The 230,686-nt window shown below is 67.2% G+C and carries 213 protein-coding genes, 1 tRNA gene, 1 pseudogene and 1 riboswitch (2 of these 216 running past the window's edge); of the genes and pseudogenes, 66 read left to right on the plus strand and 149 right to left on the minus strand.

Annotation, left to right across the window (positions count from 1 at the left end; all coding sequences use genetic code 11):
* The 3 genes from MU582_12685 to MU582_12695 all read right to left on the minus strand — a co-directional run.
* Positions 1 to 410 carry the 5' end (the start) of a M18 family aminopeptidase gene (locus MU582_12685; GenBank protein ID UPK73297.1) on the minus strand. Its footprint begins 880 nt before the window's first position, so only the first 410 of its 1,290 coding nucleotides appear in the window; the start codon lies at positions 408 to 410; its stop codon lies off the left edge, out of view.
* Between the two features lie 100 nt (positions 411 to 510).
* Positions 511 to 3,192: a DNA polymerase I gene (gene polA, locus MU582_12690; GenBank protein UPK73298.1), complete on the minus strand. Its 2,682-nt coding sequence runs from the start codon at positions 3,190 to 3,192 to the stop codon at positions 511 to 513.
* 54 nt (positions 3,193 to 3,246) lie between these two features.
* On the minus strand, positions 3,247 to 3,855 hold the full coding sequence (locus MU582_12695; GenBank protein UPK73299.1) for a GNAT family N-acetyltransferase: 609 nt from the start codon (positions 3,853 to 3,855) through the stop codon (positions 3,247 to 3,249).
* Between the two features lie 153 nt (positions 3,856 to 4,008).
* Here MU582_12695 and MU582_12700 point away from each other — a divergent pair, with 153 nt between their 5' ends.
* From MU582_12700 to MU582_12720, 5 genes are all read left to right on the plus strand, one after another.
* Positions 4,009 to 4,725, plus strand: a complete 717-nt coding sequence (locus MU582_12700) for a DUF554 domain-containing protein (protein ID UPK73300.1) — start codon at positions 4,009 to 4,011, stop codon at positions 4,723 to 4,725.
* Positions 4,726 to 4,928: 203 nt separating this feature from the next.
* The gene (locus tag MU582_12705; protein UPK73301.1) at positions 4,929 to 6,197 is read left to right on the plus strand and encodes a branched-chain amino acid ABC transporter permease; all 1,269 of its coding nucleotides are present in this window, start codon (positions 4,929 to 4,931) and stop codon (positions 6,195 to 6,197) included.
* 19 nt (positions 6,198 to 6,216) lie between these two features.
* On the plus strand, positions 6,217 to 7,188 hold the full coding sequence (locus MU582_12710; protein UPK73302.1) for a branched-chain amino acid ABC transporter permease: 972 nt from the start codon (positions 6,217 to 6,219) through the stop codon (positions 7,186 to 7,188).
* Positions 7,178 to 8,077: an ABC transporter ATP-binding protein gene (locus MU582_12715; GenBank protein ID UPK73303.1), complete on the plus strand. Its 900-nt coding sequence runs from the start codon at positions 7,178 to 7,180 to the stop codon at positions 8,075 to 8,077. The genes MU582_12710 and MU582_12715 overlap by 11 nt, the downstream gene beginning before the upstream one ends.
* Before the next feature lie 3 nt (positions 8,078 to 8,080).
* Positions 8,081 to 8,893, plus strand: coding sequence for an ABC transporter ATP-binding protein (locus MU582_12720; GenBank protein UPK73304.1), 813 nt, complete (start codon positions 8,081 to 8,083; stop codon positions 8,891 to 8,893).
* A gap of 89 nt (positions 8,894 to 8,982) precedes the next feature.
* Here MU582_12720 and MU582_12725 read toward each other — a convergent pair whose 3' ends face one another.
* Together MU582_12725 and MU582_12730 are read right to left on the minus strand one after the other, a co-directional pair.
* Positions 8,983 to 10,329, minus strand: a complete 1,347-nt coding sequence (locus MU582_12725) for a DUF1871 family protein (protein UPK73305.1) — start codon at positions 10,327 to 10,329, stop codon at positions 8,983 to 8,985.
* A 155-nt stretch (positions 10,330 to 10,484) separates the two neighbouring features.
* Complete coding sequence (locus MU582_12730; protein UPK77166.1) at positions 10,485 to 11,117, minus strand: response regulator; 633 nt, start codon at positions 11,115 to 11,117, stop codon at positions 10,485 to 10,487.
* A gap of 52 nt (positions 11,118 to 11,169) precedes the next feature.
* Between MU582_12730 and MU582_12735 the strand changes: the two genes are divergently transcribed.
* Positions 11,170 to 11,253 (plus strand) — tRNA-Leu (locus tag MU582_12735).
* Positions 11,254 to 11,273: 20 nt separating this feature from the next.
* Here the strand turns inward: MU582_12735 and MU582_12740 are convergent.
* The 4 genes from MU582_12740 to gltB all read right to left on the minus strand — a co-directional run bounded on the left by MU582_12740 (position 11,274) and on the right by gltB (position 19,438).
* Complete coding sequence (locus tag MU582_12740) at positions 11,274 to 11,798, minus strand: hypothetical protein (GenBank protein ID UPK73306.1); 525 nt, start codon at positions 11,796 to 11,798, stop codon at positions 11,274 to 11,276.
* Between the two features lie 115 nt (positions 11,799 to 11,913).
* The gene (gene pyk / locus MU582_12745; GenBank protein UPK73307.1) at positions 11,914 to 13,371 is read right to left on the minus strand and encodes a pyruvate kinase; all 1,458 of its coding nucleotides are present in this window, start codon (positions 13,369 to 13,371) and stop codon (positions 11,914 to 11,916) included.
* Between the two features lie 78 nt (positions 13,372 to 13,449).
* Positions 13,450 to 14,916, minus strand: coding sequence for a glutamate synthase subunit beta (locus tag MU582_12750; GenBank protein ID UPK73308.1), 1,467 nt, complete (start codon positions 14,914 to 14,916; stop codon positions 13,450 to 13,452).
* Positions 14,909 to 19,438, minus strand: coding sequence for a glutamate synthase large subunit (gene gltB / locus MU582_12755; GenBank protein ID UPK73309.1), 4,530 nt, complete (start codon positions 19,436 to 19,438; stop codon positions 14,909 to 14,911). Before gltB ends, MU582_12750 begins: the two co-directional genes overlap by 8 nt.
* A gap of 389 nt (positions 19,439 to 19,827) precedes the next feature.
* Here gltB and MU582_12760 point away from each other — a divergent pair, with 389 nt between their 5' ends.
* A complete protein-coding gene (locus tag MU582_12760; protein UPK73310.1) occupies positions 19,828 to 21,213 on the plus strand; it encodes an HNH endonuclease in 1,386 nt (461 codons plus the stop codon).
* 75 nt (positions 21,214 to 21,288) lie between these two features.
* Here the strand turns inward: MU582_12760 and MU582_12765 are convergent, their stop codons facing one another.
* The 6 genes from MU582_12765 to trpC all read right to left on the minus strand — a co-directional run bounded on the left by MU582_12765 (position 21,289) and on the right by trpC (position 26,378).
* The gene (locus MU582_12765) at positions 21,289 to 21,843 is read right to left on the minus strand and encodes a DUF1772 domain-containing protein (GenBank protein ID UPK73311.1); all 555 of its coding nucleotides are present in this window, start codon (positions 21,841 to 21,843) and stop codon (positions 21,289 to 21,291) included.
* A 124-nt stretch (positions 21,844 to 21,967) separates the two neighbouring features.
* A complete protein-coding gene (locus MU582_12770) occupies positions 21,968 to 22,453 on the minus strand; it encodes a hypothetical protein (protein UPK73312.1) in 486 nt (161 codons plus the stop codon).
* Positions 22,454 to 22,468: 15 nt separating this feature from the next.
* Positions 22,469 to 23,482: a prolipoprotein diacylglyceryl transferase gene (lgt, locus tag MU582_12775; GenBank protein ID UPK73313.1), complete on the minus strand. Its 1,014-nt coding sequence runs from the start codon at positions 23,480 to 23,482 to the stop codon at positions 22,469 to 22,471.
* Between the two features lie 10 nt (positions 23,483 to 23,492).
* A complete protein-coding gene (gene trpA / locus MU582_12780; protein ID UPK73314.1) occupies positions 23,493 to 24,302 on the minus strand; it encodes a tryptophan synthase subunit alpha in 810 nt (269 codons plus the stop codon).
* A complete protein-coding gene (gene trpB / locus MU582_12785; protein ID UPK73315.1) occupies positions 24,299 to 25,525 on the minus strand; it encodes a tryptophan synthase subunit beta in 1,227 nt (408 codons plus the stop codon). Before trpB ends, trpA begins: the two co-directional genes overlap by 4 nt.
* 46 nt (positions 25,526 to 25,571) lie before the next feature.
* Positions 25,572 to 26,378, minus strand: a complete 807-nt coding sequence (trpC, locus tag MU582_12790) for an indole-3-glycerol phosphate synthase TrpC (protein ID UPK73316.1) — start codon at positions 26,376 to 26,378, stop codon at positions 25,572 to 25,574.
* A 200-nt stretch (positions 26,379 to 26,578) separates the two neighbouring features.
* Between trpC and MU582_12795 the strand changes: the two genes are divergently transcribed.
* Both MU582_12795 and MU582_12800 read left to right on the plus strand, forming a co-directional pair.
* A complete protein-coding gene (locus MU582_12795) occupies positions 26,579 to 27,523 on the plus strand; it encodes a hypothetical protein (GenBank protein UPK73317.1) in 945 nt (314 codons plus the stop codon).
* Between the two features lie 15 nt (positions 27,524 to 27,538).
* Positions 27,539 to 27,973, plus strand: coding sequence for a DUF2510 domain-containing protein (locus MU582_12800; protein ID UPK73318.1), 435 nt, complete (start codon positions 27,539 to 27,541; stop codon positions 27,971 to 27,973).
* 10 nt (positions 27,974 to 27,983) lie between these two features.
* Here MU582_12800 and MU582_12805 read toward each other — a convergent pair whose 3' ends face one another.
* The 12 genes from MU582_12805 to MU582_12860 form a co-directional block, all read right to left on the minus strand.
* On the minus strand, positions 27,984 to 28,397 hold the full coding sequence (locus MU582_12805) for a DUF2752 domain-containing protein (GenBank protein UPK73319.1): 414 nt from the start codon (positions 28,395 to 28,397) through the stop codon (positions 27,984 to 27,986).
* A 469-nt stretch (positions 28,398 to 28,866) separates the two neighbouring features.
* Positions 28,867 to 29,070: a hypothetical protein gene (locus MU582_12810; protein ID UPK73320.1), complete on the minus strand. Its 204-nt coding sequence runs from the start codon at positions 29,068 to 29,070 to the stop codon at positions 28,867 to 28,869.
* Between the two features lie 65 nt (positions 29,071 to 29,135).
* Positions 29,136 to 29,756, minus strand: a complete 621-nt coding sequence (locus MU582_12815) for a Trp biosynthesis-associated membrane protein (GenBank protein UPK73321.1) — start codon at positions 29,754 to 29,756, stop codon at positions 29,136 to 29,138.
* The gene (gene hisI, locus MU582_12820) at positions 29,753 to 30,100 is read right to left on the minus strand and encodes a phosphoribosyl-AMP cyclohydrolase (protein UPK73322.1); all 348 of its coding nucleotides are present in this window, start codon (positions 30,098 to 30,100) and stop codon (positions 29,753 to 29,755) included. The genes MU582_12815 and hisI overlap by 4 nt, the downstream gene beginning before the upstream one ends.
* Positions 30,097 to 31,899 carry an ABC transporter ATP-binding protein/permease gene (locus tag MU582_12825; protein UPK73323.1) on the minus strand — a complete coding sequence of 601 codons (1,803 nt, stop codon included), beginning with the start codon at positions 31,897 to 31,899 and terminating at the stop codon, positions 30,097 to 30,099. Before MU582_12825 ends, hisI begins: the two co-directional genes overlap by 4 nt.
* Entirely contained in the window at positions 31,892 to 33,685 is a 1,794-nt protein-coding gene (locus MU582_12830; protein ID UPK73324.1) for an ABC transporter ATP-binding protein/permease, read from the minus strand. Before MU582_12830 ends, MU582_12825 begins: the two co-directional genes overlap by 8 nt.
* Positions 33,686 to 33,710: 25 nt before the next feature.
* On the minus strand, positions 33,711 to 34,469 hold the full coding sequence (gene hisF / locus MU582_12835) for an imidazole glycerol phosphate synthase subunit HisF (GenBank protein UPK73325.1): 759 nt from the start codon (positions 34,467 to 34,469) through the stop codon (positions 33,711 to 33,713).
* Between the two features lie 79 nt (positions 34,470 to 34,548).
* Positions 34,549 to 35,184 (minus strand): hypothetical protein, encoded by a 636-nt coding sequence (locus MU582_12840; protein ID UPK73326.1) that lies wholly within the window; start codon positions 35,182 to 35,184, stop codon positions 34,549 to 34,551.
* 209 nt (positions 35,185 to 35,393) lie between these two features.
* Entirely contained in the window at positions 35,394 to 35,981 is a 588-nt protein-coding gene (locus MU582_12845) for a hypothetical protein (protein UPK73327.1), read from the minus strand.
* 268 nt (positions 35,982 to 36,249) lie between these two features.
* Entirely contained in the window at positions 36,250 to 36,909 is a 660-nt protein-coding gene (locus MU582_12850; protein ID UPK73328.1) for a hypothetical protein, read from the minus strand.
* A gap of 85 nt (positions 36,910 to 36,994) precedes the next feature.
* Positions 36,995 to 37,723 (minus strand): bifunctional 1-(5-phosphoribosyl)-5-((5-phosphoribosylamino)methylideneamino)imidazole-4-carboxamide isomerase/phosphoribosylanthranilate isomerase PriA, encoded by a 729-nt coding sequence (gene priA, locus MU582_12855; protein ID UPK73329.1) that lies wholly within the window; start codon positions 37,721 to 37,723, stop codon positions 36,995 to 36,997.
* Between the two features lie 9 nt (positions 37,724 to 37,732).
* Positions 37,733 to 38,473, minus strand: coding sequence for a TetR/AcrR family transcriptional regulator (locus tag MU582_12860; protein UPK73330.1), 741 nt, complete (start codon positions 38,471 to 38,473; stop codon positions 37,733 to 37,735).
* An 81-nt stretch (positions 38,474 to 38,554) separates the two neighbouring features.
* On the opposite strand from MU582_12860, the gene MU582_12865 reads away from it, so the two are divergent.
* Positions 38,555 to 39,529 carry an ATP-binding cassette domain-containing protein gene (locus MU582_12865; GenBank protein ID UPK73331.1) on the plus strand — a complete coding sequence of 325 codons (975 nt, stop codon included), beginning with the start codon at positions 38,555 to 38,557 and terminating at the stop codon, positions 39,527 to 39,529.
* A complete protein-coding gene (locus tag MU582_12870) occupies positions 39,526 to 40,353 on the plus strand; it encodes an ABC transporter permease (GenBank protein ID UPK73332.1) in 828 nt (275 codons plus the stop codon). The genes MU582_12865 and MU582_12870 overlap by 4 nt, the downstream gene beginning before the upstream one ends.
* A gap of 24 nt (positions 40,354 to 40,377) precedes the next feature.
* On the opposite strand, the gene hisH is transcribed toward MU582_12870, so the two are convergent.
* The 4 genes from hisH to hisD are packed head-to-tail and all read right to left on the minus strand — an operon-like array spanning position 40,378 to position 43,977.
* Positions 40,378 to 41,007: an imidazole glycerol phosphate synthase subunit HisH gene (hisH, locus tag MU582_12875; GenBank protein UPK73333.1), complete on the minus strand. Its 630-nt coding sequence runs from the start codon at positions 41,005 to 41,007 to the stop codon at positions 40,378 to 40,380.
* The gene (gene hisB, locus MU582_12880; protein ID UPK73334.1) at positions 41,004 to 41,600 is read right to left on the minus strand and encodes an imidazoleglycerol-phosphate dehydratase HisB; all 597 of its coding nucleotides are present in this window, start codon (positions 41,598 to 41,600) and stop codon (positions 41,004 to 41,006) included. Before hisB ends, hisH begins: the two co-directional genes overlap by 4 nt.
* Positions 41,597 to 42,676: a histidinol-phosphate transaminase gene (locus MU582_12885; GenBank protein UPK73335.1), complete on the minus strand. Its 1,080-nt coding sequence runs from the start codon at positions 42,674 to 42,676 to the stop codon at positions 41,597 to 41,599. Before MU582_12885 ends, hisB begins: the two co-directional genes overlap by 4 nt.
* The gene (hisD, locus tag MU582_12890; GenBank protein UPK73336.1) at positions 42,676 to 43,977 is read right to left on the minus strand and encodes a histidinol dehydrogenase; all 1,302 of its coding nucleotides are present in this window, start codon (positions 43,975 to 43,977) and stop codon (positions 42,676 to 42,678) included. Before hisD ends, MU582_12885 begins: the two co-directional genes overlap by 1 nt.
* A gap of 42 nt (positions 43,978 to 44,019) precedes the next feature.
* On the opposite strand from hisD, the gene MU582_12895 reads away from it, so the two are divergent.
* Both MU582_12895 and ybaK read left to right on the plus strand, forming a co-directional pair.
* Entirely contained in the window at positions 44,020 to 44,679 is a 660-nt protein-coding gene (locus MU582_12895; GenBank protein UPK73337.1) for an LON peptidase substrate-binding domain-containing protein, read from the plus strand.
* A gap of 9 nt (positions 44,680 to 44,688) precedes the next feature.
* Positions 44,689 to 45,183, plus strand: a complete 495-nt coding sequence (gene ybaK / locus MU582_12900) for a Cys-tRNA(Pro) deacylase (GenBank protein ID UPK73338.1) — start codon at positions 44,689 to 44,691, stop codon at positions 45,181 to 45,183.
* A gap of 113 nt (positions 45,184 to 45,296) precedes the next feature.
* Here ybaK and MU582_12905 read toward each other — a convergent pair whose 3' ends face one another.
* The 7 genes and pseudogenes from MU582_12905 to MU582_12935 all read right to left on the minus strand — a co-directional run bounded on the left by MU582_12905 (position 45,297) and on the right by MU582_12935 (position 53,812).
* Positions 45,297 to 47,066 (minus strand): DUF3352 domain-containing protein, encoded by a 1,770-nt coding sequence (locus MU582_12905; protein UPK73339.1) that lies wholly within the window; start codon positions 47,064 to 47,066, stop codon positions 45,297 to 45,299.
* Positions 47,067 to 47,115: 49 nt separating this feature from the next.
* Positions 47,116 to 47,715 (minus strand): hypothetical protein, encoded by a 600-nt coding sequence (locus MU582_12910; GenBank protein ID UPK73340.1) that lies wholly within the window; start codon positions 47,713 to 47,715, stop codon positions 47,116 to 47,118.
* Positions 47,712 to 51,242, minus strand: a complete 3,531-nt coding sequence (dnaE, locus tag MU582_12915) for a DNA polymerase III subunit alpha (protein ID UPK73341.1) — start codon at positions 51,240 to 51,242, stop codon at positions 47,712 to 47,714. Before dnaE ends, MU582_12910 begins: the two co-directional genes overlap by 4 nt.
* A 223-nt stretch (positions 51,243 to 51,465) precedes the next feature.
* Positions 51,466 to 52,395, minus strand: coding sequence for an RluA family pseudouridine synthase (locus tag MU582_12920; protein UPK73342.1), 930 nt, complete (start codon positions 52,393 to 52,395; stop codon positions 51,466 to 51,468).
* Positions 52,392 to 52,976 carry a signal peptidase II gene (gene lspA / locus MU582_12925; GenBank protein UPK73343.1) on the minus strand — a complete coding sequence of 195 codons (585 nt, stop codon included), beginning with the start codon at positions 52,974 to 52,976 and terminating at the stop codon, positions 52,392 to 52,394. The genes MU582_12920 and lspA overlap by 4 nt, the downstream gene beginning before the upstream one ends.
* Positions 52,949 to 53,293: a TraR/DksA family transcriptional regulator gene (locus MU582_12930; GenBank protein ID UPK77167.1), complete on the minus strand. Its 345-nt coding sequence runs from the start codon at positions 53,291 to 53,293 to the stop codon at positions 52,949 to 52,951. The genes lspA and MU582_12930 overlap by 28 nt, the downstream gene beginning before the upstream one ends.
* A 117-nt stretch (positions 53,294 to 53,410) precedes the next feature.
* Positions 53,411 to 53,812: pseudogene (locus MU582_12935) on the minus strand (histone H1-like repetitive region-containing protein).
* Positions 53,813 to 54,263: 451 nt separating this feature from the next.
* Between MU582_12935 and ileS the strand changes: the two are divergent.
* Positions 54,264 to 57,425 (plus strand): isoleucine--tRNA ligase, encoded by a 3,162-nt coding sequence (ileS, locus tag MU582_12940; GenBank protein UPK73344.1) that lies wholly within the window; start codon positions 54,264 to 54,266, stop codon positions 57,423 to 57,425.
* Positions 57,426 to 57,496: 71 nt separating this feature from the next.
* On the opposite strand, the gene MU582_12945 is transcribed toward ileS, so the two are convergent.
* The 18 genes from MU582_12945 to mraZ form a co-directional block, all read right to left on the minus strand.
* Positions 57,497 to 58,294, minus strand: coding sequence for a DivIVA domain-containing protein (locus MU582_12945; GenBank protein UPK73345.1), 798 nt, complete (start codon positions 58,292 to 58,294; stop codon positions 57,497 to 57,499).
* 109 nt (positions 58,295 to 58,403) lie between these two features.
* Positions 58,404 to 58,700, minus strand: a complete 297-nt coding sequence (locus MU582_12950) for a YggT family protein (protein ID UPK73346.1) — start codon at positions 58,698 to 58,700, stop codon at positions 58,404 to 58,406.
* Between the two features lie 3 nt (positions 58,701 to 58,703).
* Entirely contained in the window at positions 58,704 to 59,195 is a 492-nt protein-coding gene (locus MU582_12955) for a cell division protein SepF (protein ID UPK73347.1), read from the minus strand.
* A gap of 88 nt (positions 59,196 to 59,283) precedes the next feature.
* Entirely contained in the window at positions 59,284 to 59,994 is a 711-nt protein-coding gene (locus MU582_12960; GenBank protein ID UPK73348.1) for a YggS family pyridoxal phosphate-dependent enzyme, read from the minus strand.
* Positions 59,991 to 60,728 carry a peptidoglycan editing factor PgeF gene (gene pgeF / locus MU582_12965; protein ID UPK73349.1) on the minus strand — a complete coding sequence of 246 codons (738 nt, stop codon included), beginning with the start codon at positions 60,726 to 60,728 and terminating at the stop codon, positions 59,991 to 59,993. Before pgeF ends, MU582_12960 begins: the two co-directional genes overlap by 4 nt.
* Before the next feature lie 55 nt (positions 60,729 to 60,783).
* Positions 60,784 to 62,094 (minus strand): cell division protein FtsZ, encoded by a 1,311-nt coding sequence (gene ftsZ / locus MU582_12970; protein ID UPK77168.1) that lies wholly within the window; start codon positions 62,092 to 62,094, stop codon positions 60,784 to 60,786.
* A 744-nt stretch (positions 62,095 to 62,838) separates the two neighbouring features.
* Positions 62,839 to 63,567, minus strand: coding sequence for an FtsQ-type POTRA domain-containing protein (locus MU582_12975; GenBank protein UPK73350.1), 729 nt, complete (start codon positions 63,565 to 63,567; stop codon positions 62,839 to 62,841).
* Positions 63,567 to 65,006, minus strand: coding sequence for a UDP-N-acetylmuramate--L-alanine ligase (murC, locus tag MU582_12980; protein ID UPK73351.1), 1,440 nt, complete (start codon positions 65,004 to 65,006; stop codon positions 63,567 to 63,569). The genes MU582_12975 and murC overlap by 1 nt, the downstream gene beginning before the upstream one ends.
* Positions 65,003 to 66,088, minus strand: a complete 1,086-nt coding sequence (murG, locus tag MU582_12985; GenBank protein UPK77169.1) for an undecaprenyldiphospho-muramoylpentapeptide beta-N-acetylglucosaminyltransferase — start codon at positions 66,086 to 66,088, stop codon at positions 65,003 to 65,005. The genes murC and murG overlap by 4 nt, the downstream gene beginning before the upstream one ends.
* 170 nt (positions 66,089 to 66,258) lie before the next feature.
* Positions 66,259 to 67,527, minus strand: a complete 1,269-nt coding sequence (ftsW, locus tag MU582_12990) for a putative lipid II flippase FtsW (protein ID UPK73352.1) — start codon at positions 67,525 to 67,527, stop codon at positions 66,259 to 66,261.
* Positions 67,528 to 67,569: 42 nt separating this feature from the next.
* A complete protein-coding gene (murD, locus tag MU582_12995; protein ID UPK73353.1) occupies positions 67,570 to 69,006 on the minus strand; it encodes a UDP-N-acetylmuramoyl-L-alanine--D-glutamate ligase in 1,437 nt (478 codons plus the stop codon).
* Positions 69,003 to 70,067, minus strand: a complete 1,065-nt coding sequence (gene mraY / locus MU582_13000; protein ID UPK73354.1) for a phospho-N-acetylmuramoyl-pentapeptide-transferase — start codon at positions 70,065 to 70,067, stop codon at positions 69,003 to 69,005. Before mraY ends, murD begins: the two co-directional genes overlap by 4 nt.
* On the minus strand, positions 70,068 to 71,501 hold the full coding sequence (locus MU582_13005) for a UDP-N-acetylmuramoyl-tripeptide--D-alanyl-D-alanine ligase (protein ID UPK73355.1): 1,434 nt from the start codon (positions 71,499 to 71,501) through the stop codon (positions 70,068 to 70,070).
* The gene (locus tag MU582_13010; GenBank protein UPK73356.1) at positions 71,498 to 73,021 is read right to left on the minus strand and encodes a UDP-N-acetylmuramoyl-L-alanyl-D-glutamate--2,6-diaminopimelate ligase; all 1,524 of its coding nucleotides are present in this window, start codon (positions 73,019 to 73,021) and stop codon (positions 71,498 to 71,500) included. Before MU582_13010 ends, MU582_13005 begins: the two co-directional genes overlap by 4 nt.
* 68 nt (positions 73,022 to 73,089) lie before the next feature.
* Positions 73,090 to 74,850, minus strand: coding sequence for a penicillin-binding protein 2 (locus MU582_13015; GenBank protein UPK73357.1), 1,761 nt, complete (start codon positions 74,848 to 74,850; stop codon positions 73,090 to 73,092).
* Positions 74,847 to 75,350, minus strand: a complete 504-nt coding sequence (locus tag MU582_13020) for a hypothetical protein (GenBank protein UPK73358.1) — start codon at positions 75,348 to 75,350, stop codon at positions 74,847 to 74,849. The genes MU582_13015 and MU582_13020 overlap by 4 nt, the downstream gene beginning before the upstream one ends.
* 80 nt (positions 75,351 to 75,430) lie before the next feature.
* Positions 75,431 to 76,402: a 16S rRNA (cytosine(1402)-N(4))-methyltransferase RsmH gene (gene rsmH / locus MU582_13025; protein UPK73359.1), complete on the minus strand. Its 972-nt coding sequence runs from the start codon at positions 76,400 to 76,402 to the stop codon at positions 75,431 to 75,433.
* A 263-nt stretch (positions 76,403 to 76,665) separates the two neighbouring features.
* The gene (gene mraZ, locus MU582_13030) at positions 76,666 to 77,100 is read right to left on the minus strand and encodes a division/cell wall cluster transcriptional repressor MraZ (GenBank protein UPK73360.1); all 435 of its coding nucleotides are present in this window, start codon (positions 77,098 to 77,100) and stop codon (positions 76,666 to 76,668) included.
* Between the two features lie 253 nt (positions 77,101 to 77,353).
* On the opposite strand from mraZ, the gene MU582_13035 reads away from it, so the two are divergent.
* Genes MU582_13035 through MU582_13045 form a run of 3 tightly spaced genes read left to right on the plus strand, consistent with a single transcriptional unit; the run spans position 77,354 to position 82,057 of the window.
* Positions 77,354 to 78,394, plus strand: a complete 1,041-nt coding sequence (locus MU582_13035) for a MoxR family ATPase (protein ID UPK73361.1) — start codon at positions 77,354 to 77,356, stop codon at positions 78,392 to 78,394.
* A gap of 7 nt (positions 78,395 to 78,401) precedes the next feature.
* Positions 78,402 to 79,679 carry a DUF58 domain-containing protein gene (locus tag MU582_13040; protein UPK73362.1) on the plus strand — a complete coding sequence of 426 codons (1,278 nt, stop codon included), beginning with the start codon at positions 78,402 to 78,404 and terminating at the stop codon, positions 79,677 to 79,679.
* Entirely contained in the window at positions 79,676 to 82,057 is a 2,382-nt protein-coding gene (locus tag MU582_13045; protein UPK73363.1) for a DUF3488 and transglutaminase-like domain-containing protein, read from the plus strand. Before MU582_13040 ends, MU582_13045 begins: the two co-directional genes overlap by 4 nt.
* A 210-nt stretch (positions 82,058 to 82,267) precedes the next feature.
* Here MU582_13045 and MU582_13050 read toward each other — a convergent pair whose 3' ends face one another.
* Positions 82,268 to 82,696, minus strand: coding sequence for a DUF3040 domain-containing protein (locus tag MU582_13050; protein UPK73364.1), 429 nt, complete (start codon positions 82,694 to 82,696; stop codon positions 82,268 to 82,270).
* A gap of 211 nt (positions 82,697 to 82,907) precedes the next feature.
* Between MU582_13050 and MU582_13055 the strand changes: the two genes are divergently transcribed.
* On the plus strand, positions 82,908 to 83,768 hold the full coding sequence (locus tag MU582_13055) for a L,D-transpeptidase family protein (GenBank protein ID UPK73365.1): 861 nt from the start codon (positions 82,908 to 82,910) through the stop codon (positions 83,766 to 83,768).
* Between the two features lie 818 nt (positions 83,769 to 84,586).
* On the opposite strand, the gene MU582_13060 is transcribed toward MU582_13055, so the two are convergent.
* On the minus strand, positions 84,587 to 85,345 hold the full coding sequence (locus MU582_13060) for a methyltransferase domain-containing protein (protein ID UPK73366.1): 759 nt from the start codon (positions 85,343 to 85,345) through the stop codon (positions 84,587 to 84,589).
* 73 nt (positions 85,346 to 85,418) lie between these two features.
* On the opposite strand from MU582_13060, the gene MU582_13065 reads away from it, so the two are divergent.
* The 3 genes from MU582_13065 to MU582_13075 are packed head-to-tail and all read left to right on the plus strand — an operon-like array spanning position 85,419 to position 87,927.
* Positions 85,419 to 85,895 carry a YbaK/EbsC family protein gene (locus tag MU582_13065; GenBank protein ID UPK73367.1) on the plus strand — a complete coding sequence of 159 codons (477 nt, stop codon included), beginning with the start codon at positions 85,419 to 85,421 and terminating at the stop codon, positions 85,893 to 85,895.
* Positions 85,896 to 85,915: 20 nt separating this feature from the next.
* On the plus strand, positions 85,916 to 86,620 hold the full coding sequence (locus tag MU582_13070) for a M50 family metallopeptidase (protein UPK73368.1): 705 nt from the start codon (positions 85,916 to 85,918) through the stop codon (positions 86,618 to 86,620).
* Between the two features lie 11 nt (positions 86,621 to 86,631).
* On the plus strand, positions 86,632 to 87,927 hold the full coding sequence (locus MU582_13075) for an FAD-dependent oxidoreductase (GenBank protein UPK73369.1): 1,296 nt from the start codon (positions 86,632 to 86,634) through the stop codon (positions 87,925 to 87,927).
* A 17-nt stretch (positions 87,928 to 87,944) separates the two neighbouring features.
* On the opposite strand, the gene MU582_13080 is transcribed toward MU582_13075, so the two are convergent.
* Both MU582_13080 and metF read right to left on the minus strand, forming a co-directional pair.
* Positions 87,945 to 88,223 (minus strand): hypothetical protein, encoded by a 279-nt coding sequence (locus tag MU582_13080; GenBank protein UPK73370.1) that lies wholly within the window; start codon positions 88,221 to 88,223, stop codon positions 87,945 to 87,947.
* A 66-nt stretch (positions 88,224 to 88,289) separates the two neighbouring features.
* A complete protein-coding gene (gene metF / locus MU582_13085; protein UPK73371.1) occupies positions 88,290 to 89,198 on the minus strand; it encodes a methylenetetrahydrofolate reductase [NAD(P)H] in 909 nt (302 codons plus the stop codon).
* A 113-nt stretch (positions 89,199 to 89,311) separates the two neighbouring features.
* Here metF and MU582_13090 point away from each other — a divergent pair, with 113 nt between their 5' ends.
* A complete protein-coding gene (locus MU582_13090) occupies positions 89,312 to 90,382 on the plus strand; it encodes a polyprenyl synthetase family protein (GenBank protein UPK73372.1) in 1,071 nt (356 codons plus the stop codon).
* A gap of 136 nt (positions 90,383 to 90,518) precedes the next feature.
* Positions 90,519 to 91,871 (plus strand): hypothetical protein, encoded by a 1,353-nt coding sequence (locus MU582_13095; protein ID UPK73373.1) that lies wholly within the window; start codon positions 90,519 to 90,521, stop codon positions 91,869 to 91,871.
* 30 nt (positions 91,872 to 91,901) lie between these two features.
* Here the strand turns inward: MU582_13095 and MU582_13100 are convergent, their stop codons facing one another.
* Positions 91,902 to 92,300: an Rv2175c family DNA-binding protein gene (locus MU582_13100; GenBank protein ID UPK73374.1), complete on the minus strand. Its 399-nt coding sequence runs from the start codon at positions 92,298 to 92,300 to the stop codon at positions 91,902 to 91,904.
* 175 nt (positions 92,301 to 92,475) lie between these two features.
* Here MU582_13100 and pknB point away from each other — a divergent pair, with 175 nt between their 5' ends.
* Both pknB and MU582_13110 read left to right on the plus strand, forming a co-directional pair.
* Complete coding sequence (gene pknB, locus MU582_13105; GenBank protein UPK73375.1) at positions 92,476 to 94,419, plus strand: Stk1 family PASTA domain-containing Ser/Thr kinase; 1,944 nt, start codon at positions 92,476 to 92,478, stop codon at positions 94,417 to 94,419.
* Positions 94,420 to 94,426: 7 nt separating this feature from the next.
* Entirely contained in the window at positions 94,427 to 95,308 is an 882-nt protein-coding gene (locus MU582_13110; protein UPK73376.1) for a DMT family transporter, read from the plus strand.
* A gap of 3 nt (positions 95,309 to 95,311) precedes the next feature.
* Here MU582_13110 and MU582_13115 read toward each other — a convergent pair whose 3' ends face one another.
* From MU582_13115 to pdxY, 3 genes are all read right to left on the minus strand, one after another.
* Positions 95,312 to 96,325, minus strand: coding sequence for an acyl-CoA desaturase (locus MU582_13115; GenBank protein UPK73377.1), 1,014 nt, complete (start codon positions 96,323 to 96,325; stop codon positions 95,312 to 95,314).
* A 64-nt stretch (positions 96,326 to 96,389) separates the two neighbouring features.
* Entirely contained in the window at positions 96,390 to 97,394 is a 1,005-nt protein-coding gene (locus tag MU582_13120; protein UPK73378.1) for an aminotransferase class I/II-fold pyridoxal phosphate-dependent enzyme, read from the minus strand.
* On the minus strand, positions 97,391 to 98,245 hold the full coding sequence (gene pdxY / locus MU582_13125) for a pyridoxal kinase PdxY (protein ID UPK73379.1): 855 nt from the start codon (positions 98,243 to 98,245) through the stop codon (positions 97,391 to 97,393). The genes MU582_13120 and pdxY overlap by 4 nt, the downstream gene beginning before the upstream one ends.
* Before the next feature lie 22 nt (positions 98,246 to 98,267).
* On the opposite strand from pdxY, the gene MU582_13130 reads away from it, so the two are divergent.
* Entirely contained in the window at positions 98,268 to 98,801 is a 534-nt protein-coding gene (locus tag MU582_13130) for a carboxymuconolactone decarboxylase family protein (protein ID UPK73380.1), read from the plus strand.
* A gap of 118 nt (positions 98,802 to 98,919) precedes the next feature.
* On the opposite strand, the gene MU582_13135 is transcribed toward MU582_13130, so the two are convergent.
* From MU582_13135 to MU582_13160, 6 genes are all read right to left on the minus strand, one after another.
* A complete protein-coding gene (locus MU582_13135; GenBank protein UPK73381.1) occupies positions 98,920 to 100,254 on the minus strand; it encodes a 3-deoxy-7-phosphoheptulonate synthase class II in 1,335 nt (444 codons plus the stop codon).
* Between the two features lie 60 nt (positions 100,255 to 100,314).
* Entirely contained in the window at positions 100,315 to 101,367 is a 1,053-nt protein-coding gene (locus MU582_13140) for an LD-carboxypeptidase (protein UPK73382.1), read from the minus strand.
* Positions 101,367 to 102,392 (minus strand): 6-phosphofructokinase, encoded by a 1,026-nt coding sequence (locus tag MU582_13145; GenBank protein UPK73383.1) that lies wholly within the window; start codon positions 102,390 to 102,392, stop codon positions 101,367 to 101,369. The genes MU582_13140 and MU582_13145 overlap by 1 nt, the downstream gene beginning before the upstream one ends.
* A gap of 93 nt (positions 102,393 to 102,485) precedes the next feature.
* Entirely contained in the window at positions 102,486 to 103,121 is a 636-nt protein-coding gene (locus tag MU582_13150) for a response regulator transcription factor (protein ID UPK73384.1), read from the minus strand.
* Between the two features lie 102 nt (positions 103,122 to 103,223).
* The gene (locus MU582_13155; GenBank protein UPK73385.1) at positions 103,224 to 104,363 is read right to left on the minus strand and encodes a DUF5931 domain-containing protein; all 1,140 of its coding nucleotides are present in this window, start codon (positions 104,361 to 104,363) and stop codon (positions 103,224 to 103,226) included.
* 5 nt (positions 104,364 to 104,368) lie between these two features.
* Positions 104,369 to 105,142, minus strand: a complete 774-nt coding sequence (locus MU582_13160; protein ID UPK77170.1) for a 1-acyl-sn-glycerol-3-phosphate acyltransferase — start codon at positions 105,140 to 105,142, stop codon at positions 104,369 to 104,371.
* A gap of 181 nt (positions 105,143 to 105,323) precedes the next feature.
* On the opposite strand from MU582_13160, the gene MU582_13165 reads away from it, so the two are divergent.
* Both MU582_13165 and MU582_13170 read left to right on the plus strand, forming a co-directional pair.
* Positions 105,324 to 106,082: an alpha/beta fold hydrolase gene (locus MU582_13165; protein UPK73386.1), complete on the plus strand. Its 759-nt coding sequence runs from the start codon at positions 105,324 to 105,326 to the stop codon at positions 106,080 to 106,082.
* Positions 106,072 to 106,563, plus strand: coding sequence for a hypothetical protein (locus tag MU582_13170; protein UPK73387.1), 492 nt, complete (start codon positions 106,072 to 106,074; stop codon positions 106,561 to 106,563). Before MU582_13165 ends, MU582_13170 begins: the two co-directional genes overlap by 11 nt.
* A gap of 12 nt (positions 106,564 to 106,575) precedes the next feature.
* On the opposite strand, the gene MU582_13175 is transcribed toward MU582_13170, so the two are convergent.
* Genes MU582_13175 through MU582_13190 form a run of 4 tightly spaced genes read right to left on the minus strand, consistent with a single transcriptional unit; the run spans position 106,576 to position 110,445 of the window.
* Positions 106,576 to 107,412: an ATP-binding cassette domain-containing protein gene (locus tag MU582_13175; protein ID UPK73388.1), complete on the minus strand. Its 837-nt coding sequence runs from the start codon at positions 107,410 to 107,412 to the stop codon at positions 106,576 to 106,578.
* On the minus strand, positions 107,409 to 108,446 hold the full coding sequence (locus MU582_13180) for an ABC transporter permease (protein ID UPK73389.1): 1,038 nt from the start codon (positions 108,444 to 108,446) through the stop codon (positions 107,409 to 107,411). Before MU582_13180 ends, MU582_13175 begins: the two co-directional genes overlap by 4 nt.
* A gap of 3 nt (positions 108,447 to 108,449) precedes the next feature.
* Positions 108,450 to 109,412, minus strand: a complete 963-nt coding sequence (locus tag MU582_13185) for a sugar ABC transporter substrate-binding protein (protein UPK73390.1) — start codon at positions 109,410 to 109,412, stop codon at positions 108,450 to 108,452.
* Positions 109,413 to 109,446: 34 nt separating this feature from the next.
* Positions 109,447 to 110,445: a Gfo/Idh/MocA family oxidoreductase gene (locus MU582_13190; protein UPK73391.1), complete on the minus strand. Its 999-nt coding sequence runs from the start codon at positions 110,443 to 110,445 to the stop codon at positions 109,447 to 109,449.
* A 156-nt stretch (positions 110,446 to 110,601) separates the two neighbouring features.
* Here MU582_13190 and MU582_13195 point away from each other — a divergent pair, with 156 nt between their 5' ends.
* Positions 110,602 to 111,342 (plus strand): GntR family transcriptional regulator, encoded by a 741-nt coding sequence (locus MU582_13195; protein UPK73392.1) that lies wholly within the window; start codon positions 110,602 to 110,604, stop codon positions 111,340 to 111,342.
* Between the two features lie 154 nt (positions 111,343 to 111,496).
* Here MU582_13195 and MU582_13200 read toward each other — a convergent pair whose 3' ends face one another.
* The 6 genes from MU582_13200 to MU582_13225 all read right to left on the minus strand — a co-directional run bounded on the left by MU582_13200 (position 111,497) and on the right by MU582_13225 (position 116,103).
* Positions 111,497 to 112,570 (minus strand): ROK family glucokinase, encoded by a 1,074-nt coding sequence (locus tag MU582_13200; protein UPK73393.1) that lies wholly within the window; start codon positions 112,568 to 112,570, stop codon positions 111,497 to 111,499.
* A gap of 20 nt (positions 112,571 to 112,590) precedes the next feature.
* On the minus strand, positions 112,591 to 113,535 hold the full coding sequence (locus tag MU582_13205) for an ROK family glucokinase (GenBank protein ID UPK73394.1): 945 nt from the start codon (positions 113,533 to 113,535) through the stop codon (positions 112,591 to 112,593).
* Positions 113,526 to 113,939, minus strand: coding sequence for a hypothetical protein (locus MU582_13210; protein UPK73395.1), 414 nt, complete (start codon positions 113,937 to 113,939; stop codon positions 113,526 to 113,528). The genes MU582_13205 and MU582_13210 overlap by 10 nt, the downstream gene beginning before the upstream one ends.
* The gene (locus MU582_13215; protein UPK73396.1) at positions 113,932 to 115,161 is read right to left on the minus strand and encodes an ArsA family ATPase; all 1,230 of its coding nucleotides are present in this window, start codon (positions 115,159 to 115,161) and stop codon (positions 113,932 to 113,934) included. Before MU582_13215 ends, MU582_13210 begins: the two co-directional genes overlap by 8 nt.
* Before the next feature lie 71 nt (positions 115,162 to 115,232).
* Entirely contained in the window at positions 115,233 to 115,676 is a 444-nt protein-coding gene (locus tag MU582_13220) for an SRPBCC family protein (protein ID UPK73397.1), read from the minus strand.
* Positions 115,677 to 115,710: 34 nt separating this feature from the next.
* Positions 115,711 to 116,103, minus strand: a complete 393-nt coding sequence (locus MU582_13225; protein UPK73398.1) for a hypothetical protein — start codon at positions 116,101 to 116,103, stop codon at positions 115,711 to 115,713.
* Positions 116,104 to 116,171: 68 nt separating this feature from the next.
* On the opposite strand from MU582_13225, the gene MU582_13230 reads away from it, so the two are divergent.
* Complete coding sequence (locus tag MU582_13230; protein UPK73399.1) at positions 116,172 to 117,986, plus strand: AMP-dependent synthetase/ligase; 1,815 nt, start codon at positions 116,172 to 116,174, stop codon at positions 117,984 to 117,986.
* Positions 117,987 to 118,095: 109 nt separating this feature from the next.
* On the opposite strand, the gene MU582_13235 is transcribed toward MU582_13230, so the two are convergent.
* From MU582_13235 to MU582_13250, 4 genes are all read right to left on the minus strand, one after another.
* Positions 118,096 to 119,379, minus strand: coding sequence for a hypothetical protein (locus MU582_13235; GenBank protein ID UPK73400.1), 1,284 nt, complete (start codon positions 119,377 to 119,379; stop codon positions 118,096 to 118,098).
* A gap of 98 nt (positions 119,380 to 119,477) precedes the next feature.
* The gene (locus tag MU582_13240) at positions 119,478 to 120,536 is read right to left on the minus strand and encodes an NlpC/P60 family protein (protein UPK73401.1); all 1,059 of its coding nucleotides are present in this window, start codon (positions 120,534 to 120,536) and stop codon (positions 119,478 to 119,480) included.
* 8 nt (positions 120,537 to 120,544) lie between these two features.
* A riboswitch (cyclic di-AMP (ydaO/yuaA leader) is annotated at positions 120,545 to 120,700 on the minus strand.
* A 120-nt stretch (positions 120,701 to 120,820) separates the two neighbouring features.
* Positions 120,821 to 121,045 carry a hypothetical protein gene (locus MU582_13245; protein ID UPK73402.1) on the minus strand — a complete coding sequence of 75 codons (225 nt, stop codon included), beginning with the start codon at positions 121,043 to 121,045 and terminating at the stop codon, positions 120,821 to 120,823.
* Between the two features lie 98 nt (positions 121,046 to 121,143).
* Positions 121,144 to 122,466, minus strand: coding sequence for an NYN domain-containing protein (locus MU582_13250; GenBank protein UPK73403.1), 1,323 nt, complete (start codon positions 122,464 to 122,466; stop codon positions 121,144 to 121,146).
* Positions 122,467 to 122,628: 162 nt separating this feature from the next.
* Between MU582_13250 and MU582_13255 the strand changes: the two genes are divergently transcribed.
* Both MU582_13255 and MU582_13260 read left to right on the plus strand, forming a co-directional pair.
* Positions 122,629 to 124,389 carry a DEDD exonuclease domain-containing protein gene (locus MU582_13255; GenBank protein UPK73404.1) on the plus strand — a complete coding sequence of 587 codons (1,761 nt, stop codon included), beginning with the start codon at positions 122,629 to 122,631 and terminating at the stop codon, positions 124,387 to 124,389.
* A 53-nt stretch (positions 124,390 to 124,442) separates the two neighbouring features.
* On the plus strand, positions 124,443 to 124,718 hold the full coding sequence (locus MU582_13260) for an Lrp/AsnC ligand binding domain-containing protein (protein ID UPK73405.1): 276 nt from the start codon (positions 124,443 to 124,445) through the stop codon (positions 124,716 to 124,718).
* Positions 124,719 to 124,745: 27 nt separating this feature from the next.
* Here the strand turns inward: MU582_13260 and trpD are convergent, their stop codons facing one another.
* Together trpD and MU582_13270 are read right to left on the minus strand one after the other, a co-directional pair.
* Positions 124,746 to 125,795 carry an anthranilate phosphoribosyltransferase gene (gene trpD / locus MU582_13265; GenBank protein ID UPK73406.1) on the minus strand — a complete coding sequence of 350 codons (1,050 nt, stop codon included), beginning with the start codon at positions 125,793 to 125,795 and terminating at the stop codon, positions 124,746 to 124,748.
* Between the two features lie 4 nt (positions 125,796 to 125,799).
* A complete protein-coding gene (locus MU582_13270; protein ID UPK73407.1) occupies positions 125,800 to 126,222 on the minus strand; it encodes a hypothetical protein in 423 nt (140 codons plus the stop codon).
* 179 nt (positions 126,223 to 126,401) lie between these two features.
* Between MU582_13270 and MU582_13275 the strand changes: the two genes are divergently transcribed.
* From MU582_13275 to MU582_13290, 4 genes are all read left to right on the plus strand, one after another.
* On the plus strand, positions 126,402 to 126,980 hold the full coding sequence (locus tag MU582_13275; GenBank protein UPK77171.1) for a heme-copper oxidase subunit III: 579 nt from the start codon (positions 126,402 to 126,404) through the stop codon (positions 126,978 to 126,980).
* A 72-nt stretch (positions 126,981 to 127,052) separates the two neighbouring features.
* Entirely contained in the window at positions 127,053 to 127,886 is an 834-nt protein-coding gene (locus MU582_13280; protein UPK73408.1) for a cytochrome c, read from the plus strand.
* Positions 127,883 to 128,971, plus strand: coding sequence for a Rieske 2Fe-2S domain-containing protein (locus tag MU582_13285; protein UPK73409.1), 1,089 nt, complete (start codon positions 127,883 to 127,885; stop codon positions 128,969 to 128,971). Before MU582_13280 ends, MU582_13285 begins: the two co-directional genes overlap by 4 nt.
* Positions 128,971 to 130,677: a ubiquinol-cytochrome c reductase cytochrome b subunit gene (locus tag MU582_13290; GenBank protein UPK73410.1), complete on the plus strand. Its 1,707-nt coding sequence runs from the start codon at positions 128,971 to 128,973 to the stop codon at positions 130,675 to 130,677. Before MU582_13285 ends, MU582_13290 begins: the two co-directional genes overlap by 1 nt.
* Before the next feature lie 10 nt (positions 130,678 to 130,687).
* On the opposite strand, the gene MU582_13295 is transcribed toward MU582_13290, so the two are convergent.
* Complete coding sequence (locus tag MU582_13295) at positions 130,688 to 131,197, minus strand: winged helix-turn-helix domain-containing protein (GenBank protein ID UPK73411.1); 510 nt, start codon at positions 131,195 to 131,197, stop codon at positions 130,688 to 130,690.
* 226 nt (positions 131,198 to 131,423) lie between these two features.
* Between MU582_13295 and MU582_13300 the strand changes: the two genes are divergently transcribed.
* Positions 131,424 to 135,803 (plus strand): S8 family serine peptidase, encoded by a 4,380-nt coding sequence (locus MU582_13300; GenBank protein ID UPK73412.1) that lies wholly within the window; start codon positions 131,424 to 131,426, stop codon positions 135,801 to 135,803.
* A gap of 71 nt (positions 135,804 to 135,874) precedes the next feature.
* Here the strand turns inward: MU582_13300 and MU582_13305 are convergent, their stop codons facing one another.
* From MU582_13305 to MU582_13335, 7 genes are all read right to left on the minus strand, one after another.
* The gene (locus MU582_13305; protein ID UPK73413.1) at positions 135,875 to 138,331 is read right to left on the minus strand and encodes a glycoside hydrolase family 3 C-terminal domain-containing protein; all 2,457 of its coding nucleotides are present in this window, start codon (positions 138,329 to 138,331) and stop codon (positions 135,875 to 135,877) included.
* 150 nt (positions 138,332 to 138,481) lie between these two features.
* Positions 138,482 to 139,717, minus strand: coding sequence for an Ig-like domain-containing protein (locus MU582_13310; protein UPK73414.1), 1,236 nt, complete (start codon positions 139,715 to 139,717; stop codon positions 138,482 to 138,484).
* 109 nt (positions 139,718 to 139,826) lie between these two features.
* Positions 139,827 to 140,222, minus strand: coding sequence for a cytochrome c oxidase subunit 4 (locus tag MU582_13315; protein ID UPK73415.1), 396 nt, complete (start codon positions 140,220 to 140,222; stop codon positions 139,827 to 139,829).
* Positions 140,219 to 141,976, minus strand: coding sequence for a cytochrome c oxidase subunit I (gene ctaD / locus MU582_13320; protein UPK73416.1), 1,758 nt, complete (start codon positions 141,974 to 141,976; stop codon positions 140,219 to 140,221). Before ctaD ends, MU582_13315 begins: the two co-directional genes overlap by 4 nt.
* The gene (gene coxB, locus MU582_13325; protein ID UPK73417.1) at positions 141,973 to 142,869 is read right to left on the minus strand and encodes a cytochrome c oxidase subunit II; all 897 of its coding nucleotides are present in this window, start codon (positions 142,867 to 142,869) and stop codon (positions 141,973 to 141,975) included. The genes ctaD and coxB overlap by 4 nt, the downstream gene beginning before the upstream one ends.
* A gap of 188 nt (positions 142,870 to 143,057) precedes the next feature.
* The gene (locus MU582_13330; GenBank protein UPK73418.1) at positions 143,058 to 144,044 is read right to left on the minus strand and encodes a carbohydrate kinase family protein; all 987 of its coding nucleotides are present in this window, start codon (positions 144,042 to 144,044) and stop codon (positions 143,058 to 143,060) included.
* Between the two features lie 109 nt (positions 144,045 to 144,153).
* A complete protein-coding gene (locus MU582_13335; protein ID UPK73419.1) occupies positions 144,154 to 144,516 on the minus strand; it encodes an iron-sulfur cluster assembly accessory protein in 363 nt (120 codons plus the stop codon).
* A gap of 168 nt (positions 144,517 to 144,684) precedes the next feature.
* On the opposite strand from MU582_13335, the gene MU582_13340 reads away from it, so the two are divergent.
* Positions 144,685 to 145,248 carry a GNAT family N-acetyltransferase gene (locus MU582_13340; GenBank protein UPK73420.1) on the plus strand — a complete coding sequence of 188 codons (564 nt, stop codon included), beginning with the start codon at positions 144,685 to 144,687 and terminating at the stop codon, positions 145,246 to 145,248.
* A gap of 535 nt (positions 145,249 to 145,783) precedes the next feature.
* Here MU582_13340 and MU582_13345 read toward each other — a convergent pair.
* A complete protein-coding gene (locus tag MU582_13345) occupies positions 145,784 to 146,893 on the minus strand; it encodes a glycerate kinase (protein UPK73421.1) in 1,110 nt (369 codons plus the stop codon).
* 50 nt (positions 146,894 to 146,943) lie between these two features.
* On the opposite strand from MU582_13345, the gene MU582_13350 reads away from it, so the two are divergent.
* Positions 146,944 to 147,834 carry a GNAT family N-acetyltransferase gene (locus tag MU582_13350; GenBank protein ID UPK73422.1) on the plus strand — a complete coding sequence of 297 codons (891 nt, stop codon included), beginning with the start codon at positions 146,944 to 146,946 and terminating at the stop codon, positions 147,832 to 147,834.
* Here the strand turns inward: MU582_13350 and MU582_13355 are convergent, their stop codons facing one another.
* From MU582_13355 to MU582_13370, 4 genes are all read right to left on the minus strand, one after another.
* Positions 147,835 to 148,404 carry a hypothetical protein gene (locus tag MU582_13355; protein ID UPK73423.1) on the minus strand — a complete coding sequence of 190 codons (570 nt, stop codon included), beginning with the start codon at positions 148,402 to 148,404 and terminating at the stop codon, positions 147,835 to 147,837.
* A 12-nt stretch (positions 148,405 to 148,416) separates the two neighbouring features.
* Positions 148,417 to 149,310 (minus strand): zinc metalloprotease HtpX, encoded by an 894-nt coding sequence (gene htpX / locus MU582_13360; GenBank protein ID UPK73424.1) that lies wholly within the window; start codon positions 149,308 to 149,310, stop codon positions 148,417 to 148,419.
* A gap of 70 nt (positions 149,311 to 149,380) precedes the next feature.
* Positions 149,381 to 149,659: a hypothetical protein gene (locus MU582_13365; protein ID UPK73425.1), complete on the minus strand. Its 279-nt coding sequence runs from the start codon at positions 149,657 to 149,659 to the stop codon at positions 149,381 to 149,383.
* Entirely contained in the window at positions 149,656 to 150,441 is a 786-nt protein-coding gene (locus tag MU582_13370; GenBank protein ID UPK73426.1) for a PspA/IM30 family protein, read from the minus strand. The genes MU582_13365 and MU582_13370 overlap by 4 nt, the downstream gene beginning before the upstream one ends.
* A 195-nt stretch (positions 150,442 to 150,636) precedes the next feature.
* Between MU582_13370 and MU582_13375 the strand changes: the two genes are divergently transcribed.
* Positions 150,637 to 151,218 (plus strand): DUF3043 domain-containing protein, encoded by a 582-nt coding sequence (locus MU582_13375; protein ID UPK73427.1) that lies wholly within the window; start codon positions 150,637 to 150,639, stop codon positions 151,216 to 151,218.
* A gap of 21 nt (positions 151,219 to 151,239) precedes the next feature.
* The gene (locus tag MU582_13380) at positions 151,240 to 152,253 is read left to right on the plus strand and encodes an aldo/keto reductase family protein (GenBank protein ID UPK73428.1); all 1,014 of its coding nucleotides are present in this window, start codon (positions 151,240 to 151,242) and stop codon (positions 152,251 to 152,253) included.
* Positions 152,254 to 152,336: 83 nt separating this feature from the next.
* Here the strand turns inward: MU582_13380 and MU582_13385 are convergent, their stop codons facing one another.
* Positions 152,337 to 152,543: a hypothetical protein gene (locus tag MU582_13385; GenBank protein ID UPK73429.1), complete on the minus strand. Its 207-nt coding sequence runs from the start codon at positions 152,541 to 152,543 to the stop codon at positions 152,337 to 152,339.
* 207 nt (positions 152,544 to 152,750) lie between these two features.
* Here MU582_13385 and MU582_13390 point away from each other — a divergent pair, with 207 nt between their 5' ends.
* The gene (locus MU582_13390; protein UPK73430.1) at positions 152,751 to 155,213 is read left to right on the plus strand and encodes an immune inhibitor A; all 2,463 of its coding nucleotides are present in this window, start codon (positions 152,751 to 152,753) and stop codon (positions 155,211 to 155,213) included.
* A gap of 89 nt (positions 155,214 to 155,302) precedes the next feature.
* Here MU582_13390 and gcvT read toward each other — a convergent pair whose 3' ends face one another.
* Positions 155,303 to 156,415, minus strand: coding sequence for a glycine cleavage system aminomethyltransferase GcvT (gene gcvT / locus MU582_13395; protein ID UPK73431.1), 1,113 nt, complete (start codon positions 156,413 to 156,415; stop codon positions 155,303 to 155,305).
* Positions 156,416 to 156,542: 127 nt separating this feature from the next.
* Here gcvT and MU582_13400 point away from each other — a divergent pair, with 127 nt between their 5' ends.
* Positions 156,543 to 158,039 carry a leucyl aminopeptidase gene (locus tag MU582_13400; protein UPK73432.1) on the plus strand — a complete coding sequence of 499 codons (1,497 nt, stop codon included), beginning with the start codon at positions 156,543 to 156,545 and terminating at the stop codon, positions 158,037 to 158,039.
* A 156-nt stretch (positions 158,040 to 158,195) separates the two neighbouring features.
* Here MU582_13400 and MU582_13405 read toward each other — a convergent pair whose 3' ends face one another.
* Together MU582_13405 and MU582_13410 are read right to left on the minus strand one after the other, a co-directional pair.
* Positions 158,196 to 158,777, minus strand: a complete 582-nt coding sequence (locus MU582_13405; GenBank protein ID UPK73433.1) for a GNAT family N-acetyltransferase — start codon at positions 158,775 to 158,777, stop codon at positions 158,196 to 158,198.
* Positions 158,770 to 159,399, minus strand: a complete 630-nt coding sequence (locus MU582_13410) for a DedA family protein (protein UPK73434.1) — start codon at positions 159,397 to 159,399, stop codon at positions 158,770 to 158,772. The genes MU582_13405 and MU582_13410 overlap by 8 nt, the downstream gene beginning before the upstream one ends.
* A 109-nt stretch (positions 159,400 to 159,508) precedes the next feature.
* On the opposite strand from MU582_13410, the gene MU582_13415 reads away from it, so the two are divergent.
* Positions 159,509 to 160,936, plus strand: coding sequence for a histidine kinase (locus MU582_13415; protein ID UPK73435.1), 1,428 nt, complete (start codon positions 159,509 to 159,511; stop codon positions 160,934 to 160,936).
* Entirely contained in the window at positions 160,933 to 161,625 is a 693-nt protein-coding gene (locus MU582_13420) for a response regulator transcription factor (GenBank protein ID UPK73436.1), read from the plus strand. The genes MU582_13415 and MU582_13420 overlap by 4 nt, the downstream gene beginning before the upstream one ends.
* A 126-nt stretch (positions 161,626 to 161,751) precedes the next feature.
* Here MU582_13420 and MU582_13425 read toward each other — a convergent pair whose 3' ends face one another.
* Positions 161,752 to 162,114: a hypothetical protein gene (locus MU582_13425; protein ID UPK73437.1), complete on the minus strand. Its 363-nt coding sequence runs from the start codon at positions 162,112 to 162,114 to the stop codon at positions 161,752 to 161,754.
* Positions 162,115 to 162,337: 223 nt separating this feature from the next.
* Between MU582_13425 and lpdA the strand changes: the two genes are divergently transcribed.
* The 3 genes from lpdA to MU582_13440 are packed head-to-tail and all read left to right on the plus strand — an operon-like array spanning position 162,338 to position 166,488.
* Positions 162,338 to 163,717 (plus strand): dihydrolipoyl dehydrogenase, encoded by a 1,380-nt coding sequence (lpdA, locus tag MU582_13430; protein ID UPK73438.1) that lies wholly within the window; start codon positions 162,338 to 162,340, stop codon positions 163,715 to 163,717.
* Positions 163,718 to 163,767: 50 nt separating this feature from the next.
* A complete protein-coding gene (sucB, locus tag MU582_13435; GenBank protein UPK73439.1) occupies positions 163,768 to 165,549 on the plus strand; it encodes a 2-oxoglutarate dehydrogenase, E2 component, dihydrolipoamide succinyltransferase in 1,782 nt (593 codons plus the stop codon).
* Positions 165,550 to 165,600: 51 nt separating this feature from the next.
* Positions 165,601 to 166,488: a TIGR01777 family oxidoreductase gene (locus MU582_13440; GenBank protein UPK73440.1), complete on the plus strand. Its 888-nt coding sequence runs from the start codon at positions 165,601 to 165,603 to the stop codon at positions 166,486 to 166,488.
* Here the strand turns inward: MU582_13440 and MU582_13445 are convergent.
* Positions 166,485 to 168,086 (minus strand): helix-turn-helix domain-containing protein, encoded by a 1,602-nt coding sequence (locus tag MU582_13445; GenBank protein ID UPK73441.1) that lies wholly within the window; start codon positions 168,084 to 168,086, stop codon positions 166,485 to 166,487. The genes MU582_13440 and MU582_13445 overlap by 4 nt on opposite strands.
* A gap of 113 nt (positions 168,087 to 168,199) precedes the next feature.
* On the opposite strand from MU582_13445, the gene pruA reads away from it, so the two are divergent.
* The 3 genes from pruA (at position 168,200) to MU582_13460 (ending at position 172,007) form a co-directional block, all read left to right on the plus strand.
* On the plus strand, positions 168,200 to 169,825 hold the full coding sequence (gene pruA, locus MU582_13450) for an L-glutamate gamma-semialdehyde dehydrogenase (GenBank protein ID UPK73442.1): 1,626 nt from the start codon (positions 168,200 to 168,202) through the stop codon (positions 169,823 to 169,825).
* Positions 169,826 to 169,830: 5 nt separating this feature from the next.
* On the plus strand, positions 169,831 to 170,763 hold the full coding sequence (locus tag MU582_13455; protein UPK73443.1) for a proline dehydrogenase family protein: 933 nt from the start codon (positions 169,831 to 169,833) through the stop codon (positions 170,761 to 170,763).
* Between the two features lie 65 nt (positions 170,764 to 170,828).
* Positions 170,829 to 172,007 (plus strand): glycosyl transferase, encoded by a 1,179-nt coding sequence (locus MU582_13460; protein ID UPK73444.1) that lies wholly within the window; start codon positions 170,829 to 170,831, stop codon positions 172,005 to 172,007.
* Here MU582_13460 and MU582_13465 read toward each other — a convergent pair whose 3' ends face one another.
* Genes MU582_13465 through MU582_13475 form a run of 3 tightly spaced genes read right to left on the minus strand, consistent with a single transcriptional unit; the run spans position 172,008 to position 173,145 of the window.
* Entirely contained in the window at positions 172,008 to 172,400 is a 393-nt protein-coding gene (locus tag MU582_13465) for a type II toxin-antitoxin system VapC family toxin (GenBank protein UPK77172.1), read from the minus strand.
* Positions 172,401 to 172,402: 2 nt separating this feature from the next.
* On the minus strand, positions 172,403 to 172,684 hold the full coding sequence (locus tag MU582_13470) for a hypothetical protein (protein ID UPK73445.1): 282 nt from the start codon (positions 172,682 to 172,684) through the stop codon (positions 172,403 to 172,405).
* Entirely contained in the window at positions 172,684 to 173,145 is a 462-nt protein-coding gene (locus MU582_13475; protein UPK73446.1) for a hypothetical protein, read from the minus strand. Before MU582_13475 ends, MU582_13470 begins: the two co-directional genes overlap by 1 nt.
* A 78-nt stretch (positions 173,146 to 173,223) precedes the next feature.
* On the opposite strand from MU582_13475, the gene lipB reads away from it, so the two are divergent.
* Positions 173,224 to 173,991, plus strand: a complete 768-nt coding sequence (gene lipB / locus MU582_13480; GenBank protein ID UPK73447.1) for a lipoyl(octanoyl) transferase LipB — start codon at positions 173,224 to 173,226, stop codon at positions 173,989 to 173,991.
* Here lipB and MU582_13485 read toward each other — a convergent pair.
* The 4 genes from MU582_13485 to MU582_13500 all read right to left on the minus strand — a co-directional run bounded on the left by MU582_13485 (position 173,972) and on the right by MU582_13500 (position 178,681).
* The gene (locus tag MU582_13485; protein ID UPK73448.1) at positions 173,972 to 175,144 is read right to left on the minus strand and encodes an ABC transporter permease; all 1,173 of its coding nucleotides are present in this window, start codon (positions 175,142 to 175,144) and stop codon (positions 173,972 to 173,974) included. The genes lipB and MU582_13485 overlap by 20 nt on opposite strands.
* Complete coding sequence (locus tag MU582_13490) at positions 175,144 to 175,986, minus strand: ATP-binding cassette domain-containing protein (protein ID UPK73449.1); 843 nt, start codon at positions 175,984 to 175,986, stop codon at positions 175,144 to 175,146. The genes MU582_13485 and MU582_13490 overlap by 1 nt, the downstream gene beginning before the upstream one ends.
* A gap of 752 nt (positions 175,987 to 176,738) precedes the next feature.
* Complete coding sequence (locus MU582_13495; GenBank protein ID UPK77173.1) at positions 176,739 to 177,344, minus strand: response regulator transcription factor; 606 nt, start codon at positions 177,342 to 177,344, stop codon at positions 176,739 to 176,741.
* 59 nt (positions 177,345 to 177,403) lie between these two features.
* Complete coding sequence (locus tag MU582_13500) at positions 177,404 to 178,681, minus strand: histidine kinase (GenBank protein ID UPK73450.1); 1,278 nt, start codon at positions 178,679 to 178,681, stop codon at positions 177,404 to 177,406.
* Positions 178,682 to 178,719: 38 nt separating this feature from the next.
* Here MU582_13500 and lipA point away from each other — a divergent pair, with 38 nt between their 5' ends.
* Both lipA and MU582_13510 read left to right on the plus strand, forming a co-directional pair.
* A complete protein-coding gene (lipA, locus tag MU582_13505) occupies positions 178,720 to 179,667 on the plus strand; it encodes a lipoyl synthase (protein UPK73451.1) in 948 nt (315 codons plus the stop codon).
* 9 nt (positions 179,668 to 179,676) lie between these two features.
* Complete coding sequence (locus MU582_13510) at positions 179,677 to 180,369, plus strand: DUF4191 domain-containing protein (GenBank protein ID UPK73452.1); 693 nt, start codon at positions 179,677 to 179,679, stop codon at positions 180,367 to 180,369.
* A 78-nt stretch (positions 180,370 to 180,447) separates the two neighbouring features.
* Here MU582_13510 and MU582_13515 read toward each other — a convergent pair whose 3' ends face one another.
* Positions 180,448 to 181,272: an alpha/beta fold hydrolase gene (locus MU582_13515; GenBank protein ID UPK73453.1), complete on the minus strand. Its 825-nt coding sequence runs from the start codon at positions 181,270 to 181,272 to the stop codon at positions 180,448 to 180,450.
* Positions 181,273 to 181,332: 60 nt separating this feature from the next.
* Here MU582_13515 and MU582_13520 point away from each other — a divergent pair, with 60 nt between their 5' ends.
* Positions 181,333 to 181,800: a MarR family transcriptional regulator gene (locus MU582_13520; protein UPK73454.1), complete on the plus strand. Its 468-nt coding sequence runs from the start codon at positions 181,333 to 181,335 to the stop codon at positions 181,798 to 181,800.
* 84 nt (positions 181,801 to 181,884) lie between these two features.
* On the opposite strand, the gene MU582_13525 is transcribed toward MU582_13520, so the two are convergent.
* Positions 181,885 to 182,262, minus strand: coding sequence for an RDD family protein (locus MU582_13525; protein UPK73455.1), 378 nt, complete (start codon positions 182,260 to 182,262; stop codon positions 181,885 to 181,887).
* A 185-nt stretch (positions 182,263 to 182,447) separates the two neighbouring features.
* Between MU582_13525 and glnA the strand changes: the two genes are divergently transcribed.
* Positions 182,448 to 183,866 carry a type I glutamate--ammonia ligase gene (gene glnA / locus MU582_13530; protein ID UPK73456.1) on the plus strand — a complete coding sequence of 473 codons (1,419 nt, stop codon included), beginning with the start codon at positions 182,448 to 182,450 and terminating at the stop codon, positions 183,864 to 183,866.
* A gap of 73 nt (positions 183,867 to 183,939) precedes the next feature.
* On the opposite strand, the gene MU582_13535 is transcribed toward glnA, so the two are convergent.
* From MU582_13535 to MU582_13550, 4 genes are all read right to left on the minus strand, one after another.
* Positions 183,940 to 184,587 carry a DUF998 domain-containing protein gene (locus tag MU582_13535; protein ID UPK73457.1) on the minus strand — a complete coding sequence of 216 codons (648 nt, stop codon included), beginning with the start codon at positions 184,585 to 184,587 and terminating at the stop codon, positions 183,940 to 183,942.
* 129 nt (positions 184,588 to 184,716) lie between these two features.
* Complete coding sequence (locus MU582_13540; protein UPK73458.1) at positions 184,717 to 186,180, minus strand: AMP-binding protein; 1,464 nt, start codon at positions 186,178 to 186,180, stop codon at positions 184,717 to 184,719.
* Positions 186,181 to 186,203: 23 nt separating this feature from the next.
* Entirely contained in the window at positions 186,204 to 187,328 is a 1,125-nt protein-coding gene (locus MU582_13545; protein UPK73459.1) for a DUF5938 domain-containing protein, read from the minus strand.
* Between the two features lie 49 nt (positions 187,329 to 187,377).
* On the minus strand, positions 187,378 to 188,181 hold the full coding sequence (locus MU582_13550) for an SDR family oxidoreductase (GenBank protein ID UPK73460.1): 804 nt from the start codon (positions 188,179 to 188,181) through the stop codon (positions 187,378 to 187,380).
* A 170-nt stretch (positions 188,182 to 188,351) separates the two neighbouring features.
* On the opposite strand from MU582_13550, the gene MU582_13555 reads away from it, so the two are divergent.
* On the plus strand, positions 188,352 to 188,969 hold the full coding sequence (locus MU582_13555; GenBank protein UPK73461.1) for a TetR/AcrR family transcriptional regulator: 618 nt from the start codon (positions 188,352 to 188,354) through the stop codon (positions 188,967 to 188,969).
* A 332-nt stretch (positions 188,970 to 189,301) separates the two neighbouring features.
* On the opposite strand, the gene MU582_13560 is transcribed toward MU582_13555, so the two are convergent.
* The 20 genes from MU582_13560 to MU582_13655 all read right to left on the minus strand — a co-directional run bounded on the left by MU582_13560 (position 189,302) and on the right by MU582_13655 (position 211,157).
* Positions 189,302 to 191,026: a DUF2075 domain-containing protein gene (locus MU582_13560; protein ID UPK73462.1), complete on the minus strand. Its 1,725-nt coding sequence runs from the start codon at positions 191,024 to 191,026 to the stop codon at positions 189,302 to 189,304.
* A complete protein-coding gene (locus MU582_13565; GenBank protein UPK73463.1) occupies positions 191,013 to 191,411 on the minus strand; it encodes a nucleotide pyrophosphohydrolase in 399 nt (132 codons plus the stop codon). Before MU582_13565 ends, MU582_13560 begins: the two co-directional genes overlap by 14 nt.
* Positions 191,412 to 191,642: 231 nt before the next feature.
* Complete coding sequence (locus MU582_13570) at positions 191,643 to 192,824, minus strand: MFS transporter (protein ID UPK73464.1); 1,182 nt, start codon at positions 192,822 to 192,824, stop codon at positions 191,643 to 191,645.
* A 16-nt stretch (positions 192,825 to 192,840) separates the two neighbouring features.
* Positions 192,841 to 193,767: an ABC transporter substrate-binding protein gene (locus tag MU582_13575; protein ID UPK73465.1), complete on the minus strand. Its 927-nt coding sequence runs from the start codon at positions 193,765 to 193,767 to the stop codon at positions 192,841 to 192,843.
* A gap of 155 nt (positions 193,768 to 193,922) precedes the next feature.
* Entirely contained in the window at positions 193,923 to 194,657 is a 735-nt protein-coding gene (locus tag MU582_13580) for an SRPBCC family protein (GenBank protein ID UPK73466.1), read from the minus strand.
* Positions 194,654 to 194,992 (minus strand): NIPSNAP family protein, encoded by a 339-nt coding sequence (locus MU582_13585; protein ID UPK73467.1) that lies wholly within the window; start codon positions 194,990 to 194,992, stop codon positions 194,654 to 194,656. The genes MU582_13580 and MU582_13585 overlap by 4 nt, the downstream gene beginning before the upstream one ends.
* On the minus strand, positions 194,989 to 195,891 hold the full coding sequence (locus tag MU582_13590) for a xanthine dehydrogenase family protein subunit M (GenBank protein ID UPK73468.1): 903 nt from the start codon (positions 195,889 to 195,891) through the stop codon (positions 194,989 to 194,991). The genes MU582_13585 and MU582_13590 overlap by 4 nt, the downstream gene beginning before the upstream one ends.
* Positions 195,888 to 196,898 carry an amidohydrolase family protein gene (locus MU582_13595; protein ID UPK73469.1) on the minus strand — a complete coding sequence of 337 codons (1,011 nt, stop codon included), beginning with the start codon at positions 196,896 to 196,898 and terminating at the stop codon, positions 195,888 to 195,890. The genes MU582_13590 and MU582_13595 overlap by 4 nt, the downstream gene beginning before the upstream one ends.
* A complete protein-coding gene (locus MU582_13600; protein UPK73470.1) occupies positions 196,895 to 199,342 on the minus strand; it encodes a xanthine dehydrogenase family protein molybdopterin-binding subunit in 2,448 nt (815 codons plus the stop codon). The genes MU582_13595 and MU582_13600 overlap by 4 nt, the downstream gene beginning before the upstream one ends.
* Positions 199,339 to 199,851, minus strand: a complete 513-nt coding sequence (locus MU582_13605; protein ID UPK73471.1) for a (2Fe-2S)-binding protein — start codon at positions 199,849 to 199,851, stop codon at positions 199,339 to 199,341. The genes MU582_13600 and MU582_13605 overlap by 4 nt, the downstream gene beginning before the upstream one ends.
* 1 nt (position 199,852) lies before the next feature.
* Complete coding sequence (locus MU582_13610) at positions 199,853 to 200,683, minus strand: alpha/beta fold hydrolase (GenBank protein UPK73472.1); 831 nt, start codon at positions 200,681 to 200,683, stop codon at positions 199,853 to 199,855.
* Positions 200,680 to 201,492: an ATP-binding cassette domain-containing protein gene (locus tag MU582_13615; protein UPK73473.1), complete on the minus strand. Its 813-nt coding sequence runs from the start codon at positions 201,490 to 201,492 to the stop codon at positions 200,680 to 200,682. The genes MU582_13610 and MU582_13615 overlap by 4 nt, the downstream gene beginning before the upstream one ends.
* A 7-nt stretch (positions 201,493 to 201,499) precedes the next feature.
* Complete coding sequence (locus MU582_13620) at positions 201,500 to 202,369, minus strand: ABC transporter permease (GenBank protein ID UPK73474.1); 870 nt, start codon at positions 202,367 to 202,369, stop codon at positions 201,500 to 201,502.
* 43 nt (positions 202,370 to 202,412) lie between these two features.
* Entirely contained in the window at positions 202,413 to 203,216 is an 804-nt protein-coding gene (locus tag MU582_13625; protein ID UPK73475.1) for an IclR family transcriptional regulator, read from the minus strand.
* A 212-nt stretch (positions 203,217 to 203,428) separates the two neighbouring features.
* A complete protein-coding gene (locus MU582_13630) occupies positions 203,429 to 205,807 on the minus strand; it encodes a hypothetical protein (GenBank protein UPK73476.1) in 2,379 nt (792 codons plus the stop codon).
* A 349-nt stretch (positions 205,808 to 206,156) separates the two neighbouring features.
* Positions 206,157 to 207,275 carry an ABC transporter ATP-binding protein gene (locus tag MU582_13635; protein ID UPK73477.1) on the minus strand — a complete coding sequence of 373 codons (1,119 nt, stop codon included), beginning with the start codon at positions 207,273 to 207,275 and terminating at the stop codon, positions 206,157 to 206,159.
* Positions 207,272 to 208,336, minus strand: coding sequence for an ABC transporter substrate-binding protein (locus MU582_13640; GenBank protein ID UPK73478.1), 1,065 nt, complete (start codon positions 208,334 to 208,336; stop codon positions 207,272 to 207,274). Before MU582_13640 ends, MU582_13635 begins: the two co-directional genes overlap by 4 nt.
* A 21-nt stretch (positions 208,337 to 208,357) precedes the next feature.
* Positions 208,358 to 209,158, minus strand: a complete 801-nt coding sequence (locus MU582_13645; GenBank protein UPK73479.1) for an ABC transporter permease — start codon at positions 209,156 to 209,158, stop codon at positions 208,358 to 208,360.
* Positions 209,155 to 210,051 carry an ABC transporter permease gene (locus MU582_13650; GenBank protein UPK73480.1) on the minus strand — a complete coding sequence of 299 codons (897 nt, stop codon included), beginning with the start codon at positions 210,049 to 210,051 and terminating at the stop codon, positions 209,155 to 209,157. Before MU582_13650 ends, MU582_13645 begins: the two co-directional genes overlap by 4 nt.
* Entirely contained in the window at positions 210,048 to 211,157 is a 1,110-nt protein-coding gene (locus tag MU582_13655; protein ID UPK73481.1) for a M28 family peptidase, read from the minus strand. The genes MU582_13650 and MU582_13655 overlap by 4 nt, the downstream gene beginning before the upstream one ends.
* A 144-nt stretch (positions 211,158 to 211,301) precedes the next feature.
* Here MU582_13655 and MU582_13660 point away from each other — a divergent pair, with 144 nt between their 5' ends.
* Positions 211,302 to 211,973, plus strand: a complete 672-nt coding sequence (locus MU582_13660) for an XRE family transcriptional regulator (GenBank protein UPK73482.1) — start codon at positions 211,302 to 211,304, stop codon at positions 211,971 to 211,973.
* On the opposite strand, the gene MU582_13665 is transcribed toward MU582_13660, so the two are convergent.
* A complete protein-coding gene (locus tag MU582_13665; GenBank protein UPK73483.1) occupies positions 211,963 to 212,433 on the minus strand; it encodes a hypothetical protein in 471 nt (156 codons plus the stop codon). The genes MU582_13660 and MU582_13665 overlap by 11 nt on opposite strands.
* 162 nt (positions 212,434 to 212,595) lie before the next feature.
* Between MU582_13665 and MU582_13670 the strand changes: the two genes are divergently transcribed.
* Entirely contained in the window at positions 212,596 to 213,846 is a 1,251-nt protein-coding gene (locus MU582_13670; GenBank protein UPK73484.1) for a DUF4143 domain-containing protein, read from the plus strand.
* Positions 213,847 to 213,972: 126 nt separating this feature from the next.
* On the opposite strand, the gene alc is transcribed toward MU582_13670, so the two are convergent.
* From alc to MU582_13695, 5 genes are all read right to left on the minus strand, one after another.
* Positions 213,973 to 214,920: an allantoicase gene (gene alc / locus MU582_13675; protein ID UPK73485.1), complete on the minus strand. Its 948-nt coding sequence runs from the start codon at positions 214,918 to 214,920 to the stop codon at positions 213,973 to 213,975.
* Positions 214,917 to 216,287, minus strand: a complete 1,371-nt coding sequence (gene allB, locus MU582_13680) for an allantoinase AllB (protein ID UPK73486.1) — start codon at positions 216,285 to 216,287, stop codon at positions 214,917 to 214,919. The genes alc and allB overlap by 4 nt, the downstream gene beginning before the upstream one ends.
* On the minus strand, positions 216,260 to 217,165 hold the full coding sequence (gene pucL / locus MU582_13685) for a urate oxidase (protein UPK73487.1): 906 nt from the start codon (positions 217,163 to 217,165) through the stop codon (positions 216,260 to 216,262). The genes allB and pucL overlap by 28 nt, the downstream gene beginning before the upstream one ends.
* Positions 217,165 to 217,500: a hydroxyisourate hydrolase gene (gene uraH, locus MU582_13690; GenBank protein ID UPK73488.1), complete on the minus strand. Its 336-nt coding sequence runs from the start codon at positions 217,498 to 217,500 to the stop codon at positions 217,165 to 217,167. Before uraH ends, pucL begins: the two co-directional genes overlap by 1 nt.
* Positions 217,501 to 217,766: 266 nt before the next feature.
* Positions 217,767 to 218,999 carry an HpcH/HpaI aldolase/citrate lyase family protein gene (locus MU582_13695; GenBank protein ID UPK73489.1) on the minus strand — a complete coding sequence of 411 codons (1,233 nt, stop codon included), beginning with the start codon at positions 218,997 to 218,999 and terminating at the stop codon, positions 217,767 to 217,769.
* On the opposite strand from MU582_13695, the gene uraD reads away from it, so the two are divergent.
* Positions 219,000 to 219,548: a 2-oxo-4-hydroxy-4-carboxy-5-ureidoimidazoline decarboxylase gene (gene uraD, locus MU582_13700; protein UPK73490.1), complete on the plus strand. Its 549-nt coding sequence runs from the start codon at positions 219,000 to 219,002 to the stop codon at positions 219,546 to 219,548.
* Positions 219,549 to 219,552: 4 nt separating this feature from the next.
* Here the strand turns inward: uraD and MU582_13705 are convergent, their stop codons facing one another.
* Entirely contained in the window at positions 219,553 to 221,085 is a 1,533-nt protein-coding gene (locus MU582_13705) for a PucR family transcriptional regulator ligand-binding domain-containing protein (GenBank protein UPK73491.1), read from the minus strand.
* Positions 221,086 to 221,191: 106 nt separating this feature from the next.
* Here MU582_13705 and MU582_13710 point away from each other — a divergent pair, with 106 nt between their 5' ends.
* From MU582_13710 to pucD, 4 genes are read left to right on the plus strand one after another with little or no spacing between them, the layout of a single operon-like run.
* Complete coding sequence (locus MU582_13710) at positions 221,192 to 222,061, plus strand: FAD binding domain-containing protein (protein ID UPK73492.1); 870 nt, start codon at positions 221,192 to 221,194, stop codon at positions 222,059 to 222,061.
* A complete protein-coding gene (locus MU582_13715) occupies positions 222,061 to 222,534 on the plus strand; it encodes a (2Fe-2S)-binding protein (GenBank protein ID UPK73493.1) in 474 nt (157 codons plus the stop codon). The genes MU582_13710 and MU582_13715 overlap by 1 nt, the downstream gene beginning before the upstream one ends.
* Positions 222,531 to 223,898 (plus strand): 8-oxoguanine deaminase, encoded by a 1,368-nt coding sequence (locus MU582_13720; protein ID UPK73494.1) that lies wholly within the window; start codon positions 222,531 to 222,533, stop codon positions 223,896 to 223,898. The genes MU582_13715 and MU582_13720 overlap by 4 nt, the downstream gene beginning before the upstream one ends.
* Entirely contained in the window at positions 223,895 to 226,183 is a 2,289-nt protein-coding gene (gene pucD, locus MU582_13725) for a xanthine dehydrogenase subunit D (protein UPK73495.1), read from the plus strand. Before MU582_13720 ends, pucD begins: the two co-directional genes overlap by 4 nt.
* 532 nt (positions 226,184 to 226,715) lie before the next feature.
* On the opposite strand, the gene MU582_13730 is transcribed toward pucD, so the two are convergent.
* From MU582_13730 to MU582_13740, 3 genes are all read right to left on the minus strand, one after another.
* Positions 226,716 to 227,261 (minus strand): DUF4189 domain-containing protein, encoded by a 546-nt coding sequence (locus MU582_13730; protein ID UPK73496.1) that lies wholly within the window; start codon positions 227,259 to 227,261, stop codon positions 226,716 to 226,718.
* A 94-nt stretch (positions 227,262 to 227,355) separates the two neighbouring features.
* Positions 227,356 to 227,913 (minus strand): DUF1707 domain-containing protein, encoded by a 558-nt coding sequence (locus tag MU582_13735; protein ID UPK73497.1) that lies wholly within the window; start codon positions 227,911 to 227,913, stop codon positions 227,356 to 227,358.
* 79 nt (positions 227,914 to 227,992) lie between these two features.
* Positions 227,993 to 228,949 carry an oxygenase MpaB family protein gene (locus MU582_13740; protein ID UPK73498.1) on the minus strand — a complete coding sequence of 319 codons (957 nt, stop codon included), beginning with the start codon at positions 228,947 to 228,949 and terminating at the stop codon, positions 227,993 to 227,995.
* A 48-nt stretch (positions 228,950 to 228,997) separates the two neighbouring features.
* On the opposite strand from MU582_13740, the gene MU582_13745 reads away from it, so the two are divergent.
* Entirely contained in the window at positions 228,998 to 229,606 is a 609-nt protein-coding gene (locus tag MU582_13745; protein ID UPK73499.1) for a hypothetical protein, read from the plus strand.
* On the opposite strand, the gene MU582_13750 is transcribed toward MU582_13745, so the two are convergent.
* The gene (locus tag MU582_13750) at positions 229,603 to 230,124 is read right to left on the minus strand and encodes a hypothetical protein (GenBank protein ID UPK73500.1); all 522 of its coding nucleotides are present in this window, start codon (positions 230,122 to 230,124) and stop codon (positions 229,603 to 229,605) included. The genes MU582_13745 and MU582_13750 overlap by 4 nt on opposite strands.
* Before the next feature lie 144 nt (positions 230,125 to 230,268).
* Between MU582_13750 and ligD the strand changes: the two genes are divergently transcribed.
* Positions 230,269 to 230,686 carry the beginning of a non-homologous end-joining DNA ligase gene (gene ligD / locus MU582_13755; GenBank protein ID UPK73501.1) on the plus strand. 458 nt of this gene lie beyond the right edge of the window, so only the first 418 of its 876 coding nucleotides appear in the window; its start codon is at positions 230,269 to 230,271; its stop codon lies beyond the right edge, outside the window.

A 230,686-nucleotide genomic window follows, 5' to 3' on the forward strand; every position in this document is an offset into this window, starting at 1 on the left:
CTCCCCTGCCCGGCGCGTACGCTCACGCGCCCCGAGAGACCGAGGTCGCGGTCGAGCCAGGAGTTCAGCCAGGCACCGCCGTAGGGCTCGAGTCCGACGAGCCGCCAGCCGGCCCGAGTCAGGTCGGGATGCTGCTTGACCCGGAGGTTCGGGCTGTCGGTGTGTCCTCCGACCACCCGGAACGGCGTCGCGGCGCCGGTCGCGGCGAGCGTACTCCAGGCGACCAGAGAGCCGCCGCGGACGAGATAGTAGTTGCCGGGTGCGCTCGGCCAGGCGGATTGCTCGGCGACCCGGGTGAATCCCGCCTCCTCGAGTGCCGCTCCGACCGTGACACAGACGTGAAATGGCGACGGAGAGGCATCGACGAAGGAACACAGCTGCGCGGCGCTCGCCCGAGCCTCGAGTTGCATCGTCGCCTCCGTCCGCCGTACTTCCGTCGTGTTCGCCGCCGTGTCGCGAGCATGTTATCCGCCGGCGCCGGCGTTGAAACCCCGACCGGCGCCGCGGCGGTCAGTGCGCGGCGTCCTGCCAGGTACGCCCGAAGCCGACGGAGACGTCGAGCGGCACGGTCAGATCGGCCGCCGACGCCATCTGCTCGCGGACGAGGGTCTCGACCGGATCGTGCTCGTCGGCGGCGACCTCGATCACGAGCTCGTCATGCACCTGCAGCAGCATCCGCGACGACAGGTCGGACTGCTCCAGCGCCGAGTGCACGCCGAGCATCGCGACCTTGATGATGTCGGCCGCCGAACCCTGGATCGGGGCGTTCAGCGCCATCCGCTCGGCCATCTCCCGACGCTGCCGGTTGTCGCTCGTCAGATCGGGAAGGTACCGCCGGCGGCCGAGGATGGTTTCGGTGAAGCCAGTCTGTCGCGCTTCGTCGACGATGCCGCGCAGGTAGTCGCGGACACCACCGAAACGCTCGAAGTACTCCTCCATCAGACCCTGCGCCTCGCTCGTCTCGATGCCGAGCTGTTGGCTCAGCCCGTATGCGGAGAGGCCGTACGCGAGGCCGTAGTTCATCGCCTTGATCCGGCTGCGCATATGCGGCGTGATCTCGTCAGGTTCGACTGCGAATACGCGCGATGCCATGGCGGTGTGGAAGTCTTCGCCGGAGTTGAACGCCGCGATCAGGCCGGCATCCTCCGAAAGGTGCGCCATGATGCGCATCTCGATCTGGCTGTAGTCGGCCGTCAGCAGGTCCTGGTAGCCCTCGCCGACGCAGAACGCGCCACGGATGCGTCGCCCGGACTCGGTGCGGATCGGGATGTTCTGCAAGTTCGGGTCGGTCGAACTGAGCCGACCGGTCGCCGCGATCGTCTGGTTGTACGTCGTGTGGATCCGGCCGTCGCCGGCAACGGTCTTGCGCAGCCCTTCGACGGTCTGTCGTAGCCGGCTCACATCGCGATGAGTGAGCAGATGGGAGAGGAACGGATGCTCGGTCTTCTCGAACAACGACTGCAACGCATCGGCATCGGTCGTGTAGCCGGTCTTCGTACGCTTCGTCTTGGGCATGCCGAGCTCGTCGAACAGCACGACCTGCAGCTGTTTGGGCGAGCCGAGGTTGATCTGCTTGCCGATCACCGCGTACGCCTCGTCGGCCGCATCGCGTACGCGGGTCGCGAACTGCGACTCGAGCTCCTCGAGATCAGCGTCGTCGACCGCAATGCCGGTGTGCTCCATCTCGGCGAGCACACTGAGCAGCGGCAACTCGAGGTCGCGCAGCAGCTCTGCCGCGCCATGTCGCACCAAGTCTGCGTCGAGCTCGGCAGCCAGCTCGAGGGTCGCTCGGGCACGCACCATCGCGGCGTCGGCGCCGGCCTGCTCGCCGGTGTCGAGGGTCATCTGACCGGAGTCGTCGGAGTCGTCACTCAGCTCGCGACGCAGGTAGCGCAGTGTCAGGTCGGCGAGGTCGTACGACCGCTGGTCGGGTTTGACGAGGTACGCCGCGAGCGCCGTGTCATGCTCGACGCCGCGCAGCCCGAGGCCGCGCGCTCGCAGAGCGAGCATCGGACCCTTCGCGTCGTGCAGTGCCTTGGGCACCTCCGCGTCGCCGAGCCAGGCCGACAGAGCCTGCTCGTCGGCCGGATCGAGCTCGGCGACGTCGACCCATGCGGCCGGGCCCTTCGCCGTGGCGATCGCGACGGTACGTACGTCACCCGTGCCGGCGCCCCAGGTGCCCTCGACATGAACGCCCACCCGAGCACCGTCGCGGGCGTGCGAATCGAGCCACTCGCCAAGGGCGCCCGCGGCCGGGATCGTGCCGTCGATGTCGAAGCCATCGGTGGCGACGGGCTCATCGGCCGACAATGTCGAGAACAGCCGGTCGCGCAGGACCCGGAACTCGAGCCCGTCGAAGACTTCGTGGATCGCATCGCGGTCCCACGCGGTCAATGCGAGGTCGTCGGGACCGAGCGGAAGCTCGAGATCGCGTACGAGCGCGTTGATGCGACGGTTGCGAATGACATCGGACAGATGTTCGCGCAGCGAGTCGCCCGCCTTGCCCGGCACCTTGTCGACATCGCGCACGATGCCGTCGAGACCGTCGAACTTCGCGATCCACTTGGCCGCCGTCTTCGGGCCGACACCTGGCACGCCGGGCAGGTTGTCGCTCGTCTCACCGACCAGCGCCGCCACCTCGGGGTACTGCTCGGGCGCCACGCCGTACTTCTCCTCGACGGCCGTCGGCGTCATGCGCACCAGATCGGAGACGCCCTTGCGCGGGTAGAGCACCGTCGTGCGGTCGGTGACGAGCTGCAGCGCGTCACGGTCGCCGGTGCAGATCAGCACCTCGAAACCAGCCGCCTCGGCCTGTGTCGCGAGGGTGCCGATGATGTCGTCGGCCTCGTACCCCTCCTTCTCGATGCTGGAGATGGCCAACGCGTCGAGGACCTCCTTGACGAGCGAGACCTGCCCCTTGAACTCCGGGGGCGACGCAGAGCGGTTGCCTTTGTACTCGGCGTACTCCTCGACCCGGAACGTCTTGCGTGACACGTCGAAGGCGACCGCGACATGGGTCGGCGCCTCATCGCGCAGCACGTTGATCAGCATCGAAGTGAAGCCGTAGACGGCGTTGGTCGACTGACCTGTTGTCGTAGAGAAGTTCTCCACCGGGAGCGCGAAGAACGCGCGGTACGCGATCGAGTGACCGTCGATGAGCAGGAGGCGGTTCTGGGCTGCAGCGTTGTCCACGCACGCGAGCCTAACGGCGTGCTCCGACAGCCGGAACGCGCGTACGAGGTTGCGTCAGACCGATGAGCCGGGTTTGACCCGCGACTGCCTGCGCCGCATAGTGCGACGGAGTGCGATCAGCCGGCCGGTGACCTTCGAGCTCGTGGCGATGCCCGCGAACCGTGACCCGAGTGCGCTCACCTGCGCCGCGCGTACGACGGCGACCTGGCCGAATCCGATGCGGTTCAGGAACCTGTTGGCGTCGCGCGAGTCGGCCGGCGAGACGGCCATCATGACCTCGCAGTTGACCTCCTCGGCCCAGCGGACGCCGGCCGAGATGAGGGTGGACGCGATCAGCTTGCGGCGATGACGCGGTGCCACATGCAGATCGGTGACGACCGTGACCTTCTCGGTCTGGATCAGGGAGAGCAGCTGTCGGCGAATCGCGATCGCACCGACCACATCGCCGTCTCGCACGGCGACCAGGATCTTGCGATCGGGGTCGGCGAGCTGCTCGCTCAGCGCATCGGCGGCCTCGGCGACCGTCGGCTTGCGGTGAATACCGGAGGCGGTCTCGCTGTCGTACGACTCGACGTCGGCGACGTTGCACTGGTCCCAGACGTCGATCAGGGCCGCGGCGTCCTCGATCTCGGCGTCTCGCACCACGATGGGTACTCGCGACAACTTATGCGCTCCTCACACCTAGGGATCGGACGTTCACCGGGCCCCGCGGCTGACACACTACGCCCGAGGGGGTTCGACGTCACCCGCAGGTCGCAGGGTTCGCACGAGACGGCAGGAGGCCATGTGTTCAGGGGTGAGGGAACGGTCATCAACGTGGCCACCGTGCTGATCGGCTCCGGCATCGGCGTCGCCGTCGGCCATCGGTTACCGCAGCGTACGCGCAACGCGGTGACGGACGCGCTGGGACTCGTCACGCTGCTGATCGCGGCGCTGTCGGCCGTTGCGGTGACCGACGCGACGCTGACCTCCGCGGTCGGCCCCAACGCGCCGGTGCTGATCGTGCTCGGGTCGCTGCTGATCGGCGGCATCGCGGGTTCGCTCGCCGGCATCGAGATCCGGCTCGAGAAGTTCGGCGGCTGGCTGCAGGCCACCTTGAGCAGACGGCAGGCATCGGCCGAGCGTCTGCGCTTCATCGAGGGCTTCGTGACGGCGTCCCTGGTCTTCTGCGTCGGCCCGCTGACCGTCCTCGGCTCCCTCAATGACGGCCTCGGCAACGGCTCCGATCAGCTCGTACTCAAGTCCGTGCTCGACGGGTTCGCCTCGATCGCGTTCGCGGCCTCGCTCGGTATCGGGGTGATGGCCTCGGCGATCGCGGTGCTGGGCATCCAGGGGTCGCTCACCCTGGTCGGTCTTGCGCTCGGATCGTTCCTACCCGAGGCCCACCTGGCGGCATTGACGGCGACGGGCGGACTGCTGCTCGCCGGCGTCGGCATCCGATTGCTGCAGATCAAGGCCGTGCCAGTCGCCGATCTGCTCCCCGCGCTGATCGTCGCCCCGATCCTGACCCAGCTGGTCGTCCTCGTCCGATGAGCGCGGCTCCGCCGTCGTTGTGCAACGGTTACAACACGATCACCCGATCGACATCGCTGGCCGGACCTGAGCGGCTATGCTCCCGCACAGTCAAAGTTCGGGGAGGGTCCTGTGTACCCTCCCCCGTGCATGACCGGCCGACAACGACCACCCGACAGGAGCCTGATGTGCGACTGCGCATAGCAGCTGTCCTCGCACTCCTCATGGGAGCCTTACTCGTCAGCTGGGGGTCGGCGGCACATGCCGCTCCCGGCGAGACCGCGTCCGACAAGGGCAAAGGCCCTGAGACAGTCATCAGCGGCGTTCTACAGAACACCGCAGAGGGCAACGAGCCAGTCCCCGGCGTCACGATCCAGGTCACCACTGCTGACGGTGACACGCTGGAGACCGAGAGTGACGACGCCGGTCGCTACGAGATCAAGGTGCCTGCCACAGGCGAGACCAAGATCGAACTGGTCGAGGACACCCTGCCCGACGGCGTCAAGGTACGCGAGGGCATCCAGAACCCGCTGACCGTGACTCTCGACTCCGGGCGTCCGACGCTCTCGACGGTATTCGCGATCGGACCCGACAATCGCGACGTGCAGTCGTGGTACGACCGCGTGCCGCAGACGATCTGGGACGGCGCGTACTTCGGCGTCGTGCTCGCGCTCGGCGCGCTCGGCCTGTCGATGGTCTTCGGTACGACGGGCCTCACCAACTTCGCACACGGCGAGCTGGTGACCTTCGGCGCGATCATGACGTACGTCTTCAACGTCGCGATCGGCTGGCCGATCTGGATCGCCGGCCTGCTCGCGATGCTCACCGCGGCGATCTTCGGCTACCTGCAGGACACCTTCTTCTGGCGAAGACTCAGGCACAAAGGCACCGGTCTGATCGCGATGATGATCGTGTCGATCGGCTTGCAGTTCCTGCTTCGCAACACGTACCAGTACGGCACGGGCGGGCAGACGCTGAACTACGACGACTACATGACGCCGTCGGCGAACCAAGCACTCGGCGTCGACTACACGACCCGCGACATCGTCATTCTGGTGATCGCGATCGTGCTGCTGCTCTCGGTCACGCTCGCGCTGCAGAAGACGCGTATCGGCCGGGCGACACGGGCCGTCGCCGACAACCCCGCGCTCGCTGCATCGTCGGGTATCAACGTCGACCGGGTCATCACCGTCGTCTGGACGGTTGGCACGATGCTCGCCGGCGCGTGCGGTGTGATGCTCGGCTTCACCCAGTCGGTCAAGTTCGACCTCGGCGCCCAGGTGCTGCTGGTCATGTTCGCCGCGATCACCGTCGGCGGCCTCGGCTCGGTCTGGGGCGCCATCATCGGCTCGATCGTCGTCGGCGTCCTGATCGAGATGTCGACGCTGATCATCCCGGCAGAGCTCAAGATCGCAACCGCCCTTGGCATCCTCATCGTCGTCCTGCTGGTCCGGCCGCAAGGTCTGCTGGGCCGCAAGGACCGCGTGGGATGATCGGGAGAGGGAGAAACTGATGGACATTCTCGAGAACGCGCTCCAGGCGGCCGTCGGTACCTCGGCGATCTACTTCTGCCTCGCCGCGATCGGGCTCAACGTTCAGTTCGGCTACACCGGACTGATCAACTTCGGACAAGCCGGCTTCCTGGCACTCGGCGCGTACGGCCTCGCCGTCGCGATCGCCTCCTGGGGCCTTCCCTTCTTCGCCGGTATCGGGCTGGGTCTGGTGCTCAGCGCCCTACTCGCACTGCTTCTGGGTATTCCCACGCTGCGGCTACGGGCTGACTATCTGGCGATCGCCACCATCGCGGCCGCAGAGGTGCTCCGCCTGGTGCTCGGCGGCACGTGGAAGGACACCCTGGGCGGGCGTACCGGCATCAACGACTTCACGGAGTCGTTCTTCGCCGCGAACCCCTTCTCCGGCGGGTTCCTCGGTTTCCGCTCCGACGAACTGTGGGTGATGACGATCGGCTGGGGTCTCGTCGCACTGACCAGCGTGTTCGTGTGGCTGCTCGTCCGCTCGCCCTGGGGCCGAGTGCTCAAGGCGATCCGCGAGGACGAGGAGGCCGCACGAAGCCTCGGCAAGAACGTCTACGCCTACAAGATGCAGGCGCTTGTGCTCGGCGGCGTGATCGGCTGCCTCGGCGGTTTCATGATCGCCATCGCCCAGGACGCGGTGCAGCCGAACAGCTTCAACCTCGATATGACCTTCATCGTGTTCACGATGTTGATCCTCGGCGGCGCGGCCCGGGTGATCGGCCCGATCTTCGGAGCGATCGTCTTCTGGGGCCTGCTGTCCCTCGTCGACGGCATCCTGTCCGACCTGACCAGCGGCAGCAACCCGGTCATGCCGACCTGGCTGATGGACGGCCAGCAGGTGGGCCCGGTGCGGTTCATGCTGGTCGGCATCGTGTTGATGGTGCTGATGATCTACCGCCCGCAGGGAGTCTTCGGAGACCGGAAGGAGATCGCGCTCGATGCCCGCTGACGCACCGGCCCCCGAGCCGACCACGAACGCGACCGAATCGACAGAGCCGATCCTGGTCGTCGACAACGTCGTCCGCCGCTTCGGCGGTCTTACCGCCGTCGACGTCGACCACGTAGAAGTCCCGCGCGGCAAGATCACCGCGCTGATCGGCCCCAACGGAGCCGGTAAGACGACGTTCTTCAACCTGCTTACAGGCTTCGACCGGCCCGACACCGGCACCTGGACCTTCAAGGGGCAAGACCTGGCGGGCGTACCCGCGTACAAGGTCGCGCGCCTGGGCATGGTGCGTACGTTCCAGCTGACGAAGGTCCTCGCGAAGCTGCCCGTCATGGAGAACATGCGGTTGGCCGCGACGGATCAGCGCGGCGAACGCTTCTGGTCTGCTCCGTGGGCCGCTCTGTGGCGCAACCAGGAGAAGCTGGTCACCGAACAGGCGACCGAGCTGCTCGAGCGCTTCAAGCTCGGCGAGAAGGCCGACGACTTCGCCGGCTCCCTTTCGGGCGGTCAGCGCAAGCTGCTGGAGATGGCACGTGCCTTGATGGTCAACCCCGAGCTGGTGATGCTCGACGAGCCGATGGCCGGTGTCAACCCGGCGCTGAAGCAGTCGCTGCTCGGTCACGTCAAGTCGTTGCGCGAGGACGGCATGACGGTGCTCTTCGTCGAGCACGACATGGACATGGTCCGCGACATCTCCGACCACGTCATCGTGATGGCACAGGGCCGGATCGTCTCCGAGGGCAGCCCGGACGACGTGATGGGTGACCCGAGGGTCATCGACGCCTACCTCGGCGAGCACCACGACACCGACATCACCGAGGAACGCGAGGCCGCAGAGCTCGCCGACAAGATCGCCGATGCAACCGGCACGACCGAACATCTGGAGGGATGACCCATGAGTGAGCAGGAAGCAGCTGCCGTCGACTCACCGGATTTCGGCGAAGAGGCACAGCGGGAGCGCGACGCGCACCTCGCGGCCGCCGAGGGCGCGATCCTGCGTGCCGACGACCTGATCGCCGGTTACCTGCCCGGCGTCAACATCTTGAACCACACCGATCTGTACTGCCAGGAAGGCGAGCTGGTCGGCATCATCGGTCCCAACGGTGCGGGCAAGTCGACGCTGCTCAAGGCGTTGTTCGGCCTGGTAACGATCCACACCGGCAGCGTGACGCTGCGTGGCAAGGAAATCACCAACGAACGCGCAGACACCCTTGTCAGCAAGGGCATCGGGTTCGTACCACAGACCGAGAACGTCTTCCCGAGCCTGTCCATCGAAGAGAACCTGCAGATGGGCTGCTACCAGGCCCCCGACAAGTTCACCGAGCGTCTCGAGGTCGTCGGCGGCATCTTCCCCGCACTCATCGACCGCAAGTCTCAGCGCGCAGGTTCGCTGTCGGGCGGTGAGCGGCAGATGGTCGCGATGGGCCGTGCGCTGATGATGGATCCGTCGGTGCTGTTGCTCGATGAGCCGTCGGCCGGCCTCTCCCCTGCCCTGCAGGACGAGGTCTTCGTGCAAACCCGCGCGATCAACCGGGCCGGTGTCTCGGTGATCATGGTCGAGCAGAACGCCCGTCGCTGCCTGCAGATCTGCGACCGCGGCTACGTCCTCGACCAGGGCCGCAACGCCTACACGGCGCCGGGCCAGGATCTGATCAACGACCCCAAGGTGATCGAGTTGTACCTCGGCACATTGGCCAAAGCCGACTGAGCCCAGCCAAGAGGTCGGTCGACGCGCAAGCGTCGGCCGACCTTTTTGCTGTTGTCCGGGCCCGGCACGGTGTAACGGGTGGCGGTGGCCTACTTGTTCGGGCCGATGCCTGCCTGTTCCATCTCGGGGATGATCTTCTTCGTCTCGTCGAAGGCGATCAGCACGACCGCATCCGGGTCGGCCGATGCAACCTCGCTGACCTCGGCGGAGTAGTTCGGCGACTCGGGCGAGTACAGCACCTTCGCGACGACCTCGCCGCCCTGCTCGGTGAAGTACTTCTCCACGTTGTCGGCGAGCGCCTCACCGTAGGCCTCCTGACGCGCCATGATCGCGACGTTGGTGAAGCCGTCCTTGCCGAGCTGGTCAGCCATTACGCGGCCCTGCAGCACATCGGACGGAGCCGTACGGAAGTACAGGCCCTTGTCGTCCTTGGTGTCGAAGGCGGTCGACGTGTTCGCCGGCGAGATCTGCAGGACACCGGCGTTGGTGATCTGCTTGAGCACCGCGAGCGAGACGTCCGAGGACGCCGCACCGACGATCACGTCGGCATTCGCCGCGAGCAGCTTGTTGGCCTGCTCGGGGGCGATGTTCGGCGTACCGTCGCCTGAGTCGGCCTCGGTGATGGTGACGTCCTTGCCGAGGACGCCGCCGGCCTTGTTGATGTCTTCGATGGCGAGCTTGACGCCGGCCGTCTCGGGCGGCTCGAGGAATGCCAGGTCACCGGTCTGCGGCAACAGGGTGCCGACCTTGAACTGTCCGTCGCTCTTGCCCGTGCCCTGCACCTGCTGGCCCGCGCTCGGCTTCGGGCTCTCGGTCACCTCACCGGTGATGTAGTCGGTGTTGTGGAAGGTGTTGTCCTCGCCGTACTCGAAGATGCCGATGGTGGCGGCGGACGGGCTACCCGTGTCGTTGAAGTTGATCGGGCTGCTCACGCCTTCGTAGTCGATGTCCTCACCGTTGCCGATGAGGTCGGCGCACTCCTTGAACTCCTCGCATTTGGTACCGGGAGGGCCGGAGACCGCCTGCATCTCCTTTGCGATGGCCTTCGGGTCATCGGTGTCGGCCTGCACAGCGGAGAGCGCGGTGACGATCGTCGCGTCGTACGACTCGGGGCCGTACGTGTAGCTGTCGAGGCTCTTGTCGATCGTCAGCAGCCGCTTGCGGAAGTCGTCGCCGAGCTCGGCGCCCGGGTAGGTCGCCTTGACGCCCTTGAGCGTGCCGGGGTCGAAGTCCTTGCTGTAGTCGGCGGTGTTGCCGTCGACGAAGTAGACCTGCTTGTTGCTCGTGGTCTGGCCGGCGGCCGCGGCACTGCCGCCGCTGTCGTCGCCGCCGCTGTCGTCGCTGCCGCCGTCGTCATCGCCGCCACAAGCGGCGAGGACGAGTGCGGTCGCCGCGGCTACCGCCGCAAGCCGGACCGCGGTTGAGGGGCGTCTCATGGATCCTCCGGGGTTGTTGTCTCGGACGCGTACTCGCGCACACGGGCGCTCGACTGGCGACCGTTTCAGTGCCTAGAAACTAGCGCGGATTTGTCACGCACATGCATCGGTTACGCGATCGTCGTTCGATGTTGCGAAGTTGTGACCTCACGACATCAGCCGTCGGCGTCGCGATCCTCGCCGGCACCGTCTGCGATACCGGGTCCGTGGTCGACAACGCCTTGTGCAACGGCCTTCATGGACAGCCGAAGATCCATCGCGGTCTTCTGGATCCAGCGGAAGGCCTCGGGCTCGGTCAACGTCAGTGACTCTTGGAGTACGCCCTTGGCCCGATCGACGAGCTTGCGTGTCTCCAGCCGCTCGGTGAGGTCGTGCACCTCGTCCTCGAGCTGGTTGAGCTCGACGTACCGGCTCACGGCCATCTCGATCGCCGGTACGAGGTCGGTTTTGCTGAACGGCTTGACGAGGTACGCCATGGCGCCCGCATCGCGTGCACGCTCGACCAGCTCGCGCTGACTGAACGCCGTCAGCATCACCACCGGGGCGATCCGTTGCGACGCGATGCGCTCGGCCGCGGCTATCCCGTCGAGCTTGGGCATCTTGATGTCCATCACGACGAGATCGGGTCGTACGTCTTCGGCCAGTTGGACAGCCTGCTCTCCGTCGGCGGCCTGGCCGACGACGTCATAGCCCTCCTCGGAGAGCATCTCGGCGAGGTCGAGACGGATCAGCGCCTCGTCCTCCGCGATCACGACGCGACGGGTCGGGGCGGTGGATCCTGCTGGCATCGGCACGTGAGAAGGTTATCCCGCGCCGCTCCTTCGTATGCAAGGGGCGCCAGCCGGGTTGGCGGAATAGGCAGACGCGATGGTCTCAAAAACCATTGTCCGAAAGGACGTGCGGGTTCAAGTCCCGCACCCGGCACCGCTCTGAGTCGTCAGCGTTTACATCGTGGGTAGCTTGCCGCCACGCGCGAGCGGCGCATTGCAGATCGTCGGCGACATGACCTCCGCCGGGCTCCCCCATCCCGCGCACTGGTAGTCGGAGTGCCCGTACCAGTCGTGGCCGAACTCGTGCGCAGCGAGCAGTGCGTCATCGTTCACACCGCCCATGTACAAGGCGATCCGCTGCCCCTGGCCCCAGTTGCAGCCGACGACGTTCGAACCGCCACCACAGTCGGTGATGTAGCCGTTACGACATTCGACGGGCGTTCCGCCGCCCTCAGTCAGGCCGTTCCACGCGGCGGCACCTTGGCGGATCGCGGCGGCGTACGGCTCGCACGATGCCTCGAGGTGGAAGCTGCGGGCGTTCGGTGTGTCCCAGCCGGGCCTCGGCTCGGCGATCGTGACCGAGTCGGTCGTGACGTCATGGACGGCAGGTGCCGCTCCTGCCTGGGTGACAGTGCCGGCGAATGCCGCAGCGACGATCGCGCCGAGAATCCCGAGCCTTGCGAAGACGTGCTTGATCATGCCGATCTCCTTAGTACGTCCGGGAGACCGGGTACTCCGACGCCTCCCACCACAGAGGGCACGTACGACATACCCAGAATGGGCGGCGGATATGCGGAGTCGGTCGAACCGATCGTTATTCGGTCGACTCGTCGCCGCGGTACGCCGGTGCGATCTCGTTGATCGCGTCACCCATCCGATGAATACGAAGGGCGTTCGTCGAGCCCGGAATGCCCGGCGGGCTCCCGGCGACGATCACCACCTGCTCACCCTCGGTGCAGTGACCGCTCTCCAGCAGACTGCCGTCGACCTGGCGCACCATCATGTCGGTGTGCTCGACCTCGCGCGCCCAGAACGACTCCACGCCCCAGGTCATCGCCAGCTGCTCGCGTACGACCGGGTCGGTCGTGAACGCGATGACCGGCACCCGCGAGCGATAGCGGGTGGCCCGTCGCGCAGAGTCGCCGGACGTCGTGAACGCAACGAGGTACTTCGCCTCGACCGCCTCTGCCACCTCGGCCGCGGCCTTGCAGATCACGCCGCCGCGGGTACGCGGATGCCAGTCGATCGCGGCCATCTGCGAAAGCCCGTGGTCTTCGGTGGACTCTACGATCCGAGCCATCGTCTGCACGGTCTCGATCGGGTACTGCCCCACGCTGGTCTCACCCGACAGCATCACGGCGTCGGCGCCGTCGAGCACGGCGTTGGCGACGTCGGAGGCCTCGGCGCGCGTCGGGCGCGGTGAGGAGATCATCGACTCGAGCATCTGCGTCGCCACGATCACCGGCTTCGCATGCGTACGCGCTCGCTCGATGATCTTCTTCTGCACCAGGGGCACGACCTCGAGCGGAAGCTCAACGCCGAGGTCTCCGCGTGCGACCATGAAACCGTCGAAGACGTCGATGATCTCCTCGAGGTTCTCGACCGCCTGCGGCTTCTCGATCTTGGCGATCACAGGCCGGAGCACGTCTTCTTCGCGCATGATGTTGCGTACGTCTTCGGCGTCCGCGGCGTTGCGTACGAACGACAGTGCGACGAAGTCGACTCCCGTACGCAGCGCCCACCGCAGGTCGCTCACGTCCTTATCGGACATCGCCGGCACGCTGACCTGTACGCCGGGCAGGTTGATGCCCTTGTGGTCGCTGACGGTGCCGCGGACCTCGACCTCCGTCTCGACCTCGGTGTCGGTGACCTTCGTCGCCCGCAGGCGCACCTGCCCGTCGTCGATCAGGATCTCGTCGCCAGGGTCGACGTCGCCGGGGAGTCCCTTGTACGTCGTCGAGCAGAACCCCGCGCTGCCTGTGACGTCGGCGACCGAGATGGTGAAGGTGTCACCTGGCTCGAGGGTCTGCGGCCCGTCGGCGAACGTACCGAGTCGGATCTTGGGGCCCTGCAGATCGGCGACGATGGCTATTGCCTTGCCGGTCTCCTTGCTCGCAGCGCGGACATGCGCGTACGAACGCGAGTGGTCATCGGTCGTGCCGTGGCTCAGGTTGAGCCGTGCAACGTCCATGCCCGCTCGCGCAAGCGCGAGGATGTCCTCGTACGAACTGGTTGCTGGGCCGAGAGTGCAAACGATCTTTGCTCTACGCACGCCACCACCCTAGGGGTTACCGGCCAGTCACCGGAAATTGTTCGCGGAAGAAACAAACCAGATTTCTCAACCTGGCCTTCACACGGCGAGCGGGCGCGCCGTCGGCGGGATCGGAGCGGGTAGTCCGCTCGTGCCCCCCAGGTAGGTGTCGACGCCGGCTGCACAAGAGCGCCCTTCGGCGAGCGCCCACACGATCAACGACTGGCCGCGCCCCGCATCGCCTGCGACGAACACGCCTTCGACGCTGGTCATGTACTCCTTGTCGCGCGCGACGTTGCCGCGTTCGTCGAGGTCGACTCCGAGCTGCTCGAGCAGACCCTCGCGCTGGGGTCCGGTGAACCCCATCGCGAACAACACCAGTTGAGCGGGGATCTCGCGTTCGGTGCCCTCGACCTCGGTCACCTTGCCGTCGACGAACTCGACCTCGACGATCCGCAGTGCCCGTACGTTCCCGTCGTCGTCGCCGAGGAACTCCTTCGTCGACACGGAGTACGTACGCTCGCCCCCCTCCTCATGGGCGGAGGCGACCCGATAGATCATCGGGTACGTGGGCCAGGGCTGGTTGTCCGGCCGGTCGTCCGACGGTCGGGGCATGATCTCCAGCTGGGTGACCGAGCGTGCGCCCTGTCGGGTTGCCGTACCGAGACAGTCCGCCCCGGTGTCACCACCGCCGATGATCACGACGTCCTTGCCCGTGGCGGTGATCTGATCGGTCACATCTTCGCCGAGCGAGGCGCGGTTCGACTGTGGCAGGTACTCCATCGCCTGGTGGATGCCGGACAGCTGCCGGCCCGGCACTGGGAGATCGCGGCGTACGGTCGAACCGATCGCCAACACGACGGCGTCGTAGCGCTCGCGAAGCGCCTGCCCGGTCAGCGTTTCGCCGACCGCGACGCCCGAACGGAACACCGTGCCCTCGCGCCGCATCTGGTCGATCCGCCGGTCGACCTGGACCTTCTCCATCTTGAACTCCGGGATGCCGTACCGCAGCAGCCCGCCGGGCTTGTCATCACGCTCGTACACCGCGACCGTGTGCCCGGCCCGGGTCAGCTGCTGTGCGGCCGCGAGTCCGGCGGGCCCGGACCCGATGACGGCAACGGTCTTGCCGGTCAGCCACTCCGGCGGCTCGGCCCGGACGAGTCCTTGGTCCCACGCCTTGTCGATGATCGCGACCTCGACGTTCTTGATCGTCACGGGATCGCGGTTGATGCCGACGACACATGCCGTCTCACACGGCGCCGGGCACAGCCGACCTGTGAACTCCGGGAAGTTGTTCGTCGCATGGAGGCGTTCGATCGCGCCCTCCCAATCGTCACGCCAGACGAGATCGTTCCACTCCGGGATGAGGTTGCCGAGCGGGCATCCGCTGTGGCAGAACGGGATGCCGCAGTCCATGCAGCGTCCCGCCTGCTCGGTGATGATCGGCAGCAGCGCACGCCCGGGCCCGCCAGGGTAGACCTCCTGCCAATCCTGCACGCGTTCGTCGACGGGGCGCCGCTCCGCAACCTCGCGCGGCGTATGCATGAATGCCTTCGGGTCAGCCATTGATCGCGGCCTCCATCATCTTCGCCGTGGTGTCGTCGTCGCTCAATCCGCCTTGTCTGGCTGCGTCTTGAGCCTCCAGCACCTTGCGGTACGTGACCGGGATGATTCGGGTGAACCGCGTCAGGCTCGCGCTCCAGTCAGCGAGCAGCGCCTCGGCCACCGTCGAACCCGTCTCTTCCTGATGACGTTGTACGAGAGCACGTAGCTCCTCTGCCTCGTCGGCTCGCAACGGGCTCAGCTCGACGAGCCCCGGGTTGACCCGCTGCTCGTCCAGATCGAGCACGTACGCGGTGCCTCCGCTCATGCCGGCCGCGAAGTTGCGGCCGGTTGCGCCGAGCACGACGGCGATGCCGCCGGTCATGTACTCGCATCCGTGGTCACCGACACCTTCGACGACCGCTGTCGCACCCGAGTTGCGTACGCAGAACCGCTCGCCGACCCGCCCGCGTACGAACATCTCGCCGGCGGTCGCGCCGTAGCCGATCACGTTGCCGGCGATGATCTGCTCCGAAGCTTCGAACGTCGATGCGCGATCGGGCCGGACGACGAGCCGGCCGCCGGACAATCCCTTGCCCAGATAGTCGTTGGTGTCGCCCTCGAGACGCAGCGTGATGCCGTTCGGCACGTACGCGCCGAACGACTGCCCCGCCGACCCGGTGAACGTGATGTCGATCGTGTCGTCCGCCAGACCTTCGCCACGATGCCGCTTAGTGACCTCGTGACCGAGCATCGTGCCGACAGTGCGGTTGACGTTGCGGATCGGCAGCTGCGCGCGTACCGGGTCGCCGTTGTCGAGAGCGTCGTACGAGAGCGCGATCAGCTCGTTGTCGAGGGCGCGTTCGAGACCATGATCTTGACCGCGCGTACGTCGCAAGGATGCGCCGTCGGCCACCTCCGGCTTGTACAAGATCGGCGAGAGGTCAAGCCCGCTTGCCTTCCAGTGCTTCACTGCGCGTCGAGCGTCGAGCGTGTCGACCTGGCCGATCGCCTCGTCGAGCGAGCGGAATCCGAGCTCGGCCAGCAGCTCGCGTACCTCTTGGGCGATGTACTCGAAGAACGTCACGACGAACTCGGCCTTACCGCTGTACTTCTCTCGCAGGGCACGGTTCTGGGTGGCGACACCGACCGGGCAGGTGTCCAGATGACAGACCCGCATCATGATGCAGCCACTCACAACGAGCGGAGCGGTCGCGAAGCCGTACTCCTCCGCGCCGAGCAGCGCGGCCACGACCACGTCACGACCGGTCTTGAGCTGCCCGTCTGCCTGAACCACGATGCGGTCACGAAGACCGTTGAGCAACAGGGTCTGCTGCGTCTCCGCGAGACCGAGCTCCCACGGACCGCCCGCATGTTTTAGCGAGGTGAGCGGCGACGCGCCCGTACCTCCGTCGTGACCGGAGATGAGCACGACGTCGGCGTGCGCTTTGGACACACCGGCCGCGACTGTGCCGACGCCCGTCTCCGAGACCAGCTTGACGTGTACGCGCGCCATCGGGTTCGCGTTCTTGAGATCGTGGATGAGCTGCTTGATGTCCTCGATCGAGTAGATGTCGTGGTGCGGTGGCGGCGAGATCAGCCCGACGCCCGGTGTCGAGTGCCGCGTCTTCGCCACCCACGGATAGACCTTGTGGCCGGGCAGCTGACCGCCCTCGCCGGGTTTCGCGCCCTGCGCGATCTTGATCTGCAGATCGTCGGCGTTCGTGAGGTACTCCGCTGTGACGCCGAACCGACCCGACGCAACCTGCTTTATCGCGCTCCGGCGCACCGGATCGTAGAGACGCTCGGAGTCTTCCCCGCCCTCGCCGGTGTTGGACTTCGCACCGAGCCGGTTCATCGCCACGGCGAGCGTCTCGTGCGCTTCCTGGCTGATCGAGCCGTACGACATGGCGCCCGTCGAGAAGCGTTTGACGATCTCACTGACCGGTTCGACCTCGTCGATCGGCACTGGCTCACGTACCCCGTCGCGGAATTGCAGCAGCCCGCGCAGCGTCATCAGCCGCTCGGACTGGTCGTCTACCAGCTTCGTGTACTGCTTGAAGATGTCGTAGCGGCCGGTGCGCGTCGAGTGCTGCAATCGGAACACGGTGTCCGGGTCGAACAGATGGGGAGCTCCGTCGCGTCGCCACTGGTACTCGCCACCGATCTCGAGCTGGCGCCGGATCAGCGGGATACCGTCGGTCGGGTACGCCTGTGCGTGCCTCGCGCGTACCTCTTCGGCGATGACGTCGAGCTCGATCCCGCCGAGCCGAGACGAGGTACCGGTGAAGTACTCGTCGACGAGACTCTGCGACAGCCCGATCGCCTCGAAGATCTGGGCACCCATGTACGACGCAACCGTCGAGACACCCATCTTGCTCATCACCTTGAGCACGCCCTTGCCCAACGCATGCACGAGGTTGCGCACCGCCTGCTCGGGCTCGATGCCGCTCAGGCGTACGCCCGATCGGGCGAGGTCTTCGGCGCTCTCCATCGCGAGGTACGGGTTGACCGCCGAGGCGCCGTAGCCCATCAGCAACGCGACATGGTGCACTTCGCGTACGTCTCCGGCCTCGACCACCATCGCGACCTGCGTGCGGGTCTTCTCACGTACGAGATGGTGATGCACCGCGCCGGTGAGCAGCAGCGACGGGATCGGCGCAAGCTCCGACGTCGCATGCCGATCGGACAGCACGATGATGCGCGCGCCGTTCGTGATGGCGTCGGACACCTCGTGCCTGATTTCGTCGAGGCGCTCCTCGAGCGCGTCACCGTCACCAGCAACGCGGTAAAGGCCTTGCACGACGTACGACTCGAAACCGGGCAGATCACCGTCGCGGTTGATGTGGATGATCTTGGCCAGCTCGTCATTGTCGATCACCGGGAACGGCAGCTGCACCATGCGGCACGACGCCGCGCTGGGGTCGACCAGATTGCGCTCGGGCCCGATCATCCCCGCGAGCGACGTGACCATCTCCTCGCGAATCGCGTCGAGAGGCGGATTCGTCACCTGTGCGAACTGCTGACTGAAGTAGTCGAAGAGCTGTCGCGGCCGGGCCGATAGGGCCGCGATCGGGGTGTCCGTGCCCATCGACCCGATCGGTTCGGCGGCTGTCTGCGCCATCGGCGCGACGAGTACGCGCAACTCCTCCTCAGTATAGCCGAACAGCTGCTGGCGGCGTTTGACCGAGGCAGGTGTATGCACGATGTGCTCCCGCTCGGGGAGGTCCTCGAAGCGGATGAGCCCGGAGTACAGCCACTCGTCGTACGGGTTCGCGGTGGCGAGCTCGGTCTTGATCTCATCGTCCTCGACGATGCGATGCTCCTGCAGGTCGGCGAGGAACATCCGTCCCGGTTCGAGGCGCCCCTTTCGTACGATCGACGCAGGGTCGAGATCGAGTACGCCGGTCTCCGAAGCGAGCACCACCAGACCGTCGTCGGTGACCCAGAAGCGCCCGGGACGCAGTCCGTTGCGGTCGAGCACGGCGCCGATCTGGTTGCCGTCGGTGAACACGACACATGCCGGGCCGTCCCACGGCTCCATCACCGCGGAGTGGAACTCATAGAACGCGCGGCGCCGCGGATCCATCTCCGGCTGGTTCTCCCATGCCTCCGGGATCATCATCATCACCGCGTGCGGGAGGCTCCGACCGCCCAGATGAAGCAGCTCCAGCACCTCGTCGAACGACGCCGAGTCGCTCGCCTCGTCGCTGCAGATCGGGAACAGCCGACTCAGATCGCCTGGGATGAGGTCGCTGTCCAGCATCGCCTCGCGCGCACGCATCCAGTTCCGGTTACCGCGCGCGGTGTTGATCTCGCCGTTGTGCGCAATGAACCGGAACGGGTGTGCGAGCGGCCAGCTCGGGAACGTGTTGGTCGAGAAACGGCTGTGCACCACCGCCAGCGCCGACGCAATCCGTTCGTCTCGCAGGTCGGGATAGAAGCCATCGAGCTGCTCGGTCGTCAGCATTCCCTTGTACGTAAGGGTTCGCGCCGACAGCGACGGGAAGTAGACGCCGAGCTCGTGCTCCGCCCGGCGCCGCAGACAGAATGCCTGCCGGTCGAGCGCAATACCGGTCACCCGGCCCGCTCCCCCGGTGACGAACAGCTGCGAGATCGTCGGCATACAGTCGGCCGCCGTCGCCCCGAGGATGCCGGGCTCGGTCGGCACCTCACGCCATCCGACGACCCGCAGCGACTCCTCTTCGGCGAGACTCTCGACTGCGAGCCGGGCCTTCGCGGCATCGGCCTCGTCGGCGGGCAGGAACGCCAGCCCGACCGCGTACGCGCCTCTCGGCGGCAGGTCGAAGTCGACCGCACCACGCAGGAACGTATCGGGGATCTGCATCAGGATGCCCGCGCCGTCGCCGGAGTCGGGTTCGGCGCCCGAGGCGCCGCGATGATCGAGATTGCGTAGCGCCGTCAGCGCCTTGTCGACGATGTCGTGGGTCGCATCGCCCGAGAGGGTCGCGACGAACGCAACGCCACACGCGTCATGCTCGTACGCGGGGTCGTAGAGCCCAACGGCTCGGCGAGATGCATGCATGGGCACCGCTCCTGTCGTCTGGGATCGAGATGCGGAGAGAATGTCCGTCATCGTGGTGGGACGACATTGGCCCAAGCCCATCCAGATTACATGACCGTACGACCCAGTCGCCAAATCGGCTCCCGCGTCGTTGGGGCTGCTTCCCCGATCCTTGGGTTGACACCTTCATCGTTTCTCGTTCGCTTCGGTGCAGACCGCTTTGGCGGCGACGAGGATCTCGCCGCGGTGGGTTGGGGTTGCTTGTCGGCTGTCCCGATCCGCCGGTTCCCCTGGTTGTTCATCTGCCTCGCCTGACCGCCCCAAAGATTCCTCAAGAATCTGCGTTTTCCCTTGTGGATAAGGCCTTCTGAGCACCGGTCTTGTCAGTGGCGGGTGGCATGATGCGGGGTATGAGGACGGCGAACCTGATCGACGACGTCGAGACCACCGACGGTCTCGACATCGCTGCGGCCGCGCGTGCTCAGCTCGCCCGCACCGAGGCCGCGCAGTTCGACGCGGTCCTTTCGTACCTGCGGCAAATCGCGTCCGAACCGCTCGCGCAGGCCGGTGGGGTGAACGAGTGGACCCGCTACGGCGGATCCGGCACCCCGGCGGTGTCGGAGTACGCGGTCGCCGAAGTCGGACCCGCCCTCGGCCTATCGGCCAACGGCGCCCGCGCCCTGATCGCGGACGCCCTCGATCTGGCCTACCGCCTCCCACGCCTGTACGCCTGTCTGCACGACGGGGTGGTGGATGCGTGGCGGATCCGGAAAGTCGCCCGCGCGACCCGGGAGTTCACCATCGCCCAAGCCGGCGACGCCGACCGACGACTGTCCGCTGCGAATGTCGACGGAACCCCGCTGATCGCACGAATCACCATGCCCCGGCTGCAGCTGGTGCTCGATCAGATCCGGTTCGTCGACGACCCCGACGGCGCCGAAAAGAAACGACGTGAAGCACGCAGGCGTCGGGGTGTCACGATCTGGTTCGAAGACGGCGTCGCCCACATTGCCGGCACCCTGTCGGTTGACGACGGGCAGCGTCTCGACCAACGCCTCGATCAGTTGGTCGAGTCGATGCGGTTCCTCGGCGACCAACGTCCCGACCACATCCTCCGATCCGTCGCAATGGGCATGGTTCATGAACCCGACAGCCTCGACGACCTCTACGCCCTGGTCGCCGACAAAACCGACGACGACACCGCAGCGGATGTACCAGCCGAACCCGAATCGCGGCCCGAGCCTGAGCCTGAACCACGCGGGCGTCGTCGCGGTCGCCGTCGTGGGCTGCGCGAGACCGTGCTCTACGTCCATTACGACCGGTGCTGGGGCACCTGGTCCCTCGACGACGTCGGCGCCATCACCCGGTCTGAAGCCGAACAGATCCTCGGCAAATCATCACGGATCGTCGTCAAACCCGTCATCGACTTAGAGACCACGATCTCGACCACCGGCTATGTCGCCCCACCCCGGCTGCGGGAACAGACCGCACTGATGAACGGCCTGACGTGCACCTTCCCGTACTGCAACCGTCCCGCGAAACTCGGCGACTACGACCACATCCGCAACTACACCGACGGCGGCCCGACCGACTCACGAAATGGACACCGGCTTTGTCGGTTCCATCACCGGGCCAAGACATTCACCGCCTGGACCGTGTCGTCACCGGCACCCGGAATCTGGTTGTGGCTGTCACCGGCAGGCCGTTCGTACCTCGTCACAGCCGGCACCACCACCAAACTCCCCGGCCGAACCGACACAACCGTTCCAGAGAAACGAAAACCCAGCGCCGCCTGATACCCCGCCACCTGAGCATCACCGTGGCGGGGCACAGGCATGCCCACGTGCAGAATCCTCGGACTCAGCAGCCCGTCACGGTCGGGTCCGACGCTGTTCGCAACGGCCGCGCACGAGCAAGGCGCGTCCGAGGGCCGCAACCGTCGCGATGCAGAGCATCGTACGAACGACGTTCCACACGACCCACGTCTGCTCGAACCGCTCACGCACATGGGCGAGATTGTTGATCTGGTCGGGATCGCCCGCTCGATCGATCTCGTCGTTGAGCGGAATGTGGATCGCACCCGTGATCAGCAACGCCGCGACGTAGAGGGCGAGTGCCGCGATGACCCACGCAGCCGCCCGGCTCCCGTCGACGCGAAGCTGCAGCACGGTCGCCAGGATCAGCAACGGCAATGCCAACGTGAAGGTGATCGGGAAGACCGGGTTTTCATTGAACCGCTGGTTGATCAGTACGAAGGTGTGATCGTCGACTCCGCCCAGATTGGGCATGACCGCAGCGGCGAAGGTGAAGCTGAGCCCGGCGACGAGCGTCATCATGAGCAGAGCCGAACCGAGCGCGAAGCCCGTCCAGACGTCGGCGCCCGATCGGGTACGGACGCTTCGCGCATGCTGTTGGTACGTCGCCATGATGTGTTCCTCCGGGTTCGGTCGAGTGCAGCTTCGTATCAGCAACTCTCGCTGCATCGACCGGCCCCGAACATGGCCTACCGTCTCGCCGGCATACGCATTCGTACCGCTCGGAGGCCGCGACTCAGATCGACGTGCCCGCTGCGAAGTGGCGTACGAGGCGCCGATGACGGTGCCGGAAGAGTGCGGCGAGCACGACGCGCAGCAGCCCGCCCAGTGGACGGAACGCCCACCTCGGGGAAAAGGTCACCACGTCGACAACCTGGGAGCCGCCGTCCGGCCCCGCGGTGACGGTACGGTCATGAACCCAGCGACGCATACTCGCCATCGTCGACTCCTCGCGGAACCGGTGTCCGTGCTCGACGAGGCTGACGCAGAGGTCGTCGTAGTCGAACGGCACGACCCCGAGGAGCCGAAGCCAGGCACGCCCGATCGGCATACCGACGTCAAGCGTGTCGATCGTGACTCCACCGGCTCCACGGGGAAGGGACATCGTCATCCACGGGCGCAGCTCGTCGTTGATGCCCTCGGGCGTGACGACCCGAGCCCAAACGCTCGCGGGCGGTGCCGCCACCGTGCTGCGCTGTACGAACGTCCAGGTCTGGCGCATCGTCACTTCGAAGCATCAAGCCTTGTCTGCGGCATCCTCATCGGCGGTGTCGGCATCGTCGGACGACGCCTCATCCGTGGCACTCTCATCGGCGTCGGAGTCATCGTCGGCGTCACCCGCGTCAGTCTCGTCGACGTCCTCATCATCGGCGTCACTCGCGTCCGACTCGGCTACGACGTCGTCATCATCCGCGCCCTGGTCGTCATCCCATTCCTGAATGACCTCTTCGCGGCCCGGGTGGCGGCGCCCCATCCAGACGAAGTACACGAGCGCGAGGCAGAACACAACGATCGACGTCCACACGTTCAGCCGCATGCCGAGGAAGTGATGGGCGTCGTCGATCCGAAGTGTCTCGATCCAGCCACGACCGACGGTGTAGATCATCACGTACAACGCCATGATCCGGCCGTAGCCAATCTGGTAGCGCTTCGCGACCCACAGCAAGACGAAACCGCCGACCAGCGCCCAGATCGACTCGTAGAGGAAGGTCGGCTGGAACGTGTCGTACTGCTCGTACCCCGGCGGGCGGTTCTCCGGCGCGATCTCGAGACCCCACGGCTTGTCGGTCGGCTTGCCGAAGAGCTCTTGGTTGAACCAGTTGCCCCAACGCCCGATCGCCTGAGCGAACAGGATGCCCGGCGCCATCGTGTCGGCCATGGCCGCGAAGCTGGCGTTCGCTCGGCGGCACGCGATGTACGCACCGACTGCGCCGAGGCCGATCGCGCCCCAGATGCCGAGGCCGCCCTCCCAGATGTAGAGCGCCTCGATCGGACGACCGTCACCGGAGAAGTACAGCTCCGGGTTGGTCGCGACGTGGTAGAGCCGGGCGCCGACCAGGCCGAACGGGATCGCCCAGACCGCCATGTCGCCGACCATGCCCGGGCGGCCACCGCGGGCGACCCAGCGGCGCTCGCCGAGCCAGATCGCGACGACGACACCGGCGATGATGCACAGGGCGTACGCCCGGAGGGGAAGGGGCCCGAGCTCCCAGACGGCGTCGGAGGGACTCGGGATCGAGGCAACAGTCATCGACGACAGGCTATCCGGCGGCCGTACGCGCGCGCTCGACGCCTGCCCGAAGATCGGCGGCGAGCGTGCGTACGGCTGCGATCCCGTCGTCGGCGGGCACATCGAGAAGGCAGCGGACGAGAGCCGAGCCGACGATCACCGCATCGGAGTACGCACCGACCTCGGCCGCCTGATCGCCGTTGCTGACCCCGAGACCCACCCCGATCGGCAACTCGGTCACCTCACGCAGTCGTCCGACCAGCTCCGGCGCCCGCCCGCTCGTCTGCGCACGCGCACCGGTGACACCCATGACCGCGGTCGCATATACGAAGCCACTCGCTGCCCGCGCCGTCAGTGCAAGGCGTTCGTCACTCGACGACGGCGCGACGAGGAAGACCTGCTCGAGCCCGAGCCGGGTGGCGGCCTCGGTCCACTCCCCCGCCTCCTCCGGAATGAGGTCGGGTGTGATCAAGCCCGTGCCGCCGGCACTGTGCAGTGTGTCGGCGAACCGACTCATGCCGTAGCGCTCGACGGGGTTCCAGTACGTCATCACGACAGTAGCCGCGCCTGTCGCCGCAGACGCACGAACGACCTCGAACACATCGCTCGTACGCAGACCTGCCGACAGCGCCCGATCGGCAGCCGCCTGGATCACCGGACCGTCCATCACCGGATCGCTGTACGGGAATCCCACCTCGACGATGTCGACACCTGCCTCGACCATCGTCTCGATCGCACGGATCGACGTGGGGACATCTGGGAACCCCGCCGGCAGGTAGCCGACGAGTGCCGGTCGCCCCTCATCGGCCAGCCGGGCGAACGTCTGCGTGAGGGTGGTCATGCCTGCTCCCCGCTGGTCTCGTCCAGCAGCCCGAAGTACGTCGCCGCCGTGTGTACGTCCTTGTCCCCGCGGCCCGAGAGGTTCACCAGGATCGTGGAGTCGGGGCCGAGCGACGATGCCAGCCGCAGCGCACCGGCGACGGCATGTGCCGACTCGATCGCGGGGATGATGCCCTCGGTCTTGCACAGCAGGTCGAACGCCGCCATCGCCTCGTCGTCGGTGACCGGCTCGTAGTCGACCCGCCCGGACTCCGCGAGGTAGGCATGCTCGGGGCCGACACCGGGATAGTCGAGTCCGGCGGAGATCGAATGCGACTCGACGGTCTGCCCGTCGTCGTCCTGCAGCAGGTACGAACGCGCACCGTGCAGTACGCCGACCTCGCCCGCGGTGATCGTCGCCGCATGCCTGCCGGTGTCGAATCCCTCACCGCCGGCCTCGTACCCGACCAGACGCACGTCGGCGTCATCGAGGAAGCCGGCGAAGAGCCCGATCGCGTTGGAGCCGCCACCGACACAGGCGACGGCGGCATCGGGCAGCGAGCCGGTGAGCTCCAGGCACTGCGCACGGGCCTCGTCGCCGATACCGCGGGCGAAGTCGCGCACCATCGCGGGGAACGGATGCGGCCCGGCAGCCGTGCCGAACAGGTAGCTGGTGTGCTCGACGTTGGTCACCCAGTCGCGAAGCGCCTCGTTGATGGCGTCCTTGAGGGTGCGGCTGCCCGTCGTGACCGGTACGACCTCCGCACCGAGCATCTGCATCCGGGCGACGTTCAAGGCCTGTCGCTGCGTGTCGACCTCGCCCATGTACACGACGCATTCGAGGTCGAGGTACGCGCAGGCCGTCGCCGATGCGACACCGTGCTGACCGGCGCCGGTCTCGGCGATCGCCCGCGGCTTGCCGATGCGTTTGGCGAGCAGCGCCTGGCCGAGGACGTTGCGGATCTTATGGGCACCCGTGTGGTCGAGATCCTCACGTTTGAGCAGGATCCGGGCACCCGCGGCGCGCGACAGTCGCTTCGCGTCGTACAACGGACTCGGCACGTTCGCGTACGTACGCAGCATGTGGTCGAGCTCCGAGCGGAACTCGGTGTCGACCATCGCCTCGCGCCAGGCGGTCTCGAGCTCGGCGAGCGGCGCCATCAGCGCTTCGGGCATGAACCGGCCGCCGAAGCGTCCGAAGTGGCCGACCTCATCGGGCAGCGTGGTATGGGGATGCGGGGTCATGGTGGGTCCTAGAGTCGAGTCGTGATGGTGCGCGGAGCGGCCGCGATCACCATCGGTGGTGCAGCGCCGGGTGCGCGCCGGCGGCGACCAGATCGGCGACCGAGGAACGCGGGTTGTTGTCGCGCACCAGACTCTCGCCAACGAGTACGACATCGGCGCCCTCGCGCGCGTACTCGATCACGTCATGAGGCCCGCGTACTCCGGACTCGGCGACGCGTACGACGCCCTCGGGCACCTGCGGGGCCAGCCGGGCGAACGTATCGCGGTCGACCTCGAGGGTCTTGAGGTTGCGAGCGTTCACGCCGATGAGCTTCGCATCGGCATCGAGGGCCCGCTCGAGCTCCTCCTCGTTGTGCACCTCGACCAGCGGGGTCAGGCCGATCGACACGGCTCGCTCGACGAGCCCGACGAGGGCGTTCTGGTCGAGCGCGGCCACGATCAGCAAGGCGAGGTCGGCGCCCGCGGCGCGTGCCTCCCACAGCTGGTACGAGCTGACGATGAAGTCCTTACGCAGCACCGGGATGCCGACCGACCGGCGTACCGCACGCAGGTCGTCGAGTGTGCCGCCGAAACGCCGCCGCTCGGTGAGCACACTGATCGCGGCGGCGCCGCCGGCCTCGTAGTCGCCGGCCAGACCGGCGGGGTCCTTGATCGGCGCCAGCGCACCCTTGCTCGGGCTGGCGCGCTTCACCTCGGCCAGGATCGAGACGCCCTTGCCGCGGAAGATCGGCATCGGGTCGAGCGCGGGGTCCTGCTTCTCGGTCGCCCGCTTCAGATCGTCGAGCGAGACCTGGGACATGCGCTCATCGAGATCCTCGCGTACGCCGGAGAGGATGTCACCGAGTACCGACATGACACCTCACTTCGACCGGACTGCGTGAACGACCTCGCGCCACCAGGGTAGCGATGCTGTTCCTCAGCGCTGGAGGGGGTCGGCTCCTGCACGCGCGGGAGCGGCAACCGGCGCGCTCAAGATGTGTCGATGGTCAGCGACTCGACCCGTGACCCGGTAGCCTGCGACTCGCAAATCTACGACTCGGAAGGTTTGAACAGATGAGCAGCAACCAGCCGCCTCCCCCAGGCGGGCAGCCGCCGCAGGGCCCGCCGCCCGGTCAGCCGCCCCAGGGCCCGCCGCCCGGTGGTGGCTATCCGCCGCCCCCGCCCGGTGGTGGGTATCCGCCACCAGGTCCGCCACCAGGAGGCGGTTATCCGCCCCAGGGTCCGCCGCCCGGAGGGGGCTACCCACCACAAGGACCCCCACCAGGAGGTGGCTACCCGGGTCCCGGGTACGGCGGCGGCCCACAGCCGTTCAGTATCGGCAACGCGTTCAACTACGGCTGGGCGAAGTTCACCCAGAATGTCGGAACCATCATCCTGGCCGCGCTCGCCTGGATCGGCATCCTGATCGTCTTCTACATCCTCTGGTTCGTGCTGCTGAGTGCACTGGGTGTCGGTCTGTCGGCCAGCTTCGAGGTCGACTCCGACGGCAACTCGTCCAGCAGCGGTGGCGGCTTCTTCGGCGTGATGCTGATCGGCGCACTGATGACCATCGTCCCGGCGATCGTGGCGGGCGTCATGCAAGCCGGCATCCTGCGCGGGGCACTGCAGATCTCGTACGGCCGAGAGTTCACGGTCGGCACGACCTTCGGGTTCGACAATGTCGGGCGCGTGATCGGCGCAGCGCTCATCATCGCCGTCATGACCGCGGTCGGGTCGATGCTCTGCTACGTCCCGGGCCTGATCGTCTGGTTCTTCACTCAGTTCACGATGTTCTTCATCGTCGACAAGGACATGTCGATCGTTGATGCGCTCAAGGCGAGCGCATCATTTGTGAACAGGAACCTCGGCACTTTTGTCGGCTTCTTCATCTGCTCGCTCATCGCGTACTTCGTCGGCGGGCTGTTGTGCGGCGTCGGTCTGCTGCTGGCGATCCCGGTCGTGATCCTCGCCCAGACGTACGCGTACCGCGTGCTCCAGGGCGAGACCGTCGCACCGTAAGGAGACGATCGCACGATGACCCTTCGACCAGGGTGGTACCGCGACCCGGTCGACGACTTCGAATGGCGCTGGTGGAGCGGCCGGGAGTGGACGCAGGACGTCCGCACCGGCCGCTTCACCACGACCAGCCCGGTCGAGCCAGGCGCCGTTCCCGAGCAGGAGTCGGTCGTCTGGACCGACGGTCACTACACCTTCACCACCCACGCCGCCCATGTCAGCGAACGCGGGCATCCGGTCGTACTCCCGTGGTGGGCTGTCGCCCGCGTCTGGCCGACCATCTCCGCGTTGGAGTCGACCAGCGGCACCGGCACGATCGTGCTGTACATCGCGTACCCCGGCTACACCGACCGTGCCGAGTGGCGCCTGAAGCGGGTACCGGATCCCGACCGCGTGCACGCGATCGCGTACACCTGGATGCGCCGGCACCGCATCGCCGCAGGCTACGGCTGATCGCTGGACCTCACGGCGCCAGAGCGGCTCCGAACGCGAGGTTTCGGACGACCGTGAAGGCCACGGCGACCAGGCCGACCGCGAGCAGGGTGCGGGGGCCGATCTGGAACGTACGCGCCGACCGCCCGCGCCATCGCCGGGCTGCCCAGTAGCAGAAGTAGCCGACCGACAGGACCACGATCACGACCGCGAGCACATTGCTCGACAGCGCGTCGCCGATCCGCAGGGCGGTGAGGTCGTGCGTCGCGCGTAGGCCACCGCACAGCGGACACCACCAGCCGGTCAGCTCATGGAACGGGCACAGTCCGTACGCGCCGCCCGTATGCGGGCTGCGCACCTGCAATGCGGCCAGAGCGGCGACGCCGACGCCGCCGAGCGCCAGCACCGTACGACGATCGCGTCGTACCGTTGCGTCGGGAGTCACCTACCCACCATAGAGGCGGGCGTCTGGTCGGGTGGTCGTCGGCTTGGGCTTCTCTGCGACTACGGTTCAGCTGCTTGGCGACTTCGTATCACTTTAATATGGGTACGGGGTAACGTTCGGTTTCTGCGCCACTTCCGTACCAGTAGTCGCTGGCGTACCAACGGGCACGGCAACGTCCCGCCTTGCACGGCGTACCTGCCATGCAAGGCGGCACTTCACCATGTCTACTTGGTGAACCACCACCGCCAACCCCGCAAAAGCCAGCCGAAACGGGAAAGCCGGCAAGCAACCGAGCCACGTAGCCGCGGCTCCCGCGTCGCCGCGTCTTTTGCCGGGCCGAATGAAGCGGGAAGAGTCGACAGCGACAAGGAATTGGGCAGGCGGGTGGTCGCACCGAAAAAGCGCGAGAAGCCGACAGCGAACCCGAGTCCGGCAGGCGGGTAGCCGCTGCGCGCGGAAGCGGCCGAACCTAGTGCGCTGACTCCGAGGAGCCGAGGCCGGCGGCCGACATGATCTTGCCGACGATCCCCGCAACGACCATCACGACGAGCCCGATGCAGAAGATGACGGGCGTGAAGTCGGGGATGGTGCCGACGGCCGAGATGGTGAAGCCGATGAGGAACACCGCGACAGCCGTCCATGCCGCGGGAGAGGAACCATGTTGGCCGGCCATCTGACAAACCTCGCTCTGTGCGGTGGAGAATCGACGATCCGATTGTCTATGACGCGTGGTTGCGGCTAGGCGGTGGGGTCGTCGCCTTCGTCGAGTGCCTTCCACAGGTCGGCGACATCGCGGTCCTCGGGCTCCGTCGTGTCGGCTACCGGCGTACGCGCGCCGGGTGCCTCGTAGCGCTTGCCCATCCGCGGCCAGCGCGGCGCGTACGCGACCACGAGGCACCCCACGGCCACTGCGATCGCGGACGCGGCGGCGGCGATCCACCGCCAGATGCTGTGATCGGCGGCGGCGACGTACCCATCGGCCTGTTGCTCCCCGCCCGTCATCGACGTCGACGAGACGACCGCCTCGTGCAACGCGTCGTCGATTGCGGAGCCCGCGATCACGCTCGCGACCAGTGCCGAGCCTGCGGCGAGGACGATGACGACGCCGACCGCTCTGCGCAGCCACCCGCCCGATGCGATGACCGCGATGGATCCGGCCATCACGACGAATGCCATCGCTCCGACGACGGGCAGTGCGGTCGAACCCGTCACGCCCACGTCGTCGGAGGTCATGCCCGACGGCGCTACCTCGACCGAGGCCCAGGTACGCGAAGCGGCCCAGATCATCACCGCGCCGGCGGCGATGCCGGCGATGACCGCGATGCCGTAACTGCGCCGATCGCGCGGCTGTGTGGTCACGACAGGTCCAGGCGGTCGGAGTCGAAGCAGGTGGTCGTACCCGTGTGGCATGCGGGGCCGACCTGGTCGACCTTGACCAGCAGCGTGTCGCCGTCGCAGTCCAGCCGCACCTCACGAACGGTCTGGGTGTGCCCGGACGTCTCGCCCTTCACCCAATACTCCCCGCGACTGCGGCTCCAGAACGTCGTACGGCCGGTGCTGAGCGTACGGGCGAGAGCGACGTCGTCCATCCAGCCGACCATCAGTACGGCAAGCGAGGTCGCATCTTGGATGACGGCCGTCACCAGGCCGCGGTCGTCGCGCTTCAGCCGGGCCGCAACGGCCGGATCGAGCTCTGCAGTCACTGGTCCAGTCTCGCAGCCGACTCCAGGTGACTCTGCGCTACCCAGCTCGCATGCAGCCGGGTGTAGATGCCCGATGCGGTCACGAGGGTCGCGTGGTCACCCTGCTCGACGATCCGGCCGGCATCGAAGACGAGGATGCGGTCGGCGACCTCCGCCGTCGACAGCCGGTGCGCGATCGTGACCGACGTACGGCCCGACAACAGGCGCTCGAGCGCCCGGGTCGCCCGCAGCTCCGTCTGCGGGTCGACCGCGCTCGTCGCCTCGTCGAGCACGAGCAGATCGGGGTCGGCAAGGTACGCACGGGTGAGAGCGACCAACTGCCGCTCCCCCGACGACAGCGACTCACCGCGTTCGCCGACCTCCGTCTCGAGTCCGTCGGGCAGGCCGTCGAGCCATTCACGGAGCTCCAGGCTCTCGATCGCCGCCAACAGCTCGGCATCGGTCGCATCGCGTTTGCCGTACCGCAGGTTCGCTGCAAGCGTCGCGTCGAAAAGGAAACCCTCCTGCGGCACCATCACGACCCGTCGTCGTAACGACGCGAACGCGATCGTGCGAAGGTCGTGCCCGCCGACCAGCACCTCACCGTCGGTTGGGTCCATCAGCCGGGTGAGCAGCTTCGCGAAGGTCGTTTTGCCCGATCCCGTCTCGCCGACGACGGCGATGCGCTCGCGCGGCTCGATGGCGACGTCGACATCGAGCAGCACCAGCGACCCGCCGGGATATCCGAACTGCACATCGCGGAACTCCGCGCCGAGGGACTCATGCGGCAGCACAACACCCGCCTCGCCCGGGTCGACGACGTCGGCGGGTGTTTCGACCAGGTCGATCACCCGCCGCCAGGAGGCGATCGCGTTCTGCGCCTCGGTCAGTACCTGAGTGGCGATCTGGACCGGGCCGACGAACAACGACACCAGGAACGCGAACGCGATCACAGTGCCGATCGACAGCTGGCCCGCGAGTCCGAGCAGGACGCCGACGACGATCACGAACGCGTTCGAGAGCCCGCCGGCAACGCCGGCGGCGGCGAACGTGACCGCGACGAGGCGCTGCGCGCGCACGTTCGCGCGCAGGTTGGTGTCGATGCCCGCATCGATGCGGCGCTGCGTGCGACGCTCGATGTTGTACGCGCGTACGACCGACGCTCCGACGACGGGCTCGGCGATGACGGCGAGCATCTCGCCGACCGTGTGGCGAACGTGGTCGTACGCCGCGGACAACCGCGGCTGGAAGTAGCGCAGGCTCCACAGCAGCGGCAGGAAGCACACCCACACGATGATCGTGAGCTGCCAGGAGTAGTACGCCATGATCACGGTGGCGACCAGCATCTGGCCGACGCTAACGACGATCATCATCCCGGTGAACTGCACGAACAGCGACACCTGGTCGATATCGGAGGTCACCCGCGAGACCAGCGATCCGCGGCGTTCGGAGTTCTGAGTCAGCATCGACAGATCGTGTACGTGCCGGAATGCGGTGATGCGCAGCTGGGCGAGTCCGCGCTCGCTGGCGACGAACAACCGCACCTTCGTCGCGTACGCGCAAGCACCGGTGATCGCGACGATCACGGCCGCCCCCGCGACGTACGACCACACCGTCGATCGGTCGACGCCGCCCTCGAAGCCCTTGTCGACCATCACCTGGATGACGATCGGGACGACCGAGCTACCGATCGTGCTCAACGCGGCAAGTAACAGGGTCACGCCGATGCCGTCGCGCAGTGCCGGTGAGCGTCGGACCCCCTGCCGGATCACCTGCCACGCCGTCATCTCGGCGGCGTCGATACCTGGTCGGCTACTCATTGGCCGGCTCCGCCTCTCGGGCTTGGTCATAGGCGTCGACGAGGTCGCGGTATGCCGCGTTGCGAAGGGCCAGCTCCTCGTGCGTGCCGCGATCGGCGATCCGCCCGTCGGAGAGGAACACGACCTCGTCGGCGAGCCCGATCGTCGCCTTGCGGTACGCCACGACCAGCACGGTCGGGCCGGACTCGCCCGTTGTCGTCTCTGCCAACGAGTGCAGGATGCGTTGTTCGACCTCCGGGTCGACGGCGCTCGTCGCATCGTCCATGACGAGCAGCCGGGGCCGGCGGACGAGCGCACGGGCGAGGGCCAGCCGCTGGCGCTGCCCACCGGACAGGGTCGTGCCGCGCTCCCCCAGCTCCGTGTCGAGACCGTCCGGTAGAGCACGTACGAAGGAATCGGCCTGTGCGACGCTCAGGGCGGCCCAGATCTCGTCGTCTGCGGTGTCGGCGCCCAGGGCGATGTTGTCGCGAACCGTGTCATCGAAGATGAACGTCTGCTGAGGTACGAGCGCGATCGCAGCGGCCAGCGACTCATGGGTCAGATCGCGAAGATCGACGTCGTTGATCGTGATCGCGCCCCGTTGCGGGTCGACCAACCGAGTGACGAGCGACGCCAACGTGCTCTTGCCCGAACCGGTCAGGCCGACCACCGCGACGACCCGGCCGGGTTCGACGTCGAGGTCGAGCCCGCTGAGTACGGGCGCGTGGCGCCCACCGTGACCGAACTCGACATCGCGCAAGGAAAGCCGCGCCGGCTCATCTGGCAGGTTGCGTTCGCCGTAAGGCATCGAACCCTGTGCGTTCAGCACCGACGTCACGCGGTTCCAGCCGACGACGCTGCGCGGTAGTTCACCGAGGACCCAGCCGAAGGCGCGTACGGGGAAACCCACCACGATGAACAGGTACGCGACCTGCACGACATCACCGGGAGCCGTCGCTCCGCTCAGCACCCGTTCGACGCCCAGCACGACGACCAACAGCACACCGAGGTTCGGCAGCGCCTCGAGAATCGGGTCGAACAGACTGCGAATCCGGCCGGCCGAGATGTTGGCGTCGCGAAGATCCTCGGTCACCTCGGTGAACCGCTCGGTCTCGTCGGCCTCGCGGCCGAGCGCCTTGACCACGAGCGCACCGTCGAACGACTCGTGCGCGACGGCGGAGACGTCGGCACGTAACGCCTGTGCGCGGGTGACTCGCGGAGACAGTAGGCGTTGGTAACCGACGTTGATGAGGAACAGCAGCGGGAAGATCACCAACCCCACCAGGGTCAGCACCCAGTCGGCGAGCAGCATCACGACGACCGAAACGACGAGCATCGCGACGACGCCGAGCGCCATGGGCAGCGGCATCATCACCGCCCAGGTCGCCTCGACATCGGCATTGGCATTCGACAGCAGCTGACCGGTCGGATGACGTTGGTGCCACCACACGGGGAGTTCCAGATAGCGGCGCGTCACGCGGCGGCGGTAGTCGGCCATCAGTCGGAAGTAGACGATTCCGCCGATCAGGCGCCGTGCGACGATGCCGAAAGCACGAAGCAGCGCGACCGACACGAACATCAGCACGGCGACGACCGACGCACCGACGACTAGCTCACCGTCGGCGAACGACGGCGAGATGACGTGGTCGGTTGCCCACCCGAGCACCCATGCGTCGGCGACTGTCATGGCGCCGTAGACGACGCTGCCGACCAGGGCGAGCGTGAACATCGCTCGTTGCTCGCGCATACCCGTCGCGAGAACCGTGAGACCCCGTCGGGTCGTATCGGCTCCGGGCCGCGTACTCATCTGTCCCCCTCTTCGCGTGCCGGCACTACCGGACGTCGTGCCCGGCACTGCGTAGGGCCGCCTTGACATCGCCGATCGAGAAGTCGCCGAAATGGAAGACACTCGCGGCAAGGACTGCGTCGGCGCCGGCGTCGACGGCGGCGACGAAGTGTGCGACGTCACCGGCACCGCCGCTGGCGATGAGGGGTACGTGAACCTGCGGGCGTACCGCTCGGATCATCTCGACGTCGAATCCCGCTCTCGTACCGTCGGCGTCCATCGAGTTCAGCAGGATCTCGCCGACGCCGAGCTCGACCGCTCGCTGCGCCCACGCGACCGCATCGAGGCCGGCGCTGGTCCGGCCACCACGAGTCGTGACCTCGAAGCCGGACGGCTGGTCGCCGCGGCGCGCATCGATGCTGAGCACCAGCACCTGGCTGCCGAACCGCGATGCGATCTCCGCGATGAGGTCGGGGCGATCGACCGCCGCGGTGTTGACCCCGACCTTATCGGCTCCGGCGCGAAGCAACCGGTCGACGTCATCGACGCTGCGGACGCCGCCGCCGACGGTGAGCGGTATGAACACCTCACCCGCCGTGGCGTGCACTACGTCGTACGTCGTGTCACGAGCATCGGAGGATGCGGTGATATCGAGGAACACCAACTCGTCGGCGCCCTCGCGCCCGTACACACGCGCCATCTCCACTGGGTCGCCTGCATCGCGCAGGGCGGTGAAGTTCACGCCTTTGACGACTCGGCCCGCGTCCACGTCGAGGCACGGGATCACACGTACTGCAAGGCTCACCGGGCGAGCCTACCCAGGCCCTGCGACAAGACGCTGCCCCCACCCGTTCGGGCGGGGGCAGCGTCGGATGCCTCGACGACTACAGCGGGAACTTGCCGAGGGTGCGAGTCTTTCCGTTGAACTTGCAGTTGAGGTCGGTCTTCTTCACCGAGCCGAGCACGGGCGGAGCGAGCCGCGCGTGGATCTTGAACTTCTTCGGTGCGAGAAGGCTCAGCTTCTTGGTGCCCTTCTTGATCTTGTACGCCTTGGCCTTGCCGTTGGTCGGGATGCGCATCTTGCCCTTCTTGGGCACCTTGCGCCAGGGCGACTTCAGGCCCTTGACCGGCATCTTCGTCACGCCGCCGGGTTTGCTGACGACATCGAACTTGACGTCGGCGCTGCCCCTGACCCGCTTCACGCTCAGATCCTTGCGGACCTTCTTGACCAGCTTCTTCGGCATGACGAGCGTCAGCTTGATCGCCTTGGGCGTGACCTTCGTACCGGTCTTGAACTTGCCCGAGAACTTCGCGCTGCCATCGACGAGGAACTGCTGCGGCCCTCCGACGATCTGATCGACCACGCTGTTGGTCGCCTTGCACTTGTACTTGACGCCCTTCTTGCTGAGCGTCACCGTCCGAGCGGCGTCTGACTGGCCATCGGCGGCATTGACCGGGCCGGCGCTCATCGCGCCGCCGGTGAGCGCAACGGCGCACGCGGCAGCTACGCCGACGGACATTCGTTTGGCTCGGGTGGACTTCGAAGCAGACTGCACGGATTCCCTCCAGGTTTTTCGGTTCGTGACCTGCGTCACCGTTCCCCGTAAATGGAGGTTACACCGGACGTCCGGGGCAGAGTCAACGGTTTGGACGCAGGTTCGACATAGGAGTGAACAGAAACCGCCCCCGCCGGATCGGCGGGGGCAGTCTCTGTTCGGTCCGTTGAGTGCTACTTCATCAAGGTGCCCAGCTTGCGGCCCTTGCCGTTGAACTTGCACTTCAGATCGGTCTTCTTCACCGACCCGAGTACTGGCGGTGCGAGCCTGGCGTGGATCCGGAACCGCTTCGGTGCGAGGAGCTTGAGGCTCTTCGTACCCTTCTTGATCTTGTACGCCTTGGCCTTGCCCGTCACCGGGATGAGCATCTTGCCCTTCTTGGGCACCTTCTTCCAGCCCGACCTCAGACCCTTGACCGGGACCTTAGTGACGCCGCCCGGCTTCGCCTTGAAGTCCCAGCCCATCTTCGCGCTGCCTCGGACGCGCTTGACGCTCAGGTCCTTGCGAACCTTCTTGACCAGCTTCTTCGGCAGCACCAGCGTCAACCGCTGCTTACCGGACTTGATCGTCGTACCCGGCTTGAACTTGCCCTTGAAGCTGCCCTTGCCGTTGACCTTGAACTGCTGCGGCCCGCCGACGATCTGGTCGACCACGCTGTTGGTCGCCGTGCACTTGTACTTGACGCCCTTCTTGCTGATCGACAGCTTGCGGGCGCCGTCGTCCGACGGACTCTGCGCGGAGGCCGGTGCTGCGCTCAGCACACCACCGGCGAGTGCGACCGAACATACCGCCGCGACTCCCGCTGATACTCGTTTGGTGCGAATTGATCTCACATCAGACTGCACGAGTTTCCCTCCTCCTGCTCGGAAGTGACTCTCGTCACCGATTCCGCCCCCGACCGTACGCACCGATGCGGGGGTGATGTCAACGACCCAGCGCGCCGTCACCGCGAGTGACCACGCTCGCCGGCACAAAAAGCTGCCCCCGCCGAGTAGGCGGGGGCAGCTCTTGTTCGTTACCGAGTGCTGGTTACTTCACCAGGGTCCCGATAGTGCGCTTCTTGCCGTTGAACTTGCAGTTCAGGTCGGTCTTCTTCACCGAGCCGAGCACGGGCGGGGCGAGGCGCGCGTGGATCTTGAACTTCTTGGGCGCGAGGAGCTTGACGTTCTTCGTACCCTTCTTGACCTTGTACGCACCGGCCTTGCCCGACACCGGAATGCGCATGGCGCCCTTCTTCGGCACCTTCTTCCAGCCCGACCGCAGGCCCTTGACGGCGACCTTCGTGACGCCGCCCGGCTTCGCCTTGAAGTCGTACTTGACGTTCGCGCTGCCGCGGACGCGCTTGACGCTCAGGTCCTTGCGAACCTTCTTGGTCAGCTTCTTCGGCAGGATCAGGGTCAGACCCTGCTTACCGGACTTGATGGTCGAGCCCGGCTTGAACTTGCCCTTGAAGGTGCCCTTGGCGTCGACCTTGAACTGCTGCGGTCCGCCGACGATCTGGTCGACCACGCTGTTCGTGGCCTTGCACTTGTACTTCAGACCCTTTGCGCTGAGCGTCGCGGAGCGAGCGCCGTCGGCGGGGTTGCTGGCGTTGGCCGGGCCGGCGGCAAGTGCGCCTCCGGTGAGCGCGACGGCACACGCGGCCGCTACCCCGGCAGATACCCGCTTCGTGCGGGTGGACGTTGTCACAGACTGCACAGTGTTTCCCTCCATGTCTGTTGCATGACTGCGGTCACGGTAATCACCAGTTACACCTGAGGCAAGGAGACACAGGTCACTGTTCGGCCACGAGCCGCAGAGCATCACGGAGCGTGAACGCCCTGGCATACAACGCCTTTCCGATGATTGCGCCCTCGACCCCGACCGATCGCAAGGACCCGATTGCCCGCAGATCATCGAGGCTCGAGACGCCGCCGGACGCGACCACCGGGCGGTCCGTTGCCGCGCACACGGAGCGCAGCAGATCGAGGTTCGGACCCTGCAGAGTGCCGTCCTTGGTGACGTCTGTCACAACGTAGCGAGCGCAGCCGTCGGCATCGAGCCGGGCGAGCACCTCGAACAGGTCTCCGCCCTCGCGCGTCCAGCCACGCGCCGCCAGCGTCGTCCCGCGTACGTCGAGGCCGACGGCGACCCGGTCGCCGTACTCGGCGATCGCGCGGGCACACCACTGCGGGTCCTCCAGCGCGGCCGTGCCCAGGTTGACCCGTCGGCAGCCGGTTGCCATCGCGGCCCGCAACGAGTCGTCGTCGCGTATCCCGCCGGACAGCTCGACGTCGACATCGAGCCGGCCGACGACGTCGGCCAGCAGGGCGGCATTGCTGCCCCTGCCGAACGCGGCGTCGAGATCCACCAGATGGATCCACTCCGCACCGTCGCGCTGCCAGGTGAGCGCGGCCTCCAGGGGGTCACCGTACGATGTCTCGCTTCCGGCCTCGCCTTGCACGAGGCGTACCGCCTGCCCATCGGCAACATCGACCGCGGGCAGCAACTCCAGTGGGCTCACCGGGCGATCCTATGACCTCGCCGCACCGAGCCCGAGCCCGGCGCCGATGCCGTCGAGCACGTAGCCGAGACGACGCTCGAAGACCAAGTCGAGATCGGGATAGTCCTCTGCGTCTCGCACGATCCGCTCGAGGTACGGATAGCGGCCGGTCTCCAGCAGGTCGCGCAGGTACGGACCGATCGCCAGTCGCCATTCCTCCTCGCTCAGGCCGCTCGTCTTCGCCGCGTGCTCCTGCTCGCGCTCGTACTGAACGAACCCGGTGACGAAGGCAGAGACCGTGCCTCCCATATCGAGTACCTGGTCGATCGTCAGCCCGGACCGGTCAAGCCGGGACGAGGTCTGCTCGATCCAGGCAAGCGTGTTCGGCCCAAGGCTCGGCCGGGCGCCGAAACCGGCGGCCCACGGATGCGCGGTGACGAGACGTCGCATCGACCTCGCCATCGCGGTGAGCACGTCGCGCCAGTCGCCGACATCGTCTGGGAGACCCAACTCGGCGTTGACCGCGTCAACCATCAGATCGACCAGCTCGGTCTTGTTCGCAACGTAGCGATAGAGCGACATCGTGCCGACACCGAGCTCTCCGGCGACCTTGCGCATCGATAACGCATCGATGCCGTCACGGTCGGCGACCCGGACTGCTGCCGCGGCGATCTCGTCATGAGTGAGCGACGGTCGCCGTCCGTGCGCGGATCGTTCGATTCTGCTCCAGATCGGCTGTAGCTCCGACCCCGCGGACTCACCGGATGCCATGACCCTCCTCGGTCGGTTGCGTACATCGTACGCTAGGCGTACGGTGTACGCGGACGAGTACGCTGTACGCATAGGAGCAGGATGACAACGGACGCCGTGTTCGCGCACGATCTGCGTAAGCGGTTCGGACCGACCGAGGCGCTGCGCGGGATCGATCTCGTCGTCGCCCCGGGTACGGTCTGCGGGCTGCTCGGGCCGAACGGCGCCGGCAAGACGACCTTCGTGTCGATCCTGGCCACGCTCACCCGGCCGGACGCGGGCTCCGCCGTAGTCGCCGGCGTCGATGTCGTCCAAGACCCGGGCACTGTCCGCCGCCTGATCGGGCTTGCAGGGCAGCACGCGGCCGTCGACGAGAAGCTGACCGGTCGGGAGAACCTGCGGATGTTCGGTCGGCTCTATCATCTGGGCGAGCGCGCGGCGTCCACGCGTGCCGACGAACTGCTCGAGCAGTTCGGCCTCGCCGACGCCGGCACGCGGCTTGTCCGCGCGTACTCCGGAGGGATGCGCCGCCGCCTGGACCTCGCCGCCAGCCTCATCCTGTCCCCCACCGTGCTCTTCCTGGACGAGCCGACGACCGGGCTCGACCCGCGTAGCCGCAGCGATGTCTGGGAGAGCGTTCGTACGCTGGTCGCCGCCGGCACGTCTGTACTGCTGACGACGCAGTACCTCGACGAGGCCGATCAGCTTGCCGACGAGATCGCCGTGATCGACACCGGCCGCGTCATCGCGTCGGGTACGCCTGCCGAGCTCAAACGCCACATCGGCGGCGACCGGGTCGAGGTCACGCTCAGCGACGCCGCCGCGCTGCCGAAGGCAGAGTCCGCGCTCGCCGCGGCCACCGGCGCGACCCCGGAGGTCACCGAATCGGCGCTTCGGGTGAGCTCACCGACGTCCGATGGAGCGGCGGCACTCGCCGCGACGGTCCGGGCGCTGGACGCCGAGCAGATCGTCGCCGACGACATCGCTCTGCGACGACCGACGCTCGACGACGTATTCCTCCAGCTGACCGGGCACACCTCGGACGCAGCCACGACCGAAGAGATCGGAGCCGCATGATGAGCACCACAACGAACACGACCACCACGTCGGATCGAATCCTGTGGACGATCCGCGACGGCTGGACGATCGCTCGCCGCGAGTTCGAACAGCTCCGACACGCTCCCGGCGAGCTCGTCGCGGCCGTGGTGTTCCCGGCCGTCCTTGTCATCCTCTTCGGGTTCGTGTTCGGCAGCGCGATCTCCGTGCCCGGTGGCGGCAACTACCGGGAGTATTTGATGCCCGGGCTGTTCGCGATGACCGCGCTCACCGGGGTGATGGCGACCGCACTGATGGTCTCCAAGGATGTCGACGAAGGCGTGATGGACCGGTTCCGCTCGATCCCGATGGCGCGCTCAGCCGTGCCGCTCGGCCGCATCCTCGCCGACGTCTGCGTCAGCATCGTCGGGCTGCTGGCGATGACGACGATCGGACTCATCTCGGGCTGGCGAGTCCACGAAGGACTCGTACGCGCCGTGGCTGCGTTCGCGCTGATCCTGCTGGTGCGCTTCGCGGTCAGCTGGATAGGTGTGTACGTCGGGCTGTCAGTCACCACCGAGACCGCGGACTCGTTCGTACCAATCGTTTTCCCGGTCTCGATGCTGTCGAACAGCTTCGTACCGACCGACGGGATGCCCGGCTGGCTCCGGGTGATCGCCGATTGGAACCCGGTCAGCGCGCTCGTGCAATCGTGCCGCGAACTGTTCGGCAACCCGAGTGCGCTCCCCGCCGATCCGAGCTTCCCGGTCGCCCATCCGGTCGCAACGACCATCGGCTGGTCCGTGCTGATCATCGCGGTGTTCGCGCCACTGGCAACGCGGCGGTTCTACGCAAACGAACGTTGAGGCACCACGACCTGATGCCGTCTGTTAGAGCGTACGCAGCCAGTTGGACAGCAGCGCGGCGCCGGCGTCACCGGACTTTTCCGGATGGAACTGCGTCGCCCACAGCGGGCCGTTCTCCACAGCCGAGACGAAGCGGTCGCCGGAGTACGGCGTCCAGGTCACCGTCGGCGGCCGTAGGTGCTCGACGGGTTCCATGGTCCAATCGCGCACGCCGTAGGAGTGCACGAAGTAGAACCGCTCGTCGTCGATTCCCTCGAACATCGACGAGCCCGCCGGTGCCTCAACGGTGTTCCAGCCCATATGCGGGACGATCTCGGCGTCGAGGCGCTCGACGACACCCGGCCACTGCGCGCAGCCGGCCGTCTTCTGGCCGTGCTCGATGCCCCGCTCGAAGAGCACCTGCATCCCGACGCACACACCGAGCACCGGACGGCCGCCGGCAAGACGCCGGTCGATGATCCGATCGCCTCTCGCAGCACTCAAGCCCTCCATGCACGCGGCAAACGCGCCGACACCGGGTACGACGAGTCCGGCTGCCTCGGTAGCGAGCGCCTCGTCATCGCTCAGTGTGACGTCGGCGCCGACGCGTTCGAGCGCTCGCACGGCTGAGCGGACATTGCCCGACCCGTAGTCGAGCACGACCACTGTCGTCACAAGCTGCCCTTCGTACTCGGAACGCCCGTCTCGCGCGGGTCTGGCGCGAGCGCCGTACGAAGAGCGCGCGCGACCGCCTTGTACTGTGCCTCCGCGATGTGGTGCGGGTCGCGACCCTCGAGTAGGCGTACGTGCAGCGTGATCGCGGCGTGGTGAGCGATCGACTCGAACACATGGGCCGTCAGCGAGCCTGGGTACTCGCCGATCATCGCGGTGATCTGACGCTCCGGCTCGCCGTTGTGTACGAAGTACGGCCGGCCCGAGACGTCGACGACGGCCTGCGCGAGCGCCTCGTCGAGGGGCACCAGAGCGTCGCCGTAGCGGCGGATGCCGGCCTTGTCGCCGAGCGCCTCGCGGATCGCCTGCCCGATGCAGATCGCGACATCCTCGACGGTGTGGTGCGCGTCGATGTGCAGATCGCCCTTCGCCTGCACGGTGAGGTCGATCAGCGAGTGCCGCGACAACGCGGTGAGCATGTGGTCGTAGAAGCCGACCCCGGTCGAGATCGTCGCCCTGCCGGTGCCGTCGAGATCGACCTCGACGGCGACGTGCGACTCGGTTGTCTCTCGTTCGATTCGTGCCGTACGGCTCATCTGCTGAGCACCTCTCGTAATGCAGCGTGGAACGTCTCGGTTTCGTCGGGCGTGCCGACCGACACCCGCAACCAACCCGGCGGCCCCGTCTCGCGGATCAGCACGCCGCGGTCCAGCAGGCCCTGCCAGACCGCGTGGCGATCGTCGAATCGCCCGAACAGGATGAAGTTCGCATCGGACTCCGCTACCTGGAGATCGAGGTCGCGCAGCTGTGCGGCGAGCTTGTCGCGCGTCTCGCGGAGCTCCTCGACGCGGGCCAGCAGCTCGCCTGAGTGGTCGAGGGCTACTCGCGCGACCGCCTGGGTGAGCGCCGACAGGTGGTACGGCAGACGCACGATCCGCAGCGCGTCGATGACCTGCGGCGCGGCCGCGACGTAGCCGACGCGGCCTCCGGCGAATGCGTACGCCTTGCTCATGGTGCGGGTGACGAGCAGCCGCGGATAGTCGGCGAGCAGCTCCAGCGCCGTTGGGGTTCCGTCGCGGCGGAACTCCGCGTACGCCTCGTCGACGACCACGACGCCGGGCGCGACGTCGCAGACCGCTCTAACCGTTTCGAGCGGGAGGGCCGTGCCGGTCGGGTTGTTCGGCGAGGTCAGTAGCACGACGTCGGGGCGCTCATCGCCGACCAGGGCGGTCGCGCGTTCGAGGTCGATCCCGAAGTCGTCGTCACGGCGCCCGGTGACCCACCGGGTGTGGGTGTTGCGGGCGTACTCGGGGTACATGGAGTACGTCGGCGCGAACGACAACGCAGTGCGGCCAGGCCCGCCGAACGCCTGCAGGATCTGCTGCATGATCTCGTTGGAGCCGTTCGCCGCCCACACGGCGTCGGCGGTGAGGCCGTGCCTCAGGTAGTCGGCGAGCGCGCTGCGCAGGTCGGTCGCCTCCCGGTCGGGGTAGCGGTTCAGCTCACCCGCGACCGCGGCGATCCGCCGTGCCATGGCATCGGCGACCCGCGGGCTCGGGCCGTACGGGTTCTCGTTGGTGTTCAACCTGACCGTGACATCGAGCTGCGGCGCACCGTACGGCTCCTCGGAGCGCAGCTCCTCGCGGATCGGGACCCAATCGGCGACACCCATCACGCATCGCCGATCCGCGCGGAGACGGCCGCACCGTGCGCCGGGAGGTCCTCGGCCTCCGCAAGGGTCACCACGCCCCTGCCCACCTCATCGAGAGCCCCCCGGTCGTACGTGATGACCTGCATGTTGCGACAGAACGCGCGCACCGACAGACCGGAGCTGTAGCGGGCCGCGCCCGCCGTGGGCAGGACGTGGTTGGATCCGGCGCTGTAGTCGCCGAGCGACACCGGGGAGTACGCCCCGACGAACACGGCGCCGGCGTTGCGCACCCGTGCTGCCAGGCTCGCGGCGTCGGCCGTCTGGATCTCCAGGTGCTCGGCTCCGTAAGCGTTCACGACTTCGAGGCCCTGCTCTACATCGTCGACCAGCACGATCGCCGACTGCTCGGAGGTCAGGGCGGTCTCGATGCGAGTGCGGTGGCGCGCGGTCGCGATCTTGCCCGCCAGCTCACCGTCGACGGCGTCGGCGAGCGATTCGCTGTCGGTCACGAGCACGCTCGCGGCCAGTGGGTCGTGCTCGGCCTGGCTGATCAGGTCGGCCGCGACGTACGCGGGATCGGCCGTCTCATCGGCGAGGATCGCGATCTCGGTCGGGCCGGCCTCGGAGTCGATGCCGACGACCGAGGTCACCAGCCGCTTGGCCGCAACAACGTAGATGTTGCCGGGGCCGGTCACCAGGTCGACCGGCCGGCAGTCGTCGGTGCCGTACGCGAACATCGCGATCGCCTGGGCTCCCCCGACCGCGTACACCTCGTCGACGCCGAGCAGCGCACAAGCCGCGAGCACGGTGGGGTGTGGGCGGCCGTCGGACCCGGGCGGGCTGGACAACGCGATCGAGGAGACACCCGCCACCTGAGCAGGCACGACGTTCATGACCACACTGCTCACCAGCGGGGCCAGCCCGCCCGGGACGTACAGGCCGACGCGTTCGACCGCCACGATGCGACGCTCGACGGTAGCGCCCGCTGCGAGCTCGGTCGTGACATCGGACTCCAGCTCCGCCTCACAGGTCGTTCTCAGGCGCGCGATCGAGTCTTGGAGAGCGGCACGTACGTCGGGGTCGAGCCGCTCGAGCGAGGCATGCAGCGCCGACTGCGGCACCCGTACGTCATCGAGGTCGACATCGTCGAACCGCTTGGTCGCCTCGCGTACGGCGTCGGAGCCGCGTTTGCGTACGTCGTCGCAGATCGGGCGAACCGATTCGACGGCGGCTTCGACGTCGAACTGTGCACGGGGTACGACGGCGCGGTAGTCGACGGGAGTGCTTGCGGACATGCCGCGAAGGTCGAGTCGCCGGATCATGGCCACATTCTACGAAGACGGCCGGACAGGTAGGTTGACCGCGTGGGCTCGACTCTTCCCATGTTCGCGCTGGGCACCGTCACGTTTCCCGGTACCTCCATGTCACTGCACGTGTTCGAGGACCGCTACCTCGAGCTCATCTCCCGGCTGCTGACCTTGCCCGAAGAGGAGCGGCTGTTCGGCACGGTCGCCATCCGAGAGGGCTACGAGGTCGGACAGGCGAGTGTGAAGTCTGTGCATCGGGTCGGCTGCGAGCTTCGGCTCACCGACGCCGAAGAGGTCGACGACGGCGTCGACGTGACCGTGGAGGCCGGTCGACGCGTCCGCCTCGACACGGTGATCGACTCGCGGAGCCACCTGTGGGCCGATATCACCTACCTGCCCGAGGAGGTCGGCCCCGACGCCGCCGACGCCGCCACCCGCGCCCATGCCATCTTCGAGGCGTACATCGAGTTGCTCGCGTCGGCCGGCGCGACGATCGGCTCGGTCGAGATCCCGACCGAGCCGCTGTCGATGTCGTACGCGCTCTCGGCCGGCGCCGTGCTGACCCTGCGTGACCGGCAGGGCCTGTTGGAGGCGCCCGACGCCGCGACCAGACTGCGCCAGGTGAGCAGGCTGGTCGTCGCCGAGATGTCGGCGATCCGGGCGATCCCCAGCCTGCCGGCGACAGACATCAACCCGACCGCCTGGTCGCCGAACTGACGCCCCGCGATGTCACGACGCAAGAAGGCTGCGGCCGGGTCCACCCCGGCAACGACAGCACTCACCCGTGCCGGAATCGACTTCACGGCGCATTCGTACGAACACGACCCGGCGGCGGAGTCGTACGGACGCGAAGCGGCCGACCGTCTCGGCGTGGATGCCGACCGGGTGTTCAAGACATTGCTCGCGACGGTCGATGAGTCGCTCGTCGTCGGCATCGTGCCGGTCTCTCGCTCATTGGACCCGAAAGCGCTCGCCCGCGGAGTCGGCGGCCGCAAGGCCGCGATGGCCGACCCGGCGCATGCCGAACGGGTCACCGGGTACGTCGTGGGTGGCATCTCCCCCATCGGACAGCGGCGCGCGCTGCGTACCGTGCTCGACGCCACCGCGTCGGCGTACGAGACGATCCTGGTCTCCGGCGGACGTCGGGGCTTCGACCTGGAGCTCGCCCCCGACGATCTGGTGACGGCAACGGCGGCGACGATCGCGCCGATCGCCCGCTAGTCCAATGTCCCGTTTCAGCGGGCATGGCAATCGGCCGCTTTGCGCGACGACTGTGCAATGCGAAGCGGATGTTCACCAGGTAAGCCTGGTGAACATCCGCCGCGTGTGACCTCTCAGTCGAACGTGAGCCGCATCGTTGCAACGGCCCGATCGTCCTTCTTCTCCGTCGCGAACCCGAACGCCTGCATTGGCTCGAGCATCTTGACGTCCTCATCATCTGGGTCGGTCGCGAGCTCGCTGATCTCGTCGAGGTTGACGTAGACCACGTTGACCGCGTTGTCGCCTGCCGGAACTGCGGTCTTGAACGCGTCCGAGTCGCCGAGATCGCCGCCACCATCGGTGAGCTGGGCCGCGTAGTCGTCGTTGGTCGCGACGACCATTCCGTCGTCGGTCTCCTCCTTGACGAGGGCATCGCTCATTTCGGGGCCACCCAGCATGCCGAGCTGGGTCTCGAGCTTGTCGATGACCGGTGTCAACTCGGCGGGATCCGAGGTGAACCGCATGCCCGCGTTGTAGTCCGCGAGTGAGCTCGACTCCATCTCGGGGCTGAGGCCTTCGCTGTCGACGGCGAGCAGGAACTTCTCCCCGAACAGCGTCGACAGGTCATCGGGCAGCGTCAGTCCGGTGTTCTGCTCGATCTCACTGACGATCGACTGGAACTGCGGCGCCATATCGGCGGCCATGCCGGACTCGAGCTGACCCCAGAAGTTGTCGACGAGTGCCTGACCGTCGGAGACCGACGCGGCGACCATCGTCGAGTCCGAAAGCCCGCCGATATCGGCCTTCGCGCCCGCAGCGCCCGCATCGGCGTCGCTCGCGCCCACCAGCTCCAGGTAGTTGTCTCCCGCACGGAGCGCGGCCGCTGCCGTACCGGAGGCATTCGCCTTGAACGCCTCGAGATCTTCGGCGGGCATGCCGAGCTCCTTCGCGGCATCGACGAACGCGTCAGCGTCGAACCACATCGAGGCGATGCCCTCGTCGCCGAGAGCGTCCATGTCGTCGGAGAACGCCGCGGACGACGCCAGCGAGTCGTTCTCGGCGTCCTTGGCGAAGTCGTCGGCGAGATCCTGGCTCGGCGCAACGACCATGTAGTCGCCCGAGAAGGACACACCGAGATTGCTCGCGTCGTCGCCCTCGGCGTACGAGACGTCGTCCATCGCCGTATCGGAGTACGACGACGGCATCGTCGGCCCGGCCATGTTCATACCGCCGGCACAGTCGGCGATCTTCTCGGCTCCGGCCTTCGCCTTGTCCTCGTCGCTCACCTGCACGGCGAGCATCGGCGCGGGCGAATCGTCACCCGGGACAAGCGCGAATCCGAGCCGATCACCGATCCACGGCTCGATGTCGTCGGCATAGTCGACATCACAGCCGTCGGACGACAACACCTCGTCGACGAAGAGCTTGCGCAGGTCGACGTCGTCATCGGAGATGCCCGTGGATTCCTCGAACTCCGGCCACTTGTGCAGCAGCGACATCGCATCCAGCTTCTGCGACGCCGACGGGTCGAGGTCGAGGCGTACGTAGGCCATCGCATCGGACGGAACGGCTTCCGCCGGCTGCGGGCCACCGCCGGAAAGCTTCGACCAGGCGAAGACGCCGCCCGCCGCGATCAGCGCGACGACGGCGATGCCACCGACGCCGATCAAGATGCCCTTACGCCGGCCCTTCGGCGCGGGTTCGTGCGGGCCCTGCTCGACCCACTGCCCGCCCGACGGCGGGCCCTGCGGCGGCTGCGCGGCGTACTGAGCCGGACCGGCCGGCCGACCCTGCGGCTGGCCGTACTGTGGCGGCGGCCCCTGAGGGGACTGCGGATGCTGCTGACCGTACGGAGGCTGCCCTCCCTGGGATCCCCCGTTGGGTGGCGGCTGATTCGTACTCACGTCATTCCCCTTTCGCGGTTGGCCCCCTGCCGACCGTTCGACGTCGCGTTCATGCGGTGGGTTCCGCCGGGCTCGAGGTGACTTCGGTCGCACCGTAGAACAGCTCGTCGCGCGGTGCCCGGAGCCATACGGACACCATGACACCGATCAGGGCCGCTATGGGCCAGATCAACACTATCGAGCGGGCGCCGAGCTCCACCGGACCCGTGAACGTATCGCCTGCCCGTGCACCGGCCAGCGATTCGTCGAGCGACGCCGGGCCGAACTGAGTGCCGAGCCACCACGCGAGGCACGCGGTCAGCAGGGCGACCGCGCCGGCGAGCGCCGTGACCGGCCAGCCGAGCCCCCAATACCGCCATCCGGTGACGAGTCCGCCGAGGAGGGCCGCGAGAGCGCCGATGCCGGCGTAGACCAGGTCGACCTCGAAGTCGTGACCGAACTCGGCCTCCGAGGAGTAGTACGCGATCAGGCCGTCGGGTCCGCGGTACGCGGCGTACTCGGCCGGCTGCGCCAGCGCCGACCACACCCAACCGGCGAGCGCACCGAGGACGACGAAGACGAGCAGCGTCACGACCACGGCACTCGCCCAGCTCGGCACCGGTCGGTGGTCTGCTGCACGCCGGCCCGCGTACGCGAAGTCGGCGGTCACTGTGCGAGACAGTTCGGGCCGAGCAGTGCCTTCAGATCCGCGGTCAGCGCGGCCCCCGGTGTCACTCGCAAACGGTCGTCGAGACGCATCAACTTACTGCCCGATCGCCCGAGCAGGCGTAGGTGCACGTCGTTGACACCCGGGTGGGCCGACAGCACCTCCTTGAGCTGCTCGACCGTATGGCTGGTACACCGCGCCGTCGGGATCGAGACGACCACCGGCCCGCTCACCTCGGTGGACAGATCGGGCGCGTGCACCTCGCTGCCGATCAGCTCGGGTACGTCGTCGCCGCGCTTGAGCCGGCCCTTGATCGTGACGATCGCGTCCTCGGCGAGCATCGGCGCGGCCAGCTGGTACGAGGACGGGAACAGCATCACGTTGACCGCGCCCTCGAGGTCCTCGAGTGTCACCAATGCCCACGTGTCGCCTTTACGCGTCAGCTTGCGGGTCACGTTGGTGATCAGGCCGGCGACGGTGACATTCGAGCCGTCGGGGCGCTCTTCATCGGTGACGAGGTCTCCGATCGAGCAGTCGCCGCTCGCTCGTAGGACGTGCTCCAGCCCGAACAACGGGTGGTCGGAGACGTACAACCCGAGCATCTCGCGCTCGTAGCCGAGCAGCGTCTGCTTCTCCCACTCCTCGATCTCGGGAACGGTGACGGCCATTCCTCCGAAAGAGTCTTCGTCGGACAGCCCGCCGAACAGGGAGTCCTGACCGATGGCCTCATTGCGCTTGACGTCGACGTACTGGTCGACGGCCTCCTCGTGAACCGTCACGAGTGCACGCCGCGCATGCTTCATCGAGTCGAAGGCGCCCGCTTTGATCAAGGACTCGATCACGCGCTTGTTGCACACCGTGGTCGGCACTTTGTCCATGAAGTCGGCGAAGTCGCTGTAACGGCCGTTCTCTTCGCGACCCTCGATGATGCCTCGGACGACGTTGTGGCCGACGTTGCGTACCGCCGACAGCCCGAAGCGGATGTCGACGTCGACCGCGGTGAAGTTGGACTCCGAGTCGTTGACGTCGGGTGGCAAGACCTTGATGCCCATCCGGCGGCACTCGTTGAGGTAGATCGCCGATTTGTCCTTGTCGCCCTTGACGCTGGTCAGCAGTGCGGCCATGTACTCGGCCGGGTAATGCGCCTTGAGGTAGGCGGTCCAGTACGAGATGACTCCGTACGCCGCGGAGTGCGCCTTGTTGAACGCGTAGTCCGAGAACGGCAGCAGGATGTCCCACAGCGTCTTGACCGCATCGGCGGAGTATCCGCGCTCGCGCATGCCGGACTCGAAGGACTCGTACTCCGCGTCGAGCACTTCCTTCTTCTTCTTGCCCATCGCGCGCCGCAGCAGATCCGCCTGGCCAAGTGAATAGCCCGCGACCTTCTGCGCGATGGCCATCACCTGCTCTTGGTAGATGATCAGGCCGTACGAGGTGGACAGGATCTCGTCGAGCGGCTCGGCGAGCTCGGGATGGATCGGCTCGATCTTCTGTCTGCCGATCTTGCGCAGCGCGTAGTTCGTATGCGAGTCGGCGCCCATCGGGCCCGGTCGGTACAGCGCGATCAACGCCGAGATGTCTTCGAAGTTGTCGGGCTTCATCAACCGGATCAGCGAGCGCATCGGCCCGCCGTCGAGCTGGAAGACGCCGAGCGTGTCGCCACGAGACAGCAGGGCGTACGCCTCGGGGTCATCGAGCGGGAGATCCTCGAGTACGACCTCGTCGCCGCGGTTGGTGCGTACGTTGGCGACGGCGTCGTCGAGGACCGTCAGGTTGCGCAGCCCGAGGAAGTCCATCTTGACCAGCCCGAGCGACTCGCACCCGGGATAGTCGAACTGGGTGATGATGGCGCCGTCCTGCTCGCGCTTCATCAGCGGAACGATGTCGGCGAGCGGCTCGCTGGACATGATGATGCCCGCGGCGTGGACACCCCACTGCCGCTTCAGACCCTCCAGGCCACGGGCGGTCTGGAACACCTTGGCGCTATCGGGGTCGCCCTCGATCAGGGACCGGAACTCGCCGGCCTCCGCGTAACGCTTGTGGTCCTTGTCGAACATGCCCGATAAGGGGATGTCTTTACCCATCACCGCGGGCGGCATCGCCTTGGTGAGCTTCTCCCCCATCGAGAACGGGTAGCCCTGCACCCGGGAGGAGTCCTTGAGCGCCTGCTTCGCCTTGATCGTGCCGTACGTGACGATGTACGAGACTCGGTCGTCGCCGTACTTCTCGGTGACGTACTTGATCACCTCGCCGCGCCGGCGCTCGTCGAAGTCGATGTCGAAGTCGGGCATCGAGTCGCGCTCGGGGTTGAGGAACCGCTCGAAGATCAGCCCGTGCGGGATCGGGTCGAGGTCGGTGATGCGCATCGCGTACGCGCACATCGAGCCCGCACCCGAACCACGGCCGGGGCCGACGCGGATGCCGCGCTCCTTCGCCCAGTTGATGAAGTCGGCGACGACCAGGAAGTAGCCCGGGTAGCCCTTGCCGATGATCACCTCGGTCTCGAGCTTCACCTGGTCGACGGCGTACTGCGGCACACCGTCGGGGAAGCGCTCCTTGAGACCGCGATCGACCTCCTTGATGAACCAGGACGACTCGTCTTCGCCGTCGGGGCACGGGAAGCGCGGCATGAACCGGCCCTCGCCCTCGGTGAACTCGACCTCGCACCGCTCCGCGACGAGCAACGTGTTGTCGCACGCCTCCTCGAGGCCCTGGCCGCCCCACAGCTCGCGCATCTCCTGCGCGGTCTTGATGTAGTAGCCGCCACCGTCGAGCTTGAACCGATTCGGATCGGCAAGCGTGCTGCCCGACTGCACGCACAGCAGCGCCTCATGCGCGGTCGCGTCGGCCGCGTCGGTGTAGTGCGAGTCGTTGGTCGCGATCATCGGGAGGTTCAGGTCTTTACCGAGGCGCAGCAGGCCGTCGCGTACGCGGGCCTCGATGGAAAGACCGTGGTCCATCAGCTCGAGGAAGAAGTTGTCGGCGCCGAAGATGTCGCGGAACTCTGCCGCCGATGCGCGGGCTTTCTCGTAGTCGCCGATGCGCAGCCAGGTCTGCACCTCGCCGGACGGGCATCCGGTCGTGCCGATCAGACCGTCGGCGTACTCGGCCAGCAGCTCGCGGTCGGCCCGCGGCTTGTAGAAGAACCCCTCGATGCTGGATCGCGACGCGAGCCGGAACAGGTTGTGCATGCCGGCGGTGTTGCGGGCGAGCAAGGTCATGTGGGTGTACGCCCCACCGCCCGACACATCGTCGTCGCCGCCCTTGTTCCAGCGCACCCGTTTGCGTTCGTAGCGGCTGGTGTTGGGCGTGAGGTAGGCCTCCATGCCGATGATCGGCTTGACGCCCGCGGAGCGCGCCTGCTTGTAGAACTCGTACGCGCCGAAGACGTTGCCGTGGTCGGTCATCGCGATCGCGGGCATGCCCTGGTCGGCAGTGCGCGCGACCATGTCGGTGATCCGCGCCGCGCCGTCCAGCATGGAGTACTCAGTGTGGACGTGCAGGTGCACGAAAGACGAGTCGCTGGGCATTACGCAGGGGCCTCCAGGGCGGTCGAACAGGCGGGCGCCTCGGGGAAGAACTCAACCCTACGGCACTGACAGTGGTGATCGAGACAGGCTCGCAGCGGGACCTGTCGCGCCGGCGTCCAGGTCCGCACCGCTTCCCGGCAAACCGCGCCGCTCCCCGGCAAACTTGGTGGGTAGCGGCGTGAATTACCACGGGCCCGTGGTAATTCACGGCCCGATCGAGCGCCTAAGCCGCATCGCGGATGACATCGACGGCATGCTGCAGGTCATCGGGATACGTCGAGGCGTACGTGACGTGCTCGCCGGTCGCCGGATGCTCGAAGCCGAGCCGGACCGCGTGCAGCCACTGCCGCTCCAGCCCGACCCGCTCGGCCAGCCGTGGGTCGGCGCCGTACTGCAGATCGCCGACGCACGGGTGCTTGAGCGCGCTGAGATGGACCCTGATCTGATGCGTACGCCCGGTCTCCAGCACGATCTCCAGCAGACTCGCGTAGCGGTGTGCTTCGAGAGTGTCGTAGTGAGTGACGCTCGGCCGTCCGTCGGCCATCACGGCGAACTTCCAGTCGTGGCGCGGATGCCGCCCGATCGGCGCGTCGACCGTACCCTTCCACGGGTCGGGATGACCCTGCACGAGAGCGTGGTAGACCTTCTCGACCCGGCGTTGTTTGAAGGCCGCCTTGAGTACGGAGTACGCATGCTCGGACTTCGCGACCACCATCAGCCCGCTGGTGCCGACGTCGAGCCGGTGCACGATGCCTTGGCGTTCGGCCGCACCCGAGGTCGCGATACCGAACCCGGCCGCGGCCAGGTGGCCGACGACGGTCGGTCCGGTCCAGCCGACGCTGGGGTGAGCGGCCACCCCCACCGGTTTGTCGATCACCACGATGTCGTCGTCATCGTGCACGATCGACAGGGTGTCGACCGTCGCGGGCACGACCTCGGCGCTCGGGCGAGGCTCGGGCAGACGTACCTCCAGCAGCGACCCCGCCTCGAGACGGAGAGACTTCGCCGGCAGCTCGCCGTCGACGGTCACCTCACCTGATGCGACCAGCTCGGCAGCACGGGTACGCGACAGACCGAGCAACCGGGCCATCGCGGCGTCGAGCCGCTCCCCCGCCAGTCCGTCCGGGACCGGAAGGGAACGAAGTTCGCTCACTCGTCGTCCGCGGGCTCGTCGGGGTCGCCGTCGTCGTTCACCCGGTGGCCGTCAAGGGCGATGCCACGGAACGACTGAATCGCGATCAGCACGGCCGCGACCGTGACACAGCAATCCGCGAAGTTGAACACCGGCCAGTTCGGCAGCGCCAGGAAGTCGACGACGTGACCGCGCATCGGCCCCGGCGAACGGACGAGCCGGTCCGTGAGGTTACCGAGCGCTCCCGCGAGCAGCAGACCGAGCGCGAACGCCCAGATCGGGTCGCGGAGCTTACCGGCCATTCGCACCACGACGAGGCAAACGCCCGCCGCGATCGCGGTCAGCACCGCGGTGAAGCCGGTCGCGATGCCGAATGCGGCGCCGGAGTTGCGGACCAGCGTGAGATCGAGAACGTGTGGGATCACGGTAACCGTCTTGACCGGCGGGCCCTCGAGCTCGGCAACTGCGATGATCTTGGTCACGACGTCGACGGCGTACGCCACGACGACCACGATCACGAACAAGCCGAGCCGGCGTGGCCGGTCGACGGGGTGGTCCTGGGGTTGTTCGCCGCTCAGCGGCGTTCCTCGCGCTGCTTGCATGTCATGCACAGTGTCGCACGAGGGAACGCCATCAGCCGCATCTTGCCGATCGGATTGCCACACGACTCGCAGGAGCCGTACGTACCGTCGTGGATTCGCCCGAGCGCATGCTCGACCTGCCGGAGCAGCTCTCGGTGGCTCTGCGCGAGCGACATCTCGGCGTCGCGCTCCAGGCTGTTCGAACCGACGTCGGCCTGGTCGTTGCCCGCACCGTCGACGCCTTCGCGCAGCAACGCCTGGAGGTCGCGTTCGGACCTCTCGATCTCGCCGCGCAGTCGGTCGCGGTCGCTTTCGAGCTCGGCGCGTACCTCTCCCAGCTCGCCGGCGGTCCAGGGCGACTCGTTGTCGAGGACCGCAAGGGAACGTGCGAGCTGGGCGTTCGTTGCACCCTTCTTCGCGGGTGACTTGTTGGCGGGCGCCTTCTTTGCCGCGGGCGCCTGCTTGGCCGCGGTCTTCTTGGCGGGCGCCTTCTTTGACGCGGTCTTCTTGGCGGGCGCCTTCTTTGACGCGGTCTTCTTGGCCGTGGTCTTCTTCGCTGCGGTCTTCTTCGCGGGCGCCTTCTTCGCCGCGGCCTTCTTCGCGGGCGCCTTCTTCGCCGCGGCCTTCTTCGCGGGCGCCTTCTTCGCTGCGGTCTTCTTCGCGGTGGTTTTCGTCGCCGCCGTTTTCTTGGCCGCGGTCTTCTTCGCTGGTGACTTTTTGGCGGTGGTCTTCTTCGTCGCGGCCTTGCCGTCCGCCGACGCATCCTTCGTCGTACGCCCCGTGACCCGGCCGGCGGCCCGTTTGACCGCTGTCGCACCGCGTGAAACGGCGCCCGACTTCTTCCGTGCGCTCGCCATCAGGAACCCCTCACACCCGTGGGTGGTCGTCTCGCCGACTCACACCAAGTGGCCGTGAGGATAGGTTCCAAAACCTCCCGCTTCAAACTCCCTCGCCGGACGGGCCCGAGAAGGTACGCACGGAACACGTCGTGAATCCCGCTCGACGCCCCGGATTAGCAGGCTCTATGCTTGATTTCGTCGCATGGCGCAAATGGGGCCGAGTACCCCCTGAACCGTACGTCTGCAGCGACCCGGGGACGGTGCGAGCCCGGGGCGTACCAGGGGCGAACCATCACCTCGGAGCCGCCGGAAGAACCGCGGGAAGCATCCGCTCAGTAGAACCGGCAGCGATGACCGCGAGTGGGTCGGCGTACGCCGGCCAAGAAGGGTGGTACCGCGGGCCGCGTCGCCGACGTGACTCGTCCCTTCGCCGGAATCCCCGCACCATGCGGGCCCGTCGGAGGACGACATGAGTAGCGACCCCAACGATCGGCACGACGCCGGATACCCGGCCGTCCCGGCCCACGTCGACCTTCCCGCCGTCGAGCTCGAGGTGCTGGAGCAGTGGCGCGACGACGCGACGTTCGAGCGCACCCTGCGCGAGCGCGCCGGAGCACCGCGCTGGACCTTCTACGAGGGTCCGCCGACCGCCAACGGCACGCCGGGCACCCACCATGTCGAGGCACGCGTCTTCAAGGATGTATTCCCGCGGTTCAAGACCATGCGCGGCTACCTGGTCGAGCGCAAGGGCGGCTGGGACTGCCACGGGCTCCCCGTCGAGATCGCCGTCGAGAAGGAGCTCGGCTTCAACGGCAAACCCGATATCGAGGCGTTCGGCGTCGCCGAGTTCAATGCCAAATGCCGCGAGGCAGTGCTCCGCAACGTCGATCTCTTCGAGGAGATGACCGACCGGATGGGCTACTGGGTCGACACCGACGACCCGTACCGCACCATGGACTCCTCGTACGTGCAGAGCGTCTGGTGGGCGTTGCAGCAGATCTTCGACAAGGGACTGCTCGTCCAGGACTACCGGATCGCGCCGTACTGCCCGCGCTGCGGCACTGCGCTGTCCGACCATGAGCTCGCACAGGGGTACGAGACGGTCAGCGACCCCTCGGTCTACGTACGCCTACCGCTGACCTCGGGCCCGTACGCCGGGCAGGCCGCACTCCTGATCTGGACCACGACGCCGTGGACGCTGCCGAGCAACGCGCTCGTCGCGGCGCGGGCAGACGTGACGTACGTGACCGCGACCAACGGCGACGAGACCCTGGTCGTCGCCGAGGAGCTGATGGCCGATGTCCTCGGCGAAGGCTGGACGAAGGTCGACTCGTTCACCGGCGCCGAGATGGTCGGCTGGACCTACCAGCGGCCGTTCGAGATCGTGGACTGGCCCGGTCGCGGCCACTTCGTGGTCAACGAGGAGTACGTCACGACCGACGACGGCACCGGGCTGGTGCATCAGGCGACCGTCTACGGCGCCGACGACTTCGAGTCGGTGCGGCGCAACGGCGTCGAGCTGGTCAACCCGATCGACACCCGCGGGCGCTTCGACGACGCCCTCGACCTGGTCGGCGGGATGTTCTTCAAGAAGGCCGACGCCGTACTCGTCGACGACCTGCAGACGCGCGGCCTGCTCTACCGGCACGTCCCGTACGAGCACTCGTATCCGCACTGCTGGCGCTGCCACACGCCGTTGATGTACTACGGCCTGCCGTCGTGGTACATCCGCACGACCCAGATCAAGGACCAGCTGCTCGCCGAGAACGCCGATACGAACTGGTATCCCGAGACGATCAAATGGGGCCGCTACGGCGACTGGCTCAACAACAACATCGACTGGGGTCTCTCCCGCAACCGTTACTGGGGCACGCCGCTGCCCATCTGGCGCAACGACGAGAATCCCGACGACCTGATCTGCGTCGGCTCCTTGCAGGAGCTGTCCGAGCTGACCGGCCGCGATCTCGCCGACCTCGACCCGCACCGCCCCTACATCGACGACATCACGTTCACTCGCGACGGCGTCGGCGGCACGTACCGCCGAGTGCCGGAGGTGATCGACGCGTGGTTCGACTCCGGATCGATGCCGTTCGCCCAGTGGGGATACCCGCATGCGCCGGGCTCGAAAGAGCTGTTCGAGCGGGCGTACCCGTCGCAGTACATCTGCGAGGCGATCGACCAGACGCGTGGGTGGTTCTACTCGCTGATGGCCGTCGGCACCTTGGTGTTCGGGCAGTCGTCGTACGAGAACGTCGTCTGTCTCGGGCACATCCTGGCCGAGGACGGCCGCAAGATGAGCAAGCACCTCGGCAACATCTTGCTACCCATGCCGCTGATGGCCGAGCACGGCGCCGATGCGGTCCGCTGGTTCATGGCCTGCTCCGGGTCACCGTGGCAGGCCCGCCGCATCGGGCACGCGGCGCTGCAGGAGATCGTCCGCAAGGTGCTGCTGACGTACTGGAACACCGTCGCCTTCCATGTCCTGTACGCGCGTACGGCGGGCTGGTCGCCTGCCGCGGAGGCGACGCCGCTCGCCGACCGCCACGTACTCGACCGCTGGCTCACGTCGCAGACGAACGCTCTCGTACGCGACGTCACCACGGCGATGGACGACTTCGACACCCAGCGCGCCGGCGCGCTGCTCGCGGGGTTCGTCGACGATCTGTCGAACTGGTACGTCCGCCGCTCCCGCCGCAGGTTCTGGGACGGCGACGACGGCGCGCTGCGTACGCTGCACGAGACGCTCGATGTGCTCACTCGGCTGCTCGCACCGATCGTCCCGTTCATCACCGAGCGCGTGTGGCGCGACGTCGTGGCCTCGGTCGACCCGTCGGCACCGACGTCTGTGCACCTCGCGGCGTGGCCGACCTACGACGCTGCGCTGGTCGATGACGCCCTCGGCCAGCAGGTCGATATCGCCCGGCGCGTCACGGAGCTCGGCCGGGCTGCCCGCGCCGATGCGAAGGTGAAGACGCGCCAGCCGCTACGGCGTGCGCTGGTCGGCTCCGCGACCTGGACGAACCTCGGCGAGGAGCTGCGCCGCGATATCTGCGAGGAGCTGAACGTCGGGACGATCGAGTCGCTCGCGGACGCCGGTGACGATCTGGTCGCGTACTCCGCCAAGGGCAACTTCCGCTCGCTCGGCAAGCGTTTCGCGAAGCAGACTCCGCAGGTCGCAGCCGCAGTAGCGGCAGCTGACGCGGAGTCACTGGCCGCTGACCTGCGCGACGCGGGTACGGCCACCGTGCAGGTCGACGGCGAGCCCGTGACCGTCGGTCCCGATGACGTCATCATCTCGGAGCGGCCCCGCGAAGGCTGGTCGGTCGTCAACGACCGCGGCGAAACTGTCGCCCTCGACCTCGAGCTCACCAGCGAGCTACGACGTGCCGGGCTGGCCCGGGAGGTCGTGCGGACCCTACAGGAGGCCCGCAAGAACGCTGGGCTCGACGTCACCGACCGGATCCGGGTCCGTTGGTCAGCCGACGGAGACCTCGCCGAGGCCGTACGCGAGCACGGTTCGGAGATCGCCACGGAAGTGCTGGCCGTCGAGTTCGTCGAGTTCGACGAGCCGCTGACCCACACCGGCCGCGACGACGCACTCGGCCTCGGGTTCTCCCTCGACCGTCGCTGACGGGACGACGCTCACCCGGACATGACAGAATCCGCGACCTCGTCGAGGTCGCGGATTCTGTCAGTCGGTGCTCAGCGAGCGGTGGTGTCCTCGTCGCCGAACAGCGAGCGAAGACGGCGCGGCGTGTGCTCGGCGCCGGCGGGCGCCGATGCCGGCGCAGCCGCCGACTCGGCGACGCTGGAACCTGCCTCGAGCGTCTGCAGCTGCTCGGTGAAGTAGCCCTTGAGGCGGCTGCGGTACTCGCGCTCGAACGCACGGAGACGCTCGACCTCGATGTTGAGGTTGTCGCGCTCCTTCTCGAGGTCGCCGAACAGCTGCTGGCGGCGCTCGGCGGTCTCCGAGTCGAGCTTCTGCGCGCGTACGCGGGCATCGGACTCGAGCCGGTCGGCTTTGCTACGGGACTCGTTCTCCAGGCGCTCGGCCTTCATCCGGGCCTCGGCCAGAATGCGGTCGGCCTCGTTCTTGGCACCCTCGACCAGCTCGTCGGCGTTCTTCGTCGCGATCTCAAGCAGCCGGGTCGCGGCGGTCGACGCCTCGCCGACCGAACCGGTCGACTCGACGGCCGGTGCCACCGGAGCGGGGGTCGGGGCAGGGATCGGAGCCGGTGCCGGTGCAGGGGTCGGCTCGGGCGCGGGCGCGGGCGTTGGTGCCTGCGTCACCTTCGTCTCCTCCGAGACCGATGTCGCAGGGGCGCCCGCCGACGACGCGGCAGAGAGCTTGTTGCGAAGATCCTGGTTCTCGTCGGTGAGGCGCTTCAGCTCAGCCTCGACCTCATCGAGGAACTGGTCGACCTCTCCCATGTCGTAGCCCTCACGGAGACGGACAGGCGTAAAGCGCTTATTACGCACGTCCTCAGGCGTCAGCGGCATGAGCTCACCTCAATGTCGTCGTCGAACTTATACATGTCGGAGACCACCGTACTCCGTTTTTCCGCGCGACACGTACACGACCCGCGAGTCACGGTGTGTGATACGTACGTCAGACCGAGAAGAAGACCGCGCTGTTGATGATCTGGAGCAGGTAGAGCCCGATCAACAGAATCATCGGGGACAGGTCGAGTGCCACCGCGCCGAGCCGCATCGGAGGAATCGCCCGTCGTACGACACGCAGCGGCGGGTCGGTGGCCGAGTAGATGATCTCGCAGAAGACCAACATGACCCCGCGCGGATGCCAGGACCGAGCGAGTACCTGGACCCAGTCCAGGATGAAGCGCGCTATGAGGATCAGGATGCAGGCCCACAGAACCAGGCCGATGATCGAGCCAACTGTCGCCATTCGTCAGCTCTGGTTGAAGAATCCGCCTTCGGCGATCCGCTGCTTGTCTTCAGCGGCAACCGAGACGTTCGGCGGCGAGAGCAGGAATACCTTGTTCGTGACGCGCTCCATCGCACCGTGCACGGCGAAGACCAGGCCGGCGGCGAAGTCGACGAGACGCTTCGCGTCGTTGCCGTCCATCTCGGAGAGGTTCATGATCACGGGGGTGCCGTCGCGGAACTCCTCGCCCAGCGTGCGGGCCTCATTGAAGGTCCGCGGGTGCAGAGTCGTGATGCGCGAGAGGTCGGTGATCGGCGGGGCCGACGACAGCGGGGTGGGACGACGGCGCTCTGAGAGCTTCGTCACGGCAGCCGACTGCTCGGCGGGCGCGGCGGTGCGAACGGCCTGCGGAGTACGCTGCGGCTCGTCCTCGAAGTCGTCGTCGACCTCGTCGTACTGGTCCGAGCCCTCGACGAGACCGAGATACACACCCATCTTGCGCATTGCGCCAGCCATGGTCCTCTTGTCCTCCGGTCGGTGCGTGCCCGCACCCGTTGCTGGATTGTCGCCGAAGCGCCGTCGTCACGACGCCCTGGCGACGACACTACCGGAGCGGTGGGCGCTCTCCGAGTACCGCGCGCCCGATTCGTACGTGTGTCGCGCCGGCCTTGATGGCGGCCTCGAGGTCACCGCTCATCCCTGCGGACATGATCGTGGCGTGGGGGTACTTCTCGGCGAGTGCGTCGGCGCACTTGCGGAGTCGGGTGAACGCGTCGCCGGCATCGCCTCCGAGCGGTGCGACCGCCATGGTCCCGCGCAGGCGCAGGGCGGGATGCTCCTCGACGGCCGCCGCGATCTCTTCGACGTCGCCCGGGTCGGCACCCGCCCGCCCACCGGGATCGTCGTCGCGTCCCTCGAGGTTCACCTGCACGAGCACGTCGATCACCCGGCCGGCCTTCTCGGCGCCCTTGCCGAGCGCGCGTACGAGCCTGAGCCGGTCGACGGAGTGCACGACGTCGGTGTAGCGCGCGACGGCATCGGCCTTGTTCGTCTGCAGCCCACCGACGAAGTGCCAGGTCAGACCGGCGCCATCGGCGCCTACCTCGGCACGCTTGCGCTCGGCCTCGGGGTGGCGGTTCTCGCCCACATCGCTGACACCGAGGCTCGCCAGGAGCGTTACGTCGCTGCTCGGGTAGGTCTTGGTCACGACGATGAGGCGGACGTCGTCGGGCGCTCGACCGGCCTCGGCACAGGCAGACGCGATGCGCTCACGGACGGCCGTCAACCGGGCGGCGATCTCTTCCCTGCGAGTCACGGACGCCACCGTACGAGGCCGCCGAGCCGGCCCGACTGCTGACCCTGACGGCGGTACGAGAAGTAGTCGTCGACGCCTTCGATCGTGCATGCACCGCGGTGGTCGGCGAGGTCGGTGACGGCGACATCGAGCGCGGCGAGCTGCTCTACGAGCCCCGCGCCGAGGTCGAGGGCGGGCGTGCCGGATCGCGTCGTCGCATGGGTGGCCGGCGCGAGCGCGCTCACTCGCTGCCTCATGTCGTCGGGCACCTCGTAGCAGGAACCGCATGCGCGCGGCCCGATCCAGGCTCGGATCGTGCCCGCACCGAGTGCGCGCATCGTGTCGACGGTACGCGCGGCAACGGCGTTCGCCACACCCTCACGCCCGGCATGCGCGACTCCGACGACCCCGTCGCCGGGAGCGACGAACACGACGGGTACGCAGTCGGCGACCCGAACCAGCAGCGCCACGCCGGGCACGTCGGTCACCAGCGCATCGGCTCGCGGGACGGTGCCGTCGTGGTCGGAGCCGACGACGTAGACGTCGTTGCCGTGGTACTGGCTCATGCGTACGACCGATTCGACGGTCGTACCGAACGCCGCAGCAAGGTCGCTGAGATTTCGGTCGACGGTGTCCGGAGAGTCGCCGTTGCTGGTGCCGAGGTTCAGCGACTCCCACGGGCCCGTGCTGGAACCGCCGTGGCGATCGGTGAATGCGAGCTCGGCGCGACCGGCGCCGTCACGAAACGCGAACACTGGCAGAGCCTATCGATACAAGGGACCTGGGCGTACGACGGATCGGCCGGGCAACCTACTTGAGGAAGTCGGGTACGTCGAGGTCGTCGTCGAACTCGACCGGCCGCGGCTCACGCGTGCGCGCCGGACGCTCAGCACGTTCGGGACGCTGCGGGCGCTCCGTCCGCTCGGGACGCTGCCCGCTCTCGGGCGCCGCTGCCGGTCGAGAGGTGCCGGTGCCGTTCGAGGGCTTATCGGACCCGTTGGACGAGCCCGCCGACGAGTTGGGCCGTACGGGTGCCTGCGCACGCGCGGGTGCCGGCTCGCGGGCGGGCTTCTCGTCGTCGGCCGCGGGGCGCTGCGTACGCGCCTCGGGCTCGGTTCGCGACTGGGCCGGCTCCCTGCGTAGCGCGGGTTTGCTGGCGTCGCGCCGCTTGGGCGAGCCGCCGTCGAACCCTGCCGCGATGACGGTGACCCGGACCTCGTCGCCGAGTGCGTCGTCGATCACGGCACCGAAGATGATGTTGGCCTCGGCGTGTGCGGCCTCGATGACGAGCGCCGCGGCCTCGTTGATCTCGAACAGGCCGAGGTCGGAGCCGCCGGCGATGGACAGCAGCACACCGTGCGCGCCGTCGATCGAGGCTTCGAGCAGCGGACTCGAGACGGCCATCTCCGCGGCGGCGACCGCACGGTCGTCTCCGCGGGCGGAACCGATGCCCATCAGCGCCGAGCCGGCGTCGGACATGATCGACTTCACGTCCGCGAAGTCGAGGTTGACCAGACCGGGTGTGGTGATCAGATCGGTGATGCCGGAGACGCCTTGCAGGAGTACCTGGTCGGCCTGCTTGAACGCGTCGAGGACGCTCACGTTGCGATCGCTGATCGACAGCAGCCGGTCGTTGGGGATCACGATCAGGGTGTCGACCTCGTCGCGCAGGGCGGCGATGCCGTCCTCTGCCTGGTTCGCACGCTTACGCCCCTCGAATGCGAACGGGCGGGTCACGACGCCGACCGTCAGCGCACCCAGCGAACGAGCGATCCGGGCGACGACCGGAGCGCCTCCCGTACCGGTGCCGCCGCCCTCACCAGCGGTCACGAAGACCATATCGGCGCCCTTGATGACCTCTTCGATGTCCTCGGCGTGGTCCTCTGCGGCCTTCGTACCCGTGCCCGGGTCGGCACCCGCGCCGAGCCCTCGAGTGAGCTCGCGGCCGATGTCGAGCTTGACGTCGGCGTCGCTCATCAGCAGAGCCTGTGCGTCGGTGTTGATGGCGATGAACTCGACACCCTTGAGGCCGACCTCGATCATCCGATTCACGGCATTGACGCCACCGCCACCGATGCCGGCCACCTTGATTACGGCCAGATAGTTCTGAGCTGCCACGATGCGTGCCTCTCGCGAGTCGGCCAGATCAGGACGTCGATCTGGCGGATGTTCGGTCTGTCAGCGGGGAAGGCTTCCTCAACACTCACCCTCAAGTAGAGGGTTATAGTTATGTCAACCTGTCGTCTGCCAGTAAACGTACGGGCCGCTCAGGTACGCGTGGCGCAGACACGCCGCGCGGGTTGGGATTTCGGCTCGCACGCTTCTACCGTGCGACTACTCGCCTGCCCGGTTGGTCGCCGCTGTCGGCTCTCCGTTTCCTCGATACGACTACTCGTCTGCCCGGTTTCTCGTCGCTGTCGGCTTCCCCGCTTCCGCCGGCTGGGTAAAAGACGCGGCGACGCGGGAGCCGCAGCTACGGCATCGGGTTGCTTGCCGGCTTTCCCGTTTCAGTCGTCTTTTGCGGGGTCAGTGGCGGTCGTTCACCAGGTAAACATGGTGAAACTCCACTCTGCATGGCAGGGACACCGTGCAAAGTGACTGCTCACCGTGCTCGTTGGTACGCCCGTGGCCGCCGGTACGGATGTGACACCGAAACCGAACGTTACCCCGGTCCCATATTAAAGTGGCGGGGAAGCCGCCGAGCAACCGAACCGAAATGGCGCCTCCGCGCGTCGCCGCGTCTTTTGCCCAGCCGAAGGACGAGGCAAAGCCGACGGCGGCGAGGAGCCAGGCAGACGGGTGGTCGCACCGAACGAATCGGAACCCGGAACCAGGGAAGCCGGCACGGACCCGCTCGGCTCGGCGTCAGCCGGAGGTGGCGGGGTGGTCCGGAGCGGTCACGTCGTACACGCGCGCCGGCGTCTCGAGGAGCGCCTCGAGCACCTCCCGCTTGTGCTCCGATTCGTCGGCGCTCCCCCAGCGCACCGTATCTCCGTTGCGCAGCAGGAGCTCGATCGAGTCGATGCTCGCGACCTCGATCGTCTTCACCCGCTCGGCGAGGTCGTCATCGAGTGCGCCGACGACCTCGGTCGCCTCGGCGAGCACGGTCTGTTCGTCGTCGCCGACGGCCGGGTCGAGACTGATGACCGGCACGCCCTTCGGTCGCGAGGAGTACGACCGGAACGCGACGCCCGACTCGTCGATGCCGCGTAGGTTGCCGTCGACCTCCATGACCGCGACCGCCTCACGCTCATCGATGTCGAGGACGACACCACGCGGCCATTTGCGTTCGACCGACACCTCCGCGACCCGCGGCAGCTCCGCGACCCGGCTTGCGATGGCGTCGGTGTCCAGCGTGGCGAGCGGCGCACCGTCGTCGATCCCGGCCTGCCGCAGCACGTTGGTCTCCGAAACGCTCTTCGTACCCTGCACCTTCACATCGTGGACTCCGAGAACCGACGATGCGAGCACGACCCAGGCGAGAGCCGCGACGACCGCGATCAGCGTGAACGCAACGAGGTACGGGCGCAGCCGCCTGCCCCGTGAGCGCCAGCGGCGCCGCCGGAACCTCTCGTCGGCTTCGCCCGCACTCATCAGGACCGCCCGTCGGACCTACCGCGCAGAAGCGACAGCAGCGCCGGGCCGACCGTCGTCACGTCACCCGCGCCGAGGGTGAGCACGAGGTCACCCGGGCGCGCAATTGCCCCGAGCGTCTTCACGGCGGCCACCAGGTCGTGGACACGATGCACGTTCTCCGGCGGCAGCCTGACGTGGCCGGCCACGATCTCGCTACTGACATCCGGATCGGGATCCTCGCGGGCAAGGTAGATCTCGGTGACGACCACCTCGTCCGCCGCACCGAGCTCGGCACCCATCGCGGCGCCGAAGATCCGCGTACGGCTCACCAGATGCGGCTGGTAACAGACCACCAGCCGTCCGCTGCCGGCGAGGGCACGCGCCGCCTCGAGGTCACCGGCGATCTCGACCGGATGGTGTGCGTACGAGTCGTACACCCGCACGTCACCCGCGACGCCGACCGACTCCATCCGGCGCCGAGCACCGACGTACGCGGCGAGGCCCGCGACCAGGTCGTCGAACGCGAAGCCGCACCGCAGCCCCGCTGCGATCGCACCGAGCGCATCGACCGCGTAATGCCGGCCGGGTACGGCGAGCCGCACGGTGCCGAGGCGTTCGTCGGTGCCTGACAGTCGCGACCACACCGTGAAGGTCGAGCCGCCGCTGTCGATGGTCAGGTCGGTGAGGCGTACGTCGGCAAATGCGTGGTCACCGAACCGGATCGTCTCGATCCCACGCCGATCGGCCTCATCGGCGAGCGCGGCCGAGCCCGCGTCGTCGGAGTACGCCAGCAGTGCGCCACCCTCGCGAATGCGTCCCAGGAACGTGTTGAACGCCTCGTGGTACGCCTCCTCGGTGCCGTAGTTGTCGAGGTGGTCGGCGTCGACGTTGGTGACAACCGCGTACAGCGGCGTGTAGACGAGGAACGCTCCGTCGCTCTCGTCGGCCTCGGCGACGAACAACTGCCCGGAGCCGTCATGCGCATTGCTGCCGAGCGTCTCCACCTCGGCACCGATCGCGTACGAGGCGTCAGCACCGGCAGCGTCGAGGGCCATCGCGAGCATCGACGTCGTGGTGGTCTTGCCGTGCGTGCCCGCAACCGCGATCACATCGCGGTCGAGCAACACCGACTGCAGACCGGCGGAGCGTGGCAGCAGCCGGAGTCCGCGTTCGCGAGCTGCGACGACCTCTGGGTTGGTCTCCCGCACGGCCGTTGACACGACGACCGTGTCCGCGCCGTCGACGTGGGACGCATCGTGCCCGACGTGACAGACGGCGCCAGCTTCCTGCAGTGAGCGCAGCAGCGTCGAGTCGTTGGCATCGCTGCCGGACACGGTGATGCCCCGCTCGACCATGATGCGGGCGATCGCGGACAGCCCGGCACCACCGATGCCGACGAAGTGAACGTTGCCGAGCTCGTGGGCCGGCGGTATGTCGTCGGGGATGTCGAGCCTCATCGCGAGCCCCGTGCCGCCTCGATCACCATCGCGGCAAGGCGCTCATCGGCGTCGCGGGGCATCAGCTCCGCCGCGGATTTCGACATCCGCTCCAGTCGTGCAGTGTCTCCGAGCAGTGGTACGGCGACGTTGCCGATCCAGTCGGAGGTCAACGCCTCGTCATCGATCAGCAGCGCACCCCCGGCCTGTACGACCGGGTACGCGTTGAGCGCCTGCTCGCCGTTGCCGTGCGGCAGAGGTACGAAGGCCGCCGGCAGGCCGACCGACGCGACCTCTGTGACGGTGTTTGCACCGGAGCGGCACACGATCAGATCGGCCGCGGCGTACGCGAGATCCATCCGCTCGATGAACGGCGCAACGACGTACGGCGGGTCGCCCTCGCGACGGTCAGGGGTCGCCTCCTCGGGGCGTCCGGCCGCATGGAGCACCTGGATGCCGGCGTCGGCGAGCGTACGGGCCGCGCCGGAGACCGCATGGTTGACGCTGCGTGCGCCTTGCGACCCTCCGGTGACGAGTAGCGTCGGGCGCGACGCGGCCAGGCCGAACTCCGCCCTGGCCTCGGCGCGCAACGCTGCCCGGTCGAGCGTCGAGATCGCACGTCGGATCGGCAGACCGAGGTACGTCGCATGCGGAAGCTCTGTGTCGGGGAAGCTGGTGGCGACGTGCCGGGTGAATCGGGCGCCGAGCTTGTTCGCCATACCCGGCAAGGCGTTGCCCTCGTGGATCACGAGCGGAAGTTTGCGACGTCGAGCGGCGAAGTAGGCGGGAACCGATACGTACCCGCCGAATCCGACGATCACGTCGGGGCGTACCCGGTCGACCACCTCCAGGGCGGCGCGAACCGACTTGCGCAACCGCACCGGGACCTTCGCGAGATCGGCCCCGACGCTGCGCGGCATGGGCACCGGCGGGACCAGTTCCAGCGGGTATCCCGCCTCGGGGATCAACGTCACCTCGAGGCCGCGCTCGGTGCCGAGGCAGGTGATCTCGCACTCGGGATCGACGCGCTGCAGTGCCGCAGCGGTCGCAAGCAACGGAGACGTGTGGCCGGCAGTTCCGCCACCAGCGAGTAGGACCCGCATCCCAGGGCGTGTCTTCCTACTCACCGCCGGCTCGCCCGCCTCCGCATCCCGACCGGCTGCGTTGCGGTCACTCACGGTGGGCCCGACTACTGTTTCGATCCCGCGCCTTGCCGGGATCTGGCGCGCAGACGCGCTCGCTGATCGACGTCGAGTAAGCAGCCACGACTTGTTCAGTTCCCTCTCCGGACCGCACGTTCGCGGCCCTGCCGGCGCATCCTCGCGCGCCGATCCTTCTGTGCCTTGAGCGCCGCCTGCGCTCCGGGCTCGGTACGTGCGAACGAGACCAACAGCCCGAGAGCGATGACGGTCGGCAACAACGCGGAACCGCCGTACGAGATGAGCGGGAGCGGGATGCCGATGACCGGCAGGAACCCCAGCACCATCCCGATGTTGATCACCGTCTGCGACAGCAACCACACCGTAATGCCCGCCGATGCGAAGCGGACGAACGGGTCTCGGCTTCGCTGCGCGATCCGCAGCCCTGCGTACGCGAGTACGACGAACAAGGCGAGCACGACGAGGGTTCCGGCGAGGCCGAGCTCCTCACCGATCACGGCGAAGATGAAGTCGGTGTGGGCCTCCGGGAGGGTGCCCCACTTCTGCCGGCTCGCGCCGAGGCCGACGCCCCAGAACTGTCCGGACGCCAGCCCCATCAGCCCGTGTGCGGCCTGCCAGCCGCCGTCGCTGTAGTCGGAGAACGGGTCCATGAAGCCCGTGAGTCGTCGTACGCGGCCCTCGTCGGCTGCCGCGAGGAACGCAACCAGCCCACCTAGCGCGAGGAACGCGCCGCCGAACAGCCGCATCGGGGCGTTCGCGACCCAGAGCATGCCGAGGATGACCGCGAACATCACCAGCGCCGTACCCAGGTCGCGCTGACCGACGACCATCATCGTGACCAGCAACGTCACCGGCAGCATCGGGATCAGCAGATGCTTCCAGTCGCCGAGCAGCTTCTCCTTGCGGGCGTACAGATCGGCGACCCAGACCACCAGCGCGAGCTTGGCGATCTCCGACGGCTGCACCTGCAGCGGGCCGCCGAACGACAGCCAGTTGCGGTTGCCGTTCACCTCGACGCCGAGGCCCGGCACGTACGTGAGCGCGATCAGCACGATCGCGACGAACAGCAGCGGGTACGCGAGCATGCGCACACCGTTGATCGGCAGCCGCGATGCGATGTACGCGCACGGCAGAGCGACGAGCACCCAGATCGCCTGCTTGCCGAAGATGAAGTACGAGCTGCCGTACGCCCGCAGCGAGAGGACCGAGCTCGCGCTCAGCACCATCACCATTCCGAGGGCGAGCAGCAGAGCGCTGACCCCGAGCACGAGCTGGTAGGAGGTCAGCGGCCGGTCGAGCAGCCGATGCCACGCGGCGAACCAGCCGCCGTCCTCGGAGGAATTGCTCCGGCGGGCCTGCCGCTTCGGTGCTGTGGTGCTCACGACGGGCCCTCCTCACAGTCTCTCGGCCTCAGCGGCCGCCACTCACAACCGGCGCACCGCCTCGGCGAACGCGTCACCGCGTGCGGCGTAGTCGGCGAACATGTCCATGGACGCGCATCCTGGTGCGAGCAGCACGGTGTCGCCGGGTTGCGCCATCGTGGCCGCCGCGTCCACGACGCGGTCCATCGCCTCAGTCTCGCCGGAATCCACCTCAACTACGGGGATCTCTGGCGCGTGTCGGCGCAGCGCATCCGCGATGAGGTCTCGGTCACGTCCGATCAGGACGACCCCGCGCAGCCGATCGCGCACCGCGGTGACGAGGTCGTCGAAGGTGGCACCCTTGGCGAGCCCTCCGGCGACCCATACGACGCTCGGATAGCTGAGCAACGACGCCTGCGCCGCATGCGTGTTCGTCGCCTTCGAGTCGTCGACGTACCGGACCTCGCGTACGGTCGCGACCTCGGCGACGCGGTGGGCGTCGAGCCGGAATCCTCGCAGGCCTTCGCGTACGGCGATCGGAGGCACGCCGTGTGCACGGGCGAGCGCGGCGGCAGCGAGGGCGTTCGCGACGTTGTGTTCGCCGTCCGGTGCGATGTCGTCGATCGTCGCGAGCTCGGCCGCGGACGTCTGCCGCTCGGAGACGAACGCACGATCGGCGAGGACACCGTCGACGACACCGACCATGCCGACGGAGGGCACTCCCAACGTGAACCCGATCGCCCGCGCACCCTCGACCACGTCGGCCTCGCGTACGAGCCGCTCGGTCACCGGATCGGAGACGTTGTAGACGCACGCGATCTGTGCGTTCTCGTAGATGCGGCCCTTGTCGGCGGCGTACGCCTCGATCGAGCCGTGCCAGTCGACATGGTCGGCGGCGATGTTCAGTACGGCCGCGGCTTGCGCGGACATGCTGCGTGACCAGTGCAGTTGGAAGCTTGACAGCTCGACCGGGAGTACGTCGTACGGCTCGGGGTCCATCACCGCCTCGATGATCGGCTTGCCGACGTTGCCGACGGCGACGGAGCGCTTGCCTGCGGCGCGGAGCATCGCGTCGAGCATCTGGACCGTCGTCGTCTTGCCGTTTGTGCCCGTGACCGCGAGCCACGGCGCGTCACCATCGGTGCGCAGCCGCCAGGCGAGCTCGACTTCCCCCCACACCGGGACGCCCCGTGCCGCCGCCTCGACCAGCAACGGTGCACTCGGTCGCCAGCCCGGCGACGTGACGACCAGATCTGCCGGCGGCAGCGAGTCGGTGGATCCCGGACCCAGCCGTACATCGGCGCCGAGCACCTGCAGAAGCGTCGCCTTCTCGGTCATCGCGTCGTCGGTGCGATCATCCAGCGCGACGACGCTTGCGCCAAGATGCGTCAGGGTGTCGGCGGCGGCGAACCCGCTCACGCCGAACCCGCACACCACCGCGCGTACGCCCTCCCACGACGAGGTGCGGTCGAGCCCCTCGAAGTCAGGTCGTGCCGTCATACGCCTGCGACCCACTCCGCGTAGAAGATGCCCAGTCCGAGCGCGACGCAGAGCACGCAGATGATCCAGAACCTGATGACGACGGTGATCTCGGCCCAGCCGCCCAGCTCGAAGTGATGGTGCAGCGGTGCCATCCGGAACAGCCGTTTGCCCTTCGACGCCTTGAACCAGCCGACCTGCAGCATTACCGAGACCGCCTGGAGGACGAACAGACCGCCGATGATCGGCAGCAACAGCTCGGTACGGGTCATCACCGCGAACCCGGCCATCACGCCGCCGAGCGAGAGCGAGCCGGTGTCGCCCATGAAGATCTGAGCGGGTGAGGCATTCCACCACAGGAAGCCGAAACAGGCACCGGTGAGTGCCGCCGCCACGACGGCGAGATCGAGCGGGTCGCGCACCTCGTAACAGCCGGCGAGGTCTTGGTCGAACGAGCACGACTGGTTGCTCTGCCAGATGTTGACGAAGACGTACGCCCCGAAGACCATGCCCGATGCGCCGGTTGCGAGTCCGTCGAGGCCGTCGGTGAGGTTCACCGCGTTACTCGTACCCGCGACCATGATCAGCACCCAGATCACGATGAGTACTGCCGGAAGCTCCCAGCTGAAGTCGCGGATGAACGAGATGCTGTGCGACATCGGCTTGATGCCGTCGGTGTCCGGGAAGTTCAGCGCCAGGATCGCGAACGCGAGGGCGACGACGGTCTGGCCGGCCATCTTCGCCTTGCTGCGCAGGCCGAGGCTGCGCTGCTTGGAGATCTTGATGTAGTCGTCGAGGAACCCGACGAGGCCCAGTCCTACGTACAGGAACAACAGCAGCAGCGCAGATGTGCTCGGCTCGGTCCGAGTGACCGCCATCGCGAAGCCATACGCGATGAGCACGGCCGCCATGATCACCAGGCCGCCCATCGTCGGCGTGCCGCGCTTGGTGTGGTGCGAAGTGGGGCCGTCGTCGCGAATCAACTGACCGTAGTGCTTGGCGACCAGGAGCCGGATCGCCATCGGCGTGAGGAGCAGCGTCACCAGCAGCCCCATGCCGCCCGCAAGCAGGATGGCCCTCATTTAGTGCCCAGTCCTCTCGTCGGCTCCCAGGTGCCCGCAAGGCGTCGGACCAGATGCAGTATGCCTTGCATGCTCGACGAGTTCGCGAGCGACTCGCTGCAGGCCGATCGTCAACGACGCCTTCACCAGGACGACGTCGCGCGGGCGAAGGATCTCCTCGACGACGCGTACGGCCTCCGCGGCGTCGCCGGCGCGGTGGATCTCTGCGCCGGTCCAGCCCTCCGTGATCGCCTTGGCCCCGTCGCCGACCAGCACGAGTTCGTCGACACCGGACTCCGCCGCGAACCGGCCGAGCCGGCGGTGCTCAGCTGCCGCGGACTCGCCCAGCTCACGCATCTCGCCCAGCACGGCGACCGCCCTTCCGCCGTGCGAGTCGGCGACCGTACGCAAGGTCGCGATCGCCGACCGCATGGAGTCGGGGTTCGCGTTGTACGCGTCGTTGATCAGCACGACGCCGTCGCGCAGCTGATGACGCTCGAGCCGGGCCGCAGATGCCGTCGTGGCTGCGTTGAGCGCACCGCCGACGGTTTCGAGCGGCAGTCCGAGCGCGATGGCGGCCGACGCCGCGGCGGCCGCGTTGGCCGCCTGGTGGAGCCCCAGCATCCGCAGGTGCACACCCACCCGATCGCCGTCGTACGCGAGATCGAAAGTCGGCTCGCCGTCGGCACTCGCCTGCACTCCCTCGAGCCGCAGCTCGGCGTCCGGGGACTCCCCGAACGTGTGCACGGCAGCGGTGGTCCGGCTCGACATGGCCGAGACGAGCGCATCGTCGGCGTTCAGCACCGCGTGACCATCCGGCCGCAGCGCCTCGACAAGCTCGCCCTTGGCCGTTGCGATGGCTTCCTTCGAGCCGAACTCGCCGATGTGCGCGACGCCGACGTTGACGACGACGGCGACGTCGGGGGGCGCGATTCCGCACAGGTACGCGATGTTGCCGACATGGCGCGCCCCCATCTCGACCACGAGGTAGCGGGTCTGTTCGTCGGCGCGGGTCACAGTCATGGGTACGCCGAGCTCGTTGTTCAGGTTGCCCGATGTGGCGACCGTCGCACCGTCGGTCTCCAGGATCTGGCTCAGCAGGTCTTTCGTACTCGTCTTGCCCTGCGAACCGGTGAGCGCGACGATGCGCGCGGACGGAAGTCTGCGTATGACCTCGGCGGCGAACAGCCCGAGAGCCTCGATGGTGTCGTCGACGACGACGCACGGCGCATCGACTTCGCGTGAGGTCAAGGCGAGCGCGGCACCGGAGCGTACCGCCCCGGCCGCATAGTCGTTGCCGTCGACGCGTTCTCCGACTACCCCGACGAACAACCCGCCCGCTTCGACCGCCCGCGAGTCGACCTGCGCCGGAGCGGTGACGAGGAGTTCAGGATCGGCGCGGTGCAGCCGCCCGCCGACGGCATCGGCGATCTCCGCGGCTCGCATCGGGATCATCGGGTGCCCGCTCCGTCGAGCGACAACAGAGCGGTACGCGCATGCGTCACGTCATCGAACGGATGCACCGTGCCTGCGACCTCCTGGCCCTGCTCATGTCCCTTGCCGGCGATCAGTACACAGTCACCCGGCCGAGCCAGCGACACCGCCGCGCTGATCGCCGCGCCCCGGTCGCCGGTCTCGTGTATCTCCGCCTCCGCGCCGGCGGCTCCTTCGAGCACGGCGCGTCTGATTGCGGCGGGATCCTCGCTTCGGGGGTTGTCGTCGGTCACGATCACCACATCGCCGAGCCGGGCGGCGATCTCGCCCATCACCGGCCGCTTGCCCGTGTCTCGGTCTCCCCCGGCGCCCACGACCACGATCAGCCGACCGGACGTCACGGGCCGGAGCGTGCCGAGGACCGCCTCCAGCGCGTCGGGCTTATGCGCATAGTCGACGACGACTTCGAAGTCCTGACCGGCGTCGACCCGCTCCATCCGCCCGGGTACGCCCGGAGATGCGGCGATGCCGGAGCCCGCGGCGGCCGGGTCGAGCCCGCCGGCCGCAGCAGCGGCGACGACGGCGAGGGCGTTCTCCACGTTGAACGCGCCGGGCAACGGGATGTCGACCTCGACCTCCGATCCGTCGGGTCCGGCGAAAACGGCGACCGTGCCGGAGGCGCCCGGCTCTGCATGTACGAGGGACCAGTCGGCAGCGCCCTCCGTCGAATAGGTCGTCACCGGAAGCGAGGTGCTCGCCGCGAGCCGCCGACCGTACGGATCGCCGACGTTGATCACGGCGTGGCTCGCGTGGCGGGGGGTGAACAGCGTCGCCTTTGCGGCGAAGTAGTCCTCGACGGTGCCGTGGAAGTCGAGGTGGTCGCGTCCGAGATTCAAGAAGACGGCGACGTCGAACACGATGCCGTCGACGCGCCCCTGGACGAGTGCGTGGCTGGAGACCTCCATCGCGCATGCCGTCACGCCCTGCTCTCGCATCGCGGCGAAGAGCGCGTGCAACGCGGGCGCCTCCGGCGTCGTGAGGGCCGTACGTACCGCCCTGCCGGCTATCCGGGTGCCGATCGTGCCGACGACCGCTGGTGTGTGACCGGCGGCGACCAGGGCGGGCTCGGCGAGCCGGGTGACCGTCGTCTTGCCTTGCGTACCGGTGACGCCGATCGTCAGCATCGCCGCGGCCGGTTGCTCGTACACCAGCGCGGCAAGGTCGCCGAGTGCCGCGCGCGGTGTCTCGATCACCAGCACGGGTACGGCCGTCTCTCCGATGATCTCGGCACCGTCCGGATCGGTCAGGATCGCTGCAACGCCCGCTTCGACGGCGTCGGTCGCATACCGCGCGCCATGCGTACGAGCGCCGGGCAACGCGGCATACAGGTCTCCGGGTGCGACGGCATTCGAGGCGAGGCTGACTCCCGTCACCTCCCCCGGAACCGGGGGCAGGTCGAGCGCCGAGCAGATCGCGCTCAGCGGCACCGGCTCGACGCGACGAGGCCGGCTACTCGCCAGGTCTGCGGACTCCGGGGTCATCGACTACCTTCCTGCGGACGGGGTGCCGTACTACGCGGTTGCCATTCTCCGAGCGCCCGAGCCTATCGTCACCAGTACAACGGCGTCCGAGGCGTCCGGGAACCCGTCGGAGCGACTCCGTAGCGCTCGAGAGCCGCGCGCATCACATCGTGGAAGACCGGCCCCGCGTCACCGCTTCCCGACCCTCCGCCGGCCGGGTTGTCGAGGACGACGTAGGTGAGGAACCGCGGATCGTCGGCCGGTGCGAACCCGGCGAACGAGACGGTGTTCTGACCGCGAACGTAGTTGCCGGTATCGGGATCCACTCGCCACGCCGTGCCCGTCTTACCGGCAGTGCGGTAACCCGCGATCTTCGTGTCGGTGGCCGTGCCGCCGGGGTTCGTCACGCTCTCCATCATCTTGGTGACCTGTTTGGCCGCCTTCTCGGAGACGACCCGATGCTGCTCGGGCTCGGGCGCCGGCGTCTCCTCGCCGTCGGCGTCGACGAACCCGGACACGATGCTCGGCTCGTTGTAAACACCGCCGTTCGCGATGGCCTCGATCGCCGATGCCTCCTGCATCGCGGTCACCGAGATGCCCTGGCCGAACGCGATGGTCGCGTGCTGCGCATCGCTCCAGTCGTCGGGGTCGGCGAGAATGCCGCCGGACTCGCCCGGCATCCCGACTCCGGTCGGCTCGCCGAAGCCGAAGTCCTCGAGGTACGAATGCATCTTCGCGTTGCTCATCTGCTGCGCCAGCGTCACCGTGCCCATGTTCGACGAACGCGCGATGATCCCGGCCGCGGTCATGTTCAAGGTGCCGTGTGCCCAGTAGTCACCGATGGTGAAGCCGTCGAGTGTCATCGACCCCGGCACCTTGACCTTCGTACGCGCGTTGACGAGACCCTGATCGGCGAGGGCGGCCATCGTGACGACCTTCTGTACGCTGCCCGGCTCGTAGACGTTCTGTACAGCGCGCGCGTTCATGTTCTCCGACGTGATCGACGACGGGTCATTCGCATCGAAGGTCGGCAGCTGGGACAGCGACAGCACCTCCCCCGTCTTCACGTCCTTGACGATCGCGACTCCCCAGTCAGAGCTGGTCTCCTGAATCGCCTGCTTCAACCGCTGCTGGGTGTACCACTGCAGATCGCGGTCGATCGTCGTGACGACGTCGGTGCCGGGTTGAGGCTCCTTGACCGTGCTGTCGGCGAGCGGGATCCGTTCACCCGACGGCGAGACCTCGTAGGTCGCCTCGCCGTCCTCGCCGCGGAGCTCGTCGTCGTACTGGCGCTCGAGCCCGGCGCCGCCCTTGCCGTCGGCGTTGACCAGCCCGAGCGTGTTCGCCGCGAGGGTGTCTCCCGGGTACGTACGCAGCGGCTCACGTTGGGTGAACACACCGGTCAGTCCCGCGGTCTCCACCGCCTCGACGGCCTTATCGGCCTTCCACGTCGGCACCTGATGCGCGAGGTAGACGAACTGCGTGTCGGGAGCGCGAAGCTTCTCGACGAGGTCGAAGTAGTCGAGATCGAGGCGCTGGGCCAGGATCTTCGCGATCGCCGTCGCGTCATCATCGGTCATCGTCGGATCGGCGGTGATCGCCCGTGCATCGACGCTCGAAGCGAGCGCCGCGCCGTCGCGGTCGAGAATCTCACCGCGTTCCGCGTGCAGCGCGATCCTCTGGGTGCCCTCCTCGGCCGCCTTGGCGGCGTACGCGTTGGCGTCTACTCCTTGCAGCTGGAACAACCGCGCCGCGAACACCGACAGCAGAATGGCGATGACGACCAGGCACAGCCGCAGCCGCGTGACCGTGGCCCGAGGCGGCCGGGAGCTGTTCGTACGCGGGCTCATCGGCGGCCTCCTCTGCGGTCTGACCCACGGTCGGGTTGGTTGTCGTCCGGCTTCTTGTTGTCCGGCTTGTTGTTATCCGGCTTCTTGTTATCCGGCTTCTTGTTCTCGGGCTTGTCGTTCTCGTCGCCGTCCTGCCCGACGGGATCGTCGTTCTCGTGCCCGGTGCCGGTGAGACCGGGAAGGTTCGTACCCGGCAGCGCCGGACTCGGATGGCCGCTCACCTCCCCGCTGGGAAGACGCAGGAACGCCGGAGAGGCGTTCGGGACCATCCCCAACCTGGCGGCCTCGCTCGCGATCCGATCCGGGCTCGACAGGCCCTGCACTTCCAGGGTCAGCGCCTGTTCACGGGTCTGCAGGTCCGCCGCCTTCTCCTGCATGGCGGTCAGCTCGAACGCGCGCCGCTGCATGCTCGTGTTGATCAGCAGCAGGCCGACCAACCCGACCGCGAGCAGCGCTACGACGAGTACGACGAACGGCGCCCGCGGCCGGCGAGCACCCACCGACCGGACGATGCGCAACGGGCGGCGCGGCGCCGGCGCTTGCCTCGACGGCCGAGCCCTCGCGGGTCCGTGCAGCGGAGTCATCGCGACCCCCGATCGACCTCGGCGATCCGTTCGGCCACGCGTACTCGCACCGAACGGGCACGAGAGTTCTCGTCGACCTCGGCGTCGGCTGCTTGCTCCGCTCCCCTGGTCACCAACCGGTATGCCGGCTTGAGCTCCGGAGGCACCACCGGCAGATCCGGCGGCGCCTGCGACTCGGTCACGGCCGCGAACGCGCGCTTGACGATGCGGTCCTCGAGAGAGTGGTACGCCATCGAGACGACGCGTCCGCCCGGAGCGAGGACGTCGAGTGCGGCCGGTACTGCTCGTCGGAGCACCGCGAGCTCGTCGTTGACCTCGATTCGCAGAGCCTGGAACGTTCGCTTCGCCGGGTTGCCTCCCGTACGCCGGGCAGGCGCCGGAATCTGCTCGCGGATGAGCGTCACGAGCCGCTCACTGGTGGAGAACGGCGCGGAGGCACGCTCGCGCACCACTGCATCGGCGATCCTCCGAGCGAACCGCTCCTCGCCGTACTCCCTCAGGATCCGGGCAAGCTCGACCGCGGAGTAGGTGTTGAGCACCTCGGCCGCGGTCAGCGACGAGTCGCCCATCCGCATGTCGAGGGGGGCATCTTGTGCGTACGAGAATCCACGGTCAGGTCGATCGAGCTGCATCGACGACACCCCGAGGTCGAGCAGCACGCCGTCGGCCGCGTCGAACCCGTTCGACTCCAGCACGTCGCCGATCCGGTCGTACGTGGTCTCGGCGGTCGTCAGCCGGTCGGCGTACGGGGCCAACCGTTCGCGGGCGAGGGCCAGCGCGGCGGGATCCCGGTCGATGCCGACCAGGTGTACGTCCGGGAAGCGGGTGAGCACCGCCTCGGCATGCCCGCCGAGGCCGAGTGTCGCGTCGACGACGACGGGCGAACTCGTGCTCGTAACGGCGGGCTCGAGCAGTTCGAGCACCCGGTCGAGCATGACCGGAACGTGCGCGTCCATGAGCGAAGTCATCTCGCCACTTCGCGCACAGCAGCGCCAGGCGTGGCAGGCCGGATTCCGCCCCGAGAACACTCGCGCTTCCTGCGCAGTGCGGTTGCGACCACCATGTTCGACCCCTTGTGAGTGCGGTACGTGTGTGACTTCGTCCGACCAGGTCCCCGTCCGCTTGTCCGGGAAGTACGCGATCTGGCGCCGGGGAAGGTGCGTCAGAGAGCGGTAACAAGCGGACTGGAGACCTCATCGGACGACGTCGAAACGTCGACTCGCGCGAAGCGCTACTCGATTCCCGGCATCACCTCTTCGGACATCTGCGCGTACGACTCCTCGGTGGCGGCGGCGTATCGCTCCCATGCGCCGGCGTCCCAGATCTCGACGCGATCCATCGCACCGATCGCGACACAGTCGCGCTCGAGCGAGGCCCACGTACGAAGCACGGGAGGAATGGTGATGCGGCCCTGCTTGTCGGGCGTCTCCTCCGCGGCCCCGCTGAACAGCATCCGCTGGAAGTCACGGTTGGCGCGTTTGGTGAACGACGCCTTCTGCGCTTGGCGGGTGAGGGCGGCGAAGTCCTCGAGGCTCCAGACGTAAACGCAGTGTTCCTGCCCCTTGGTGAGCACCAGACCCTCCTTCAGCTGATCCCGAAACTTGGCCGGCAAAAAGAGCCGGCCCTTGTCGTCGAGGCGCGGGGTGTGAGTGCCGAAGAAGGCCATCGCTCCTCCAACCTCATCCCCGTTTCCTCCACTTCGCGCCACTGTACCCCACGATCCACCACGATCAACCAACTCGCCGCAACGGGCGCGCCGACGTTCCCCGGTTTCTCGGGCCGAATCCGGGGTGGAGGATGGTGGAGCGGATTTCGCTGCCGGCGCGATACACGCTCGGTAACGATCTGAGTCATCCGCACGGGTTGTCGTTGAGGCGTTTGCAAGACCCTGAGAGGATCGAGGTCATATCCGAGGATCGATGGAGGGACCTGTGACGGTCACCGGCGTGACACCGCCCGAGCCGGCGCGCAAAGCGGGAGCACTCGGCGCGCTCGAAGACGTCTCCGCCAGGCTGGAGCAGTCGATCGCGCACGTCATCGAAGGCAAGTCCGACGTCGTACGCTCCGCACTCACCGTGCTGCTGGCCGGCGGACACCTGTTGATCGAGGACGTCCCCGGCGTCGGCAAGACGATGCTGAGCAAAGCGCTCGCGCGATCGATCGACGGCACGGTGCGACGCATCCAGTTCACGCCCGACCTTCTCCCCAGCGATGTGACGGGCGTATCGATCTTCAACCAGAGCACCCGCGAGTTCGAGTTCCGCCCAGGCGGCGTCTTCTCGAACATCGTGGTTGGCGACGAGATCAACCGCGCTTCGCCGAAGACGCAGTCCGCACTATTGGAGTGCATGGAGGAGCGACAGGTCACGGTCGACAACTCCACCTACCACCTCGACGACCCGTTCATGGTCATCGCGACCCAGAACCCGATCGAGATGGAGGGCACGTACCCCCTTCCCGAGGCGCAACGTGACCGTTTCATGGCCCGGCTGTCGATGGGCTACCCCGTCGAGCGGGCAGAGCTGGCGATGCTCGACTCCCACGCCGGGCGTGATCCACTCAGCGACCTCGAGCCCGTCACCGACGCCGCCGAGGTCGCGAAGATGATCTCGCTCGTCACCGAGGTGTTCGTCTCCCAAGGCGTTCAGCGATACGTCATCGCCCTCGTCACGGCGACCCGGCAGTCCAGCGAGCTACGCCTCGGTGCATCACCCCGCGCCGCTTTGCATCTCGTACGCGCTGCCAAGGCGCACGCCGCTCTCGACCGGCGCGAGTACGTCATCCCCGACGACATCCAGCGGCTGGTCCTGCCGGTGCTCGGCCATCGAGTGCTGATGACTCCCGACGCGGCCATGGGCGGTCGCCGCAACGAAGACGTACTGCGCTCGATCCTGGAGCAGGTGCCGGTGCCCGAGTCCGGTCGCGACCCCGGGCCACAGAACGTCGCACCGAGGCGCTGACTACCGGATGCGTGAGTCGCTGGCCGCCATGACCGTTCGCGGACGGGCCTTCCTCGCCGCAGGCATCACGACCACGGTCTGCTCGATCCTGCTCGGTTTCGATGCCCTCATGCGGGTTGGCATCCTTGCGATCGCGCTACCGCTGCTCACGGCGGTGCTGGTCAGCCGTGCCCGCTACCGGCTGATGGCGCATCGCAGCATCGCGCCGACCCGGATCTCGGTCGGACAGGACGCCACCGTCTCACTCGCCCTCGTCAACGAGGGCCGGATGCCGATGGGCCTGCTGCTGTTCGAGGACCACGTGCCGTACGCACTGGGTCGTCCGGCGCGGTTCACCGTCGACCACATGAGCTCGCGTTGGCATCAGGACCTCACCTACACCGTCCGGTCGAGCGTACGGGGCCAGTTCAGTGTCGGTCCGCTGTCGGTACGCGTATCCGACCCGTTCGGGTTCATCGCCCTCAAGCGTTCGTTCACGGTGACCTCGGAGCTGATGGTCACTCCCCCCATCGTGACCCTGCATCCACAAGATCTCACCGGCGAGTGGTCGGGCACGGGCGAGCGTCGACCCCGCGCGTTCTCGGTCGGCAGCGCCGAGGACGTCACCGTGCGCGAGTACCGCCGCGGCGACGACCTTCGCAGGGTCCACTGGCGCAGCAGCGCCCACGCGGGCGAGTTGATGGTGCGCCGCGAAGAGCAGCCCTGGCAGAGCCGAGCGACGGTCGTCCTCGACACTCGACGCTCCGCACACGCGGGGTCGGGCTCGGAGTCGTCGCTGGAATGGTGCGTCACCGCCGCTGCCTCGATCTGTGTGCACCTCGCCCGCGCAGGATTCGCAGTTCGACTGGTCACCGACCATCCCGAGGTGGAGGTCAGTGCCTGGGCCGACAACGCGGTCGAGCCGTACGAGCAGACCGGGCCGATTCTCGACCAGTTGGCCATCATCGGCCCGTCGCCGTACGCCGACCTCGACCATGCCGCGTCCAACGTCTCCTCCCAACCCGGACTCGTGATCGCCCTACTCGGCGCCTCTTCGGCGCACGACCTGGGCAATCTCTCGCGGCTGACCCCGACCGGCAGCCGGGCGATGTTGATGCTGCTCGACACCGCGTCCTGGACGACGGGGCCGCGGGTCCCCGGCGACGATGTCGACCGGCAGCTCCGGCTGATGCGCGCGAGCGGCTGGTCGGCGATCCCGGTCGGCCCTGCCGACTCCGTATCGTCGGCATGGGACGAGCTCGCCAAGTCCGGCGCACCGACGGGTAGCTCGATGGCGGCGCGATGAAGCTTCAACGCGATGGACGAGACCAGGCCCGGATGGCGCTGTGGATCTGGCTCGCTGCCCTCGGCGGCTCGTTCGCCCTCGCGCCGCTGACCGAGTCGCGCTCGTACATCGTCGTCGGCGTCATCTCCGCCGGCCTCGTGACGCTCATCGGCCTCGGCCTTCGTATGCTGCGCATGCCCTGGCCGGTGACGCTGTTGGCCGAGGTGGTGGCGCTGTTCTGGTGGGCGATGCTCACGTACGCCTCGGAGACGACCGCCTTCGCGATCGTGCCGACGCCCGACACCTTCCATGAGTTCGACCGAATTCTGACCGTTGCCCTCGACCATGCGCAGCAGTACGCCGCTCCGGTACCCGACAACCCGTCCCTCCATGCTCTACTCGCGATCTCAGTCGGCCTGATTGCGATCTTCGTCGATCTGCTCGCGGGCTCACTGCAGCAGGCCCCCGCGGTCGGCCTGGTCTTCCTCGCCGTCTACATGGCACCCGTTGCACTGCTCAGCGGACACGTATCGCTGTGGTTCTTCGTACCGGGCGCCCTGGCGTACGTCTTCCTGATCGCCGCGGAAGAACGATCGACGATCGCCCGATGGGGTCGCAACATCTCGTACGCCGACTCCACCGCACTCTCCGACAGCCGCGGCATCTACTCCTCCGGGCTCGCATCGGCCGGGCGCCGGGTCGGCTTCGGCGCGGTCGCCCTCGCAGTCGTCGTACCGATCGTCGTTCCCACCTTCAGCACCAACTTCTTCGGCAGCGGCGGGATCGACGGCGGCGGATCGGGTGACGGCGGCAGTGGCGACGTGCGAGTCGGAGACCCGATGGCAGATATGCGTCGCAACCTGACCGGGCAGAGCACCGCCGAGCTGTTGCGCATGTCGGGTACCACCAAGCCGTCGTACGTTCGGCTCGCGGCTCTCGACGAGCTGAGCGACGCAGGGTGGCGGGCGTCGGATCGCGGACCCAAGACGACCCCTGCGACGTCCGGTGTGCTGCCGGTCGATCCCGGTGTCGACGCCACCGTGCCGGTGTCGACGGCGACGTACGACGTGAAGGTCAACAAGGCGTTCGACTCGACATGGCTACCGACGATCTACCAGCCGGTCTCGCTCGCCGACGTCGACGGCGACGGTGACTGGCTGTCCGACAGCGTCAACCTCGACGTCGTCGCGGGCAACGGTGACACGAACGCATCCGGGATGCAGTACACCCTGAACGTCCGCTACACGACTCCGTCACGACGACAGGTGCTCACCGCGGGTAAGAACGTTCCCGCCGACCTCAAACGGATGCTCGCGCTACCGGAGTCCACACCGAACATCGTGAAGGCACGGGCCGAAGAGGTCGCCGGAGACGAGGACTCGCAGTTCGACCAGGCGCAGGCGATCCAGGACTGGTTCCGTTCCTCGGGCGGCTTCACGTACTCGACGGCGCAGGCATCGGGCAGCGGTATGGAGACGATCGAGAGCTTCCTGACCGACGACCGGGTCGGCTACTGCGAGCAGTACGCGAGCGCGATGGCGATGATGGCTCGAGAGCTCGGCATACCGGCCCGGGTCACTGTGGGCTTCCTCGACGGCGAGCCGTCCGGCGACGATACGTACGTCTTCCGCGGAACAGATATGCATGCGTGGCCCGAGCTGTACCTCGACGGCATCGGCTGGACCGCGTTCGAGCCGACTCCCGGCCAGCGCACCGGCCCGGCGCCCGACTTCTTCAACTCCGGCGGGAACGAGGCGGAGACCTCCATCACGCCCGGCCAGAACGACCAGTCGCGGACGCCGACCGATGACGACACCGCGTCGGCGAACCTCGACAAGGCCGATGCCGCGGCCGGAGGCGGCGGTGGCGATGACGACTCCGGTTTCCCCTGGGCCGGCGCGGGGATCGGCGTCCTGCTGATCGCTCTGCTCGCCGGGCTCTGCTTCGTCCCCCGCGCGCTGAGGTCGATGGTGCGCCGTCGCCGCTGGGATGCTGCGACCGACCCCGCGCGAGCCGCCGAGTCTGCGTGGGACGAGCTACGCGACACCGTGCGTGACCTACGGCTGCCGTGGCCCGCCGGCGCTACTCCACGCGCCGCAGGACGCCGGCTTCGCCCGATGGTCGAGACCCGTCAGCACGCGGCAGACGGGCTGAACCGGCTCGTGTTGGCAGTTGAGCGGTCGCGCTACGCCGAGCACAGCGAGCCGCTGGACCTTCAAGACGATGTCGAGGCGATCGCCGCTGCGCTTTCGTCGCGGGTGTCGCGGCGTACCCGCCGCAAGGCACTGTGGCTGCCCGTCTCGCTACTCGGCGAGTTCGGCGTGTCACGGAGACGGTCGTCGTCGACCGATGACCCGCAGCGTCCGGCTCAGACGGGGCTGCTCGCTCTCGAGGAGTAGCGGCGGGGCATACGCCACGCACGCGCGTACCGGGCTCGCGATTTTGTATCTCTGCGTGACAGATACAAACCTATTGGACCTATCACGCAGAGATACAAAATCGTGACGGTCCGAAAACCCGAGAACGGGAGCGATCAGAGCAGAACCGACCGCATCGGCAAAGCGCGGTACGCCATCACGCGTCGGCGATCGTACGGTCGGACGGACGAGTCACATATCGGTGTCGCGACGGCGACGCCAACGCTCTTCCATGCGCTCCATGAACGAACCAGAGCTACTCGGGCGTGAGTGCCGCAGGCCGCGAATACCGTGGTGCTCCGACTCAGGTTTGTCGGGCTCGTCTTCGGGATCGTCGTCATCGGCGGAGCCGACGCCGCGGCGCCACGCCACCATGAACAGATATGCGGTGGCGAGCATCACCAGGAAGCCGACGACGCCCACGATCGTGAGCGTTGCGATCACGCCGACCATCATGATGCCGACACCGAGGATGAACCCGAGAACAGAAGCAATCGCCTGACGGCGGTTGCGGGCGCGCATCTTCGAGCCACGAAGCGTTGAAGCGAGGCTGGGGTCCTCCGCAGCCAGCGCCTGCTCCATCTGCTGCAGAAGCCGCTGTTCTTCCTCCGATAGAGGCACGTCTTCCTCCCGTTGTGCACGGCGGGCTAGGTACCCGTATGTACCTAGTCTAGGCACCACCTCGGTTCGGCGAAACCCGTGGTGGCAAACCATGACCCGGGTTCGTGCGTCTACCTCGTGACAGGCGGGTGGATTCCGCAGGCGGGTCGTCGGTTCGAACCGACCTCGGAGTGCCTTACCCTGATCTGACTACGACACGAGGGGTTTCACCATGAAACGAGTTTTGGGGGCGGCGCTTGCCGTGACCGCGATGTGCGGGTCGGTACTCGTCGCATCGCCATCGGTCGCCGATGATCAAGACAACCGGTCCGGTATCACCAGCGAGGAAGTCTTCAGCAACGATCCGACGCCCGGCCAGACCAAGGCGCAGGCGCGTACCAAGAGCCGCGCACTCGCAACCGACGAGGCGCGTAAGAAGCCGTGGTTCAGGAGCCGGTTCGGCCGTCAGACCACGCGTTTCGGCGACCGCGACACGTCGGCGAGGAACATCAACCACGTACGAGAGCTGCAGTACCGCCTTCGCTGGGCGGGTGTCTACAAAGGCCCGGTCACGGGCACCTTCGCGAAGAAGACCCGCAAGGCGGTCAAGCGCTTCCAGCGCAAGACGCATATCAAGCGCACCGGCATCGCGACGCACAAGACCTGGCGCAAGCTGATCAAGCGGACCATCCGCGGCCGCAAGGGCATTCCGCGCGCCTGCAAGTCGAATAAGAACCGCGGGCCGCACCTGTGCTACAACCGCAAGCTGCACGAGGTCACCCTCTGGCGCAGGGGCCGGCTGTTCAACGCGTGGCTGGTACGCGGCGGCGACCGCGGTTACGAGACGCGCAGGGGCAACTTCCGGGTGTTCCTGAAGGACAAGGACCACGTCAGCAGCATCTACAACTCGCCGATGCCCAACTCGCAGTTCTTCTCGGGCGGGCAGGCGTTCCACGGTTCGCCGTACATGGTCGACCCGTTCACCGGTCACAGCCATGGCTGCGTGAACATGTACATCCAGGACTCCAACCAGCTCTGGAAGCTGACCAAGGGCAAGCGGCCCAAGGTGCACGTACGAGGCGCCTGGGACTGACTCGGTCACCGAGTACCAACTCATGAAGGCCGCCGCGCTGCACTCGCAGCGCGGCGGCCGTTGTCTTAGGTACGACCTCCCGGCGGCCGGATTCCGTACCTTGTCGGCTCTTCGCTTCCTTCGGGGCGACCACCCGGCTCACCGATTAGGGTTCGCTGTCGGCCTTCCCTCGCTCCTCCGGCTGGGCAAAGACGCGGCGACGCCGAAGCGCTACTTCGGGCGAGGTTGCTTGGCGGCTTTCCCGTCACTTCGCGGTGGCCACGGGGCAAGGTTGGAACTTCCCAAGGGCGGTTGTCACTGTCCACGGGCAGTGTCCCTTGGGACAGTGACCGTTTGCCTTGGGGCGTCCGGCTGCGGGCGCGGTTTGCCTTGGTTCCAAGGCGAACCGCACGACGGTCGGCGCGCGGCGGGACGAGTGAGTGAACTCCTGCCACAGCGGCCACGTACGTACCAACGGGCACGGCAACCTCCCACTTTGCATGGTGTGCCCGCCATGCAAAGCGGCGCTTCACCATGTCTACTTGGTAAACCACCACCCACCGACCCCGCAAGAGTCGACTGAAACGGGTTAGCCGGCAAGCAACCCAGCCCCGTAGCTGCGGCTCCCGCGTCGCCGCGTCTTTGCCCAGCCGACGAGGTAGGGAAAGCCGACAGCGGAGAGGACCGGAGTGGCGGGTAGTCACACGGAAGCAACGGAAAGCCGACAGCGAGCGGAGTCGGGCAGTCGGGTGGTCGCAGAGTAGAAGCGGGGAGCCGGCAGGGGCGAGAAGCGAACGGCGAAGAAGACCCGTGCTGGCGGATGGTCCCGATAGCAGCGCCTAACCCCGCCGAACCGCCACCGCATGCAGCTGACCGCCGAGGGCCTCGAAGTCGGGGCTGGTCGCAACCGCACGCTCGAGGTCGAGGAGCGCGCGTCGTCCTCCGGACTCGCCGTCGACCAGTGCGCTCGGGACCAGGTCGGAGAACACTCTGGTCGCGTCGATCCGGTCCACCTCGAACCCGCCCCGATCGAGCAGGTTCGCAACATCGGACGGGGTGAAGCGGCGCGGGCCGTGTACGTCGGGGCGCCAGTCGTCGATCCGGGCGTCGAGCAGCGTCCGCGCACGCTCGAACTGTCCGGCAAGGGCACGTGCGAGTACGCCCGCGACCCGGCCGGGTACGACCACGCTCAGCACCCCGTCGACCCGCAGCGCGGCGTGCATCCGGGCGAGCGCCTGCGCCGGATCGTCGACGACGTCGAGCACCCCGTGGCACAGCAGCACGTCGACGCTGCCGTCGTCGACGCTGGAGCCGAGGTCGCTGGTATCGCCTTGGACTCCGCGGACGAGTTCGCCGACGCCTCCGTCGGCGGCTCGGCGGTGTAGCGACGCCAGCGCATTGGGGCTCGGGTCGATGACGACGACATGGTGACCGAGCTCCGCGAGCCGCACGGCCAGTCCCCCGGTGCCGCCGCCGACATCGACGATGGTCAGCGGCGTTGAGCCGGCGAGCCGGTCGATCACCTCGCATACGGCGTCCCAGACCACGGCAGTACGAAGTGCGGCTTGGCCGGGATCGGACGACGGGCTCTCTGGCACGGCACTCTCCAACGGTCGGGAACGGCCACAGCCTACGGGGGCACGCTGCGCACCGCGGGGTACGGTCGTGCCCATGACGATCACCGATCATCCGGCCGTACGTACGGTCTCGGCCGCTCTCGACGACCTCGGCGCCTCGGGTACGGTGCGGGTCCTGCCGGATTCCGCGCGTACCGCTGTCGAGGCGGCCGCCGCGCTCTCGGTCGAGGTCGGAGCGATCGTGAACAGCCTCGTATTCGACGCCGACGGCCTGGCCGTACTGGTCCTGACCTCCGGCGCACATCGCGTCGACACCGCCAAGGTCGCCGCCGACACAGGGCTCCCCAGTCTCGACCGCGCGACCCCGGACTTCGTCCGTTCCCATACTGGGCAGGCGATCGGCGGCGTGTCACCGGTCGGACATCCGCAACCCGTGCGTACGTTCGTCGACCGCTGGTTGGAGCGTCATGAGACGGTCTGGGCGGCCGCCGGCCATCCGCATGCCGTGTTCTCGACCACGTACGCCGAGCTGCTCACCCTCACCGGCGGATCCGCGATCGACGTCGCCTGACCGCGCGACGATCCCTCAGCATGGAGTCGCTCAGCGAGGCCTGGCAGGCCGTATTCGAACAGCAGGCCCGACCCGACACGTCGGTTGTCCTCACGACCGCTGCCGTCGCCGTCGCCGTGGTGCTGTACCTGCCGTCGTGGCGGATCGCCCGCCATGTGGTGACGATCGCGCACGAGGCATCGCACGGCTTCGCCGCAGTCGCCTCCGGGCGACGCCTGTCGGGCATCCGGCTGCATTCTGATACCTCGGGCGTCACCGTCTCGTCCGGTAAACGCACCGGAATCGGCATGGTCGTGACGGCGGCAGCGGGCTACCTCGGTCCTGCGCTGATCGGCCTCGCCGCGGCGCTGACGCTCGGCGCCGGGTACGCGCTCGCCGTGCTTTGGGGCCTGCTCGTACTCCTTGCGCTGCTGTTGATCCAGATCCGTAACTGGTTCGGGCTCTGGTCGGTGCTCGTCTCGGGCGGAGTCGTCTTCGCGATCACCTGGTGGGCGCCCGAGTCCGTCCAATCGGGCTTCGCGTACCTCGTGACGTGGTTCCTGCTGGTAGCAGCGCCACGGCCGGTCGTCGAGCTCCAGGTCGAGCGTCGTCGCCGGCGATCCACCGCGTCCGACGCAGACCAACTGGCGCGGCTCACGTTCCTACCCGCAGTGGCATGGGTAGGGCTCTTCCTGCTCGGCACGCTCGGCGCACTCGCCGTCGGTGCCGTCGTCCTGTGGCGTTGAGGGGTCTGCTCATGGCACGAATCGTGGTCGTCGGCGGCGGGTTCGGTGGACTCGCTGCGGCGGTCCGGCTCGCGAAGCTGCGCCATGAGGTCGTGCTGCTCGAGCAAGACGACACCCTCGGCGGCCGGTTGCGGCGACGTACGCAGGGCGAGGTCTCCTGGGATCGGCACACCGAGTCGTTCACGCTCCCGGCGATGCTGCGCGATCTGTTCCGCAAATCCGGCCGGCCGCTTGAACGTGAGCTCGACCTCGTACATCTGCAGCCGGGGCGTCGCCACCTCTTCGCCGACTACGTACGACTCGACCTGCCGATGGGCTCGCGCGGCGCCCAAGTCACCGCCGTCGACGAGGCGCTCGACGGACAAGGCGACCCGTGGGCCGCATGGGTCGACTCCCTCGCGCCGGCATGGGAGATATTGCGCACCCGCGTCCTCGAGCGACCGTTCGCCGGCCGCGCAGATCTCGACCGGCGCCAGTTGCGCGCGCTGCGGCCGCGGCAGGCCGCGCGTACCGCGGCGAAGCGGACCTTCAAGGACCACCGGCTCCGAGCGATCCTCCTCGACGACGTACGCGCAAAGGGTCAGCCGACCCGGTCGACACCTGCGTTCGCGATGGTCAAACACCATGTGGAGCGCGGATTCGGCCGATGGAAGGTCGACGGCGGGATGCCCGCGCTGGTCGACGTACTCGAGGCTCGGCTGGAGCAACGCCGAGTCGACGTACGTACCGGTGTGCGCGCCCTCGACCTCCGCGCCGACGACGGCACGGTCACCGGCGTACGTACCGAATCCGACGATTTCGATGCCGACCTGGTCGTCTGGGCGGCACCGACGCCGCCGCCGTCGCTACAGCCGTTCGGCGGCCTCCCCGTCATCCCGCCCGCAGTCACCCATCTGGCGCTGACACTCGACGCACCCGATCTGCCCGTCGACACTGTCGTACACGGCAACCCGGTCGTGACGATCCACACCGGCGGCGGCTCGCCGCTCGGCTACCGCACCTGGACCGTCGAGCACAGCGGCGCGGCGGGCGAAGACGTGCTGGCCACCCTGCGGCGGCGTGGCCTCAACGTCGCCGACTTCGTCGTCGAGCGAATCGACCTCTCACCGACCGACCAGCTCGTCGACGCGGGTCCGGCGTACGGATGGCAGTGGCAGGGCTGGCGTACGGCGCTCGACCGCCCCGGGGTGGGAGCGTCGCCGTTCCGGGGCTTGTTCCTGGTCGGCTGCGCCGCGCATCCGGGACCGAGCTTCGAGCTGGTGGGCCTCGGCGCCGCGGCGGTGGCGACGGCGATCGGCAGGGCCTGACGCGGCTGCAGAGAGCCTCAGTGCCGCAGCGAACGATCTTTCCACTCCTGCCGGATGCCCGCCACGATCGACGACAGGTAGTGCGCCTCGTCGGAGTCGTCATCGATGCGGCACGCGCCGACACCGAAGGCCGAGCCGAGCAGCAGGCTCCCCCACCACACCGCCGCGAGGGTCGGGTGGGCCTGGAAGGACAGATCGGCCGCGCCCATCCACGCGGCCAGGCCGACGACCAGCGCCAGACAAGAAGCGCTGCCGAGCGTCAACTCGGCCTTCAGTCGCTTCTGGCGTCCACTCACACCTACAGGATGACAGTGACTTGTGCCACTTTTCGTGGATTGGGCGAGATCGTGGCGTGTCGGCGTTCAGACGCGGGCGCGGGTCAGTCGCTCGAAGATGTCTCTGGTGGCCGTCGACCGGTTCAGGGTGTAGAAGTGCAGGCCGGGTGCGCCCGACCCGAGTAGCCGCTCGCACAGCTCGGTCGCAAGGATGATGCCCTCCGCGCGCACGGCGGCAGGGTCGTCCTGTAACGGCGCGATCCGCTGGGCGACCGCGTCGGGAACCGGATGGCCGGAAAGCTCAGACATACGGGTGATCTGGCGCAGATTGGTGATCGGCATGATGCCCGGGACGATCGGGATCGTGCACCCGAGTTCTCGTACGCGGTCGACGAGCCGGACGTAGTCGTCGGCGTCGAAGAAGAAGTCCGATACCGCGAAGGACGCACCGGCCTCGGCCTTGTGGACCAGCGTTCGCGCGTCGGCGTCGAGGCTGTCGGCATCGCGATGACCACGCGGGTACGCCGCGACGCCGATGCCGAAGCGCCCGAGCGGACGGACCAGCTCGACCAGCTCCACGCCGCTGTCGAGGCCACCCGGGTGCGCCTGCCACGGCGTGCCGGGACCTCCGGCCGGATCGCCGCGCAGCGCCAGGATGTTTCGTACGCCCGCCGCGGCGTACTGCCCGACGACACCACGCAGCTCGTCGCTGCTCTGCCCGACGCAGGTGAGGTGGCCGACCGGCGTCAAGGTGGTCTCGAGCGCGATCCGCTCCGTGATGCGAACGGTTCGGTCGCGCGTCGAGCCGCCCGCGCCGTACGTCACGGAGACGAACGTCGGCTGCAGTGACTCCAACTCGCGGATCGCGGTCCACAACCGCCGCTCCCCCTCGTCGCTCTTCGGCGGGAAGAACTCGAACGAGAACGCCGGTGCGTCCGACGCGAGCGCGCGGGTGATCGCGTCGGAGTCCGAAGCATCCGCAGCAGGCGTCGTCATGCGAACCACATTAGGCCAGAGGTCCACCAGTTGGTCGGCACGCCCATTCTGCAAGATGTCGGCGCCGGACAGTCGACGTTCGGTCGCCCGATGGCACGGATAGGCTGACGCCCATGTCCACCCAGGACGTCGAATCCGACCTTGCCGGCACCGTGCAGGCAGAGCTCGACGAGTTCGTCGACGCCCAACGCGGGCGGCTGCGCGATCTCGGCCCGGAGCTCACGCCCTTCCTCGACGCCGCGCAGGCCTTCGTATCCGGAGGCAAACGTCTGCGCCCTGCATTCTGCTATTGGGGCTGGCGGGCCGCGGGCGGCGCCGACGACGAGCCGGGCATCCTTCGCGCGGCCTCGGCGCTGGAGTGGCTGCAGGCGAGCGCGCTCGTCCACGACGATGTGATGGACGGCTCCGACGTGCGTCGCGGGCGGCCCGCGGTACATCGCGCATTCGAGGCGCGTCATCGCTCGGCGAACTGGGTCGGTGACGCTCAGCAGTTCGGTGTCGGTTCCGCGATTCTGCTCGGTGACCTGATGTTGAGCTGGTGCGACGAGATGTTCCGAGACTCCGGCCTGAGCCAGGGCCGGCTCGTACGTGGCGCGTACTTCCTCGACCTGTGCAAGTCCGAGGTCGTTGGTGGCCAGTTCCTCGACCTCGTCGGGCAGTCGGCTGGGGTGAACTCGATCGAGCAGGCGATGCGCATCGTGCACTTCAAATCGGCGAAGTACACCGTCGAGCGCCCGCTGCACATCGGCGGTGCGCTCGCGGGCGGCGACGAGTCACTGTTGACCGCACTGTCGCGGGTCGGCGTGCCACTCGGTGAGGCGTTCCAGCTGCGCGACGACGTGCTCGGCGTGTTCGGCGACCCCGAGGTCACCGGAAAGCCCGCCGGCGACGACCTGCGCGAAGGTAAACGCACTGTGCTGCTCGCGCGTGCGTTCGAGGGTGCCGACGGCGAGCAGACCAGGATCCTCGCCGATGCCGTCGGCCGCCCCGACCTCGACCCGGCCGAGGTCGACCGGTTGCGTGCGCTGATCACGTCGACGGGTGCGCTCGACGCGGTCGAGGACCAGATCGCAACGCTCGAAGGCCGCGTCGCGGCGGCGTTGGATGACGCGCCGATGCTCGACCCGGATGCCCGCGACGCGATTGCTCGGTTGGCCGAGCGCGCGACGCGGCGCCAAAGCTGAGTGCGCCGTATGCAGGCGGGCGCTTTTTGCGATCGGTTACCCCCGGATCGCAACCTGCTGGATCTGGGCGTAACCGATCGCAACGCGAGCACAAAACCGGGTGACGCGAGCAGGCCGGCGATTTACGTTGACCCGCATGGACGACACCGAATGGACACGCTGGCTGACCGAGCCCTTTCGGGGGCGCAAGGTGATCCTCGGCTATCGACTGGTTGCCGCTTCGAATCACCAGATCGAAACGCTGCGTACGTTCGGTGCACAGAGGCCGCTGCTCGTCAGCATCGGCCGCGGCACGGGGCCTGTTCCCCCGCCCGACACCCACGACCTCGTCGAAGTCGCCGGGCCGCGGCCGCCGACGATGACCGAGGAGGTACGTCAGAACACCGCTCTCGCCAGCGACCCACCACCCGAGGTTCGCGCGGCCGTCGAGTCGTACGACCCCGACGGCGAGGCGATCTGGTGGCTCACGCCGTATGCGTCGAATGCGGACTGCCTCGGGCGTCCCGTCCTCGGCGGTAGGCCCGCCAGCTGGGCCGCGCTCGAGGACAAGACGCTCGACGCCGACCTCTGGCGCGAGGCCGGCGTTGCGCACTCGCCGAGCAGGTCCGTACGCCCCGAAGCAGCCGACCTGCGTGCCGCGGCCGATGCGCTCGACACAGGTGCTGGCACCGTGTGGTCCGGCGACGCCCGCGACGGGCTGAACGGCGGCAGCGACTACGTGCGATGGGTACGTACGCCCGAACAGGCCGCCGACGCGGAGACCTTCTTCGCCGCCAACTGTGACCGCGTACGAGTGATGCCGTACCTCGAAGGGCCGTCGTGCAGCATCCACGGCTTCGTCCTGCCCGACGGTGTCGCGGCGTTGCGGCCGGTGGAACAGGTGCAGATACCCGACGCCGGCGAGGGTCGCTTCGCCTCGACGGGGATGTCGACCTGGTGGGATCCCGCGCCAGAGGTCCGCAACGCGATGCGGGAAGCGGCACGCGCAGTCGGCCGCGTGCTCGACCGGCGCGTGGGCTACCGCGGCGGGTTCAGCATCGACGGCATCGTGACCGCCGAGGGCTTCCGACCGACCGAGCTCAATCCTCGCTTCTCCGGCGGGCTCGGTCAGCTCGCCCGAGCAGTCCCGTCGCTACCGATCGAGCTGGTGCAGCTCAACGCCGTGCGCGGTCGCGACATCCGCCTGAGCGCCGCCGACCTCGAACACCGGATCGTGGGGGCGGCCGACGAGCAACGCAGCGGCAGACTCATGTCGATCGCCGACTCGGCCGCCGCGCCGACCGAATCGGTCGACCACCGGATCGGTTGGGACGGCGTCCGTCTCGGTCCGGTCGACGGCTCGGCGACCGAGACCGTCGTACGCACGGGGCCGAGCATGATCGGCGGCAGGCTGGCGATGTGGGAGCTCGACGAGCACGTCATCGCCCGCGGGCAGTCGGCCCTTCCGCATGCGCGGGCATTGCGACGCTTCGCCACGTCCGACGCCTGATCCGTAGCCCGTCGAGTGGTCAGCGCGGGCTCAGAACGCCATCGCCTGCGCGCGGCGGCGTACCTCCTTGCCGCGGTCCTCGCGAAGCGCGTCGATCGGTCGGCCGGGCAGTGAGTCGTCGGCGGTGAACAGCCAGACCAGCGCCTCGTGCTCCTCGAAGCCGGAGTCCGACAGCAGCGTCAGCGTGCCGCCGAGACCCTTCACGATCGCGCCGTCGGCGAGCATCGCGGCGGGTACGCGCGGCTCCTTGGATGCGGCGGTGCGTACGACGCTGAGCTCGCGCTCGCGGGCCCACTGTCGTACGCGGTTGGGGCTCACTCCGAGCTCGTCGGCCGCCTCGCCAAGGGTCAACCAGGAGTCGATCAGGGTGTCGAGCGGATCGGCTCCGTTGTCATCGGCATCGGCGTGGTCAGGATTCGCGTTCGGCACGGCCCCGATCGTACGCTTCGACGGTCGAGCGGGAACGTCGACCGGGCGCGCTCACACACCGCCTGCACGGGGTCGCACCCGTACCCAACTAGAATCCACTCAGGTCGGACGGGGTCGAGCGTCGAGCCTTAACCTCCGCCGCACCACTGGCCTGCCCCAGATCGAGGAGATTTCCGTGTCCGCGAGCAACGAGACCCTGCAGGGTCGCTTGCTCGACGGCAGATACCTGATCGGCGACCTGATCGCCCGTGGCGGCATGGCCAGCGTCTACCGCGCCACCGACACCCGTCTCGATCGCGTCGTCGCCGTCAAGGTCATGCACGCGGGCATGCGTGACGACGTCGACTTCGTCGATCGGTTCGTCCGGGAGGCCCGGTCGGCCGCGAAACTGAACCATCCCAACGTCGTCTCGGTGTTCGACCAGGGCGACGACAACGGCGTCGTCTATCTCGTCATGGAGCTCGTCGAGGGGCGTACGCTGCGCGACCTGATGCGCGACGAGGCACCGATGCATCCACGTCGCGCGCTCGCCCTGCTCGAGCAGATTCTGCTCGCGCTCTCGGCCGCGCACGAAGCGCATATCGTGCACCGAGACGTCAAGCCGGAGAACGTTCTGATCGCCCCGGACGGCCGGGTCAAGGTTGCCGACTTCGGCCTCGCCCGCGCCGTGACATCGGCCACCGGCGGCGCCTCGAACGCCTCCACCGGTGTGCTCATCGGCACCGTCTCGTACCTCGCTCCGGAGCTCGTACTCAACCAGGGCGCCGACGCACGTACCGACGTGTACGCCTGCGGCGCGGTCCTGTACGAGATGTTGACCGGCTTCAAACCGCACTCCGGCGAGACACCGATCCAGATCGCGTACCGCCACGTGCACGAAGACGTCCCGCCCCCGTCGCTCCGGATGCGGGGTATGCCTACGTACATCGATGCGCTCATCGCCCGCGCGACCGCCCGCGACCGCGACCGGCGCTCCGCCGACGCACGCGTACTGCTTCGCCAGCTCCGGCAGGTACGTCACGCGCTCGATCGCGGCCTGGCCGACGATCCCGAGCTGGTGGCCGACCTGCTGCCGAGCGCGACCCGACCGTCGCCGCAGCCCCAGCGTCCGCCGCAGGCGCCCGCGCCGGCTGCACCGCAGCACTCCGATGCCACTCTCGTCGTCGGCCCGAAGGGTCCGCCGCCGACTGGCCCGGAGCAGCCGACCGCACCTGACGAGCCCCCTCGGCAGAAGAAGCGCAGGCGGGGCCCGATCTGGCTGGCGATCATCGTCGTGCTCGCGATCCTCGCGGCGATCGGCGGCTTCTACTTCGGCGTCATGCGCTACAGCACGACACCCGACCTGACCGGGGAGACGGAGAAGGCCGCGCGAGAGATCGCGGAGAGCCGCGGTCTCGACCTCGATGTGTCCGACGAGAAGTTCAGCGAAACCGTGCCCGCGGGCGACGTCATCTCCACCAGTCCGGAGCCGGGAGAGAACATCATCGACGGCGGCACCGTCGACGTGACGCTGTCGAAGGGCAAGGAGCGCTACAAGGTTCCGAAGCTCGCCGGCACCGACGAAGCCGGCGCCCGCAACGCACTGGAGAAGGCCAACCTCGAAGCGGGCAGGACGATTCCGCGTTACAGCGACTCGGTCGACACCGGCGATGTCATCCGCGGCAGCGTCAAACCGGGCAAGAAGGTCAAGGCCGGTACGAAGGTCGACATCATCGTGTCGAAGGGCCGCCGCCCTATCGACGTCCAGTCCCAGGTCGGCACCCGCGTACGCGACGCACGCGCGGCACTCGAGGATGCCGGCTTCGAGGTCGACATCGAACGCACCCACGATCGCAGTGTCCCGCGTGGGCAGGTGATCACCCAGAACCCCGACAACGGGTCCGCGTACCGCGGTGACACCGTCCGGCTCGTCGTCTCCCGTGGGCCGGCACGCGTCGAGGTCCCCGACGTCAGCTTCATGGACGTCGAGGACGCGACGAAACAGCTGGAGGACAAGGGCCTCGAGGTCAAGGTCGAGGAAAGCGATGTCAGCATCGGTGCCGGCATCGTCCGCGATCAGGACCCCGACTCCGGAGAGCGCGTACGCAAAGGCACCACCGTGACGTTGTACGTGGTCTGAGCACAGCATGCGTACGACCCGGTGGGCGACTCTCGCCCTGTTGCTCGTCACCGCCACATGGGGATCGACGTTCATCCTGATCAAGGATCTGCTCGACCGGGTGCCGACGCTCGACTTCCTTGCGCTTCGGTTCGCCATCGCAGCAGCGGCAATGATGATCGTCGCGCCACGGGCGATCGCGCGGCTGTCGTCGCAAACGCGGCGCCGCGGCGTGATCGTCGGGCTGATCTACGGTTTGGCGCAGATCCTGCAGACCGAGGGCCTCGCGCATACAGACGCGAGCGTCTCGGGCTTCATCACCGGCATGTACGTCGTGCTGACGCCCGTGATCGCGGCCGTCGTGCTCCGCAGCCGCATCGGCGCGGTCACCTGGTGCGCGGTAGCGGTCGCGACAGTCGGGCTCGGGTTCTTGTCTCTGCGCGGCCTGTCGATCGGTATCGGCGAGAGCATCACCTTCGCGTCGGCGATCCTGTACGCGGTGCACATCGTCGCGCTCAGTGCCTGGTCGACGGCCCGCGACGCGTACGGGCTGGCGGTGATCCAGATGGCAGTGATCGCCGCGATGTGCTTCGCCGCCACCGGGTGGAACGGCATGGTGCTCCCCGACGACGCCGCCGACTGGGTCTCGGTCGTGTACATGGCCGTCGTCGCCGGCGCGATCGCGATGCTCGCCCAGACCTGGGCACAGGCCCATCTGCCGGCGACCCGGGCGGCGATCATCATGACGATGGAACCGGTGTTCGCGGCGACGTTCGCCATCGCGCTCGGCGACGAGTCGCTCACCCTGCGGGTTGCCATCGGCGGCACGTTCGTCGTCGCCGCCATGCTCGCCGCCGAGTTGGCGCCGCGCCGCAAGATCGAGGCCGAGGTCCCTCATCTCGGCCAGTGACGGCTATCCGGCACGCAACGGTGCACCGACGGAGTGCATGTGTCGCAACGCGATCGCGTACGACTCGAACAACCCCGTCTCGGTGTAGCTGATACCACGCTCATCGCAGTACGCACGTACGATCGGCTGCGCCTTGCGCAGGTTGGGCATCGGCATGTTGGGAAACAGATGGTGCTCGATCTGGTAGTTCAGCCCGCCGAGAGCGTGGTCGGTGACGACATTGCCGCGTACGTTGCGCGATGTGAGCACCTGCTTGCGCAGGAAGTCGAGCCGTTCGCCCTCCTTGAGGGTCGGCATCCCCTTGTGGTTCGGCGCGAAGCTGCAGCCCAGGTAGAGACCGAACAACGCCTGGTTGAGCAGGATCCACACGATCGCCTTGCCGGGTGAAAGGACGGCGAACACCGCACCCAGGTACGCGGCGAAGTGCGCGATCAGCAACGCCGCTTCCAGCCTGCGTCGTTTGAGATTGGGCCGGAACAGCGCTCGTACGCTCGAGATGTGCAGGTTGAAGCCCTCGAGCGTCAGTAGCGGAAAGAACAACCACGCTTCGTACTTGCTGACGAACCGCGCAATGCCGCTCGTACCACGCGCCTGGTCCTGTGACCAGGTGAGGAGGTCCGGCGCCACATCGGGATCGAGCTCCTCATGGTTCGGGTTCGCGTGGTGCCGCGTGTGCTTGTCCATCCACCAGCCGTAGCCCATACCGATGCCGAGGTTGCCGACGATCCGGCCGGCGATCTCGCTCGGCCGGCGCGTACGAAAGACCTGCATGTGTGCGAGGTCGTGTGCGACGAGGGCGAGTTGGGCGAATGCGACGGCGATGAAAGCGGCGGTCAGCAGCTGCCACCAGGTGTTGCCGAGCGTGAAGAACGCGGTCCACCCGACCGTGAACGCGACGACGATGGCCGAGATGCGCAACACATAATAGGTCGGGCGCCGCTCCAGCAATCCGGCATCGTCGATGCGGTCGCGGAGGTCGGCGAAGTCGCTGCGGGTACGCGCGGATTCGATGGTCATGTAACCGAGTCTTCTCGCGACCGGTCACGTCTTCGATGGGGCGGAATCCCCAATCGAGGTAGGGCTAACTCCCCTGTTGGAGTACGCGCCGCAACACCGTCGCCGCGCGTTCGGCCTCTCCGGTGCTCACATCGAGGTGAGTGAGCAGTCGTACGGTGCGGGGATCGATCGCGCCGACCAGAACCCCCTCGGCTCGCGCGGCGTCAACGACCGCTTTCGAGTCTGCGCAGCGTACGACCACGACGTTGGACTCGACAGACGCGGGATCGACACCGCACGCCTCGGCGATGAGCCGCGCGTTCGCATGATCGTCGGCAAGGCGGTCGATGTGGTGGTCGAGCGCGTACTGTCCGGCGGCCGCCAGCACGCCGGCCTGCCGCCATGCGGCGCCGACTCGCCGACGCCACTCACGCGCCTGGGCGATGTGGTCGTGCGAGCCGATGACGAGCGAGCCGACGGGTGCACCGAGCCCCTTCGACAGGCAGACCGCGACCACGTCGGCCACAGCGCCGTAGTCGCGCAGAGGTGTGCCGGTGGCGACGTGGGCGTTCCAGATGCGCGCTCCGTCGAGGTGAACGGCCAGATTGTGCTTGTCGGCGAGCGCGCGTACCTCCTGCAGCGACTCGATCGGGTGGACGAGCCCGCCTGCGAAGTTGTGGGTGGTCTCGACGGAGATCGTCGCGGTGTTGACGAAGTACGAAGACCCGCTTGCCACCAAGGACTCGATATCGGCGACCTCGGCGAGACCGCGCGGGTGTGACCATGTGCGCGTCGTCGCACCGCCGACGACCGCGTGCGCACCGGACTCTGCACGTACGATGTGCGCCTGCGAGTCGCACAGGATGTCCGAGCCAAGCGGTGAGACCGCTTGTACGGCAAGGAGATTGGCAAGGCTTCCGGATACGCAGTAGAGCGCGGCCTCGTGGCCGAACAGCTCGGCGACTCGCTGCTCGAGAGCGTTGACCGAAGGGTCCTCGCCATACACATCGTCGCCGACGTCGGCGCCGGCCATTGCTGCGCGCATCGCATCGGTCGGCTTGGTCACGGTGTCGCTGCGAAGATCGATCATGCGAGCTCCTCGACCTCGAACTCCTCAGGTGGGTCGGCGATCCGGTCCTGCGCGGCGATCAGCTCCATTTCGGTCGAGCCGGTCTTCGCTGTGACCTCGAGTACGCCGTAGACAGCCGACGCCGTTCTTCGCAGCGCACTTCGTACGTCGGGGCCGTGCAGGAGGTTCGCGAGGAACAACGCGGCCGTCGCGTCGCCTGAACCGCTGACCGTCGCGATCTCGAGTTTCGGTGTGCGCACGAGGTGCGCGCCGGCATCGGAGACGGCGAGCATGCCCATCTGGTCGGGGGCGATGTCGGGACCCTCGACGGAGGTGACGAGGACGGTGCTTGGTCCGCTCTCGCGGACGATCTGCGCGGCGGCGACGACGTCATCGATCGACTCGGCCGGATGCGAGGCGAGGAACTCCAACTCGAACTGGTTCGGAGTCGTCACATCGGCCACCGGCAGCAGCTGGTCACGCATGAACTCCGGGATGCCCGGGCGTACGTAGAACCCGCACCAGCGATCGCCCATCACCGGGTCGGCGCAGTAGATCGCCTCCGGGCTGGCCGCCTTGACCGCGCGTACGGTGTCGACGACCACCGAGCCGACATCCTCGGCGCCCTGGTAACCGGAGAGGACGGCGTCGAGCCGGCCGAAGACCCCCCGCTCACGTACTCCGTCGACGATCGCTGCGACGTCGGCCGCAGGCAGCACCGGACCCTTCCAGTCGCCGTAACCCGTGTGGTTGGAGAACGCGACCGTGTTGACCGGCCATACCTCGATGCCGAGACGCTGCAGCGGAAACACCGCCGCGCTGTTGCCGACGTGGCCGTACGCGACCGCGGACTGGATGGAGAGGATCTGCACGAGAACAATGTACGGTCGGCCCATGACTGCGCCGCGCATCGCACCCGGAACACGCCGCGACATCGGACTCGTCAACCACGCGATCTGCTGGGTGAGCGGACGGGTGACCGGTACGAACCCGCCGAACCTCTTCACCACCCTCGGACGCTGCCGCGGCCTGTTTCGAGGCTGGATGTGGTACTCGTCGAAGCTGATGCCGTTCGGTCGCCTGTCCCGCCGCGAGACCGAGCTGATGATCCTGCGCATCGCCCATCTGCGCGGCAGCGAATACGAGTTCACCCATCACGTACGCCTTGGCCGGCGCGCGGGCGTACGCCCCGACGACGTCGAGCGGGTGCAGGCCGGGCCGGACGCCGACGGCTGGAGCGAACGCGAACGCGCGCTGCTGCGCGGTATCGACGAGCTGTCCGCCGACCGCGACATCTCCGACGACACCTGGAAGGCACTTCGTACCCAGCTGAGCGAACCCGAGTGCATCGAGCTGGTCATGCTCAGCGGTCAGTACGAGTCGCTCGCGACGACGATCTCGACTCTGCGCATCCAAACCGACCGCTGACACGCGAGAAACACCACACTGACACGCGAGAAGTATCGGCCTGACACGCGAGTATCGAGTGCGGAACCCGCGTGTGACCGTAGTCGTTGTCGCGTGTCAGCGTGACAGTTGTCGCGTGTCAGCGCTGGGCGAGCATCTCGGCGACGAGGAACGCCAACTCCAGCGACTGCGCGCGGTTCAGCCGCGGATCGCAGAGCGTCTCGTACCGATGCGACAGATCGGCGGCCGACAGGGCTGCCCCGCCGCCGACACACTCGGTGACGTCGTCGCCGGTCAGCTCGACATGCATGCCGCCCGGCCAGGTGCCGAGCGCACGATGCACCTCGAAGAAGCCGCGCACCTCGTCGATGACATCGTCGAACTCGCGGGTCTTGAAGCCGTTCTCGGTCTCGAAGGTGTTGCCGTGCATCGGATCGCACACCCAGGCGACCTGGACGCCGGACGCCGTGACCTTCTCCACCAGCTCGGGCAGCCGGTCGCGGATCTTGCCGGCGCCCATCCGGGTGATGAAAGTGAGCCGACCCGGCTCGCGATTCGGATCGAGCTTCTCGGCGAGAGCAATGGCATCGTCGGCGCTCGTCGTCGGGCCGAGCTTCACGCCGATCGGGTTGGCCACCTTGCTGAGTAGCTCCACATGGGCGCCGTCGAGCTGGCGCGTACGCTCACCGATCCACAGGAAGTGGCCGGACACGTCGTACGGCTTCTGGGTACGCGAGTCGATCCGCGTCATCGCATGCTCGTACTCGAGCACCAGCGCCTCATGCGAGGAGTGGAAGTCGACGGTGTGGAACTCGTCGGGGTTGGCGCCACAGGCCTCCATGAACGCCAGCGCACGGTCGATGTCGGCACCGATGCGCTCGTAGCGCTGACCGACCGGGCTGGTGCGCACGAAGTCGGTGTTCCACTCGTGCATCTGGCGCAGGTCGGCGTAGCCGCCGGTGACGAACGCACGCGTGAGGTTCAGCGTCGCGGCCGACGCATGGTAGACCTCGACGAGCCGCTGTGGGTCGTGCGCACGCGCCTCCGCGGTGAACGGGAAGCCGTTGACCGCGTCGCCGCGGTACGCGGGCAGAGTGACACCGTCGCGGGTCTCCGTGTCGCTGGAGCGCGGCTTCGCGTACTGGCCGGCCATCCGGCCGAGCTTGACGACCGGCACGCTCGCCGCGTACGTCAGGACGACCGCCATCGAAAGCAGCACCCGCAGCTTGTTGCGGACGTTCTCCGCGGTCACGCCATCGAAGGTCTCCGCGCAGTCGCCACCCTGGAGCAAAAACGACTTACCGGCCGCAACCGCCGCGAGCTTCTCGCGTAGGTTGTCGCACTCGCCGGCAAAGACGAGCGGCGGCATGCTCTGCAAACGACCGGTCACGGCCTCGACGGCGTCGTGATCGGCGTAGGTCGGCTGCTGCGCAGCGCCGAGCGCGCGCAGGTCGGACAGGGATGGGATCGTCACCCCCCTAGCCTACGGGAGAACCGACGAGCGGCCGGGCCGGTCCATCCACTGAGCGGCACGTCACGCCGTAGGCGCCTCACCCAACCTCAGCGTACGTCCGAGCGGATCGGTCTCGACCTCGACGCCGAGTGGCAACACCCACTGCGGGTCGGTGTGTCCGAAGTCGAGGTTCGTCACGATCGGGAGGTCCGTCGCGCCGAACTCCCCGACGACCACATCGACGATCGACGCGTCGAGCTGAGTCTTCTCGTCGTCGGAGTACGAACGTGCCCGACCGAACCAGAGTGCCGCCAGCTGATCGAACGCACCCTGTGAGCCGTAGTTGCGCAGCCAGTAACGCACGCTGGCCAGACTCGGCTTCTCTTCGGACGTCTCCAGAAACAGCACGCGGTCGCGCCACCAGGACGGGTCGGCGTTCGGCCACCAGCGCGTTCCCTTGAGGAACTCCAGAACCTCGATGCAGCCGCCGAACAACCTGCCCCGGGTCGTACGCGCGGCTCCGAGCCAGTGCCAACCATCATGCGGCCGCAGGCCGACCACCTCGGCCGCCCGCTTGGGATCTGCCCAGTCGGAGTTCGTCTCGGTCCACCGCTCGAACTCCGGCAGCTCGTACCCGGCACCTGCCTCGCCGAGCAGCATCGCCCGGGCATGTTCCAGCGCATCGCCGAACGTGCCGAGCTGGGCGAACCCCGACATCACCGACGGACCGTTGTACGTGACAAGACCAGCCAGGTGGTACGCGACCAGCTGCGCATCGGTATCGGAGTAGCCGAGCACGATCTTCGGGTTGGCCACCGCGAGATCGGTGTCGAGCCACGGCAGGATGCGTACCGAGTCGTCTCCGCCGATGGTCGAGATGATCGCGCGGATCGAGTCGTCGGCGAACAGCTCGTTCATCGTCTCCGCGCGCAGGCGAGGGGCGCCGGCCAGCTCGTCGGCGGGCATCCGAGCCGTACGCGCCTCGACCACCTCGAGCCCGAGGTGGTCGCGCAGGATGCCGAGCCCTGCCTCGTGCGGGGCGGGCAGCACGCTCGGCCCACCCCACGACGACGAAACCACCGCTACGCGGTCACCCGCCCGCAGCGCCGGCGGCTTGACGTACCCGGACGCCATCAGCCGAACAACACCTCGGCCTCTTCGTACAGCTCCGGGCGTACGGTCTTCAGCTCGCCCGTGCCCTCCTTGAGCTCGACGCGCTCGATCTCCGTGCCGTGCAGGGCGACCATCTTGCCGAAGTCGCCGTCGTGCACCGCCTGGATCGCATGCAGTCCGAACCTGGTGGCGAGCCAGCGGTCGAACGCCGTCGGCGTACCGCCGCGCTGCACGTGGCCGAGCACGACTGCCCGCGCCTCCTTGCCGGTGCGCTCCTCGATCTCGCCCGCAAGCCGATCGCCGATGCCGCCGAGGCGTACGTGGCCGAAGGCGTCCTTCTCGCCCGCCTGCAGTGTCATCGTGCCCTCGGCCGGTGTGGCGCCTTCGGCGACGACGACGATCGGCGAGTACCTGGTGGCGAAACGGCTCTCGACCTGCGCGCACACCTTCTCGATGTCGAACGGCCGCTCCGGGATCAAGATGATGTTGGCGCCGCCGGCCAGCCCGCTGTGCAACGCGATCCAGCCCGCGTGGCGACCCATCACCTCGATCACGAGTACGCGATGGTGCGACTCGGCGGTCGTGTGCAGGCGGTCGATCGCCTCGGTCGCGATGTTCACGGCCGTGTCGAAGCCGAACGTGAAGTCGGTGCCGGACAGGTCGTTGTCGATGGTCTTGGGTACGCCGACCACGTTGACGCCGAGCTCGGCGAGCTTGGTCGCGACGCCGAGGGTGTCCTCACCGCCGATCGCCACGAGGGCGTCGATGCCGCCCTCCTCGAGGTTCGCCTTGATCCGCTCGACACCGCCCTCGATGCCGAACGGATTGGTACGCGATGAGCCGAGCACGGTGCCGCCACGCGGGAGGATGCCGCGCACCTCGTCGACACCCAGCGGTGTCGTGTCGTTCTCCAGCGGCCCGCGCCAGCCGTCGCGGAACCCGACGAACTCCATGTCGAACTCGGCGACGCCCTTACGCACCACCGCGCGGATCACCGCATTCAGGCCGGGGCAGTCGCCGCCACCGGTCAGGACTCCAACTCGCACGCTTGCTCCTCAGTCTCGTTTCGGTCGTGCGGCAGCCTATACGTTGTCGGTCACAACAAAAAGGCCTGCGCGTGCGTACGCAGGAGTAGATCCTCAGTCGTCGATGCCGTGCTCGATCGCGTACCGGACGAGCTCGGCTCGGTTGTGCAGTTGCAGCTTGCGCAGGGTGTTCTGTACGTGGTTCTGAACGGTGCGGTGGCTGAGTACGAGTCGCTCCGCGATCTGTCTGTACGCAAGGCCTTTCGCAACCAGACGCAACACCTCGGTCTCGCGTTCGGTGAGCACTGGCGCATCGGGTTCGTCGGCCGGCGACGCCTCGGAGAGGCGGCGGTACTCCCCCAGCACCAGCCCGGCCAGGCCCGGAGTGAACACCGCCTCGCCGACGGCGACCTTGCCGACGGCCTCGACGAGCGCCTCCTTCGACGCCGACTTCACCAGGTAGCCGGTGGCACCGGCCTTCACCGCCTCGAGCACGTCGGACTGCTCTCCCGACGCCGACAGCACGAGTACGCGTACGTCGGTGGCGAGCGCCGCCGTGACCGCGACGCCGTCGGGCTCGGGGATGTTCAGATCGAGGACGAGCACGTCGGGAGTCGTCGCGCGTGCCCGCGCAATCGCCTCGCGCCCGTCGGCGGCGGTGGCGACCACGTCGTACCCCGACTCCGCCAGATCGCGCGCAACACCGTCTCGCCACATCGGATGGTCGTCGACCACCATCACCCGCACCATGGCGCTCAGGCTAATGCCTGGCCACGCGTCGTACCCCCGCCCGCCCCGTGAGCATGACGTTCGAGTGCGGCGCGCCGGCGTGTCGCCGCGCGTACGTCCGGCTCACGGGGCGGGCGGGAGCGGAATCGTGAACTCCCATTCGGTGCCCTCGCCCGGAGCGGTACGAAGGTCTGCGCGTCCGCCGAGATCATCGATCCGACCGCGGATCGAGCGGGCGACGCCCATCCGGCCGGATCCCGCGGCCTGCTCGAGGCGACCCTCGACGATGCCCGGGCCGTCATCGCGCACCGAGACGATCACGGAGCCGGAATCCTCCTCCAGGAAGACCCACGCGGGCGCGCCGACACCGACATGCACGTCGACGTTGGACAGACAGGCGCGTACGACCGCGACCACGGTCTCCACGAAGTCGGCCGGTGCTTCGAGCGCGCGAGCGGGAGTCGCCACGGAGACGGTCGCCGACGCGAGTGCACCGAGCGACGCGACGAGGTCGGCTCGCCCGCGTACGGGTGCGCGCTCGCTCGCCGAGGCCTGGATCAGCCCGCGCAGGGCACCTTCCTGCTCACCCGCGAGGCGGCCGAGCTCGGCGAGGTCGCCGCCGTGCTCGGACCCGCGCCGCTGCATCAGCGCGAGAACCTGCAGCACGCCATCGTGCACCGCCCGAGCGAGCCGCTCGCGTTCCTGTGTCGCGGCGATTCGTCGCTCGGCATCCGCTCTCCACCGCGCCGACGTACGAAGCGTGGTCGCGACGTAGCCGACGGTGAGCCCTGCGAGTACGAGCAGGAAGACGTTGCCGATCGTCGACGCGGTCACCTCCGGGCGCATCGTCACGTCGGCGGCACACATGACGACCGACGCTGCGAGCCCGCCGCGTACGCCCCATCGAATGGCCCAGGCGAGCACCGGCACGCTCACCCAGTACGACGTCAGCGTCGAGACGTGCTCGACCATCATGGCGTCGGTCGCGATGAACGGAGTCGTACGAAGCAGCACCAGCGTCACGACCAGATCGGACCCGAGCAGCAACGGCCCGCGTCGCGCAGGCTTCGCGTACAGCCAGGTGGCGAGCGCACTCCACGCGACCATCGCCACGATGACGGCCGCCGCACCGACGGGGCGGTCGAAGTCGTCGATACGTACGGCGTTGATGCCGCACGCGAACAGCAGCGTGACGACCCGCAGCACTGCGAGCGCACGGAACAACTGGTTGTCGACCGCCCGTTCGGCCGCCGCAGCCTTCATCGGCCCTACGAAGCGCGCTGGGTCGGCTCGGTGGGCGGGTCCTCCGGGTCTGCCTCGGCGACGGGAGTCTCGTCGTCCTGCTTGCTCTCGGCCTTGGCGTCCTGTTTGGCCTTCGCCTTGGCCGTCGTCGCGTACATGTCGACGTACTCCTGGTCGGACAGCCGCATGATCTCGTACATGATCTCGTCGGTGATCGCGCGCAGGATGAAGCGGTCTTCCTCCATGCCTTCGTACCGGCTGAAGTCGAGCGGCTTGCCGAAGCGCACGCCCGGTCGGGCGAAGCGGCCGAACACCTTGCCCGGAGGAGCGACGACGTCGGTGTTCGTCACGGCGACCGGTATCACCGGCACCTTCGCCTCCAGCGCGAGTCGAGCGACGCCGGTACGCCCGCGGTACAGCCGGCCGTCATGCGACCGGGTGCCCTCCGGGTAGATACCGCACACGTCGCCTTCGTTCAGCAGCCGCAGTTGGGTCTTGATCGCACCCTCGGCGGCGCGGCCGCTCGTACGGTCGATCGGCACCTGACCGGATCCGGAGAAGAACGTCTTCTGCAACCAGCCCTTCAGGCCGGTGCCCTCAAAGTACTCCGCCTTCGCCACGAACGTCACGCGACGCGGGATGACCAGCGGCATGAACAACCAGTCGCTGTACGACAGATGGTTGCTCGCGAGGATCGCGGGACCGTCCTCGGGCACATGCTCAGTGCCCTCGGCCCACGGACGGAACACGAGACGCAGCAGGGGCCCCAAGAAGATGAACTTGAGCATCCAGTAGAACAACGACCCTCCTCCTTCGACGGGCAAACACTACCTGTGTCCGCGCTCGCGGGCTGGTCACTGGTGAGGTTCGCGCCATCTGACGGGACGGGTATTGCCCGTCACCACCCGAGTGGGACCATAGGAGACAGCCATCCGTACTGTCGGCAGTCGACCGGCAGCTACCCCACCGAGGAGCCATGCCGTGACCGTGCACCCGCTCGCGCGACCTGTCGCAGTCGACGCCGGCCCCACCGGTGTCCTCCTCTGCCATGGCTTCACCGGATCACCTGCGTCGATGACTCCGTGGGCCGACTTCCTCGTCGAGCGCGGCTACTCCGTACGCGTGCCCCGCCTCCCTGGCCACGGCACGACCTGGCGCGAGCTCAACCGCACCCGCTGGACCGACTGGTACGCCGAGGTCGACCGCGCGTACACCGAGCTGCGCGAGCGATGCGAGCGGGTAGTCGTCGCCGGGTTGTCGATGGGCGGCTGCCTCGCGCTCCGGCTCGCCGAGCACCACCGCGACGTCGCCGCCGTCGTACTCGTCAACCCCGCGGTGAACCTCGAACGCAAGGACATGCTCCTGGTGCCGTTCGTACGACATTTCGTGCCCTCGATCGGAGGCATCGGCAGCGACATCCGCAAGGACGGCGTCGAGGAGAGCGGGTACGACCGGACCCCGCTGCACGCGTTGCACTCGCAGACCAAGATGTGGAAGGACGTACGAGAGAACCTCTCCAGCGTCGACCAGCCGGTGTTGTTGTTCCGCTCGGTGACCGATCACGTGGTCGACGCATCGTCCGCGCCGATCATCCTCGACGGCATCACTTCGGACTCGAAACGCGAGGTGCTGTTGCACAACAGCTTCCACGTCGCCACACTCGATCACGACATGGATCTCATCTTCGCCGAGTCGGCCGACTTCATCGCCGAGCATGCGGGGGCGACCGGTGTCGGGTAGCACGGGGCGTCGCCCGGGTGACCCGGACGACGTCGACCTGGAGTTCGAGCGCATCGTCGCCGGCCTGGAGCTGGAGACGCCGGACTTCGACGACCCGTCGTCGGAGTCATCGGAGTCGTCCGACCCGGACACCACCTCGACCGAGGACGACCTCCAGCCGACGTCCGGGCCGTTGTTCGACCCGCGGATGTCCGATCCGATGTCGCGCCAGGACTACGAGGACGCCCAGGACCCGCTCGACGGAGACGACCACTTCGTACCCCCCGACCCACCGAAGCAGCGGATGCGTCCGCTCACCTGGCTCGGCTGGCTGGGCGCAGTCGGCACGCCGGTGTTCATGGTGCTGGTCGCGATCTTCGGCTGGTACATCCCCGGCGAGCTCGCTGCGATCCTGGTCGGGGGCTTCGTCGCCGGTGTGGTCTACCTGATCATGACGGTCAGCCGTGACCCCGGCGACTGGGACGACGGCGCCGTCATCTGAGGCTCGCTGCCACTACTCCGTGTCGGCCGCCTCCGCCTTGAGGTCCTGAGCGATCTCGGAGTCGGCGCCGAGGCTCGCGGCCAGTTCCTCGCCGAGCTCCTCCAGCTCCGCTCCTCCGGCCATCATCGACGTCAGCTCGTCGAGCGTGATGTCGGACTTCGCCCACTCGCCCATGCTGCGGCCGCGCCGCAGCAGCACGAACCTGTCACCGACCGGGTACGCGTGGTGCGGGTTGTGGGTGATGAACACGACGCCGAGCCCGCGCTCGCGCGCCTTCGCGATGTACTTCAGCACGACACCCGACTGCTTCACGCCGAGCGCTGCCGTCGGCTCGTCGAGGATCAGCACCCGCGCACCGAAGTAGACGGCACGCGCGATCGCGACACACTGCCGCTCACCGCCGGACAGCGTGCCGATCGGCTGGTCGACGTCGCGCAGGTCGATGCCCATCGCCGCCAGCTCGCTCTTCGTCGTACGCCGCATGAAGTCGACGTCGAGGCGACGCAGCGGACCGGCCCCCTTGGTGGGCTCGGAGCCAAGGAAGAAGTTGCGCCACACGGGCATCAGCGGCACGACGGCGAGGTCTTGGTACACGGTCGCGATGCCGAGCGACAACGCCGCCCGCGGCGAGCTCAGCTGCCTTGCCACGCCGTCGATCAGCAGCTCGCCGCTGCTGTGCTCGTGGGCGCCGGCGAGGATCTTGATGAAAGTCGACTTGCCCGCGCCGTTGTCGCCGAGCACGCAGGTCACCTGGCCCGCACCGACGGTCGTACTCACGTCGCGCAGCGCGATCACGTTGCCGTACGTCTTGCCGACGTCGCGTACCTCGATCAAGCGTGCATCTGTCATCGCGACACCTCCGCCTGTTTACGTACCCAGGTGTTCACGAGCACCGCGAGCAGCAGCATCACACCGAGGAACGTCATCAGCCAGTCGCTGTCCCAGCCGGCGTACACGATGCCCTTCTCGGTCATGCCGTAGATCAAGGCTCCGAGCGCGGCGCCGATCGCGGAGCCGTAGCCACCGGTGAGCAGGCAGCCGCCGACGACGGCGCAGATGATGAAGATGAACTCGTCACCGACGCCCTTCGCGCTGGTCACGCTCGCCGAGCCGAACAGGTCGATCATGCCGACCAGCCAGCCCGCGAACGCGGTCGTCATGAACAGCCCGATCTTGGTGCGATACAGCGGTACGCCGACCTGGCGCGCACTGGTGGCCGCGCCGCCGACCGCGAAGATCCAGTTACCGGCCTTCGTGCGAAGCAACACCCAGGTGGCGACGGCCGTCACGGCGATCCACCAGACCACCGAGATGCTGACGGAGGCACCGAACAGGAGCGAGACGTCGGCGGCGAAAACCGGCTCGATCGAGTCGAAGTACGGTACGTCGCGCATGCCCTGCACGGAGACGCCGCCGATGATCGCCTTCACCAACGCGAGGTTGAACCCCTGCAGTACGAAGAAGGTCGCCAGCGTGACGATGAAGCTCGGCAGGCCCGTTCGCATCACCAGGATGCCGTTGAGCGCACCGATCGCGAGGGCGAGGGCGAGGGCGATCAGCACCGCCACCCAGACGTTGACGCCGTAGTGCGTCGTGAGCACGCCGACGGTGAGTCCGGTCGTACCGATCATGGTGCCGGTCGAGAGGTCGAACTCGCCGCCGATCATCAGCATCGAGACGCCGACCGCCATGATGCCGATCCGGGCCGACGACTCCGTCCAGGTGGCGAATCCGGCATCGGTGAGGAACGTATCGGTGTACAGCGAGAAGAACACGAACACGAGCAGCGCTGCGACCGCTGCGCCGACCTCGGGCCGGCGCAGCACGCGTACCAAGGTGGTAGCACCGCCGAGACGCTCGTCGGTGGTTGTGGTTGCCGACATCGCTCAGCGAGTGCCGTTCTCGGCGTACTCGAGCACCTCGTCGGCGTTGTCCTTGGTGACGAACGCCGGGCCCGAGTAGACCGGCTTACCGCCGCCGACCTGATTGCCGTTGATCGCGTCCAGGTAGAGGAACTGCACGCCCAGATAGCCTTGCGTGTACGGCTGTTGGTCGATGGCGAAGGCGATCTTATCGGCCTGGATCTGCTTGATGAGGTCCTCGGACAGGTCGAACGTCCCGATCTGTACGTCGGCGCCCTCTCCGACGGCCTGCTGCGCGCCGAGCGCGACGTCGGCGTTGAGCGCCAGTACGCCGTCGATCGAGTCGTCGGCCTGCAGTGCGGCCTCGATGGAGTTCTTGGCCTCCTGCGCGTTCGAGCCGTCGACCTGGAGGTTCTCCATAGATCCGGAGAACTTGCTCTTCGCACCCGCGCAGCGCTGCTCGAGGCCGGTGTTGCCCGGCTCGTGGATGACGCAGATCAGCTTCTTCGCGCCGACCTCGCTGAACTTCTCGCCTGCCGCCTCTCCGGCGATCGTCTCGCTCTGCCCGACGTGGGTGATGGCGCCGAATGCCTTCGACTCGTCGATGCCGGAGTTGATGGTGATCACCGGGATGCCGGCGTCGACGGCCGCTTTCACCGACTTCTCGAGACCGTCGGGGTCGGCCATCGAGACGACGATCCCGTCGACGTCGTCGGCCACTGCGGAGTCGACGAGCTCGGCCTGCTTGGTGACGTCGGGGTCGGAGTTGTACTCGACGTCGACCCCGAGATCCTCGCCCGCCCGGTCGGCGCCGGACTTCACGACACTCCAGAACGCGTCATCCGGCCTCGCGTGGGTGACGACCGCGTACGTCAGGTCGAGATCGGACGCGTCCTCGGCACCGTCGTCCTCCTGGCCCGTGCCGCTGCACGCGGTGAGCATCAGGGCTGTGGCCGCGGCCACAGCGGCGATCCGCAGAGTCTTCATGGCAGGCGTACTCCTCGTTGTCGGTGCGCTCCCTCTACCGGCGCACATCCGAAAGGTAGACGACACGGTCGTCTGCGCGCGACATCTCGCACGCTTCGGCGATGTAGAAGGCTTCCAGGGCGTCGCCCGGAGTGCACGGCGACTCGCCGCCCTCGCGTACGAGCCGGACGAACGCCGCGAGCTCGGCGACGTACGCATCGGCGAAGCGTTCGGGGAACGCGGTGTACGCCGGACCGGACGGGAACGTGACACCGGGCTCGGTCGAGCGCAGCGGCGTCTTGTCGTCGAGCCCGGTGCTCACCGAGCCCTCGGAGCCAAACGCCTCCAGGCGGATGTCATAGCCCGCGGCGTTGTAACGCGTCACCGAGACGACAGCCAGAGCGTCGTCGTCGAAGCGCAGCGTCGCGCTGGCGGTGTCGACATCGCCGTGTGCGCTGAAGAACGACGCACCGCGATTCGAGCCGGTCGCGTAGACCGACACGACCTCGCGGCCGGTCACCCAGCGCACGCTGTCGAAGTCGTGCACCGCACAGTCGATGAAGATGCCGCCGGAGCTCGCGACGTACTCCTCGGGCGGCGGAGCGGGGTCGAGTGTCGTGGACCGCAACGTGTGCAACCAGCCGAGTCGTCCGGACTCGATCTCCTTGCGTGCTTGGACATAACCGGCATCGAACCGGCGTTGAAAACCGATCTGTACGGGTACGCCCGTGCCGTCGATCGCGGCGATCACCTCGAGCGTGCCGGCGACGTCGGACGCGACCGGCTTCTCGCAGAAGACCGGGATGCGATGCTCAACGGCACGCCGGATCAGCACCGGATGGGAGTCTGTGGCCGAAGCGATGACGACCGCATCAATGGACTGCTCGAACAGCTCGTCGACCGACGAGGTGTACGAATGCCCCGCCTTCTTCGCGACGATCTGAGCACGGTCGGCATCGGCATCGGTGACGGTCACGTCGAGATCTTCCAAGCCGGCAAGGATCTCGGCGTGCATCGCGCCGATTCGACCCGCGCCAACGAGCCCGATTCTCATGCTTCCTCCGTCGCGTGGGTGCGGTCGTACGATGCCAGCGGCGAATCCAGTGTGAGCGGCGCCACGCGCGCTGTCAACACTTTGTTAGGACATATTGACGTTGAAACATAACGGTTCCGTAGACTGCGCAACGTACGTGTCGAACTCGGAGGCTGCATGGCGAACGACCCCCGCATCACCTTGGACCGGTCCAGCCCGGTGCCGTTGTATTTCCAGGTCGCCGAGCAGCTCGAGGCGGCGATCCTCGACGGCAGGCTCGCACCCGGCGACCGGATCAGCAACGAGGTGGCGCTCGCACACGAACTGGGGCTGTCACGTCCGACCATGCGGCAGGCGATTCAGGTGCTCGTCGACAAGGGGATGCTCGTACGCAAACGCGGTGTCGGCACCCAGGTCGTACACGGCAAAATCCGGCGGTCGGTCGAGCTCACCAGCCTGTACGACGATCTGAACACGGCGGGACAGAGCCCGCGCACGGAGGTTCTCGGGCTCGAGATCGCCGTCACCACCGAGGAGATCGCGGCCGAACTCCAGGTCGAGCCCGGCGAGCCCGCGTGGTCGCTGCAACGCCTTCGCTACATCGGCGACGAACCACTCGCGCTCATGCACAACTACCTACCGGCCGAGACGCTCGACCTGAACGCGATCGATCTGGAGAACCACGGCCTGTACGAGGCGCTGCGGCGTACCGGCCTGCACATGCGCGTCGCCCAACAACGCATTGGTGCCCGCCGTGCGGAGGCGCGCGAGGCCCGACTGCTCGGCGAGAGGCGCGGCTCTCCCCTACTCACCATGCGGCGCACGGCGTACGACGATGCAGGGCGAGTGGTCGAGTACGGCACCCATGTCTACCGCCCCGAGCTCTACACGTTCGAGATCACCCTGGTCGACCGCTGAGCGCCGGCGTGAAATACCACGGGCCCATGGTAATCCGCGCCACTCACCAGCAAATTTGCCCACTAGCGGCGTGGTTTACCACGGGCCCATAGCAAACCGCGGGCTTCGGTTTACCCCGTCACCGTGGTGAACTCCGTAAACCGCGGGCGCCCGACTATTCGCCGGATGTCGCGCGACGGGTCGAGAAGCGCGACGAGATCGGAGTGGGCTCGCGCAGACGTGAACGTAGCGGCGCGTTACGTGTCGAGGTACGCGGCGAGCGCCGCCGGCGACGGCGGCGGAACGTACGCGACATGTCCGCGGCGCCGATCATGCCGGCGTCGGGGCCGAGGTGCGCGCGTACGATGCGCGCCTCCGAGCGGTAGCCGCGTCCGGTGAGCGTACGCCGGAACGCGGCACGCGCCGGCTCGATCAACAGCTCGTTGGCCTCCGAGACACCGCCGCCGATGACGAACAGGCCGCTGTCGAACGCCGCCGCCAAACCGGCGATACCGACGCCGAGCCAGTCCCCGACTTCCGCGAGCAGCGCGATCGCCTCGGGATCACCCTCGCGCGCCACCTCGCTCACCAACGGACCGGTGATGCGCGATGGGTCGCCGTCGACCTTGTCCAGCAGCCGATGCGCCAGCGGAGAATTGCCCTCCGCGAGGATCTTCGCCTCACGCACCAGCGCGTTGCCACTCGCGTACTGCTCCCAGCAGCCACGGTTGCCGCATTCGCACCGATGGCCCTGCGGTACGACCTGCATGTGCCCGAACTCCCCCGCCAGCCCCCAGCGGCCGCGGTGCAGTTGGCCGCCGATGACCAGCGCGCCGCCGATCCCGGTGCCGAGGGTGATGCAGATGAGGTCTTCTTCGTTCTGTGCCGCGCCGAAGCGCCACTCCGCCCACGCGGCGGCGTTGGCGTCGTTGTCGACGAGCACGGACAGGCCGATGCGGCGGTGTACGGCATCGCGCAACGGCTCGTTGCGCCACGCCAGATGCGGCGAGAACAACACCGTCGAGCGGGTCGCATCGACGAACCCGGCAGCGCCGATGCCCACCGATGTGATGTGGTGCCCCGCGCGCAGTTCGTCGACGATCTCGACGATGGTGTTCAGCACCTCCTGCGGGCTGGTCGTCGGAGTCTCCCGCCGCAGACGGGCGCGTACGTGACCGTCCAGATCGACGACTCCGGCGGCAACCTTCGTACCGCCGATGTCGATTCCGATCGCAAGGCGCTCAGCCATGATGTGTCCCCCTCATCCCTTCACGGTATCCGGGCGAGGTCTGCCGCACCCACAAGCCCCGCCTCGTTACCGAGAGTGGCAAGGCGCAACTCCGCATGCGGACGAGCCGTGCCGGCCGAGAGATGGCGTACGAAGGCCTCCTGCACCGGCCCCATCAACAGATCGCCGGCCGCAGCAACGCCGCCGCCGATCGCGATCGTGGTCGGGTCGAGCACCGAGGCCAACGACGCGAGACCCTGCCCTACCCATGACCCCGCATCGGCGATCAGATCGATGGCCAGCGGGTCGCCGGCCTGTGCGGCCTCGGTGACCATCGGGCCCGTGACGCCATCGGGGTCGCCACCGGCCAGATCGGCCAATGGCTTCGCTGCGACCATCCGCGCGCGGATCCGGTCGGCGGCCTCGCGTACGAGTGCACGACCGCTGCCGTACTGCTCCCAGCAGCCGTACTGCCCGCACCCGCACAAGATGCCGGCCGGGACCATCCGCAGATGCCCCACCTCTGCCGCGACGCCGAACCCGCCGCGGAAAAGCTGACCGGCATGGATGATGCCGGCACCGATCCCGGTGCCGACGGTGACGAGTAGGAGGTCATCGACGTCGGCGCCCGCGCCGAACCTGAACTCTCCCCAGGCGGCCGCGTTGGCGTCGTTCTCGACGACGACCTTGAGCCCGACGAGATCCTGTACGCGAGCGGCCAACGGCTCGTCGTACCAGTCGATGTTCGGTGCGAACAGCACAGTCGACCGCGACGCGTCGACAAATCCCGCGGCGCCGATCCCGACGGCTTCGATATCGCGTTTGCGGCGGAGGTCGTCGACCAGGTCGGCAACCGTCTCCGCCAGCGCGGCCGGATCGGTTGCCGGCGTGTCCCGCACATCGTCGATGACGATCGTGCCCGACTCGTCCACGACGCCGGCCGCGATCTTGGTGCCCCCGATGTCAACGCCGACGGTCAGTCCCATTGCCCGTCCTCCGACAGGTCGATGTTCTCGACGCGTGAGTCACGCGCCGACGGTTCATGGCTCGAGTGCTGGGCAGCGAACGATTCGAACACCCCGCGCGCAGCAGCCGCGAGCGAAGCGGCCGACGCCGTCAACTGCTCGCGTACCTCCGGGCTCGCCGTACGTACGAAGGAGATCGTCTGGCACACCGGGCAGATCTGGCAGGATGCCGATCCGTCGGCGATGTGCGGCCCGTGATCGGCCGAGGGTCCGCTGCGCCCGTCGGCATCGGAGTCTGCGGAGCCCTCCGGACGTGCCGTCTGTTCCGCGTCAGGCGGCGTACGGTCGGCGATACCCGAAACCACACCCATCAACTTGGCCAACTCCTCGGCCAAGGTGCCCACCGAATCGTCCTGCTCAGCCATCTGCCTCCTCCACACCGGATCTCGAGGTCGCGCTCGTCGACCCGCTCGTCCCTCGCTCTCTCCTCGCCGCTCCGAACCGAACCTCCAGGCGCCCGGCTGACACCCGCGCCTTACGTACCTCCAGCCGCGTGAGGACGGCAGGCAACGCGAGCACGCGACGGTAAGACCCGACCGTCACGACCAGGTCATTGCCGTGCCGGGCGAGGTGCACATTGCCCGTATCGGCAAGCGGCAACGCGAGCGACAGATCGACCCGCTCACCTTCTCGGGTGACGACCATCGGCTCACCGTCGGGTATCGCAAACGGGTCTGCGTCCGCGTACGTCTCGGCAGCGAAATCCGTCAGCGCATCAACGCCGACCGGCTCACTTGCGCGGTACGCACCGCGCCACACCGGCAGCGGCGCGAACGAAGCCTCGACCTCGCCGAGCAACGGACGCTGCGCATCCACCCATCCCTGCCGCCACGGGTCGGCATCGGCATCGGGAAACACGCGGTTGGCGAGTACGCCGTCGACGCGGTAGCCGTACAACGACAGCGTGGTGAAGGCTCGTCGGGCCTCCGCGAGTACGACCGACTCCGGCGTCAGAACCAGTCGTACCGAACATCCCGGGCCGACGAGCAGGTCGTGCACGTCGCCGAGATCGGCGTGCAAGCGCTCGATCGCATCGAAGACGTCGTCGCGGGGCATCGGCACCCCCGCGGCCTTGGCGAGCAGCGGGCGCAACGCCGTGACGACGCGCCGCTCGGTCGGGAAGACGCGATCCATGTACCACGCGAGCGCCTCCGGCAGCGCCAACAGACGCAGCGTCTCGGCCGTGGGCGCACAGTCGACGATGACGAGGTCCCAACGACCCGACGCTGCCTGGTCGCGCAGCTCGAGCAGGGCGATTACCTCCTCGGCGCCGGGCAGGACCGTCAGCTCCTCGGCAGCAATCGGATCGACTCCCGACGCATCGAGCACGCTACGCAGGTAGCCCTGCACCGTCTCCCAGGAACGTTCGAAGCGCCGCTGCGCATCCACCTGCTGCACCCACACGTGCGAGTCGACCTCGACCGGCTCCGGCCCGGCCGCGACGCCGAAGGCATCGGCGAGCGAATGCGCCGCATCGGTCGACATCACCAGCGTCTTCAGCCCGCTGCGACCCGCAAGGGTGGCTGTACCGGCGGCAGCGGTCGTCTTGCCGACGCCGCCCTTGCCGGTGAACAGGATGATCCGCACAACCGCAGAGGTTACCGTGCGCCCCTGCGTCGGAGTCCGTCGAACCTTGTACGAGGCGCTTGCGCAGCCGCTCAGTCGCCCTGCTCGACGCGCTTCTTCAGACCCTTCAGCGCAGTGTCGATGATGACCTTCTCGGCCTTGCGCTTGAGCATGCCCAGCAGCGGGATCGACACCTGGACCTCCAGCCGGTACGTGACGCGCGTACGACCGGGGCCGAGCGGCGACAGGACGTACGCGCCGTCCATCGCGCGCAGCATCTTGCCCGACTCATCGAGCTGCCAACTCACCTGCTCATCGCCCTGCCACACGTACGCGAGCGCGTACTCGTCGCGGATGGGCGTCGCGTCGAGCACGAAGCGGACCCGCTTCGCACGACCGGTGTCCTCGAGCTCGAGCACCTCGGTCTCCTTGACGCCCGTCGCCCACAGCGGGTACGCGGGAAAGTCGGCGACGACGTCCATGATCGGGCCCGGATCGGCTTCGACGACGATATCGCTGGTGGTCTGTTCGGCCATCGATTCCTCCCGGGTGGACGCTCGCTGAGCGACCCTACTCCCCCACTGCCTCGACTCGAGGTGTGCCGGGGGCACGACCCTCTTCGAGCGAGTCCTTCACGGCAGTGACGTGCGCCTTCACCTCGAGCCCGAACCGCCGACGTCCGCGAGCATCCAGGCGTCGGCCATCGGCCGGGTCGACCTGCCAGAACACATGGACCACCACACCGTCCGCCCATCGTTCGAGCCACACCTCGGCGCTGCCGCGCATCGCACCGTCCACCGCCCAGCGTTTGCCGAGGAGCCCCCGATCTTCGATGCGGCGCAGACGTACGCCCGGCATCCGTTGCTGCCAGAAGGCTTCGTCGCACAGCACGTCGCGTACGCGCTGCGGAGCGGCGACGACGAGGGTCTCGTCGGTGATGTCGAGCGCTGTGACCGATGACACGGGATCGATGGCTCCTTCGCCGGCTAGTGCTAACAGACGATAACCTGCGGAGCAGCATCGCATCGTCGATGCCCGCGAGCCACCGCTTGGAGGACCAGTTGCGCGCGTACGCATCGCCACCGACGTACCAGGTGCCCGAGAAGGGCAACCTGACCGACGACGTCGTCAACGCCGCTCTCGAGCGCCCGACTGCGGTTACGTTCAGCCGGTCCTCTGCCGATGGCTGGGTCGATGTCACGACCACGGAATTCGAGTCGCAGGTCAAGGCCGTCGCCAAGGGACTGCTCGCTGCCGGTGTCGTGGCCGGCGACCGGGTCGGCCTGCTGAGCCGCACCCGCTACGAGTGGACGCTGCTGGACTACGCGATCTGGTGGGTCGGCGCTGCGACCGTGCCCATCTACGAGACCAGCTCCCCTTCGCAGATCGAGTGGATCCTCTCCGACTCCGGCGCCGTCGCCTGCATCGTTGAGACCCGCGAGCATGTCGGGCGCGTACAGGAGGTACGCGGCGGCATCGAGTCGCTGAGCAACGTCTGGAGCCTCGACGACGGCGCGGTCAAGGCGCTCGAGACCCTCGGCGCCGACGTCGACGACGACACCCTCGAGGAGCGGCGCAGCTCGGTGACGCCGGAGTCGCTCGCCACGGTCATCTACACCTCCGGCACCACCGGCCGGCCCAAAGGCTGCTGCATCACCCACTCCAACTTCATGTTCGAGCTCGGTGTCGCGACCCTGCTGCTCGACGAGCTGTTCGAGACCGAAGGCGCCTCGACGCTGCTGTTCCTACCGCTTGCGCACGTCTTCGCACGCATCATCCAGGTCGGCTGCGTACGCTCGGGCGTACGCATGGGCCACACCGCCGACGTACGAGATCTGCTCGTACATCTCGACGACTTCAAGCCGACGTTCATCCTCGCGGTCCCGCGAGTCTTCGAGAAGGTGTTCAACGGCGCGAGCCAGAAGGCTCATGCCGACGGTAAGGGCGCAATCTTCGATCGTGCCGTCGACACCGCGATCGCCTACAGCCGAGCGCTCGACGGTCGGCGCGTACCCGTGCTGCTGCGGGCGCGTCACGCGATCTTCGACCGATTGGTCTACGGCAAGCTGCGCGCTGCGCTCGGCGGTCGCGCGCAGTACGCGATCTCCGGTGGTGCTCCGCTCGGCGAGCGACTGGCGCATTTCTTCCGCGGTATCGGCGTCCCAGTACTCGAGGGCTATGGGCTGACCGAGACGACCGCGGCGCTCGCGGTGAACCTCCCCGGTGAGACGAAGATCGGCACCGTCGGCCGCCCGATTCCCGGCACCGAGGTCAAGGTGGGCGAAGACGGCGAGCTGCTGTTCCGCGGCGGGCAGGTGTTCTCCGGCTACTGGAAGAACGACGCCGCGACCGCGGACGCGCTCGACGACGGCTGGTTCCACACCGGTGACATGGGTGAGATCGACGAGGAAGGGTTCGTCCGGATCACGGGTCGCAAGAAGGAGATTCTGGTGACCGCCGGCGGCAAGAACGTCGCACCCGCGGTGATGGAGGACATCATCCGTGCGCACCCACTCGTCAGCCAGTGCATGGTTGTCGGCGACGGCAAGCCGTTCATCGCCGCGTTGGTCACGCTCGACCCCGAGGTGATCGAGGACTGGGCTCCGGCGAACGGTAAGTCACCCGACCCCGCTGCCCTCGCCGACGACCCGGACGTCATCGCGCAGATCCAGACCGCGGTCGACGAGGCGAACGCCGCGGTGTCACGGGCAGAGTCGATCCGCAAGTTCACCATCCTGCCGATCGACTGGACCGAGGAAGGCGGACAGGTGACGCCGACCCTCAAGCTGAAGCGCAACGTCGTGATGCGGGAGTTCCGCGACGACGTCGAGTCCCTCTTCGACTAACGCTGACACGCGACTTCTACAACGCTGACACGCGACTTCTGGAAGGCACTACTCACGTGTCGGCACTGGCCTTCTCGCGTGTCAGCGTTGTGGTTCTCGCGTGTCAGCGTCAGCGGGGGCGGGCGGCCCAGTACTCGAGGTTCGCTCGCCAGTCGCGGGTGATCTGGGCGAGCTCGGTGTCGAAAACGCGTCGGGCCGCGACATCTGTCGACGTACCGCCGAGCACCTGTCGGTAGAACTTCGTGACCGCGTCGTCTCCGTACGTCTCCCCCAGCATCCGAAAGGCCATCCAGGCCGACTCGTACGTCGCGCCGAGCCCCGCTGAGGCGGAGAAGTCGTCATCGGACGGCAGGGCATTCGGCGGGCCGTCCTTTCGTACGCGGGCCAGGATCTGCGATGCGCTGCGGATCGGCGACAACTCGTCGCGGCTCAGCGCGACGTAATCGGCGTAGCCCTCGGCTACCCACAGCGGCAGCACGGCCGTGGCCGCGTTCGTCGCCTCGTGTGTCGTCTCATGTGTGAGCACGATCTGCGTCGCACGCGCGTTCATCGGCGTGAAGACCTCGGGGTTGAGCACGACGGCCACCGGGCCGTTCGACGCGTTGGAGCCGTCGAGGGTGGTGGTGATCGCCGCGATCTGGTTCAGCCGCGACCGGCCACCGCCGATGATCGCGCTGCTCTGCGAGACCGTACGCGGCATCACGACGAACGCGTCGTGCTGCGGTTTGCCGTACACGCGGCGTACGTCGGCCATCGCGCGCTGCAGCATCGTCCGCATCCTCGGCTCGTTGGTGCCGCCGTCGACGCGTACGACGACCGAGTCGCCGGTACGTGTCACGTCGAGGGCTCCGACGAGCCACACCGGCATCGGGTCCTCCGTCGCAGCGGCACCCTCGACGCTGAGTCTGCTGTCGGCGCGTACATGCATCGCAACGGTCGCCGAGTCGGTGGCACGGGCCGGCAGACCCGACCGGGCTCCGGGAACCCACGACACCTCGACCTGGGCGGTGAACGTGCCGTCGTTGCGGGTATACGGCTGCTGCGCGGCCGTCGCCGGAGCAAGGCTCAGGTCGATGCTCTTGACGCCGAGGCGCTGCAGGTTGTCGTACGCCTGGGCGCCCCAGCTCCTCGCGGCCGAGGTGTTTCCCGCGGCCGCGATGAAGCGATTGCGATCGCCCTGTCGCCAGGCGCGTTCGAGCCGGTTGAGCGGTGCGCTCAGCTCCGAGGGGTCGGGTTCATCCGCGCTGGCGCCCAGCGCGGAGACAGGCCCCGGGTCGGCTGCCTGCGGGCTGGAATCACGCTGTTGCCAGACGATGAATCCGAGGATTATGACGGCGATGATGAGCAGCACCCAGATGTTGGCGCCACGCACCGTCCGGACGGTTGAGCTCACGAAAGAATTCTAGGTGCAGATAGCCCCTGCAACAGAACCGAAGAACGCCATTACGCCCTCGGGTGAGCGAACTCACCCGAGAGCGGCGTCGGGCAGGCTCAGGCGACCCGGCGGACGGCCGCGATCGGCATCACGCTGACGCCGGTGATCTCGACCGACGCGCCCGAATGCGGCGCGTGGATGAGCTGGCCGTTGCCGAGGTAGATGCCGACGTGGCTGATCGGGCTGTAGTAGAAGACCAGGTCTCCGGGCTGCATATCCGAGGTCGACACGGGTGTGCCCACACCGGCCTGCGAGCTCGATGAGCGCGGCAGCGAGATACCTGCCGAGGCGTACGCCCCGCTGGTCAGACCGGAGCAGTCCCACGAGTCGGGGCCGGTAGCGCCGTAGACGTACGGGTCACCGAGCTGGGCCTTGGCGAACTCGATCGCCTTCGCAGCGGCGCCACTCGCATCCGAGGTGTCGGTGGAGTCGTCGCCGGAGTCGACCGTGGGATCGCGGTCCTCGTCACGGCTCGGACCGTCTTCGTGGCCGTCGGCGGTGTTGAGGACCTCTTCGCGCTGCTCGGCTTCCAGCGTGTCGAGCAGGTCCTCCGCCGCATCTGCCTTCTTCTTGACGTCGGCCTTCTCGTCGGCCATCTTCTGCTTCGCGTCGTCGATCGAGTCGAGCTGCGCGGTGAGCTGCTTCTCTCGGCTGCCGAGCTCGGCCGAGGTCTTGGTGTAGTCGGCGAGCAGGTCGTTCTGGGTGGAGTTGTACGCCTGCATCGCGCCGAGGCCGTCGATGAACTTCTCGGGGTTGTCGCTGGTGAGCAACTCGCCGGTCGTGCCGAGCGGCGAGTCGGACGCGTCTGCGACGAGCGAGGCGGTCACGCGCTTCTTGACCTTGGCGAAGGCGGCCTTCTGGTCACGGACGTCCTTGCGGGTGGCCTTGAGGTCCTTGCGCGTATCGCCGATCTGATCGATGAGCTGGAGGTAGCGCTCATTGGCCTGCTCGGCCTCGTGATTCAGTCGCGAGACGCGGTCGCGCACCTCATCGATCGACGGATCGTCCGGAGCGGCGACACCTGCCGGAACGGCGGTGGAGAATCCTGCTGCGAGGGTGGCGCACACGACTACTGCGGCACGCCCCCGGTTGAACTTGCGCTGGCCAGTCCGCACGAGGGACGGTCCCCTTTCCTCGACGCCTACCGGGTGAGCTGACGGGTTCGGGCCAAGGACTGCCCTACAGCTTCTGCGAACAGAAACCGATTCACCCCACGTGCGTGGTTCCCCGGCTCCGGTACGAGACTTCCCTCCCGCACCGAACTAGGCGGCGCACCTGTGTCCTCCCTGGTGGAGAAAGTCTCACGTGGCACGCAAGCGCCTACTTTAGCGAGCGGGGCCAAGGAGATCAATTGCGTGTCGGCGCGTGTTACGGCGGCCCCGCGCGGCGTACGAACTGCTCACGCCGAGTCGGGTATGGACTCCTCCATCGCGGTCACGAGCCGCAGCGGCGGGACCAGCCCCGACGCGGACAACGTGTCGATCGCCTCGCGCTCCTCGTCGTCGATACGTACGCCCTGTGGCGGGCCGCCGAGCAGCACGGTGACGACGCAGTCGCCGCACGCGTCGCCGCGGACCAGGCAGCTGTCGCAGTCGATCGTGATCGAGTGCATGTCGTCGTTCATGGTTCCTCCGTCTCTGCCGGTCGTGGGGGAAGAACGCAACCGGCAACCTCGATGTGCACGCTAGAGACCGGCACTGACAACCCGGATCGAACGCGCGGTCACCGACCGGACAGCAGCTCCACCAGGGCCGCCGAAACCGCGGGCCGCCCGCCGACACGCCGGGCGTGCGCGGCCACCTCGGCATCGCTCGACACGACGATCACCGGACGCCCCTCCGGTTCGGCCGACACCAGCTGGGCGATCACATCGTCGGCGGTGACCCCCGAAGGGCTGAAACGCACGCGTACCCCCCGTGCGGCCGGCCGAGCGGCGGCAACATCGGCGCCGTCGAACACGACCGTCACCTCGACCGCGGTACGCGCGGCCAGGCCGCCGAGCTCGGTCACCAACCGCGAACGCTGCCGCTCCAGCGGCGTCTCGCCCCACGCCGACTTGCTGACGTTGTAGCCGTCGACGATGACGTGGGCACGTGGCAGCTCGAGCAACGAACGCAGCCGCTGCGCATCCGTGACCGTCGCATGTGCGTGAGCGCTCGCGGACTCGTCGTCGCCGGCCGGATCACCGACCAGGTCGGCAGGTAAGGCGTCCAACGGCGGAAGCGCCAGCTCGCGCCGCAAGCCCTGTGCCGCGTCGATCACAGTGTCGAGCAGCAACCGCGAGCGCATCGAACCCTGCGCCCGGTCTCCACGGGCCTGCCTGCGCAGGTCGCCGGCCTCTGCGACGGCGGCCTCGAGACGCTGGCGGAGCCTGCGTACCTCGGCGTCGTTCTCGTTCGCCCGCGTGCGTTCGTGATCCTTGACCTCATCGAGCTCTGCCTCGAGGCGATCGCGATCTGCCTCCGCAGTGCGAGCCCGAGTACGCGCATCTCCGAGCTTGCGCCGCAGGTCCGCGTTGTCGGCCTTCACCGAATCGAGCTCCTTGCGGTGCGCCGCACGAGCCGAGCGGAGCTCCTCCCGTGACTGCTCGACCTGACGAGCGAGGCGCTCGGCCTGGCCGGACTCCTCGACTGCGCTTGCCGCCGACGCCTCGCGATCGGCCTCGATGGTCTCGAGTGCCGCGTCGAGCGCACGCTGCCATCCGTCGACTCTGGTCAGGTACGCGATGGCCGCGACCTCGACCGGGTCGGTCGCCTCGACCGCGTCGGCCTCGATCGCATCCGCGACCGCTGCGTTGCCGCGCCGTACCTGCCCCGCGACGCGCTCGCGGAACCCGTCGTCGGTGGCGACTGCCGTCGCTATCGCCGTCGCCGCCAGCCGTGCGCGACGCGCCGGCGTGAAGCGGGCGACCTTGCGCAGCGAAGCCGGCACCTGCCGCGCCTCCAGCGACGACAGCGCATCGGACGTGAGCGCGACGACGCGGTGACGAACCGAGTCGGGCAACACGATCGCCTGCCCGTCCGTCGGCGTTGGATCTGCAGCCACGCGTTGCCTCCTCACGGTCGAGTGTCTTTTCCCGAGCTCCTACCCCGCCGCCGAGAGCCTCCTCCTACGAGCGTAATGCCCACGGCCGTTCCTCGGTGCGACACCGCGCGCCCGCCGCCGTGTCTCGACGGTTCTGTCAGTCGTCGGTCGTACGGTGCCAATATGACCGAGCCGACAGTGCGTGCGATCCAAGGCACCTTCGACGAGCTCGGCACTCCCCTGCGTGATGCGACATTCTGCGTCGTCGACCTCGAGACGACCGGAGGGTCGGCGGCGGGCGGCTCGGAGATCACGGAGTTCGGCGCCGTCAAGGTCCGCGGCGGCGAGGTGCTGTCGGAGTTCCAGACCCTGGTGCGCCCCCACTCCTCGATCCCTTCGTTCATCGCCGTCCTCACCGGCATCAACGACGCCATGGTCGCGTCGTCGCCGACCATCGACTCCGTGCTGCCGTCCTTCCTCGAGTTCGCCGAGGGCTGTGTGCTCGTCGCGCACAACGCTCCGTTCGACGTCGGCTTCCTGCGCCATTTCGCCGGCGAGCTCGGCCACACCTGGCCGGGGTTCGACGTGATCGACACGGCCAAGCTCGCGCGGCGCGTGCTCACTCGTGACGAGGCACCCAACTGCAAGCTCTCCACACTCGCGCGGATCTTCCAGGCGACCACGACTCCGAACCACCGTGCACTTGAAGACGCTCGCGCGACGGTCGACGTACTCCACTCCCTGATCGCCCGCCTCGGCAACGTCGGCGTGCACACCGTCGAAGAGCTGTCCACCTTCAGCAGCCGGGTCAGTACGACGCAGCGCCGCAAGCGTTACCTCGCCGACGGGTTGCCGCACGCGCCGGGCGTGTACCTCTTCCGCGATGCTCAAGACTCCGTGCTCTACGTCGGCACTTCCAAAGACATCGGCGCGCGCGTACGTTCGTACTTCACGTCGAGCGAGACCCGCAGCCGGATGGGCGAGATGGTCGGTCTCGCCGAGCGGGTCGAGGCGATCGAATGCGCGACGCCGCTGGAGGCGCAGGTACGCGAGCTGCGCCTCATCGCCGCGCACAAACCGCGCTACAACAAACGTTCGCGATTCCCCGAGCGCGCGATCTGGGTCAAGCTGACCCGGGAGCCGTGGCCACGGCTGTCGATGGTGCGCTCCGTCGGTGACGACGGCGCCGACTACATCGGCCCGTTCGGCAGCCGCCGCACGGCCGACAGCGCGGTCGCCGTGCTGCATGAGGCGTTCGGCATCCGACAGTGCAGCGGGCGGATGCCGAAGAACCCCGACCGGTCGCCGTGCGCCCTCGCCGAGATGGGCAGATGCCTGTCGCCCTGCGACCGGTCCGTCGGCGTCGCCGACTACGACAAGGAGGTCGCGCGCGTACGCGAGGCGATGCTGCGCGACCCGGCAGCGGTGATCGACGCGCTCGACGCGAAGATGGCACAACTGTCGCAGCAGACCCGTTTCGAGGACGCACAGCTACAACGCGACCGGCTGCGGTCGTTCCTTCGCGCGACGGCCCGCACCCAACGACTCACGGCGCTCACCGCCTGCCGCGATCTCGTCGCCGCTCGGCGCGACGACCTCGGCCGCTGGGAGGTGCACGTGGTGCGATACGGCCGGCTGTGTGCCGCGGGCGTCATCCCCGCAGGTGCCGACGCGCGCACCTGGGTCGACCAACTGCAGATCGGTGCCGAGACCGTGCTGCCAGGTCACGGGCCGGCACCCGCCGCCTCGACCGAGGAGACCGAACGAGTCCTGGCTTGGCTGGAGGGCGAGGGCACCCGTCTCATCGAGGTCGACGGCGAGTGGCAGTGCCCGGTACGCGGCGCGACGCGACACCTCGCCACGTACGACAACGTCGAGACCACTTCCGTCGTGCCGTTCGACGAGCGCAGGATGCCCCGCACGGTGCACCAGCCGACTCGTTGAGCGGCACGTACTACGCTCGTATCCCACCAGCACCAGCACCGCCAGGAGGCAGCGTGATCACTGCGATCGTGTTCATCAAGGCCGACGTCGCCGGCATCCCCGAGGTCGCCGAACGCATCGCGGCTCTCGACGGCGTCAGCGAGGTCTACTCGGTAACCGGCCACATCGACCTGATCGCCATGGTGCGCGTACGCCGGCACGAGGACATCGCGGCCGTCATCGCCGACAAGGTCAACAAGGTGCCCGGCGTCAGCTCGACCGAGACGCACATCGCGTTCCAGACGTTCTCCCGCCACGACCTCGAGTCGGCGTTCAGCATCGGCATCTGAGGCCGGCGTACGCGCCGACTCGTAGGCTCAGCCGGCCGCGATGCGCTGGGTGACCTTCGCCCATCGGTCGAGCACACCGCGAGCGGCGCCGCTGTCCAGCGACTCGCGGATGCGTTCGGCGGCTCCGCGCATGCGGTCGACCAGCGGACCGCTCATCGCATCGCGCGCGACCAGACCGGCCGCCGCGTTGAACACGACGGCATCGCGCACTGGACCCTGCTCTCCGGCGAGTACGCGGCGGAACACATCCGCGTTGTGCGCGGCGTCGCCACCGCGCAGCGCCTCAACCGGCGCACGTTCGACGCCGACGTCCTCCGGCGCGACCGACGCAGGCTCGACCGAACCACGAGCAACGACCCAGACCGTCGAGGTCGTCGACGTGGTGAGCTCGTCGAGCCCGTCGTCGCCGCGGAAGACCAGCGCGTCGACGCCGCGCCGGGCGAGAACGCCCGCCATCACCGGTGCGAGCCGTGCGTCGGCACACCCGACCGCGAGGGCATCGGGACGTGCGGGGTTCGTCAGCGGCCCCAGCAGGTTGAACGTCGTCGGCACACCGAGCTCCCCGCGTACCGGGATCGCGTAGCGCATCGACGGGTGGAAGACCGGAGCGAAACAGAACGTGATGCCGGCCTCGTCGGCGACCTCGGCGATGCGGTTCGGCGGAAGGTCGAGACGTACGCCGAGCGCCTCCAGTACGTCTGCGGACCCACTGGCACTCGACGCGGCGCGGTTGCCGTGCTTGACGACAACGGCGCCCGCACCGGCCATGGCAACCGCAGACATCGAGGAGATGTTCACCGTCTTCGCCCGGTCGCCACCGGTGCCGACGATGTCGACGATGCGACCCGGCACCGATAGCGGCTCGGCATGGTCGTACATCGCGGCGACGATGCCTTCTAGCTCATCGACAGTCTCACCCTTCGCTCGGAGCGCGACGACGAAACCGGCGATCTGCGCCGCGGTGGCGGCACCCGAGAAGATCTCGTCCATCGCCCATGCCGCGGCCGAGCGGTCCAGATCGCGGCCGTCGAGGAGCGTTCCGATGACCTCCGGCCACGTACGCGCTTGCGCGGGCATCGACTCAGGACGACGCCGGCAGCGTCTTGGCGCCCCGGACCAGGTCGATGACGGCTTCGGCCAGCAGGATCGGGTCGATCGGATGCGCGACGACCCCGTCGGCGAGCGACCACGTCGCGAGCCAAGCGTCCTGCTGGCGCCCGGTGATGACGAGCAGCGGCGGGCACCGATAGATCTCGGTCTTGAGCTGGCGGGCGATACCCATGCCACCGGCCGGAACGGCCTCGCCGTCGAGGATCGCGAGATCGATCTCGCCCGAGTCCATCGTCTTGATGACGACGGGTTCGGTCGCGCACTCGACGTATTCGAACGCCGGCAGGTCGGGATGCGGCCTCTTCCCCAGCGCGAGCGACACCTGCTGACGGGTGTCGGAGTCGTCGCTGTAGACGAGGACCTTCAGGGGTCGGGAGTCAGTACTGTCGGTCACGCCATCATCGTATGGGAAAGCACCATCGACACGGCATCCGCGCCCGCGTGAGCCGTACGCGCGACACGGGCCCGGGGGTGAGTGGAGATAGCCGAAACCCACGGTCCATAATGGCTCTCGTGGCGACAACATCCGCGATTCCGGCGTCCCGTTTGCACGGCCAGCCCAACCGGCCCTCGATGGTCACGGTTGGCACGATCGTGTGGCTCTCCAGTGAGCTGATGTTCTTCGCGGCCCTGTTCGCCGCGTACTTCACGATCCGTGGCGTCACACCTGAGTTGTGGGAGCTCGAGACCGCGAAGCTCAACGTGCCGTTCGCGACCGCCAACACCACCATTCTGGTGCTGTCGTCGGTCACCTGTCAGTGGGGCGTCTTCGCCGCCGAGCGCGGCCGCGTCGGCCGGGTCGGCAGCCTGCTCCAGGTCGGCAAGTGGGGCATGCGCGAGTGGTTCGTGCTCACCTATCTGATGGGTGCGGTCTTCGTCGCGGGCCAGGCCGTCGAGTACGTCGAGCTGATGCATGAGGGCGTGACCATCCCGTCCTCGCCGTACGGCAGCGTCTTCTACCTCACGACCGGCTTCCACGGCCTGCACGTCATCGGCGGCCTGATCGCTTTCGTGCTCGTGATCGGCCGTACGTTCCTCGCCCGCAAGTTCACCCATGAGCAGGCGATCAGCACGATCGTCGTCTCCTACTACTGGCACTTCGTCGACGTCGTGTGGATCGGGCTGTTCGCCACGATCTACCTGATTCAGTAACTGCCCACCAGGCAGCACAACTCCATCGCAGCTCCCCGCCCCATCAACTCGAGACGGAACGAGGTCCACCCCGTGCGGTTCTTGTCCACGCGTCGTCGGCACCGGATGGCCGGCCTCGTCGTGTTGCTGTTCGGCCTCATCGTTGCCGGCGGCGTCTACTACGCGGCTGCACCGCGTACGGCCGACGCCGAGACCGCCGACGCACAGAAGGTCGAAGCCGGTCGTCAACTGTTCCTCGTGAGCTGTGCAAGCTGCCACGGCAAGACCGGTGAGGGCCTCGGCACCAACGGTGACCGCAACTACGGGCCTCCCCTGGCAGGTGTCGGCGCCGCCGCGGTCGACTTCCAGGTCGGCACCGGCCGGATGCCCATGACCAACTCCGCTCCGCAGGCCCCGGCGAAGGAGCCGGTGTTCAACGACGAGGAGACCGAGCAGCTGGCCGCGTTCGTCGCATCGCTCGGCCCCGGCCCCGATGTCCCGGACGAGGAGTTCACCGACACCTCCGGTATCAGCGACGAGGAGCTCGCCGAAGGCGGCCAGTTCTTCCGTACGAACTGCACCGCGTGCCACAACTCCACAGGCGCCGGCGGTGCGCTGCCGAGCGGCCGGTACGCGCCGCCGCTGACCGACACGAGCGCGAAGCACATCTACGAAGCGATGGTCACCGGGCCACAGCAGATGCCGGTGTTCTCCGACGAGGTCATCACGCCCGAGCAGAAGCGCTCGATGATCGCCTACATCGAGGCGATGCGTGAAACACCGCAGGCAGGTATCGGCGGCGGCGGCTTCGGTCCGGTCTCCGACGGCGTCTTCGCTTGGCTGGTCGGCATCGGCGGCCTCGTGCTGGCCGCGACCTGGATCGCGACGCAGAGCGTGCGCTCGAAGCGGAAGAAGGCAGAGGCATGAGCGGGGACGACGGCATGAGCAGCGAGCTCGAACCACGCGGCGAAGAGCCTCGCAAGGACATCGACCCGGCAGACCCCGCCGACCCGATGGCCAACCCCGGCCTTCCAGAGCACCAGTGGCGTCCGACCGATGTCGACCCGGCGCAGGAGCGTCGTGCCGAGCGTCAGGTCGCCGGGATGTTCGGCCTGGCGAGTCTGCTGGCGCTCGCGTTCTGCGTCTGCTACTTCGCGGTCCCGCTCGACACCACGACGACCTTCCTCGGCTTCACCGCCCAGAACTTCGCCCTCGGTGTCACCCTCGGCGGCGCGCTGCTGCTGATCGGCCTCGGCGCGATCCAGTGGGCAAAGAAGCTGATGGCCGACCACGAGATCATCGAGATGCGCCACCCCGCACGGTCCTCCGATGAGGACCGCGAGGAGACGCTCGCGATGTTCAACGACGGTGTCAACGAGTCCGGCTTCGGCCGCCGTCCGCTGATCCGCAACAGCCTGTTCGGCGCTCTCGGCGTACTCGGGCTCCCCGCGATCGTGATGCTGCGCGATCTCGGCCCGCTGCCGGGCGACGATCAGTTCAAGACGGTGTGGACCAAGGGCATGCGCATCGCCAACGACGTCTCCGGTCAGCCGATCCGGCCGTCCCAGGTCGAGGAGGGCCAGCTCACCAACGCCGAGCCGGAGATCCTGTTCGAGACCGACGAGCACGGCGAGCCGGTGATCCACGGATCCGAAGCGCTCGCGGTCAAGGCCAAGGCAGCCGTGATCCTGGTGCGGATGCCCCCAGAAGACGTCACCGCGCCCAAGGGCCGCGAGAACTGGGACATCGACGGCATCCTGTGCTACTCCAAGATCTGCACGCACGTCGGCTGCCCGATCAGCCTGTACGAGCAGCAGACCCACCACGTGCTCTGCCCGTGCCATCAGTCGACGTTCGACCTGGCCGACGGCGGCAAGGTCATCTTCGGCCCGGCACACCGGGCCTTGCCCCAGCTACAGCTCGGGGTCGATGATGAGGGATACCTGATCGCAATGGGCGACTTCGAAGACGTTGTCGGGCCGAGCTTCCCCGAGATCCACCAGGAACCGTGATGAGTGCCACCACCGAAGGATCCGACCGCATTCAGGACACCGGCGTCGGCAAGAAGGCAGCCGGCCCGGTCCAGTGGCTCGATGACCGACTCGGCCTGGCCGGGGTCGCCAAGGGTCAGCTCCGCAAGATCTTCCCCGACCACTGGTCGTTCATGCTCGGCGAGATCGCCCTGTGGAGCTTCGTCGTACTGCTGCTGTCGGGAGTCTTCCTGACGCTGTGGTTCGACCCGACGATGACCGAGACCGTCTACCACGGGTCGTACGCTCCGCTGCGCGGCATCGAGATGTCGGCCGCGTACGAGTCGACGCTGCACATCTCGTTCGACATCCGCGGCGGCCTGCTGATGCGCCAGATCCATCACTGGGCGGCTGCTCTGTTCGTCGCCGCGATGATCGTGCACATGCTCCGGGTGTTCTTCACCGGTGCGTACCGCCGCCCGCGCGAGCTGAACTGGCTGATCGGCATCGGCCTGCTCTCCCTCGGTCTGGTCGAGGGCTTCGCCGGCTACTCGCTTCCCGACGACCTGCTCTCCGGTACGGGCCTGCGGTTCGTCGACGGGTTGATTCGATCGATCCCGATCGTCGGCTCGTACCTCGAGTTCTTCATCTTCGGCGGCGAATTCCCCGGCGATGTCCTCATCCCGCGCCTCTACATGGTGCACATCTTGTTGGTGCCGGCGCTGTTGCTCGGGCTGATCGGCGCGCACATGCTGCTGCTCGTGTACCACAAGCACACCCAGTGGCCGGGCGCCGGCAAGACCGAGAAGAACGTCGTCGGTTACCCGCTGCTGCCGGTGTACGCCGCGAAGGCGGGCGGCTTCTTCTTCATCGTCTTCGGCGCGACCGCGCTGATGGGCGCGCTGTTCCAGATCAACCCGGTGTGGAACTACGGTCCGTACGACCCATCGCAGGTGACCGCCGGCTCCCAGCCGGACTGGTACATGGGTTGGGTCGAGGGCGCGGTGCGCATCATGCCCAACTGGGAGTCGACGATCTTCGGCTGGACGTTCAGCTGGAACGTGTTCCTACCCGCAGTGCTGCTGATGGGCCTGCTGTTCACGGTGCTCGCGCTGTATCCGTTCGTGGAGCAGTGGGTCACCGGCGACAAGCGCGAGCATCACCTGCTCGAGCGTCCGCGCAACAACCCGACGCGTACGGCGCTCGGTGTCGCGGGTATGACCTGCTACGGCGTGTTCTGGATCGCGGGCGGCAACGACATCATCGCCGTCGTCTTCCATCTCGACATCTTCGCGATCACCTGGTTCTGCCGGATCATGGTGTTCGTCGGCCCCGTGATCGCGTTCCTGGTGACCAAGCGCATCTGCATCGGTCTGCAACGCCAGGACGTCGAGCGGGTGCTGCACGGTTACGAGACGGGCATCATCGAGCGCTCCCCCGACGGCGCCTACTCCGAGCGCCACGCGCCGCTCGATCCCGAGCACGTGTACGAGCTCACGGCGCACAACCGCCCGCAGGTGCGCGAGCTACCCGAAGACGTCGACGAGAACGGCGTACACGCGCCGAACTCGCGCATCGAGAAGGTACGCGCCCGGCTGTCGCGGTTCTTCCACGGCTCCGACATCGCCAAGCCGACCCGCGAGGAGCTCGAGGAAGCCAACGAGCACCACGGTGCGCATGGCGAGATCGAGCCGGTCGACGACGAGTTCGGCGGCGTCAGCGAGACGGGTATCCCCCGCCAGCACTGATCGGTTGGCACTAGGACGCGGCTATCGCCTCACTGAGGCGGTAGCCGCGTCCGCGTACCGACTCGACAGTGACGGGTACGCGCGCGCGGCGTAGATGCGCACGCAACCGCTTGACCGCGCTCGTGACCGCCGATCGGTCGCCGACGAAGTCGCGGTCCCAGACGGCGCGGGTCAGGGATGCGAACGTCCACACCCGGCCGGGGTCCTCCGCGAGCCGGGTGAGCAGATCGAACTCCCGGGCGCTGATCGTGAACTCCACGCCGTCCCATGTAGCCAACCTGCAGTCGACGTCGAGCAGCAGCGCGCCGAAGTGCACCTGCCGTCGTAGCCGGCCCTCGGTCGTCGCCGCCTCCGGCGAGCTGGAGTGTTTCGGCCGTTCCTCCGCGGCCGCGAGCACTGCCCGCGCCTGCTCGCGGGAGGTGACCACAACCGCGGGCGTCTCCCGACCGAGCCGACCCAGCACCCGTGCACATTCGTCGCTCGGAAGTCCGACCATGATGACCAATGCGCCGTCGTCCACGCTTGCTCCCTCGTCGACGCAAGCCCCCTGTCGGCGTGCGCCTTGCATTGATGCTTACCCCGTCGCCCCCGAGGTATGCCTCGATTCTGCCCTTGATCTGCCCGCGAGGTGATCTTGTTGCAGAGAGCAACTGCCGCGAGGCTCTCCTCACACGCTCACTACTGAGCGTGATCGGATCATCGCAGCGGCCACGATCTGGCCGCTCGTCTCGAAGGGGGCTCCCACCGTGGCGCACCGTTATCGCCGCATCCGCCGTCTCGGCTACACATTCATCTCCGCTCTACTCCTCTTTCCGCTACTCGTGCTCACGCCGATGGCGGCGAGCGCGTCACCACCGGCATCAGATAAGGCGCCGATCGCGAAGTCGGTGCGCACCGCTCTCGCCGACGACGGTCGCGCTCCGATGGTGATCGAGTTCGAGCAGACCGCCGACCTGAGCGCGGCTGCCTCGCTCGACAACTGGAACCGTCGTGGAGCGGCGGTCGTCAAGGCCTTACGTACGACCGCGCGTACCAGCCAGCATGATGTCGCCGCCGACCTGCAGGCACGCGGTGTCGCATTCGACTCGTACTGGGTGAACAACACGATCATCGTCAAGGGCGGCACCACCAAACTCGCTAATGCGGCGGCGGCCGACTCGAACGTCAAAGCCATCCGCTCCCCCGAGGTCGTCCGGCTGCCGAAACCGACCCCGGCCAAGGCCAAGGCGCAGGTGCAGTCCGTCGAGTGGGGCATCGCGAACATCAAGGCCGATCAGGTGTGGGACACCTACGGTGACCGCGGCGAGGGCATCGTCGTCGCCAGCATCGACAGCGGCGTGCAGTACGACCACCCCGCACTGGTCGAGAAGTATCGCGGCAACCTCGGCGGCGGCGAGTTCGACCACTCGTACAACTTCTTCGACCCGTCACAGGTGTGCGAAGGCGAAGAGCCCTGTGATCTCAACGGTCACGGCACGCACACCATGGGCACCATGGTCGGCGGCGACGGCGGCGAGAACCAGATCGGGGTCGCACCCAATGCGACCTGGATCGCTGCCATGGGCTGTGAGTCGCGCACCTGCAGCGAGGCCGCGTTGTCCGCATCCGCCCAGTGGGTACTGGCACCAACGGATCTCAACAACGAGAACCCGGATCCTGCCAAGCGTCCGAACCTCGTCAACAACTCTTGGGGCGGCCCCGGCGGCGACGAGTGGTACCGCGACTACGTGACCTCATGGATCGCGGCCGGGATGTTCCCCGTGTTCTCCAACGGCAATGAGGGATCGGCCTGCGAGACGACCGGCTCGCCCGGCGACTACGTCGAGTCGTACTCGGTCGGCAACTACGACATCGACGGCAACATCAGCAGCACCTCCAGCCGTGGAGCGGCGCCGGACGGCGAGACCAAACCGAACATCTCGGCACCGGGCACGAACGTACGCTCGAGCGTGCCGGGCGACGTGTACGACTCCTACTCCGGCACGTCGATGGCCGCCCCGCACCTGTCGGGTTCGGTGGCACTGCTCTGGTCTGCCGCCCCGGCGCTCGTCGGCGACATTGACGCCACGCGCGCGTTGCTCGACGACACCGCCCGAGACAAGGCCGACGACCAATGTGGCGGCACCGAGGACGACAACAACGTCTACGGTGAAGGCCAGCTCGACGCGCTCGCACTCATCGACCAGGCTCCCGTCGGTGAGGCGGGCACCCTGACCGGCACGGTGACCGATGGGGCCTCCGGCGATCCGCTCGCGGACGCCACCGTCTCGGCGTCCGACGACTCGTCGACCCGTACGGTCACCACCGACGACGACGGCACCTACTCGATCCGGCTGAGCGAGGGTACGTACAACGTCTCCGCCTCGCTGTTCGGGTACGGCACGAGCGAGCTGTCCGATGTCGCGATCGTCGGCGGCGAGACCACGACCACCGACATCGCCCTCGATCCGGCCGAGTCCGCCTCGCTCTCGGGAACCGTTCGAGACGACTCGGGCCACGGGTGGCCGTTGTACGCGAAACTCAGCGTCAAGGACACCCCGGTGACGGCGTACAGCAACCCGGAGACGGGTCGCTACGACCTCGACCTGCCGAAGGGCGGAACGTACACGGTCGAAGTAGACCCGGTGCTCGATGGATATCCCAACCTGACAGAAGAGCTGACGATCGGCGACGACACTGCACACCAGTTCGCGATGAAGGTCGACCCCGCGTGCACCGCTCCCGGCTACGAGCCAGCGTACGACGGTCTACACGAGACCTTCGACGACCCTGCCGGTCCCGATGGTTGGACGGTGACCTCCGCCGTCGAGGACGGCGCGACGTGGGCATTCGACGACCCGGGCGGCCGCGGCAACCTCACCGGCGGGGAGGACGGCTTCGCCATCGTCGACAGCGATCTCGCCGGATCGGGCACGAGCCAAGACACCACGCTCACCTCGCCGGCCATCGACCTCAGCGGTCACGAGAATCCCGTCCTGAGCTTCGCCACCGACTTCTACCAACTCGGTGACGACAACGTTGCCGACGTCGAGGTCTCCGTCGACGGTGGGCAGACCTGGTCCAACGTCTGGTCGAAGGCCGAGCCCGTACGCGGGCCCGACACCGAGTTGGTCGAGCTGCCCGACGCTGCCGGCAAGTCGGCCGTCCAGGTCCGCTTCCACTACGTCGGATCCTACGACTGGTGGTGGCAGGTCGACGACGTACTCGTCGGCACTGCGCGCTGCGAGCCGGTACGCGGCGGACTGGTGCTCGGCAATGTGACGAACACCTTCGACGGTAAGCCCGTCAACGATGCGACCGTGACCAGCGACGACGCGCCCACCGACACGGCGACGACGGTCGCGACGCCGGACGACGACCAGGTCGCCGACGGCTTCTACTACCTGTTCTCGTCGGTGACGGGGTCCCATCCGTTCACCGCGACATCCGGGGAGTACGCGCCGTCCACCTCCACGGTCAAGGTGCAGCCGGACTACACACGTCGTGCGGACTTCGCGCTCGGTGCCGGACACCTGAGCGTGACTCCGAAGCAGCTGAAGGGTTCGGCGAGGCTCGGCACCTCGGTCAAGCGCAAGCTGAAGCTCACCAACGACGGCGACCAGCCCGTGAAGTACGAGCTGACCGAACGCGACAACGGCTTCGAGATCCTCGGCGTCGACGGCGATCGCGACACCAAGCGCGAGATCGCGGTCATGCGCGGTGCGCCGTTACGACGAGTACCCGCCGACGTGTCGAAGCTGGCGAACGGGGCGAGCAAGCGTACGGGCACCGCCGCCGGAGTCCATGACGAGCCGTGGCTCGATCTGCCCAACCTGCCCACCACCCTGATGGACAACGTCGCCGGATACCAGGACGGCAAGGTATATACGTTCGGTGGCACCCCGGATGGCACGGGAGCAGTTGCCGACTCCTACGTCTACGACCCGACGGCGAAGTCCTGGGATTCGATCGCACCGATGCCGCAGGCGCGGCAGATGCCCGCGTCGGCGTTCATCGGCGGGAACTACGTCGTGACAGGCGGTTGGGGCGAGGGAGGCGACCCGGTCGCCGACACCGCGATCTACGATCCTTCGACCGACAGTTGGTCGCAGGGCGCGCCGAACCCGGATCCCTGGGCGGCCTCGGGCACAGCGGTGCTCGACGGTGTGCTGTACGCCGTCGGCGGCTGTGCTGACACATGTGGCTCGAGCACCGTGATGGCCTACGATGCTGCGGCCGACAGCTGGACGCAGCTGCCCGACTATCCCGAGTCGACAGCATGGATCGCCTGCGGAGGCGTCGCGGGCAAGGTGATCTGTGCCGGGGGCACCAGCTCCAGCTCGGAGTCGACCTCGACCTACGCATACTCACCCTCGACGAAGGAGTGGACGCGTCAGGCCGACCTTCCCGCGGATATGTGGGCGAGCTCGTACGCGGCGGTCGGCGGCCAGCTGATCGTCAGCGGCGGAGCCGTGCAGGGGTCTTCGGCCATCACGAACGAGTCGTACGCGTACCAGCCCGACACCGACGAGTGGGTGACGATGCCGCGGTCCAACAATGCGTTGTATCGCGGCGCCGGCACCTGCGGGTTCTTCAAGATCGGCGGTTCGCTCGGCAACTTCGACTCGACCGACCTCGCCGAGGAGCTGCCGGGCTACACCGACTGCGGCAAACCTGCAGACGTCGGTTGGCTCAAGGAGAAGCCGCGTCAGGGCACGGTAGCTGCCGGTGAATCGGTGACCGTGACGGTCACCCTCGATGCCGACCAGGTAACCCAGCCCGGTACGTACCGGGCGAACCTCGGCATCGTCGAGAACACGCCGTTCACGGTTGCACCCGCCAAGGTGCGGCTGACGGCGACGCCTCCACCATCGTGGGGCAAGCTGCTCGGGGTCGTACGTACCAAGCCCTGCGAAGGAAAGGGCGGGCCGCTCGTGGGAGCGACCGTCGACATCAGCCGCGGACAGCGGTCGTGGACCTTCACCACCGGCGACGACGGCAAGTACGCGCTGTGGCTGAAGGCACCGAAGAAGGCGCTGGAGGTCATCGCCGCGAAGGACGGGTTCCGTCCGAAGCACCGAAGTGTGCGGGTGCGAGCCGGTAAGCGAACCACGGCGAACTTCCGCCTACCGCAACGGGGGTGCTGAGCGTCCACAAAGGACGGTGCGGCCGTCGCAGCCCGAAGGCTGCGGCAGCCGCACCGTTTGCGGTTCAGTCGTTATCGCCTCACTCTGATCGTCGTGGTCTTCGTTGCGCCCTTCGTCGAGGACGAACCCTGGTAGACCAGCTTGATCTTGTGCTTGCCCTGGCCGAGTCGCTTCAGCTTGATCTTCGCCGACCCGTTCGCCTTGAGCTTGGCGCCGCCTACCTTGCGCTTGCCGTCCCGGGCAACGACCTTGCCCTTCGCGGCGACACCGCCTCCTGAGGTCACTCGCAGCGACACAGTCGCCCGGGTGTTCGGCGTTATCCGATTGGGGGTGACCTTCACCTTGGTGATCTTGGCCTTCGCCTTCGTGACTCGCACCGTGACCTTGCCGGTAGCGGTGCCGCCATGGTTGTCGTCGACGGTGTACTCGAACGACGTCTTGCCGGTGAAGTTGCGTTTCGGCATGAAGCGGACCGCTGACCCGTCACCGAGCGGCGTCACGGTGTTGCCGTGCCGCTTGCCGTAGGTGTACGCCAGTGCGTCCCCGTCCGGGTCATTCGCCTTGAGCTTGATCACCTTCGACGTATTCGCCTTCGTCTTCGCCTTGACGTTCTTCGCCGTCGCCGCTCGGTTCGAGAAGTTCATCTCGACCGTCGAGTTCAGCGGAGTGTCGGCCGACGAGCCTCCGACGCTGACGGTGAAATCACCATCGGGCAGTGCCCACTCGCCGTCGGCCCACTTGGTCAGGTCGTCGGCGTCGTCGGGTACGAAGTAGGAGAACGGATGGTTCGAGCTGGACGGATCGAGCGTCACGCTCACGCGTTTACTCTCCCCCGGATCGAGCGCCGTCTTCTCGAAGCCCACCAACCGCTTCGAGGGCTCGTGCGCCGACTTCGGCAGGGTGAGATAGACCTGGGAGGCCTCCTTACCCGCCATGTCGCCGGTGTTCGTCACGGTGTACCGAACCCGTAGCGCCGGATGCGAGTTCGCACCCTTGACGGTGCTCGCGGACAGATCCGAGTATTCGTACGTCGTGTACGACAATCCGAATCCGAACGGGAACAGCGGTTCCGTGTCCGTCGCCTGATACCACCGGTAGCCCATCTTCAGACCCTCGGTGTATCGGACCACACGCTGCGGTTCACCTGGAATGGGATCGCGCCCGTAGCCGCCGGGCGTACCCGTCTGCTCCTCGGACCCCGGGTACTGCTCGTTGCGCTGATAGGCAGCCTCGCGATCGGTCTTGCCGATCGTCATGGGCAGCTTGCCGGAGAAGTTGGTCGCGCCGAAGATCGCGTCGGCGACAACGTTGCCGTCCTCCTGACCGGGGAACCACGCCTCCATCAGGGTGTGAGCGTCGTCGACCCATGGCATGTTCACCTGGCCCTCGGTCTTGATCACCACAACGGTGTTCGGGTTCGCCGCGAGGATCCGCGGGATCAGTTGTTGCTGGTTGGTCCCGTTGACCGACGGCAGGTCCAGATCGGCCACCTCGTTCGGAGCACCGGACGCGTTACCGCCGGGGTTCTCCTCTTGCAGGTTGCCGTTCTTGTCCCATGTCTCGCGCGGAGTATCGCCGATCATCAAGACGGTGGCATCGGAGTCGGCCGCCAGCGCGTCGGCATCCGCGATCGTGTCACCGTCGTTGTATGTCACGGTGGCATTGCTGCCCGCGTCCTCGAGTGCGTTCTCCAAGCCTTCCTGCGGAGTGACCTGGTACGGCTCGACGACACTGACATTGGCCAGTCGGTTTCCGCTGCGCGGCGGCAGAGCCGCCTCGCCGGCGAACCAGTCGGCACCGATCAGCGCGATCGACTCGACCGCGTTCGGGTTGAGCGGCAACAGATCCTGGTCGTTCTTCAGCAGCACCAGGCTCTCCGCTGCGGCCTCCTTGGACAGCTGGGCGTGCTCGCCCTCCGGCGTCAGGTTGATCTGGTCCCACCCGAACTTGTCGTGCGGATCATCGAAGTCGCCGAACTCGAACATCTTGATGTATCGGGGGCGCAGCAGATCGTCAATGCTTCCCTCACTGATCTCGCCCGAGACGATGGCGGCCTTGATGAGCTCGGGCGTGTACCACTCAGGCGTCTCGTCGAGCTCAACGTCCACGCCTGCCAGCACCGACGGCACCGTGCTCTGTTGCGCACGGCGGTCCGAGAACACGTACCCGTCGAATCCCCAGTTCTGCCGCAGCGTCTGCTGCAGCAATGGCGAGCTGTCGCAGTTGTAACTGAAGTTGACGTGCGGGTACGCGCACATCACCGATGCCGGGTCGGCATCGGTGACGGCCATCTCGAACGGCAACAGATAGAGCTCGTGCATGGCCCGCGACGGCACTCGGTTCGCCGACGTCCAGCGCTCGAACTGATACTCCGATTCGTTGGCCACAAAGTGCTTGATCGTGGCCTGGCTGACACCACTTGCTTGAATACCCTTGACGATCTCCGATGCCATAGCGCCGGTCAGGTAGGGATCCTCACTGAAGTACTCCTGGTTTCGGCCGCCGTACGGCGTCCTGATCAGGTTCATACCCGGGCCCCAGAGGACATGATGCGCCCAGGCCCGTAGTATTGGACGGATACTCAGGCACCAACCACGCTTGGTGTCGTGTAGTCAGGTACTAGCGCGACGCTAACACCGACCACGGATTGTGGCGACTCGAAGACGGGGGTGCGCCAACTAGGAGAGTGCGCTGCCCTGCTTGAACTCCTGGTACGACTGGTCCCAGTCCGTCCAGCCGTTGCCCTGCTCGAGCGTTCGCGGGCTGTTGATGAACTTGACCGGGTCTCCGATGCTCGACTTGTTGTACAGCCAGAGCGCATCGGAGGTGCTCAGACCCACGCAGCCGTGGCTCACGTTGGCGGCACCCTGCGAGCCGACCGACCAGGGCGCCGCATGGATGAACTCGCCGGTCGACGTCACGCGCATGGCGTACTGCACGTCGGGGATGTTGTAGTACTCGGGATCGTCCTCATCGATGCCCGTCGTCGCAGCGTCCATCCGCTTGACGTCGTGCTTCTCCATGATCACCTTGGTGCCGCCGCGAGTCTCGAAGCCGGCCTTGCCGGTGGTGATGGGCAGCGTACGGGCGACCTTGCCGTTGACCTTGACGGTCATCTCGTGGCCCCGGACGTTGACAACGCTCTCGACGGCGTCGCCGACGGTGAAGGAAGCCGAGTTGTTCTCCTGGCCCCAGAGGTTCGGGCCGGCCTTCACGCTGTTGACGTTCGCGTCGACGGTGACTTCGGTGCCCGAGGGCCAGTACTCCTTCGGCCGGAAGTGCACCTCGGTATCGCTGAGCCAACTCCAGGTGCCCTCGACCTTCGGCTTGGACTCGACCTCGAGGTTGCGCTCGATCGCGGCCTTGTTGGTCACCGGGATGTCGAAGTTGACGATGATCGGCATGGCGACGCCGACCTCTGCTCCGTCCAGTGGCGCGATGCTGGCGTACGTCTGCTGGTCAAGGGTGAGGTCCTGGGTGGTGAAGGACGAACGCTCGGTGACAGCGTCGCCGTCGGCGTTCTGGCCCTGCATCACGACGCGGTACTTCTTACCCGGCTCGAGCGATCCGGTGGCCTTCCAGGCGGTCTTCTTGCCGTTCAGCTCGCCGTCGACCTGGTTCTTCGGCACGTCTCGCCCGCTGAACACACTGACCTTGTCGATCGAACCTCCGGCCGCCGAGACCGAGACCGTCTTGTCGACCGCGACGTTCGCCGCACCATCCTTGATGCTGGCGGTCAACTTGACGGGATCCGCCGCCTCATCGTCTTGCTCAGACGCGGCCGGCGACGCATCGTCACCGTCGTCACCGGTTACGGGGTTGCCGCTACAAGCACTGAGGGTGAAGACAGCGGTGGCAGCCGCAACCGCGGCAGCGGTCGCCAGGAGGCGACGGCGCGACTTGATACTCGACATACAGGTGAGTCCCGGATTCGATTCGCGGTAGAGAACGGTTCAGGCTACAGCGTAGCAAGCCAGACCGGTCAATCCAGGCGCGCCGCGGCTCGATGTGACGCGATAGTCGTCAGTGAGCGTGTACTCCGCGGTAGTACTCGAACACAAAACCACAGACAGTGACGATGCCGACGATCGACCCGATGATGAACAGCCACCAGCCGATGACCACGCCGAGTACGATCACCGACGCCGCCAAGGCGCAGAACAACGGCCACCAGCTGTACGGCGGGAAGAAGCCCTGCTCCCCCGCACCTTCGACGATCTCGGCGTGCTCACGGTCTTCGGGCCGGTCGTCGATCTGCTTCGCGACGACGGCGAAGTAGAAGGTCATCAACGCGGCGAGCAGCGTGGTCATCACCAACGCGCTCGTCCCGGTGGGGTCCTCGCTCATGAACCAGTAGATCGGCGAGACGAGCGCGAAGAAGATGGCGCAGAACCCGATGATCCAGGCTTCAAACCTCACTTGTCGTCCTCCGTGCTCGAGGTTTCGTCACGCTGCGTGTCGGTGTCGATGACGTCATCACGGCCGGCGGTGTTCGGCGCGTCGATCGGGCCCTCGTCGTCGATCAGATCGAGTGCCGCCACCTCGGGGTGGTGCAGGTCGAACGCGGGGCTGTCGGAACGGATACGTGGCAGGGAGGCGAAGTTGTGTCGCGGCGGCGGGGACGACGTCGCCCACTCCAACGACCGGCCCCAACCCCACGGATCATCGCATTCGACCTTCGGTGCCCGACGCGACTTCCACACATTCCAGATGAACGGCAATGTCGACGCACCCAGCAGGAACGCACCGATCGTCGACACCTGGTTCAAAACCGTGAACCCATCGGCGCTGCTGTAGTCGGCGTACCGACGCGGCATCCCCTCGATACCGAGCCAATGCTGCACCAAGAACGTCAAATGGAACCCGATGAACAACAACCAGAAATGCATCTTGCCCAGACGCTCGTCGAGCATCCGCCCCGTCCACTTCGGCCACCAGTAGTAGAACCCCGCAAACATCGCGAACACCACCGTGCCGAACACCACGTAATGGAAATGCGCCACCACGAAGTAGGAATCGGATACCTGGAAGTCCAGCGGCGGCGAAGCCAAAATGACACCGGTCAAGCCGCCGAACAGGAACGTCGTCAAGAATCCCAACGAGAAGATCAACGGCGTATCGAAACTCAACGACCCGCCCCACATGGTGCCGATCCAGTTGAAGAACTTCACGCCTGTCGGCACCGCGATCAAGAACGTCATGAAGGAGAAGAACGCGAGGTCGACCGCCCCTGTGACGAACATGTGGTGCGCCCACACGGCAATCGAGAGGACCGCGATGCCGAGTGTGGCGGCGACCAAGCCGATGTAGCCGAACACCGGCTTACGGCTGAAGACCGGCAGCACCTCGGTCACGATGCCGAAGAACGGCAACGCGATGATGTAGACCTCCGGATGGCCGAAGAACCAGAACAGGTGCTGCCACAGAATCGCACCACCGTTGGCCGCATCGAACACGTTCGCGCCCAGCGCCCGATCGGCCTCCAGCATCAACAACGCACCCGCAAGAATCGGGAACGCGATCAACACCAACAGACTCGTCACCAAGATGTTCCAGGTGAAGATCGGCATCCGGAACATCGTCATACCCGGCGCGCGCATCGTGACGATCGTCGTCACGAAGTTCACCGCACCCAGAATCGTGCCCAGACCGGCGAGGTACAGGCCCATCACCCACAGGTCACCGCCGATTCCCGGCGAATGAACCGCATTCGACAGGGGCGCGTAGCCGAACCAGCCGAAGCTCGCCGCTCCACCCGGTGAGATGAACCCAGACGCCGTGATCAGACCACCGAACAGGAACAACCAGTAGCTGAACATGTTCAACCGCGGGAACGCGACATCCGGTGCACCGATCTGCAACGGCATGATCCAGTTCGCGAAACCGACGAACAACGGCGTCGCGAACAACAGCAACATGATCGTGCCGTGCATCGTGAACAACTGGTTGTACGTCTCATCACTGACGATCTGCGTACCCGGAGCACCCAACTCCGCACGCATCAACAACGCCAGAATGCCGCCGAAGATGAAGAACCCGAACGACGTCGCCAAATACAACGTACCGATCATCTTGTGATCAGTCGTCGTGATGACCCTGACGATCCTCTTGCCGAGCGTGTTCGGCCGCGGGGTCACAGTGGTGCTTGTGCCCGGGATGTCGGTGGCGGTCATGAGGCCTCCTCCTCGGCTTCTTCAAGGCCCTTGACGGTGGAGCCATCGGCGCCGCCCATCGGCGCGCCGACGTTGCCCTCGGCCTCCAGGTCGCGCAGATGCTCGTCGTACTCCTCGGGCGACACGATGTGCACGTTGAAGAGCATCCTCGAGTGGTACATGCCGCACAGCTCCGCGCAGCGTCCGGTGAAGGTGCCCTCGGTGTCGGGCGTCACCTGGAAGGAGTTCTCCTCGCCGGGTACGACATCGAGCTTGCGGTAGAACTCAGGGATCCAGAACGAGTGGATGACATCGGGTGAGCGCAGCTCGAACCGCACCGACTCGCCGACCGGCAGATACAGATCTGCGATGTCGTCCGGCGAACCGTCGTCGAAGACGTCCTTGCCGTTGACGGCGTCCTCACCCATGTAGTCGAAGGTCCAGGCCCATTTCTGGCCGACAACGGTGATCACGTGGTCGGGGTTCTCCGACTCTTCGTTGATGTCGTTTTGAACCTCGACGGTGTGGAAGAAGAACGCGGCGACGGCGATCACCGGCGCGACCGTGTAGAGCATCTCGATCGGCAGGTGGTAGCGCATCTGGACCGGTACGTAGTTCTCAGAGCGGAGCCGGTAGCGGACCATCGACCACACGATCAGTCCGAACACCAGCAGGAACGTCACACCGACTGCGATCCAGGCACCGAGCCACAGCCCGAACAGCTGCTCGCCGTCGGTGCTCGCCGACTTCGGAAGTGCCATCCGCAGCCACTCGTTGTCGCTGTCCTTGGAACAGCTCGCGAGGAAGACGGCCAGCGGCAGGAGAGCGGCAGACCGCAGGACGCGCGTCGTGCGCGACGGTCGACGCCGACCGGCAGCGCGAACCGCGTCGTTCTGGGGGAGTTCGGGACCCACGAGGCGCCTTTCTTGCATCACTACAGCGATGGCGATTTCAGTCCGCACCATACTCCAATCGCCACCGCGATCTTGGTCTGGGTACGGTCGTCGCGTGGCTCGGGCCCCGCCACAACCTCACCACAATGAGGTGGACTCCACGGCCAACGCGTTCGACGTAGCAGTGCGGTCGGTTCGGTGTAGAGGTTCTAGCGTGTCGGGAGCGCCAGACACGACCGGATCTCGTCGGCGGCGTCGGCTCCGTACGCCGTCTCGACGCGGCCGAAGAACCCGTGCGCCGACAAGGTGTACTCCTGGGTTCCGGTGGTCTCCACCACGCTCGCAGCGATGGTGCAGCCGACCTCGCACGCACGCTGGGGGCCGAGGCCCGCACCGACGGCTGCGAGATAACCCGCGCGGAAGCTGTCGCCGACTCCCGTCGGCTCGATGGCGTTGACCGCGGCGATGGCCGGGACGACGATGTCGGACTCCCCCTCCTGCTCGACGCGCGCACCCGCGGCGCCGAGAGTGACGACGCGCGTACCGACGCGTTTGAGGATCTCATCGCGTCCCCAACCGGTCTTCTGCTCGATCAGGGCGGCCTCGTACTCGTTGCTGAAGAGGTACGTCGCGCCGTCGATGAGCCGGCGGATGACGTCGCCGCCGGCCCACGCGAGCTGCTGCGACGGATCGGCGGCGAAGGCAAAGCCACGAGCCCGGCAGTCGTCGGTGTAGCGCAGCATCGCCTCGGGGTCGTTGGGCCCGATCACGACGACGTCAGGCACTCCGTGCTTGTCCGCGATGGGGCCGAGCTCGATCTCGCGCGCCTCGCTCATCGCGCCGGAGTAGAACGTCGCGATCTGCGCCATGGACTCGTCAGTCGTGCAGACGAACCGAGCCGTGTGCTTGGTCTCCGACACGTAGATCGGCGAACAGTCGACGCCGTGCCGCTCCAACCAGGCGCGGTAGTCGCGGAAGTCCTCACCCACGGCCCCGGCAAGCAGCGGCCGCTGTCCGAGCACGGCGAGGCCGAAGGCGATGTTGGCCGCGCAGCCACCGCGACGGATCTCGAGATCATCGACGAGGAACGAAAGGGAGATCTTGTCGAGCTGGTCGACGACGAGGGAGTCCTTGAACTTACCGGGGAAGGACATCAGGTGATCGGTTGCGATGGAACCGGTGACGAGGATCGGCACAGAGTCTCCGAGCGATGGGCGGACATGACGAAGGGCGCCCGATCGGGCCGATCAGGCGCCCTCAACGTACGTCAGCGCGCGCGGATACGCGAGCGCGGGTGCGGCGAAATCAGTGGAACGAGTCGCCGCAGGCGCAGGACCCGGTCGCCGTCGGATTGTCGATGGTGAAGCCCTGCTTCTCGATGGTGTCGACGAAGTCGATCTTCGCGCCGTGCAGGTAGGGGACGCTCATCCGGTCGACGACGACGGCAACACCGTCGAACTCGCGGGTCTCGTCACCGTCGAGGTTGCGCTCATCGAAGAACAGCTGGTAGCGGAGACCAGAGCATCCACCGGGCTGGACGGCGATCCGCAGCTGCAGGTCGTCACGGCCCTCCTGGTCGAGCAGGCTCTTGACCTTGGCCGCGGCACCCTCGGTGAGCAGGACGCCCTCGGCGGGCGCTTCGACCTCTGTTGTGCCCTCTACAGTCATTCATCTCTCCTGAACGTAGGTGGAAACTCCGGTGCCCGGACGTTGCCAACACTCCGGCCATCGATTCCATTCCCCATCGTACGGGTTCGCTGCGGCGACGCCCACCAGGCGGGCCCATCCGGTGGAAATCGCTTGCCGCCGCTCGGATCGGGTTGATACCAAGTCGCAGTGACGAAAACGGACGTACAGACCCGGCACACCGACCGCCTCCTCCTACGCCCCGTACGCGACGACGACATCGAACCCATGCTCGGCTACCACACGGACGCCCGTGTTCTCGAATGGCTGATCAAGACCGAGATCGAACCGGGCGAGTTCCGCAAGAACCGACTTGCCAGCATCGACGACCCGCGCGACTACTCGGTCGTCGCAGAGCTCGACGGCCGAGTCATCGGCGACGGATCGCTCGAGATCACCGACGGCATGGGCCAGGGCAACGCCGCCGAGGCACAGGGCTGCCAGGCAATGCTCGGCTACATCCTCGACCCGGCATTCGCCGGCAACGGGTACGCCACCGAGATCGCCCGGGAGCTGCTGGTGATGGCCTTCGACGACCTCGGCCTGCGCCGGGTGACCGCCGGTTGCTTCGCCGACAACCACGCGTCCGCGCGCATCCTGGAGAAGATCGGCATGCGCCGCGAGGAGTACGGCGTCAAGGACTCCTGGCATCACGAATACGGCTGGATCGACGGTTGTTCGTACGCGATCCTGCGGGAGGAGTGGACCGGCTGACGGTTCGTTGCGGCTCGGCTTTCCATACCTTCTCGGAGACATCTCGCCTGCCCGGTTCCGCGCCGCTGTCGGCTTTGCCGTTTCCTTCGGCTGGGTAAAAGACGCGGCGACGCGCGGGAGCGCCATTTCGGTTCGGTTGCTTGGCGGCTTCCCCGCCACCTTAATATGGGACCGGGGTAACGTTCGGCTTCGGCGTCACATCCGTACCGGCGACCACGGGCGTACCAACGGGCACTGCAACGTGTCGCTTTGCACGGTGTCCCTGCCATGCAAAGCGGTACTTCACCATGTCTACTTGGTGAACCACCACCCACCGACCCCGCAAAAGCCAACCGGAACGGGTGAGCCGGCAAGCAACCCGAGCCACGTACCTGCGGCTCCCGCGTCGCCGCGTCTTTGCACCAGCCGAAGCAGCGGAGGTGCCGACAGCGCGGCGAAATCGGGCAGCCGGGTAGTCGCACCGAAGCAGCGGATGAGCCGACAGCGAAGCCGAACCCGACAGCCGGGTAGTCACACCAACGGAGTACGAGACGCGCTACCGCGACCACGTACGCGCAACCCGAGCAGCGAGCGCGCGCAGGCTGCCGGCCGGATCCGCGTACGACGCCTCCTCCCCCACCAGATCGACCATCGAGTACGCCGACTCCACGCCCATCGCGCGCATCTCGCGCGAGCCGACCAGCACCTGGCCGGCGACCACGACACAGGGCCGTAGCGCCTCGGCGGCGATCTGTGCGACGCCGTACACGACCTTGCCGCTGCGCGATGAGAAGTCGTACGCGCCCTCGCCGGTGACCACGACGTCACAGGTACGCGCCAGGGCAGGTACCCCGGCCGCTTCGGCGACGAGCTCAATGCCCGACTGGCGTTCGGCACCGAGGAGCAGCAACCCGAACCCCAGGCCGCCCGCAGCACCCGCGGCCGGCGCATCGGCGATGCGGCGCTCGGGCGGCGTCGGCCCGCATGCCGCGACGACGTACGCGTCGAGCAGCGCGTCGAGCGCCGGGATATCCGATTCGGCGACGCCCTTCTGCGGTCCGAAGGTCTTGGTCGCTCCGAACATCCCGAGCAACACGTTGTCGACGTCGGTTGCCATCACCAGCTCGACGCCGGCGAGCCGCTTGCGGGCCGCGTCCAGATCCACCCGGCCGACGCCCGCGAGCCCGGCGACACCTCGGTCAAGCGGTACGTCGGCGTCGGCGCCGAGGGCGGCGAGCAGCCCCGCTCCCCCGTCATTGGTTGCGCTGCCGCCGAGCCCGACGACGATCCGCTCGGCACCCGAGTCCGCCGCGGCGAGTACCGCCTCGCCGACGCCGTAGGTCGAAGACCGTTCCGGGTCACGGTCCTCATCGGCAACCAGGTGCAGGCCGCAGGCCTGCGCCGACTCGACGTACGCGGTGCGCTCGTGGCGCAGGATCGTCACCGGCGTCGGGGCGCCGAGGGGTCCGGACACAGTCACGGCGGCGAGCTCGCCGCCGAGCGACTCCTGCAGTACGGACACGAAACCGGGGCCGCCGTCGGCGACCGGCGCCAAACGCACCACGTCATCGGGTGACTGCGCAGACCAGCCTTCAGCGATCGCGTGCGCCGCTTCGACGGCGCTCAACGTACCTGCGAACTTGTCCGGCGCGATCAGTACGTGCATGGGCGCATCCTCGCACGCGCACCTTCTCGAACAGTCGCTAAGTTGACGACATGGCGTTGGAGACCACCGTGCGGCCGATGCGCACCGGCGACATAGACGCGGCAGAGTCGTTGACCGGCGAAGCGTTCCACGCGCTCGACGTCGCCACGAACCCCGCTGACTGGCCCATGCCGGAGAAGCGAAGCAGTCGGCGCCGCGCCCTGTGGCGGGACCGCTGCGCGCATCTGCTCGCGCATGACGGGGCCGGATGCTGGGTCGCCGAGGACGACGAAGGCATCGTCGGCGTCGCGACCTCGCTACGGCGCGAGACGATGTGGATCCTGTCCAGCTTCGCCGTACGCGGAGGCGCGCAGGGTCAGGGCGTCGGCGCGCGACTACTCGACGCCGCGCTCACCTACTCCCAAGGCTGCGTACGCGGCATGATCGAAGCGTCGCAGGATCCGCGTGCAGTGCGGCGCTATCACCAAGCCGGCTTCACGATTCATCCACAGATGCTGATGCACGGCGTGGTCGATCGATCCTCGATTCCGGTGATCGAGCACGTACGTGACGGCAGCCTCGCCGACATCGACCTGATGAACTCGGTCGGGCGGCTCGTCCGCGGCGCAGCACATCTGGTCGACCACGAGTTCATGGCCGAGCACTTCGCTCTGCGCGTCATAGACGACTCCACCGGCAGCGGTTACGTGTACGTCCCGGCGTCGGGAGGCACGTACCTCATGGCAGCGACGAACCGACGCACGGCGACTCGCCTGCTGTGGGACGCACTCGCCGCGGTTCCAGAGGGTGAACAGGTCACCGTCGACGGCCTGACCGGCGAGCAGGACTGGGCGATCGACGTGGCGATGCAGGCACGTCTGTCGGTCTACCAGCGCGGATATCTCGCTCTGCGGTTCATGAAGCCGCCGGCGCCGTACGTGCCGAGCCCGCACTTCCTCTGATCAGAGGCCCGGAGCGCCCCAGACGCCCAACCAGCGTTGGAGATCCTTCTCCAGGGGTACGTCGTTCTCGATCAGACCGCGTACCTGCAGCTCGACGCTGTTATCGCGTTTGTTCGCACCGCGCGGCGCGAACGGATAGAACGTGCCCTGCTTGTACAGGTAGACCATCGCGAGCGGCTGCCCGTCGGTGCCGCGGAAGTTCACCAGGGAGCAGAGCAGCGCGGTACCGAACCCGTTGTCTTGCAGCGAGGTGTTGATCGCATGCAGGTCGGTGACGAGACCGGAGAGGTCGTCGGGACCCTGCTGGCAGTACAGCCAGGTGAAGCCGTACGAGTCTTCGCTGCGCTCGACCTTCGGTCCGTCGTCGGCGTCGAGCAGCTCGACGACATCGCTCTGGGTGGTGTTGAACGCGCCGCCCTCACTCGCGCGATAGCAAACCGAACCCGACCCCGTAGGCAGGAAGCCGCCCCCGGCTTCGAGCGTGAGCGCCGCATTGGGCACGGCGAACAACGCATCGAGGTCGGCCTTCGCGGGCGTCGACCGCCCCATGATCGAGCTCCAGAAACCCATCGAGTCAGACTCTCACATCGGCCGGCCGAGGTCGGCGGAGATGCGGGCAAGCTGCTCGACGCGCTTCTCGGTCGACGGGTGCGTCGACAACAGGGTGCTGAACGACTCCGACTTGATCGCCGGGGTGAAGAAGAACGCGTTCATCGACTCGGCCGCCCGCAGATCGCGGGTCGGAATCCGAGCCATGTCTCCGGAGATCTTGGTCAGTGCCGATGCAAGTGCCGACGGCTTGCCGGTGAGGTACGCGCCGGACCGATCGGCGCTCAGCTCGCGATAGCGCGACAGCGCACGCGTGAGCAGGAAGCTGATCGCGTACACCACCAGGCTGACGGCCCAGACGGCCAGCAACGCGATGCCGTTGTTGTTGTTGCGGTTGCCGCCGCCGAAGAACATTCCCCACCGGGTGATGAACCCGGCCAGCAGGCCGAGCGTCGAGGCGACGGTCATGACGGCGACGTCGCGGTGCGCGACGTGGGCGAGCTCGTGGCTGATGACGCCCTCGAGCTCCTCACCGTCGAGACGGCGCATGATGCCGGTGGTGACACAGACGACGGACTTGTTCGGCGAGCGACCGGTGGCGAAGGCGTTCGGCAGATCGGTGTCGGCGATCGCCACCCGCGGCTTCGGCATGTCGGCGAGCGCGCACAAGCGGTCGATCATCCCGTGCAGCTCGGGCGCCTGCTCCGGCGTCACCTCACGGGCGCGCATCGACGCGAGCGCGATCTTGTCGGAGAAGTACCACTGGCCGAGTGCCATCGCGACCACGATCACGCCACCGATCGCGATGCTGCCGCTGTACCAGATCAGCAGACCGCCGAACAGGACGTACAGAGCACCGAGCAGGAACGTCACGAACCCCATCCGGAGCGTGAGTCCGCCGTCGCTACGGAACCGTGTCTTCGCCATTCGTACTCCTCGCCTCACCTATACAGACGTACGGCGTCCCGGAAAGATTCCGGGACGCCGCGCCATGGGCTCAACCCGGGATGAGGCCCTCGTCACCGAGCATCTCCTCGACCTCCTGCAGCGACGCATCCGCAGGCGGCAGGATCAGATCGGAGTCGACGAGCTCCTCATCGTCGATCGCCTCGCCCGCGGCGCGTACGGCCTCGAGGAGCGCGACGAGCGCGGGCTTGAACGCTGCCTCGTCGTCTGCCTCGACGGCGGCCTCAACGGCCGAGTCGAGTTCGTTGAGGTTGGCGACCGATTCGTCGGCCACCGAGAACTGACCTTCGCTCATGATCCGGATGATCATGCCTGCCCCTCCGTCTTCGGCTCCTCTGCCGGCTGCGCTGCCGGCTGGGTCGGCGCGCCCTCGATCGACTTCGTGTCGCCGCCGCCCTCGAGCTGTGCCTTCATTGCGGCGAGCTCGGAGTCGACGTCGCCGGATGCGCCGAGCGCGTCGAGCTCACGCGCGATGTCGTCACCGGGGCTGGCCGTGACGTCGTCGAGCGCGCCTGAGGCGATCAGCTCGTCGACGGCACCTGCGCGCGCCTGCATCTGCGCGGTCTTGTCCTCGGCGCGTTGGACGGCCATGCCGACGTCGCCCATCTCCTCGGAGATGCCGGAGAACGCCTCGTTGATCCGAGTCTGTGCCTCTGCGGCGGTATAGGTGGCCTTGATCGTCTCCTTGCGAGTACGGAACGACTCGACCTTCGCCTGCAGACGCTTGGACGCCAGCGTCAGCTTCTCCTCCTCGCCCTGCAGTTGCGCATGCTGGGCCTGCAGATCGCTGATCTGCTGCTGGAGCCCGCTGCGGCGGGTCAGCGCCTCGCGGGCGAGGTCCTCGCGGTTGGCGCCGAGCGCCTTCTTCGCCTGGTCCTGCAGCTTGTCGCTCTGCTGGTTGAGCTGGTTCATCTGGAGCTCGACGCGCTTGCGACTCGTCGCGACGTCGGCGACACCGCGGCGTACCTTCTGCAGCAGCTCGAGCTGCTTCTGGTAGCTGTAGTCGAGCGTCTCGCGCGGGTCTTCCGCCTTGTCCAAGGCACTGTTGGCCTTTGCGCGGAAGATTGCGCTCATCCGCTTCATGATGCTCATAGAGGTATGAGCCCCCTTCGTCCAATGCGTCGAGTGTCTGCCTCAACCTTACGGCCAGCCCGGTCTCGCGGGGAACGGGTCTCCGCGGCTCGACGTGAGCTCGCGGTGCCCGGACGCGGTCGACCGATGTGGCGCGGGTCTCGGTACCCTTGAGCGTACGCCGCGTTCACGCACTCCCACGACGCCCCGAAAGCCATGCCCTTGTTCCGACGCTCCTCCAACAGCCAAGACGTACCCGAAGAGGCTCCCGAGCCCGATCCGTCCGGAAAGGGCCGTGCGACGCCGAAGCGCAAGGAGGCCGAGGCCGCGCGCAAGGCGCGGGTCAAGCCGCCGCGTACCCGCAAGGAAGCCGCGAAGGTCATGCGCCAGAAGCGGTACGAAGAGCGGATGAAGACGCGCGAGGCGATGGAGACCGGCGACGACCGCTACCTCCCGGCCCGCGACCGAGGCAAGGTGCGCGGCTTCGTACGCAACTTCGTCGACTCCCGTTACAACGTCGCCGAGTTCCTGCTGCCCCTGCTCGTCGTGATCCTGCTGTTGAGCTTCCTGCAGACCGAATGGGCCGTGCTCGCGCTGTTCGGGCTGTGGATCGTCACCATCATCGGCACCCTGCTCGACACCATCTACCTGATCATCCGCGTACGCCGCGAGCTGAAGAAGCGGTTCCCCGGCGAGAGCACCCGCGGTTGCCTCCCGTACGCCGTGCTCCGAAGCACCCAGCTACGCAGGTTCCGGATGCCCAAGCCGCAACTGAAGCGCGGTCAGCCGATTCCGTGACGGCTGGATTAGTCTGGCGTAATGGAGTTTCGCTTTCTCGGTAAGAGCGGTCTGAAGATCTCGGAGATCGCGTTCGGCAACTGGCTGACCCACGGCTCGCAGGTCGAGGAGGATGCCGCGATCGCCTGCGTACGCAGGGCTCTCGACGAAGGCATCACCACGTTCGACACGGCCGACATCTACGCCAACACCGCCGCCGAGGCGGTGCTCGGGCGGGCGCTGACCGGAGTGCGCCGCGAGTCGGTCGAGGTGTTGACGAAGGTGTTCTGGCCGACCGGCCCAGGCGGGCCGAACGACGCCGGACTCGGACGCAAGCACATCATGGAGTCGATCGACGGCTCGTTGCGCAGACTTCAGACCGACTACGTCGATGTCTACCAGGCGCATCGGTTCGACAACGACACTCCGCTCGAGGAGACGATGTCTGCCTTCGCCGACGTCGTGCACTCGGGCAAGGCGCACTACATCGGCGTCTCCGAGTGGACCGCAGACCAGATCCGCGCCGGGCACGAGCTGGCTCGTGACCTGCGCATCCCGTTCATCTCGAACCAGCCGGAGTACTCCATGCTCTGGCGGGTCATCGACGAGCGCGTCGTACCCACCTCCGAGGAGCTCGGCGTCGGCCAGATCGTCTGGTCGCCGGTCGCCCAGGGCGTACTCACCGGCAAGTACGAGCCTGGCGCGCAGCCGCCGGCCGGTTCGCGGGCGACCGACGAAGGCGGTGGCGCCGCCAACATCGCCCGCTGGCTGAACGACGATGTGCTCAACGCGGTCGCGAAGCTACGTCCGATCGCCGCCGACGTCGGACTCTCGATGGCGCAGCTCGCCGTCGCTTGGGTCTTGCAGAACCCGAACGTCTCGGCCGCGATCATCGGCGCGTCCCGGCCCGACCAGGTCACCGAGAACGTCAAGGCCGCGGGCGTACGCCTCGACGAAGCCACGATGCGCGCCATCGACGACGCGCTTGCCGGCGTCGTCGTACGCGACCCTGAGCACACCGAGTCGAGCTCGCCGGAGCACCGACCGGGCGGCTGAACCCTCCGACGTACGGAGTTCGCCGACTTTCAGGTGTTCAGAGCGCGCTGGAACACCCAGAAGTCCGCGAACTCTTCACAACGTCACTCGGGACGCAAGCTCATCGGCCCGTAGACCTCGCGGTCCTCGTCGAGGAGCGTCACCTGCTCGACTCCCGCATCGAGTAGCTCCTGCCACGCCTCGCCGATCCACGACTCCGCCTCGCCCCGACTCGGGAAGCCGTGCTCGAGGCTGACGCCCGCCGTCACCGTCTCACCGGCCGCGTCCTGCAGCCGCCAGGTCCATGTCATGGACCGACCATATCGGCGACCGATCCTCGTACGAGAGGCTTGCGCGGTCGTGTGACCTGCGACATAGTGACGACGATCTGAACCGATCGGCACGTCTGAGTTCCGCGCGCACTCGGTGAACACCATGCGCGGGGTCCGGCTCAGGGGCGGCGTGCATCGAACACGCTTCGACACGATCTGTCGAAGGCAGGGAGAGGGACAACCAAGTTGCGCAAGATATCCGTCGTACTGACGGCCGCGGCGATGACCGCGACCCTGGGCGCGAGTTACGGGGTGACAACGGCATCGGCGGGCGCAGCGCCCAGCACGGCGCCGCAGTCAGCGACCGCCGCCTCCGATGACGTCGCACAGACCGACGACCTACCGAACCCGCTCGACGAGAAGCGCCGCGAGCTACGCGAACGCGCGATCACGACGTTGCTGAACGGTCACGGCGAGAACCGCGTCGAACAACGCGGCCCGAGCACGGTCATGCGCGTCGGCTCCGCCAAGAACGCCGCCGCGGTCAACGCCAACGGCAAGCGGACCGCCAAGAAGCAGAGCAACGCTCAGTACGTCGAGCTCGACCGGGAGACGACCGACCGCATCTTCGCGGTGCTCGTGGAGTTCGGTGACGAGCGGCACGAGGACTTCCCCGACAAGGACCTTGACCCCACGACACCCGGGCCGACGACGTTCGAGGGCCCGGCGCACAACGCGATCCCCGAACCCGACCGCAGCGAGGACAACTCGACGGTCTGGCAGCCCAACTACAGCCGTAAGCACTTCCAGGACATCTACTTCGGGGAGGGCGCGAAGCCCGGCGCCGGCAAGGAGACCGAGTCGGTCAAGACGTACTACGAGCGTCAGTCGTCCGGTCGCTACAGCGTCGACGGAACGGTCACGAACTGGGTCAAGGTGCCGTACAACGAGGCGCGTTACGGCCGCAGCAACGACCCGGTCGCCGACGGCGAGGAAGGCGACGACCCGGCCGTCTGCCAGGACACCAACTGCGGCAACGTCTGGCACCTCGTCAAGGACGCCGTGAACGCCTGGGTCGACGACCAGGAGGAGAAGGGTCGTACGCCCGCCCAGATCAAGAAGCAACTCAAGACGTTCGACCGCTGGGATCGCTACGACTACGACGGTGACGGCGACTTCAACGAGCCCGACGGCTACATCGACCACTTCCAGATCGTGCACGCCGGAGGCGACCAGGCCGACGGCGATCCGCACCAGGGTGAGGATGCGATCTGGTCGCACCGCTGGTACACCCAGACCACCCCGATCGGCGCCGGTGGACCGGCCGACAACCCGCTCGGCGGCAGCCAGATCGGCGACACCGGCATCTGGGTCGGCGACTACACGATGCAGCCGGAGAACGGCGGCGTCAGTGTGTTCACCCACGAGTACGGCCACGACCTCGGCCTGCCCGACCTGTACGACCGCTTCGGCGGCGACAACAGCGTCGAGTTCTGGTCGCTGATGGCGCAGAGCCGGTTGGCAGCCAAGCACGACGAAGGCATCGGTACGCGCGCCGGCGACCTCGGCGCATGGGAGAAGCTGCAGCTGGGCTGGCTCGACTACGACATCATGCGTCCCGATCAGAACCGTCGGGTCGTACTCGGCCCGCACGAGTACAACTCGAAGAAGGCGCAGGGTGCGGTCGTCGTACTGCCCAAGAAGGAGAAGACGACCGAGCTGGTCGATCCGTACGCCGGCGAGAAGTCGTGGTGGAGCGGTTCGGGCGACAACCTAGCGAATACGATCAGCCGCGACGTGAGCCTCCCGGCCGGTGAGTCGACGCTGGACATGCAGGCAAACTGGGACATCGAAGACTGCGGCGACACCGACTGCGACGAGGCGTACGTCGAGGTCGACGACGGCAGCGGTTGGGTCTCGATTCCCGGCTCGATCACCAGAGACGAGAAGCGCAACGCGATCGACGGTACGAGTGACGGCTGGGTCCCAGCGACCTTCGACCTGTCGGCGTACGCGGGCAAGGACGTCAGCCTGCGGATCCGCTACCAGACCGACGGCGCCGTTGGCGGCCTCGGCTTCTTCGCCGACGACATCTCGGTGACGGCCGGTGGCGAGACGTTGTTCGAGTCCGGCGCCGAAGACGGTGACGAGGGGTGGGCGCTCGACGGCTTCACCGCCGCCGCCGGCTCGTACACCCAGGACTACGACAACTACTACGTCGCCTCACATCGCGACTACGTGTCGTTCGACAAGTACCTGAAGACCGGCCCGTACAACTTCGGGTGGCAGAGCGACCGCCCGGACTGGGTGGAGCACTTCCCGCTGCAAGACGGCTTGCTCGTCTCGTACTGGGACACCTCGCAGGCCGACAACGACACCAGTCAGCATCCGGGTGAGGGACTCATCCTGCCCATCGATGCCAACCCGCGACCGCGGGTGCGACTCGACGGTGAGTACTGGCGGTCCCGCATCGTCGGGTACGACGCTCCGTTCTCGCTGGAGCGGTCGGACTCGATCACGCTGCACAACGATGGTCGGGCGAACCACCTCCGTGGCCTGAAGGCGCGACCGACCTTCAACGACGGCCGCAAGTTCTGGTTCGGGGCAACACCCGACTCGGGCGTGAAGGTGCCGAACAACGGCGTCAACATCAGCGTGCTCTGGCAGCGCGGCAACCTGATGAAGATCCGCGCGTACGAGCGCAAGTAGGTCGCCGCACCTGGCAGCCGCGCCAGTCGATCCGCTACCGGATCGGCGGGCGCGGCTTTGCGGTGTCCGACGACTCGGCGGCTAGGCCGCTACCGCACCGAGTCGGCAACGAACGGCGGTTTGGTCACCGTGAACGGCTCGGTACGCCCACGTACGTCGACGGTGACCGTCTCGCCGTCGGCGAGACCGCGGTCGACGAGTGCCAGCGCGATGCCCTTACGAAGACTCGGCGCGAACGTCCCGGAGGTCACGACGCCGATCTCCGCGCCGTCGCCGTTACGTACGGTCATGCCGGGCCTCGGGATGCCGCGTCCGGCGGCGACGAGTCCCCGCGATACGCGCGACGTCTTGGCCGAGCGCTGCTCGATGAGCGCGCCTCTGCCCCAGAACTCCTCCTTGTCCCATCCGACCGCCCACGCGGCGCGTCCCATCACCGGCGTGATGTCGCGCGACAGATCCTGACCGTGCAACGGATAGCCCATCTCGGTGCGAAGGGTGTCGCGTGCGCCGAGTCCGGCCGCGCGCAGGCCGAGTGCTTCACCGGCGGTCATCACCGCATCCCACATCGCTGCGGCGGAGCCTGCGGGTACGACCAGCTCGTAGCCTCGCTCCCCCGTGTAGCCCGTCCGGCACACCGTCAGGGATGCGTCGTCGTACGTCGCGGTCACGAAGGACATGTAATCGTGGCCGGTGGGCAGGCCGACCGCATCGAGTAGGTCGTCGCTGCGCGGCCCCTGCACGGCGAGCACGGCGAAGTCACGGTGCTGGTCGATGACCTCGACCCCATCGGGCGCCTCGGCGGCGAGCCTTCGTACGACCTCCGCGGTGTTGGCGGCATTCGGTACGAGGAACACGTCCTCATCGGAGCGGACGTACGCGATCAGATCGTCGACGACCCCGCCCGACTCGTCGCAACACAAGGTGTACTGCGCTTGACCGGGGCCGATCTTGCCCAGGTCTGCGGTCAGACAGCGGTTGACGTACGCGGCTGCGCCGGGCCCGCGTACGACGGCCTTGCCCAGGTGGCTCACATCGAACAACCCGGCCGCCTCGCGGACGGCCTTGTGTTCGGCGAGCACTCCCCCGCCGGCGTACTCGAGCGGCATCTCCCAGCCGCCGAACTCGGCGAACTTGGCGCCGAGACCGACATGTCGGTCGTGCAACGGGGAGCGCAGTAGCGCTGGATCATCTGCGGTAGCCATGAGGTCAACCTAAGGGCCGCGTGACCGACGTGTCTCGTGGGACCCTCCCGTCGACACTCGGCGACCACCCCTGGCCGGGCATCGGTAACCTGACACCGATCCATCCAGATCCGACGAACGGGGACGCATGCCTACGGTCAGCATCAGCTCAGCCAGCCCGACGACGACGCGATCGGACGTGCTCATCGTCGCCGCCGCGAAATCCGGTAAGCAGGTGAGCGTGCTGACGCCCGCCGAGGAGGTTGCGGATGCGTTCGGCCGATCGCTGCAGCCGACCCTCTCGACGCTCGGCTTCACCGGCAAGGAGGGCCAGGTCGCGAAACTGCCGGCCAACGGCGTGATCAAAGCGGCCATGGTGATCGTGGTCGGGGTCGGTGACGACGAGGAGCCGTCGACCGAAACGCTGCGTCGTGCGGCCGCCGTCGGCATCAAGGCCGTCGCCAACGCCGACTCCGTGTCTGTCGCGTTTCCGACGCCCGACGACGAGACGGTGTCTGGGATCGCCGAGGGCATCCTGCTCGGCAGCTACCGCTTCGACCGCTACAAGTCCGAGACCGACCACGATGCTCCGAACTCCGTGTCGGTGCTGTCCGACCGCTCGCGTACGAAGACCGGCAAGGCGGCCGTCGAGCGCGCCGAGACCATCGCCACCGCAGTCGCGCTCGCCCGCAACTGGGTCAACACCGCCGCCGGCGACCTCACCCCGCCCGCGTACGCCGACGCGATCGCCGAAGCCGCCGCCGATGACAAGGTCAAGGTGACGGTCTGGGACGACGCACGACTGGCGAAGGAGAAGTGCGGCGGCATCCTCGGCGTCGGTAGCGGATCGGACAGCGAGTCCAGGCTGGTCCAGATCGCGTACAAGCCGAAGAAGCCGGTCGCGCACCTTGCCCTGGTTGGCAAGGGCATCACGTTCGACTCGGGCGGCCTGTCCATCAAGCCCGGGGCGGGAATGATGACGATGAAATGCGACATGGCAGGCTCTGCCGCCGTGGTCGCGGCCACCCTCGCGATCGCGCGACTCGGGCTGCCGGTGCGCGTCACCTGCGTCGCTGCGATGGCCGAGAACATGGTCAGTGGCTCGTCGACCCGACCTGGCGACGTGTTGACGATCCGCGGCGGCACGACCGTCGAGGTGCACAACACCGACGCAGAGGGGCGCCTCGTTCTCGCCGACGGTCTCGTGGTCGCGACCGAGCAGGAGCCCGACTTCCTCGTCGACGTCGCCACCCTCACCGGAGCCTGCGTCGTCGGGTTGGGCGAGCGTACGGCCGGGGTGCTGTCGAACGACGACACCCTGCGCGAGTTGATCCCCCAAATCGCCGAGAGCGTCGGCGAGCCGATGTGGCCGCTGCCGCTCGCCGAGGAGATGCGCGCGAAGGTACGCAGTTCCGAGATCGCCGACCTGCGCCAGCACAACCCGAAGCCCGTCGGTGGCACGTTGTACGCGGCCGCCTTCCTGCGCGAGTTCGTCGGCGATTCTCGTTGGGCCCACATCGACATCGCGGGCCCCGGGTTCAACAACGAGAGCGCGTACGGCTACGTGCCGAAGGGCGGTACGGGCGTGGCGGTTCGGACGCTTGTCGCGACTGCGCAGGCGATCGCCGACGGCGACCTCGAATAGGAGATCGCCTGGATAGGGACGTCGCTCAACCCCTATCCAGGCAGCATTTCGGGATGGCGCCGATCGTCAACCGGTCGGTCGGCGACCGGAGGAATTCTCACGCCTTCCGCGAGCGTGTAGGGCTCGCGATGCTGCCGAACGCCGAATGAGGACCTCCTATTGGACGTCGAACCGGTGCGGGATGACGCCGCTGCCCTCCCGGTACGGTGTGAAGCCCATGGCCGAGTAGTAGGCAAGGCCGGGCGCGTTGTCGATGCCGATGGTGGCGTCGATGTGCCGCAGCCCGGCAGACTTCGCCGCTGCCAGCGAAATGGCGAAGAGACGGCGACCTAGTCCGCTTCGGCCAGCGTCCGGGTGAATGTGTGTCCCGATGATTCCCCATCCCTCAGTCACGTCGTACGGGTTATCGGGCCATGCCCGCTTGAGTGACTGGAAACCGACAACCCGGCCGTCCCGCTCTGCGACGGTGCACGCGACTCGGTGCTCCAGGCTCAGGTAGCGCTCCCGGATCAGTGCGACATCGACGGGGCTCGCCCGCAGGCCTGCGCGATAGATCGCGTTCTGCACTTCAGTCATGTCCTCTGCATCGGTAGGCCGGGCGGGTCGTATCTCGATCTCGCTCATGTGTCCCACCTTGCCGCGCCGGTGACGCACGAGGCCGGCCGGGTCAGGGCCATCGCGCAGTTTTCGTTCGGCTTCCTTGGCGCCGAGCTTCTTGCGGTGGTTGTCGTCACGCATGCGTTGCGGATAACCGACGACGACGAGATCGAGTAACCCCTCGCCGTACGAGCAAGGCGATCACGGCCACCACGCCGACACCGAAGGCGATCCACGCCGACCCGAGGGAGTCGGCGAGCGCCGCGTACGCCCAGCGAGCCGCCGCTCCCGCGCCCACCCAGAGCGATGCCCACAACAGGGAGCCGACGAGCGACGCCGCCAGGAACCGCCGATACCGAAGCCCGGAGACGCCGGCGATCGCGGGTACGAGTGTGCGGACGACCGGCAGCAACCGGCTGAGGATCACCGCCGACGCGCCGTGTCGGCGTACGAACCCCACCGCACGATCCCAGTGCTCGACGCCGAGCCGCCGCACGGCGCGGGTTTCGCGTAGCCGCCCGCCGAGGTGCCTGCCGAGCGCATAGCCCGCGTGGTCGCCTGTCGATGCACCCACCGCGACCGCACCGAGCAGCAGCGCCTTCTGCTGCCACTCGTCCATACCGACCGCGAGCGCGAGAATGACCGACTCGCCTGGCAGGAACGATCCGAGCCCGAGTCCCGACTCGGCGAAGGCGAACAGCGCCGCGAACCCGAGCACCAGGGGCCCGAATCCGTCGGTGAGGGAGGCCAACCATTCCGTCATGGCCGCGACGCTAGGTTTCCGGCCCGGTCGCCGACTGCCCTCCACGGGCAGCACCGACTACTCACTTTCGTCAGTAGTGACGTCCGATCGTCGCTTCTAGGGTGAGCGTGTGCCCATCACTTCGATCGACGTACGCGCACGCCTGATGTCGCGCCGCGGTGCCCTTGTCGTGCTCGCGCTCCTGGTGTGCGCGGCGATCCTGCTCAGCGTGCATTGGACGTTCGGCATACCCGTCCTGATCCTCGCGTTCCTCGTCGGCCGCGGCCCGCTACCGGCGTCGATCCTGTTGTCCGTCGTGGTCGCCCTCACCGTGACGGGGCCCTGGTACCGGGGCCTGGACCCGTCCGATGTCGAGACCTGGATCAGCGTCACGACAACCAACGGCTTCCAGCTACTCGCCCCCTGGCTGGTCGGCAGGTACGTGCGTGACCGCCACGCTCTGAAGGCCGCGCGGCGCACGCAGGCCGAGCAACTCGCGGAGAGCCAGCGCGCGTTCACCGCCGAAGCGCGTCTCCGGGAGCGAAGCCTCATCGCGCGCGAAATCCACGACACGGTCGGCCACGAGCTCAGCCTGATCGCGCTCCGTGCCGGCGCGCTCGAGGTAGGCGTCGGCGCCGCGACCACGAGCGACGCCGCCCGACAGGTACGCGAGGCGGCGACCCGCGCCTCTGAGCAGCTGGGTGACATCGTCGGGCTCCTCGGCGAAGGCGAGTCCGCGCCGCTACGCCCGGCTCACGACGAGGTCGCGGACGTCGTCGACCGCGCCGGCGATGCGGGTCTCGACGTCAGCCTGACCTGGAACGGCACGCGGGAGTCGCTGTCGCCGCTGGTTCAGCACACCGCGGTCCGGGTCGTTCAGGAGGCGCTGACGAATGCAACCAAGCACGCGCCGGGCTCGCCCGTCACCGTCACGATCGTCATGGCCGACGACAGCATCGAGTTGGAGATCCTCAACGAGAGCTCGGCCGGCGATGCGACCACGCAACGGCCAGGAGGACGGGGCCTGATCGGCCTGACGGAGCGAGTTCGGCTGCTCGGTGGCACGTTCACCGCCGAGCCCACGGCCGGGGGATTCCGCGTCACCGCGTGGATCCCGCGGGACGGCCATGTCACCCAGATCGACGACGCAGACTCGTCGATGTACGACCCGTCGACACTGGACGCCGTCGGCGAATCCCGCTCCCGAGCTCGCCGAAGCCTGCTCATGGCCATTGTCGTACCCGTGGCGATCGTCGTCGTCTCTACCGTCGCGACGGTCGGCTACTTCACGTTCGCGACGATATCCTCGGTGCTGACCCCGGAGGAGTTCGCCACGATCGAGGTCGGCCAGCCACGTGAGGAGGTCGAGGAGTTCTTGCCAGCGGTCGAGATGCTCGAACCACCGACGGATCGACTCGATCCACCCGCAGCGCCCGATGCGGACTGCCGCTACTACGAGAGCGAAGTCAGCTTCTTCGACCGCCGCGACGTGTACCGCATCTGCTTCGCCGACGGCGCCGTTGCATCGGCAGACGTGATCCCGGCGTCCGATCAATGACCGACGACAACGCGCAGGCGCCGGAGCAACGCATCCGGATCGTGCTCGCCGACGACGACGTCATGGTGCGCGAGGGCGTACGCGCCATCCTGTCCGCCGACTCTGCGATGGAGATCGTCTCGGAGGTCGGCGACGGACGCAGCGCCGTCGAAGCCGTACGACAACACCGTCCGGACGTCGTCTTGCTCGACATCCGGATGCCGGTCATGGACGGCTTGTCCGCGGTCGCGTCAATCCGGCGTTCGGTTCCTGAGGCGGCGGTGATGATCCTGACGACGTTCTCTCTCGGCGAGTACGTGGCGCGCGCTGTGGCCGACGGCGCGGCGGGCTTCGTCCTGAAGGCGGGCGCGCCGCGCGAGCTGATCATGGGTGTGCGCGCGTGTGCCGACGGCGCTGCGTACTTCTCGCCGCCGGTGACGCGGTGGCTCGTCGACCAGGCGGGCCCCGACCGGATCGCGCGACAGCACCGTGCCCAGGATGCCATCGCGGGACTGTCCGTACGCCAGCGCGAGGTGCTCGCCGAGATCGGCCGCGGACGCTCGAACGCACAGATCGCGCGGGCGCTGCACCTCGTGGAGGGCACCGTCAAGGGGTACGTCAGCGCGATCATGTCCGAGCTCGGCTCGGAGAACCGCGTACAGGCCGCGCTGGTCGCGCACGAGGCCGGCCTGACGCGGGAATCCGAGTGACGCGGGCGCGCGTCGATCCCGCACATCCCACGGCAAACGGTCACCCGCCACGGCAAGTTTGACTTGGGAAAGCGCGGATTCCCTTGGATCCAAGGGAATCCGCGGGCGGAGTCACGCACCGGCCGGTCATGGCCGATCGCGCAGCTTTCGTTCGGCTTCCTTGGCGGCGAGCTTCTTGCGGTGGTTGTAGTCACGCATGCGTTGCGGATAGCCGACGACGGCGGCGTCGTAGCTCGGGACCTGAAGGTCGTTCGCAAACTTATGTGCCCACTCGGCGGACGGAACTCGGCGACGCGTCCACTCGCCGTCCTTGGCGACCAGCAGCAGGGTCGTCTGCGTGACGGTCGTCTGTGGCTCGACGAAGCCCTCGACCCCGGTACGCGTGCTCACGAACTCGGCGAGGTGCTCCCGGTCGACCTTCGACGAGGAACGGTCGGAGACGGCAGCACCCGACGCGGTCTTGTTGCGCTTGCGTCGGAACCATGCCATCGACCTCACCCGCCCTTCGATCCGGATATGTCCAGTGTGCCGCATGAGCATGCCATGCCGGAGCGAGCCGCACCCGCCGACCCGGGTTCCGTCCAGCCTCCGCGCCCATGCGTTGGCGCTCGGTTTGCCGCTAGACCCGCGTCACGCGAAACTTGCGCGCAGTGACAAGATGACTGCAGGTGGCGAAGATCTCGCCCCGACCCGTTCGCGTACGGAGGCAGATGTGGCGGACCACGCCGACAGCAGCTTTGACGTAGTGATCCTCGGAGGCGGCAGCGGCGGGTACGCATGTGCGCTTCGCGCCGTGCAACTCGACCTCAAGGTCGCATTGATCGAGAAGGCGAAGCTCGGCGGCACCTGCCTGCACAACGGCTGCATCCCCACCAAGGCACTCCTGCACGCAGCGGAGGTCGCCGACGCGGCGCGCGAAAGCGAGACCTTCGGCGTACGTGCATCGCTCGACGGCATCGACATGGCGGGCGTGAACAAGTACAAGGACAACGTCGTCAACCGCCTCTACAAGGGCCTGTCCGGCATGGTCAAGGCCGCCGGCATCACGGTGTACGAAGGCGACGGCAAGCTCGTCGGCACCCACACCGTCGAGGTCAACGGCGAGCGCGTCACGGGCAAGAACGTCGTCCTCGCGACCGGCTCGTACGCGCGTACGCTCCCGGGTCTCGACATCGGCGGGCGGATCATCACCAGCGACGAGGCGCTGACCCTGTCCGAGGTTCCGCAGAGCGCAATCGTCATCGGCGGCAGCGTGATCGGCGTCGAGTTCGCATCGGTGTGGAAGTCGTTCGGCGTCGACGTGACGATCGTCGAAGCGCTACCGAACCTCGTGCCGATGGAAGACGCCGCGCTGTCGAAGCACCTCGAGCGCGCGTTCCGCAAACGCAAGATCAACTTCAAGACGGGCACCAAGTTCGAGAAGGCCGAGCAGACCGAGACCGGCGTACGCGTGACGCTGGAGTCCGGCGACGCGCTCGAGGCCGACCTCGTCCTGGTGGCAGTCGGGCGCGGGCCCAACACGGCCGGCCTCGGATACGAAGAGCAGGGCATCACGCTCGACCGCGGCTGGGTGCCGACCGACGAGCGGCTCGCGACGAACGTACCCGGCGTGTACGCCGTCGGCGACCTCGTCCCCGGCCTGCAGCTCGCACACCGCGGCTTCGCACACGGCATCTTCGTCGCCGAGGAGATCGCAGGTCTCAACCCGATGCCGGTCATCGACTCGGGCATCCCCCGCGTGACCTACTGCGAGCCGGAGGTCGCGTCGGTCGGGCTCACCGAGGCGCAGGCGCGGGAGAAGTACGGCGACGTCGACACCTACGAGTACAACCTCGGCGGCAACGGTAAGAGCCAGATCCTCACGACCGCCGGCATCGTCAAGCTCGTCCGCGAGAAGGACGGCCCGATCGTCGGCGTCCACATGATCGGCGACCGGATGGGCGAGCAGGTCGGCGAGGCGTCGCTGACCGTCAACTGGGAGGCGTTCCCCGACGACGTCGCACAGTTCATCCACGCGCATCCGACCCAGAACGAGACGCTGGGCGAGGCGTCGCTCGCACTCGCCGGCAAGCCACTCCACGCCCACAGCTGAGCCTGCCCGCCAGACGCAGCCCGTCAAGACAAGGACAGACAGGGAACATCATGTCAACTCCGGTCACACTCCCGGCCCTCGGTGAAAGCGTCACTGAAGGCACGGTCACTCGCTGGCTCAAGCAGGTCGGCGACACGATCGCGGTCGACGAGCCACTGCTCGAGGTCTCGACCGACAAGGTCGACACCGAGATCCCGTCGCCCGTCGCCGGCACCCTGCTGGAGATCAAGGCCGACGAGGACGAAACGGTCGAGGTCGGCGCCGAGCTCGCCGTCGTAGGCGAGGAGGGCGAGTCGAGCGGTTCGTCCGACACACCGGCCGCGCAGGAGCCAGAGTCGCCGGCCGAGGAGCCGCAAGCCGAGGAGCCGCCGGCACCGGAGCCAGCCCCCGAGCCGCAGCCCGAACCTGAGCCCGCGCAGCCCGCGGCTTCGTCGGGCGACAGCTCGTCGGGCACGCCCGTCACCCTGCCCGAGCTCGGCGAGAGTGTCACCGAGGGCACGGTCACTCGCTGGCTCAAGCAGGTCGGCGACACGATCGCGGTCGACGAGCCACTGCTGGAGATCTCCACCGACAAGGTCGACACCGAGATCCCGTCGCCCGTCGCCGGCACCCTGCTGGAGATCAAGGCCGACGAGGACGAAACCGTCGAGGTCGGCGCCGAGCTCGCGATCGTCGGTGGCGGCGACGCCGCTCCGGCATCGTCTGGCGCCTCCACTCCGGAGGCCGCGCCGCAGTCCCAGCCGGAGCCCACCCCGGCACCTGCCCCGTCGCAGCCTGCCCCGGCCGCACCGGCACCTGCTGCATCGGCGCCCGCTGCCCAGCAGGCACCGGCACCGCAGTCGGCACCCGCAGCACCGGCACCGCAGTCGGCACCTGCCGCCTCAGGCAACGGCAGCGGCGATCGTGCCTACGTCACGCCGATCGTGCGCAAGCTCGCCAACCAGCACGGCGTCGACCTGTCAACGGTCTCCGGTTCAGGAGTCGGCGGTCGCATCCGCAAGCAAGACGTACTCGACGCCGCGAAGAAGCCGGAGCCAACGCCCGAGCCCGCCGCACAGGCACCCGCACCCGCCGCACAGTCGGCGGCGCCGACACCGGATCGTTCGGGTCTGCGCGGCACGGTGCAGAAGGCCAACCGGATCCGCCAGATCACGGCCACCAAGACCCGCGAATCGCTGCAGGTCTCGGCGCAGCTCACCCAAGTGCACGAGGTGGACGTCACCAAGATCGCCCGCCTGCGTGAGCGTTCAAAGGCGACGTTCCAGCAGCGCGAGGGTGTGAAGCTGACGTTCCTGCCGTTCTTCGCCAAGGCAACCGTCGAGGCACTGAAGCAGCACCCGAACGTCAACGCATCGTACGACGAGGACGCCAAGGAGATCACGTACCACGGTGCGATCAACCTCGGCATCGCCGTCGACACCGAGCAAGGCCTGCTGTCTGTCGTGATACACGACGCCGGCGACCTGAGCCTCTCCGGTCTCGCGCAGCGCATCGCCGACCTCGCCGCCCGGGCGCGCAGCAACAAGTTGAAGCCCGACGAGCTCGCCGGTGGCACGTTCACGATCACGAACCTCGGCAGCAACGGCGCGCTGTTCGACACTCCGATCCTCGTGCAACCGCAGTCGGGCATGCTCGGGACGGGCGCGGTCGTCAAGCGCCCGGTGGTGATCAGCGACGGCGACGGCAGCGACACGATCGCGATTCGCTCGATGGCGTACCTTCCGCTGACGTACGACCACCGCCTCATCGACGGGGCTGACGCCGGACGCTTCCTGACCACGATCAAACGGCGTCTGGAGGAAGGCAACTTCGAGCCCGATCTCGGGCTCTGACCCGACCGGTTCGAAGATGCGCTCGGCCCGTCGACCCGGCACTATGATCCGATGAAGTATGTCATCGGCGGTGCCTCGGGTCTGACGGGCACGGCGCTCTGCAACGAGCTGCGGAGCAACGGACACGACGTGGTCGCCCTCGTCCGTCGCGATCCGCGAGGTCCGGACGAATCCCGTTGGGATCCTTACCCGGGCTCGGTCGACCACGAGCTGATCGGATCGGCCGACGTCGTCGTGAACCTCTCCGGCGCCGATCCGCGCCGTCCCTGGACACCCGCGTACAAGCGCCGGATCCTCGATTCCCGAGTATCCGCGACCCGTACGCTCGCGCGGGCCGTCGCAGCGGCCACGACGAAACCGGTGTTCCTGAGCGCATCGGGGTCGACGGTGTACGGCGCGGAGCGCGGACCCGAGGTGCTCACCGAGACCTCGCGGGCCGGCAGCGGGTTCCTCTCCTCGGTCGCCCACCAGTGGGAGGAGGAGGCGTCGGCCGCCGCCGATGCCGGCGCGCGGGTGTGCCTACTGCGTACGACGGCGATCCTCGATCGCTCCGGCGGCTTGTTGCAGCTGATGCTGCCGGTGTTCCGACTCGGCCTCGGCGCGAAGTTCGGTGACGGTTCGCAGTACTTCTCCTGTCTGTCGCTGCGCGACTGGGTGGCCGCAGTCATCCGGTTGGCCGAAGACGACTCCATGCAGGGTGCCTACAACCTGGCTTGTCCGCAGACGCCGACCAATGCGGAGCTCACGCGCGAGCTCGCCCGGCGTCTGCACCGCCCCGCGGTCTTGCGGGCTCCGGCCACGCCGATGCGATGGGTACTCGGCGAACAAGCAGTCGCCGTTCTCGGCTCGTCGCGCGTGCGGCCTGCGCGCCTGCTCGATGCCGGGTTCGAGTTCCGTGATCCCGATATCGGCTCGGTGCTGGACGCCGCGCTCGGTTAGCGAGCCACGGCGCGGGCGTCGGCGAGCAGCCGCAGATGGCAGAGCAGCCGCACGGTCGGATCGTCCAGGTCGATCTGCGCAACGCTCGCGATACGTCGGAGTCGATGCCGCAGCGTATTCGGATGTACGTACAGCGAAGCGGCCGCCGTACGTACGTCGCCGTGTGCCTGCAGATACGCGAGCAGAGACTCGCACAACGCACCCTGATGCGCGGCGTCGTACTCCCGCAGCCGGGCGACGGCAGGGTCGTCGAGTTCGGGATGCGAGCCGAGCAAAGCGAGGGTCTCGCCGAGCAGGATCTCGGAACGCAGGTCGGCGAGGGTCGCGATGTCCGGCCCCTCCCGCGTGCGGCCCAGTGCATCGGCCACTCGGTCCGCCTCGGCGCGCGACTCGACGACGGACGACATCGGCAGTTGGCTGCCGACACCGGCGACCGCGCGTACGTCTGGCCGCCGGTTGAGCACCGCGAGCGCACGGCGTGCGGCCTCGGTGGCCGGGCTCGATCCGCCGCCGGCGGCCAGAACGTAGATGCGTCCGCGCGCCGAAGTGACGAGCGTCGTCGCTCCGTCGCCCGCCGCCGACGACGCCCCGATCGCAACCCGCTCGACGATTTCGGCGGTCGGCTCGCTCGATCCGGTCACGGCTATCGCGACGACGGCGCATTTATCCGACAGCGAGACGCCGAGCTGTTCGGCGACAAGGTCCGGCCGGGCCGTGCCGTCGAGTGTGCGGGCGAGCAACGCGCGCCGGTCGCGGGTGCGCTCGGACAAAGCCGGGCGCGCTCCGATGAGGTACTCCGCCGCGACCAGCGATGCCCCGCGCAGCGTCTCGGCTGCGTCGTCGGCGAGCGGAGTCGCACCCTCGGCCACCCAGATCGTGCCGAGGTTCGTACGCCCGGACCCGATGCCGATCACCAGTCGGCCGCTGATGCCGATCTCGGGGCGTTCCTCCAGTCGGACGACATCATGACCCTCACGCACCTTCGCGTACACACCCCACTCACGCAGCAGCGCGAGGTACGGCTCGGGACCTTGCAGCCCGAGGATCGTCTGGCGCCGGAGCTCGTCGGCCTGCTCACTCGACCGCGAGTACGCGAGAACCCGCGCAACTGGGTCCTCGATCGTGACCGAGCCGTGCGTCAGCTCCGCGACGGTCTCGGCGAGGGCGAACAATCCCGAAACGGGTAAGTCCGCATGCACGGCGGCGGCGTCCTCGACGCCCGCTCGCAGCTCCTGAACGAGCGTGATGAGCTGCTCCCAACGCATCTGCGGCTGCACCCCGAGCAGCGCGACGCCGCCCTCCTCGGCGGCGCGTACGAGCTCCTGCGGCGGTGGCGAGTCGAGTTTCATCGCGACCGCTGTCGCTCCGTGGCTCGCCGCAGCCCGGAGGAGCCGCTCCCCCTGTCTGCCCCGCGTGCCGATCGCGAGCACGAGCGCATCGGTGAGGTCGTCGCCGACGTCGTCGGGATCGAGGATCGTGAGCCGCGCAAGCGATCGTTCGAGATGACCCGCCGGCACGTACGTATCGGACAACGGCTCGCCGACGACGAGCAGCAGCTGGCGCAGTCGTACGACCTGCGGGGCGAGCTGCTCAGCCATCTCGATCCTCTTGTCCGTTCATGACAACCTCGACGACCGATGTTAGCCGATCGAACAACGACATCGGCCGAGTTGCGGACGACACTGGAGGTACGCCGACCGAAAGGACCGACATGGACGCCGTGACTCATCCCCCCGAGCCCCGCAATGAGCCCGTCAACGACTACGCACCGGGCACTCCCGAGCGCGACTCGCTCGAAGCGGCGTTGAAGGTCGTCGGCGGTACGAAGCATGAGCTGACCTCGACGATCGGCGGCGTCCAGAAGTTCTCCGAAGGCTCGACGATCGATGTCGTCGCCCCGCACAACCACGGTCATGTGCTCGGCACCATGGGCAACGCGACCCACGCCGACGCAACCGCCGCCATCGAGGCCGCCGCTGCGGCCGCCCGCCCGTGGCAGGAGATGAGCTTCGACGACCGCGCCCAGGTGCTGTTGCGCGCCGCCGACCTGCTCACCGGCCCATGGCGCGACACGATCAACGCCGCCACCATGCTCGGGCAGAGCAAGACCGCGTACCAGTCCGAGATCGAAGCCGCATGCGAGCTCGCCGACTTCTGGCGCTTCAACGTGCACTACGCGCGCCGCCTGATCGCCGAGCAGCCGATCAGCACGCCGGGCGTCTGGAACCGGCTTGACCATCGTCCGCTCGAAGGCTTCGTGTACGCGATCACGCCATTCAACTTCACCGCGATCGCGGCAAACCTGCCGACCGCGCCGGCGCTGATGGGCAACACCGTGCTCTGGAAGCCGGCGCCGACCCAGACCCTCGCCGCACACCTCACGATGCGCCTGCTCGAGGCGGCCGGTATGCCGCCGGGCGTCATCAACCTGCTGACCGGCGACGGGCTCGCGGTCTCCGAGGTCGCGCTGACGCACCCCGACCTCGCAGGTGTGCACTTCACCGGTTCGTCGGCGACGTTCCAGCATCTCTGGTCGACCGTCGGCGCGAACATCGGCGGCTACCGCACGTACCCGCGGATCGTCGGCGAGACCGGCGGCAAGGACTTCGTCGTCGCGCATGCCAGCGCCGACCCCGATGCGCTTCGCACCGCACTCGTCCGCGGCGCGTACGACTACCAGGGTCAGAAGTGCTCGGCCGCGTCTCGCGCGTACATCGCCCGCTCGGTGTGGGAGCAGGTACGCGACGGGCTGGTCGACGAGGTGCGTTCGCTGCCGATGGGCGACGTCGCCGACTTCTCCAACTTCCTCGGCGCGGTGATCGACGACCGCAGCTTCGCCAAGCTGAAGGCGGCGCAGGAACGTGCGAAGGCGACACCATCGCTCGAGGTACTCGCCGGCGGCAACGCCGATGACAGCGTCGGCTACTTCGTCGAGCCCACCCTCGTCGAGGGCACCGACCCGCACGATGAGGCATTCACGACCGAGTACTTCGGCCCGTTCCTCGCCGTCCACGTGTACGACGACGACGCGTACGCCGAGGAGCTCGAGCTCATCGACAGCAGCACGGCGTACGGACTGACCGGTGCGATCGTCGCCGACGACCGCGCGGCGATCGACCAGGCACGCGACGCGCTGCGCTTCACCGCGGGCAATTTGTACGTGAACGACAAGCCGACCGGCGCCGTTGTCGGCCAGCAGCCGTTCGGCGGCGGACGCGCTTCGGGTACGAACGACAAGGCGGGTTCGATCCTGAACCTGCAGCGCTGGGTCAGCCCGCGCTCCATCAAGGAGACGTCGGTGCCCCCGACGAGCTCCGGTTACCCGCACCAGGGCTGATCACGATGGGCATTCTGCGATCCGGATTCGTCACCGCATCCCGCTCGCCGCGCCTGCGGTCGGCGGCCGAGCACTCCTCGTTGCTCAGCCCGGTCGTCGATCGCTTCATCGCGGGCACCGACGTGGATGCCGCGATCAAGGCCGCCCACGAGCTCTCGGCCGACAGGTACGTCAGCCTCGACCATCTCGGCGAGGCAACGACCGACCCGAGTGCGGCAGAGTCGACCGTCGCCGCGTACGTGACGCTCCTGCGTCGACTCGACGACGAGGGGTTGACGCCACGTGCCGAGGTGTCGGTGAAGCTGTCGGCGCTCGGCCAGGCGCTCGACGCCGACGGAGAGAAGATCGCGCTGGAGAACCTCTTGGAGGTCTGCAAGGTCGCTGCCGAGGTCGGGTCGACGGTCACCGTCGACATGGAGGACCACACGACAACCGACTCGACGCTGCAGATCGTACGAGAGGCGCGCGGTGACTTTCCCACCCTGGGCACCGTCCTGCAGGCTTCACTGAGGCGTACGGAGTCCGACTGTCACGACCTGTCCGGACCGGGCTCACGCATCCGCCTGTGCAAGGGCGCGTACGACGAACCGATCTCGGTTGCGTACCGCGCGAAGGAAGAGGTCGACGCTTCGTACGTCCGCTGCCTGCGGATCCTGATGACCGGTCAGGGCTACCCGATGGTCGCGACCCACGATCCGGCATTGATCACCGTCGGCGAACAGCTGGCGATCGCATCCCAGCGGTCACGCGATGCGTACGAGTTCCAGATGCTGTACGGGATTCGGCCGGCTCATCAGACCGAGCTCGCCGCCGCCGGGCACAAGTTGCGGATCTACACGCCGTACGGCACTGAATGGTACCCGTACTTCATGCGCCGTCTCGGCGAGCGTCCGGCGAACGTCGCGTTCTTCCTCCGCTCGTTCGGCAACCGCAGTTAGGGTGTGACGACAGCGACTGGCACGATGGCTCCTCCCATCCCCGTCGATCGAGGAGCGACCAGCCCATGCCCGCGCACCGTGCCCACCACATCGCGATGGTCGGAGTGCCCGCTGTCAGCCACGTCCTACCGAGCCTCGAGATCATCCGAGAGCTGGTCGCCCGCGGCCACCGCGTGACGTACGCCAACGATCCGGCGGTGTCCGACCTGATCGCCGGCACCGGCGCCGAGCTCATCGAATGCAGCTCGACGCTGCCCGTCGCGGACAACGACTGGCCCGACGATCCGATCGCCGCGATGAGCCTCTTCCTCGACAACGCGATCCACAACCTGCCTCAGCTCGAGGCCAGGTACGGCGACGATCCGGCAGACCTCTACCTCTACGACATCGGCGGTTACGCGATCCGCGCACTCGCGGAGGTACAGGGCCGCCCGATGGTTCAGCTCTCGCCGTCGTTCGTCGCGTGGGAGGGTTTCCACGACGAGGTCACGGCTCAACTCCGTCAGCTACCGGGCGCCGACGACTACCGCGCCCGGTTCGCGCAATGGCTTGCCGACGCCGGCGCCACCACGACCGACATCGACGACTTCAGCGGCGTACCGGGACGAGCCCTTGCGCTGATCCCTCGGGCGATGCAACCGAAGGCCGACTCGGTCGATGCCGAAGCGGTCACCTTCGTCGGACCGTGCTTCAACGCCCGTACGGAGCCGGAGACCTGGGAGCGTCCCAGTGAGGCCGACAAGGTGCTGCTGGTCTCGCTCGGGTCTGCGTACACCCGCCAGCCGGAGTTCTACCGCCAGTGCCTGGCAGCGTTCGGCGGGCTGCCCGGATGGCATGTCGTGCTGCAGATCGGCAAGTACACCGATCCCGGCACGCTCGGCGAGATCCCGTCCAATGTCGAGGTGCACTCCTGGGTGCCACAGCGCGCGATCCTCGACCAGGCCGACGCATTCGTCACCCACGCCGGCATGGGTGGCTGCAGCGAAGGGCTTCTTGCGGGCGTACCCATGATCGCGGTCCCACAGGCGGCAGACCAGTTCATGAACGCAGACAGACTCGTCGAGCTCGGTATCGCCCGCCGCATCGACACCGCCGATGCCACGGCGGAGGCTCTACGTACCGCGCTGATCGAGCTGGTGACCGACCAGGACGTCACGCGTCGATCGGACCAACTGCGCGCCGAAGCACAGGCAGAAGGCGGTACGCGACGCGCAGCCGACCTGATCGAAGACGTGCTGTCGTAGTCAGCCGATCAGCTCGAAGTCGCAGTGGACGCCTTGCGCGGCGGCAAGTCTGGCGTCACAGGTGAGGAGCGGACACGACAGCCGCTCGGCCAGGGCAACGTACGCCGCGTCGTACGTGGTCACGTTGTGCCGAAGCTCCCAGATGCGCTCGAGCAGCGGCGCGATGGCCAACCGACGAATGCTGATGCGTCGGAGATGCCGAAGCGCCTCCGACGCAGCCTCGGCCGCCACGGGATTCGCGTGCGCGATGCCGCGCAACGCGGATGCCACCTCGACATCGAGATGCGCCGGCGCGAACAACAAGCCGCCTGACGCCAGTCGTGCGGCAGCGGCAGTCCTGCGGGGATCGTCGGTGTAATACGCAGCCAAGATCGAGGCGTCGACGACGGCCATGGTCACGATGCGTCGCGAACCTTACGTATCGCGGCCACGACATCCTCGATCGAGACGTTCATCCCCGTCGGAGGTTCATACAGTGCCAGGTAGTCGACCATGCGCGAGGAGGCGGCGATCTCGCTCAGCCGGTCGACGACGTAGGCGTTGAGCGACTGACGATTCGCCGCCGCGTCCTCGGCCAGAGCCTCGTACACGTCGTCGGGTACGTCCCGGAGGTTCATCCGCCGCATGGTGCCATTGTGGCACCACGCGTCGTACGGCTCAATGGGATTCGATGCCATCAGCCGGCCACCCTGCTGATCGCGGTGATTCGCCAACCGGCGTCAACCCGTCTGAGCGCGATGAGGTGCTCGCTCGGCCGATCATCCGGGAGCGTGCGCCACGGCCCGGCGTCCTCACGTACGCGCACCCGACCTAGTCGGTCGACGACGCGCAGGCGCACTCGACCGTCGGTGCGGGCGGCGACTTCGACGTCGCGTACGCGCATCGGCACGGCATCGAGGTGCAGACCTCGTCGGGCGTACTTCTCGATGAGGTCGGCATCGGCACGGCGTACTGCCGAGCCTGGCGCGTACACGCGGTCGAGCAGGCTCGGATCGCCGCGTACGAACGCACGCGCTCGCGCAGCGTCGAGCGTACGCAGCACCGATGCCCAGCGAGCATCGTCGGGCGCATGCGCGGGCTCGCTGCTGGCCGGCGCGCAACCGACAAGCAGCACGAGAGTGAGCAGAATCGTCTTCACACCTTCAGCATGCCGCCGTCAGCGCTGCGTTGGCCCGCTGTCCACAGGGCAATTCCATCGCCGCGTTACGCTGAGCCGGTGACCATCTCCGCCGAGCGACCGCAGTCTCGTGCGCACGCCGGGTTGCAGATCCGCTATGACGGGTTCGCCGACGACGCCGTCGACTACCAGCACGCGTGGGCTATCCAGCGCGACCTGCATGAGCGGCGTGCGGCCGACGAGATCGACGACATCGCCTTGTTCGTCGAGCATCCGCCCGTCTACACCGCGGGCAGGCGCACGAATCCGCTCGACCGGCCGACCGACGGCACTCCCGTCGTCGACGTCGACCGGGGTGGCAGCGTCACGTTCCACGGGCCGGGCCAGCTCGTCGGCTACCCGATCGCCAAGCTCCCCCAGCACGTCTACGTCGTCGACTACGTACGCCGTGTCGAGGAGGCGCTCATCCGCGCGGTCGGCGATCTGGGCATCACCTGTGGCCGGGTGAAAGGCCGATCCGGCGTGTGGGTACCCGCCGACGAGCGTGGCGCCGAACGCAAGGTCGCGGCGATCGGCGTACGCGTCGCACGCAAGGTGACCATGCACGGGTTCTCGCTCAACTGCGACGTCGACCTCGCGTGGTACGACCGGTTCGTACCGTGCGGCATCCACGACGCCGGCGTCACCTCACTGTCGAAGGAGCTCGGCCGTCGCGTCGGTGTCGAGGAGGCGGCCCAGCTGGTCGAGCCGCATCTTCGCGAGCTACTCAGCTGGCACGACTTCGACCGCTCCCCCGACATCAACGCCGCCGACTCGAGCACCGTCACGTACGGCATCACTCCGGTGGTCAGTCCGCCCGGATCTTGAACGCCTCGCGGTAGCCGATCGACCCGCCCGTCTTGAGCAACGTCCGCTCGTACAGCCGAGTGCCCACTCGTACGAACACGACCGCCGAGGCGATGGTCACGACGACCGCGAGGCCGATCTGCCAGAACGGCACGTCGCCCTCGACCATTCGACCAGGCATCAACATGCTCGAAACGACCGGGAACATCGACACCACCGTCTTCACCTGCTCACCGGCGAAGATGGCGACGAGGTACGGCGCGAACAGGATCACCTGACCGGGCAGGGTCGTACTCTGCAAGTCCTGTTGACGGCTCGCGATCGACCCGGCCACCGACCAAAGGCTCGCAAGCGTCACAAACCCGAGTACGAAGAACAACACGTACCACGCCGCAGCCGGCCCGACGCCCGACAGCAGATCCGTACGGCCCGTGGCTGCTAGTCCGGCGAGGCCGACCGCGACCACCAGCACAACCTGCGCGAGACCGAGCAATGTGTTGCCGGCGATCTTGCCCCAGAGCAGAGCGCGGATCGGCACAGCGGCGGCCAGGATCTCGACGACCCGGCTTTCCTTCTCCTGTACGACGCTCTGCGAGATCATCATGCCGAAGCTCAGAGCCGTTACGTAGAAGATCAATGCGAAGGCGAACGCGATTCCCGAACGAGCACCGGACGTGTCGGCGTCGGGGTCGAGCGAGCGTTCGGACAGTGTCGTACCGGCCCGCAGCGCATCCAGGTCGACACCCTGCTGTTGGGCGTTGGCTTCGACGCCGACCTGCGACACCACATTCGTGAGCGCGGACTGCAAGGTGTCGTCGGCAGAGTCCTCGGCAACGAGTTCGAAGCCGTCGTCATTCGGCAACAGCGCAACGTCGATGTCACCGTCGCGTACTGCCTTCTCGGCATCATCGACCGTGTCGAACTGTTTGGCCTTCGCCGCGTCGTCGGAGTCGGCGCCAACGATGGCATCTGCTGCCTTGACGGTCGTCGCGCCTTGGTCGTCGATGACCCCGACGTCGTATGTCGTCGATTTGCCGCCGACGATCTGCATGATGACGAAGATCGCGGCGATCACCACCAGCATGAACGCCGTACCGCCGAGGAATCCCTTATCGCGTAGGCGTGTGCTGATCTCGCGACCGGCCACGATCCGCCAGGTTGTGTTGGTGTTCATCAGCTCACGACCTCCGCGAAGATCTCGGACAGCGGCTGTGTCGCCGGAGCGAACTCGGTAACCTTGTCTCGGGCAACCAGGGTCTGAAGTACGTCGGCGGGCTCCGCTCCGTCGAGCTCAACCAGCGCCGACGGCCCGTCTACGTCGAGAACGCGTACGCCCGCTATGTCACGCAGCCAGGCCGCGTCGCCGGCGGCGAGACCGACTCGGTAGCGCTCGATGCCTGTCGCGCGCAGCTCGTCCTTCGAGCCGTCGGCGACAACCGCACCGTCGGACAGGATGATCAGGTCGTCGCACAGCCGCTCGACCAGCTCCAGTTGATGGCTGGAGAACAGCAGCGGCACGGTCGGCGCCACCTCGACCCGCAGTAGCTCCACCATTGCCTCGACCGCGATCGGGTCGAGACCGCTGAACGGTTCGTCGAGCACCAATGCGATCGGCTCGTGCACGAGTGCCGCAGCGATCTGTACGCGCTGCTGGTTGCCGAGCGACAGCGTGTCGAGCTCGTCGTTTGCGCGCCCGTCGACGCCGAGCTGACTGAGCAGGTGCATCGCCCGCTCATGCGCCGCCTGCGGACTGTAGCCGTGCAGCCGCGCGAAGAACACGAGCTGCTCCAGCACCTTCATCCGCGGATACAAGCCGCGTTCCTCCGGCATGTATCCGAACTTGCGCCGCAGCTCGGTCGTGACGGGCTCGCCGTCCCACAGCACCGTGCCGTGCGAAGCGGCGAGCACGCCGACGATGATGCGCATCGTGGTCGTCTTGCCCGCGCCGTTGGCGCCGACAAACCCGGTCATGCGCCCCGCACGTACGTCGAAGGAGACATCGTCGAGAACCGTCACGTCCCCGTACCGTCTGGTCAACTGTCGAACACTCAACATGGCATCGACACTATGAGTCGTACGCGCACGTGTCGTCAGCCTGGCGGTTGACCTTGCGCATCCGTCCCGAGGTTGACGCGGCGGTTGTCGGCCGTCCCGATTCCACCGGCGCGACTACCCGCCTGCCCACCTCGGTTCGCGCTCGGCTTTCCTCGCCCCCTTCGGCTGGGCAAAAGACGCGGCGACGCGCGGAGCCGTCACTTCGGTTCGGTTGCGTGGCGTCTTCCCCGTCACTTTAATATGGGATCGGGGTAACGTTCGGTTTCGGTGTCACACCCGTAGCGGCAGCCACGTACGTACCAACGGGCACGGCAACCTCCCACTTTGCACGGCGTATCTGCCATGCAAAGCGGCACTTCACCATGTTTACTTGGTAAACCGCCACCACCGACCCCGCAAAAGCCAACCGAATCCGGAAAGCCGGCAAGCAACCCAGCCCCGTAGCTGCGGCTCCCGCGTCGCCGCGTCTTTTGCCCGGCCGACGAGGTAGCGAAAGCCGACAGCGAGCCGGAATCGGGCAGAAGGTTGGTCGCACCGAAGGAGCGGGACAGCCGACGGCGGCGAGAACCGAAGCGGCGGGTAGTCGCGCGGTTAGAAGCGGGAGAGCCGACAGCGACGAGAAGCGAAGCGGCGAGTTGGTCCCACCGAAGGAAGCCGCAAAGCCGACAGCGTGCGGAGCCACGCAGACGGGAAGCTGCCGACCGATTAGCGAGTCAGTCGGTCTGCGGCGCCACGAGCCCCGACTCGTACGCGGCCACAACCGCCTTCACCCGGTCGCGTACGTCGAGCTTCATCAGGATCCGGGAGACGTGCGTCTTCACGGTGGCCTCGCCGAGCACGAGGTCTGCGGCGATCTCTGAGTTGCTGAAGCCGCGCGACATGAGCACGAGTACGTCGCGCTCGCGGTCGGTGAGCTCCGACATCCGATCGGTGTTGCGGACGACCTGACCCGGAGCGCGAGCAAAACGCGAAATGACCCGCCGGGTCACCTCTGGCGCGAGCAGCGCATGGCCGTCGGCGACCGAGCGGATCGCCGAGACGAGGTCGTCGGGGTCGCTGTTCTTCAACAGGAACCCGCTCGCGCCGGCCTGCAGGGACTCGAAGAGGTACTCGTCGCTGTCGAACGTCGTCAGGATGACCACCTTCGGGTCACGCGTACGCGAGGTGATCTCGCGGGTCGCCTCGATGCCGTCCATACCTGGCATCTGGACGTCCATCAGCACGACATCCGGGTCGTGCTGGGTGACGGTCTCGATCGCCGACTTCCCGTCGGACGCCTCGGCCACGACCTCGATGTCGTCTTCGACAGACAGGATCATCGTGAATCCCGCCCGGATGAGGTCCTGGTCGTCGGCCAGCACTACCCGAATCGACCCGCTCACTCGGCCACCTCCAGTGGCAGTCGTACGCGTACTCGGAACCCGCCGCTCGGCCGTGGCCCGATCTCGGACTCGCCACGGTGCAGCTGCGCCCGCTCGCGGATGCCCTGCAGACCCCAGCCCCCATCGCGCGGGACGGTCTGTTTACGCGGCGAGCCGTCGTCGGTCACCTCGACCTCGACCTTGCGAGTCCCGTCGGCCGCGACGTAGCGCAGAACGACCTTCGCCGACGTCGCCGTCGAATGCTCGCGTACGTTCGACAACGCCTCCTGCACGGTGCGGTAGATCGACAACGCGGCCGTGCCGGACACGTCGAACGGCTCGCCGACGACGACGAGCTCAGCATCGAGCCGCTCCCCGGACGACTCGGCGACCAACACGTCGAGGTCTTCGAGGCCGGGCTGTGGCGAGCGATCGCCATCATGCTGATCGGTCTCGTACGCCCGCAGCAGACCCACGAGCTGGTGCATCTCGGAGACCGCGGTACGGCTGGAGCCTTCGATCGTGCGCAGCGCCTCGGAAGCCGACTCGGGCGCTCGGTCGAGTAAGCGTCGAGCACCTGCGGCTTGAACGCCGATGGTGCTCACGTGGTGTGCGACCACGTCGTGCAGTTCGCGGGCGATTCGTACGCGCTCCTCGGCGACTGCGCGCTGCGCATTCGCCTCCTGCTCGAGCCGCAGCTGCTCGGCGTACGCCTGCAGCTCCGCGCGCTGCCTCGCACCTCGCCAGGCGACCATGCCCCAGGCGATCGCGCCGAAGAAGTAGATGATGTTGATCATCACCGAGTAGACGATGAGAGCGACGGTCGGGTCGAGGAGCCCCGGTGTGACAAGCGGCGGCGTGAAGTCGTCGCCGCCGAACTGCCAGCCGACCCAGGCGAACATACCGATCACGACGAGCGTCGAGACGACGTAGAGCTCACGCCGGCGGCGCGACCACGCCCAGGCGGTGTACATCGCCATGAACATCGCGATCTGCACGAAGACGGACGTACCGAGGTACATCAGCCTGACCCCGAGGCCGAAGAACAGCAACGAGGTCAGCACCAGAACCGTCAGCGGGTACGTGCGGCGTACACACAGGACCAGGCCGAGCGCGGCCGCCCACAGGTAGCCCTCGACGTCGTGCCAGCCCATGTCGAGACCGGCCATGCCGCTGTACTGCAGCTCGACCGCGAACACGCTGAGCACCGCGATGGCCACGCCCACCAGCGCGTCGTTGCGCCGCTGCCGAGGGGTAGGCCTGTCCCGTAGCCAGGTCTCAGTGTGTGTCGCCACCCGCCCGACCATACCGACCACCGCGTACGCTGGGCCGCGTGACTATCGCACCTGACGGCCGCAAGATGCTCCGCCTTGAGGTACGCAACAGCCAGACGCCCATCGAGAAGAAGCCGGAGTGGATCAAGACCCGGGCGAAGATGGGTCCGCAGTACCGCGAGCTGCAGGATCTCGTGAAGAGCGAGGGCCTGCACACCGTCTGCCAGGAGGCGGGCTGCCCCAACATCTACGAGTGTTGGGAAGACCGTGAGGCCACGTTCCTGATCGGCGGCGAGCAGTGCACCCGCCGCTGCGATTTCTGTCAGATCGACACCGGCAAGCCGGACGACCTCGACCGCGACGAGCCGCGCCGGGTCGCCGAGAGCGTGCAGCGCATGCAGCTGCGCTACTCCACCATCACCGGCGTTGCCCGCGACGACCTTCCCGACGGCGGTGCCTGGCTGTACGCCGAGACCGTGCGCGAGATCCACCGGCTCAACCCCGATACGGGCGTCGAGAACCTCATCCCCGACTTCAACGGCAAGCCGGATCTGCTCGAGGAGGTCTTCTCCTCCCGCCCCGAGGTGCTGGCACACAACGTCGAGACGGTGCCTCGCATCTTCAAGCGGATCCGGCCGGCGTTCCGCTACGACCGCTCGCTCGACGTACTCACCCAGGCCCGCGCGTACGGACTGGTGACGAAGTCGAACCTCATCCTCGGCATGGGCGAGGAGCGCTCGGAGGTCTCGCAGGCGATGCGCGACCTGTACGACGCCGGCTGCGAGCTGCTCACGATCACGCAGTACCTCCGCCCGTCGCCGCGCCACCACCCGGTCGAGCGGTGGGTGAAACCGGAAGAGTTCGTGGAGCTGAAGGACGAGGCCGACGAGATCGGCTTCGCGGGCGTCATGTCCGGGCCGCTCGTGCGCTCGTCGTACCGGGCCGGGCGGCTCTACCAGCAGGCGATCGAAGCACGCGCCGAGCAGCAAGGGGCCCCGACCGCGTAGGCTGGACCCATGTCCACTCCCGCCGCAGAGCCCCCCAAGGGACGGCTGCGCCAGATCGCGCAGGCGTACCGCATCACCAAGCGCTCCGAGAGGTTCATCGGTCTGCGCCTTCTTGCGTGGTTCCTGGTCGTCGGCGCCATCTTCGGCGCGCTCGGCTACCTCATCATGGGCTGGTGGCTGGCGGTGCCGTTCGGCATCCTGTCGGGCTTCCTGGCAGCGGTCATCGTGTTCGGTCGGCGCGCCGAGAAGGCCGCGTACGCCCAGATCGACGGGCAGGTCGGCGCGGCGGCGGGTGCGCTGCAGATGCTCAAGCGCGGCTGGCATGTGAAGTCAGCGGTCGCATTCACCAAGAACCAAGACGTACTCCACCGCGTCGTCGGGCGTCCGGGCATCGTCCTGGTCGGCGAGGGCGTACCCAGCCGCGTACGCAACCTGCTCGCAGCGGAGAAGAAGAAGCACGCACGGGTGGCCGGTGAGGTGCCGATCGTCGACATCATCGTCGGTGACGGCGAAGGCCAGGTGCCGATCCCGAAGCTGATCAAGCACATCCAGAAGTTGCCCAAGTCGACGACTCCGGCCGAGATCACCGAGTTGATGCAGCGCATGCGCGCCCTCGACGCGATGCGCCCGCAGGCTCCCGTACCCCACGGCCCGATGCCCACCTCGATGAAGGGCGCTCGCAAGCTGATGCAGGGCCGCTGAGGGTCCCCGCTTCGAAGAGTTCGCGGACTTTTAGGTGTTGTACGCGCTTGCGCGCACCGAAAAGTCGGCGAACTCTCCTCAGCCCGTCACGCCCGCGAGAAAGTTGCGCAGCGCGGCGTTGAATTCCGCCGGCCGTTCGAGGTTCGGGTAGTGCGCAGTATTGGCGATCGTCGCCACCGATCCGTGCGCGACGGTGTCGGTGAGTTCCGTCGCCATTCGGATGTGGTCGTCGGAGTCGACGCCGCCGACGATCGCGAGCACCGGTACGGCGATCTTCGCGGCCCGTGCACGTACGTCGTCCACTGGGCCAGGAAGCACGGGATCGTCTCCCCCGACGTGGGTCTCGAGCGTGTCACGCACCATGCCATCGACCTGTTGTACGACCTGCGGGTCGACCTGCGACAACTCGCGGTGCGGGCCGGGTACGAACCGCATGAACGCCTCGATCCAGCCCTCGGCGTCGCGTTCGGCCTGCGTACGAGCCCAGGTCTGCAGGATGTCGAGCACCCACGGATCACGGAAGTCGGGTGCGCTCGTGCCCGCGCCGCTGACCGCGAGCGCGCGTACCAACTCGGGGTGCTCGACGGCAGTGTCGACGGCAGTTCCCGCGCCCATCGACACGCCGACCAGCACTGCGGATTCGATCTGGAGTCGTTCGCACAGTTCGGCGAGGTCGTCGCAGTGGCGGAACGGAGCGGTCGGTGTCGACGATCGCCCGTGCCCGCGCGCGTCAACGGCGATGACGCGGTGATCAGACGCGAGCGCGTCGAACTGCGGATCCCACATCCGGTGGTCGACCGCGCCGCCGTGCAACAGGATGACCGTTGGTCCACTGCCTACGTCTCGGTACGCGAGGTGGCCGTCGCTGATCGGCAGGGTCGGGAGTTCTCGTTGGATCAACATGACACCCATGGTGTCATTCTCTCGATACAGTGACAACCAAGGTGTCGTAACCTGGTCTACATGAATGCCGCTCCCCTGTCACCTGACGAGGCCGGCGCGCGGATGCGCGACGTGTTCGACGTCCTGGGCCCGTTGTATCGACGCATCCAGCGCACGGTCGAGAACAGCGAACCGATCGAGGGTGTGTCGGTCGGCGTACGCGCCGTGCTGGACATGCTGCGTACGCACGGACCGATGACGGTGCCGGCGATGGGCAGCTCGCAGGCACTGAGCAGGCAGTTCGTCCAACGCATGGTCAATGACGCACGTGATCGCGGTTGGGTCCGGGCGACCGACAACCCGGCACACCGACGCTCCTCACTGATCGCGCTCACGTCGAGCGGCGAACGTACGATCGCCGCGGTGCTCGCACGAGAACACGCCGTGCTACGCGACGTACCCGGCGACCTCACCTCCGGCGACATCGACACCTGTCTACGCGTTCTCCGCTCGATGCTCGAGCTCGTCAACGAGACCGATGTCGACTGAGGGTCCCCGCTTGGAAGAGTTCGCGGACTTTTAGGTGTTGTACGCGCTTTCGCACACCCAAAAGTCGGCGAACTCTCCGCCGCCTCAGGCCCGTACGGCGATCGAGCCGACCGCTCGGTCATGCAGCCCGCGCTGCCGCTCATCGTTGACCAACGGCGGGACGATCACGCAGATCAACGCGGTACGCACTGCCGCGCGCAGCGGGTCGAGCTGACCACCGTCGAGGCGTAGGATCTTGACGCCCGTGAGGCGCTGCCCGATCGAGTAGCCGAGCAGGCCGGTGAGGATCGAGACCTCGACGAAGAAGGCGAGCAGGTTCCACCAGGAGCTGCTGCTGGACTCCCACACGGGGGTGCCCGCGATCGCGGAGACGGTCAGCAGCGCAACGAACCAGTCGATGAACAACGCGATGATCCGGCGGGGCCAGCCCGCGACCCGCAGCTCTTGGGCTTCCTCGCTCACCCTGGAGACCCTATCGCGCGCCGATCGCCGCTCCGTACCGAGCCGATCGCCGCCGGCCCGGTACGGGTCGATTAGTAACATGGGCGAAACACCCGAGTCATGGTCGAGAAACGGCGTCGCCGTACGTTCAAGTGGCAACGCCACCACGATTCGATGGAACGCCCGCACTCGGGCGAGGAGGCCACATGTTCGCCAACAAGGACGAACTCTTCAGCTACATCCAGGACCACAAGATCGAGTCCGTCGACGTCCGATTCACCGACTTGCCCGGCATCCAGCAGCACTTCAGCGTGCCGATCTCGTCGTTCGGTCCGGAGGTCTTCGACGACGGCCTGATGTTCGACGGTTCGTCCGTACGCGGCTTCCAGGCCATCCACGAGTCAGATATGGCCCTCTTCCCAGATGTCAGCACGGCGTACCTCGACCCGTTCCGGGAGCGCCCGACGCTGGCGATGGAGTTCTTCATCCATGACCCCCTGACCGGCGAGGCGTACTCCCGCGACCCGCGCAACATCGCCCGCAAGGCCGAGGCGTACCTCGCGAGCACCGGCATCGGCGACACCGCGTTCTTCGCGCCCGAGGCGGAGTTCTACATCTTCGACAGCGCGCGCTTCGAGACCTCTGCCAACCGCGGCTACTACGAGATCGACTCGGCCGCGGCGGCTTGGAACACCGGCCAGGAGGAGGAGAACCGCGGCTACAAGGTGCGCTACAAGGGCGGCTACTTCCCCGTCACGCCGACCGACCACTTCGCCGACCTCCGCGGCGACATGGTGGCGCACCTCGAGCAGGCCGGCCTCACGGTCGAACGCGCCCACCACGAGGTCGGTACCGCCGGGCAGGCCGAGATCAACTACCGCTTCGACACGCTCCTGGCCGCCGCCGATGACGTGATGAAGTTCAAGTACATCATCCGCAACACCGCCTGGCAGGCCGGCAAGACGGCGACCTTCATGCCGAAGCCGATCTTCGGCGACAACGGCTCCGGCATGCACTGCCACCAGTCGATCTGGTCCGGCGGCGAGCCGCTGTTCTACGACGAGGCCGGGTACGCCGGGCTCTCGGATATGGCGCGCTACTACATCGGCGGCATCCTGCGCCACGCACCGAGCCTGCTCGCGTTCACCAACCCGACCGTCAACTCGTACCACCGCCTCGTACCCGGCTTCGAGGCACCGGTCAGCCTGGTCTACAGCCAGCGCAACCGCTCGGCGTGCGTACGCATCCCGATCACAGGTGCGAACCCGAAGGCCAAGCGCATCGAGTTCCGCTGCCCCGACCCGTCGGCCAACCCGTACCTCGCGTTTTCCGCGCTGCTGCTCGCCGGCCTCGACGGCATCCGCAACAAGATCGAGCCGCCGGAGCCCATCGACAAGGACCTCTACGAGCTCCCGCCCGATGAGCACGCACAGGTGCAGCAGGTCCCGACGTCGCTGGAGTCCGTACTCGACGCCCTCGAGGACGACCACGAGTTCCTCACCCAGGGCGACGTGTTCACCCCCGACCTGATCGAGACCTGGATCGACTTCAAGCGCACCCAGGAGATCGCACCGCTCGCGCTGCGACCGCATCCGCACGAGTTCGAGATGTACTTCGACATCTGAGCCACCCGCTGGGACCGACGTTTGGGCGCGACACGCGCGGCGTGTCGCGCCCGAACGTCGGCGTCACGGTGGCTCAGCCTTCGCTCGGCGAGGCTGCCCCGGACTTTGCCATCGCGACGACCAACAGCCACAGCGACGGCAGGTAGGCCGGGATCCGTTCGAGTCCGCCAAGTCCGATCCCGACATCAACCCGGGCCAGGAAGAGCACCGTGCACGTCAGCCCCGCGATGCCCGCTGCGATTGTCGCGATCCGCAAGGGGCCGGCCGCTGTACCGCGTGACAGGCCAAGGACCAGCAACCCGACGTTGCCAGCGAAGAAGATGAAAAGCGCCCCGAGGACATGCATGTTCTCGTTTACGTCGGCTGGATAGACGCCAGCCAACACGTACCCGATCCCCGAGGAGGCGATCAATGCCGTCGGGGTACGCAACAATCCGAGTGCCCGGCCGAGGATCAGCGTTCCGACCACGATACCGACGCCGAAGACGACGAACGACACGTTCATCAGGTCGTGCCACGGCGAGCACACGTAGCGGTCGTCAGGCCCCCACGACCCGCTGGTCACATTGCCCAGATCGCTGACGTTGTTCGTTGCCCAACTGTACGGGGTGTCCCATCTACTCTCCACGAGAAGCTGGACGACGAGGAACTGTACGAGGCTGGCGGCGATGACAATCGATCCCGCGGCGTACCTCGTCGAATGCGAAAGAGTCGTAGGCATGGACCTACTCTGCTGATGTTCAAGGTTCGGATACGTCGGGCCACGGAACCAACTAGTCGCGCCTCCGATCAGCCCCTGGTATGACCGCCTGCCATCAGCCCGAGCGTGGACCTATACGGACTCCCGTACCTATCGGATTCCTGGAGACCCGTCGAGCGTTGCGCGCAGCGTCGGCTTGTCGATCTTCCCGACCGGGTTCTTGGGGAGTTCGTCGACGCGGTCGATGCGTACGGGGAGCTTGTACGCGCTCAGGTGCTCGCGACAATGTGCGAGTAGTCCGTCTGCATCGACGTCAGCGCCGGGGCGCAACGACACGAATGCCGTCGGCACCTCCCCGAGGGTGTCGTCGGGCTGCCCGACGACGGCGGCCTCGAGCACCTCGGGGTGTCGGTAGAGCACCGACTCGATCTCCTTGGGGTAGATGTTCTCTCCGCCTCGGATGATCAGATCTTTCACCCGGTCGACGAGCACGAGGTATCCGTCTTCGTCGAATCGCCCGACGTCACCCGTACGCAGCCAGCCGTCGACGATCGTACGAGCGGTCTCGTCGGGCTGGTGGAGGTAACCGGCCATCACCGTTGGCCCCGCGATGACGACTTCGCCGACCTCGCCGGCGGGCAGCGTGGTCCCCTCGGGGTCGATGACACCCACCTGCTGACCGGGCAGCGGTAGCCCGACCGTGCCCGGCTTACGTACTCCGTCGAGCGGGTTGATCGTCGACGCGCACGTCGTCTCAGAAAGCCCGTACCCCTCGACGATCGTCAGGCCGAAACGTTCTTCGAAGGAGGAGATGAGCTGGGCCGGCATCGGCGCGGCACCGCACACGGCGAAGCGCAGAGACGACGTGTCGGGCCGCACCTCGTCCGGGAGCGCGCTGAGCATGGCGTAGATGGCGGGAACCGCAGAGAAGTACGTCGGCCGAAGTCGCTCGACGTCGGAGAAGAAGCGTTCGCGGGAGAACTTGCCCGTGATCGACACGCGCCCGCCGGCCCGTAACGGGGTCAGCGTGCCGAGCACGATGCCGTTGGCGTGGAAGAGCGGCAGGATGAGCAGGCTGTGGTCGTCGGCGGTGATGCCCAGCCACTCGATGAACGACTCGGTCATGGCGTCGAGGTTGCCGTGGGTGAGCATGACACCCTTCGGCTGACCGGTCGTACCGCTCGTGTAGATCAGCATCGCCAGGTCGTCGGCCGACAGCTCAGCGACCGCCGGTCTGCTCGGCGACGTCAGGTCGCCGACGCCGATGGTGGTCACGTCGGCAACGGAGCTCGTACCGTCGGCCGTGACGAGGAGCACCGACCGCGCGTCGTGAACCTGATGCGCCGCCTCGGCCCCGGTGAGCACCGGATTGAGTGGGTTGACCGTCGCGCCGATCCGCCACGCGGCGAACAGCACGACGACGAGCTCAACCCGGTTGTCCAGCTGGACCGCGACGACATCACGCGGGCCGACGCCGTGGTCGACCAACGCCCCGGCCGCCGCGCTGACGCGGGCGGCGAACTCACCGTTGCTCAGGCTCGCCAGGTCATCGGCGAGCGCCGGAGCGTCGGGGTCGTCCGCGACCCGGTCGTTGGGGAGGTTGGCGAAGTGCATGATGTCGTTCCCGTATGTCTCGATCAGTCGACCGTCACGACCGGGGCCTGTACGAGACCGAGGCCGTGTAGCTGGCCGAGCAGCTCTCGGTGTCCGAACGCCTGGCAGCCCGACGCGAAGCCGACCTTCTTCGGCGGCTGCTGGAGCAGCGAGTACGCCGCGTACGCCTGCAGCATGCCGGTCTGCTTGTAGTTCTCCTTGCCGTGGATGACGACATGCGAGCGCCCCAATGGACCCGACGCGTGGACGGAGTCCATGGACTTGTTGACGCGCGGGTTCTCCCGTGGCGGCATCTCGCTCATGACTTGTGAGGCCGTTTCTGCGAGCGCAGCGTACTTCTGCTCGACGCCCATGCCTTCGGTCGCTTGGATGGCGCCGGACACGATCTGCGGAACCGCGAGCATGAGTCCGCGGTTGAACACCCCGCCGAGCGCTCGCACGTTGGCGACCCGCGGGTCCTTGCGGTACCAGACCGGATGCGAGGTGCCGCCCCACGGCAGCGCCAGCGCGACTTCGTGCTGACCCGGGATGTTGAGGTGATAGTGCCCGGCCTCCGGGTCGAACGGCACGTACGCGTTCTGCTCGAGGTAGTGCGCATCGGATAGCGCAGCGTTGAACAGGATGGTCTGAGTCGAGGCGATCGTCGGACTCCCGCCCCAGAAAACCGCGATGTCGAGGGTGTCGAGGCCGGGCTTCTCCAGGGCGATCTCGGCAGCAATCTCGCCGATCGTGTACATCTGCGCCAACCCGGGAGACAGCAGGAGTCCGGCCGCGGCGAAGTCGGCGCCGTACTTCTCGTCGCACGACATGACCCAGTCCTGCTCACCGGTCGTGTCCGCGTAATGCGCACCGGCGGCCAACGACGCCTCGACCACCTCAGGTCCGAAACGGCTGAAGGGGCCGACGGTGTTGAGCACAACCGACGCGCCGGAGAACAGCTTCGTCAGCGCACCGACCTCGTGTTTGGCTTGAACGATCTCGTAGTCGGCGGTCTCGATGCCCGGCACGTGTGCGGCCATCGATCGAGTGAGCTTGTCCTCGTCGCGGCCGGCGGCGAGGAAGGGTACGCCGTACTCGCGGAGGTACTCGCAGATGAGTCGGCCGGTGTATCCGGATGCGCCGTAGACGACGACGGGCTTGTTGCTCATGTTGAGCTCCTTGTTGTTCGGGGGTGCGGAGATGACTGAGCTCGGTGAGTCACATGCCCATGCCGCCGTCGACGGAGAGCGCGACGCCGTTGACGAACGCGGAGTCCTCCGACGCAAGGAAGGCCACCCCGTCGGCGATGTCCTGCTCGGTCGCGAGCCGGCCTGATGGGGTCAGCCCGACCACGGCCGCGACGGCTTCATCGGGCGAGCCGAAGAGCCCGAGCTCGGCGGTGTCTTGAGCAAGTTGCGCACCCATCGCATTGGGTACGAGCCCCGGGCAGACGGTGTTGACCCGTACGCCGTAGCCGAGCCGTCCGGATTCGGCGGCAGCGACCCGCGAAAGCCGGTCGACAGCCGATTTGGAGGCGGAGTACGCCGCGATGCCAGGAAATGCGATGGTCGCCGCAACCGAGGCGACGTTGACGATCGCTCCCCCGGCACCGGCTGGACCTTCTGGCCGCATCGCGCGGAACCCGTGCTTGATGCCGAGCATTGTTCCGACGACGTTGACATTCATGATCTTGCGGACGTTCTCGGGATCGAGATCGACGAACAACTCGGTGATCTCGATACCCGCGTTGTTGACGACGACGTCGAGGCCGCCGAGTGCGGCGATTGCGTCCGGCATCGCCGCCTCCCATGACGCATCGTCGGTGACGTCGAGCTCGACGTACGCGGCTTTGCGACCTTGATCGGTCAAAGAACGTGCGCTGGCGGCGCCGGCGTCGGCATCGATGTCGCCGAGCACAACGGTGGCTCCCCGTGCAGCCACCGTTTCGGCCATCTTGAGCCCGAGTCCGCGGGCGCCACCAGAGATGAGGACCTTCCGGCCGCTCAGATCGCACGTTGCCATTTCGCACTTCCCATCTGCCGTGAAATATGACCAGAGTCACAGCAGACCAGAATTTTGGACAGTTGACAAGAGAAAACTTGACGATCGTCCAATCGATTGGCGAGCATCTGAAGCAACGGGCGCTCGATCGGCGAATACACTCTCGACTAGCAGACGAAGGGGTTCCGGCAGTGGTCACGTACAGCGAGCGGGTCGAGAAGGCCGCCACCGACAAGTTCGGTGCACGCCGCGACCAGCTCGCCGAGTCTGCGCTCAAGACACTCGCCGAGCGTGGCTACGCCAACACCGGTCTGCGCGACATCGCCGAGAACTCCGACTTCTCCCACGGAGTCCTGCACTACTACTTTCGCGACAAGAACGACCTCATCCAGCACTGCGTACGCCAGTACAAGACCGACTGCGCGACCCACTACGACGAGATCGTCGAGACCTCGCAGACAGCCGACGAGCTGATGAGTCGTTTCTGTCCGGCCTTGGCCGGAACCCTCCGCGACGACGCCTCGATGCACCGCCTCTGGTACGACCTGCGCAACCAGAGCATGTTCGACGCAGAGCTCACACCCGTCATCCAGGAGATCGATCACCTGCTGGAGCAGATGATCTGGCGGATCGTCACCCGCTACGCCGAGCTCGCGGAGTCAGAGGTCTCCGTACACCCCGCGCTCGCGTACGCGATGTATGACGGGATGTTCGAGCAGTCGCTCGTGGCCTTTCTGGCAGGCGATCTGGCGGCCCTTGACGCCGTCGAGCAGCACAGCAGGCGGCTGCTGCAACTGCTAGTGCCCTGAGCGACAGTGCGCGGGGCGCCGGTCGCGGGCTGGATCTCACCGTGAGCCTGTTTACAAATTAGGTTCTTGATGGAACACAAATTGTCATTGCGAGCTGATCTCATCAGCGTCAGCGAAACGGCGCCGCAACTTCGATGGCAATCTCCATGCCAGTGCCCGTCAACACAACAAGCGGACATCTGACGGGCCCTGTCGCACCTAGGCTTGATCTTCGTCGCCGCAGTTCTGAGGTCCAACAGCACGGACGACACTCCAAGTGCCTGTCTCCGGGTTCCTAGCCGATGACCACGGTCTGCGACGGCGCCCGACACGCAACGCAGAACGCGATTGCATCAGCGAAAGAACTGCTTGAGGTACGCCCGCAACGGCGGGTCGCACACGTAGATGTACGTGCCAAGCATTCCGCGGGTGAGAAGAACGGCGTAGATGTTTCGGACGAAGGTCAGCACGTCGTCGTCGCTGTACGTCAGGTTGCGTTTTCGGTTGTTCTCCATCCCCTTCGTGTCGAAGTACTCGCTCCGATCAAAGCGGAGTCGCCGAGTGATGGGGTCGAAACGCAGATCGTTGCCGACTATGACTCCCGCATAGTTGAGGTCGTACCCCTGAATCGTATGGATGGATCCGACTTCGTCGGGCGCATTCGGTGAGTTCACCCAATCGACCTCGGCGGAGTTCCATCGCAACTGGACACCGTCAAACTCAAGGTCGTATGCCGTTTTGTCGATACGGCTCCGCCAAGGCCATGCGTACCCGGCGACCAGGCGGGCAAGCCCGACCTCGTCGTCCCGCTGACGTATTGCGGCACGCATCGCGCCAAGATCCTCGAAATGGCGCAGGTCGTAACCGTCAAACTGACGCGGTACGGGTGGGTTCGGCGACAGGACGCTCCGCACGTAGGACACGTAGTCGCTTCCGGCGCCGACGCGCATCTGCGAGGTGAGTGGATACCGCCGGTCCTGTAGTTCAGCGTCACGTGTGAGCGTCTCGATCGCCCGGAGAGGAAGGTCGGCAGGGCGTACAGCCTGTGCAGCATCGACAAGGAAGAGTTGATGGGTGCTCTGCTGCTCGACCCAGTCGAGTTGGGTCAACTCCGGATCGTCAGTCCCAAACAGAGCTCGATTGATATCGCCGAACTGTCGATTCCTGATTCCGGACGACTGATTTGCTCGCTGCTTGAGTCGATGCGTCTCGTCGACGATGAGCAGATCGAATCCTTCTTTGCTCGCTCCGACCTGGAACGGGGTGAGGACCATGTTTGCGTCCAGCCCTGGGGTCTGTTTGAACACCCGTTTGATCGACGTCCGCAGTGACTGCTGCGGTACGACGAGGCCGAAGCGAAATCCCTCGACCAGATCTCGATATCCTTCCAGGAAGAACTCCGACAGCGGTGAGTCACCCGCGATCTCGTCGACCGGCGGGCGCACGTTGGCTGCCACGATGTCCGAGAGCAGCTTCATGAGATAGATCGCGACTACCGTCTTGCCTGTGCCGGGCTCGCCCTGTATAACGATCCGGCTCGACGAACCCGTGCGCAGGTCCTCGAACAGACCATCCAGGATGTCTTCGACCGCCGTCGCTTGGTCCGGTGTGAGTGCCTTGAACGGAGATAGCTTGAAGAGGTCGTCATTGACGATGTCGCGCCTCGACCGAGTGAATACGTCGCTCCCGCGCAGTGCTTCGAAGATCTCCTCGAACGTTTCGCGATAGGCATCGCGCCCGTAATAGTCGGCGTCGGTGATGCCCTCGTTTCCGTTCAGCACCTGGTAACGCCCGTCGCCCGAGAGGAGACGGATCAGGTACGACTCGAGGTCGAGGCAGACTGACTTATTGAACGTCCTATCGAGAACCACCATCGTACGATCCAGTGCAGCTTTGGATGGCGACTCGAGGTGTTGGCGCAACCGCGCAACGACGTTGAGGGACTCGCCGACGTAGACCTTCTCCTCACCATCGAGGATGTAGACGACCGGCCAGTTCGCATACCTGCGGTCCTGCTCCGGAAGACGCACGATCAGCTCGCGTGCGAACTCGAATCTCTCGACTCTAAAGGTCGTCATACTTCGTGCTCCTGCCACGAGCCTTCTCGACCGGATACTTCTCTCGCGTCACAGCGAGCTTGTCGAGCACGATCTGGTCAGGGTCGACACCGAGGCGTGCGGCAAGTAGAAGACAGTACGTAAGGACATCCGCCAGCTCGTCCACGACTCGAGCGCCGGGAGCGTCGTCGCTCCACTGGAAGCACTCCAAGAGTTCGCCGGCCTCAATGACGATGCTCTTTGCGAGGTTCCCGGGCGTGTGGAACTGTGTCCACTCTCGTTCTGCGACAAAGGCCCGCAACTGCTGGTCAACCTCGTCCGCGTTCTTCCCCACCGAAACGCCTCCGATCCGGAACTCGTTTCGGTCGTGTCTATCAGACACTTCCACACAGATCGCAAGCGTCACGCCGTCAGGACGCCGGCTTCATCACACCTGCGGCGTCCGGCGTGTTCTCAGACACGCGATGTTTACAACCGAGCACGTCGCTGTGGCGGGCTTACGACCCGGGACCGTTGACCCAACGCGTCGCTCTGATGCGGCCGATTACGGTCACAAACGAACACACAAGTCTCAGACCGTTCGGCTGGGCGAGCGGATCTGCACGTCACCCACATCGCCGGAAACGACGAGAAGGTGCTAGGACGCAGCGACCAGTTGTGGGGTCTTCGCTTTCCACGCGAGCGGGATGACGGTTGCGAGCAGGCCTATCGCCATCAGCACCAGCCACATGGCTGGGTAGCTGAAGTGTTCGACGACGAAGCCCGCTGCCGGCGGGCCGCACATGAAGCCCAGGAAGAGGCCGAGTGACACCCGACCCGTGGCGCGCCCGATCGAGTCCGCGGGGGTGGCGTTGAGGACGGCGACCATCACGAGCACGTTGGCGGCAAGGGCACTGAAGCCGAACAGCCCGGCGGCCGGCCACACGAGCCAGGTGCCGATGTGCTCGGTCAGCACGATGGCGACCAGTGCTAAGACCGTGATCACGGACAGCCAGCTCATGGGCGTACGAAGGTCGCTCACGTCCTGCACGCCCCTGCCCCACAGGAACCTCGCGATCACGCCGACACCGCCAAGCACGGCGACAACCAGCCCGGCATCGGAGGCGGAGAGGCCGAGCTTCACGTGGGCGTACAGGGGTAGGTAGACGTTCGTCGCCTGAGCGACAGCACCCGCTGCGAAGGCGTACGCGAACAGCCAGGCGACAGCCAAAGTCGGTGGCCCAGAGCCGGAGGGCGCGACCACGCGGCGGCTATCAGAGCCACTCGTCGTTGGCACGGTCGCGAGAATCCCGACGATGGCAACGACACAGCACACGGCGAGCGCGTTGCGCCATCCCCACCAAACCGCGAGCGGAGGCAGCAGGAGTCCCGCCATCAGCTGACTTGCCTGTACGCCGGACTGCTTGATGCCAAGGATCGACCCGCGTCGACGTACGTCTACCCGTTCGAGCAGGTAGCGGTTGGTCGCCGGATTGGCCAGTGCCTGCGCGACGCCCGACAGTACGAGGGCCACCAACAACACCGTCAGTCCGGGAGTGATGGCTGCGCCCAGAGTCGCGACGCCGGAGACCGCAAAGGTCGCGACGAACAGGCCGCGCAGTCCGATCCGGTCGGCGAGCCAGCCGCCAGCCGTGGTCGCCAGGCTCGCCGCGGCGAATACGACCAACCAAAGCTGCCCGTACTGACCGACGGACAGCTCGAGGTCGTCGACGACCAGCGGACCGAGCGCCGCGAGTGCGTAGTGCGTCAAGGGGCCGACGCCCATGGCCATGGCCAGGTAGGCCGCGATGAACCAGGACGCCGGCTGCCTCGACTTCACGACCGGTGTGGCCGGGTCACTTCAGACCGTCGTAGATGACCGAGTCCGGCGGGGTCTTCTTCAGGTAGCCGGTCTCCTGGCCCGCCTTGAACACCGAGGCGATCCCGTCGGACACCTCGCTCGCCGGAACGACATTCATGCGCAAGCGTTCGTCGTTGTTCTCGATCAGGTCCTGGATCACGCCCGCGTCACCATCGGGGATCTCGGCGGCGATGATCTCCGAGGCTTCCTCGGGGTTCTCCATGGTCCAGTCGGCTGCGGCCTTGTACGTGTCGTACATCGCCTGCACCTCGTCGGGATGGTCCTCGGCCCAGTCGGACTGCGCCGCCACCCCGAGGTACGGGATCTCATCGGTGCCGAACTCCGTGCTCCACTTCTGGTCGTCCAGATCGACCGTCTCGATGTCGGAGTTCTTCTCCACCAGCGTCGAGTACGCGGGCTCCCACAGCTGAGTGGCGTCCGTACGCCCCGTCTGCGCCATCGTCGAGAGACCAGCGGTCGTCTGGTTCTGCGTCTCGACGTTGTCGAGAGACAATCCGGCCTTCTCCGCGAACCACTGGAACATCGCGTAGTTCGTCGTACCCGTGGCCGCGGCAAGCGTCTTGCCGTCGAGGTCGGGGAGCGCCTTGATGTCGGACTCCTGCGTGACAACCGTCCCGTAGAAGTCGAACAGGTTGAACAGGTACGTCACATCGGAGTCGCGTTCCGTACGAAGACCTTCCGAGAGCAGCGCCGCGCTCGCACCGACGTCGTAGTGTCCGGCACCGAACTCGGTGTTGTAGTTGTCCGGCGTCGCGTACGTGAAGGTCATGTTGATGTCGTTGTCCTCATCGAGTTTCTGGTCCTCGATGACCGCAGGCAGGAAGGCGCCTAGCGACGGCGCCTGGAACGCGACGACCTTGACCTCGGTCGCATCCGATCCCGAGCAGGCGGTCAGGCTCATCGCCGACACCAGCGCCAGTGCGCCCACGACGGCGGGGGCACGATGCTTGCGAGATTGAAGCCTGGCGAGATATCTGAGTGGGTTGCGGGGCACGGTGTCCTCACTTCTGTGCATGGTGGTCGCCGGATTCGACGACCACCGGGTTACCAATGGATTCAGCCCCCGATTGGTGTTGACCGTTCGGTCGGATACGGCAGTACGTAGGTCACTGGGATGTGTCCGATCCGGCTCGTACGGCCGCGGCTGCGTCGACCGATGAGTACGCCGACGACGCCGGTCACGAGCGCCACTGCACCCGGCACGGCGGCACGTCGAAGCAATGGCAGCGCGATCGTGCGCATGACGTCGAGCTGCTCGCTCGACCCTGCGTCGGCCGCCGAAGCCTGCGGCGTACCGACCGTCTGCGGGCCTGCGGATGGCGTCGCCTCCGCAGCACTACTCGCACCCTGCTCGATCATGGTCTCGAGTCGATTGACGAACTCCTTGACCAGTGAGTCGCTGACCTCGCTGAGCAGGCTCCGACCGAACTGCGCCGCGCGACCGCTGATCGCCAGCTCGGTCGACACATCGACCAGTGTCTGCTCGCCCTCGGGCTTGAGCGAGGCTGTGATGAGCGCACTGGCAGAACCGCTCCCCTTCTCCTCGCTCCCGCGCGCCTCGATCACGGCCCGGCGGCCGACCTCGTCACGCTCACGGAACGACGCAACGCCGCGGTACTTCGCGCTGATCGGTCCGATCCGAGTCGACAGGCCGCCGCGGTACTCCCCCTCGACGACGTCGTCCAGATGCGCACCCGGCAGGCACTTGGCGACCTTCGGCAGGTCGAGAAGCAAGTTCCAGGTGTCTTCGACCGGCAAGGAGACGCGGAACTGGTGGTGGAGTTCGATCATCGTGACGCCTTCTCATCATCGGCCGCCCAGTACGAAACCGGCTGGAGGTTTCGGCTCGTCATCGACTCGACGATCGGACCGTCCTTCTCCGACTCGGCCTTCGCCGTCTTCCACTCTGCATCCTGCTGGAAGCCTTGCCACGCTGATGCCTGAGCGTCGCTGTCCGCGAAGCTGAGCAGATAGAGGATGCGGGTCGGATCGGATTCGTCGGTCCAGAATCCGACGACGTTCAGTCCGTGACGTTCGAACAGCGGCAGGGTTGCGTCGCGGAACCGATCATGCACCTTAGTCTCGGCGCCATCGGTTGCGACGTACTCGCGAAGCTCATAGATCATGCGGACTTCTCCTGTAGGGATGGGGACATGGACTCGGCGGCGCGGTCGAGCGCCTCGGTGACGACGCGCTCGACAAGTGCGCCGGCTACATCCCGCCGATACTCGGCGGTCGCGTGCAGGTCGCCGGTCGGCTCGATACCTACCTGAGCGCGCTCGGCAGCGGCCTCGATCGTGCGTACGTCCGGGCGCTGTCCGAGAAGCAGCGATTCGGCGCTCTCCGCACGGTGCGGCGTACGCTCGACACCGGTGAGGCAGATGCGGGCCTGCTCGACGGTGCCGTCGGCGGCCAGCGTGATCTGTGCTCCCGCGCCGACAAGTGCGAAGTCGCCGCGGCGGCGAGCGACCTCGTCGAATGCAGCACCGGTACGCGCGGGAGCGGGCTTCACCTTGAGCTCTACTAGCATCTCATCGTCGCGAAGGGCCGTTACCAGGTTGGCGACGAAGAAGTCGGCAGCGTCGATCTCCCTGCGGCCTTGCGGACCCGCGACGACCACTACGGCGTCGAGTGCTCGAATCACCGCGGGCATCTCGGCAGCAGGGTCGGCGTGGGCGACGCTGCCTCCGAGTGTTCCCCGAGCGCGGATCGCACGATGCGCGATGTGTGGCAGAGCTTCGGCGATCAGCGGTGCTGACTCGCGTACGGCAGCCGACCGATGCGCACTGTCGTACGTGACCATCGCACCGATCGAAAGTTCATCGACGCTCCGGTGCACGGTCGTCAGTGACGCAATCCGACTCAGATCGATCAGGTGCTCCGGTCGGGCAAGCCGGAAGTTGAGCAGCGGGATGAGGCTCTGGCCGCCGGCCAGCACCTTGCTCTCGTCGCCGTACTTCGCAAGCAGGGCAGTCGCCTCAGCCACGGTCGTCGGCCGGTGCAAGTCGAAGTCGACCGGCTTCATCTCAGCCCCCCGAGGAAGAGCTCGCGAGCATTACCGCCTTCGACCTGTACGCGGGTCTCAGCGTCCAGACCCGCGGCCTCGATGACATTGCGCGGCTTGAGGTCACCGATCGGGAACGGGTAATCGGAGCCGAGCAGCACCTTCTGCGCGCCGACCTTGCCGAGCAGGAACTGCAGCGCATCGGAGTCGAAGACCACCGAGTCGAAGTAGAGCCGGGCGAACGACTCCAGCGGGTCTGCGGTGGAGTCCGGGTTGACCGCGTGGTTCTGCACCAACCGGCCGAGGACGTACGGCAGCGCCGCACCCGCATGTGCCACCAGGATCTTCGCGTTCGGGTACTTCGCGGGTAGTCCCGCGTACAGCAGCCGGGCGAGCGTCACGGTCGTGTCTTCGAGTCGCGCCAGGCCGTTGACCAGGCCGAAATCGTGATACCGCTCGCCGGCTCCGCCGAATCCCGGATGCAGGAAGATGACGGATCCGGTCTCATCGGCCGCCTCCCAGAACGGCGCGTACGCCGAGTCGTCGAGATCACGACCGGCAGCACGGGTCGCCACCATCGCGCCAGGCAGACCCGCCTTGTGGTGTAGGCGAAGTAGCTCGGCGGCGCGTTCCGGCGCCTGTAACGGAACCGTGCCGAGCACGACAAGTCGTTCATCGTTGGCGGCGGCCGCGCGCAGCCCGCCGGTGAGCACCGACGACCACTCAGCGCCTTCGTCGGCCGGGAGTTGGTAGCCGAAGATGTCGAGCCAGCCGCCGACGACCTGCAGGTCGATGCCGTGCTCGTCGAGCCAGTCGGTGCGACGTGCGAGATCCGACAGCCCCGGCGCGACAGGACGCGTCGGCGCCCCACCATTGAACGCCACCCGGTACGTGGACTCGTGTGGCGTCACGTCGATGTTCGGAAAGCGACCGTGACCGCCGACGAGGTCGGTGAGCAGGTCGGTCGGCACCAGGTGAGCGTGTACGTCGATGACGGCATTGCTTGCGTGCGTAGAGGAGTCGGTCACGGGCGGTCCTTCGATTCGTTGCGGACCGCCTGTAGCTCGGTCCAGATGTCGCTCGGTTTGATGGGCAGGGAGTGGATGGGCGCGGCGCTGTGTGCGGTCAGCGCATCGTTGACCGCGCCGGCCACTGCTGCCGGTGCACCCATGTAGCCGGCTTCGCCAACACCCTTCTGGCCATGGGATGTGAATGGCGACGGCGTGCACTGCTCGGCGTCGACGATGTCGGGCACCTCATGGGCGCTGGGAAGCAGGTAGTCCATGAACGACTGCGTCAGCGGCTGGCCGTCGTCGTTGAACGCGAACTGCTCGTACAGCGCGACACCGATTCCGTGCGCGGTGCCGCCGTACACCATTCCGCGTACGACATCGGGATTGACGACGGTGCCGCAGTCGTGGGCGATGAAGTACCGCAGCAGGTCGACTTTCGCCGTACGCGGGTCGATCTCGGCGAGAACTACGTGAACCTCGAACGAGTAGCACGGATAGAGCTGCACTGTGCCGTCCGGCGCGGTCAACGTGCCGGAGCGCGGCGTATGCGCAACGTGGACAACTTCCAGCCCGGGTTGCATTCCCGGAGGCATCAGGTGCTGTTTGCGGTGCGCGATCGCCACGAGCTCGTCCCACCCGAGCGAACGGTCGGGGTCAGCGACGGCGACCACGGAGCGGTCCCGATACTCGACCTCGGCCCGCGCCAGACCGAGCGTCCGCGCGCCGATCTCGCAGAGCTTGTCCTTCAACTCGTGCGCCGCTCCATGGATCGCACGGCCGAGCACAATCGTCATCCGGCTACCGACCGGGCTCTGCGACGGGAACCCGGACAACGAGTCCGCGCGCACGACCGCGACCTGCTCTGGGTGTACCCCGAGCTCCTCGCCGACAAGAGTGGCGACCATCGTCTCGTGCGCCTGACCGGCCGACGAGATGGAGATGATCGCCGTGACCGCGCCCGCCCCGTCGACCCGGATCCGGCAGGCCTCGGGAAAGGTGGACTTGTCGTTCTTCGGGTTCATGATGTTCTCGAAGATCGCGTTGCCGCCACCCGGCTCGAGACACGCGGCAACACCGATGCCCGCAAGCCTTCCGCTCTTCCGCAGCGAGTCGCGCTCCTCAGCCAGGGCAGGCAGCTCAGAGAGCTCGATCGCGCGATCCAAGACGGCGGCGTAGTCGCCCGAGTCGTACTCGGTGCCGCTGGGGATGCGGTACGGGAACTCGTCGGCCTGGATGAAGTTGCGGCGTCGCAGCTCCATCCGGTCCATGCCCAATTCGCGCGCCACCGCATCGACGGCCGCCTCGATCGCATAGTTGGTCGGCGACTGTCCGAACCCGCGTACGGCTACCTGGCCCGTCTTGTTGGTCGTGACCGCCGTTGCGTTGTACTCAGCGCTGGTGATGCGGTACGGACCGACGATCGCTCCGATCGGCTTCGCCAGCTGCAGCGGCGATCGACCCGGGTACGCGCCCTCGTCGTCGAGTACGTCGATGCGGATGTGGGTGAACTCTCCGTCGCCGGTGTACGCGAGCTCGACCTCGAACACCCGGTCGGGTCCGTGAAAGTCCCCGCCGTGCATGTTCTCGCTGCGGTCCTCGATCAGCTTCACGGGTACGCCGAGCTTGCGCGCGAGGAACCCGGCGAGCACACCGTGCTTGATGCCGCGTTTGACGCCGTAACTGCCGCCTACATCGACGTCGAAGTGCACGCGTACTTGGTTTGTGGGGATCCGGAGCGCATCGGCGACCTGGTCGGGGAACTGCGGCATCTGGATCGACGCCCACACGTCGAGCACCTCGCGATGCGGGTCCCACGACGCGACGACGCCGAAGGTTTCCAACGGCACGGTGGAGTTGCGGTTCCAGCGTGTACGCACCGAAACCGACGACGTCGAGCGTTCGCGGTTCTCGTCGACCGGCCCCCACGCGAACTCCCGCTTCGCCATGACGTTCGTGCCGTGGGTCGGGTGGACGAGCGGCGCGTCCGGCTGTGCGGCGCGCTCGGGGTCGAGGATGAACGGAAGCGGTTCGTAGTCGACGTCGACGAGCTCTGCGCCATCTTCGGCGACTGCACGTGAGGTGGCGACGACCGCGGCGACCCACTCCCCTGCGTACCGTGTCGACTCGACGGCCAACGGTCGCCATTGGACCTCGGGTACGTCGAGATACTGCCGCAGTGCTTCGGTGGACTTCGCCAGCTCTGCACCGGTGAGCACCGTCACGACACCGGGCAATTCCAGTGCCTGCTCGACATCGATGCTGACGATTCGGGCGTGCGGGAACGGGCTCGTCACGAGCCCGACATGCACGGTTTCCGGCGGCGTAATGTCCGCGACGTATCGTCCCTTGCCGGTCACGAACCGGCGGTCCTCGCGTACGCGCGACGGTTTCGAGAGGTACGTATGGTCGGCCGCCTCGTTCGAGGCTGCTGCGTTCGGAGTCTCTGTTGGTGCGGTCATCGGCCGACACCATCCACGCTGAGGGCGCTTTCGTCGGTCTGGCTCGCGACCACCTGCTCAACAGCCTCGCGGATCTGCACATAGCCCGTGCAGCGGCAGATGTTGCCTCCGATCGCGTCGTCGATCTCCTCCCGCGAAGGCTGCGCATTCTGATCGACGAGCGCTTGGACCGCGAGCACCATGCCGGGCGTACAGAAGCCGCATTGCAAAGCATGCGTACGACAGAAGGCGTCCTGTACGTCGGTGAGCTCGCCGTCCGGTCCCGACGCGCCCTCGATGGTGGTGATCGCCTGCCCGTCGGCCTGCGCAGCGAGCATGATGCACGAACGCACCGGTTGTCCGTTCAGCAAGACGGTGCAGGCCCCGCACACTCCGTGCTCGCACCCGAGGTGGGTGCCGGTCAGGCCGAGGTCGTCTCGAAGGAAGTCGGCCAGGCTCGTACGGGCAGGTACGCAAGCAGGGCGCTGTTCGCCGTTCACCTCGACGGCTATTTCACATTGGTGGGCCATGTCAGACCTCTTCTGCCGGTTGCGGTGTTTCTGGTCGCCCTTCACGGCGATCTCTGCTGAAGCTGGAGACGAATCGCGCGAAGGCCGTGGGGTTGTCGACGTTTGACAGGTGCCCGGAGTCGGGCACGATCCGGAACTCCGCCTGGGCAATTCCGTCGACGATCTTCTCCGAGAGCGGGCGCGGAGTCTTGTTGTCGCGATCACCCCACAGCACGAGCGTCGGTGCTTCGACCTTTGCGAGTTGATCGTCGATGTCGACCCCGAAGCAGGCGCGTACGGCGGCGATGTAGCTCGCTGCGTCCATCTCGGCGATCGCTCGGCGTACCGACTCGGCACCGGCCGGAATCGGCTCCTCGAAGGTGTCAGCGACGTACTCATCTGCCACCACGGGCATCGGCGCCGCGCTGGCGCGATCGACGAGCGTACGGATCTTCGCCTCGGAGATGTCGCGCGGCAGCGATGCGAAGCTATCCGCAACGACAAGTCCGGCAACGAGCGACGGATGCTTGGCGGCAAAGGCAATCGCCTGGATGCCGCCCAAGGAGACGCCGACGAGCAGCACCGGGTAGCCGTCGATCTTCTGCAGGAGGCGATGAAGGTCGTCGACCCAGTGCTCCACCGACGCCTCTGGTGACGGGTCGGACAGGCCGTGTCCACGACAATCCGGCACGATCACGCGGTGTGCCGTCACGAAGGCGTCGATGCAGTCGTGCCACATCCGCCCGTCGGTGCCGAGGCTGTGCAAGAGCACCATTGTCGGCTGGGCCGGCTCTCCGTACTCGCGATAGGCAAGCGCGTACTCGGTCGAACCGCCCGTGTCTCTGAGGGTCACGAGGCAGACCTACCTGCGCTCGTGAGGACGTCGCTCGGTGCGGCCGGGGTTTCTGCTACCGGCTCCATCGCTGCCAAGATCCTTGTACGCAAGGCCTCTCGATCGGCGTCCGACGCATCGGCGGGGATGGTCACATCGTCGGAGAGGTGGCCGGGCGCGCGGAGCACGAGCACGCGGTTGCCCAGCGAGAGTGCCTCACCGATGTTGTGCGTGATCACGACCCCTGTTTTGCCGCCGCTGCGTACGAGCTCGACGAACTCTGCGCGGAGGTTCTTGGCCGTGATCTCGTCGAGCGCCGAGAACGACTCGTCGCACAGGATCAGCTCGGGATCAACGGCGAACGCCCGCGCCAGCGACACACGCTGGCGCTGCCCTCCCGACAACTGGTGGGGGTACGAACTCTCGCGCCCCTCGAGACCGAGCCTGGCGAGCCAGTCGCGTGCGCGCGGCTCCCACTCCGACTTCTCCACCCCGGCGAACTTCATTCCGACGCAGACGTTCTGCAGTGCCGTGCGCCACGGGAGCAGACGCGCGTCCTGGAAGACCACGGCGACCTTCTGTCGGAACCAGTCGAACTCGGCGTACGGATCGTGGCCTTGTACGCGCACCGTGCCCTGCGTAGGGGCGAACAGCCCGAGGGTCAGGTTGAACATCGTCGACTTGCCACAACCCGTGACTCCGACGACCGAGACGATCTCGTTGCGCGCGATGCTGAAATCGAGGTTGCTGATCGCCTGATGACCCGGGAAGGACTTCTGTACCTGGTCGAACTCGATGATGTTGCCACCGACTGATGTGCTGGCACTCATAGCTGCCTCACTTCGCATTCACGGTCTGGGGTGCGGGTGCGCTCGCCGTCGACTGGCGGTTCGCCGCCGGCATGGGTACGGCGCGGTAGCGCAGGACGTACGCTTCGACGCCGTCGATCACGGCCTGCAGGATCAACATGCAGATCGCCAGCAGTAAGGTCCACGAGACGACGGACGCCATATCGAACAGCTGCTGAGCCGTGAGCAGCTGCGAGCCGACGCCAACGGTGGCGCCGACCAGCTCGGCGATCAGCACCATGCGGATGCCGAGGCCCAGGTTGACCTTCCACGCGGTGAACAGGCCGGGGGTGATCGACGGGAAGGTCACCTCGCGGAACAGCGCCCACCGCGACGGCCGGAACGACCGCGCCATATCGCGCAGCTCCGCGGGAATCGCACGGTAGGAGTCGTACGTCTGGAGGACGAAGCCGGGCAGCGTCACGAGCAGCATGACGAAGAAGACGCGAGTCTCGACGTCGATGAACCAGATGACGGCGATGATCACCCAAGACAGGGACGGAACGCCCTGGATGAAGCGCACGATGGGTAGCAGGTACCCGGCGGCCGGCCGGTTCGCGCCGGTGAGCAGGCCGATAGCGGTACCGACGATGAAGGAGCAGACGAGCCCGAAGCCCACTCGTGCGAGTGTCGTGAAGAGGTTCGTCAGCCCCTCCTCGGTCGTGATTGTCTCCCACATGCGTGACGTGACCTCGGAGATCTGCGGGACGTTGTAGCCTCCGACCACCGTCGCCGCGATCTTCCACACAACGAGGAAGGCCGCGATCAGGACGACGATCTTCAGGTCGGCGAAACGCTTCCAGACAGGCTCCTTGGCGGTCTTCGGGACAGCGTCAGCCATGGCTTCGGATGCGGACATATCGATTCCTCAAAGTGGTCGTTGCAAGAGTTCGGCGCCGGTTTCAACCAGCGGGCTGTGCGACCGACGCGTCGGCGGTGACGACGTCGGACGGACCGCCTAACGCACGCGAGATCTCAACGGCCGCGTCGAGGGTCAGCTCGCGCAGGTCGTCGAATCGATCGGCGGAGAAACGGTGATCGGGCATGCAGAGCCCCACCGACGCAACCACGCTTCCGGTGTGGTCGCGTACGGGTGCGGCGATTCCGCTGACCTCGTCGCGGTAGCTGCAGCGGTTGACGCCGTAACCGTCGACGCGGACCTGCGCAAGCAGCTCGGCGAGCTCGTCGGGGTCGACGATGGAGCGATCGGTGAAACGTGGGAGCGGCTCACCCAGGACTCTGGCAATCTCCGCGTGCTCGCTGTACGCGAGCAGTACACGACCGGTCGCCACACAGGTAGCCGGGCAACGGCGTCCGACGTACGACTTGGCGATGACCTGTTGCGGGCTCTCCAGTCGGTCGATGTAAACGACGTCGCCGCTCTCGTACACGCCGAGATGCACAGTCTCCATCGAAGCCTCATTGAGCTTGGCCAGATGCGGACTCGCAACGGCGCGTACGTCGAGATTCTGCGCCCACATGCTCCCCAGCTCGAAGCAGCGCACGCCCGCTGAGTAGCGACTCACGTTGTCGCGCGTGACGTACCCGCGATCCATGAGGGTCCGGAGGAGACGGTTCATCGTCGCCTTCGGAGTGTCGTCGATCTCGCACAGCTCCTTGAAGCTCAGCGACGAGCCGGACCGTGCCAACCCCTCGAGGATGTTGAGGGTTCGATCGGTGACATTGGTTTTGGATCGCTGTTCCATTTCTGGAATCTAAATGGATCATCGTTTCAGTGTCAACGACTGCAGACGAAATGTGAGACGGGGTCAGCGGTACGAGGGGTACGCACCGACGCCGTCCTCCTAGAGAAGGCGAGATGACTGTGGATCCTCAGACGCCAATCCCCCGACGAATTGGTTGAAGCGGGCAGACTTCACCCGGGCAGTGCCATGATCAGAGGCCACGCGGCCCGAGGTCACTGCCCGAAGTCCCAGACCGCCAATCCCGTCTTGCCGAGGTACGGCACCGGTGTCGACGTGACGTCGAACTCACGATCACCGCTGGCAGACACCTCGCCTGCGAAGCCCGTAGCGACTTCGTCGTCCGCGTACGCGGACGACCAATCACCTTCAACAGAAGGCAAGTAGTACACGTTGTCGTAATGGAAGTACGGCGACGACGTGCGCGCGTAGAGGTCGCCGTCCTCACCGGTCTGCGTGTACAGGTGCGACGCCCACTGGTCGGCGGGTGCACACGCGGTGTCGGTCGAGGAGGTGCTCACATCGCCGGTCGCGAGGTCGATCCGACGTAGCCGGACCAGCTGGCCGCGCGTGCAGTCGACCTGATCCATTGCGACCACGTTCCCGTCCGAGAGGACCTGCAGCTCGGGGTAGTCGCCATGCACCTTGTGCTCCGGGGTCCAGTCCTCCCCTGGGCGCAGGATCCGGTAGCCGGAGTAATCCCCTGCGAGCAGCGTGCCGCCGTCGTACGCCCAGTCGGTCACATTCGCGTCGGCGAGCGGTGACGGATGCGCGCCGGACCAGCCCGTCGCCGGATCGTACGTCGCGTACGAGTCGTCGGTGGTCGCGAGCACCTCGTCGTCTTCGACCGTGAGCTCCGCGTACTCCATCGGCGGCGACGGGAACGTCGTGCGCTCCCCCGTCGCTACGTCGACGAGCGCGTAGTCGTAGTCCAGGGTCTCGACCAGCACCTTGCCTCGATACGCACCGATGACCTGCCACGACTCCGACGGCCGCGGATCCGACCAACCGCTCGCCGGAGACCACACCAGTTCGTAAGTCGCACTCGAGTCGTCGTGGTACGGCTTGCCGCACACGTAGGCGACGTACGCGCTCTCCCCCACGGTGGTTGGCGGGTCGGTGAACTGGCACGAATCGTAAGTATCCGACGGATCGGTCAGTTCGCTCACCGGGCCGTTCGTACCGTCGTCGGCTCGTGTCGTCAGATAGATCCGCTTCACGCTACCGCTGTCCGGAGCCTTCGTCGTCGTGAACGCCAGGTGCCGCGTGCGATCGGGCGTTGTCGCGGAGTCGATGGAGCGCACGTAGCCGTCGTACGCGCCGGTGATCGCCGTCGGGCGGTCGAGCTGCGTACGCTCGTCGGTCGGTGTCGGATGCGCGACGGCACACACGGGACTCGCGGTGGCATCGATGCCCGGACCGATGTCGGCGAGACCGACCATGCAGCCGCGGGAGTTCGTCGCAACCCGCGACCGAGCGGCTTCGTCGATGCTGAGGGAGCTACGCCCCGACCACGCGCCTTCGGTGTCGCGTACCTGCAGCGCCGCCTCGCGGACCCGGTCACCGAACACCGTATAGCCGAGCACGACCGCACCGTCGGACGTCGCGTCGGCGTCGAGCCATCCCGCGTTCTCCGGGTCGAGGACCTGGCTGCCGTCCTCGTCGACCGTGTCGACGGTCTCGATCGGTCCGCCGGCCTTGCCGGCGGTCACGTCGCGTACCCGGATCCGCTGGCGGTACGACCCGGGCTCCGTTTGCTCACTCTCCTGCCAGACAACGGCGAATCTCTTGGCACCTGTCACGAGCATCCGCTGCGCGACGATCCGTCGCTGATTCGGCGGCCGAATGGGCGTCTTCGTCCACGCCTTGGTCGTGGCGTTGCGAACATACGTCGCGCCATCGACCAGCACGGCGACGTCTCCACGCCGGCCAGTCACAGCGAGCTGGGCCGACTTGGCGGCCTTCGCTTTGGCGACTGCCTGCGGCTTCGACCAGCCGTGGCCGGAACGCCATCGGCTCAGCTTCAACCGGCCCTTGACGTTGCCCACCGCCAGTACGTGGCGCTTGCGTGTGCCGGCCATGGCAACGGGTTCGAACGGCAACTTGGGCAAGGTTCGCCACTTCCCCGTCACGGTACGCATCCGGCGGGCAACGCCGCCCGCGCCGCCGTATCCGGCCCACGACGCACGCAGCTTCGCTACTCGACCGCCCGAAGACCAACCGGAGCTTGCGGTCCAGGCACGGACTTCGTTCCACGAGTCGAACTTGTCCCAACAGTGCAAGGAGACGAACACGGTGTTGTGGCTCGTCCGAGAAGCCTCGACACTGCACCGCTCCGTGGAGAGTCTCGCCTTCCACAGCTGCGCTCGCGGTCGGCGTACGTGCATCGACGACTCGCCGACCGCCACGAGCGTTCCGTCATCGAGAGCGTGGGCCTCGACAGTGTTGTCGATGTCGTTCGAGTCGACCTCTACCCAGCCGTCGCGCTCACCCGACGAGACCGCTTCCTCCGCGGCGTCGGCAGGTACGAAGGTCGAACCAGACAAAGCGATGCCGGCAACTGCGGCGAACAACGGAACGCTGCGCGTACTCATGATGATTCCCCCTGATTTGTTGGCTACGGCGTGGGCTCCCTGACGGAGACCACCGAAGCGCCCTGGTAGGGCACGTCGTCCACGGCGGTCGAGAACGGCCCGCTCCTGCTTCCCCGAGTGATCGCGTCCGCAGCGGACAGGTAGAGATTGCCTCGTAGCGGTACAACGGCGACGTCACCCGCAGGAGCGGATCGCCGGTACTGGACAAAGCGGTGCCGGGCATGCGCGACACGTGCTGACGTGTCGGCCATGACATCCCCCGATCCTCGGCCCGCTCCGGACCGACAGGGCCCGGCAACGTCCGCAGCGTACGCCGCTCGAGCGCGCTTCGCAGCCGAATCGAGAATTGTCAGTCCGCGAGCACGCGCCCGTCCTCGGCATGCCAGGTTGCGGCGACCTCATCGCCGATCGAGACGCGTTCCGCAGATGCGCTCATCGATGCGTTGAGCCGAACGCCGCACGATGTACGCACGATGACCTTGACGGTCTCGCCGACGCGAATGACCTCCTCTACGACACAGCCCACCTCGACTCCCTCGTCGGATGCGTCGCGATGCGGCTTCACCAGACGGATGCGTTCGGGTCGCAGTGCGTACGCCACTCGCGTACCCGCCACGCTCGACTGGTTCGCAGCGGGAGCAGGTACGACGCCGACGTCGTCGACATCGACACGCCCGTCCTTGTCGACGGTCGCATCGAGGACGTTCGACTCACCGATGAAGCCGGCGACGAAGCGCGTCTGCGGTTCGTCGTAGATCTCCTCGGGTGTACCGGTCTGCTCGATACGGCCGTCCTTCAAGACGGCGATCCGGTCGGAAAGGGTCGCTGCTTCCTCCTGGTCGTGGGTCACGAAGACGAACGTCGTGTCCTGTTGGCGATGCAGCGAACGCAGCTCGAGCTGCATCCGACGTCGCAGCCGCAGGTCCAGCGCCGCGAACGGCTCATCGAGCAGCAGCACCTTCGGCTGCTTGATGAGCGCACGCGCAAGCGTTGCCCGCTGCTTCTGTCCACCCGAGAGCGCGCCGACGCGCAGCTGGGCATGGCTCTCGAGATCGACCATCGCCAGCGCTTCCAGAGCGCGTTCCCTCGCCTTGCGCTTCGGGACCGACTCCATACGCAGTCCGAACGCCACGTTGTCGACCACATTGAGATGCGGGAACAGCGCGTAGTCCTGAAACACCGTGTTGACCGGCCGCCGATGCGGAGGCACTCGCGTCATGTCCTCACCGTAGACGGAGATCGAACCCTCGTCGGCGTCGATGAACCCGGCCAGCATCGACAGCAGTGTCGTCTTGCCACAACCGCTCGGACCCAGCAGCGTGAGGAACTCGCCGCCGGCGACCGTCAGGTCGACGCCGTCGACGGCCGCGTTGTCGCCATAGACCTTGCGTACGCCGCGAATGTCTACGGCCACCGTGTCAGACGTACGCTCCTCGGGCACGGTCTCCACCACCTGTTCGGTCGTCACCGGGCCACCACCTTGTTCCACTCCTTGGTCCAGTCCGAGCGATGCTTATTGATCTCGTTCCAATCACTGAACTGCAGGTCCGACAGCGATCCGTCGGCTCCGTACGGCATGCGCTCCTGTGCCTCGTCGGACAGCTCCACCTTCGTGTTCGCCGGTGCGACGTAGAGGTCTTCGGCGATGGCTGCTTGAGCATCCGTGCTCGAGGCGAAGTCGATGAACTCGCGCGCAAGCTCAGGGTTCGACGCGCCATCGGCGATGTGCCAGCGGCTGTCGGCCGCGAGCGCACCCTCCTTCGGAGCCACCCACTCGATCGGGAGCCCCTGGTCGGTCATCGGCCACGCACCGGGGTTGTAGTGCGCGCCGATGATCGCCTCACCCGACTGGATGAGGTTCGATGCGGTTCCCGACGAGTCGAAGTACGCCGCCACGTCGAGCTCGGCGAGCTTCTCGAAGCCGGGATCGACGTCCTTCTCACTCCCACCGGTCATCGACGCCGCCTGGATGAGCATCGGCAGACCGCCGGTCGTGTCCGGGCTCGGAACGGTCACTGCGCCGGCGTACTTCTCGTCCCAGAGGTCCGACCATGAGCTCGGCGGGTCGTCCACCTCCTCGGTGTTGTACGCGATGCCTAGCGCCCAGAAGCCCATCGTGACTGCCCATACCCCGTCGTCGTCACGAAGTACAGCGCGATCGGACAGATCGGAGAGGTTCGAGAGGTCGTCCTCCGGGATCGTCTGCACCAGACCGTCGTCGCGGGCGAGCTCAGAAACTCCCGAGTCCAGAAGCGCGACGTCGAAGGCTCCTGAGTCCTGACGCAGCTTCCCGAGCGCCACAGTCGACGTACTCTCGACCGGCCGGATCTCGACGTCGTGCTCCTCTTCGAACGGCTTGATCACATTGTCTTCGACGGCGGTCCCCCAGCTGCCGCCGAAGATGCTCACCGTCAGCACATCCGAGTCACCGGATCCGGATTCGGCCTGCTTCTCCGCCTGCTCGGCGGCGCTGCACGCCGACACGGTGAGACTCGCGACCACGGCGAGTCCGGCCAGTCGTTTGATCATCGTCATTACTCCTCGGGGGTATTAACGGGTTGCGCCGACCCGCTCGAGACCGGTGACCCGATCCAGGAGCAGCAGCGCAGCGAAGGCGATCAGCACGGTCAGCGTGGAGACCGCGGCAACGGGGGAATCGATCGTGTACGAGACGTGGTTGAGCAACATCACCGGAAGCGGCGTCGACTCCGGCGTCGACAAGAACATGCTGACCTCGACGTTGATGTAGCTGATGCCGAAGCCGAACAGGCAGCCCGCGCCGATGCCCGGCCGGATGAGCGGCAAGGTCACCCGCCAGAACCGCTGCCACGGCGTGGCGCCGAGATCGCTTGCCGCCTTCTCGCACGTCATCGACACGGCGATCAACGAAGCGAGCACGCTTCGCAGTACGAAAGGCAATGCCAACATGGCGTGCGCCAGTACGAAACCGGCCAGCGTCTTGCCGATCCCGATGGCGAGCAGCCACTGCATGAGCCCGACGCCGAGCACGATCTGGGGTACGAGCATCGGCAACGTCAGCATCGACTCGAGGAGCCCGCGGAACGGCAGTTCCGAACGGGTCAACGCCAGCGCCGCAGGCACGGCAACCGCCGCCGCCACGATCGTCGCGATCACGGCGATCTTCGTACTGACCCAGATCGCGCCCATCCACTCGGGATCGCTCAGGACGTCACCGATCCAATGCAGCGTGAAGCCCTCCGGCGGGAACGCGAGGTACTCGGTCTCCGAGACTGCTGTCCCCAGCAGGACCACCATCGGCAGCAGTAGGAACGACGCGACGCACAACGTCACCGCAACGCCGATCACTCTTGCCGGTCCAGTCGACCTCATCGGCTCGCTCCCGTGGACGGACGGGCGAGCCTGAGATAGACGGCGATCGCCACGATGCTGAGTACGAGCATGAGCACCGCCAGCACGGCCGCGGTCGCCCAGTCGAATGCCACCAGCACCTGGTCGTAGATCAGCATCGACAGCACGGTGACCTGCCCGCCGGACAGAACGGCCGGCGTGACGTAGCTGGTGAAGGCGAGCGCGAACACCATCAGCCCGCCCGCGTACACACCGGGCAGCGTGAGCGGCAGCGTCACTCGCCGGAAGCGTTCGAACGCGTTGGCGCCGAGATCGGCCGCAGCGCGTTCCACCTGCTCCTCGGCGGCCTCGAAGACAGACAGGATCGTCAGCGCCGCGTACGGAAGCAGGATGTAGACGAGGCCGACAATGATGCCGGTCTCGTTGTAGATCAAGGTGAACCCGTCCTCGGTGAGACCCAATGCCCGCGCAGCGTCGTTGACGAAGCCCTGCTTGCCGAGGATGACGAGCCAACCGAACGAGCGAACTACCGCAGAGATGAACATCGGGGTCACGAGCAGGAGCAGCATGAGCCGCCGCGACCAGCTCGACCGCAGCACTCGTGCCACGCAGTACGCGGTCGCGTACCCGACGACGACGGTCACCAGGGTCGCCACGAGTGAGATCCGCAGCGTCGTCACGGTGACGTCGAGGTAGTACGAGTCGCCGAACACCTCGCTATAGCTCGCGCCTCCGTTACGGAAGCTCGATGCGACGAGCAGGATGACGGGCGCGACGAACAGCAGTGCCGACACCAGCAGTGCCGGGAGGATCTGGAGGACGGCGGGCCGATGTGACCGCCGTCGGGGGACCGACCGCTCCCCCGGCGTGGGATCCGGAGGAGCTGTCCGGTCCGCCAAGGCGGCGGTGCTCATAGGTCCTTGGCCAGCGTTTCGACGAGTGCGGACGCGGAGTCGACGGCGACCTTCACGCGCTCGAAGTCGGCCTTCTCGAAGGTGTCGGTCGAGCGGTGGTACTCGGCCTGGCGCCACCACATCAGCAGACATGCCGGCACGCCACGTTCGTGGAACGCCCAGTGATCGGCACCCGGCTTGTTGTCATCGACCTTGATCTCGGCCATCGACGGCGCACCCGATCCGTCGATCGCGTCCATCGCCTTGCGGCGCAGCTCGGGATCCGTGCACCAGAGCCAGAAGAAGTCTCCGCCGGAGATCTGGTCGAGACACACGCAGTACTTGACGTCTGAGATCTTCTCGCGCTCGACGAGATCGTTGACGAGATAGTGCGAGCCGAACATGCCGACCTCTTCACCGGCGATACCGATGAAGGTCACATTGGCGGCGAGCCCGCGCAACTTGATGTGCTCCAGCACCCCGAACATGCCCGCGGTGCCCGACGCGTTGTCGTACGCACCCGGGGAGTCGATCTGCGTGTCGTAGTGGGCGCATACGACGATGTGCTCGTCCGAGTCGGGGTTGCCGACGTAACGCCCGATCACGTTGTACGAGTACGCATCCGGGTCGAGTTCGCTCTCGAACGTCATGCGTACGCGCACCTCGACGCCGTTGTCGAGCAGCTTGGCGATCTCGGCTCCGTCGTCGTCGGAGATGACCAGTTGCACTCGCCGGTAGAGGCCCTCGGGGTTGATCAGAGGAATCGCGTCGCCGCCCTTGTTGATCACGAGGTACGCGACCGGATCGTCGTTGTCGTCGAGCACCGCGAAGGTCGGCATCTCGTACAGACCCGCGATCAAGATCCGCGTTCCGTGCTTGACGACGCGACCCTCCACTCGGTCGCCGCTGGCGGAGTAGACGACCGGCGCCGAAGCAAGCGTGCGCTCCTCCGGAGCCGTCAGTACGACCTCCGGCTTGGACTTCGACTCCCACCCGATGAAGCCGAGCCGCTGCATCTCGACCTCGAGTCCCGCAGCGTCGAACTCCCGAGCCAAGACCTCCGCTGCCCGGTGCTCGCCATCACTGGCGGAGAACCGCGGTCCGATGGTCTCTGAGAGCTCCCGCATGATCCGAGCGACGGTTTCCAAGACAACACCTCTTCGGTAAAACGATCGAACTTTCGGTATAGTGACTCATAGAAACGTACGGCCGTCAAGATGTCCGTACGCACTTAAACTCGGACCGCCTCGGAACCCGAAGAGGAGCATCGCTTGGCATCGACCACCGGCCCACGCGCAGACCCACCGCCCCCCGAGCCGTCGACGCCGCGTATCACGCTGGCGACGAACATCCGGCGATTGCGGCGACTGCGCAACCTGTCGAGCGCGCAGCTCGCGCGCTCGGCCTCTATCGGGCTCGCGACCCTGTCGGGGCTCGAGCGCGGCACGGGCAACCCGACCCTCGACACACTGCAGAATCTCTCGGCGACCTTGGGCGTACCGGTCACCGAGCTACTCGACGGCGCGACCCGCCAGCCGGTCACGGTCGTACGCGCGGACCAAGGTGCCCGCGTCACCAGGCCGAACCTCGACCTACGCTTCGTCCATCGCTTCACGTCCGGAACACTCGACGTCGTCGAGCTGTACGACATGACGGCGCTCCCCGGCGAGCCGCACATCTCCAACGGTCACGCCGGAGTCGAGAACATCCTCGTCACCGAAGGCACGCTCGAGGTCGGACCGACGGACTCGACGGTCGTGCTCGAAGCAGGTGACTTCGTCTCGTTCGCCGCCGACGGCCCGCATGTGTACTCGTGCGAGAGCACAGAGCCCGTACGCGCGATGCTCGCCATGCGTCACCCCGCCGACTCGATCGCGAACTCGGCAAACGATTCGGTCATCCTCGCCCTCACCGATCAACAGTCGCCTGACCTCACGGAGTGAAGCTCAGCTCGTCGAGACCGGCGCATCCTCGCTCATCCCGGTCCTGATCTGTTCTGCCCGGCGAAGCAGCCCGAAGCGACGCACCCCGTAGACGCCGGCGAGCCCGACGAGCGCGGACGCAGACAGCCACAGGCCCCGGGATGGCCTTGTCGCCCGAGGCCGAGATCAGCCAGGTACAGATGGCGGGAGTGAATCCGCCGAAGATCGCCTGCGCGATGCTGTACGCGAGCGCGAAGCCGGTTGCGCGTACCTTCGCGGGCATGACCTCCGTCAGCGTCACCACCATCACTCCTTGGTAGCCGCCGTACAGGAACGACAACCACAGCAGCGTTGTGAGCATTCCCGGCAGGCTGGGGTCGGCCACCAGCCACATCATGACGGGGTATCCGGTCAAGGCGACCAGGCTGGAGAAGACGCACAGCACCGGCATCCGCCCAAGGCGGTCCGACAGAGCGCCCATCGTCGGAATCCAGATGAAGTTCGAGACACCGACGGCGAGGGCCCCATCAAAGTAGCCGACCCCGAAAAGAAGCGGCCGACCTGGTCGGCTGACTATGCAAGAGATCGACCAACAGCTATGCAATCACTAGATTTCATGCAATGCAATCACTAGACTCATACGATGGCAGGTTACGTCCCCAGAATTACCGACCGCGAGCTGGCCGAGCACATGTTGGTCATGGGTGCAGTACTGATCGAGGGCCCCAAGGCATGCGGCAAGACGGCCACGGCATCACAATCGGCAAACACGATCATCCGATTCGATGAAGATGAATCCGCACGTTCGTTGGTCGCGCTCGATCCCGCTGCGCTGTTCGCCGGCGATACTCCCGTGCTATTCGATGAGTGGCAGCTGGAGCCGACCATCTGGAACCGTGCCCGCCGGCAGGTCGACGACCGCGGCGAGCCCGGCCTGTTCATCCTGACGGGGTCAGCAGTGCCACGCGACGACGTCGACAGACATTCGGGCGCCGGCAGGTTCGCCGTTGTACGGATGCGACCCATGAGCCTCGCCGAATCCGGTCACTCAACCGGAGAAGTATCACTGACCGATCTTCTCGACGGCGAACGGCAGACGGGCGACGGGACAGCACTCGAGTACGGAGAGCTTCTCCAGCGGATCGTGGTCGGCGGTTGGCCACAGTTGCTAGGTAAAGGCGAGAGTTTCGCCCGTACGTGGCTTCGGTCGTACCTCAAGCAGGTAGTCGAAGTCGACGTTCCAGGAATGGGTCACCGTCGTAATCCGCGAAACCTCGAACGCCTCCTCTCTGCGCTGGGCCGCGGCGTCGGACAGGCGGTCAAACTCAGCGAACTCGCCAAGGACGTTGGCGGCGAGTCCGGAGCCATTGCCAACGAGACGCTGTACGGGTACATGGCCGCACTTGATCGGCTGATGCTGACCGACAACTCGGAGGCATGGCGACCCCATATGCGTTCTCGCGCACGGCTACGTACCGCGCCCGTGCGCTACTTCGTCGATCCGTCGATCGGTACCGCTGCGCTCGACGTCAGCGCTGCTGATCTCAGAGCCGAGCCTCGGGCCGCGGGCTTCCACTTCGAGGCCCTCGTCGTTCGCGACCTGCGAATCTATACGCAGCTGTTGGGCGGAGTCGTCGAAACCTGGCGCGATTCCAACGGTAACGAGATCGACGCCATTGTTCGTCTGCCCGGCGACCAGTGGGGGGCCTTCGAGATCAAGCTCAATCCACGCGACATCGACGCGGCAGCCGCATCGTTGTTGCGGTTTGCATCGTCGATTGATGTCAGTAAGCACAATGCACCTAGGACATTGGGCGTCATCACGGGTACCGGGTACGCGGGTCGACGCGATGACGGTGTCCAGGTGATACCGATCGGGGCCCTGGGACCCTGAACCAGACTGCGCGCATTACGGATCGGCGAACTCAGCCGACCTAGCCCCGCTGAGCCGCACGTTTCAGCCCCGAAATCCGCGAACTTGGGGCTGAAACGTGCGGCCCAGCGGGGTTGGTGCGGCCAACTAGGTGGCGTGGCCGTGGAGCCGGAGGCGGGCCAGGCCGCCGTCGGGGTAGACGTCGAGGCGTACGTGGGTCGCTGGGGCGGCGCCGTCGAGCCAGAAGCGATGCGGGGTGTCGGGCTGCAGCCCGGTACGCGGCAGCAGCTCGAACCAGTCGCTGTCACCGTCTCGTCCGCTCAGACTTGCCCAACCGGGCGCATTACCGACGAAGTACGACGTGTCGAGCTCGGCACGACGTACGACTCCCCGAGCGGCGAGGCGTACGGTCACGAAGTCGTTGCCGTCGTCGCGGCGTCGGGCGTTCTCCCAGCCCTCGCCCATGTGTCGGGCACGGTCGGGCCGGAGCAGGTTGGACGCCGAGCCGTAGAAGGCGTCCGAGCAGTCGACGACGCGGCCACCGAGGTCGGCGGCCGCCAGGTCGACCGTGGGTTCGAGCAGACGCGGGTCGGGAGTCGGTTCGCCGTGTACGCGCAGCCTGGCTACTCCCCCGTCGGGATAGATGGTCAGTCGTACGTGCGTGTAGCGTCGCGCATCGTCAACAGGGTAAGAGTTCTTGGCATCGCCTTCAGCGCTCGTCTTGTCGACGAGACTCACCCAGTCGGCAGCGCGTAGCTCGTCCGGCGACGGATGCCCATCGACGCTGGTCGCCTCGATGCTGACGTACGGCGGGAAGTTTCCTTTGAACCATGCGGTGTCGACGACGACCCCTCGCACGACGCCCGGCACACCCAACCGGACGACGGCGTGATCGCTGCCAGGCTCACGGCGCCGGCGAGTCTCCCAGCCGTCGTAGAGCTTGCCCTTGTTGCCGAACCGGCTCGGGTCGAATACCGCGTCGCCGGGCTTGATGAGGTTCTCCCGATCGGCGAACAGTTCGTCGTTCGCGTACACGACGCCCGCGCCGAGCGTACGAGCAGCGAGATCCGGCTGGTTCGTGAAGTCGGCGGTCATCCGTCTCCTCTGGCGATCAGGCGACCAGACGGGTCGCGGTCCTCATTGACGTGCGGCGTGATGTGCTCACCGCGCAGCCACGTACCGCGAACCACGCCAGCAAGCGTCGCACCGTCGTACGGCGTGACCGGATGCCGATGATGCAACCGCCCTGCATCGACGACGAACTCCGCGTCGGGAGCGAAGACGCACAGGTCCGCGTCGAATCCCGGCTCGATCCGACCCTTACGCGGCACACCGAAGCGGCTCGCGGGACGCTCCGCCATCCACCGAGCGACATCGACACGCGTGTGCCCACGGCGGCGTGCCTGTGTCCAGGTGATCGACAAACCCAGTTGAACAGAGGCGATCCCGCCCCATGCCGCACCGAAGTCGCCGGTGTCCAGGCATTTGAGGTCGGGCGTTGACGGTGAGTGGTCCGACACGACGAAGTCGAGTACGCCCGATCGCAGTAACTCCCACAGCCTCTCGGCGTTATCGCTGTCGCGAACCGGCGGGCAGCACTTGTACTCCGTGGCACCGTCGGGCACCGCCTCGGCGCTGAGTGACAGGTAGTGCGGACAGGTCTCGGCGCTGAGGTCGACGCCGGACTCCTTTGCCCGCTTGATGGTCTCGAGGGTCTGCGCGCTCGAAACGTGCACGATGTGCGTACGCGCGCCCGTACGCGCAGCGGCTTCTACGACGTGCTCGATCGCGCGCACCTCTGCCTCGTCGGGCCGCGAGGCAAGGAAGTCTGCGTACGCGCGACCGCCCGAAGCGGGCGAAATCAACGCGGCGTCTTCCGCGTGTATGAGCAGCACCGAACCGACAGCTGCGACCTCGCGCATGGCGCATTCGAGGTCGCCTAGCCCGAGCGGCGGAAACTCCGCGACACCCGAGTCGAGTAGAAATCCTTTGAAGCCGAACACCCCGTCGGCAGCCAGGCCGGCGAGCGCCGACTCGTTGCCCGGTATCGCGCCGCCCCAGAACCCGACGTCGACGAAGCACTGGCCTTCGGCCGCAGATCGCTTTATTTGCAGAGCATCTGAGTCACAGGCAGGCGGGATGCTGTTCAGGGGCATGTCGACGAGCGTCGTCACTCCCCCGGCCGCCGCGGCGCGGGTCGCTGACCGGAACCCTTCCCACTCGGTACGCCCGGGCTCGTTGACGTGTACGTGGGTGTCGACCAGCCCGGGCATCAACACCTCGTCGTCACCGAGGCGTACCTGCCGGTCGGCGTCGAGGTCGGCGTCGACCGGCTCAACTGCGGCGATCTGACCGCCACGTACGGCTACTGCTGCCGCACGCTCTCCGTCAGGCAGCACTGCCCGCGGCGCGTGGAACACCACGTCGTACGGCATCAGCAGAAGCCCGGTGTCGAATGCCACGCACTGCCCGGGTCCGGCGCATCGTCGCGGATCACACTCGCCTCGATCAGTCCGTACGGACGGTCGGCGGCGATGAAGACCTCACCCGGGTTGTCTTCTCCGAACGGCGTCAGGTCGACGGCGAAATGATGCTTGTTGGGTGCTGAGAAGCGGATCTCCGCGACCTCCGGATGCCGCTCGAGCACTGCTTCGCCCATGTCGTACAGGCTCTGCTGCAGTGCACGGCTATGCCGCACGGCGAACACCTCGAGCAGATCATGCACGATCGCCGAATGGGTCAGATCCCAATCGACGTTGGTGTCTGCGTAGCGCCACCGTGCGACGAGCGAGGTCGCGAGGATGCGGTCGTCGGTCTCGGCGAGCGTCGTGTACTCGTCCTTCAAAAAGCCGCGGAACTCCGACCCGGTCGTCTTCGCGATCACCAAGTCGCTGAGGCCGGAGACGACCCACGTACGCCGATCATCGCCTCTACCTTCGACGTTGACGATCGTGTTGCGTACCGATTCGCCCGAGCGTACGAACGCGTGATCGTGTCCGCGGCCGTCGACGTCGATGCGCCGCCAGGCGTACTCCTCGACCTCGACCCGTGCTCCGGTTGCCTTCGGCACCTGGTCGACGAAGTGCTCGGCGAGAATCCGTGCGTACTCCTCGATCGCTCCGACACCCTTCGACTTGGCGAACGCGAACGCGGTGTTTTTCTGCGTATCGGTCGGCAGCACACCTGCCTGGTCACCGCCGACATGAGCCGCGGTGAAGTCTCCGCGCAGTGCCGTCGACACGTTGAGGTCGCGGATGGAGTGCCGCGCGCCGTCGCGGTACACGCGTACGACGCGACTCTCCGCTTTGCCGTACTGGTTGGGCCCGAGTGAGATACCCATCAGCTACCCCTGTACGTCGAGTAGCCGAACGGGCTCAACAGCAGCGGCACGTGGTAATGCTGTTCGGGATCTCGAACAGCGAACGAGATCACCACCTCCGGGTAGAAACCGTCGGCGGCGGAGGTCGCGAAGTACGCGGCGGTGTCGAAGAGGATTCGGTACGTACCTGTCTCGGCGCGGTCAGGGCCAAGGTCCGCGACGCGACCGTCGGCGTCGGTGCGCCCCTCGCCGAGCGTCGTCGGCGCGGCACCGTCGAGCCGATCGAGCCGCACGGGCACTCCGGCGGCGGGTATCCCCGCTGCAGTGTCGAGAACATGCGTCGTGATCGCGCTCATCGGCGGCTCCCTGGGTCTCGCGTGTCCAGTGCCGGACAGGCTACGCCCCATCGGGCCGACCGAGCGGCCTACCGTTGAACCGGCAGAATGCTCCAGTCGATATCGCCGGAGGTAACCGCTGCCGATGCACCCCGCGTACCCCTCGACGATGCAAGCCGTGGATTCATGCTGACGCCCCTTCCCTGTTGAAACGGCACGGTTGTGCCGACGGGGCGATCATGCAGAGGGCCACTAACAACCGACTGACTATCCGCTGTCAGCGGCGTCTACCGGCGAGCCAGGGCTTCCAGCTGCTCGCGATCCAGTGCGCATCGACGCCGTACGTCCTCGGCGGACGTCGCACCGCAGTCGAGCGCACGCAACACATATCCGGCGAGAGCCGCCGCGGTCGCCGGTTCGTCGAGATAGGCCGAGGAGTCGTCGCCGGCGTACGCGCGGAGGCGATGCAGCGCCCCGGGCAGATCGGCGGCGAAGTACGCGTACACCGCCGCGTACCGGCTGGGCAGCTGGCTCGGGTCGAGATCCCAGCCCTGGTAGATCCCACGGGACAGAGACCTTCGTACCAGCCGGGAATGCAGCCGCCAGGCCGCGCGGATCGCGTCGGTGTCGCCGACGGGCAGAATGTTGGTCGATCCGTCGGAGATCGCGACCCCAGTCTGCGCGGCGGCCACCTGCATGACCGCTTTGGCATGGTCGGCAGCGGGATGGTCCATGCTCTGCTCTGCTGCGGCTATATCGAGCGATGCCGAGTAGTCGTACGTGCCGTAATGCAGGCCGACGCAACGACCCCGGGCCGCATGGATCATCGGCGCCACCAAGGCACGCCCGTCGGGCCCGAGCACGGCCTGCGGGGTCTCCACCTGGATCTCGAACCGCAACGCTCCGTCGTTCAGCCCGTACGCGTTCTCGATCGACTCGGATGCGTACACCATCGCCTCGACCTGGGCGACCGATGTGACCTTGGGAAGCGTGACTCGGAAGCCGTCGGGTACGGACCCGAGCTCGCGTACGAACAGGTCGAGCGTGCGGAGTCCGCGATATCGCGTCGCCGCCTCGAAGCTCTTGAAGCGGATGCCGGCATACGGCGGCGCCGTATGCGCGTCGAGCATGGTTCGCAACGCGTGAGCCGCACTTCGTACCTGGTCGTCCTCGACCTCGTCGGGATAGGTGCCGTAGCCGTCCTCGAAGTCGATGCGAAGGTCCTCGATCGGCTCATGCGTGAGCTTCTCGACAACCCGCTCGTACGCAACGAGGTCGGGGTCGAGATCCAGCGCCCCGGCCAGAACCGAGCGGTGCGGAGCATGGTGCGTCAGCTTGGAGATGGAGCGTTCGCTCCACTCCGCGACGAGCCCGGCGTGGACCCGATCGGCGGGCACGTAGACGGTGTGCACCGGCTGCCGCCCACCGCTGTGCCCTGGAAAGCGCACCGCGTAGTCGCGGTCGTCGATCGCAAGACGCGAGTCGAGCTCGGCGGCGAGCCGGTCGAGATGGTCGGTCACATGATGGAGACTAGTGCGATGGTTGTACGAATGGACCTCGACCGGCTGAACTCGACACCGGCCGACGATCTGCGCCCGGTGCTACACGCTGTCTGCTCAACGACGCACTGGGTCGACGCGATGATCGACGGGCGGCCGTACGCGACGGCCGATGACGCCTACGAGCGCTCCGACGAAGCCGTTGCGGCGCTCGACGATGAGGCACTGGAGGCGGCGCTCGCCGGGCATCCGCGCATCGGTGACCGGCCTGCGGGCAAGCACGCCGCGTGGTCGACCAGCGAACAGGCGACCATGTCGGATGCCGCCGAAGACATCGCAGCGCAGATCCGCGACGGCAACCTCGCGTACGAGCAGCGGTTCGGCCACGTGTACCTGGTCTGCGCGAGCGGCCGGAGGCCGGAGGAGCTGCTGGCGATCCTGCGTAGTCGGCTCGACAACGAACCCGCCGACGAGCACGCAGTCGTTCTGAGTGAGCTGGCGGCGATCAACCGGCTGCGGCTGACCCGGCTGGTCGAGCCGACGGATGAGGCGGACGTCCCCGGCCGGTGAACCGTCACCTGCGCGATCGCAGCGCCAGGAAGACGTCGACCCGATCGGGCAGCCGGGACAGGTCGCGGCCCGTGAGCGCCTCGACCCGAGCGATCCGGTAGCGCACCGTGTTGACGTGCAGGTGGAGTCGCTGCGCCGTACGGTTCCACGAACCCGAGCTGTCCAGGAACGTGTTCAGGGTCGTGAGGAGCTCGCCGTCGTGCGCCTCGTCGTACGCGAGCACAGGCCCGAGCACCCGGTGAGCGAAGAGCCGACGCACCTCGTCCGGCACCGTCGCCAGCAGCAGTACGTGGGAGTCGACCTCGCGGCCCGCGACGACGCTCACCCGATCGTCGCCGACGGCGGCGAGGCGGTACGCGTGTAAAGCCTCCTCGAGCATCCCGGAGAGGCCCGCGATCGCCGTCTCCTCGCTGATCCCGACTGCGAGCCTGCGGCCGGCAAGCCCCGGCGCAAGTCGGGCCAGCGCCGCCGCGATCGGCCGCTCGCTGCCCGTCCGGGCCGCCGGTACGACGACGACGGTCTCCTCTTCGGGAGTCTGCGCGACGATCGCGCCCTCCAGCGTGCCGAGCACGTCTTCGGCGAGCAACCGCGACTCCGCCGGATCGCCGGTCGCGCCGAGGCCGAGCACCACCACGACGTACGCAGCGGCCCGCAGGTCGAGCCCGGCTTGTTCGAGCCGTACGCCGACCTCGGGCTGGTTCGTCATACCGGCGGCGATCATCCGGATCGCGTCGTCGGCGAGTGGGCGGGCAGCCGTGCGCCGCTCGTCGATCCGCGTCCGCTCGACCTGCACGATCGTGGCCAGCTCGTCCAGTGCGTCGTCGACGAGATCGCGGTCGGCATCGGCAGTGACCTGCGCGACTAGCATCCACGAGGTGAGTCGCGAGCCGCGGGCACGTACGACGGGTTGCACGACGTACGCCGAATCGATCTCGACCGGTAGCCGGTCGGCGGCGAGGTATCCGGCCACGAGACCGTCGACGACCGATGCGGGCAAGGCGTCAGCGCCGGCGACCGGAGCACCGCCGGCCGTCAGCACTCGCAACTGCGCATGTAGCTCGGCACCGACCCGAGCGAGCAGATCGTCGAGGCTCGCGCCGCGGGCAAGCGCGGAGAGGAGATCGCGATTCCGGCCGAGCCGTGCCTCCAGCCGGGCACCTCGCTCGGCGGCGGCCGCCCCGATCACGTACTCGGTGAGCGAGCTGAACGAAACCTCCTCGGGTACGGCGAGCAGGGCGATGCCGTGGCGCCGGCAGGCATCGACGACGTCGGCGGGCACCTCGCCGAACTGCGCCGTGCCCGCCGCGATCGCGAGAGCGCCCGCCTCCGCGAGATGTGCGACGAACACCTCGCTGTCCGCCGGGCTCCGGCGCCAGACCAGGCCGGTGATCACCAGCTCGCCGCCGAACAGGTACCGGCGTGGATCCAGTAGGTCCGATGAGTACGTCCAGCGCACCGGTCGGTCCAGCGCCTCGTCGTCGGAAACGACCAGCCGCAGCGCCAGCTCGGGTACCTCCAGCAGATCGCGTAGCCGCATTGGAGAAACCTACAACCGCCGACGCCGGAGCGCCCGTCGTTTCGTACGTGTGACCCTGTCCCGGCGTGGTCAGCCGACGGTGTACTGGTCCGACCGAGGAGGTGGCATGGATTTCACCTGCCCACGAACGTGGGCCGAAGCCCTCGAAGCGAAGGCGGCAGACCCCGAAGCCGTTCCGCTCTGTGGGGGCACCGACGTCATGGTCGAGATCAACTTCGACCACCGGCGGCCGCCTGCCCTTCTCGATCTGACGAGGGTCGCCGAGCTGCAGGGTTGGAGCGACCGCGACGGTCGTGTCGTACTCGGTGCCGGAGTCACGTACGCGCGGATCATCGACGAGGCCGGAAAACGGCTACCGGGCCTCGCGATGGCCGCGCGTACGGTCGGCTCGCCGCAGATCCGCAATCGCGGCACCGTCGGCGGCAACCTCGGCGCCGCATCCCCCGCCGGAGACTCCCACCCACCGCTGCTCGCCACCGACACCGTCGTCATCGTCGAGTCGATACGCGGCGAGCGCCGGATCGGCATTGCCGACTTCTACACGGGCGTCAAGCGCAACGCCTTGCAGCCGGACGAGCTCATCCGCGAGATCGAGATCGCCGTGCCATCGGGCCCGCAGCAGTTCTGCAAGATCGGTCCACGCAACGCGATGGTCATCGCGGTCGCGGCCTTCGGTCTCGCGCTCCACCCCGACTCTCAACGCGTCGGCACCGGGGTCGGATCAGCGGCGCCGACTCCGCGGCGGGCGAGCGAGGCCGAACGCTTCCTCGCCGACGAACTCGCCGAGCGCCGCCTCTGGGAATCCCGCGGCGAGCTGCCCGCATCCGTCGTCGACGAGTTCGGGCGCCGGGTCCAGCAGGTTGCCGACCCGATCGACGACGTACGCGGCACCGCCGACTACCGGCGTCATGCGGTCTCCGTCATGGCCCGCCGCGCGCTCACCTGGGCGTGGACCGACTACCGGAAGGCCGCCTGATGCGCGTCACCACGAACGTCAACGGAGCGCCGGTCGAGATCGACGACGTCTGGGAAGGCGAGAGCCTGATGTACGCGCTGCGCGAGCGCGCCGGCCTACCCGGCTCGAAGAACGCCTGTGAGCAAGGCGAATGCGGCTCATGCACCGTCTACCTCGACGACGTACCCGTATGCTCCTGCCTGGTCGCAGCCGGTCAGGCTGAGGGGCGCGACGTACGTACGGTCGAGGGCCTCGCCGATGGCACAGACCTCAACGGCGTCCAGCAGGCATTCCTCGATGCGGGCGCAGTGCAGTGCGGATTCTGTACGCCCGGCCTACTCGTCGCGGCACACGATCTGATCGCTCGGGTGCCCGACCCGAGCGACCCGGAGATCCGCGAGGCGCTCGCCGGCAACCTCTGCCGGTGCACCGGGTACGAGAAGATCCTGCAGGCCGTACATCTCGCGGCAGACCGCTCAGGAGCCGCACAATGATCGTGATCGAGGGCGCGTACGTCGCAACGGTCGATGCGGATCGCACGGAGCACACCGTCGGCCATGTCGTCATCGACGGCAACCGGATCACCGCAGTCGGCCCCGGTCCCGCGCCCGCCGACGTACGAGAGCAGGCGGAGCGCGAGGGAAGGCTCGTCGACGGAACCGGCTGCCTCGTCACACCCGGCCTCGTGAACACCCACCATCACCTCTACCAATGGGTCACGCGCGGGCACGCGGTCGACGACCCGTTGTTCGGCTGGCTGACCGAGTTGTACCCGGTATGGGCGGGCATCGACGAACGCGCAGTCAACGTCGCCGCGTCGGCGGGTCTCGCCTGGCTCGCGCGTACCGGCTGCACGACGAGCACCGACCACCACTACGTCTTCCCCGACGAGGGCGGCGACGTGTTCGCCGCGGAGGTCGATGCCGCGCGCAATGTCGGACTGCGGTTCCATCCCACCCGCGGTTCGATGGACCTCGGCGCGAGCCGCGGCGGCCTGCCGCCCGACAACGTGGTCGAGAGCCCGGACGCGATCCTGCAAGCCACGCAGGCAGCGATCGACCGCTGGCACGACCCGGCACCGGACTCGATGTTGCGCGTCGCGGTCGCCCCGTGCTCTCCGTTCTCGGTGACCGCGGTGCTGATGAAGGAGTCGGCGTCCCTCGCCCGCGACAAAGGCGTGCTCATGCACACCCACCTCGCCGAGACGTCCGACGAGGATGCCTACTGCCGGGAGCGTTTCGGCTGCTCACCGCTCGAGTACGTCGAGGATCTCGGCTGGTCGGGCGACGACGTCTGGTACGCACACGGCATCTGGTTCGACGACGACGAGATCGAGCGCATCGGACGTACGCGTACCGGCGTTGCTCATTGCCCGTCGTCCAACGCAAGACTCGGGGCCGGAATCGCGCGCGCACGCGACCTTCGCGATGCGGGCGCCCGGGTCGGGCTCGGGGTCGACGGTGCGGCAAGCAACGAGGCGTGCAGCCTCGTCGAGGAGCTGCGGCACGCCGTGCTCTTCGCTCGCGAACGCGGAGGGCCGCAAGCACTCGCCGTGCGCGACGCGCTCGAGATGGCGACCTTCGGGGGGGCCGCCATTCTCCGCCGCACCGACGACCTCGGCTCGATCGAGCCCGGCAAGCTGGCCGACCTCGCCATGTGGCGTCTCGACACGATCGCGCACGCAGACATCGACGACCCGGTCGCAGCGCTCGTGCTCGGCTCCGCGCCGCCGGTCGAGCTCTTGGTCGTCGACGGGCAGATCGTGGTCGAGCAGAATCGCACCGTCACGGTCGACGAAGACGCCCTCGCCCGCGACGCCGAATCCGTCCATCACGAGCTCCTACGGAAGACGCCATGACGTCGACACCGACCGCCGCTCCTCCCCGTACGCGTGGAGGTGTCGGCGACAGCGCCGCCCGCCCGGACGGCACTCTCAAGGTCACCGGCGAGTTCGCGTACGGCTCCGATCTGTGGATGGACGGCATGCTGTGGGGCGTCACGCTGCGCAGCCCGCACCCGTACGCGCGCATCGCCTCGGTCGACATCGGCCCGGCACTCGCAATGACCGGCGTGTACGCCGTGCTGACGCACGACGACGTGCCCGGCCACAATCGGGTCGGCCTCGAGTTCGACGACCAGCCGGTACTGGCCGAAGACGTCGTGCGCTACCAGGGTGAGGCCGTGGCACTCGTCGCCGCAGACCATCCCGAGACTGCGCGACGAGCGGCCGACGCGATCGTCGTTTCGTACGACGTGCTCGACCCGATCACCGATGCCGAGGCGGCTTTGTCGCCCGACTCACCGCGACTGCACCCAGACGGCAATGTAGTAAGGCATCTGAAGCTGCGCACCGGCGAACCCGAGCCGACCGCGCCCGTCGTGGTGAACCTCGACTTCGAGGTCGGCATGCAGGACCAAGCGTTTCTCGGGCCCGAATCGGGGTTGGCGATCCCCGCCGAAGACGGTGGGGTGGACCTGTTCGTCGCGACGCAATGGCTGCACGTCGACCAACGCCAGGTGTGTGGTGCACTCGGACTGCCCCCTGAGAAGGTTCGGCTGAGCCTTGCCGGGGTCGGCGGTGCGTTCGGCGGCCGCGAGGACCTCTCGATGCACGTGCACGCCTGCCTGCTCGCGATGCACACGGGAAAGCCCGTGAAGATGGTCTACAACCGCGAAGAGTCCTTCTTCGGCCACGTTCACCGTCATCCGGCGAGGCTCTCGTACGAGTTCGGCGCCGACGACACAGGGCGATTGGTCTACGGTCGCGCACGGATCGTGCTCGACGGCGGAGCGTACGCCTCGTCGACGACTGCGGTGGTCGGCAACGCCGGCACGCTCGGGCTCGGCCCGTACCGCTTTCCGAGCGTGCACGTCGATGCGTACGGCGTCTTCACGAACAACCCGCCCTGCGGCGCGATGCGCGGATTCGGCTGTGTGCAAGCCGCGTACGCCCATGAGGCACTGATGGATGAGCTCGCCGCACGTGTGGGGCTGTCGCCGATCGAGGTACGCGCACTCAACGGCATGCGCGAAGGCGACCGCAACATCACCGGCCAGCTGGTCGACTCCGCGGCGCCGTGCGAGGAGCTCGTCTCACGTGTCGCGGCGATGCCGTTGCCGCCTGCACTCGAAGACGATCCCGACCTGCTGTCACTGCCCGGCGGCGTCGCGAACACCACGCACGGCGAGGGTGTCGTACGCGGCGTGGGCTACGCGCTGACGTACAAGAACGTCGGCTACTCCGAGGGCTTCGACGACTACTCGACGGCGCGCATCCGGCTCGAAGGAGTCGCGGGCGAGCCCGTGGCCACGGTGCACACAGCCGCCGCCGAGGTCGGGCAGGGGCTCGTCACCGTCCAGCAGCAGATCTGCCGCACCGAACTCGGCGTCGAGCGCGTCGTCGTACACGCACAGGACACCGCCGTCGGCTCAGCGGGATCAACGTCCGCATCGCGCCAGACCTACGTCACCGGAGGCGCGGTGAAGGCTGCCTGCGAGGCGGTCCGCACCCGGGTCTTGGCGCGTGCCGAGGCATTGACCGGGGCCGCGGCCGACACTCTGCGGCTCGAGGGCGGCAAGGTTGTCGGTGACTCTGTGGTTGCCGATCTCGTAGACCTGCTTGACGATCCGGTCGAAGACACTGTCGAGTGGCGGCATCGCCCTACGTACCCGATCGATCCGGAGACCGGGCAGGGCGATGCGCATGTGCAATATGCGTTCTCTGCGCATCGTGCCGTGGTCGATGTCGATACCGACCTGGGTCTCGTCAAGGTCATTGCGCTCGACACGGCGCAGGATGTCGGCACCGCGGTCAACCCCGATGCCGTGCTCGGCCAGATCCAGGGCGGTGCAACCCAGGGCATGGGCCTCGCCCTGATGGAGGAGATCGTCGTACGCGACGGGCAGATCGTGAACCCGTCGTTCACCGACTACCTCATCCCGACCATCCTCGACACACCGCCGATGCGCATCGAGCTGCTGGAGAACCCCGATCCGCATGCACCGTACGGCGTCCGCGGCGTCGGCGAGCCGCCGACGATCTCGTCAGGGCCGGCCGTCACGGCAGCGATCCGCGCGGCGACCGGCCTGCCCGTACGCCGAGTGCCGATCCGGCCCGAACACCTGGCGCTCCCCGGGGCTTGAGGGTTTCACCGGCTTCCCGGCTACTTCAATCGACTACTCGCCGCCGTGGTTCTCGTTCGCGGTCGGCTCCCCCGCTCCTGCGGCTGGGCAAAGACGCGGCGACGCGCGGAGGCGCCACGTCGGTTCGGTCGCTTGGCGGCTTTCCCATCACTTTAATATGGGATCGGGGTAACGTTCGGTTTTCGGTGTCACTTCCGTACCGGTAGTCGCTGGCGTACCAACGAGCACGGCAACCTCCCACTTTGCACGGGATCTCTGCCATGCCAAGTGGAGTTTCACCATGTTTACTTGGTAAACGACCACCCATCAGCCCCGCAAATGCCAGCCGAAACGGGAAAGCCGGCGAGCAACCCCAGCGAGTAGCTGCGGCTCCCGCGTCGCCGCGTCTTTGCCCAGCCGAGGTAGCCGGGAAAGCCGAAAGCGACCGGAGTCGGGCAGGCGGGTGGTCGCACCGAAGGAGCGGGAAAGCCGACATCGAAGCGAATCGGGCAGGCGAGTAGTCGCACGGTAGAAGTGGGTATGGAACCGCAAGTCACCACTGACCGAAGCTCTCCCGGCCACGCGTCTTGTATTGGCGGCCGCGATCGGTACCTGCCCAGGTCCAGTACTTGCGCCTGCCCGGGCCGACGAGCCGGTTACGGGCCCGCTTCCTCGCCGCGGTCTCGCCGTAGCGGACACCACTGGCCCAGTCCCTGGCGCGGCCGTTGACGATTCGGTACGCGACTGCGATCCAGCCGTTGCGTACCCAGCCCGCCTTCACGCAGCCGGCCGATCGGCCGTTGTGCAAGCAGCGTCGATGCGCTTGGCGAACGGCCTTCTTCTTGGTCGCCCTGTTGATCGACCACGTCTTCTTGCCGGTGATCGTGTTGAGCGAGATGGCGGTGAAGCACCGTCGGTGCTGCTTCCAGCACTTCGCGTATCGGGCGGGGTCCGGCCGTACGTCTCGGGTGGTCGGGCTGGACTGCGTCACGGCCGGTCGCGCCCCCGATGCCGGCGCGCCCGCGAGCAGGCCCGCGGTGAGAACGGCCGCAACGATCGCGGTGAGCAGTGAACGTGTTGCGGGTCCGAGAGATGACATGAACTCTCCTCGAGATCGGACTGCGCGAGCCTCGGTCGGGTCGCGTCCGGCCGAATGTATCCCGAGACTGGTCCGCGTCGTACGTACGACGTGCTCAGCCGAAGCGGTAGCCGATTCGTACCCGACCGCCCGTATGCGATCCCGTGACTCGAAACCGCGGCGCTCCCTTCTTCGCAACTGAGCCGGCGCTGTTGCTCAGCGAGCCCACCGACATGGTGAGCCGCTCGGTGTCGACCGACGCGCCCTTCGGCACGATGATCCGGATCGACGTCCATGCCGTGTCGAGCGCGATCTCGATCTCCCTGTGCGCGATGAGCGCTTGCGAGAAGTCGAGACGGGTCGCGCCGAACTTGCCCGTCAGGACCAGCCGACGCGGCGCCTGCCATCGACCACGACGGACAATTCGTACGCCCGTCTGGCGGATCTCCATCGTGTCGGCATACCCGACCGCGTCGCCGGACTCCTCCAGCGGGAGGTCCTTGACGAGTCGCTCGATCTCGCCGTAGGTGTGCGCGCTGTACAGCTTCTCCAGCCGATGCTCGAGTTCTTGGATATCGAGGCGCCCGTTGCCCGCGGCGAGGCGCAGGCGCTCGGCGGCGTGGTCGCGGTCAGCGTCTGTGACGCGCGTACTCCGGTACCGATCGTCGCTCACGATTCGAGGCTACCGGGCGTTCGACACCGAGATCCGCGCGGTAGCGGGGTTCCGTGGAGGGCGAAGCCCCGCTACCGCGTCAGACCTCGGGGCTGTAGTGACGTGGGTCGTCGCGGTGTTCGGGCGGCGGTAGGTTGCGGCGCGGCGTCTGCACGAGTGGCGCACCGGCCGGCCGGCGTCCGGCGGCCATGTCCATGCCCGCGCGGGCGCGCGGATGCTTGCGGTAGCGAGCAGGAACCAGACCGAACGCGGCGTTCACCGCCTTGCCGACGCGACGGTGGCGCCGCGCATCGCGTTCGGTCCAGTCGAACCCCAGCAACTCGCGTACGGCATCGTCGTACATGCCCACCGTCAGCCAGACGAAGGAACGCTCGATCAGCGGGCGTACGCGCACCCAGACCGCGCGGGGAAGCCACGGCAGGAACGGCGGTACGTCGAGCGTCGACAGGTCGAGAACATCGCGGGTCGCCTTGTTGTCTTCGAGTACGTCGGTGCACATGTGCTTCCAGTACGTCTGGAAGTCCTCCCACGACTCGGGAACCGGCCGCATGCTCATGCCGTAGAGGCGATACCACTGCACGTGCTCGTCGAAGAGCCGACGCTTCTCGTCCTCGCTGATGCCGCCGATGAAGTTCTCGGCCGTCACGATCGTGCCCATGAAGAACGTCGCGTGCGCCCAGTAGAACGTCTCCGGATCGAGCGCGTGGTAGCGACGCCCTTGGCTGTCGACGCCCTTGATCTCGTTGTGGTACGCGCGTACCTCCGCAGCCGTCTCGGCGGCCCGGTCGCCGTCGAAGACCACGCCGCCGATCGGGTAGAGCGACCGCAGCAGCCGCTGCCAGCGCTCCTCGAAGAACCGCGAGTGTTGCTCTACGCCGGCGCCAAGGCCCGGATGCATGTTCTGCATGGAGCCGGCCCAAAGTCCATGGAGCAATCCGCGCCAGTCGCCGAAGTACCGCCAGGTGAGCGATTCGGGGCCGAGCGGGCATGCGGCACCTTGCCGGCTCGTATCGCTGCTGGCAGAGTGACAACGCACGTTGTCACTCTAGGCTGTCAGACGACACCGGTCAACGAGAGGAACGCAATGGTCGACGGCTCCGGATCTTGGGCTGGTTCCTCGCTGGCCGACCGGCGCGCTGCCCGGCGCGAGGCCCTTCTCAGCGCCGGCGTCGCGGCGCTCGGCGCGGCCGACGCGCGGCCCGTCACCGTACGTGGCGTGTGCCGCGCGGCGGAACTGACCGAACGCCACTTCTACGAGGCGTTCGGCGACCGCGACTCGTTCGTACGCGCGGTGTACGACCGGGTCGCAGCCCATGCCGGGCGTACGGTCGCCGCCGCGGCAGACACCGCAACCTCAGACGTACGCGCAGCCCGAGCGTCCGTCGAGGCATTCATCGCGCTGATGTTGGACGAGCCCACAGTCGGGCGCGTACTGCTGCTCTCGCCGACGACGGAGCCGGCGCTCAGCGCACGAGGAACCGCGCGAGCGCTGGAGTTCGTCGCCCTGGTACGTGCTCGGCTACCCGCCGCGAGTCAGTCGGGCGACGCCGGGCTCGCCGCGGTGGCCATCGTCGGAGCGTTGTCCGGACTGCTGATGGCGTACCTCGCGGGCTCCGTGCAGGCCGACCGCGCCGCGTTCACCCAGCACTGCGTCGACGTCGTGCTGACGCTCGGGGCCGGACCGGGGAGCTAGAACTTCTCCTTCATCCCGACGACCTCCCAGCCGTTGTCGCCGCGGTCGAGTTCGAGCGTCCAGATGTAGGTCTCCGGGCGTAATGGTTGCGACTTGGCGTTCTTGCTCATCTTGAACGTGGTCGACGTATCGGCTTTCACCTTCGCGACGGCCTGTGCGGTCGAGTCGTCCTGCATCGTCGCCTCGACGTTCATCAGCTTGTAGAACTGGCCGTCGACCGATCCGCCGTTGTCGTAGATGTCGTCGTACGTCGCGGGGTACTGCTGGCAGCTCGAGCATTTCGCAACGAGATCGTGCAACGCCTTGGTCTCGCCCGTGTCGCCCGCCCGGTTGACCATCTGCACGAATCGGCGGGCGTACGCCTCGGCGCCCGCCACATCGGGGTTCTCTGACCCGTCCGAGATGCCCGAGTCGCCGTCGCTCGAGGCGGACTCGCTCGTCGACGGGCTCTTGTCCGGCTCATCGGACGACCCGGAGTCGTCGCTGCAGCCGACGGCGAGGACAGTCACGGCCGCCACGGCGGCCACAGTGCGGAGTTGGCGACGCATACCCGAGCCCTTCCCTTCGTCGGTTGTCCACCGTAACGCCGAGGAGACGCGACGCCCACGACCGGGATCGCGCGTCGCGGTGCGCGCCGCACCGCGTACGTGCAAGAGTTGCGCATGCCCAGTGGTAACAACCACCTCGAGCTCGACGGCGTACGCGTGCGGCTCAGCAACCTCGACAAGGTGCTGTATCCCGACGACGGCACCACGAAGTACGACGTGATCCAGCACTACCTCACGGTCGCGGACGTCATCCTGCCCCAGCTGGCGGGGCGTCCGGCCACCCGCAAACGCTGGCCGGACGGCGTCGAGAGCAAGCCGTTCTTCGAGAAGAACCTCCCTCGTGGCACTCCGGAGTGGGTACGACGCATAGAGATCGACTCACCGGGCAGCAGTAAGGACCGTACGCATGTGACGTACCCGATCATCGAGAACCGCGCCGGTCTCGCCTGGGTCGCGAATCTTGCCGCCCTTGAGCTGCACACTCCGCAGTGGTCGATCGGGCCACGCGATGGCATCCGCGATGCCGACCGCC

Source organism: Nocardioidaceae bacterium SCSIO 66511 (assembly GCA_023100825.1).
Classification (GTDB): domain Bacteria; phylum Actinomycetota; class Actinomycetes; order Propionibacteriales; family Nocardioidaceae; genus Solicola.

Coding starts and splice junctions, on each gene's coding strand:
- MU582_13425 (UPK73437.1), bottom strand. CDS start 162,114: ATGGCATGGTTCCGACGCAAGCGCAACAAGACCGCGTCGGGTGCTGCC.
- MU582_13375 (UPK73427.1), top strand. CDS start 150,637: ATGCCCTTGTTCCGACGCTCCTCCAACAGCCAAGACGTACCCGAAGAG.
- MU582_12725 (UPK73305.1), bottom strand. CDS start 10,329: ATGAGACGCCCCTCAACCGCGGTCCGGCTTGCGGCGGTAGCCGCGGCG.
- MU582_13005 (UPK73355.1), bottom strand. CDS start 71,501: ATGATCCCGATGCGAGCCGCGGAGATCGCCGATGCCGTCGGCGGGCGG.
- MU582_13365 (UPK73425.1), bottom strand. CDS start 149,659: ATGATCATCCGGATCATGAGCGAAGGTCAGTTCTCGGTGGCCGACGAA.
- MU582_13580 (UPK73466.1), bottom strand. CDS start 194,657: ATGATCGAACTCCACCACCAGTTCCGCGTCTCCTTGCCGGTCGAAGAC.
- MU582_13560 (UPK73462.1), bottom strand. CDS start 191,026: ATGACGACCTTTAGAGTCGAGAGATTCGAGTTCGCACGCGAGCTGATC.
- MU582_13420 (UPK73436.1), top strand. CDS start 160,933: ATGACCGACGACAACGCGCAGGCGCCGGAGCAACGCATCCGGATCGTG.
- trpC (UPK73316.1), bottom strand. CDS start 26,378: ATGTCGGTACTCGGTGACATCCTCTCCGGCGTACGCGAGGATCTCGAT.
- MU582_13585 (UPK73467.1), bottom strand. CDS start 194,992: ATGATCTATGAGCTTCGCGAGTACGTCGCAACCGATGGCGCCGAGACT.
- dnaE (UPK73341.1), bottom strand. CDS start 51,242: ATGCCCAGCGACTCGTCTTTCGTGCACCTGCACGTCCACACTGAGTAC.
- MU582_13285 (UPK73409.1), top strand. CDS start 127,883: ATGAGCGGGGACGACGGCATGAGCAGCGAGCTCGAACCACGCGGCGAA.
- glnA (UPK73456.1), top strand. CDS start 182,448: ATGTTCGCCAACAAGGACGAACTCTTCAGCTACATCCAGGACCACAAG.
- rsmH (UPK73359.1), bottom strand. CDS start 76,402: ATGACTTCGCTCATGGACGCGCACGTTCCGGTCATGCTCGACCGGGTG.
- MU582_13745 (UPK73499.1), top strand. CDS start 228,998: ATGGTCGACGGCTCCGGATCTTGGGCTGGTTCCTCGCTGGCCGACCGG.
- MU582_13385 (UPK73429.1), bottom strand. CDS start 152,543: ATGACATGGACCTGGCGGCTGCAGGACGCGGCCGGTGAGACGGTGACG.
- ybaK (UPK73338.1), top strand. CDS start 44,689: ATGTCACGACGCAAGAAGGCTGCGGCCGGGTCCACCCCGGCAACGACA.
- MU582_13055 (UPK73365.1), top strand. CDS start 82,908: ATGAAACGAGTTTTGGGGGCGGCGCTTGCCGTGACCGCGATGTGCGGG.
- hisD (UPK73336.1), bottom strand. CDS start 43,977: ATGATCCGGCGACTCGACCTTCGCGGCATGTCCGCAAGCACTCCCGTC.
- MU582_13115 (UPK73377.1), bottom strand. CDS start 96,325: ATGACCATCGAATCCGCGCGTACCCGCAGCGACTTCGCCGACCTCCGC.
- MU582_13460 (UPK73444.1), top strand. CDS start 170,829: ATGCCCGCGCACCGTGCCCACCACATCGCGATGGTCGGAGTGCCCGCT.
- murC (UPK73351.1), bottom strand. CDS start 65,006: ATGAGGCTCGACATCCCCGACGACATACCGCCGGCCCACGAGCTCGGC.
- MU582_13255 (UPK73404.1), top strand. CDS start 122,629: ATGACCGAGCCGACAGTGCGTGCGATCCAAGGCACCTTCGACGAGCTC.
- MU582_12795 (UPK73317.1), top strand. CDS start 26,579: ATGAGCAGCAACCAGCCGCCTCCCCCAGGCGGGCAGCCGCCGCAGGGC.
- murD (UPK73353.1), bottom strand. CDS start 69,006: ATGACGGCACGACCTGACTTCGAGGGGCTCGACCGCACCTCGTCGTGG.
- MU582_12715 (UPK73303.1), top strand. CDS start 7,178: ATGCCCGCTGACGCACCGGCCCCCGAGCCGACCACGAACGCGACCGAA.
- MU582_12720 (UPK73304.1), top strand. CDS start 8,081: ATGAGTGAGCAGGAAGCAGCTGCCGTCGACTCACCGGATTTCGGCGAA.
- MU582_13345 (UPK73421.1), bottom strand. CDS start 146,893: ATGCACGTACTGATCGCGCCGGACAAGTTCGCAGGTACGTTGAGCGCC.
- MU582_13400 (UPK73432.1), top strand. CDS start 156,543: ATGCCTACGGTCAGCATCAGCTCAGCCAGCCCGACGACGACGCGATCG.
- MU582_13705 (UPK73491.1), bottom strand. CDS start 221,085: ATGCGGCTACGCGATCTGCTGGAGGTACCCGAGCTGGCGCTGCGGCTG.
- MU582_12765 (UPK73311.1), bottom strand. CDS start 21,843: ATGGCGACGTACCAACAGCATGCGCGAAGCGTCCGTACCCGATCGGGC.
- pucD (UPK73495.1), top strand. CDS start 223,895: ATGACGTCGACACCGACCGCCGCTCCTCCCCGTACGCGTGGAGGTGTC.
- MU582_13495 (UPK77173.1), bottom strand. CDS start 177,344: ATGATCCTGTCTGTCGAAGACGACATCGAGGTCGTGGCCGAGGCGTCC.
- MU582_13645 (UPK73479.1), bottom strand. CDS start 209,158: ATGAGGTCGACTGGACCGGCAAGAGTGATCGGCGTTGCGGTGACGTTG.
- MU582_13040 (UPK73362.1), top strand. CDS start 78,402: ATGCGTGAGTCGCTGGCCGCCATGACCGTTCGCGGACGGGCCTTCCTC.
- MU582_13180 (UPK73389.1), bottom strand. CDS start 108,446: ATGTCGGCAACCACAACCACCGACGAGCGTCTCGGCGGTGCTACCACC.
- MU582_13140 (UPK73382.1), bottom strand. CDS start 101,367: ATGGCGTCCGGGTACGTCAAGCCGCCGGCGCTGCGGGCGGGTGACCGC.
- alc (UPK73485.1), bottom strand. CDS start 214,920: ATGACCGCCGACTTCACGAACCAGCCGGATCTCGCTGCTCGTACGCTC.
- MU582_13410 (UPK73434.1), bottom strand. CDS start 159,399: ATGACGGAATGGTTGGCCTCCCTCACCGACGGATTCGGGCCCCTGGTG.
- trpB (UPK73315.1), bottom strand. CDS start 25,525: ATGACCCCGCATCCCCATACCACGCTGCCCGATGAGGTCGGCCACTTC.
- MU582_13465 (UPK77172.1), bottom strand. CDS start 172,400: ATGGCCGTCGTCGACGCCTCGATCTTGGCTGCGTATTACACCGACGAT.
- MU582_12870 (UPK73332.1), top strand. CDS start 39,526: ATGATGAGCACCACAACGAACACGACCACCACGTCGGATCGAATCCTG.
- MU582_12860 (UPK73330.1), bottom strand. CDS start 38,473: ATGGCATCCGGTGAGTCCGCGGGGTCGGAGCTACAGCCGATCTGGAGC.
- MU582_13070 (UPK73368.1), top strand. CDS start 85,916: ATGGAGTCGCTCAGCGAGGCCTGGCAGGCCGTATTCGAACAGCAGGCC.
- MU582_12955 (UPK73347.1), bottom strand. CDS start 59,195: ATGGCTGGCGCAATGCGCAAGATGGGTGTGTATCTCGGTCTCGTCGAG.
- MU582_13380 (UPK73428.1), top strand. CDS start 151,240: ATGGAGTTTCGCTTTCTCGGTAAGAGCGGTCTGAAGATCTCGGAGATC.
- trpD (UPK73406.1), bottom strand. CDS start 125,795: ATGCCCGCGCAAGCGCGTACGTGGCCGGAGGTCATCGGAACGCTCCTC.
- mraY (UPK73354.1), bottom strand. CDS start 70,067: ATGAGGGCCATCCTGCTTGCGGGCGGCATGGGGCTGCTGGTGACGCTG.
- MU582_12800 (UPK73318.1), top strand. CDS start 27,539: ATGACCCTTCGACCAGGGTGGTACCGCGACCCGGTCGACGACTTCGAA.
- MU582_13310 (UPK73414.1), bottom strand. CDS start 139,717: ATGTCGAGTATCAAGTCGCGCCGTCGCCTCCTGGCGACCGCTGCCGCG.
- gcvT (UPK73431.1), bottom strand. CDS start 156,415: ATGGCTACCGCAGATGATCCAGCGCTACTGCGCTCCCCGTTGCACGAC.
- MU582_13205 (UPK73394.1), bottom strand. CDS start 113,535: ATGGGACTGACCGTCGGCGTTGACATCGGGGGCACCAAGATCGCGGCC.
- MU582_13640 (UPK73478.1), bottom strand. CDS start 208,336: ATGATCAAACGACTGGCCGGACTCGCCGTGGTCGCGAGTCTCACCGTG.
- MU582_13305 (UPK73413.1), bottom strand. CDS start 138,331: ATGAACCTGATCAGGACGCCGTACGGCGGCCGAAACCAGGAGTACTTC.
- MU582_13130 (UPK73380.1), top strand. CDS start 98,268: ATGACTGCGCCGCGCATCGCACCCGGAACACGCCGCGACATCGGACTC.
- MU582_13185 (UPK73390.1), bottom strand. CDS start 109,412: ATGAAGACTCTGCGGATCGCCGCTGTGGCCGCGGCCACAGCCCTGATG.
- MU582_13615 (UPK73473.1), bottom strand. CDS start 201,492: ATGAGTGCCAGCACATCAGTCGGTGGCAACATCATCGAGTTCGACCAG.
- MU582_12810 (UPK73320.1), bottom strand. CDS start 29,070: ATGGCCGGCCAACATGGTTCCTCTCCCGCGGCATGGACGGCTGTCGCG.
- pucL (UPK73487.1), bottom strand. CDS start 217,165: ATGGGTATCTCACTCGGGCCCAACCAGTACGGCAAAGCGGAGAGTCGC.
- MU582_13630 (UPK73476.1), bottom strand. CDS start 205,807: ATGAGTACGCGCAGCGTTCCGTTGTTCGCCGCAGTTGCCGGCATCGCT.
- MU582_12730 (UPK77166.1), bottom strand. CDS start 11,117: ATGCCAGCAGGATCCACCGCCCCGACCCGTCGCGTCGTGATCGCGGAG.
- MU582_13545 (UPK73459.1), bottom strand. CDS start 187,328: ATGAGCAACAAGCCCGTCGTCGTCTACGGCGCATCCGGATACACCGGC.
- MU582_13455 (UPK73443.1), top strand. CDS start 169,831: ATGGGCATTCTGCGATCCGGATTCGTCACCGCATCCCGCTCGCCGCGC.
- MU582_13200 (UPK73393.1), bottom strand. CDS start 112,570: ATGGCTGAGCGCCTTGCGATCGGAATCGACATCGGCGGTACGAAGGTT.
- MU582_12975 (UPK73350.1), bottom strand. CDS start 63,567: ATGAGTGCGGGCGAAGCCGACGAGAGGTTCCGGCGGCGCCGCTGGCGC.
- MU582_12710 (UPK73302.1), top strand. CDS start 6,217: ATGGACATTCTCGAGAACGCGCTCCAGGCGGCCGTCGGTACCTCGGCG.
- MU582_12750 (UPK73308.1), bottom strand. CDS start 14,916: ATGGCTGACCCGAAGGCATTCATGCATACGCCGCGCGAGGTTGCGGAG.
- MU582_13370 (UPK73426.1), bottom strand. CDS start 150,441: ATGAGCATCATGAAGCGGATGAGCGCAATCTTCCGCGCAAAGGCCAAC.
- MU582_12885 (UPK73335.1), bottom strand. CDS start 42,676: ATGGGTGTCGCCGATTGGGTCCCGATCCGCGAGGAGCTGCGCTCCGAG.
- sucB (UPK73439.1), top strand. CDS start 163,768: ATGTCAACTCCGGTCACACTCCCGGCCCTCGGTGAAAGCGTCACTGAA.
- uraH (UPK73488.1), bottom strand. CDS start 217,500: ATGAGCGCGATCACGACGCATGTTCTCGACACTGCAGCGGGGATACCC.
- MU582_13720 (UPK73494.1), top strand. CDS start 222,531: ATGATCGTGATCGAGGGCGCGTACGTCGCAACGGTCGATGCGGATCGC.
- MU582_13195 (UPK73392.1), top strand. CDS start 110,602: ATGGCGAACGACCCCCGCATCACCTTGGACCGGTCCAGCCCGGTGCCG.
- MU582_13290 (UPK73410.1), top strand. CDS start 128,971: ATGAGTGCCACCACCGAAGGATCCGACCGCATTCAGGACACCGGCGTC.
- lgt (UPK73313.1), bottom strand. CDS start 23,482: ATGACTGTTGCCTCGATCCCGAGTCCCTCCGACGCCGTCTGGGAGCTC.
- gltB (UPK73309.1), bottom strand. CDS start 19,438: ATGCATGCATCTCGCCGAGCCGTTGGGCTCTACGACCCCGCGTACGAG.
- MU582_13620 (UPK73474.1), bottom strand. CDS start 202,369: ATGTCCGCATCCGAAGCCATGGCTGACGCTGTCCCGAAGACCGCCAAG.
- MU582_13485 (UPK73448.1), bottom strand. CDS start 175,144: ATGAACACCAACACAACCTGGCGGATCGTGGCCGGTCGCGAGATCAGC.
- MU582_13605 (UPK73471.1), bottom strand. CDS start 199,851: ATGGCCCACCAATGTGAAATAGCCGTCGAGGTGAACGGCGAACAGCGC.
- MU582_13095 (UPK73373.1), top strand. CDS start 90,519: ATGGACGACACCGAATGGACACGCTGGCTGACCGAGCCCTTTCGGGGG.
- MU582_13730 (UPK73496.1), bottom strand. CDS start 227,261: ATGTCATCTCTCGGACCCGCAACACGTTCACTGCTCACCGCGATCGTT.
- metF (UPK73371.1), bottom strand. CDS start 89,198: ATGACGACGCCTGCTGCGGATGCTTCGGACTCCGACGCGATCACCCGC.
- MU582_12705 (UPK73301.1), top strand. CDS start 4,929: ATGGGAGCCTTACTCGTCAGCTGGGGGTCGGCGGCACATGCCGCTCCC.
- MU582_13445 (UPK73441.1), bottom strand. CDS start 168,086: ATGGCTGAGCAGCTCGCCCCGCAGGTCGTACGACTGCGCCAGCTGCTG.
- murG (UPK77169.1), bottom strand. CDS start 66,088: ATGCGGGTCCTACTCGCTGGTGGCGGAACTGCCGGCCACACGTCTCCG.
- MU582_12740 (UPK73306.1), bottom strand. CDS start 11,798: ATGATCAAGCACGTCTTCGCAAGGCTCGGGATTCTCGGCGCGATCGTC.
- MU582_13150 (UPK73384.1), bottom strand. CDS start 103,121: ATGGTGCGGGTGATGGTGGTCGACGACCATCCGATGTGGCGAGACGGT.
- uraD (UPK73490.1), top strand. CDS start 219,000: ATGATGGAGACTAGTGCGATGGTTGTACGAATGGACCTCGACCGGCTG.
- pruA (UPK73442.1), top strand. CDS start 168,200: ATGGACGCCGTGACTCATCCCCCCGAGCCCCGCAATGAGCCCGTCAAC.
- MU582_13245 (UPK73402.1), bottom strand. CDS start 121,045: ATGAACGACGACATGCACTCGATCACGATCGACTGCGACAGCTGCCTG.
- MU582_13510 (UPK73452.1), top strand. CDS start 179,677: ATGTCCACTCCCGCCGCAGAGCCCCCCAAGGGACGGCTGCGCCAGATC.
- MU582_13405 (UPK73433.1), bottom strand. CDS start 158,777: ATGCGTGACGACAACCACCGCAAGAAGCTCGGCGCCAAGGAAGCCGAA.
- MU582_13335 (UPK73419.1), bottom strand. CDS start 144,516: ATGACTGTAGAGGGCACAACAGAGGTCGAAGCGCCCGCCGAGGGCGTC.
- MU582_13665 (UPK73483.1), bottom strand. CDS start 212,433: ATGGGCGCTCTGTCGGACCGCCTTGGGCGGATGCCGGTGCTGTGCGTC.
- MU582_12950 (UPK73346.1), bottom strand. CDS start 58,700: ATGGCGACAGTTGGCTCGATCATCGGCCTGGTTCTGTGGGCCTGCATC.
- MU582_13220 (UPK73397.1), bottom strand. CDS start 115,676: ATGGCCGAACAGACCACCAGCGATATCGTCGTCGAAGCCGATCCGGGC.
- MU582_13520 (UPK73454.1), top strand. CDS start 181,333: ATGAATGCCGCTCCCCTGTCACCTGACGAGGCCGGCGCGCGGATGCGC.
- MU582_12760 (UPK73310.1), top strand. CDS start 19,828: ATGAGGACGGCGAACCTGATCGACGACGTCGAGACCACCGACGGTCTC.
- MU582_13575 (UPK73465.1), bottom strand. CDS start 193,767: ATGAGCCTGACCGCCTGCTCGGGATCGGATGCGACCGAGGTCAAGGTC.
- MU582_12945 (UPK73345.1), bottom strand. CDS start 58,294: ATGCCGCTGACGCCTGAGGACGTGCGTAATAAGCGCTTTACGCCTGTC.
- lspA (UPK73343.1), bottom strand. CDS start 52,976: ATGCAAGCAGCGCGAGGAACGCCGCTGAGCGGCGAACAACCCCAGGAC.
- MU582_13710 (UPK73492.1), top strand. CDS start 221,192: ATGGATTTCACCTGCCCACGAACGTGGGCCGAAGCCCTCGAAGCGAAG.
- MU582_13045 (UPK73363.1), top strand. CDS start 79,676: ATGAAGCTTCAACGCGATGGACGAGACCAGGCCCGGATGGCGCTGTGG.
- MU582_13350 (UPK73422.1), top strand. CDS start 146,944: ATGGCGTTGGAGACCACCGTGCGGCCGATGCGCACCGGCGACATAGAC.
- trpA (UPK73314.1), bottom strand. CDS start 24,302: ATGACCACCCTCACGCAGACGTTCGCCCGGCTGGCCGATGAGGGGCGA.
- MU582_13550 (UPK73460.1), bottom strand. CDS start 188,181: ATGGCAACGTGCGATCTGAGCGGCCGGAAGGTCCTCATCTCTGGTGGC.
- MU582_12865 (UPK73331.1), top strand. CDS start 38,555: ATGACAACGGACGCCGTGTTCGCGCACGATCTGCGTAAGCGGTTCGGA.
- hisB (UPK73334.1), bottom strand. CDS start 41,600: ATGAGCCGTACGGCACGAATCGAACGAGAGACAACCGAGTCGCACGTC.
- MU582_13670 (UPK73484.1), top strand. CDS start 212,596: ATGGCAGGTTACGTCCCCAGAATTACCGACCGCGAGCTGGCCGAGCAC.
- MU582_13275 (UPK77171.1), top strand. CDS start 126,402: ATGGTCACGGTTGGCACGATCGTGTGGCTCTCCAGTGAGCTGATGTTC.
- MU582_13155 (UPK73385.1), bottom strand. CDS start 104,363: ATGAAGGCTGCGGCGGCCGAACGGGCGGTCGACAACCAGTTGTTCCGT.
- MU582_13535 (UPK73457.1), bottom strand. CDS start 184,587: ATGCCTACGACTCTTTCGCATTCGACGAGGTACGCCGCGGGATCGATT.
- MU582_13065 (UPK73367.1), top strand. CDS start 85,419: ATGACGATCACCGATCATCCGGCCGTACGTACGGTCTCGGCCGCTCTC.
- ileS (UPK73344.1), top strand. CDS start 54,264: ATGAGTAGCGACCCCAACGATCGGCACGACGCCGGATACCCGGCCGTC.
- MU582_12840 (UPK73326.1), bottom strand. CDS start 35,184: ATGTCCGTCGGCGTAGCTGCCGCGTGCGCCGTTGCGCTCACCGGCGGC.
- MU582_13470 (UPK73445.1), bottom strand. CDS start 172,684: ATGGCATCGAATCCCATTGAGCCGTACGACGCGTGGTGCCACAATGGC.
- htpX (UPK73424.1), bottom strand. CDS start 149,310: ATGGCGAAGACACGGTTCCGTAGCGACGGCGGACTCACGCTCCGGATG.
- MU582_13035 (UPK73361.1), top strand. CDS start 77,354: ATGGAGGGACCTGTGACGGTCACCGGCGTGACACCGCCCGAGCCGGCG.
- MU582_13355 (UPK73423.1), bottom strand. CDS start 148,404: ATGGGTTTCTGGAGCTCGATCATGGGGCGGTCGACGCCCGCGAAGGCC.
- MU582_13600 (UPK73470.1), bottom strand. CDS start 199,342: ATGACCGCACCAACAGAGACTCCGAACGCAGCAGCCTCGAACGAGGCG.
- MU582_13625 (UPK73475.1), bottom strand. CDS start 203,216: ATGGAACAGCGATCCAAAACCAATGTCACCGATCGAACCCTCAACATC.
- MU582_13650 (UPK73480.1), bottom strand. CDS start 210,051: ATGAGCACCGCCGCCTTGGCGGACCGGACAGCTCCTCCGGATCCCACG.
- MU582_13655 (UPK73481.1), bottom strand. CDS start 211,157: ATGCGGGAGCTCTCAGAGACCATCGGACCGCGGTTCTCCGCCAGTGAT.
- MU582_13440 (UPK73440.1), top strand. CDS start 165,601: ATGAAGTATGTCATCGGCGGTGCCTCGGGTCTGACGGGCACGGCGCTC.
- MU582_13190 (UPK73391.1), bottom strand. CDS start 110,445: ATGAGAATCGGGCTCGTTGGCGCGGGTCGAATCGGCGCGATGCACGCC.
- MU582_13230 (UPK73399.1), top strand. CDS start 116,172: ATGCCCGCGAGCCACCGCTTGGAGGACCAGTTGCGCGCGTACGCATCG.
- MU582_13540 (UPK73458.1), bottom strand. CDS start 186,180: ATGCACTTCGCCAACCTCCCCAACGACCGGGTCGCGGACGACCCCGAC.
- mraZ (UPK73360.1), bottom strand. CDS start 77,100: ATGGCCTTCTTCGGCACTCACACCCCGCGCCTCGACGACAAGGGCCGG.
- MU582_13010 (UPK73356.1), bottom strand. CDS start 73,021: ATGACCCCGGAGTCCGCAGACCTGGCGAGTAGCCGGCCTCGTCGCGTC.
- MU582_13210 (UPK73395.1), bottom strand. CDS start 113,939: ATGGCTGAGCAGGACGATTCGGTGGGCACCTTGGCCGAGGAGTTGGCC.
- MU582_13120 (UPK73378.1), bottom strand. CDS start 97,394: ATGATCGATCTTCGCAGCGACACCGTGACCAAGCCGACCGATGCGATG.
- MU582_12770 (UPK73312.1), bottom strand. CDS start 22,453: ATGCGCCAGACCTGGACGTTCGTACAGCGCAGCACGGTGGCGGCACCG.
- MU582_13090 (UPK73372.1), top strand. CDS start 89,312: ATGTCCACCCAGGACGTCGAATCCGACCTTGCCGGCACCGTGCAGGCA.
- MU582_12830 (UPK73324.1), bottom strand. CDS start 33,685: ATGAGTACGCGGCCCGGAGCCGATACGACCCGACGGGGTCTCACGGTT.
- MU582_13015 (UPK73357.1), bottom strand. CDS start 74,850: ATGAGCCCGCGTACGAACAGCTCCCGGCCGCCTCGGGCCACGGTCACG.
- MU582_13175 (UPK73388.1), bottom strand. CDS start 107,412: ATGACAGATGCACGCTTGATCGAGGTACGCGACGTCGGCAAGACGTAC.
- MU582_13715 (UPK73493.1), top strand. CDS start 222,061: ATGCGCGTCACCACGAACGTCAACGGAGCGCCGGTCGAGATCGACGAC.
- MU582_13590 (UPK73468.1), bottom strand. CDS start 195,891: ATGAAGCCGGTCGACTTCGACTTGCACCGGCCGACGACCGTGGCTGAG.
- MU582_12825 (UPK73323.1), bottom strand. CDS start 31,899: ATGAGTAGCCGACCAGGTATCGACGCCGCCGAGATGACGGCGTGGCAG.
- MU582_13075 (UPK73369.1), top strand. CDS start 86,632: ATGGCACGAATCGTGGTCGTCGGCGGCGGGTTCGGTGGACTCGCTGCG.
- ctaD (UPK73416.1), bottom strand. CDS start 141,976: ATGACCGCCACCGACATCCCGGGCACAAGCACCACTGTGACCCCGCGG.
- MU582_13110 (UPK73376.1), top strand. CDS start 94,427: ATGCGTACGACCCGGTGGGCGACTCTCGCCCTGTTGCTCGTCACCGCC.
- MU582_13515 (UPK73453.1), bottom strand. CDS start 181,272: ATGTTGATCCAACGAGAACTCCCGACCCTGCCGATCAGCGACGGCCAC.